The organism is Allomuricauda sp. R78024 (assembly GCF_044596045.1).
In the GTDB taxonomy this organism is placed as follows: Bacteria; Bacteroidota; Bacteroidia; order Flavobacteriales; family Flavobacteriaceae; genus Flagellimonas.
The window spans coordinates 3,237,501-3,468,186 of the sequence record NZ_CP138995.1; the positions used below are offsets into that span (position 1 = coordinate 3,237,501).

Annotated in this window: 208 protein-coding genes, 9 tRNA genes and 2 rRNA genes (2 of these 219 only partly in view); 100 read left to right on the forward strand and 119 right to left on the reverse strand. The window is 37.7% G+C overall.

The genetic code is table 11. The features are described 5' to 3' along the window. The 4 genes from SJY44_RS14580 to SJY44_RS14595 all read right to left on the reverse strand — a co-directional run. Nucleotides 1–780, reverse strand: a 23S ribosomal RNA gene (locus SJY44_RS14580); it reaches 2,044 nt to the left of the window's first position. 180 nt (nt 781–960) lie between these two features. Continuing rightward, nucleotides 961–1,034, reverse strand: a tRNA-Ala gene (locus tag SJY44_RS14585). Between the two features lie 159 nt (nt 1,035–1,193). Further along, nucleotides 1,194–1,267 (reverse strand) — tRNA-Ile (locus SJY44_RS14590). A gap of 98 nt (nt 1,268–1,365) precedes the next feature. Next, nucleotides 1,366–2,887 (reverse strand): 16S ribosomal RNA (locus SJY44_RS14595). The 16S and 23S rRNA genes sit together here with 2 tRNA genes alongside, the layout of an rRNA operon. A 444-nt stretch (nt 2,888–3,331) precedes the next feature. On the opposite strand from SJY44_RS14595, the gene thrS reads away from it, so the two are divergent. The 5 genes from thrS (at nt 3,332) to SJY44_RS14620 (ending at nt 6,885) form a co-directional block, all read left to right on the forward strand. Continuing rightward, nucleotides 3,332–5,272, forward strand: a complete 1,941-nt coding sequence (thrS, locus tag SJY44_RS14600) for a threonine--tRNA ligase (RefSeq protein ID WP_298931101.1) — start codon at nt 3,332–3,334, stop codon at nt 5,270–5,272. Between the two features lie 30 nt (nt 5,273–5,302). Further along, nucleotides 5,303–5,860, forward strand: a complete 558-nt coding sequence (gene infC, locus SJY44_RS14605; protein ID WP_396592096.1) for a translation initiation factor IF-3 — start codon at nt 5,303–5,305, stop codon at nt 5,858–5,860. A 45-nt stretch (nt 5,861–5,905) separates the two neighbouring features. After that, nucleotides 5,906–6,103 carry a 50S ribosomal protein L35 gene (gene rpmI / locus SJY44_RS14610; protein WP_298931098.1) on the forward strand — a complete coding sequence of 66 codons (198 nt, stop codon included), beginning with the start codon at nt 5,906–5,908 and terminating at the stop codon, nt 6,101–6,103. A 93-nt stretch (nt 6,104–6,196) separates the two neighbouring features. Beyond that, entirely contained in the window at nt 6,197–6,541 is a 345-nt protein-coding gene (rplT, locus tag SJY44_RS14615) for a 50S ribosomal protein L20 (RefSeq protein ID WP_298931095.1), read from the forward strand. Between the two features lie 86 nt (nt 6,542–6,627). Continuing rightward, a complete protein-coding gene (locus SJY44_RS14620; protein WP_396590290.1) occupies nt 6,628–6,885 on the forward strand; it encodes a hypothetical protein in 258 nt (85 codons plus the stop codon). A 427-nt stretch (nt 6,886–7,312) separates the two neighbouring features. On the opposite strand, the gene SJY44_RS14625 is transcribed toward SJY44_RS14620, so the two are convergent. Next, a complete protein-coding gene (locus SJY44_RS14625; protein WP_396590291.1) occupies nt 7,313–7,735 on the reverse strand; it encodes a secondary thiamine-phosphate synthase enzyme YjbQ in 423 nt (140 codons plus the stop codon). A gap of 72 nt (nt 7,736–7,807) precedes the next feature. On the opposite strand from SJY44_RS14625, the gene SJY44_RS14630 reads away from it, so the two are divergent. Together SJY44_RS14630 and SJY44_RS14635 are read left to right on the forward strand one after the other, a co-directional pair. Next, nucleotides 7,808–8,599: an HAD family hydrolase gene (locus SJY44_RS14630; RefSeq protein ID WP_396590292.1), complete on the forward strand. Its 792-nt coding sequence runs from the start codon at nt 7,808–7,810 to the stop codon at nt 8,597–8,599. Further along, complete coding sequence (locus SJY44_RS14635) at nt 8,596–9,099, forward strand: cupin domain-containing protein (RefSeq protein ID WP_396590293.1); 504 nt, start codon at nt 8,596–8,598, stop codon at nt 9,097–9,099. The genes SJY44_RS14630 and SJY44_RS14635 overlap by 4 nt, the downstream gene beginning before the upstream one ends. A gap of 118 nt (nt 9,100–9,217) precedes the next feature. Here the strand turns inward: SJY44_RS14635 and SJY44_RS14640 are convergent, their stop codons facing one another. The 5 genes from SJY44_RS14640 to tgt form a co-directional block, all read right to left on the reverse strand. Beyond that, the gene (locus tag SJY44_RS14640; protein WP_396590294.1) at nt 9,218–10,405 is read right to left on the reverse strand and encodes an asparagine synthetase B; all 1,188 of its coding nucleotides are present in this window, start codon (nt 10,403–10,405) and stop codon (nt 9,218–9,220) included. Nucleotides 10,406–10,532: 127 nt separating this feature from the next. Further along, a complete protein-coding gene (dnaB, locus tag SJY44_RS14645) occupies nt 10,533–12,080 on the reverse strand; it encodes a replicative DNA helicase (RefSeq protein ID WP_396590295.1) in 1,548 nt (515 codons plus the stop codon). Nucleotides 12,081–12,247: 167 nt separating this feature from the next. Further along, nucleotides 12,248–13,201 (reverse strand): acetyl-CoA carboxylase carboxyltransferase subunit alpha, encoded by a 954-nt coding sequence (locus SJY44_RS14650; protein ID WP_298931072.1) that lies wholly within the window; start codon nt 13,199–13,201, stop codon nt 12,248–12,250. A gap of 108 nt (nt 13,202–13,309) precedes the next feature. Continuing rightward, the gene (locus tag SJY44_RS14655; protein WP_396590296.1) at nt 13,310–14,392 is read right to left on the reverse strand and encodes an LptF/LptG family permease; all 1,083 of its coding nucleotides are present in this window, start codon (nt 14,390–14,392) and stop codon (nt 13,310–13,312) included. Next, nucleotides 14,392–15,522: a tRNA guanosine(34) transglycosylase Tgt gene (gene tgt / locus SJY44_RS14660; protein WP_298931066.1), complete on the reverse strand. Its 1,131-nt coding sequence runs from the start codon at nt 15,520–15,522 to the stop codon at nt 14,392–14,394. Before tgt ends, SJY44_RS14655 begins: the two co-directional genes overlap by 1 nt. A gap of 156 nt (nt 15,523–15,678) precedes the next feature. On the opposite strand from tgt, the gene SJY44_RS14665 reads away from it, so the two are divergent. Genes SJY44_RS14665 through SJY44_RS14675 form a run of 3 tightly spaced genes read left to right on the forward strand, consistent with a single transcriptional unit; the run spans nt 15,679 to nt 18,157 of the window. Then, on the forward strand, nt 15,679–16,524 hold the full coding sequence (locus tag SJY44_RS14665) for a transketolase (protein WP_396590297.1): 846 nt from the start codon (nt 15,679–15,681) through the stop codon (nt 16,522–16,524). A 17-nt stretch (nt 16,525–16,541) separates the two neighbouring features. Then, nucleotides 16,542–17,495, forward strand: a complete 954-nt coding sequence (locus SJY44_RS14670) for a transketolase family protein (RefSeq protein WP_396590298.1) — start codon at nt 16,542–16,544, stop codon at nt 17,493–17,495. A gap of 50 nt (nt 17,496–17,545) precedes the next feature. Then, nucleotides 17,546–18,157 carry an outer membrane beta-barrel protein gene (locus SJY44_RS14675; protein ID WP_396590299.1) on the forward strand — a complete coding sequence of 204 codons (612 nt, stop codon included), beginning with the start codon at nt 17,546–17,548 and terminating at the stop codon, nt 18,155–18,157. A gap of 53 nt (nt 18,158–18,210) precedes the next feature. Here the strand turns inward: SJY44_RS14675 and SJY44_RS14680 are convergent, their stop codons facing one another. Beyond that, nucleotides 18,211–19,179: an FKBP-type peptidyl-prolyl cis-trans isomerase gene (locus tag SJY44_RS14680; RefSeq protein ID WP_396590300.1), complete on the reverse strand. Its 969-nt coding sequence runs from the start codon at nt 19,177–19,179 to the stop codon at nt 18,211–18,213. 78 nt (nt 19,180–19,257) lie between these two features. On the opposite strand from SJY44_RS14680, the gene SJY44_RS14685 reads away from it, so the two are divergent. Together SJY44_RS14685 and SJY44_RS14690 are read left to right on the forward strand one after the other, a co-directional pair. Then, nucleotides 19,258–19,629, forward strand: a complete 372-nt coding sequence (locus SJY44_RS14685; RefSeq protein ID WP_396590301.1) for an RNA-binding S4 domain-containing protein — start codon at nt 19,258–19,260, stop codon at nt 19,627–19,629. 38 nt (nt 19,630–19,667) lie between these two features. Beyond that, the gene (locus tag SJY44_RS14690) at nt 19,668–20,165 is read left to right on the forward strand and encodes a phosphoribosyltransferase family protein (protein ID WP_298931043.1); all 498 of its coding nucleotides are present in this window, start codon (nt 19,668–19,670) and stop codon (nt 20,163–20,165) included. Here the strand turns inward: SJY44_RS14690 and SJY44_RS14695 are convergent. After that, nucleotides 20,157–20,672 carry a shikimate kinase gene (locus SJY44_RS14695; RefSeq protein ID WP_396590302.1) on the reverse strand — a complete coding sequence of 172 codons (516 nt, stop codon included), beginning with the start codon at nt 20,670–20,672 and terminating at the stop codon, nt 20,157–20,159. The genes SJY44_RS14690 and SJY44_RS14695 overlap by 9 nt on opposite strands. Before the next feature lie 122 nt (nt 20,673–20,794). Between SJY44_RS14695 and SJY44_RS14700 the strand changes: the two genes are divergently transcribed. After that, a tRNA-Lys gene (locus tag SJY44_RS14700) sits at nt 20,795–20,867 on the forward strand. Between the two features lie 244 nt (nt 20,868–21,111). Then, on the forward strand, nt 21,112–21,573 hold the full coding sequence (locus SJY44_RS14705) for an Arm DNA-binding domain-containing protein (RefSeq protein WP_396590303.1): 462 nt from the start codon (nt 21,112–21,114) through the stop codon (nt 21,571–21,573). 100 nt (nt 21,574–21,673) lie between these two features. Here SJY44_RS14705 and SJY44_RS14710 read toward each other — a convergent pair whose 3' ends face one another. The 19 genes from SJY44_RS14710 to SJY44_RS14800 all read right to left on the reverse strand — a co-directional run bounded on the left by SJY44_RS14710 (nt 21,674) and on the right by SJY44_RS14800 (nt 44,344). Further along, nucleotides 21,674–22,525, reverse strand: coding sequence for a hypothetical protein (locus tag SJY44_RS14710; protein ID WP_396590304.1), 852 nt, complete (start codon nt 22,523–22,525; stop codon nt 21,674–21,676). Between the two features lie 65 nt (nt 22,526–22,590). Then, nucleotides 22,591–22,875: a hypothetical protein gene (locus SJY44_RS14715; RefSeq protein WP_396590305.1), complete on the reverse strand. Its 285-nt coding sequence runs from the start codon at nt 22,873–22,875 to the stop codon at nt 22,591–22,593. A 34-nt stretch (nt 22,876–22,909) separates the two neighbouring features. After that, a complete protein-coding gene (locus SJY44_RS14720; protein ID WP_396590306.1) occupies nt 22,910–23,164 on the reverse strand; it encodes a hypothetical protein in 255 nt (84 codons plus the stop codon). Nucleotides 23,165–23,235: 71 nt separating this feature from the next. After that, on the reverse strand, nt 23,236–23,898 hold the full coding sequence (locus SJY44_RS14725; protein ID WP_396590307.1) for an FISUMP domain-containing protein: 663 nt from the start codon (nt 23,896–23,898) through the stop codon (nt 23,236–23,238). A 24-nt stretch (nt 23,899–23,922) separates the two neighbouring features. After that, entirely contained in the window at nt 23,923–24,846 is a 924-nt protein-coding gene (locus tag SJY44_RS14730; protein ID WP_396590308.1) for a polysaccharide deacetylase family protein, read from the reverse strand. A 21-nt stretch (nt 24,847–24,867) separates the two neighbouring features. Continuing rightward, nucleotides 24,868–25,128: a hypothetical protein gene (locus SJY44_RS14735; protein ID WP_396590309.1), complete on the reverse strand. Its 261-nt coding sequence runs from the start codon at nt 25,126–25,128 to the stop codon at nt 24,868–24,870. A 255-nt stretch (nt 25,129–25,383) separates the two neighbouring features. Next, entirely contained in the window at nt 25,384–26,382 is a 999-nt protein-coding gene (locus SJY44_RS14740; protein WP_396590310.1) for a restriction endonuclease, read from the reverse strand. A 100-nt stretch (nt 26,383–26,482) separates the two neighbouring features. After that, on the reverse strand, nt 26,483–27,343 hold the full coding sequence (locus tag SJY44_RS14745) for a hypothetical protein (RefSeq protein ID WP_396590311.1): 861 nt from the start codon (nt 27,341–27,343) through the stop codon (nt 26,483–26,485). A 370-nt stretch (nt 27,344–27,713) separates the two neighbouring features. After that, the gene (locus SJY44_RS14750) at nt 27,714–27,857 is read right to left on the reverse strand and encodes a hypothetical protein (protein ID WP_396590312.1); all 144 of its coding nucleotides are present in this window, start codon (nt 27,855–27,857) and stop codon (nt 27,714–27,716) included. Between the two features lie 225 nt (nt 27,858–28,082). Further along, entirely contained in the window at nt 28,083–28,514 is a 432-nt protein-coding gene (locus tag SJY44_RS14755; protein ID WP_396590313.1) for a hypothetical protein, read from the reverse strand. A 566-nt stretch (nt 28,515–29,080) separates the two neighbouring features. Further along, nucleotides 29,081–29,239, reverse strand: a complete 159-nt coding sequence (locus SJY44_RS14760) for a DUF1737 domain-containing protein (protein ID WP_396590314.1) — start codon at nt 29,237–29,239, stop codon at nt 29,081–29,083. A 180-nt stretch (nt 29,240–29,419) separates the two neighbouring features. Beyond that, the gene (locus tag SJY44_RS14765; RefSeq protein ID WP_396590315.1) at nt 29,420–30,466 is read right to left on the reverse strand and encodes a serine hydrolase domain-containing protein; all 1,047 of its coding nucleotides are present in this window, start codon (nt 30,464–30,466) and stop codon (nt 29,420–29,422) included. A 310-nt stretch (nt 30,467–30,776) separates the two neighbouring features. Continuing rightward, on the reverse strand, nt 30,777–33,980 hold the full coding sequence (locus tag SJY44_RS14770) for a VCBS repeat-containing protein (RefSeq protein WP_396590316.1): 3,204 nt from the start codon (nt 33,978–33,980) through the stop codon (nt 30,777–30,779). A gap of 185 nt (nt 33,981–34,165) precedes the next feature. Continuing rightward, nucleotides 34,166–35,899: a RagB/SusD family nutrient uptake outer membrane protein gene (locus SJY44_RS14775; protein WP_396590317.1), complete on the reverse strand. Its 1,734-nt coding sequence runs from the start codon at nt 35,897–35,899 to the stop codon at nt 34,166–34,168. 9 nt (nt 35,900–35,908) lie between these two features. Next, nucleotides 35,909–39,130, reverse strand: a complete 3,222-nt coding sequence (locus SJY44_RS14780) for a SusC/RagA family TonB-linked outer membrane protein (RefSeq protein ID WP_396590318.1) — start codon at nt 39,128–39,130, stop codon at nt 35,909–35,911. Nucleotides 39,131–39,426: 296 nt separating this feature from the next. Continuing rightward, on the reverse strand, nt 39,427–40,641 hold the full coding sequence (locus SJY44_RS14785; RefSeq protein WP_396590319.1) for an AGE family epimerase/isomerase: 1,215 nt from the start codon (nt 40,639–40,641) through the stop codon (nt 39,427–39,429). Next, complete coding sequence (locus SJY44_RS14790; protein WP_298930949.1) at nt 40,642–41,838, reverse strand: glycosidase; 1,197 nt, start codon at nt 41,836–41,838, stop codon at nt 40,642–40,644. A gap of 3 nt (nt 41,839–41,841) precedes the next feature. Next, nucleotides 41,842–43,248: an MFS transporter gene (locus SJY44_RS14795; protein WP_396590320.1), complete on the reverse strand. Its 1,407-nt coding sequence runs from the start codon at nt 43,246–43,248 to the stop codon at nt 41,842–41,844. A gap of 16 nt (nt 43,249–43,264) precedes the next feature. Beyond that, the gene (locus tag SJY44_RS14800; protein WP_396590321.1) at nt 43,265–44,344 is read right to left on the reverse strand and encodes a glycoside hydrolase family 26 protein; all 1,080 of its coding nucleotides are present in this window, start codon (nt 44,342–44,344) and stop codon (nt 43,265–43,267) included. Between the two features lie 234 nt (nt 44,345–44,578). Here SJY44_RS14800 and SJY44_RS14805 point away from each other — a divergent pair, with 234 nt between their 5' ends. Next, nucleotides 44,579–45,460, forward strand: a complete 882-nt coding sequence (locus SJY44_RS14805) for an AraC family transcriptional regulator (RefSeq protein ID WP_298930939.1) — start codon at nt 44,579–44,581, stop codon at nt 45,458–45,460. Between the two features lie 248 nt (nt 45,461–45,708). Further along, the gene (locus SJY44_RS14810) at nt 45,709–46,548 is read left to right on the forward strand and encodes a sugar phosphate isomerase/epimerase family protein (RefSeq protein ID WP_396590322.1); all 840 of its coding nucleotides are present in this window, start codon (nt 45,709–45,711) and stop codon (nt 46,546–46,548) included. Between the two features lie 135 nt (nt 46,549–46,683). On the opposite strand, the gene SJY44_RS14815 is transcribed toward SJY44_RS14810, so the two are convergent. Both SJY44_RS14815 and SJY44_RS14820 read right to left on the reverse strand, forming a co-directional pair. After that, a complete protein-coding gene (locus SJY44_RS14815) occupies nt 46,684–48,447 on the reverse strand; it encodes an arylsulfatase (RefSeq protein WP_396590323.1) in 1,764 nt (587 codons plus the stop codon). Nucleotides 48,448–48,578: 131 nt separating this feature from the next. After that, complete coding sequence (locus SJY44_RS14820; protein WP_396590324.1) at nt 48,579–50,096, reverse strand: FG-GAP repeat domain-containing protein; 1,518 nt, start codon at nt 50,094–50,096, stop codon at nt 48,579–48,581. 673 nt (nt 50,097–50,769) lie between these two features. Between SJY44_RS14820 and SJY44_RS14825 the strand changes: the two genes are divergently transcribed. The 3 genes from SJY44_RS14825 (at nt 50,770) to SJY44_RS14835 (ending at nt 54,206) form a co-directional block, all read left to right on the forward strand. Then, nucleotides 50,770–51,147, forward strand: a complete 378-nt coding sequence (locus SJY44_RS14825) for a hypothetical protein (protein WP_396590325.1) — start codon at nt 50,770–50,772, stop codon at nt 51,145–51,147. A gap of 96 nt (nt 51,148–51,243) precedes the next feature. Continuing rightward, the gene (locus SJY44_RS14830; RefSeq protein ID WP_396590326.1) at nt 51,244–53,313 is read left to right on the forward strand and encodes a TonB-dependent receptor plug domain-containing protein; all 2,070 of its coding nucleotides are present in this window, start codon (nt 51,244–51,246) and stop codon (nt 53,311–53,313) included. A 38-nt stretch (nt 53,314–53,351) separates the two neighbouring features. Beyond that, nucleotides 53,352–54,206, forward strand: a complete 855-nt coding sequence (locus tag SJY44_RS14835; RefSeq protein WP_396590327.1) for a hypothetical protein — start codon at nt 53,352–53,354, stop codon at nt 54,204–54,206. A gap of 71 nt (nt 54,207–54,277) precedes the next feature. Here SJY44_RS14835 and SJY44_RS14840 read toward each other — a convergent pair whose 3' ends face one another. Next, complete coding sequence (locus SJY44_RS14840) at nt 54,278–54,709, reverse strand: Rrf2 family transcriptional regulator (RefSeq protein ID WP_298930895.1); 432 nt, start codon at nt 54,707–54,709, stop codon at nt 54,278–54,280. 123 nt (nt 54,710–54,832) lie between these two features. Between SJY44_RS14840 and SJY44_RS14845 the strand changes: the two genes are divergently transcribed. The 17 genes from SJY44_RS14845 to SJY44_RS14925 all read left to right on the forward strand — a co-directional run bounded on the left by SJY44_RS14845 (nt 54,833) and on the right by SJY44_RS14925 (nt 69,448). After that, entirely contained in the window at nt 54,833–55,339 is a 507-nt protein-coding gene (locus SJY44_RS14845; RefSeq protein ID WP_396590328.1) for a c-type cytochrome, read from the forward strand. A gap of 10 nt (nt 55,340–55,349) precedes the next feature. After that, nucleotides 55,350–55,934: a fasciclin domain-containing protein gene (locus tag SJY44_RS14850; RefSeq protein WP_298930889.1), complete on the forward strand. Its 585-nt coding sequence runs from the start codon at nt 55,350–55,352 to the stop codon at nt 55,932–55,934. A gap of 39 nt (nt 55,935–55,973) precedes the next feature. Continuing rightward, on the forward strand, nt 55,974–57,935 hold the full coding sequence (gene nosZ / locus SJY44_RS14855) for a Sec-dependent nitrous-oxide reductase (RefSeq protein WP_299169465.1): 1,962 nt from the start codon (nt 55,974–55,976) through the stop codon (nt 57,933–57,935). Between the two features lie 127 nt (nt 57,936–58,062). Next, entirely contained in the window at nt 58,063–58,689 is a 627-nt protein-coding gene (locus SJY44_RS14860; protein WP_396590329.1) for a hypothetical protein, read from the forward strand. 14 nt (nt 58,690–58,703) lie between these two features. Further along, nucleotides 58,704–59,153, forward strand: a complete 450-nt coding sequence (locus SJY44_RS14865; protein WP_299169461.1) for a nitrous oxide reductase accessory protein NosL — start codon at nt 58,704–58,706, stop codon at nt 59,151–59,153. Between the two features lie 11 nt (nt 59,154–59,164). Continuing rightward, nucleotides 59,165–59,626 carry a pyridoxamine 5'-phosphate oxidase family protein gene (locus SJY44_RS14870; RefSeq protein WP_298930878.1) on the forward strand — a complete coding sequence of 154 codons (462 nt, stop codon included), beginning with the start codon at nt 59,165–59,167 and terminating at the stop codon, nt 59,624–59,626. A 55-nt stretch (nt 59,627–59,681) separates the two neighbouring features. Further along, nucleotides 59,682–59,975: a hypothetical protein gene (locus SJY44_RS14875; RefSeq protein ID WP_298930875.1), complete on the forward strand. Its 294-nt coding sequence runs from the start codon at nt 59,682–59,684 to the stop codon at nt 59,973–59,975. Next, nucleotides 59,975–61,213 carry a nitrous oxide reductase family maturation protein NosD gene (locus SJY44_RS14880; RefSeq protein WP_298930873.1) on the forward strand — a complete coding sequence of 413 codons (1,239 nt, stop codon included), beginning with the start codon at nt 59,975–59,977 and terminating at the stop codon, nt 61,211–61,213. Before SJY44_RS14875 ends, SJY44_RS14880 begins: the two co-directional genes overlap by 1 nt. Continuing rightward, the gene (locus tag SJY44_RS14885) at nt 61,210–61,920 is read left to right on the forward strand and encodes an ABC transporter ATP-binding protein (protein WP_396590330.1); all 711 of its coding nucleotides are present in this window, start codon (nt 61,210–61,212) and stop codon (nt 61,918–61,920) included. Before SJY44_RS14880 ends, SJY44_RS14885 begins: the two co-directional genes overlap by 4 nt. Next, nucleotides 61,913–62,695: an ABC-2 transporter permease gene (locus SJY44_RS14890; protein WP_298930868.1), complete on the forward strand. Its 783-nt coding sequence runs from the start codon at nt 61,913–61,915 to the stop codon at nt 62,693–62,695. The genes SJY44_RS14885 and SJY44_RS14890 overlap by 8 nt, the downstream gene beginning before the upstream one ends. 213 nt (nt 62,696–62,908) lie before the next feature. Further along, nucleotides 62,909–64,627: a GMC family oxidoreductase gene (locus SJY44_RS14895; protein WP_396590331.1), complete on the forward strand. Its 1,719-nt coding sequence runs from the start codon at nt 62,909–62,911 to the stop codon at nt 64,625–64,627. Between the two features lie 3 nt (nt 64,628–64,630). Beyond that, entirely contained in the window at nt 64,631–65,344 is a 714-nt protein-coding gene (locus tag SJY44_RS14900; protein ID WP_396590332.1) for a gluconate 2-dehydrogenase subunit 3 family protein, read from the forward strand. 179 nt (nt 65,345–65,523) lie between these two features. Beyond that, nucleotides 65,524–65,607 (forward strand) — tRNA-Leu (locus SJY44_RS14905). Between the two features lie 168 nt (nt 65,608–65,775). Further along, nucleotides 65,776–66,675 (forward strand): B12-binding domain-containing protein, encoded by a 900-nt coding sequence (locus tag SJY44_RS14910; protein ID WP_298930859.1) that lies wholly within the window; start codon nt 65,776–65,778, stop codon nt 66,673–66,675. A 20-nt stretch (nt 66,676–66,695) separates the two neighbouring features. Then, nucleotides 66,696–68,159, forward strand: coding sequence for a phytoene desaturase family protein (locus SJY44_RS14915; protein WP_396590333.1), 1,464 nt, complete (start codon nt 66,696–66,698; stop codon nt 68,157–68,159). Continuing rightward, complete coding sequence (locus tag SJY44_RS14920; protein WP_298930854.1) at nt 68,156–68,995, forward strand: phytoene/squalene synthase family protein; 840 nt, start codon at nt 68,156–68,158, stop codon at nt 68,993–68,995. Before SJY44_RS14915 ends, SJY44_RS14920 begins: the two co-directional genes overlap by 4 nt. Next, entirely contained in the window at nt 68,996–69,448 is a 453-nt protein-coding gene (locus tag SJY44_RS14925) for a beta-carotene hydroxylase (protein ID WP_396590334.1), read from the forward strand. Between the two features lie 8 nt (nt 69,449–69,456). On the opposite strand, the gene SJY44_RS14930 is transcribed toward SJY44_RS14925, so the two are convergent. From SJY44_RS14930 to SJY44_RS14955, 6 genes are all read right to left on the reverse strand, one after another. Continuing rightward, entirely contained in the window at nt 69,457–70,017 is a 561-nt protein-coding gene (locus tag SJY44_RS14930; protein WP_396590335.1) for a TlpA family protein disulfide reductase, read from the reverse strand. A gap of 2 nt (nt 70,018–70,019) precedes the next feature. After that, complete coding sequence (locus tag SJY44_RS14935; protein WP_396590336.1) at nt 70,020–70,580, reverse strand: TlpA family protein disulfide reductase; 561 nt, start codon at nt 70,578–70,580, stop codon at nt 70,020–70,022. Nucleotides 70,581–70,655: 75 nt separating this feature from the next. Continuing rightward, nucleotides 70,656–72,926, reverse strand: coding sequence for an aconitate hydratase (locus SJY44_RS14940; RefSeq protein ID WP_396590337.1), 2,271 nt, complete (start codon nt 72,924–72,926; stop codon nt 70,656–70,658). A 102-nt stretch (nt 72,927–73,028) separates the two neighbouring features. Continuing rightward, on the reverse strand, nt 73,029–73,982 hold the full coding sequence (locus tag SJY44_RS14945; protein ID WP_396590338.1) for an AAA family ATPase: 954 nt from the start codon (nt 73,980–73,982) through the stop codon (nt 73,029–73,031). 4 nt (nt 73,983–73,986) lie between these two features. Then, the gene (locus SJY44_RS14950; protein ID WP_396590339.1) at nt 73,987–75,393 is read right to left on the reverse strand and encodes a peptidylprolyl isomerase; all 1,407 of its coding nucleotides are present in this window, start codon (nt 75,391–75,393) and stop codon (nt 73,987–73,989) included. Beyond that, nucleotides 75,377–76,309, reverse strand: coding sequence for a peptidyl-prolyl cis-trans isomerase (locus tag SJY44_RS14955; RefSeq protein WP_396590340.1), 933 nt, complete (start codon nt 76,307–76,309; stop codon nt 75,377–75,379). The genes SJY44_RS14950 and SJY44_RS14955 overlap by 17 nt, the downstream gene beginning before the upstream one ends. Before the next feature lie 64 nt (nt 76,310–76,373). Between SJY44_RS14955 and SJY44_RS14960 the strand changes: the two genes are divergently transcribed. Genes SJY44_RS14960 through SJY44_RS14975 form a run of 4 tightly spaced genes read left to right on the forward strand, consistent with a single transcriptional unit; the run spans nt 76,374 to nt 78,768 of the window. Continuing rightward, entirely contained in the window at nt 76,374–76,826 is a 453-nt protein-coding gene (locus SJY44_RS14960; RefSeq protein WP_298930829.1) for an SRPBCC family protein, read from the forward strand. Nucleotides 76,827–76,831: 5 nt separating this feature from the next. After that, a complete protein-coding gene (locus SJY44_RS14965; RefSeq protein ID WP_298930826.1) occupies nt 76,832–77,086 on the forward strand; it encodes a hypothetical protein in 255 nt (84 codons plus the stop codon). 36 nt (nt 77,087–77,122) lie between these two features. Continuing rightward, nucleotides 77,123–78,259, forward strand: coding sequence for a serine hydrolase (locus SJY44_RS14970; protein ID WP_396590341.1), 1,137 nt, complete (start codon nt 77,123–77,125; stop codon nt 78,257–78,259). After that, entirely contained in the window at nt 78,256–78,768 is a 513-nt protein-coding gene (locus tag SJY44_RS14975; RefSeq protein ID WP_396590342.1) for an SRPBCC domain-containing protein, read from the forward strand. Before SJY44_RS14970 ends, SJY44_RS14975 begins: the two co-directional genes overlap by 4 nt. A 132-nt stretch (nt 78,769–78,900) precedes the next feature. Here SJY44_RS14975 and SJY44_RS14980 read toward each other — a convergent pair whose 3' ends face one another. Together SJY44_RS14980 and SJY44_RS14985 are read right to left on the reverse strand one after the other, a co-directional pair. Further along, nucleotides 78,901–80,523: a Gfo/Idh/MocA family protein gene (locus SJY44_RS14980; protein WP_396590343.1), complete on the reverse strand. Its 1,623-nt coding sequence runs from the start codon at nt 80,521–80,523 to the stop codon at nt 78,901–78,903. Then, a complete protein-coding gene (locus tag SJY44_RS14985) occupies nt 80,510–81,028 on the reverse strand; it encodes a DoxX family membrane protein (RefSeq protein ID WP_298930816.1) in 519 nt (172 codons plus the stop codon). The genes SJY44_RS14980 and SJY44_RS14985 overlap by 14 nt, the downstream gene beginning before the upstream one ends. A 234-nt stretch (nt 81,029–81,262) precedes the next feature. Here SJY44_RS14985 and SJY44_RS14990 point away from each other — a divergent pair, with 234 nt between their 5' ends. After that, entirely contained in the window at nt 81,263–81,697 is a 435-nt protein-coding gene (locus SJY44_RS14990; protein WP_396590344.1) for a BLUF domain-containing protein, read from the forward strand. 153 nt (nt 81,698–81,850) lie between these two features. Then, the gene (aqpZ, locus tag SJY44_RS14995; protein ID WP_298930812.1) at nt 81,851–82,543 is read left to right on the forward strand and encodes an aquaporin Z; all 693 of its coding nucleotides are present in this window, start codon (nt 81,851–81,853) and stop codon (nt 82,541–82,543) included. A gap of 35 nt (nt 82,544–82,578) precedes the next feature. Here aqpZ and rimO read toward each other — a convergent pair whose 3' ends face one another. Beyond that, a complete protein-coding gene (rimO, locus tag SJY44_RS15000) occupies nt 82,579–83,883 on the reverse strand; it encodes a 30S ribosomal protein S12 methylthiotransferase RimO (RefSeq protein ID WP_396590345.1) in 1,305 nt (434 codons plus the stop codon). 124 nt (nt 83,884–84,007) lie between these two features. On the opposite strand from rimO, the gene SJY44_RS15005 reads away from it, so the two are divergent. Next, on the forward strand, nt 84,008–85,099 hold the full coding sequence (locus tag SJY44_RS15005; RefSeq protein ID WP_396590346.1) for a serine hydrolase domain-containing protein: 1,092 nt from the start codon (nt 84,008–84,010) through the stop codon (nt 85,097–85,099). Here the strand turns inward: SJY44_RS15005 and SJY44_RS15010 are convergent. The 15 genes from SJY44_RS15010 to recR form a co-directional block, all read right to left on the reverse strand. Next, nucleotides 85,092–86,825: an amidase family protein gene (locus tag SJY44_RS15010; RefSeq protein ID WP_396590347.1), complete on the reverse strand. Its 1,734-nt coding sequence runs from the start codon at nt 86,823–86,825 to the stop codon at nt 85,092–85,094. The genes SJY44_RS15005 and SJY44_RS15010 overlap by 8 nt on opposite strands. Nucleotides 86,826–86,830: 5 nt before the next feature. Continuing rightward, nucleotides 86,831–87,688: a DUF2911 domain-containing protein gene (locus SJY44_RS15015; RefSeq protein ID WP_396590348.1), complete on the reverse strand. Its 858-nt coding sequence runs from the start codon at nt 87,686–87,688 to the stop codon at nt 86,831–86,833. Between the two features lies 1 nt (nt 87,689). Beyond that, nucleotides 87,690–88,463, reverse strand: coding sequence for a hypothetical protein (locus SJY44_RS15020; RefSeq protein ID WP_396590349.1), 774 nt, complete (start codon nt 88,461–88,463; stop codon nt 87,690–87,692). A gap of 149 nt (nt 88,464–88,612) precedes the next feature. Continuing rightward, a complete protein-coding gene (locus SJY44_RS15025) occupies nt 88,613–90,058 on the reverse strand; it encodes a DUF5018 domain-containing protein (protein WP_396590350.1) in 1,446 nt (481 codons plus the stop codon). A gap of 40 nt (nt 90,059–90,098) precedes the next feature. Continuing rightward, nucleotides 90,099–91,058: a signal recognition particle-docking protein FtsY gene (gene ftsY, locus SJY44_RS15030; protein ID WP_396590351.1), complete on the reverse strand. Its 960-nt coding sequence runs from the start codon at nt 91,056–91,058 to the stop codon at nt 90,099–90,101. A 186-nt stretch (nt 91,059–91,244) separates the two neighbouring features. Further along, nucleotides 91,245–91,397, reverse strand: coding sequence for a DUF4295 domain-containing protein (locus tag SJY44_RS15035; protein ID WP_299169436.1), 153 nt, complete (start codon nt 91,395–91,397; stop codon nt 91,245–91,247). An 8-nt stretch (nt 91,398–91,405) separates the two neighbouring features. Continuing rightward, nucleotides 91,406–91,588: a 50S ribosomal protein L33 gene (gene rpmG / locus SJY44_RS15040; RefSeq protein ID WP_031444791.1), complete on the reverse strand. Its 183-nt coding sequence runs from the start codon at nt 91,586–91,588 to the stop codon at nt 91,406–91,408. 27 nt (nt 91,589–91,615) lie between these two features. Next, nucleotides 91,616–91,843 carry a 50S ribosomal protein L28 gene (gene rpmB, locus SJY44_RS15045; protein WP_163423930.1) on the reverse strand — a complete coding sequence of 76 codons (228 nt, stop codon included), beginning with the start codon at nt 91,841–91,843 and terminating at the stop codon, nt 91,616–91,618. A 73-nt stretch (nt 91,844–91,916) separates the two neighbouring features. Further along, nucleotides 91,917–93,164, reverse strand: coding sequence for a competence/damage-inducible protein A (locus SJY44_RS15050; RefSeq protein WP_396590352.1), 1,248 nt, complete (start codon nt 93,162–93,164; stop codon nt 91,917–91,919). Next, nucleotides 93,165–93,503 (reverse strand): Hpt domain-containing protein, encoded by a 339-nt coding sequence (locus tag SJY44_RS15055; RefSeq protein ID WP_396590353.1) that lies wholly within the window; start codon nt 93,501–93,503, stop codon nt 93,165–93,167. Continuing rightward, complete coding sequence (locus SJY44_RS15060) at nt 93,503–94,114, reverse strand: fumarylacetoacetate hydrolase family protein (protein ID WP_396590354.1); 612 nt, start codon at nt 94,112–94,114, stop codon at nt 93,503–93,505. The genes SJY44_RS15055 and SJY44_RS15060 overlap by 1 nt, the downstream gene beginning before the upstream one ends. A gap of 23 nt (nt 94,115–94,137) precedes the next feature. Beyond that, the gene (locus SJY44_RS15065) at nt 94,138–94,914 is read right to left on the reverse strand and encodes an exonuclease domain-containing protein (RefSeq protein ID WP_396590355.1); all 777 of its coding nucleotides are present in this window, start codon (nt 94,912–94,914) and stop codon (nt 94,138–94,140) included. Nucleotides 94,915–94,924: 10 nt separating this feature from the next. Continuing rightward, the gene (locus SJY44_RS15070; RefSeq protein ID WP_396590356.1) at nt 94,925–95,707 is read right to left on the reverse strand and encodes an alpha/beta hydrolase-fold protein; all 783 of its coding nucleotides are present in this window, start codon (nt 95,705–95,707) and stop codon (nt 94,925–94,927) included. A 64-nt stretch (nt 95,708–95,771) separates the two neighbouring features. After that, nucleotides 95,772–97,133, reverse strand: coding sequence for a dihydrolipoamide acetyltransferase family protein (locus tag SJY44_RS15075; RefSeq protein WP_396590357.1), 1,362 nt, complete (start codon nt 97,131–97,133; stop codon nt 95,772–95,774). A gap of 94 nt (nt 97,134–97,227) precedes the next feature. Beyond that, nucleotides 97,228–97,848 carry a recombination mediator RecR gene (gene recR / locus SJY44_RS15080; RefSeq protein ID WP_396590358.1) on the reverse strand — a complete coding sequence of 207 codons (621 nt, stop codon included), beginning with the start codon at nt 97,846–97,848 and terminating at the stop codon, nt 97,228–97,230. 76 nt (nt 97,849–97,924) lie between these two features. Here recR and SJY44_RS15085 point away from each other — a divergent pair, with 76 nt between their 5' ends. Then, nucleotides 97,925–99,406, forward strand: a complete 1,482-nt coding sequence (locus SJY44_RS15085) for a sodium:solute symporter (RefSeq protein ID WP_396590359.1) — start codon at nt 97,925–97,927, stop codon at nt 99,404–99,406. On the opposite strand, the gene SJY44_RS15090 is transcribed toward SJY44_RS15085, so the two are convergent. After that, on the reverse strand, nt 99,390–99,749 hold the full coding sequence (locus SJY44_RS15090) for a CoA-binding protein (protein WP_396590360.1): 360 nt from the start codon (nt 99,747–99,749) through the stop codon (nt 99,390–99,392). The genes SJY44_RS15085 and SJY44_RS15090 overlap by 17 nt on opposite strands. A gap of 324 nt (nt 99,750–100,073) precedes the next feature. Here SJY44_RS15090 and SJY44_RS15095 point away from each other — a divergent pair, with 324 nt between their 5' ends. Beyond that, nucleotides 100,074–102,527 (forward strand): TonB-dependent receptor domain-containing protein, encoded by a 2,454-nt coding sequence (locus SJY44_RS15095; RefSeq protein ID WP_396590361.1) that lies wholly within the window; start codon nt 100,074–100,076, stop codon nt 102,525–102,527. A gap of 96 nt (nt 102,528–102,623) precedes the next feature. On the opposite strand, the gene SJY44_RS15100 is transcribed toward SJY44_RS15095, so the two are convergent. The 4 genes from SJY44_RS15100 to SJY44_RS15115 form a co-directional block, all read right to left on the reverse strand. Next, nucleotides 102,624–103,166 (reverse strand): pyridoxamine 5'-phosphate oxidase family protein, encoded by a 543-nt coding sequence (locus tag SJY44_RS15100; RefSeq protein WP_396590362.1) that lies wholly within the window; start codon nt 103,164–103,166, stop codon nt 102,624–102,626. 6 nt (nt 103,167–103,172) lie between these two features. Beyond that, nucleotides 103,173–104,180 (reverse strand): 3-oxoacyl-ACP synthase III family protein, encoded by a 1,008-nt coding sequence (locus tag SJY44_RS15105; RefSeq protein ID WP_396590363.1) that lies wholly within the window; start codon nt 104,178–104,180, stop codon nt 103,173–103,175. Nucleotides 104,181–104,275: 95 nt separating this feature from the next. Continuing rightward, on the reverse strand, nt 104,276–105,586 hold the full coding sequence (locus tag SJY44_RS15110; protein ID WP_396590364.1) for an ABC1 kinase family protein: 1,311 nt from the start codon (nt 105,584–105,586) through the stop codon (nt 104,276–104,278). 6 nt (nt 105,587–105,592) lie between these two features. Beyond that, nucleotides 105,593–106,249 carry a TetR family transcriptional regulator C-terminal domain-containing protein gene (locus SJY44_RS15115; protein ID WP_396590365.1) on the reverse strand — a complete coding sequence of 219 codons (657 nt, stop codon included), beginning with the start codon at nt 106,247–106,249 and terminating at the stop codon, nt 105,593–105,595. Between the two features lie 339 nt (nt 106,250–106,588). Here SJY44_RS15115 and htpG point away from each other — a divergent pair, with 339 nt between their 5' ends. Together htpG and SJY44_RS15125 are read left to right on the forward strand one after the other, a co-directional pair. Next, nucleotides 106,589–108,478: a molecular chaperone HtpG gene (gene htpG / locus SJY44_RS15120; RefSeq protein ID WP_396590366.1), complete on the forward strand. Its 1,890-nt coding sequence runs from the start codon at nt 106,589–106,591 to the stop codon at nt 108,476–108,478. 64 nt (nt 108,479–108,542) lie between these two features. Then, on the forward strand, nt 108,543–108,902 hold the full coding sequence (locus SJY44_RS15125; RefSeq protein ID WP_298930742.1) for a MauE/DoxX family redox-associated membrane protein: 360 nt from the start codon (nt 108,543–108,545) through the stop codon (nt 108,900–108,902). Here SJY44_RS15125 and SJY44_RS15130 read toward each other — a convergent pair. Continuing rightward, nucleotides 108,894–109,307, reverse strand: a complete 414-nt coding sequence (locus tag SJY44_RS15130) for a hypothetical protein (protein ID WP_396590367.1) — start codon at nt 109,305–109,307, stop codon at nt 108,894–108,896. The genes SJY44_RS15125 and SJY44_RS15130 overlap by 9 nt on opposite strands. Next, nucleotides 109,300–109,878, reverse strand: coding sequence for an RNA polymerase sigma factor (locus SJY44_RS15135; RefSeq protein ID WP_396590368.1), 579 nt, complete (start codon nt 109,876–109,878; stop codon nt 109,300–109,302). Before SJY44_RS15135 ends, SJY44_RS15130 begins: the two co-directional genes overlap by 8 nt. 134 nt (nt 109,879–110,012) lie before the next feature. Here SJY44_RS15135 and SJY44_RS15140 point away from each other — a divergent pair, with 134 nt between their 5' ends. Together SJY44_RS15140 and SJY44_RS15145 are read left to right on the forward strand one after the other, a co-directional pair. Then, complete coding sequence (locus SJY44_RS15140) at nt 110,013–110,366, forward strand: DUF6249 domain-containing protein (RefSeq protein WP_298930735.1); 354 nt, start codon at nt 110,013–110,015, stop codon at nt 110,364–110,366. A 63-nt stretch (nt 110,367–110,429) separates the two neighbouring features. Continuing rightward, entirely contained in the window at nt 110,430–111,062 is a 633-nt protein-coding gene (locus SJY44_RS15145) for an MOSC domain-containing protein (RefSeq protein ID WP_298930732.1), read from the forward strand. A gap of 49 nt (nt 111,063–111,111) precedes the next feature. Here the strand turns inward: SJY44_RS15145 and SJY44_RS15150 are convergent, their stop codons facing one another. Then, entirely contained in the window at nt 111,112–111,492 is a 381-nt protein-coding gene (locus tag SJY44_RS15150) for a hypothetical protein (RefSeq protein WP_298930729.1), read from the reverse strand. A gap of 206 nt (nt 111,493–111,698) precedes the next feature. Between SJY44_RS15150 and SJY44_RS15155 the strand changes: the two genes are divergently transcribed. After that, the gene (locus SJY44_RS15155) at nt 111,699–112,571 is read left to right on the forward strand and encodes an AraC family transcriptional regulator (protein ID WP_298930726.1); all 873 of its coding nucleotides are present in this window, start codon (nt 111,699–111,701) and stop codon (nt 112,569–112,571) included. Nucleotide 112,572: 1 nt separating this feature from the next. Beyond that, nucleotides 112,573–113,169, forward strand: a complete 597-nt coding sequence (locus tag SJY44_RS15160; RefSeq protein WP_396590369.1) for an alpha-ketoglutarate-dependent dioxygenase AlkB family protein — start codon at nt 112,573–112,575, stop codon at nt 113,167–113,169. Here SJY44_RS15160 and SJY44_RS15165 read toward each other — a convergent pair whose 3' ends face one another. Continuing rightward, nucleotides 113,170–113,937 carry a S1/P1 nuclease gene (locus tag SJY44_RS15165; RefSeq protein ID WP_396590370.1) on the reverse strand — a complete coding sequence of 256 codons (768 nt, stop codon included), beginning with the start codon at nt 113,935–113,937 and terminating at the stop codon, nt 113,170–113,172. Between the two features lie 149 nt (nt 113,938–114,086). On the opposite strand from SJY44_RS15165, the gene SJY44_RS15170 reads away from it, so the two are divergent. From SJY44_RS15170 to SJY44_RS15195, 6 genes are all read left to right on the forward strand, one after another. Beyond that, entirely contained in the window at nt 114,087–114,947 is an 861-nt protein-coding gene (locus tag SJY44_RS15170) for an SPFH domain-containing protein (protein WP_298930718.1), read from the forward strand. Nucleotides 114,948–115,011: 64 nt separating this feature from the next. Further along, a complete protein-coding gene (locus SJY44_RS15175; protein WP_163423905.1) occupies nt 115,012–115,185 on the forward strand; it encodes an Arc family DNA-binding protein in 174 nt (57 codons plus the stop codon). Nucleotides 115,186–115,246: 61 nt separating this feature from the next. Then, a complete protein-coding gene (locus SJY44_RS15180; RefSeq protein ID WP_396590371.1) occupies nt 115,247–117,445 on the forward strand; it encodes a DUF5916 domain-containing protein in 2,199 nt (732 codons plus the stop codon). Between the two features lies 1 nt (nt 117,446). Further along, nucleotides 117,447–118,244 carry a Cof-type HAD-IIB family hydrolase gene (locus SJY44_RS15185; protein ID WP_396590372.1) on the forward strand — a complete coding sequence of 266 codons (798 nt, stop codon included), beginning with the start codon at nt 117,447–117,449 and terminating at the stop codon, nt 118,242–118,244. Between the two features lie 36 nt (nt 118,245–118,280). Beyond that, on the forward strand, nt 118,281–119,543 hold the full coding sequence (locus tag SJY44_RS15190) for a DUF819 family protein (RefSeq protein WP_298930704.1): 1,263 nt from the start codon (nt 118,281–118,283) through the stop codon (nt 119,541–119,543). Between the two features lie 45 nt (nt 119,544–119,588). Further along, on the forward strand, nt 119,589–120,281 hold the full coding sequence (locus SJY44_RS15195) for a DUF4369 domain-containing protein (protein ID WP_396590373.1): 693 nt from the start codon (nt 119,589–119,591) through the stop codon (nt 120,279–120,281). A gap of 4 nt (nt 120,282–120,285) precedes the next feature. On the opposite strand, the gene SJY44_RS15200 is transcribed toward SJY44_RS15195, so the two are convergent. From SJY44_RS15200 to SJY44_RS15250, 11 genes are all read right to left on the reverse strand, one after another. Further along, nucleotides 120,286–120,558, reverse strand: coding sequence for a hypothetical protein (locus tag SJY44_RS15200; protein ID WP_396590374.1), 273 nt, complete (start codon nt 120,556–120,558; stop codon nt 120,286–120,288). Nucleotides 120,559–120,582: 24 nt separating this feature from the next. Beyond that, nucleotides 120,583–121,551 carry a type I phosphomannose isomerase catalytic subunit gene (locus tag SJY44_RS15205; RefSeq protein WP_396590375.1) on the reverse strand — a complete coding sequence of 323 codons (969 nt, stop codon included), beginning with the start codon at nt 121,549–121,551 and terminating at the stop codon, nt 120,583–120,585. Nucleotide 121,552: 1 nt separating this feature from the next. Next, nucleotides 121,553–121,960: a 6-carboxytetrahydropterin synthase gene (locus SJY44_RS15210; RefSeq protein WP_298931104.1), complete on the reverse strand. Its 408-nt coding sequence runs from the start codon at nt 121,958–121,960 to the stop codon at nt 121,553–121,555. Next, nucleotides 121,960–122,490 (reverse strand): isopentenyl-diphosphate Delta-isomerase, encoded by a 531-nt coding sequence (gene idi, locus SJY44_RS15215; RefSeq protein ID WP_396590376.1) that lies wholly within the window; start codon nt 122,488–122,490, stop codon nt 121,960–121,962. The genes SJY44_RS15210 and idi overlap by 1 nt, the downstream gene beginning before the upstream one ends. Before the next feature lie 71 nt (nt 122,491–122,561). Then, a complete protein-coding gene (locus SJY44_RS15220) occupies nt 122,562–123,509 on the reverse strand; it encodes a type IX secretion system membrane protein PorP/SprF (RefSeq protein WP_396590377.1) in 948 nt (315 codons plus the stop codon). Nucleotides 123,510–123,522: 13 nt separating this feature from the next. Beyond that, nucleotides 123,523–125,484 (reverse strand): Ig-like domain-containing protein, encoded by a 1,962-nt coding sequence (locus tag SJY44_RS15225; RefSeq protein ID WP_396592097.1) that lies wholly within the window; start codon nt 125,482–125,484, stop codon nt 123,523–123,525. A gap of 82 nt (nt 125,485–125,566) precedes the next feature. Then, nucleotides 125,567–134,818 (reverse strand): beta strand repeat-containing protein, encoded by a 9,252-nt coding sequence (locus tag SJY44_RS15230; protein WP_396590378.1) that lies wholly within the window; start codon nt 134,816–134,818, stop codon nt 125,567–125,569. A gap of 460 nt (nt 134,819–135,278) precedes the next feature. Then, entirely contained in the window at nt 135,279–139,469 is a 4,191-nt protein-coding gene (locus SJY44_RS15235) for a proprotein convertase P-domain-containing protein (RefSeq protein ID WP_396590379.1), read from the reverse strand. A gap of 282 nt (nt 139,470–139,751) precedes the next feature. Further along, nucleotides 139,752–141,707: an OmpA family protein gene (locus tag SJY44_RS15240; protein ID WP_396590380.1), complete on the reverse strand. Its 1,956-nt coding sequence runs from the start codon at nt 141,705–141,707 to the stop codon at nt 139,752–139,754. Between the two features lie 11 nt (nt 141,708–141,718). After that, a complete protein-coding gene (locus SJY44_RS15245) occupies nt 141,719–142,669 on the reverse strand; it encodes a type IX secretion system membrane protein PorP/SprF (RefSeq protein ID WP_396590381.1) in 951 nt (316 codons plus the stop codon). A 14-nt stretch (nt 142,670–142,683) separates the two neighbouring features. Then, on the reverse strand, nt 142,684–146,604 hold the full coding sequence (locus SJY44_RS15250) for a gliding motility-associated C-terminal domain-containing protein (protein WP_396590382.1): 3,921 nt from the start codon (nt 146,602–146,604) through the stop codon (nt 142,684–142,686). A gap of 400 nt (nt 146,605–147,004) precedes the next feature. On the opposite strand from SJY44_RS15250, the gene SJY44_RS15255 reads away from it, so the two are divergent. After that, nucleotides 147,005–148,594 (forward strand): peptide chain release factor 3, encoded by a 1,590-nt coding sequence (locus SJY44_RS15255; RefSeq protein WP_396590383.1) that lies wholly within the window; start codon nt 147,005–147,007, stop codon nt 148,592–148,594. 106 nt (nt 148,595–148,700) lie between these two features. Continuing rightward, nucleotides 148,701–149,138 carry a hypothetical protein gene (locus SJY44_RS15260; protein WP_396590384.1) on the forward strand — a complete coding sequence of 146 codons (438 nt, stop codon included), beginning with the start codon at nt 148,701–148,703 and terminating at the stop codon, nt 149,136–149,138. Between the two features lie 53 nt (nt 149,139–149,191). Here SJY44_RS15260 and SJY44_RS15265 read toward each other — a convergent pair whose 3' ends face one another. The 24 genes from SJY44_RS15265 to SJY44_RS15380 form a co-directional block, all read right to left on the reverse strand. Beyond that, nucleotides 149,192–149,503 (reverse strand): DUF3467 domain-containing protein, encoded by a 312-nt coding sequence (locus SJY44_RS15265; RefSeq protein WP_396590385.1) that lies wholly within the window; start codon nt 149,501–149,503, stop codon nt 149,192–149,194. A gap of 54 nt (nt 149,504–149,557) precedes the next feature. Further along, a complete protein-coding gene (gene rpoC / locus SJY44_RS15270) occupies nt 149,558–153,856 on the reverse strand; it encodes a DNA-directed RNA polymerase subunit beta' (protein ID WP_396590386.1) in 4,299 nt (1,432 codons plus the stop codon). Between the two features lie 45 nt (nt 153,857–153,901). Then, nucleotides 153,902–157,711: a DNA-directed RNA polymerase subunit beta gene (gene rpoB / locus SJY44_RS15275; protein WP_298931376.1), complete on the reverse strand. Its 3,810-nt coding sequence runs from the start codon at nt 157,709–157,711 to the stop codon at nt 153,902–153,904. A 129-nt stretch (nt 157,712–157,840) separates the two neighbouring features. Beyond that, nucleotides 157,841–158,221, reverse strand: a complete 381-nt coding sequence (gene rplL / locus SJY44_RS15280) for a 50S ribosomal protein L7/L12 (RefSeq protein WP_109665069.1) — start codon at nt 158,219–158,221, stop codon at nt 157,841–157,843. Nucleotides 158,222–158,275: 54 nt separating this feature from the next. Further along, nucleotides 158,276–158,791 (reverse strand): 50S ribosomal protein L10, encoded by a 516-nt coding sequence (gene rplJ, locus SJY44_RS15285; RefSeq protein WP_298931373.1) that lies wholly within the window; start codon nt 158,789–158,791, stop codon nt 158,276–158,278. Nucleotides 158,792–158,812: 21 nt separating this feature from the next. Next, nucleotides 158,813–159,505, reverse strand: a complete 693-nt coding sequence (rplA, locus tag SJY44_RS15290; protein WP_163421798.1) for a 50S ribosomal protein L1 — start codon at nt 159,503–159,505, stop codon at nt 158,813–158,815. Between the two features lie 19 nt (nt 159,506–159,524). Further along, entirely contained in the window at nt 159,525–159,962 is a 438-nt protein-coding gene (gene rplK / locus SJY44_RS15295) for a 50S ribosomal protein L11 (protein WP_097047425.1), read from the reverse strand. A 105-nt stretch (nt 159,963–160,067) separates the two neighbouring features. After that, a complete protein-coding gene (gene nusG, locus SJY44_RS15300; RefSeq protein WP_298931368.1) occupies nt 160,068–160,619 on the reverse strand; it encodes a transcription termination/antitermination protein NusG in 552 nt (183 codons plus the stop codon). A gap of 6 nt (nt 160,620–160,625) precedes the next feature. After that, on the reverse strand, nt 160,626–160,814 hold the full coding sequence (secE, locus tag SJY44_RS15305; RefSeq protein WP_298931365.1) for a preprotein translocase subunit SecE: 189 nt from the start codon (nt 160,812–160,814) through the stop codon (nt 160,626–160,628). Between the two features lie 21 nt (nt 160,815–160,835). Then, a tRNA-Trp gene (locus SJY44_RS15310) sits at nt 160,836–160,908 on the reverse strand. Nucleotides 160,909–161,029: 121 nt separating this feature from the next. Next, complete coding sequence (tuf, locus tag SJY44_RS15315; RefSeq protein WP_298931362.1) at nt 161,030–162,217, reverse strand: elongation factor Tu; 1,188 nt, start codon at nt 162,215–162,217, stop codon at nt 161,030–161,032. 47 nt (nt 162,218–162,264) lie between these two features. Beyond that, nucleotides 162,265–162,336, reverse strand: a tRNA-Thr gene (locus tag SJY44_RS15320). A gap of 80 nt (nt 162,337–162,416) precedes the next feature. Continuing rightward, nucleotides 162,417–162,489 (reverse strand) — tRNA-Gly (locus tag SJY44_RS15325). Between the two features lie 79 nt (nt 162,490–162,568). Continuing rightward, nucleotides 162,569–162,650, reverse strand: a tRNA-Tyr gene (locus SJY44_RS15330). Nucleotides 162,651–162,674: 24 nt separating this feature from the next. Continuing rightward, a tRNA-Thr gene (locus SJY44_RS15335) sits at nt 162,675–162,748 on the reverse strand. 101 nt (nt 162,749–162,849) lie between these two features. Continuing rightward, nucleotides 162,850–163,152: a ribosome hibernation-promoting factor, HPF/YfiA family gene (gene hpf, locus SJY44_RS15340; RefSeq protein ID WP_298931359.1), complete on the reverse strand. Its 303-nt coding sequence runs from the start codon at nt 163,150–163,152 to the stop codon at nt 162,850–162,852. Between the two features lie 60 nt (nt 163,153–163,212). Then, the gene (locus SJY44_RS15345) at nt 163,213–164,103 is read right to left on the reverse strand and encodes a tyrosine-type recombinase/integrase (RefSeq protein WP_396590387.1); all 891 of its coding nucleotides are present in this window, start codon (nt 164,101–164,103) and stop codon (nt 163,213–163,215) included. A 98-nt stretch (nt 164,104–164,201) separates the two neighbouring features. Then, on the reverse strand, nt 164,202–164,396 hold the full coding sequence (gene rpsU / locus SJY44_RS15350) for a 30S ribosomal protein S21 (protein ID WP_055393644.1): 195 nt from the start codon (nt 164,394–164,396) through the stop codon (nt 164,202–164,204). A gap of 105 nt (nt 164,397–164,501) precedes the next feature. Beyond that, nucleotides 164,502–165,671 carry an acyl-CoA dehydrogenase family protein gene (locus SJY44_RS15355; protein WP_298931353.1) on the reverse strand — a complete coding sequence of 390 codons (1,170 nt, stop codon included), beginning with the start codon at nt 165,669–165,671 and terminating at the stop codon, nt 164,502–164,504. An 11-nt stretch (nt 165,672–165,682) separates the two neighbouring features. Continuing rightward, complete coding sequence (locus SJY44_RS15360) at nt 165,683–166,549, reverse strand: ComEA family DNA-binding protein (RefSeq protein ID WP_396590388.1); 867 nt, start codon at nt 166,547–166,549, stop codon at nt 165,683–165,685. Nucleotides 166,550–166,566: 17 nt separating this feature from the next. Continuing rightward, a complete protein-coding gene (locus SJY44_RS15365; protein WP_396590389.1) occupies nt 166,567–168,174 on the reverse strand; it encodes an alanine/glycine:cation symporter family protein in 1,608 nt (535 codons plus the stop codon). An 86-nt stretch (nt 168,175–168,260) separates the two neighbouring features. Then, on the reverse strand, nt 168,261–169,268 hold the full coding sequence (locus tag SJY44_RS15370) for a potassium channel protein (RefSeq protein WP_298931344.1): 1,008 nt from the start codon (nt 169,266–169,268) through the stop codon (nt 168,261–168,263). A 2-nt stretch (nt 169,269–169,270) separates the two neighbouring features. After that, nucleotides 169,271–169,498, reverse strand: coding sequence for a PspC domain-containing protein (locus tag SJY44_RS15375; protein WP_163421788.1), 228 nt, complete (start codon nt 169,496–169,498; stop codon nt 169,271–169,273). 2 nt (nt 169,499–169,500) lie between these two features. Then, nucleotides 169,501–170,787, reverse strand: coding sequence for a DUF2851 family protein (locus SJY44_RS15380; RefSeq protein WP_396590390.1), 1,287 nt, complete (start codon nt 170,785–170,787; stop codon nt 169,501–169,503). Nucleotides 170,788–171,075: 288 nt separating this feature from the next. Between SJY44_RS15380 and SJY44_RS15385 the strand changes: the two genes are divergently transcribed. From SJY44_RS15385 to SJY44_RS15395, 3 genes are all read left to right on the forward strand, one after another. Continuing rightward, a complete protein-coding gene (locus tag SJY44_RS15385; RefSeq protein WP_396590391.1) occupies nt 171,076–172,350 on the forward strand; it encodes a M14 family metallopeptidase in 1,275 nt (424 codons plus the stop codon). Nucleotides 172,351–172,428: 78 nt separating this feature from the next. Further along, nucleotides 172,429–175,659 carry a SusC/RagA family TonB-linked outer membrane protein gene (locus SJY44_RS15390; protein WP_396590392.1) on the forward strand — a complete coding sequence of 1,077 codons (3,231 nt, stop codon included), beginning with the start codon at nt 172,429–172,431 and terminating at the stop codon, nt 175,657–175,659. 4 nt (nt 175,660–175,663) lie between these two features. Next, a complete protein-coding gene (locus tag SJY44_RS15395; protein WP_396590393.1) occupies nt 175,664–177,097 on the forward strand; it encodes a SusD/RagB family nutrient-binding outer membrane lipoprotein in 1,434 nt (477 codons plus the stop codon). A gap of 77 nt (nt 177,098–177,174) precedes the next feature. Here SJY44_RS15395 and SJY44_RS15400 read toward each other — a convergent pair whose 3' ends face one another. From SJY44_RS15400 to SJY44_RS15410, 3 genes are all read right to left on the reverse strand, one after another. Continuing rightward, nucleotides 177,175–177,486 (reverse strand): rhodanese-like domain-containing protein, encoded by a 312-nt coding sequence (locus SJY44_RS15400; RefSeq protein ID WP_396590394.1) that lies wholly within the window; start codon nt 177,484–177,486, stop codon nt 177,175–177,177. Between the two features lie 74 nt (nt 177,487–177,560). Beyond that, nucleotides 177,561–178,178, reverse strand: a complete 618-nt coding sequence (locus SJY44_RS15405; RefSeq protein WP_396590395.1) for a thioredoxin family protein — start codon at nt 178,176–178,178, stop codon at nt 177,561–177,563. A gap of 6 nt (nt 178,179–178,184) precedes the next feature. After that, nucleotides 178,185–178,739, reverse strand: coding sequence for a TlpA disulfide reductase family protein (locus tag SJY44_RS15410; protein WP_396590396.1), 555 nt, complete (start codon nt 178,737–178,739; stop codon nt 178,185–178,187). Between the two features lie 133 nt (nt 178,740–178,872). Here SJY44_RS15410 and SJY44_RS15415 point away from each other — a divergent pair, with 133 nt between their 5' ends. The 15 genes from SJY44_RS15415 (at nt 178,873) to SJY44_RS15485 (ending at nt 192,659) form a co-directional block, all read left to right on the forward strand. Continuing rightward, nucleotides 178,873–179,319: a MarR family transcriptional regulator gene (locus SJY44_RS15415; RefSeq protein ID WP_298931317.1), complete on the forward strand. Its 447-nt coding sequence runs from the start codon at nt 178,873–178,875 to the stop codon at nt 179,317–179,319. A 2-nt stretch (nt 179,320–179,321) separates the two neighbouring features. Beyond that, nucleotides 179,322–179,954, forward strand: a complete 633-nt coding sequence (locus SJY44_RS15420; RefSeq protein ID WP_298931315.1) for an NAD(P)H-dependent oxidoreductase — start codon at nt 179,322–179,324, stop codon at nt 179,952–179,954. 41 nt (nt 179,955–179,995) lie between these two features. Continuing rightward, nucleotides 179,996–180,571 carry a YceI family protein gene (locus SJY44_RS15425; RefSeq protein ID WP_396590397.1) on the forward strand — a complete coding sequence of 192 codons (576 nt, stop codon included), beginning with the start codon at nt 179,996–179,998 and terminating at the stop codon, nt 180,569–180,571. A gap of 271 nt (nt 180,572–180,842) precedes the next feature. Continuing rightward, nucleotides 180,843–182,603, forward strand: a complete 1,761-nt coding sequence (locus SJY44_RS15430; RefSeq protein WP_396590398.1) for an Ig-like domain-containing protein — start codon at nt 180,843–180,845, stop codon at nt 182,601–182,603. 236 nt (nt 182,604–182,839) lie between these two features. Then, nucleotides 182,840–184,237, forward strand: coding sequence for an anthranilate synthase component I family protein (locus SJY44_RS15435; protein WP_396590399.1), 1,398 nt, complete (start codon nt 182,840–182,842; stop codon nt 184,235–184,237). 2 nt (nt 184,238–184,239) lie between these two features. Further along, the gene (locus tag SJY44_RS15440; protein ID WP_298931303.1) at nt 184,240–184,821 is read left to right on the forward strand and encodes an aminodeoxychorismate/anthranilate synthase component II; all 582 of its coding nucleotides are present in this window, start codon (nt 184,240–184,242) and stop codon (nt 184,819–184,821) included. Continuing rightward, the gene (gene trpD, locus SJY44_RS15445) at nt 184,802–185,794 is read left to right on the forward strand and encodes an anthranilate phosphoribosyltransferase (protein WP_298931300.1); all 993 of its coding nucleotides are present in this window, start codon (nt 184,802–184,804) and stop codon (nt 185,792–185,794) included. The genes SJY44_RS15440 and trpD overlap by 20 nt, the downstream gene beginning before the upstream one ends. Beyond that, on the forward strand, nt 185,794–186,579 hold the full coding sequence (gene trpC / locus SJY44_RS15450; protein ID WP_298931297.1) for an indole-3-glycerol phosphate synthase TrpC: 786 nt from the start codon (nt 185,794–185,796) through the stop codon (nt 186,577–186,579). The genes trpD and trpC overlap by 1 nt, the downstream gene beginning before the upstream one ends. Further along, nucleotides 186,576–187,211 (forward strand): phosphoribosylanthranilate isomerase, encoded by a 636-nt coding sequence (locus tag SJY44_RS15455; RefSeq protein WP_396590400.1) that lies wholly within the window; start codon nt 186,576–186,578, stop codon nt 187,209–187,211. Before trpC ends, SJY44_RS15455 begins: the two co-directional genes overlap by 4 nt. Before the next feature lie 26 nt (nt 187,212–187,237). Further along, nucleotides 187,238–188,419, forward strand: coding sequence for a tryptophan synthase subunit beta (gene trpB, locus SJY44_RS15460; protein WP_396590401.1), 1,182 nt, complete (start codon nt 187,238–187,240; stop codon nt 188,417–188,419). After that, entirely contained in the window at nt 188,416–189,177 is a 762-nt protein-coding gene (gene trpA, locus SJY44_RS15465) for a tryptophan synthase subunit alpha (protein ID WP_396590402.1), read from the forward strand. Before trpB ends, trpA begins: the two co-directional genes overlap by 4 nt. 21 nt (nt 189,178–189,198) lie before the next feature. After that, nucleotides 189,199–190,704 carry a M20/M25/M40 family metallo-hydrolase gene (locus SJY44_RS15470; protein ID WP_396590403.1) on the forward strand — a complete coding sequence of 502 codons (1,506 nt, stop codon included), beginning with the start codon at nt 189,199–189,201 and terminating at the stop codon, nt 190,702–190,704. An 84-nt stretch (nt 190,705–190,788) separates the two neighbouring features. Then, nucleotides 190,789–191,133: a hypothetical protein gene (locus SJY44_RS15475; protein WP_298931283.1), complete on the forward strand. Its 345-nt coding sequence runs from the start codon at nt 190,789–190,791 to the stop codon at nt 191,131–191,133. A 10-nt stretch (nt 191,134–191,143) separates the two neighbouring features. Beyond that, nucleotides 191,144–192,022: a hypothetical protein gene (locus SJY44_RS15480; protein ID WP_396590404.1), complete on the forward strand. Its 879-nt coding sequence runs from the start codon at nt 191,144–191,146 to the stop codon at nt 192,020–192,022. Between the two features lie 211 nt (nt 192,023–192,233). Further along, nucleotides 192,234–192,659, forward strand: coding sequence for a LytR/AlgR family response regulator transcription factor (locus tag SJY44_RS15485; RefSeq protein WP_396590405.1), 426 nt, complete (start codon nt 192,234–192,236; stop codon nt 192,657–192,659). Between the two features lie 7 nt (nt 192,660–192,666). On the opposite strand, the gene SJY44_RS15490 is transcribed toward SJY44_RS15485, so the two are convergent. From SJY44_RS15490 to SJY44_RS15515, 6 genes are all read right to left on the reverse strand, one after another. Next, complete coding sequence (locus tag SJY44_RS15490) at nt 192,667–193,344, reverse strand: uracil-DNA glycosylase family protein (protein WP_396590406.1); 678 nt, start codon at nt 193,342–193,344, stop codon at nt 192,667–192,669. Then, the gene (locus SJY44_RS15495) at nt 193,344–193,940 is read right to left on the reverse strand and encodes a hypothetical protein (RefSeq protein ID WP_396590407.1); all 597 of its coding nucleotides are present in this window, start codon (nt 193,938–193,940) and stop codon (nt 193,344–193,346) included. The genes SJY44_RS15490 and SJY44_RS15495 overlap by 1 nt, the downstream gene beginning before the upstream one ends. Nucleotides 193,941–194,178: 238 nt before the next feature. Continuing rightward, nucleotides 194,179–196,734, reverse strand: coding sequence for a phosphoenolpyruvate carboxylase (locus tag SJY44_RS15500; RefSeq protein WP_396590408.1), 2,556 nt, complete (start codon nt 196,732–196,734; stop codon nt 194,179–194,181). Between the two features lie 151 nt (nt 196,735–196,885). Further along, complete coding sequence (gene yaaA, locus SJY44_RS15505; RefSeq protein WP_396590409.1) at nt 196,886–197,647, reverse strand: peroxide stress protein YaaA; 762 nt, start codon at nt 197,645–197,647, stop codon at nt 196,886–196,888. A gap of 92 nt (nt 197,648–197,739) precedes the next feature. Beyond that, nucleotides 197,740–198,765, reverse strand: coding sequence for an RluA family pseudouridine synthase (locus SJY44_RS15510; protein WP_298931262.1), 1,026 nt, complete (start codon nt 198,763–198,765; stop codon nt 197,740–197,742). A 2-nt stretch (nt 198,766–198,767) separates the two neighbouring features. Further along, nucleotides 198,768–199,355: a PASTA domain-containing protein gene (locus SJY44_RS15515; RefSeq protein WP_298931259.1), complete on the reverse strand. Its 588-nt coding sequence runs from the start codon at nt 199,353–199,355 to the stop codon at nt 198,768–198,770. 78 nt (nt 199,356–199,433) lie between these two features. Between SJY44_RS15515 and SJY44_RS15520 the strand changes: the two genes are divergently transcribed. The 5 genes from SJY44_RS15520 (at nt 199,434) to SJY44_RS15540 (ending at nt 205,202) form a co-directional block, all read left to right on the forward strand. After that, nucleotides 199,434–200,408 (forward strand): D-alanine--D-alanine ligase, encoded by a 975-nt coding sequence (locus tag SJY44_RS15520; protein WP_298931256.1) that lies wholly within the window; start codon nt 199,434–199,436, stop codon nt 200,406–200,408. Nucleotides 200,409–200,440: 32 nt separating this feature from the next. Beyond that, the gene (coaD, locus tag SJY44_RS15525; RefSeq protein WP_298931253.1) at nt 200,441–200,899 is read left to right on the forward strand and encodes a pantetheine-phosphate adenylyltransferase; all 459 of its coding nucleotides are present in this window, start codon (nt 200,441–200,443) and stop codon (nt 200,897–200,899) included. 204 nt (nt 200,900–201,103) lie between these two features. Continuing rightward, nucleotides 201,104–202,954 carry a PAS domain-containing protein gene (locus SJY44_RS15530; protein WP_396590410.1) on the forward strand — a complete coding sequence of 617 codons (1,851 nt, stop codon included), beginning with the start codon at nt 201,104–201,106 and terminating at the stop codon, nt 202,952–202,954. Continuing rightward, nucleotides 202,941–203,354: a two-component system response regulator gene (locus tag SJY44_RS15535; RefSeq protein ID WP_396590411.1), complete on the forward strand. Its 414-nt coding sequence runs from the start codon at nt 202,941–202,943 to the stop codon at nt 203,352–203,354. Before SJY44_RS15530 ends, SJY44_RS15535 begins: the two co-directional genes overlap by 14 nt. 72 nt (nt 203,355–203,426) lie before the next feature. Then, the gene (locus SJY44_RS15540; RefSeq protein WP_396590412.1) at nt 203,427–205,202 is read left to right on the forward strand and encodes a M14 family metallopeptidase; all 1,776 of its coding nucleotides are present in this window, start codon (nt 203,427–203,429) and stop codon (nt 205,200–205,202) included. On the opposite strand, the gene SJY44_RS15545 is transcribed toward SJY44_RS15540, so the two are convergent. Then, on the reverse strand, nt 205,183–205,791 hold the full coding sequence (locus tag SJY44_RS15545) for an NUDIX hydrolase (protein ID WP_396590413.1): 609 nt from the start codon (nt 205,789–205,791) through the stop codon (nt 205,183–205,185). The two genes, SJY44_RS15540 and SJY44_RS15545, sit on opposite strands and share 20 nt — an antisense overlap. A 7-nt stretch (nt 205,792–205,798) precedes the next feature. Here SJY44_RS15545 and pyrE point away from each other — a divergent pair, with 7 nt between their 5' ends. After that, nucleotides 205,799–206,437 carry an orotate phosphoribosyltransferase gene (pyrE, locus tag SJY44_RS15550; RefSeq protein WP_298931239.1) on the forward strand — a complete coding sequence of 213 codons (639 nt, stop codon included), beginning with the start codon at nt 205,799–205,801 and terminating at the stop codon, nt 206,435–206,437. A 9-nt stretch (nt 206,438–206,446) separates the two neighbouring features. Continuing rightward, entirely contained in the window at nt 206,447–206,842 is a 396-nt protein-coding gene (locus SJY44_RS15555; protein WP_396590414.1) for an SRPBCC family protein, read from the forward strand. On the opposite strand, the gene SJY44_RS15560 is transcribed toward SJY44_RS15555, so the two are convergent. After that, entirely contained in the window at nt 206,839–207,582 is a 744-nt protein-coding gene (locus SJY44_RS15560) for a biotin--[acetyl-CoA-carboxylase] ligase (RefSeq protein WP_396590415.1), read from the reverse strand. The two genes, SJY44_RS15555 and SJY44_RS15560, sit on opposite strands and share 4 nt — an antisense overlap. Nucleotides 207,583–207,663: 81 nt before the next feature. Between SJY44_RS15560 and rsfS the strand changes: the two genes are divergently transcribed. From rsfS to SJY44_RS15590, 6 genes are read left to right on the forward strand one after another with little or no spacing between them, the layout of a single operon-like run. Then, nucleotides 207,664–208,041 carry a ribosome silencing factor gene (gene rsfS / locus SJY44_RS15565; protein WP_109665181.1) on the forward strand — a complete coding sequence of 126 codons (378 nt, stop codon included), beginning with the start codon at nt 207,664–207,666 and terminating at the stop codon, nt 208,039–208,041. Nucleotides 208,042–208,046: 5 nt separating this feature from the next. Next, on the forward strand, nt 208,047–209,990 hold the full coding sequence (gene ftsH / locus SJY44_RS15570; protein ID WP_396590416.1) for an ATP-dependent zinc metalloprotease FtsH: 1,944 nt from the start codon (nt 208,047–208,049) through the stop codon (nt 209,988–209,990). A gap of 51 nt (nt 209,991–210,041) precedes the next feature. Then, nucleotides 210,042–210,650 carry an LUD domain-containing protein gene (locus SJY44_RS15575; RefSeq protein ID WP_298931225.1) on the forward strand — a complete coding sequence of 203 codons (609 nt, stop codon included), beginning with the start codon at nt 210,042–210,044 and terminating at the stop codon, nt 210,648–210,650. Between the two features lie 4 nt (nt 210,651–210,654). Next, nucleotides 210,655–211,458, forward strand: a complete 804-nt coding sequence (locus SJY44_RS15580; protein ID WP_396590417.1) for a phosphatidate cytidylyltransferase — start codon at nt 210,655–210,657, stop codon at nt 211,456–211,458. Continuing rightward, nucleotides 211,448–212,113, forward strand: coding sequence for a phosphatidylserine decarboxylase family protein (locus tag SJY44_RS15585; RefSeq protein WP_298931219.1), 666 nt, complete (start codon nt 211,448–211,450; stop codon nt 212,111–212,113). Before SJY44_RS15580 ends, SJY44_RS15585 begins: the two co-directional genes overlap by 11 nt. Beyond that, nucleotides 212,106–212,372: an acyl-CoA-binding protein gene (locus SJY44_RS15590; protein ID WP_396590418.1), complete on the forward strand. Its 267-nt coding sequence runs from the start codon at nt 212,106–212,108 to the stop codon at nt 212,370–212,372. Before SJY44_RS15585 ends, SJY44_RS15590 begins: the two co-directional genes overlap by 8 nt. On the opposite strand, the gene SJY44_RS15595 is transcribed toward SJY44_RS15590, so the two are convergent. The 5 genes from SJY44_RS15595 to SJY44_RS15615 all read right to left on the reverse strand — a co-directional run bounded on the left by SJY44_RS15595 (nt 212,369) and on the right by SJY44_RS15615 (nt 220,269). Then, on the reverse strand, nt 212,369–213,637 hold the full coding sequence (locus tag SJY44_RS15595) for a sterol desaturase family protein (RefSeq protein WP_396590419.1): 1,269 nt from the start codon (nt 213,635–213,637) through the stop codon (nt 212,369–212,371). The two genes, SJY44_RS15590 and SJY44_RS15595, sit on opposite strands and share 4 nt — an antisense overlap. An 80-nt stretch (nt 213,638–213,717) precedes the next feature. Then, nucleotides 213,718–216,003 (reverse strand): FdhF/YdeP family oxidoreductase, encoded by a 2,286-nt coding sequence (locus SJY44_RS15600; protein WP_396590420.1) that lies wholly within the window; start codon nt 216,001–216,003, stop codon nt 213,718–213,720. 115 nt (nt 216,004–216,118) lie between these two features. Then, nucleotides 216,119–216,985, reverse strand: a complete 867-nt coding sequence (locus tag SJY44_RS15605; protein ID WP_396590421.1) for an RNA polymerase sigma factor — start codon at nt 216,983–216,985, stop codon at nt 216,119–216,121. 3 nt (nt 216,986–216,988) lie between these two features. After that, nucleotides 216,989–217,483: a YybH family protein gene (locus SJY44_RS15610; protein WP_396590422.1), complete on the reverse strand. Its 495-nt coding sequence runs from the start codon at nt 217,481–217,483 to the stop codon at nt 216,989–216,991. A gap of 161 nt (nt 217,484–217,644) precedes the next feature. Further along, nucleotides 217,645–220,269 carry a valine--tRNA ligase gene (locus SJY44_RS15615; RefSeq protein ID WP_396590423.1) on the reverse strand — a complete coding sequence of 875 codons (2,625 nt, stop codon included), beginning with the start codon at nt 220,267–220,269 and terminating at the stop codon, nt 217,645–217,647. Nucleotides 220,270–220,466: 197 nt separating this feature from the next. On the opposite strand from SJY44_RS15615, the gene SJY44_RS15620 reads away from it, so the two are divergent. After that, the gene (locus SJY44_RS15620) at nt 220,467–220,856 is read left to right on the forward strand and encodes a DUF1573 domain-containing protein (protein ID WP_396590424.1); all 390 of its coding nucleotides are present in this window, start codon (nt 220,467–220,469) and stop codon (nt 220,854–220,856) included. A gap of 58 nt (nt 220,857–220,914) precedes the next feature. Here SJY44_RS15620 and SJY44_RS15625 read toward each other — a convergent pair whose 3' ends face one another. Continuing rightward, nucleotides 220,915–222,246, reverse strand: a complete 1,332-nt coding sequence (locus tag SJY44_RS15625) for an aspartyl protease family protein (RefSeq protein ID WP_396590425.1) — start codon at nt 222,244–222,246, stop codon at nt 220,915–220,917. A gap of 149 nt (nt 222,247–222,395) precedes the next feature. On the opposite strand from SJY44_RS15625, the gene SJY44_RS15630 reads away from it, so the two are divergent. The 9 genes from SJY44_RS15630 to SJY44_RS15670 form a co-directional block, all read left to right on the forward strand. Next, entirely contained in the window at nt 222,396–223,589 is a 1,194-nt protein-coding gene (locus tag SJY44_RS15630; protein WP_396590426.1) for a pyridoxal phosphate-dependent aminotransferase, read from the forward strand. Beyond that, entirely contained in the window at nt 223,586–224,602 is a 1,017-nt protein-coding gene (gene murB, locus SJY44_RS15635) for a UDP-N-acetylmuramate dehydrogenase (RefSeq protein WP_396590427.1), read from the forward strand. Before SJY44_RS15630 ends, murB begins: the two co-directional genes overlap by 4 nt. Nucleotides 224,603–224,800: 198 nt before the next feature. Next, a complete protein-coding gene (locus SJY44_RS15640) occupies nt 224,801–225,367 on the forward strand; it encodes an RNA polymerase sigma factor (protein ID WP_298931189.1) in 567 nt (188 codons plus the stop codon). Then, the gene (locus SJY44_RS15645) at nt 225,364–226,122 is read left to right on the forward strand and encodes an anti-sigma factor (RefSeq protein ID WP_298931186.1); all 759 of its coding nucleotides are present in this window, start codon (nt 225,364–225,366) and stop codon (nt 226,120–226,122) included. The genes SJY44_RS15640 and SJY44_RS15645 overlap by 4 nt, the downstream gene beginning before the upstream one ends. A 75-nt stretch (nt 226,123–226,197) precedes the next feature. Then, nucleotides 226,198–226,407, forward strand: a complete 210-nt coding sequence (locus SJY44_RS15650) for a membrane or secreted protein (protein ID WP_298931183.1) — start codon at nt 226,198–226,200, stop codon at nt 226,405–226,407. 35 nt (nt 226,408–226,442) lie between these two features. Continuing rightward, nucleotides 226,443–227,003, forward strand: a complete 561-nt coding sequence (locus SJY44_RS15655) for a sigma-70 family RNA polymerase sigma factor (RefSeq protein ID WP_298931180.1) — start codon at nt 226,443–226,445, stop codon at nt 227,001–227,003. A gap of 60 nt (nt 227,004–227,063) precedes the next feature. Then, nucleotides 227,064–227,939, forward strand: coding sequence for a lipoyl synthase (lipA, locus tag SJY44_RS15660; RefSeq protein ID WP_299169638.1), 876 nt, complete (start codon nt 227,064–227,066; stop codon nt 227,937–227,939). Nucleotides 227,940–227,965: 26 nt separating this feature from the next. After that, nucleotides 227,966–228,976, forward strand: a complete 1,011-nt coding sequence (gap, locus tag SJY44_RS15665) for a type I glyceraldehyde-3-phosphate dehydrogenase (RefSeq protein ID WP_298931174.1) — start codon at nt 227,966–227,968, stop codon at nt 228,974–228,976. A 44-nt stretch (nt 228,977–229,020) separates the two neighbouring features. Further along, nucleotides 229,021–230,686, forward strand: the 5' portion of a protein-coding gene (locus SJY44_RS15670) for a response regulator (protein ID WP_396590428.1). The gene runs 509 nt beyond the window's last position; only the first 1,666 of its 2,175 coding nucleotides appear in the window; it begins with the start codon at nt 229,021–229,023; the stop codon falls past the right edge of the window.

Below are 230,686 nucleotides of genomic sequence, written 5' to 3' on the forward strand. Positions count from 1 at the left end.
CTTTTCAACGTCAACGGGTTCGGTCCTCCACTGTGTGTTACCACAGCTTCAACCTGCCCATGGGTAGATCGCACGGTTTCGCGTCTACTACTACTGACTGTGGCGCCCTGTTCAGACTCGCTTTCGCTACGGCTGCGCACCTGAAGTGCTTAACCTTGCCAGTAAAAGTAACTCGTAGGCTCATTATGCAAAAGGCACGCCGTCACCCCAAAGGGCTCCGACCGCTTGTAGGCGTATGGTTTCAGGATCTCTTTCACTCCGTTATTCACGGTTCTTTTCACCTTTCCCTCACGGTACTGGTTCACTATCGGTCTCTCAGGAGTATTTAGTCTTGGCGGATGGTCCCGCCGGATTCATACAGGGTTTCACGTGCCCCGCACTACTCAGGATACCACTATTGGTAACGCGCTTTACTTGTACCGGGCTGTCACCGTCTACGGCCCCTCTTTCCAAAGGGTTCTAATTCATTGCGCACCAAATATCGTGGTCCTACAACCCCATTGTTGCCGAAACAACAATGGTTTGGACTAATCCGATTTCGCTCGCCACTACTATCGGAATCACTTTTGTTTTCTCTTCCTCCGCCTACTTAGATGTTTCAGTTCAGCGGGTTTGCCCACCTTGCGGTGTGACTGGCCTTCAACCAGCCGGGTTGCCCCATTCGGATATCCACGGATCAACACTCGTGTGCAGTTCCCCGTGGCTTTTCGCAGCTTATCACGTCCTTCTTCGCCTCTGAGAGCCCAGGCATCCCCCATACGCCCTTCTTTTGCTTGTCGCACTCGTACCTAAGTACAAATGCCCTCGTAATCCTTTATTATATTCTATTCTACTTCGTGTTTCTTTTTTGACTTCGCCATGATGGTGTAAACCATCACGCTCCGTCCCAATATGTCAATGAACTTGTGGCGGGCCGCCACTGGCAAAAAAAATATGCCGTGGACAGCTTTTACGCCGTTGTGGAGAATACCGGAGTCGAACCGGTGACCTCCTGCGTGCAAGGCAGGCGCTCTAGCCAGCTGAGCTAATTCCCCTGTTTTTCAGTAGCCGGCTATCAGTTAACAGTTATCAGTTAATTGATGACCTATACGTCAACTTGGGATACCCAACTTCTAAAATTTCCTTCAATATTTAATGAACGTTTGAAAGTCCCGTTCCCAAAACCCCCATGCACAAGCCATTGGCTTGATCTGTAGTCTCAGGCAGACTCGAACTGCCGACCTCTACATTATCAGTGTAGCGCTCTAACCAGCTGAGCTATGAGACTGTAGCCAGTATTTTAAAAACATATTATAAGACAGCATAAAAGAAAAAAGGACCACCTCGATGACGGACCCGGATAATGTCCGGTCGTCTTTTCTCTAGAAAGGAGGTGTTCCAGCCGCACCTTCCGGTACGGCTACCTTGTTACGACTTAGCCCTAGTTACCGATTTTGCCCTAGGCCGCTCCTTGCGGTGACGGACTTCAGGCACTCCCGGCTTCCATGGCTTGACGGGCGGTGTGTACAAGGCCCGGGAACGTATTCACCGGATCATGGCTGATATCCGATTACTAGCGATTCCAGCTTCACGGGGTCGAGTTGCAGACCCCGATCCGAACTGTGACCGGTTTTATAGATCCGCGCCCCCTTACGGGGTGGCTTCCCTCTGTACCGGCCATTGTAGCACGTGTGTGGCCCAGGACGTAAGGGCCGTGATGATTTGACGTCGTCCCCACCTTCCTCACGGTTTGCACCGGCAGTCCCGTTAGAGTCCCCATCTTTACATGCTGGCAACTAACGGTAGGGGTTGCGCTCGTTATAGGACTTAACCTGACACCTCACGGCACGAGCTGACGACAACCATGCAGCACCTTGTAATATGTCCGAAGAAAAAACTATCTCTAGTCCTGTCATACTACATTTAAGCCCTGGTAAGGTTCCTCGCGTATCATCGAATTAAACCACATGCTCCACCGCTTGTGCGGGCCCCCGTCAATTCCTTTGAGTTTCATTCTTGCGAACGTACTCCCCAGGTGGGATACTTATCACTTTCGCTTGGCCGCCGAGACCGAAGTCCCGACAGCTAGTATCCATCGTTTACGGCGTGGACTACCGGGGTATCTAATCCCGTTCGCTACCCACGCTTTCGTCCATCAGCGTCAGTACGTTGTTAGTGACCTGCCTTCGCAATCGGTGTTCTATGTGATATCTATGCATTTCACCGCTACACCACATGTTCCGGCCACTTCACAACGACTCAAGACCACCAGTATCAAAGGCAATTCTACAGTTGAGCTGCAGACTTTCACCCCTGACTTAATGGCCCGCCTACGGACCCTTTAAACCCAATGATTCCGGATAACGCTCGGACCCTCCGTATTACCGCGGCTGCTGGCACGGAGTTAGCCGGTCCTTATTCTTACGGTACCGTCAGACACCTACACGTAGATGCGTTTCTTCCCGTATAAAAGCAGTTTACAACCCATAGGGCAGTCATCCTGCACGCGGCATGGCTGGATCAGTCTCCCGACCATTGTCCAATATTCCTCACTGCTGCCTCCCGTAGGAGTCTGGTCCGTGTCTCAGTACCAGTGTGGGGGATCCCCCTCTCAGGGCCCCTAACCATCGCTGCCTTGGTAAGCCGTTACCTCACCAACTAACTAATGGTACGCATGGCCATCCCTGTCCGATAAATCTTTAATCGCAAAAACATGTGTCTTCGCGATACCATGGGGCATTAATCCAAATTTCTCTGGGCTATTCCCCTGACAGGGGCAGGTTCCATACGCGTTCCGCACCCGTGCGCCGGTCGTCGGCGGAAGCAAGCTTCCCCGTTACCCCTCGACTTGCATGTGTTAGGCCTGCCGCTAGCGTTCATCCTGAGCCAGGATCAAACTCTTCATTGTCTATCGTTAAATATCTATTCAACTCCCAAACAACAACCAAGTCCTTGACATCAAAATGGTTCTTTGTTATTCTCTTTTACGCTGTCTATACAATATGTTAATGAACTTCTCTAAATCAAAAAGAAAAAAATAAACCCTAAAAAAGGCCTTTCCCCCTCTCTCTTTCAACCTAGCCTTATCAGCTAAGCGGGTGCAAATATAGAGAGGTTTAAATGATACAACAAAACAATTTCAAAAAAAAATCAAAAAAAAATATAAGTATTTGAAAATCATTTACTTAAAACCAAAAAAAGTGTAGTATTCATTATCTTGCCCCATTGTAATCTAAGTACGAAATACACTAAAGTCTTGATTGGATGCCATCTATCGATTGAACGTCTTATGCTATTGTAAGCATCAACACAAGATAGTATCTTTGCGCACCATCTAAAAGAAGGAGAACAAATGATTGAGATTACATTGCCAGACGGCGCAATAAAGAAAGTTTCTGAAGGCACTACCCCAATGGAGATTGCGAAAGGCATTAGTGAAGGGTTGGCCAGAAATGTTATTTCGGCAAAATTCAATGATACTGTTGTGGAAACTATAACGCCACTTACCCATGATGGCACCTTAACCCTATATACATGGAACAATGATGAAGGCAAGAAAGCTTTTTGGCATTCTACTTCGCATGTTCTTGCACAAGCATTGGAAGAATTGTACCCAGGTATAAAACTAACCATAGGTCCTTCCATTGAAAATGGATTCTACTATGATGTTGATTTTGGGGAGCATTCTATTTCTGAAAAAGATTTTCCTGAGATTGAAAAGAAGGCATTGGAAATTGCAAGGGGTAAACATGATTATAAAATGCGGAGTGTCTCTAAAGCAGAAGCACTTACTTATTATAAAAATCAGGATAATGAATATAAGGTAGAGCTTATTGAAAATCTTGAAGATGGCACCATTACTTTTTGTGACCATAGTTCATTTACTGATTTATGCCGTGGTGGACATATTCCCAATACAGGAATCATCAAAGCCATAAAAGTATTGAGCGTTGCTGGTGCCTATTGGAGGGGAGATGAGAATAATAAGCAATTGACTAGAGTTTACGGGATTTCATTTCCCAAACAGAAAGAGCTTACTGAATATCTTGAACTTTTAGAAGAGGCAAAAAAACGAGACCATAGAAAATTGGGGAAAGAACTGGAACTGTTTACTTTTTCTAAAAAAGTTGGACAAGGGCTTCCCTTGTGGCTTCCTAAAGGTGCAGCTTTGCGCGAGCGTTTGGAACAATTTTTAAAAAAAGCCCAAAAAAAGGCTGGTTATGAAATGGTAGTAACGCCACATATTGGACAGAAAGAACTTTATGTAACATCTGGCCATTATGCAAAATATGGCGAAGACAGTTTTCAACCTATTCATACCCCAAAAGAAGATGAGGAGTTTTTGCTAAAACCAATGAACTGCCCTCACCATTGCGAAATCTATAATAGCAGCCCTTTTAGTTATAAGGACCTACCTGTACGCTATGCTGAGTTTGGTACTGTATATAGGTATGAGCAAAGTGGTGAATTACACGGACTTACTCGCGTTAGGGGTTTTACACAAGATGATGCACATATCTTCTGTACACCGGATCAGTTAAATGACGAGTTTAAAAAAGTCATTGATCTTTCTTTATATGTATTGGGTTCCTTAGGTTTCGAAAATTTTACCGCACAGGTTTCTGTTCGCGATTTAGAAAAACCTGAAAAGTATATTGGCGATGTGGAGAACTGGGAGAAAGCAGAGCAAGCCATTATTAATGCTGCAGAAGAAAAAGGATTGAATTATGTAATTGAAAGTGGAGAAGCCGCATTTTATGGCCCAAAGCTGGATTTTATGGTGAAAGATGCTCTTGGAAGAAAATGGCAACTGGGTACTATTCAGGTAGATTACAACTTGCCTGAACGCTTTGACCTTACTTATAAAGGCAGTGATAATGAGCTACATAGGCCAATAATGATTCACCGAGCTCCTTTTGGAAGCATGGAACGTTTTATAGCATTGTTACTAGAACACACTGGCGGAAACTTTCCATTATGGCTCATTCCTGTGCAGGCTATTATATTACCCGTCAGCGAGAAACACGAAAAATATGCAGAAAAAGTTTTAAGTTCTTTAGAAAATCACGAAATTCGCGCGCTCATTGATAATAGGAATGAGACGGTAGGGAAAAAAATCCGTGAGGCTGAGCTTAAAAAAATCCCGTTCATGCTCATCGTTGGTGAGCAGGAAGAAGCATCTGAAACCATATCTGTTAGAAGGCATGGAGGTGAAGATGTAGGTAGTTTAAGCATAGGTGAATTTTCCGACTTGGTATCTACTGAAATAAATAGTACCTTAAAGTCGTTTTAACAAAATTTAGTTTAATTAAAAACACACGTCATAGCAATACGAAGAAGATTTAGGCCCCAACCTAGGAGGGAAAATAAAAACCCTCACAATATCAATGAAAGTATTACAGCTCCAGAAGTTAGGCTTGTTGGAGATAATGTTGAAGTTGGAGTATATCCTACTCCACAAGCATTGGTAAAAGCTAACGAACTGGAATTGGATTTGGTGGAGATTTCTCCAAAAGCCATTCCACCAGTTTGTAAAATTATAGATTACAAAAAGTTTCTTTATGAGCAAAAGAAACGCGACAAGGCGATGAAAGCCAAGGCGACCAAAGTAATCGTTAAGGAAATACGATTTGGTCCACAAACGGATGACCATGATTACGAATTTAAGAAGCGACATGCTGAAAAATTCTTAAAGGATGGTGCCAAGCTCAAAGCTTACGTCTTTTTTAAAGGACGGTCCATTGTTTATAAGGATCAAGGTGAAATATTGTTATTAAAATTGGCACAAGAGCTTGAAGAATTAGGAAAAGTGGAACAGATGCCAAAACTGGAAGGAAAGCGAATGACTATGTTCTTAGCTCCCAAAGCCAGTAAAAAGTAAGCGGGATGCTGATTATTTTCAGCAGTAATATATAAAGAGGAGAAAATGCCTAAGATGAAAACAAAATCCAGTGCCAAAAAGCGTTTTAAGCTTACCGGCACAGGTAAAATCAAAAGAAAGCACGCTTTTAAGAGTCATATTTTGACTAAAAAGTCTAAAAAGCGTAAGCTTAAGTTAACACACTCTACATTAGTACATGAAGCTGATGTTAACAGTATTAAAGAACAATTACGTTTAAAATAATTGTTTGCAATTCGGTACATTAATTATTAACCATGGAGTTAGGCTTTTAAAAGTGTCAAAAATTGACCGCCTACTACAAAAAAATGAAACATTATGCCAAGATCAGTAAATTCAGTTGCTTCAAGAGCTAGAAGAAAAAAAATAATGAAGCAGGCCAAGGGTTACTTTGGAAGACGCAAAAACGTCTGGACAGTAGCCAAAAATGCGGTAGAAAAAGCAATGCTTTACGCCTACCGAGATAGAAGAAACAAAAAACGTAATTTCCGCGCACTTTGGATTACCCGTATTAATGCTGGAGCAAGAATGCACGGAATGTCTTACTCTCAATTTATGGGCAAGGTAAAATCCAATGGTATAGAACTTAACAGAAAAGTTCTGGCCGATTTGGCAATGAACCACCCAGATGCTTTTAAAGCAGTTGTTGAAAGAGTAAAATAAGAGTTATTATAAACACTTACCCCGCTTATTAAAATCCCGCTCAATTGAGCGGGATTTTTGTATTTTAAGGGCTCAATATCTTTTCAATGTTCAAACGTATTCCAGTATTACTCCTTTTACTATTGGGACCTATAACTTCAATTGGTCAAAATGAAAGTATTTCATTTTTGGCTTTAGGTGATAGTTACACTGCAGCTACCAGTGAATCAACCATTAATAGTTGGCCCGAGCAACTAGTTCAAATTTTAAAGAAAAAAGGAACTTCAGTAAATACTCCAGAAATTCTAGCAAAAGCTGGCTGGACCTCAACTGACCTTTTAAAACTATTGAATCTCAGCAATTAGCCCCTTCTTATGGACTGGTTTCTCTTTTAATAGGGGTTAACAACCAATATAAAGGCAAAGACATCAATATATTTAAAGAAGAATTTCCCAAACTTTTAGACACCAGTATTGCGTTGGCACAAAACAATCCTAAAAATGTTTTTGTCCTATCCTTACCAGACTGGAATGTAACTCCTTTTGCCAGATTAAGGGACAAAAAAAGATTGTAAAAGAGCTGAATAATTACAACACCATTATTGAAGAAGAAGCTAAAAAACGCAATGTCATGTTTATTGAAATAACACAGTCTTCCAGAAATGCGGCTGTAAATCCTTCGTTGATTGCTTCAGACAGTCTTCATCCTTCCAAGAAGATGTACAAAATATGGGCTAAAAAAATTAGCAAAAAGCTGTTTAAATAACGTTAAGATGGAAGTCCATTGAATATATCATGAACCAAATGCTGTCAATACCAATTTCCTTCCAGTCGCATGATTTCTGTGTTCACACAAATAAATTCCTTGCCAGATTCCTAGGTTCAATTTTCCATTGGTTATTGGGACTTGAACAGAGCTTCCCAACAAAGATGCTTTAATATGCGCGGGCATATCATCCGGCCCTTCATAAGTGTGAATAAAATATGGAGCGTCCTCAGGAACCATCTTATTAAAATGACTTTCAAAATCAACACGAACCGTTGGATCAGCATTCTCATTTATCGTCAACGCTGCAGAAGTGTGTTTAATAAAAACCTGCAACATACCTGACCGTATCTTCTCGATTTCTGGAAAAGAGTCAATAATTATATCATTAATCAAATGAAACCCTCTATTATAGGGCTTAAGTCTTATTTCAGATTGATAACATTTCATAATCTGTGAAATTAATACAAACTTTACATCATTCCTTATTCAACACATACCTTTGCATTTCTAAAATACGTAATGGACTTATCAAAGATAAAAATGGTGGTATCCGATATGGATGGCACATTGCTAAACTCCAAGCATGAAGTAAGTAATCGCTTCTTTGAAATTCACAAAGAACTCAAACAGAAAAACATTCAGTTTGTGGCTGCAAGTGGAAGACAATACCACAGTATGGTGGATAAGTTAGAAACTATTCAAGATGATGTTATTTTTGTTGCTGAAAATGGGGCTTTCGTAAAAAGAAAAGAAGAAGTATTGTTGACTACTCCAATTGATAAAAATAATGTTGACACTATACTTTCTTTAATTACAACAACTATTAATGCGCATCCAGTATTATGCAGTAAAGACAGTGCCTATGTAAACGGCAACTCGGGTGAGTTTTTGGAAATGCTTCGGGAGTATTATACTGAATTTGAGATTGTAGAAGATCAAACTAAAGTGAAAGATGAAGTTCTAAAAGTTGCTATCTATCATTTTGAAAATTCTGAACAACATATTTATCCAGTAGTAAAGCATCTTAAAGATTCTTTAAAAGTAAAAGTATCTGGTTCCAATTGGGTGGATGTTTCGCATAAAAACGCACACAAAGGATATGCGTTGGAAAAGCTGATGCAAGAGTATGGGGTTACCTCAGATGAAATCATGGTATTTGGCGATTACAACAATGATTTGGAAATGTTACAGCTATCCAATTATAGTTTTGCCATGGCCAATGCACATCCCAATGTTCAAGAAATAGCAAAGTATATTACCTTGAGCAACAATGATTTTGGTGTAGAACATATTTTGGAAAAAATGCTATGACAAAAATTGAAGAAATAATTGAAAAGTTTGATTTAAGTCCACACCCAGAAGGGGGGTACTTTAAAGAGACTTATAGAAGTAGCGGAGAGATAGACAAGAACTCTTTACCTCAGAGTTACCAAGGCAATCGTAACTATGCCACTTGCATTTATTTTTTATTGACGTCTGATACTTTCTCTGCTTTTCATAAAATAAAGCAAGACGAAATTTGGCATTTTTACGCTGGGGCGCCCATCAAACTATATATTATTTCAGAAGAGGGCGTGTATTCTGAGCAAATTATTGGAACCAATTTTTCTGAAGGCCAGATTCCACAATTTGTGGTTCCAGGGAATCACTGGTTCGCTGCTAAAACTATTACTACCAATGATTATTCATTTGCAGGGTGTTCCGTTTCTCCTGGTTTCGATTTCAAAGACTTTGAATTACCCGGCAGGAAAGAGCTAATTGCAAAATTTCCTGAACACAAAGAAATTATCACTGGGCTAACACATTCCTAAACCCAAATGGAGTTACTAAAAAACTGCATATCAAATCAAGTTACTATTGATAAAACTTCTTTGGATGCGGTCTTCATAAATATTAGTATAACCCAGCTGTAAAGTCTTCTTGAAATTTCTAGGTCTTTTGTTTCTTTTTGCGTGCTGCAGGAAACAAGACGTTGTTTAAAATGAGTCGATACCCTGGAGAGGTTGGATGCAGTTCCAATTCCGTCTTTGGGTCTCCTACACGATGTTGATAATCTTCCGGGTCATGGCCGCCATAAAAAGTAAAAAAGCCCTTCCCTTTTATTCCATGAAGATAACGTGCTTCTCCATTTATTTTGTTTTCTCCCAGAACCATTACTGCTGGTTTTACCTTATCTCTTGTAAATGATGTTGTCTGTCCCATAAAACCTTTTACCAAAGCCGTATGATTCTGTGTTAGCATTGTTGGAACCGGGTCCCACTTTGCAGAGAATTCCATCAGGGAAAAATAGTCTGACTCCTTAGGAACATTTCTTCTTTTATTTGTCATATCAATAGAAGAAAACTCGTACCGTAACGGATTGCGTTCAAGAATAAAATTAGTAAAGGCGAAAGTGTTTCCGTAATCCAGCTTGCCCTGGTAATTTGCATCTGATGGGTCACCATCAAACATGGGCTCGCATATATCAACGTTTTCTGCAGCTAAAGCGATGTCAAAACTGTCTGTGGCCGAACACATGGCGAACATAAAGCCCCCTCCAATAACGTAGTTCCTAATTTTTAAAGCCACAGCCCTCTTCTCTTCAGAAACTTTGGAAAAGCCCAACTTTTGTGCTAAAGCTTCAGCTTCTGCCTTGCCTTCAATATACCAAGGTGCTGCCCGGTAGGCACCATAAAACTTACCATACTGTCCCGTAAAATCTTCGTGGTGTAAATGCAACCAATCATATAAAACCAATTTATCACTGAGTACTTCCTCATCATAAATGGTAACATAAGGAATTTCAGCATAGGTAAGTACCATAGTAACAGCATCATCCCATGGTAAATTTCCCTTGGGTGAATAAACCGCAATCTTTGGAGCCTTCTCCAGAATAACAGCATCCTGATTTTGAGAAGGGCTGCTAATTTCATCTAAAATAGATTCTGCTTGAGCATCCGAAAGCACTTCAAAAGACACTCCTCTAATTTGGCATTCTTTCCTAATAACTTCTCCATCGGGCAGTAAGAAAGAACCTCCTCGGTAATTCAACAACCATTGGACTTTTTGTTGTTTGGTGAGTACCCAATATGTAATACCGTACGCTTTTAAATGATTTTCCTGACTCTCGGAATCCATAGGAATAAGAATTGCAGAGCCAAAAGATTGAAAATAGAATAAAATAAAAAATATAAATACAAAACCTCTCGACTGCCCCTTCGACAAGCTCAGAGTCACTGGACAGGGTAATAAAAGAGAGATAGTTTTAAAAAGGTACGTCGTTATCATCTGGATCATCATCACTGTTCATTGCACTACCAAAAGCCTCGTTCGCACTTGGCAGATTTGGTGTAGCAAAGGGATTTTCTTCATCCGCATTCATCTTCGATTGAAATTCGAATGGGGAATCAAAGTCATCCAAGTTATCAAATTTACCCAGTGCACCCACAAACTTTAACCTAATATTATCCAATCCCCCATTACGGTGCTTTGCCACAATAAATTCCGCTTGACCCTGTGTTGGGGTACGTTCCTCATCATCCCATTCATCAATTTTGTAGTATTCTGGGCGATAAATAAATGATACAATATCCGCATCTTGTTCAATAGCACCAGATTCCCTTAAATCTGAAAGAATAGGTCGTTTACTACCGCCTCTGGTCTCTACGGCCCTTGATAACTGGGAAAGTGCTATAACAGGAACACTTAGTTCCTTGGCCAATGCCTTTAGGTTTCTAGAAATAGTGGAAATCTCTTGTTCACGGTTACCTCCTTTTTGACTTCCACCAGCGGTCATCAACTGCAAATAATCAATTACAATAAGTTTTATACCATGCTGGGATGCCAATCTTCTTGCTTTTGCACGTAAATCAAAAATGGATAGTGAAGGTGTATCATCAATAAACAAAGGAGCTTTTTCCAATGCTTTTACCTTTACATTCAATTGCTCCCATTCATGCTTTTCTAATCTCCCCGTTCTTAATTTTTCTGATGAAAGGCCTGTTTCTGAAGAAATCAATCTTGTTATCAATTGTACGGATGACATTTCCAAAGAGAAGAAAGCCACCGGTATTTCTGAATTCACGGCTATATTTCTCGCCATAGAAAGCGTAAGTGCCGTTTTACCCATACCAGGCCTAGCGGCAACAATAATTAAATCACTAGGCTGCCAGCCAGATGTTAATTTGTCAACTTTATCAAAACCAGAAGGAATTCCACTTAAGCCTTCTTTGTTTGAAATCTCTTCAATCTTCTTTTTGGCCTGGATAACCAAATTTTGAGCGGTCTCTGCTGAACGCTTTAGATTACCTTGGGTGACTTCATATAATTTTGCCTCCGCATTGTCCAAAAGGTCAAAAACGTCTTTGGAATCACTATATGAATCCTCAATGATTTCGTTGGAGATTTTTATTAAGCTCCTTTGAATATATTTTTGAAGGATAATCCTTGCGTGAAACTCAATATGGGCAGAAGAAGCCACTTTCTGCGTTAGTTTTATCAGGTAAAAGTCACCTCCAACAAGTTCTAATCGTCCATCCTTCTTCAATTGAGAAGAAACGGTTAATAAATCCACTGGTTCGGAAGATTCGAACAATTTGAAGATCGATTCGTAGATATAACGATGAGCATCCTTATAAAAAGCATCAGGATGTAGGATATCTATTACTTCGTCCACGCCCTTTTTGTCAATCATCATCGCTCCAAGGACAACCTCCTCTAAATCAACTGCTTGAGGAGGTATTTTACCTCTCTCTAAGCTAATGAGAGTTGACTTATCAACTTTATGACCAATAATTGGGCTAGGCTTGTCCATAGGTGCGAAAGTAGGTAATTAACCTTTAGTTAACTTTAAATTGACCAACTGCGATGTTCACAGGTGTTCAACAAAATTAATGTTGATAACTAAGAAAATCTGTTAATAACATGAAAATGTTTGAAGAAAAAAATTAACAAAAAGAAGTAAGAGCTAGTAAACAGTGATTACCCGTCAAAAACACCCATCTCAGCGTATTTTTCCATTCGGGTTTTTACCAAATCTTTTGGTGATAACTTTTGAAGTTCCTCAAAATGTGCTGAAATTTTATTCTTTACCGTCTCGAAAGTTTTTTCTCTATTGGTATGCGCACCGCCCAATGGTTCACGTACAATCTCATCAACAAGCTTCTGCTTTTTCATATCTGTTGCAGTAAGTTTCAATGCATCAGCTGCTTGTTCTTTATATTCCCAGCTTCTCCAAAGTATAGAAGAACAAGATTCTGGTGAAATTACAGAGTACCATGTGTTTTCTAGCATCAACACCTTGTCACCTACTCCAATTCCCAATGCACCTCCTGAAGCTCCTTCACCAATAATTACAACTATGATAGGTACTTTAAGGCGTGTCATTTCCAAAATATTACGAGCAATAGCTTCCCCTTGCCCTCTTTCTTCAGCTTCAATTCCTGGATAGGCTCCCGGAGTATCAATAAGGCAAACTACTGGAATGCCAAACTTCTCCGCTGACTTCATCAAGCGTAAAGCTTTTCTATAGCCTTCTGGGTTGGCCATTCCAAAATTTCTGTATTGACGGGTTTTGGTATTGTATCCTTTTTGTTGACCAACGAACATATAACTCTGATCTCCGATCTTACCCAAACCACCAATCATGGCTTTATCATCCTTTACATTTCTATCACCATGAAGTTCCAGAAACGTATCGCCACAGATAGCATTAATATAGTCCATGGTATACGGCCTATTTGGATGCCTGGACAACTGTACTCGTTGCCATGCGGTCAAATTTTTATAGATGTCCTTTCGAGTCTCACCTAACTTCTTTTCAATTTGCTGACAGGTTTCAGTAACATCAACGTCACTTTCTTCTCCAATAATCATACATTTTTGAAGTTGGTCTTCAAGTTCTTTAATGGGAAGTTCAAAATCTAAATACTCCATGGAAAGTTGGTTTCAGAAAAAATATAATGGGGACAAATATAAAACTTTAAAGGACACTCTTTAGCACTCGATTTACTAATTATCAAGTGAAGAAAAGATGTTTTGTTATCATCGTTTGGCCTGTATAAGTATGTAAACTGCAAAAACACCAAAGATTAGGTTGGGAATTACAACTGCTAATAAGGGTGAAAAACCAGATTGCTCAGCTAGCGTTCCAAAAACTTTATCAAAAAAGATGTAGATAAAGGCCACTCCAATACCAAACGCTAAATTTAAGCCCATTCCACCTCTTCTTTTTACAGAAGAAACCGCAACAGCAATGATTGTAAGGACAAAAGCTGTAATAGGCAATGCCCATCTTTTGTACTTAACCAAAACATATGCATTGATATTCGAAGCTCCTTTTTGTTTTTGGTCTTCTATAAATTTGTTCAGTTCAAACAAATTCTTGGTCTCAGCAACATAGGATACCGGGGTTAGATCTTCTATTTTAAAGGTAAAGAGGGTGTCTAGCCTTCTTTTAGTTTCCATAATCTCAACATCATTACGAAGTTTTCTTTTCACATAATTGGTCAGTCTGTAGATACTATCTTTCTCTATCCATCTGATGTTCGTAGCAGAAATCTTATAATCCAATTTTTTGATTGAATCAAAATGTTCGTAAGTAAAATTGTATCCAATCTTTCTATTTGGATCAAAACTGCTTACATAGATATAATCATCCTCATTTAGCTGATTAAAAATATTACTGGTGACCCTATCCTGTCGTCCTTTTTTAAAGTATTTATACTCAAATTCATTGTATCCTATACTAGCATGCGGAACAATAAACATACCCATCATAAAAATTAGGATTGCCACCAAAGTAGCACCTATAAAATAAGGTCTTAAAAAACGACCATAAGAAACACCAGAACTCAGAATAGCAACTATTTCTGTGTTACTTGCCAATTTAGAGGTAAAAAATATAATGGATAAGAAGAGGAAAATAGGGAGTAGCAAATTACCAATAACCAAAGTGAAGTTCCCATAAAACACAATGACTTCACTTAAAGGCGCTTCGTTGTCTATAATTTTACCCACCTTTTCCGCCAAGTTGGCCATTATACCAATGGGAACAAAGAGCAAAAGCATTCCTAGGAAGGTAACCAAATAGCGTTTTAAAATATATCTATCAAGTATGGTAAGCATTAGAGTCTTTTATCCATTTGTTGTACCATTCTGGTTTTCCACTCAAGAAAATCCCCTGCTAAAATACGCTCTCTTGCCGTACGCACCAACCAAAGGTAAAAACCAAGGTTATGTATTGTTGCAATTTGCTTGCCTAAATATTCATTAGCGGCAAACAAATGTCTTAAATATGCTTTGGAATATTCTGTATCCACAAAAGTGATTCCCATATCATCAATAGGGGAAAAATCTGCTTCCCACTTCTTATTTTTAATGTTGATCGTTCCATGTGCCGTAAACAACATTCCATTACGTGCATTACGAGTAGGCATTACACAATCAAACATATCAACACCCAAAGCAATATTTTCTAGAATATTTATTGGTGTACCTACACCCATTAAATATCTTGGTTTATCCTCAGGAAGAATATCGCAGACAATTTCCGCCATCTCATACATTTCTTCTGCTGGCTCTCCTACGGAAAGTCCTCCTATGGCGTTTCCTTCTGCACCTACAGAAGCAATGTATTCTGCGGATTGCTTTCTTAAATCTTTATAGGTTGAACCTTGAACAATAGGGAAAAAGCTTTGGGAATACCCATATTTATATGGAAGCTTTTCCAAATGCGAAATACATCTATCCAACCATCTATGGGTCATATGCATAGAGCGTTTTGCATAATTGTAATCACAAGGATACGGTGTACACTCATCAAAAGCCATGATAATGTCCGCGCCAATGACTCGCTGTATTTCCATTACATTTTCTGGAGTGAAAAAATGGTTCGATCCGTCAATATGAGATTTAAAGTTTACTCCTTCTTCATTAATCTTTCTATTAGCAGAAAGGGAATACACCTGGTATCCGCCACTATCAGTCAAAATATTTCTATCCCAACCCATAAACTTATGCAGTCCACCGGCTTGTTCTAAAATTTCAGTTCCTGGACGCAAGTATAAATGGTAGGTGTTACCAAGTATAATGTCTGGGTTTATTTCATCCTTTAACTCGCGTTGATGTACGCCTTTTACAGAAGCTACCGTTCCCACGGGCATAAATATAGGTGTCTGTATAATGCCGTGGTCAGTGGACAATTCGCCAGCCCTTGCTTTACTAAGATTATCCTTTTTCTCTAGAGTAAACTTCAATTATTGCTTTTAAAAGGGCAAATATAGCCAACTCATTTCCACAAAGCCTTAACAAAAAAATAAAGTTTGTTTACGCAAAGCGTTTCGTAAAATAATCCACAGTCGCTTGTTTAACAAAGTGAATGCGGTTACTTTTGACACAATAAAATTAACACAATGCCAAGCACTCAAGAATTACAGAATTTAGTGACCCAGGTCCGAAGAGACATTTTAAGAATGGTCCACAAAGTAAACTCAGGGCATCCTGGAGGTTCTTTAGGTTGTACCGAATTTTTTGTTGCACTATATAACGAAATCATGGAGTTAAAAGATGGTTTTGATATGGATGGAAATGGAGAAGATCTTTTCTTCCTTTCAAACGGTCATATCTCACCCGTATTTTATAGTGTCTTGGCCAGAAAAGGATATTTCCCCATTGAAGAATTGAACACCTTTAGATTGATAAATTCTCGTTTGCAAGGTCATCCCACAACACATGAAGGGCTTCCAGGAATTCGCATTGCATCTGGTTCCTTGGGTCAAGGCATGTCAGTAGCTATTGGGGCTGCTTTAGCTAAAAAGTTGAATGGAGACAATCATTTGATTTATAGTTTACATGGCGATGGAGAATTGCAGGAAGGACAAAATTGGGAAGCCATTATGTATGCTGCCGGAAACAAGGTAGATAATTATATTGCTACCATTGATTTAAATGGACAACAAATAGATGGATCTACAGATGATGTATTGCCACTAGGTGATGTTGCTGAGAAATTTAGAGTTTTTGGATGGGATGTTTTGGAAATTGAAAATGGTAATGATCTAAAACAAGTCATAGCTGGTTTAAATGAAGCAAAAAGCAGAACTGGAAAAGGAAAACCTGTTTGTGTAGTAATGACTACAATGATGGGTAATGGCGTTGATTTTATGATGCATACCCATGCTTGGCACGGTAAGGCCCCAAGTGATGAACAATTAGAAACAGCATTGGCGCAAAACCCAGAAACTTTAGGTGATTATTAATTCTTAAGACAACAAACATGACAAAATATATAGATCAAGGAAAAAATGATACTCGAAGTGGATATGGTGCTGGAATGACAGAACTGGGAAGAGCAAACCCAAATGTTGTTGCGCTTTGTGCCGATTTGGTGGGTTCTCTTAAAATACAAACCTTCATTGATGAAAATCCAGAGCGTTTCTTTCAGATAGGAATTGCCGAGGCCAACATGATGGGGATTGCTGCTGGTTTGACCATAGGTGGAAAAATTCCATTTACTGGAACATTTGCCAATTTTTCAACAGGTAGGGTTTATGACCAAATTCGTCAATCAATAGCTTATTCGGGTAAAAATGTAAAAATATGTGCCTCTCATGCGGGTATTACACTTGGAGAAGATGGTGCAACGCATCAAATTTTAGAAGATATTGGTTTAATGAAAATGCTTCCGGGCATGACCGTTATTAATCCTTGCGATTTTAACCAGACCAAAGCCGCAACTTTAGCCATAGCAGAACATCAAGGACCAGTTTACCTGCGTTTTGGAAGACCCAAGGTGGCCAACTTTACCCCAGCTGATCAAAAGTTTGAGATTGGAAAAGCATTAATGCTTAATGAAGGTACAGATGTAACCATTATTGCAACGGGACATTTGGTATGGCAATCTTTAATTGCAGCAGAAAACTTGGAAAACCAAGGAGTATCTGCTGAAGTAATCAATATCCACACCATAAAACCTCTTGACAACGAAGCAATTTTGGCTTCAGTAAAAAAGACAGGTTGTGTTGTTACTGCTGAAGAGCATAATTATCTTGGTGGCCTTGGAGAAAGTGTTTCTAGAGTATTGGCTTCACATCATCCTACGCCTCAGGAGTTTGTGGCAACACAAGATACTTTTGGCGAAAGTGGAACCCCAGAACAGCTCATGGATAAGTATGGTTTGAACAATAAAGCCATTGAAGCTGCCGTTTTAAAAGTGTTGAAACGAAAATAATTTTTCGGTATCATCTTTGATATTCTTCAATTTATTAAAACGAAACACTTATGAAAAAAACACTTCTAATTGCAGTGTTGACCCTTATGGGGTCTGCTGTATTTGCACAAAGCGGCTCAGGATTTGGTATTAAAGCAGGGCTTAGTTACAACAAGAACGGAGATCTAATTGGGTCCGTTGGTGATGCCGGACAAAATATTTCAGAAGGCGCCGAAGGTAAAGCAGGTTACCATGTAGGCTTTTGGGGCAAATTGGATTTCCCAAAGATTTACCTTAGACCAGAACTGGTTTATTCTAAAACCAAAAGCTCCTATGATGTGAACGGCGATTCCAATGACTATGATATTTCAAAATTGGATTTTCCTGTTCTTTTAGGGTATAAACTAATAGGCCCCTTGCATATTTTTGCTGGTCCGGCTTTTCAATATACTCTAAAGAACGATCTAGGGGATATAGAGGTAGAAGATGTTGAAAATGATTTTACCGTAGGTCTTAATGCAGGTGTTGGTGTCAATCTTGGTAAAATTGGTGTGGATGTCCGCTACGAACGTGGATTCTCAGAAAATGAAGCAAGAATTATCTCCAATAATATTGCCGATATTGATGGTCGTGTGGATTCAAGACCATCACAGATAATCTTTGCCTTATCAGTTAAATTATAAGAAAATAGATTTATAAATAAAAAAGGCCCGCTTAAAAGTGGGCCTTTTTTATTTTAATTATTATCTGGTGTTCGTTGAACATCTGGATTTAGATAATCTTCTATACCTCCCGTACTTGGATAGGGAATAATAATGTTCCCATCTTCATCTGAAATTTCATTTCTAGTGGAAACCCCATCACCATCATCATCAGCATCTTGAAAGTTTGCAAATGATACATTGATTGGTTCATCATCTCCATCAGTATTGTCATCAAACATATAGCCATTACCATTGACATCTTCTAATATAGAAGGAACCCCATCATTATCACTATCAGTTTCAACAATGACTCTACCCACTTCAACGCTAAAAATGAGATTAGCATACCTAGGTATTCCACCTGTTGGCCCAGTTCCAGAAAAATATCCAAGTCCAGATGGCATTATTACCATTCCAACACCACTATTGGTATATGAAACCGTTCCATCACCATTAACAATTAAACCGTCACTGGTCCCAGATTTAAGTTTCGTAATCCCAGTGGAATAACCTCTTAGGAAAAAAGGTAGTTCTTGCCACAAAAAACTAGTTGATGCATCAAATTTCTCACCATCGAGTAACATACCTTCGTAACGAAGCAAGGTTGAATCCGCTACTGTTGGTTGAACACCTTCACCTTCTCTTGCTATTAAATAATATAGCGTATGCGATATATCGTTTTCTTCTTCTGTTAGTGCAAGTTGTGTTGAAGATACACTTATGGTTGTGTCCTTCACAAAATTCGTTAATGGAGTTTTATCCGCATTTGCACCGGCAATAGTATCAATCTTAATTTTATAGTCAAAATTTGCAGGGGGTGACGCAAATTCCTCATAATTGTAAAAATGCGTTTCTAAAAATTCTTCTATTTCCGCATCATTTTCAGGAGCCACTTCTGCCAACAATCTGGGCGGAACAGATTCAATATCTACGTCATCATCATTTTTGCAAGAAAAAAGTAATACCACAAAAAACAAAGAAAGAAAAAACCCGTACTTCATCAAGTATATAATTTAGCAGCGCAAGATACAATTTTCCGCTATTTTTGCTTCTTTCGTTAACAAAGATTTGCAGAGTTTATGCGCATTGATAAATACCTTTGGTGTATTAGATACTATAAAACCAGAAACGTTGCTGCAGTTGCTGTTAAAAAAGGCCACGTTAGAGTAAACGGTGCTGTGATCAAGCCTTCAAGAGAAGTTTATCCCATGGACAAGTTGCTTGTAAGAAAAAACCAAATTGATTACCAGCTAACCGTTTTAGATATTCCTAAAAGTAGGGTTGGAGCAAAATTGGTGGATATTTATAGAAAAGATACAACCCCAAAAGAAGCTTTTGAACATACGGACCTTTTAAAATCTGCAAAAGACCATTACAGAAAAAAAGGATTAGGCAGACCTACCAAAAAGGACAGAAGAGATATTGATGGTTATTTGGATGAATCTGAATGATTGGTTTATTTATCTTTGAATCTTAGTATATTTAATTTATGGTGAACCGCATATTGACCCACGAGCAAATACAACATACAGTAAAGCGTATTTCTTATCAGATTTATGAAGCCAATGTTAATGAGAAGGAAATCATCATTGCTGGTATAGAAGGTGGAGGGCTAAATTTTGCAAAAAAAATAGCTGCGGTTCTCAAAAAAATTACTGATGCTCAAATTGTATTGTGTAAAATAAATATGGACAAGAAAAATCCTTTGGCTAGTGGTGTCAATACTTCAATTGCCGAAGAAGCATATAAGGACAAATCAATTGTTCTTGTTGATGATGTTCTAAATTCGGGCACTACTCTGATATACGGAGTCCATCATTTTCTTAAAACACCTATAAAACAGCTCAAAACTGCAGTGTTGGTAAATAGGAATCATAAAAAATATCCCATCAAAGCTGATTATAAGGGTATTTCCCTCTCTACTTCGCTAAATGAACATATTAGGGTAGAATTTCAATCTAGAAATGACGCCGTATACTTAGAGTAAAAGGTCCTTTATTTCATCAACCAACACTTCGATTGATTTTTTATCCGCATTTACAGTGTATATGGCTTGCGAATAAAACTGTCTTCTTTCAAAAAGATGCTTTCCAACAAATTCCAGTAAATCATCATTTTTAATATTCTTTACCAAAGGTCTATCATCCTTTTCTTTTCTGATTCTATCTGCCAAAGTTGAAACTGGCAATTGCAGGTAAATTGAATGGTCAGCATTTTCGAGGATTGTTTTCATATTACCTCCATAACAAGGTGTACCGCCACCTGTTGAAAGAACTACCGATTCATTTTCATCTAGTACCTTGGACAACATCTCATGTTCTACTTTTCTAAAGTAAATCTCTCCTTTTTCTAAAAAAATAGTAGCTATCGATTTTTTCATTTGGTCTTCAATGTATTCATCCAAATCGATAAATTTTAGATTTAAGTCTCTGGCTAACAACCTACCAATAGATGACTTACCACTTGCCATATAACCTACTAAAACTACTTTCATTTATTAGAATTAAAAGTGATTTCAAAAAAACACAAATTTATCATTAAATCACCTTGTAAAATAAATTAATGATATTATATTTGCAGCCGCTTAGAACAACATATAAGTGTTGTGTTAAGTAAGACCTGATAGCTCAGTTGGTAGAGCATCTCCCTTTTAAGGAGAGGGTCCTGGGTTCGAGCCCCAGTCAGGTCACTAGTTAGAGGACCATCTAACACCAAAACCTTGTTAATCTTATGATTATCAAGGTTTTTTGTTTTTAAGGAAATCATATAATATGGTTTGATTTGGTTTTAAAAGTTCACAAATCGTCAACATTATTTGAAATCGTCAACATAATCGTCAACATTGCCATATCTTGACTTCTCAAAAGCACTAATACTTGCCTAGTTGATTTGACTTTCGTCTCAATTATTGGTTAACAATTAAGACGACAACTATGCGCTCTTCGACAACATTTTCTATACTCTTTTGGGTATACAGCCAACGCGCTGACAAAAACAACGAAACAAACATTTATGTTCGCATTACCATCGATGGACAAAAAGCAAATATCAGCTTAAACCAAAAGGTGAATATTAAGTCCTGGGATTCTTTATCTCCATTATTGCAACATACAGACGTAAAAGACATCACAAAACACTTCTCGTTTGAAGTAGCTACAGATGATGGTGATGATGCAACATACTTCCGTTTAGGAGCATACCGAATGGGTGTAAATATCAAACAGAAAGATTATTTATTATTCTCTCCACCACTGTTTGAACAAATGCAGGATAGTGGTCTAAATCGCAAAGCAATGTGGCCCAAGAAGAAACCACAATGGTCTACCTACAAAGAAGTCACGAATAGAAATAATGCTGCTAGTGAACATCCTTTGGTTTGGGGGTCTTTCTGGTAACATAAGGATTGGATATTTAGAATTTACTCTTTACAAAAGGTGCATTCTGTAAAGAGTATCCTTTATTTGAACTTTTGATACAAAATCTATGGGTTAAGGGTTAAATTTTCTTGTACCATTCTTTAAACCACTTATGTTCCATTTCAATCTGCTCCTGCATGCTTGTCTTAAATCGATTTCTTACTTCCTCATTAAGACCAAGTATATTTAATTTATACGCAAAATTCAATCCCTCTAAGTGTTTTTCATTGATATTGGGTCGACTTATTTCCTCAGAGGCCCATTTATCAGGAGAGTTTGATGGAGTAACCTTGTTCTGATTATTTCCTAGCTCTGACCAAAAGTTCCAGCCAACCGAAACATTCTTAACCTTAATTCCATCGAGGACTTGTTGGGATTTTGGTTGTTGTTGCCACCTCCAAGTGTTAGGACTGTTTTTAGTTCTTTCAGTTACCCCAACTATCCTAATTTTTGATTTTATACTTTGCCAATCATTCTTTTCAGTAATTGACCAATGCTTAATTATTTCAATCAAGTTTAGCATTGTTGCACCTGAATAAACTAAATCTACCAAAGCTGTCTTGTATTCGCTTTTCAGGATACCCATAGGGGACAATCCAATTGATGTCATATACTTTTTGAGTTCTTGAAGTTGCGTGTTGTTGTTATCTCTTATCTCCTTTTTTTCAAGGTGTCTTCCCGAGAATTGAAACAGCTTAAGTTTATCAAGCTTACATGTACTTTCTTGATATATGCCATTTAAAAAATCAAAGTAGTTCTCAGGTGATCGTCCAACAAAGAAAAGTCTGGAATTGTTCGAGAATGCAATTATTCTTGAGGTGGAATTAATTAGAACATCAAGAAATTCTTCATCAATTTCAAATGAGCTCTCATTTATTAGTGAGCCCAATTCATTCTTCTTTTCAATATTCCATCTAAACGGTTTGCTCATTTCTGGCTAAATTTCACAAAACAAGGTTTATTTCAATCAACTGGAATCCTTTTATTAAACTTTATTCAATTCAGTAACGCCAACATAACAAGAACTATTGAAATTGTAATCACCAAGCAAACACCAAAAATAATTTTTTCCTTTTTTCGACTAGCTTTAGCCTCTTGCCGTATCTTTTGCTTTATTTTTTTTAAATCTTTTTCAGGTACAATCCTAAAGGTTGGTTTTTTAACTTTCTTTTCAGTTGAGTAAATACCTTCCCTATTGTTTTCTTTGAATTTTGCTCGTTTTGAAGGACGTTGTTCACGGTTCTGCTTGATCCGATTGTTCATGTCCTGAATATTGCTCATCCTTTATTTGAACTTTGGTTTTACATGTTATAAATTAATTCAACTCCTCAGTTGCAGTTAAGCAACTCTCACCAGAAATATTAATAAACTTGCATCTTACAACCGACCCTGGTTTGAACTCCCATTTTTCATCCAGTGAATCGTAGTTTTCTGTTTTTTGAATTTTGTAAATCCCATTTTCAAGTCTAACACCAATTGTCGGTCTCCAAACAGGAGTTCCGTCGTCCAGTAGTTTGATATAAACTATTTCTTTTATTTGATTTTCTAACATCTCTCCCAACTTTTTCATATCGTTTAATTAGACTTTTACAACTTTTGTTGTTTTCTCCTGCGTGGTATTCATTAGATAAATCAATTAAGTCAATCTCGGACGCAACGAACCGATAATCCGCCAAGAGTATCGCCATCGAAATGCCACACCTTTGATTTTATGGACATGTCAGGACCGCCATAACTGATGTCCCATAACCAGGCTTTTCCCTCTTCACCGGTGGGTGTTGACGACCACCAGAAACCGAAATAACCCTGTACATCATAACCATTATTTCTACGAACACCTGCCGGAAGTGCGTTAAACCCGCTACTATTAGTACCATTTCCGCCTTCTTCCCAGCCATTGAGGCTTTTTAGGGCCTCACCGGCCTTGTCGATTCCGCCAAATTCACTCACAAGCATAGACCATTCACTATCCGTTGCCAAATGCCAACCGTTGGGGCAGGCTTTTTTCGCTGCCTCCCAGGTGTAGAGCAAGCCAAGCTCTTTGCGATTGCTCTCGTTGTCATCATAAGCATAACTGCTCTGTACTTTGTAGTTCAGATTTTGGGCCATCCAGATAACCGTGGTGCCCATTATAGCGTTTTCAAAACTGATAGTTTTATACGTTTGCCCATCGCGCGAGTCTGTAAAGTCACCGGTTGATTGGGCAATTCCCATGTATGTAAAAAGCAAGGTAGAAAGTAGGATAGCGATGTGCTGTTTCCTCATAGTCAATAAGGGTTTAATTTTACAATACATTCCATCCATAGTCTATGGTTTTTTAAACTTTGCCTATTCAAGGCCAAGTACTTTCATCCTTTCCTTTTCATACCTACTGTCTTCAGCGGGGTATCTCAATACATCTTTATACTTACCAGAATCTTTTGCAAGGGCATAAATCAGACTTTCTCCTGCATAGTCAGGGGTTTCAGCATAAATCGGGTCTGCGTAAGCTTCCTTAGCTGATACGATTACCCATCCTTTATCCTTGAACATTTGAATTAGATCATTAATAAAAAGGGCTGCTGCCAAGTTGTGATGCAATAGAAGGGTATGCTTGATATGCCTGTTGTTCAATTCATAGGAAAGCTTTTCATAAAATTGTGCCCTATCCCATATATGTTCCAAGTAGAAGTCCCTGAAATCCGTCAAATCTGCCTTTGGTTCTTTTTTCAACCTTGCCACAAGTCTTTGGTCTATGTACCAATCAGACGCATCAATGGTTACATGCCCATTTCGGTATCCCATATCCTTCATAAAGGTTCTAAAAGACTTTATCTTCTCGGGATTGTTCCCTTCTTTCAGATATGGGAACCTGAAGAGTTTAGTGTAATTGGAATATCTGCTGATCAGACTATCATTTGAAAGAAATTCACCCATAAATCTTTCCGATGTCCATTTCTCGCTATTATAATTTGGATGGTTCATGGTATGATTCGCTATTAGGTGTCCATTATCATTCCAACTTTGGATTACATACTTACCTCTTTCATCTAGTTTATTATATCCGGCAACAAAAAGAATGGACTGTACGTGGTTTTCTTTCAGTTTGTTCAACAATAATTCGTTCCACTCCGTTAACACATATCCTGGCCTATCAATTATCATCCCGTCATCAAAAGATAGACTGATTTTTGGTTGCCCAAATACCTTAATTGTATGCATTAAAAAACATAATATCACTGTAATTAAAAAATGGACTTTATGCTTTCTCATATTATCCTTTATTTGAACTTTTTATTCTGGTCTTTTATTTCCACAAGCTACGCACATTTTCGCTTTCGGTGTTCTATACGGTTTTCCACAATTTTCACAATCCGGACCGATTTGTTGAAGCGAATGGTGCATTATAGCATTTGGTTCAGTCTCTCCGAAACCTGTTAGGTTGTTATAATAATCCAATAAGTCCTTAAACCCTAATTGCCTGTCTTTATTTAATGTTCTAATTCCTTTTGAGTATAGATTGGAAGCAATCACAAACTCCTTTTCGTCCAACATAGGCACTTCCATTTTGCATCTCCAACAATACTTCATCTCCATTGTTTACAATCGTTTATTTGGACTTTTCTAACGGCCTTGTATATGAAACATAGCGTACAAAAGGACACTAGCCTTTCTCATAAACACAGAGCCGAATTTTAATATTATCATTTTTAAAAGCCAAATTAAAAATTTGGTGGTCTTTGTAAAAAGCATAGAGCTTTCGTTTAAGTATTTACTAGCTATGTTTTATACACGTTGTTGTATGCAGTTTTATCTTTTTTTCATTTTGTTTACCCAATCTTTTATTTTTTGATTTTCGGCAAATTCCAAAGGGTACTTTCTTATCGAAGCCACTTTTTTTCCTCCTGGTGCAATTCTAGATGTTGTTGCAATGAGTCCTTTTTTTGCTTCCTCAAATTCAACATCGGTATAAAATGATTTCACAGTTTCAATCTTTACTTGATTAGATTCTTTATGCCTTTTACATTGAACAATGATATATGGTTTTTCATCATTTTCTTTGTCATAAACCCTTATATCAATTCCTCCATCATTTGACCCAGGACCTAACTCAACAGCATAACCTTCTCTTTTAAAAAACTCAGCTGTCAGTCTTTCAAAGTTTCTCCAATGCATAAACTCAAGTTTTTCTGGATTTGCCTCGAAATAATTGATGAACTTCTGTTCAATAAATTCTGTAGGTTTTTTTGGTTTTAGCTCTTTCTCGAAAAAATGAATTAAATCAATTCCTCCATCCCAAAGTATTTGTTCCACAGGGGAAATAGAATTTGATACTTTCTGCATTGCGAGAATTGATTCGAACATTTCTCTTATAAGCTCTATTGGTGCGTTATTTTCTGCTATTACTTTATCTAAAACTGGTTTTGGGTCAATTAAGTGTGGGTTTTCTGGATGATAATTTTCCCCCATTACTTCAATAATTCTAGACATTACCTTAGTAGGATCATATCCTTTTTTGTACCATTCCATTGCTCTGTCTACGTCTCCTACCAAATATGGTCTAATATCATTTTCTAATTCTCCCAATTTTTGCCTTACTTTCCAGCAATATTTATCGAAGTTTTCAGAACGAAGTCTTAGACCAAATTCTTTTCTTTCTGGATAATTTTGAAATGTTTGATCTTCTGGGAATTCTTCGTTTAATATTTGAATTAATCGACCTTCACTAATAACCAATCCTGTTTTAATTACTACGACATCAAGTATCGTACTAATTAAACTTTCTAATTTTAAATGAACAGATCCCATTTCGTTTGGTAGGTTTAAATTGCTAACAACTAATTTATAGAGAAGTAAAATACATCTCTATACTCCTAACTGGAATAATATCGATGTAATGGATCATCGGTTATTTTAGTTCGCTTGATAGTTTATTTATCGATTCAATTACTTTTTTCAGTTTTAAAGGCGCTTTAGAGTAAGAACTCTTTTTTAATTCATATTGTTCAACCATATTGGTAATAACCAAAGATGTAATTCTGGAGCACAATAATGTTACTGTCGAAAAAGAACTTTCGTATTGAGAATTGTCATTTACTGCAGATTTTAATTGACGAATGCTGATATATTCCGAATGAATATGATTCGAATACAATGAATGAGTTCTTGATAGATTACCAATTTTTATTAATGGATATATTTCATCTAATTTAATTAATCTTGCATAAGATGGATGTGTAAATCTTTTTCTCTTTGAAAAAGGCACTTTTTTAAATTCATCTAACTTTCTGATTTTTCTTAATTCTTCCGCCAATTCACTCCTCATTTTTTGAATCGGTTCAAAATCCTTTGGATGCTTTTTAGTTAGTTCGATTTGTTTCCTTAATCCCTGTATTTTGTATACATATGCTCTTATTTCTTTCGAATATTCAGAGTCCACAAAAAATATGTAGGACAAATTAATGAATGTTTCGATTTGAAGTCTCGCAATAGAATAAACGGCTGTTAAGTCATTAATTTTTAGATGCTTATCCCGAACATCAATTAATTTTCCATTAGTAAGTGTCAAAAGTGTTTCATTGTGAAATATTATTTGAAATAATAGTTTTTCAAAAAGTCCTGCATCTTCAAATTTTATTCCATTATCATATAAATCTTGAGTACACTCTATCAGAAGAGAATTTAATTCAGAGAGAATTGCTTTTTGATTAGACAAAGACAAGTCATTAATTAATAATAAGGCTTCAATAACTGTTCTTTGTTCATTCATAAATGGTTGCCAACTATTATATAGAGATGTAAAATACATCTCTATACTCCTGAAACGGAATAATATCGATGCAATGAATCTTCCTTTTTTTGAACTTTTCCGGAAGCTTTTGTTCAATTCGATTACCTTACATTTTTAAATACTCTGGAAAAGATAAAGTACCTTTTCAAGTGAGTCTCATTGCGAATCAGCCCCAATTCGTCGCAAAATAGACGAATCGCCAGGCGTAATACAATCCAACTAATAGCAAAACACCAATAACCAGATAAACAACTGTCAAAAATTTGTTCCTATTACTTATTTTAATTCCAATAAAGATAACTGCTATAATGACGAAAGCTAATATGATAAATATTGTAGTAATCATCGTTTATTTAGACTTTAATTCTTCTAAAACATCTTTCTGCATTCTGACTGATTGTTCAATCAACAACTTTACACTAGTATCTAACGTACTATCTAATAAAGAATCCAAAATGCTAATACTTCCCTTTAGTTTTTCGTAATTGTCCATTGTTTTTAATCCTTTATTTGAACTTTATTATTTTACCTATAATCTTTTGGAATACCTTTTAATCGCAAATCCGATAAATATTAAAAAGGCTAGACAAAAGATTATGGCACCGGTAATCTTATTATAAATACTATAAGCAAGAAATCCTAACAAAACGAGAAAACCAACTTTCCAACCAATAAGTACTATTTTAAGAAAGGTATCCTTGTTAGATTCTGCCATCCTTTATTTGAACTCTTCGGTAAATGAATCATCCCATTTGAATGCATTAACTATCCAACCGTTATCATTCTTGTAATAGGTGAAAATTAGTCGAATTGCACTTTTTGGGTATCTAACTAGATAAGTTTCTCTTATTGCGATATCGGAGATAGTCTCATTCTTAACTTTGAGTGTCCCTATTGATTTTCCAAACCTTTGTTCAATAATGTTTAGATACTTAATAGTCTTTTCCTCTATCGCTTCCAGTTCATTCTGCGGCATTGGCCAATATGGGGTTAATCCATCAAATGACCTGGCAATTTCATTTTGGCTGAATAAAGAAGCTATTTCCTTTGAGAGTTCTTGTGTCTGAGAAACATCGTTCAAATACTTATTCTGGCCAAAGAGTCCAAGACTCATAAGAGAAAGTGTTGTTGAGACGAGTATTTTTTTCATAGTAGTTTTTAATCCTTTATTTGAACTTTAGTTTTTATGTTTCCGAATATACAGGCCATAGACCAAACTAAGAACCAGATAGAGTCCAATTCCTAAAATGAAAGCATTAAGGTGTATTTTCTCATCCGTGGATATAATTAGGATCTCGGTTATCAAAGCGCCAAGCACCAAACTTACTATTAATCTTACCCACCATTTTCTTATTAGATTCATCCTTTATTTAGACTTTATTGTTAATACTAAAATAGACCACTAAAAAAATGACTAGTAAAAAAAGGATCATTAGTACTCTTTCCCCGTTTAAAGGGCGCGCCCAAACGGCTTTTCCTGAATCATCCTCCGAAATTACCTCTTCATAGGAATGTCCTGTAGAAATTCCATTTTTAAAAATGTTTTTTAAAAAGTTGAAAAATATTAATGCTAAGCATATTACAATTATTGATACAAGAATAAATATTGCCCAGATTTCTCCTTTGACCGCATTTCTAATTAGCATTTTTAAAAGACTAAACAAATATTTAAGACCATCATCAAACATACAGTCGCACAATTATAATTTAATTATACTATGATTTTGTCACAGCTTGAAAATAATTCAGGCTACCATTTCCTGGATGTACTTGCGTTTCCAAACCCCCAACAAGGGACCAACCATTATTTATATAACTTGCCACTAGGGTCTCAAATTGCTGTTCATTACTATGATTCAATACTTTATATTCCATTACTCTTTGTTTTGTTAAACAATGTTCTGTTATAAGAATTCGGGGTGATTAAAAATAACAAAAATCACGAAAGTCAGGTTTAGCTAGTTTGCCGATAAAATACTTGGTGCTACAGTCCAATCCTTTATTTGAACTTTCAACGCTGAGTATAAAGGGCGTTTTAATGCCCTTTATACATTGTTATGAGCTTTTTTGCCTTTTCAGTATTTTTACAATACGATTATATACGATTTCCGATAAGTTCCAAGAGTATCCACCACCTGTATTTACAAACTGGATGACAACCGCATCAATATCTTTGTGATACTTGGCAATACTAGAGTATCCCGGCAATAATCCTGTATGTTCGTATACATAAATAGATGAATAGATTTCCTGTTCACCTTCATTAAACACTGAACCATCGTTCAATGCCCTCAAGAATATTCCTGCATCCTCTGCTGTAGCCACCATTGAGCCGGCAGGGTTTATAAAATCATTATACTTTATATCATCATCATAGCCTTCGTAATACCCACTCATAACATCGTCTAAATCTACTTCACTTAACAAACTGTAAGTATTGTTCAGCTCAAGTGGTATCAGAATTTCTTTCTTGATATATTGGTGATGGCTATATCCCAATGTTTTATCAAGTATTTCACCTATCAACAAATAATTCGTATTTGAATAGCTATATTTTTTATCCGGTTCAAAGTCAGCAGGCTTATCCAGTACCAACTCAAGTGTTTCTCTATTGCCTCTCGATATGTCTTCCCAATAGCCGGGGGTGTCGGTAAAATTAGGAATGCCACTCCGGTGTTGCACCATCAATCTCAAAGTGATTTTATCTGTATTAGCAATCCTTCCTTCCAATTCCGGTAAGTAATCAGCGAGTGTTTTATCCAACGACAAACGATTGTCTTTAACTAATTTGGCGGTAGCAACAGCAACATATAATTTGCTAACACTGCCAATTTTGAATAAGGCTTTAGGGTCGGCAGGTATTTCATTTTCTCGGTTATGCCAGCCTGCTGTGTATAACTCCGGTGGCTTCCCAGATTGGTCCACGTAAACAATCATTCCATCAAATCCATGACCAATTGCTTCATTTACTTGTTCTTGAACCGTATCAGGGAGTGGAAAAATATAAGCCTTTACTAAAACCCATGGTACAAAGAATAGGGAGGATATGGATGCAATAATAAACGCCATCCTCAGAGTTCGTTTAGTTTTTTTCTTGGTCATTACTTCAGGTCGGTGAATATATTAATTGCTCATAACAATTGTATATGATCATTGATCATATATCCATTATACGTAGAGCTGTATTAATGTTACTATTCGAATATTATTCATTTGTAAATGGCTGTGGATTAAATGTAATTGGATTGTCCCATAAAAGGTGAATTAACGAAACTACTAAAAGAGACCACGAATGGGACTTTTAAAGAAATGGCCTTTCTCCCTTTTGAAACTGTCTTATTAATCGGCCGATTTAAAGTGTCAAAGTTGTCATGTTTTATCGTTTAAAACAAAACTTTATTTTATTTCTAAGTTATCGGATTTCAATGAATTGGAGATAATCAGAGTTTTTGGATATAACAATATACTCCTTGTCCATAATTTTAATTTTTGACATGTCTTTTACATCGCCTGGAGCATAAAACCCACTATTTCTAGCAAGAACTGGCGAAAAATCACCTTTGCCATTTCCTTTTAATAAAAGACCAATACTAGCGTCATTCCTAGGCGTTTCCACTTCGGAATTGTAAAGGTTTCCGGCTATAAGGGCATCTAAATTCCCATCTCTATCATAATCCTCAATAAGAATCTGATTTATGGAAGAAATTTGCGCAAGATTAGGTAGTTTATTCACCACAAATCTTCCTTCTTTGTTTTCCAAGTAAACACTTGAAAACGATTTTACCTGGTAATGTAAGGAGTTTTTCAAAACTTTCTCAGTGTAAATATCTTCTAGGGTAGCTTGTGAATAAGATTCATAATCCTTGAATTTTTTCTTGATGGCAGGTATTTGCTGTGATGAACATTCTCTTCCACGAACTGGAAATTGTTCTCCTTCATTAAAATAGCTCAGTACTATATCATTAGTGTTGTTATTATCAAAATCATTAAAATAAATATCAAAGGTTTCTTCTTCATCGGCTTTATACTTAAAGTTGTTGCCTAAATTCCCTAAAATGTAATCCATATCTCCATCGTTGTCAAAATCACCATCTTTAATACTGAACCACCATCCGTTTGTATCATCTAAGCCCAATGCTTGGGAAACATTTGAGAAATATCCTTCATTGTTTTTAAGAATGGTTATTGGCATCCATTCGCCAACAACAATAAGATCGGTCCATCCATCATTGTCAAAATCTGTCCAAAGACCATCAGTAACCATCCCTAGATTATTAAGTTCAGGAGCCAGTTTTTCTGTGGCGTCCACAAATTGAACCTTATCACCTTTACTGATGTTTTCCAATAAGTAGCTATTTGCAGGAGATGGATAATTTCCGGGAATTAGACGGCCGCCAACAAAAAGGTCCAAATCACCATCTTTGTCAAAGTCAAAGCTATGAACTCTTGAACTGCTTGTAATCATTTCTGGAAGCGCAAAAGTCTCCTTCTTGAAATTACCTTTGCCGTCATTAATGTAAAGCCTGTCTTGAAGTTGTTTGGAGTTTGGTGAAAATTCATTTCCACCACTGGCAATATAAATATCTTTGTCACCATCATTTTCAACGTCAAAAATATGGATTCCAATATCTTCTGAACCGCTATCCAAAGCAAAAACTTTTGTATCCGATTTTGTGAAGCCGCCATCTTTGTTTTGGAAAAATAGAGCTGTTGTATTTTGCGCTGCTGAAGCAATAACAAGATCATCTGTACCGTCATTGTTTAAATCACCAACACCAACACCAGGTCCCAATTTTGAAGTTTGATGCGGTAAAAGAATTTCTTTTTTAAAATCATCATGGTAATTTTCTGCATGTTTATGAAGAAAGGAAATACTAGAATCCTGTACAGTCCTAAAAATTCGTCTAGAGTTTTCCGAATTTTTTGTTTTACTTGGAGCAGTATCCTTATAGTTTAGTTTTATGAAAGAATTGATTTCTGGTGTCACAATTGATTGCGTTTTACCATCTGGCCAAACTACTTTTACGGAATCTATTTTTTCTGTTTTGCCCAATCCAAAATGCAGCCTTGGGGCGATAGAAGATTGAAATCCTCTAGTAAGTGTCATTTCTTGAAATTGTTTAGATCCAAGCGCATATAGATAAACCTTTACCCCCATTCCGAACGGGTTTTTAGTTGGCCCCTCAAAATTTAAAGTTAGATAATTGCTGTTGCTGGCACTTTTATTTTCAAAAACCGAGGCATAATCATCAATATTGTTGGTCACTATTTCTAAATCGCCATCGTTATCCAAATCCACATAAATACTTCCATTGGAAAAACCTTCATATTCAATGCCCCAATCCTTGTTTTTTCTTTCAAATGTTAAATCACCATTATTTTTGAAAACAAAATTGTCAATTTTTTCTGATGGTATTGCCAAGTTCCATTTCAACAAACTATCATTGTCATTATTCTTTTTTTCAAGTTTTTTCAAGTAATCTTTATTGTTGATTTCTCTGCGAGTACCATTGGTTATAAAAACATCTTTGAAGCCATCATTATCCAAATCTGCCAATAATGGCCCCCAACTCCAATCTGTGGATGAAAGACCTGCTAGCCTTGAAACATTGCTAAAATCTGGAATGTCGTTATTAATAGTTCCATTGTTCAATTGCAAAGTATTGTGCATATACTGGTACTGAAATCCTGCATCTATATTGGCCCAAAATAAATTTGGATTCATACTTGCCATATTGGCTTTTGCCCTTCTGTTATCGGCTGCATCCATATCAACTTGTAAAATATCTAAAAGACCATCGTTGTTAAAATCTGCAATATCAACACCCATACCAAAATGTGAAGTGTGCTTTGTGGCTTTTTTTAGGATGCTAGAAAATGTTCCGTCCTTATTGTTTTGATACATAAAATCTGGAGAACTAAAATCATTTGAAACGTACAAGTCCGCCCAACCATCATTGTTTAAATCTGCAACAGTGGCGCTAAGGGAAAGTCCAAAGGATTTCAAACCTGCCTTAACGGTGACATCTGAAAATGTGTTATCACCATTATTCTGAAGTAATTTATCTGATTCAATACTTTTTGTATTATTCATTTTGAACAAATAATAGTTTGTGGGAGCATTAAATGATGTTGAGGGATAGTTGGCAATATATACATCCAAATCACCATCTCTATCATAATCAAAAAAGGTGCTTTGAATACTGTTTCCTAATTCAGCTAGACCATACTCCTCAGCACTTTCTATAAAAGTATTGTCACCATTGTTGATAAAAAGTTGATTTGCTTTGGGATTAAACTTACCAGCTACAGAACAGTAGATGTCTAAATAACCGTCATTGTTAACATCAGCCATTGTACTTCCAGTATACCACCTAGAGTCACCTGTAACATGGGCTGAAACAGAAATATCCTCAAATTGCAAGTTTCCTTTGTTAAGGTATAATCTGTTTTCTACCATATTACCTGTAAAGTACAGGTCTATTAAACCATCGTTGTTGATGTCGCCTGCAGAAACGCCTCCACCCAAATATAGGTATGGATAGGTAAAATAATTGAGCGAGTCACTTTCAGTAAGATTATTTGAAAAAAGGATTTTCGTCTGATTTTTACTCAAAAGATTGAATATTTTTTTTGAGCGATCTTGATTATTACAGGTCGAAAAACATACAACTATTGTAATACATAAAAGGGTATGTCTTAAGATTCTTTTCATCCTAGGCTTTTTACAAAAATAAAAAACAGGGATTTTAATCCCTGTTTTTTTTAACAAACTCAAACTTGAACTAAACTCAAAAAAAACTAATATGTATTTTGCTGAATAACTCCAGCTGCTAAATCCACTACCTCTTGGGGAATTGGATAAATACCTCTAGTAGGAGGGAAAGTTACCCCGTTTAAATATGATCTAAATTGATTACGGGATGTGTAACCGTCCAATACTTCTTTGGCAATACCTCTTCGCACGAGATCAAAGAATCGACGTCCTTCCATTGCTGTTTCAAGGCGGTATTCCATAACCACAGCGTTCATAGCGAAAGTTGCATCAGGAAAACCACCGTTGTCTGCATATAGACCTATGGCATAATTTGCAGCATTTGTGATGCCATCGTTTTCCTTGACCCAGTTTGTAGGATCTACATTTCTTTCTCTTACTCGGTCAACCAACCCAAGTGCTGTTCCTAAATCACTTTCTGAAACTGCAATTTCGGCTCTCCATAATAACACTTCTGAAAAACGAATCAAATTGGTTTGGATTACAGAGATATTTTGTCCCCATCCTCCGGCTACTCTGGCTAAACCGTCATCGGCCTCTGACCAAAGTAGTTTTTTACTGTAATAAGGTCCACCTGCAGCTGGGTCCCTTGCCCAAGTCAACATGAAATCTCCACGATCAAACAATGGAATACCAGTTCTTGCTACGGTCCAATCCAATCTAGGGTCTAAATTTCTGGTTTCCTCAGGGAAAGTAGAAGTACCGGCCTCACCGTCTTCAGCAGGTATATTTCTTGGGTTTTCCCCTACCGTATCTGACGGGTCTACATTAGCCACATAATCTGCAGGGTCAGAGGGTGGTGTAGTTAGTGGTAGTCCATTGGCGTCTGTCAAGTACGCGTTTACCAAGTCATGTGAAGGTTGATAAAACCCGCAGCATCCAAAAGGACTTGCACTATGAGGATAATTTAACTCATCTCCTTGATTTCCATTATCTTGACTTGCTCCAGCTCCATCGTTTACTGCATATTGAACAGCAAAAACTGTTTCGCTATTGTTGTTGAAGGCATAGTTGAAATTCTGGTGGAAACTTGGCATTAAGGCATAAGGCCCGTTGTCAATTATGTCCTGCAAAAGGGGTTTTGCAGCAGGATAATCCAACTGGTACATGTGCACCTTTGCTAAGTATGCTTTTGAATTCCATTGATTGGCACCTCCGTAACGTTCACTTTCTGTATCAAGGTTATCTATTGCAAACTGGAAATCAGCTTCAATATTTGGCCAAATATCTGTGTTGTTTGGAGGTGTTTCGGTTGCTGTTTCATCAATATAGGGTACATTGCTGAAAGTCATTTTTAATTGAAAATGATAAAACCCTCTTAGAAACCTAAGCTCCCCTATAAAAATATTGGCAGCTTCTTGACTAATAGCTTCAGATTCCAAACCACTATTTACGACACCTATTGCCGCATTTGCCCTAGCAACCCCCTCATAAAGGTTATTCCACCTTAACCGTACATAAGGATTGTCTGCAGCAACATTAAAAATTTCCATTTGAGTAATATCAGATTGATCACCTGGAGTGCTTCCCTTGTATGCTTCATCTGATGCAACACCTCCAAACGTCCAGTTAGAGGCTGCTGCCTCTCTTTGCATTTCAAGTCCAGCATATGTTCCTACAACCAATTTTTCAGCAAGTGCTACACTTGGTACAACATCATCAGTTGTTAGAGAAGAAAGCGGTATATCAAGCTCTTCTTCGCAAGAGCATATACTTATTGCTAAAGCAAAAATCAAAAAATGTTTTAATAAATGTTTCATAGTTTTTTTTTAAAATGTAACGTTAACTCCAAAAATAATTGACCTGTTAATAGGATAAACGCCTGTATCCACTCCATAAGTTAAGTTAGGATTAGGATCAGTTCTATCTGGCGCCGTAAGAGATGGTGCTCCTACTGAACTAGCAAAGGATCTTAAACTTATTTCTGGATCTAAACCTGTATAGTCAGTCAGAGTGATTAGGTTTTTACCTTGCAAATAAATCCTGAACTTGTTTATTCCTAGTTTTTCAACCAAAGATTCTGGCAATGTGTATCCGACCACTATGTTCTTCATTCTTAAATAAGAACCATCTTCAACGTAATAAGTAGAGGCTGCAGCTTCGCGATTTATTAGAGCTGCATCAGAGGTTACAGCTGGCAAACCTATTTCGTTTACGTAATTTAAACTTCTACCTCCGGAAAATTTATTAAAGTCGGTAAAGAACTTATTAAAGTTATAAATATCATTTCCTTGGGATCCTTGAAATAATAATGAAATGTCAAAATCTTTGTACTTACCACTAAAGGTGAGTCCATATGTAAAGTCTGGATGTGGATTTCCTATTACCCCTCTTACAGGAGCTCCAGTGTCATCCAATTCGTCAAAAACAACTCTCCCGTTTTCAATGCCAGCCCAAGTATTTCCATAAAAAGAAGATATTGGATAACCAGCCAAGGTACGCGTTGGGTTTTGATCTCTAAGATCATCACCATTAATAAAACTATCTGCATTGTCAGGATCTAAAAACGACACTTCATTTTTGTAAGCTGAAACATTAAGTCCAATTGTGTACTGAAATTGATTATTCGATTGATAATTATCGTAAGCAATAGAAGCATCAAACCCATTGTTGGTCATCTCACCTAAATTGGCAGGGATAATATTGATATTTCCTAAAAGAGTTGGATCGCCTGGAACGGGCAATAACATATCTTCAGTAGTTGAATTATAAATATCCAAATCAAAATTTATGCTGTTCCACCATCTTGAAGTAAAACCAAAGTTCAGAGTTTTTGTAGTTTCCCAGCCAATGTCTGGATTCCCTCTAAGGTCAATCCCCAAACCTGAATCAGATCCAGTAGTAGAAGTGGGATAATTGTAATTACCGACGTTAGGCCCTATTGTGGTTGATCTGGCATCAGTTCTAATATCCCCGTTATTTCCCACCTGACCATAGCCTGCTTTAAACATCAAATTGGTAACAACTTCGGAGTCTTTTAAAAAATCTTCATCACTTATTCTCCAGCCAACACTTCCAGATGGGAAAACACCATCTCTTTCATTTTCATTAAAAACAGATGTGGCATCCCTTCTTACCGTCGCACTTAGCAAATATTTATCCATTATTTTAACATCAGCTTTTCCAAATAATGAAAAGTAAGCTGACCTACCTCCAATACCATATCCGCCCCAATCTCCGCTGGCGTTGTTAAAAAATCGCACATCTGGGGTAAAAACATCAAAATTAGTTCTGTTTACAGTGGCGCTTCTAAAATTTTGTTTGTTGAACTCCGTACCTAACAAAACATCCAATTCTATATTATCGCTGATGGACTTGTTATAAGTAATCGTGTTAAACCAGGTATAAGTTGTTTGGGAATCATTGCGTTCCGATAGCCATGTACTTTCATTAAAGATTTCACCTTCTAATTGTGGAGGTTGAAAATAAATTTGATTAAAAGAGAATATATCAAAGCCTAGATTCGTCTTGAATGTGAGCCCTTTCATCAAATCTATTTCGGCATACACGTTACCAAGTGCTCTAAAACTTAGGTTTTGATTGTCTTTATTTCTATCAGCAATGGCAATAGGATTGTTTCCATTACCCAATCCGCCAACACCGCTTCCCGCAAAATTGCCACCTACATCCCTAACAGGAACTAATGGGTTCAATCTATATAAACTCGCTACAGTACCATTGTTGACATCAGAACCAGGCGGTGTAATTTGATCTGAATATGAAACCGTTATATTTTCTCCAATCCTAAAGCTTTTGCTTACATCAAAAGAAGTGTTGGCACGCAACGTATATCTAGTGAAACGTGATTCATATCCTACACCCTCTTGGTCCAAAACGCTCATTGAAGTGAAAAAACTTGAATTTTCGGTACCTGCAGATGCGCTTATGTCATAACTCTGCGTAACTGCCGCATCAAAGTACTCATCAAACCAGTCAGTGCCCTGTAGATTCGCCCTGGTAATTGAAGTTGCTCTTGAAGAAGGATCATAAAGACTCTCATCGGCCGTTGCAGCCCCTTGAGGTATTAGGTAATTTGGCAATAAGGGTGCAGCTCCAGTACCATACTGAGGATTACTAGGTGTCCCTCCTGTATTTGTAAATTCTCTCCAAACACTTTCTGCAACTTGTTGGGGATTGGCCAAGTCGGGAAATGCTGATTTTGGAATAAAATCTATTCCTACGTACGTATTTGCAGTAAATGATAACTTTTTGTTTTTCTTCCCTCCTTTGGTTGTGATAATAATGACGCCATTTGCAGCTCTATTTCCATAAATTGCAGCCGATGATGCATCTTTTAAAATCTGTATTGATTCAATATCATTTGGGTTAAGGTCGTTTAGACCAGCGCCAGTAGGCGTGCCATCTATAATATATAATGGATCGTTACCGTTGATAGTACCAAACCCTCTAATCCTTACAGCGGCAGAGCCTCCTGGTCCACCTTGACTGCCCACTACAACACCTGAAGCTTGACCTTGCAAAGCTTGCTCAATTCCTGTAGGGGCTGTAGCTGCTATGTTCTCCGATTTAATTGTTGAAACTGAACCAGTAATATCTCTAGTACTTTGAGCAGAATAACCGGTGATTACAACCTCATCCAACTGATTTGCATCTTCTTGGAGAACGATATTAATAGTTGAACTGTTTCCTACTGTGATTTCTTGAGAAACAAAACCCACATAACTGATAACCAGAATAGCATTGGCGCTCACCGCAATGCTGTAATTTCCGTCAAAATCTGACTGGGTACCATTTGTAGTTCCTTTTTCAACAATACTGGCACCTGGCAATGTCACACCTGAAGCATCCGTGACAGTTCCACTAATTGTGGATTGAAACAATGTTGCCGTAGCAACCGTTTTTACAATTTTATGATTACCCCATGATATTTGGGTAATCAAAACCATTGCAGTCATTAAAAAACCCATTCTTAAGGATATCTTAAGACCTTGGGGTATTTTTAAAGACTTAAATGTGAATTTTCGATTCATAATTTTGTTCATTAGTTAGTTAATTGTTTTCAATGCCATTCACTCTTTAGGTGAATGTTAATAAGTAGTGATCTTAAATTACCCAACAAATGTATTGGAATGCTGCCCTGATGGATTATCATATTTTATCATATCATGATAGTATTGATAATTTTATGTTAAAAAATAAATGATATCATAAAGGATTGACACAACAGTTATTGATTTCAAACTGTGGGCTAACCCAAGTGTTTGAATGAAATCTGAGTATTGGAGAGATAATTTGGGCAAGGAATTTAATACCCAAAGGGGGTGATTTAATTTTGTCTAAGTAGTTGTAGTATTTCTATAAGTGCCCTACAATTATGATAGGGACATTTCCAAGGGCCAATTTTATTTTCCTCAAGATAAGGTTCTCCATTATGGTCTACTCTAAAAAACCATTCACCATTTTCATGATCAATGATATGTTCAGTTATGAATGCCCAGATTTGTTTGCAGATACTGAAATAACTTGGGTCGTTCGTAATTTTCCAATTATACAACAATCCTACCATTGCTTCTGCTTGTGGCCACCAATGCCTATCTGTATCTAATTCAAGTGTTTCACTATCTTTTGAATTAATAACTCCAAACTCGGTATCTAGAGCTTCATTTATAAAAGTTTTAGTTACTTTTTTTGTCAATTCTTCAGTACGTTTTAAAAGCACTTGATTCTGAAGCATTCTTGATCCATATAGCATTAGCCAAACAGCTTCGATATCATGGCCAAAAGATATTTCGGTAGATAGTTTTTTCCATTCTGTTGTAAAAAATAGTTTCATGTGATTGTTTTGCTCAAAAATCCTTTCATGAAAAAGCTCCATTAAATTGGTAAGAGCATTTTCTACAACAGGATTCCCCGTCATTTCAAACAACACAGTGTAGGCTTCGAGGATGTGCAAATGTGTATTTGTTGTTTTAGGTGCATTCAGGTCCTTTTCACTCAATCTCATATCCTCAATAGAGTTCCATTTACGGTCGTAAGCTTCAACATATCCACCATTAATCTTGTCATACGCCCTATCTTCTATAAGTCTAAATAATTCAAGGGCCCAGAGTATGGCTTTCGGATTTTTAGAATATCTGTAATATTCTGAAAGTGAGTAAATACAGAATGCCTGGGCATAAACCTGCTTCCGCATCTTTGTAGGCTTTCCTAAATGGTCCAACTCCCAAAACACTCCCCCAAATTCATAATCCCTAAAATTATTAAGTAGATAATCAAAGGCTCTTTGACATTCGCTGTCATAACGCCAATCATTGTAAAAATTGCCAGCTCTTGAAAACGTCCAAAGGATCCTTGTGTTTAAAATGATACTTTTGGGAGCTTTATCAATCCTATTGTTGTAATTATCAACTTTCCCAACAAATCCACCATAACAATCATCTTTGGAGTATTCTTGCCAATAGTCCAAAATGCGTTGTAACTCGGTACTTATCTCATTTTGAAATGAGAGCAATTCTTTTTCTTGGGTTATATTTTTTTCCATTTATAATGGTTGATAATATCCCTGGTTTTTCTCAATTAAATTCAGGATATTTTGAACAGACCCTGAAGAAGTTTTGCCATCAGGTGGCGTGTTTTTACAATAATCCAGAAGAGTGTCCAACCTTGTTTTTGCAATATGGGTTCTTGTGTCTGAGGATGCATAGTATATGAAAATATCTTCATTTTCATCCATTATCCATCCATTTGCAAAAAGCACATTTCCTACATCTCCAATGATTTCATCATCACTAGGGGCCATGAGATAACCCCCAGGTTGATATATGATTTTTGAAATATCATTCAAGTCAGTAACGAACATATATAAAACGTATCGAAGTCCAGCCGCGGTATTTCTAACGCCATGGGCCAAATGTAGCCAGCCTTCAGAAGTTTTTAAAGGAGATGGGCCTTGACCATTCTTTAATTCATACACTGTATGATATTTTTTCGGATTTAAGATCAACTCATCCTTAACTAGGGGGTACGTAATATCATCAATATAGCCCAGACCTATCCCTCCTCCAGAGCCTGTATCAATAAAACCATCTTGCGGTCTTGTATATACTGCATATCTTCCGTTTACCAATTCCGGATGAATGGTCACATTGCGTTGTTGGCTGGAATTGGAAATCAAATCCGGAAGTCTTTCCCATGTCTTTAAATCTTTACTTCTAATGATTCCAGCATTGGCTACTGCAGCGGAAGTATCCCCATTTGGTGCATTTGGATCTTTCCTTTCAGTACAGAAAAACCCATACACATAGCCATCCTCATGAAGGGTAAGACGCATATCATATGCATTTATGTCTGGTTGCTTATTTTGAGGAAGAACCATGGGCTTGTCCCAAAATTTGAAATTATCAATTCCGTTATCACTTTCAGCAAATGCGAAGAAGGATTTTCTATCCTTACCTTCCACTCTGACGCACAACAAATATTTGTTATTCCATTTTATGGCGCCAGCATTGAAAGCAGCATTTATTCCAACGCGCTCCAATACTTTTGGATTAGTCTCAGGGCTTAAATCATATCGCCAATGTAGTGGCGTATGATCTGCAGTAATAATGGGGTATTTGTATTTTGTATATATCCCATTAGTATGCTTGTTAGGCTGATTTTTTCTTTTTATGAGATTGTCATGATTTTCAAATAGCTTTGAAAACAAGTCCGATTTTTTGGAAATGGTTTTGGTCTTCATTTTCTATTGAATGCTGTTACTGTTATTGTTGTTTTTTCTTGAAGCTAAATCGAGGTTGATGGTTAGCATTAATCTGTCATCTAGGTTATAAAAAATCAAGAAAATTGCCGAGAACAGAGCTCCTGCCGCGGGCAAGAAACTCATCATTAAGCGGATACCTGTCCTAGCGGCCTCAGTTTGAACTACGTTTGCTTCAAATCCATAAAATGCCAACATCCATCCTGTAAGGGCGCCTCCAAGGGTCCATCCCATTTTTTGGGACATGGATGAGGATGAGAATATCAATCCTGTTGCCCTTCTACCTGTTTTCCATTCGGAAAAATCAGCTATATCTGCATACATGGACCAAAGTAGCGGGAAAATAATGCCAGCACAGATGCTTATCAAAAACTGAAAAACAAAGATTAAAGTCATATCAGACTCACCCAAGAAGAAGAAAACGCAACTTAGGAGGGAAGCTAACAGCATTGCAGCAATAAAGGTCTTTTTCTTGCCAATTTTGTCCGAAATAGGTTTCGCCATAATTACGCCTAGAATATTGGCTGCTTGCCCCAGAACGAGGTATAAGGTGCTAAATGTAATGGCGATTTCTACTACTGGAAGCTGGAACGCATCTTGGTTTGTAAAATAATATTTAAAATAATAAATGGCCGACCCATCACGTATGGAGTTAAAAATCAATGAACAGACCCCAGCTGCTAACAAAACAAACCATGGTTTGTTCTTTGCCAGATTCTTTAAATCTGTTTTTATCGCAGTTTTTTGATCTTTTGGGGGCTGAACTCTTTCTTTAGTTAGATAAAAAGTACCTATAAAGAACCCTATCGCTATAAGGGCGTAAACAATCATGGTGTATTGCCAAGCTTGTTGTGTACCTTCAGAACCACTGATGGTACTGAAATAATCAACTAAAGGTTCTGCAGTAGCCAAAACCAATATACTTCCAGCAAAAGCAAAGACAAACCGAAACGAGGCCAATGAAGTCCTATCCTTCAAATTTGAGGTCATCACGCCCATTAAAGAAGCATATGGAACATTAATTGCGGTGTAAACAATCATCATCAAGCAATACATAGTGTATGCGTAGATGATTTTGCCAGATGTGCTGAAATCAGGAGTGGTGAATGTGAGTATTCCAAAAATCCCAAAAGGTATTGCCATCCATAGTAGGTATGGCCTGAATTTTCCCCATTTTGTGTTTGTTTTATCCGCAATAATCCCCATTACCGGGTCATTAATGCCATCAAAAATCCGTGTGACCAAAAACATGGTTCCTACCACTGCTGCGGATATGCCAAAAACATCGGTATAAAAGAAAAGGAGATATACGCCAAACATCTTCCAAAACATGGATGATGCAAAATCACCAAAACCATATCCAATTTTTTCCTTAAGTTTTAGCTTTTCCATTCATTTTGAGTGTTCATTATCGTATTTCACTTGTTTCCTGTAAAAAAAGGACATGGGGTAATTTTTTAAATCTTATAAAATCCTTACTGCTCAATTGTCCAACAAAAGGGGCAAAATAGTGATTTAATGAGGCATTTCTCCAAACCAAGGCCCATGATAGTCCTTTATTTGAAATATTTTTATCCAAAACTTCCGTCCACCAGTTTTCCACCTTTACGCCATCCAAACCACCTTCTGTAAGTGCGAAAGGCATGTTTTTTTCTTTTGCAATTTCAGCAAGCATCCCTAGATTATCATTTAAAAGTTCGATATAATCCTCGGTTGTTTTCTTATGGTATAAGTCAATGCCAAGCATATCAACATAGTCATCTCCCGGATAGAAATTTAAGTATTCTGATTTGTTATCCACAGCATCTGTGGCATAACAATAAATAAGGTTATGCACCCCATGGTTTTGAGTAAGAATATCAAAAGTCTCCCGCCACAATTGTTTAAATTCTGCGGAAGTACAACTAGTATTGCCCCACCAGAACCAAGAGCCATTCATTTCATGGTATGGTCTAAAAACGACTGGTATGGCCTTACCCGATTTTGTTCGCAAAGAGTTTAGGAAATCTGCCAACCTGTTTAACCAACCTCTATATTTTGGATTTAAAACCCCGCCTTCCAAAATGTGGGAAACAGAACTAGTGGGGTCCCATGCACTTTTTTTTGTTGTAGGGTTGTTGGGGTGCCAACTTATAGTCAGTATACCACCTTTTTCATACGCAGTCTTTATTAGTTTAGCCATTAATTGAAAATTGACCGTATCAAGATTTTGAGTGTGTCCAAGTTCAAGGTGCCCTAGTTCAAACCCATAAACACCAGGAAAATCTCCTGTAACCTCATTAACATCGCTTTTGTACAGCTCGCCATCATTCTTCCATCCAATCCCATAGGCAGTTGCGTCTTGATGGCCAAATGCATAGCCTGTTTTCGCAATTTCCTTTATTCGAACCATAAGATATTTTGCGTTTTCATCTGCATTCATGTCGCTTAATTCAATTTGTTCCGCAGATGATCTAAGAACACTTTTGCATGATAAAAAAGAAAACATTATCAATATTATATAAGCACATGAATTGAAGTAAATAGCTTTACCGCAAAAAGGCTTAAAATTAAATTTGCTTAAATAATTATAAAATTGATAAAACAATGGATTAAATATTATTTTTTGTTATTAAAATTGGTCATTGATTGGTATTAATTCAAAATAAGGTATGTTCAAAAATAGATTACATTTACACGTATCTTCAATACTATTTTATCATTTTGCTATATAATTACAACCATGGGACATATCTTTCAAAAACCACATCGAGAAATAATTCAAATGTCACCCCAAGACAGTTTTTTAGTTTTTGATCGCACCAAGGAGCTATTTGACTACCCCATACATTATCACCCAGAGTATGAGCTAAACTTTATTTCAAATGCATCTGGTGTTAGAAGAGCTGTGGGGGACAGTTTGGAAGAGATTACCGACAAGGATTTAGTACTGATTGGACCCAACCTTTATCATGTATGGGAACAGCACAAATGCGAGAGCAAAAAGATTCGTGAGATTACTGTGCAATTCCATGATAATCTATTTCAAGAAGAATTTTTGAGTAGGGGTATAATGAAACCAATAAGAGAAATGTTTGAAAGAGCCAATCATGGTATTGTATTTTCTAGGAACACCTGTCTAGCATTGGAACCAAGACTTAAGAAAGTATCAAAATTGGATAGTATAGATTATTTTTTAGAGATTTTTTCCATTTTATATGACCTTTCCATTTCTAGAAACCAGCGAATGCTGTCTACTACTTCCGTGGAACCAGAAAATTATGAGCATAGCGAAAAGCTAAAGAGGCTACACCAATTCATAGAGAAAAATTATGATTCCAAAATTTCACTTTCCAACGTGTCCAATTTATTGAATATGAGTTCGGTCTCATTTAATAGATTCATCAAAAAAAGAACGGGTAAAACATTTGTAGAATATCTTAATGATATACGAATTGGTTATGCTTCAAGACAACTCATAGAAAAAGATCAAAGTATATCAGAGGTAGCTTACAGCTGTGGGTTTAATAGTATTGCAAACTTCAATCGAATTTTTAAAAAAAATAAAGGATGCACTCCAACAAAGTACCGCGAGGACTTTTTAGGGATTAAAAGAGTCCTGTAAAAGTCAGTTGTTTATCATTTAATTTCAATTTCATATCGCTTTTTGTCAAAATCTTCATGTTTCCCAAAAGAGGTTTCTGAATTTCATATTTTTTGAAGATCTTTTAAAAAGGAATCATACAGATTATTGAAACTTCTAAGGTTTATGATGAAGAATGACTTGCAAAAACTATTGATTAAGCCATACGTAGAACCATAATAGAATGTAACAAAGCAGGAAGTTTGTTAACTTATACTAAACAATTGCAAATGAATACCAAATACAGATTCGTTGTTTTATTATTACTGATTACTATGATTGGTGCTAATCAGGGTATTGCACAAGAAGTAGGAATCCAGTTGTATAGTTTAAGAAACCAATTTTCAGAAAACGTTCCAGAAACGCTGAAATTGATTAAAAGTTGGGGTATTACCACTATTGAAGGTGGTGAAAACACGTACGGGCTTGAACAATCACATTTTATTGACTTGCTCAAAAAATATAATTTGAATACTGTAAGTGTGGGCACCAATCAGGACGAGCTTCGCGATAATCCTCAAATGGCAGTTGATAGAGCTAAAGCATTTGGTGCAAAATATGCCATGTGCCCCTGGATTCTTCACAAAGGAAATAATTTCACAATTAAAGATGTGCAAAAGGCCGTTGCTATTTTTAACACTTCAGGAAAGTTGTTAAGAGAGAATGGAATCAACTTAGTTTATCACATTCACGGTTATGAATTTAGGCCATACAAAAACGGAACCTTATTTGATTACATGGTAGAGAATTCCAAAAATTTTGACTTCGAAATGGATGTTTTTTGGACACGGCATGGAGGTGAAGATCCTTTAAAACTTTTAGAGAAGTACCCTTCCAAGTTCAAATTAATGCATCTAAAAGATATGGAAAAAGGCATTGTTGGGGATAACACAGGAGGTGCTGATGATGATACTAACGTTGTTCTAGGTACAGGTTCAATCGATATAAAATCTATAGTCTTGAAGGCTCGTGAATTGGGCATTAAGTATATGTTCATAGAAGATGAGTCAACAAACGTTGAAAACCAAGTTCCAGAAAGCCTGGAGTTCTTAAAAACTATTTTGAAGTAAACATTGAACTTTTAATCTATTCCATGACAATAGTATTTGTTGTCGTCTGTTTGCCAATCTTTATTTTATTGATGACAATTGCAACAGCTGTGTTGTTTCAAAAAAAAATGTCATTACCCTCAAAAAAGAGAGGTTTTACAATCGTTTAAAATTTAATAGCCTAAAATCAATGGATGAATTACCAGGTATGTTGATGGCCTTTAAACTCAACTGACCGGATCCTTTTTTTATGGAAATTTCCCCCATTTTAGTTGCTTTAAAATATTTTACAAACGATTCCATTCTGGGTGACCTATCCATTTTTGCACCAATTAAGGGAGGGTCATGAGCTTCATTGATTATTGTAGTTATGCTTTTATTATTCAATTGCAATTGAATTTCCGTGCCAACATCTTCTAGTTTGCAGCTGTAATATAAAAATACTTCAAAAGTCCCGGCTTTTAAGACATCAACATCCCATGTGATTGAGTCATTTAAACTTTTCCAATTTGTGTAAAAGGAGTCATTTGGCCAACGGTTGCTTCTTTCTATATTGCCATGTGCTACACCATCCCTTGCAGGTAAATGGGTAAAACCATAACCTGGAGCACCTATAGGGAAAAGCCTTTCTTTTTGATGGCTTTCTAAAGCACCAACCTCTTTTTCCCAATTGGTTTTAAGCACAATCAGAGAGTCTCGTATTGGTGCCGCATTTTCAGAAATATCCGTTGTTTGTCCTCTGTCATTGTCCATATCGTACAGTCGGTTCTCTTTGTCCAAACGATATTTTTGGGTACGTATGCTTGTATTGCCCTGCCAATGGTTATAGATAACCCTATCAATCACTTTGTCCTCACCAATTATCAGATTAGAACTGAAGTCCATTCCGTCTAAATTTAAAGAATCAGCTAGAGGGACCTCCGCCAAATTTGCCAATGTTGGCAGTAAATCTACAGACCCCACTATTTGTTTGAATTTACTTCCAGCGGCAATTTTCTCGGGCCATTTGATAAATAATGGAGATTTGACCCCACCCTCATCGGTAGAGCCTTTTTTGCCCCGCATACCTCCGTTCCATCTCCATCCATTTGGTCCATTGTCAGACATAAAGACAACAATTGTATTTTCATTCAATCCCGCTTTTTTAAGATGATTGTTTAAGCGACCTACATTCCAATCAATATTTTCTACCATTGCCAATGCCGCCTTGGTGAATTGTTGGTCTTCTTCTTCTTCACCATTATAGGTCATTTCTAATTTTTTGTTTTGAAATTTATCCCAATAATTGTCGGGGACTTGCATAGGACTATGTGGTGTATTCACCGGAAGCATCAGAAAGAAGGGATTGTTTTGATTCTTTTCAATAAACTCCAAACCATGGTTGAACAAATCATCAACTAAAAAACCCTTTCCTTGTACAATTTTGCCATTGTGATCTAGCATTGGGCTAAAATAGTTGCCCCAATGACCGGAGCAAAACCCGTAATAATCGTCAAAACCTCTGGAAAGTGGATGGTAAGGTGGTTGCGTTCCGTTATGCCATTTACCATAAGCAGCAGTTGAATATCCGGCGCTTTTGAAAACTTCAGCTATGGTGGCAATTCCAAGATTTATTCGTTCACCTCCTGCAGAAGTGGAATAAACACCAAGTCTTGGGTAATACAGCCCAGTTAATAATTCTGCACGGGTAGGTGAGCAAACGGGTTGGACAAAAAAGTTTTCCATTACGGCCCCTTGGTAAGCTATGGAGTCAATATATGGTGTAGCTATGTTGGTGTTGCCATGGTAGCTTAAATCCCCCCAACCTTGATCATCTGTAAGAATAAAAATTACATTTGGTGGTCGTTGAATATCTTCTTTTTTAGCACAAGAATTTTCAGTAAGAAGTAATAAAGACAATGCTAAATAAAATAATTTCATATTCTGTTTTATTCACATCATTTAATACTAGAAAGTTAACCTATACCATATATCCCTCCTAGTACTATTTTGTCATTTAAATAAACATGTAATGACTTAAACTCCTTTCTTAAGAATATTGGGTTTTCGACTTATTTCAACCTGTTTTTTAGAATCATAAGGTCTACATTTGTCTCTGACCATCGTTTTAACAATTTTTCAGGTGTTGGAGAAAAGGTATATGTAAGTGAACTTAAGATGATGTCCCTATCTCCATCTTGATCAATATCGCCAGTATCCATTAAAAACCACCTTCCTGCATCCGGATCTGTTAAGGTTTTGGTTTTGAATTCAAAGTTTTTGGAGTCCATATTTTCTAAATACACAAATGATGCTTCCGAAGCTCGTTCATAATCAGGAAAGGAGCTTACCAAACCAAAATCGATGTCACCATCTTGATCAAAATCATATGAAGCCACCCGAGTAGCACCATTTAGGGCATAAAAAAAAGCTTCTTCATAATTATTATTTCCATCATTAAGGTGAATTCGCATGCCATGATATGGTTTCTGCACATACGATTTATCTGCATTATCTCCGTTTACAGTAACAATATCAATAAAACCATCATTATTGTAATCAACAAGTTCAAACCAACTACTACCATATACAGGGCTAAATTTTAAAATATTTTCTGCTTCAAATTTTAAACCTTCTTTTTGATACAAAATCGTAATACCTTCTCTTGCTTGTGATGTAAGTACAACCAAATCAAGCAGGTCATCATTATTCATATCCTTGGCAACAGTTCTTATACAGCCGGACTGGTTCAGCAATACTTTTTTCTCAAACTCAGCTCTGTCATTTTCAACAAGCATGGACAATTTGCCTGTCTCATTTCCGAATTCGCTGATTACTATCTCATCTTTACCATCACTATTTAAATCTTTGACAAGAGTATGGACAGGGCGATGGAATTTGCCTAACATGTTTTGAGAGCCTTTTTCGCTTATTTTAACGATGGTTCCCTGTTCCAGTTCTGAGGGATCAAATAGACCTACTTCCGTGACATATTTAATGGTGTCTTTTTGGTTAAACCAAGTAACTGGCGTTTCCCCTTGAAACTTTTTGGTTATTTCTTCATTCTTGAAGTTATAAGTACTTAATTCCCCAGCTATTGTACCATAATATAATTCAGAGTCATCATTCCTGTAGGCTAAATATGTGATTAATGCACCATTTTGATTATCAAGTGCAATTGGAATCTGCTCAAACGCTTCCAGTTTTTCTAACTGGGGAATACGGTTTGCTACTAACTTATCAGGTGCAGAATCAAGAATGTATTGTTCCAGCATTACCATTTCATTCACACTAATTTTTGGTTTGAAGGTTGTTGCCTCGGATATAAATGGTCCTTGATATTTATCTTGATTTATATTTTCTATTTCCATTCTAGAAAACATATCTGGAAGAATCGCATTTTTCCAAATCGTTTTTGGCAATTCATCAATTTTTGGTGCACTATGGCATCCTGTGCAATGTTTGTTGTAGAGGGCCATTTCTTTTTCACGCTTTTTAGATACACAACAAGTCAAGGTCACTGCCAATACGGAAAAGAAAATTAGGCGGAGTATTGACGCGTAATCGTTTTTGTATTTTATAATAGCCATGTCTTAAGATTAGCTGTTTAATATCAAATATAGGTATTTGACTTATTGCGGATTGGCTTTACAAGTGCTTAGCAGTTAATCTGAAAATTTATAGGTAGATAATGACAAAATAAGAGAAGAATCAACTGGGGCTTAAACTTGTAGCTTCGAGGCCGTTGAGTGTCAAGAATCCGCTATTGTCAACTCTTTACATTTACGGATTTCCGCACTTTGCAAAAGCAAAAATTGATGTTTATCAGAGTTCTGCAACAGCCACGAACGTTTGTTGGGACCATATATACATGTAAATAATCCCACCTTTATCTAAACTTGATCAATTAGATATTTTCTTTCTTCGGATGGATTAATGTTGACAGTCATTTACACCAAAAAATTAGTTAAATTTATAATCAAATAAGTTCATTTGATATATCGTTTTTGATAGGTGTGCAAATCGGTACACACATTAAAAATATAAATTTTAACTTTTTGAAAATCAAATGATTGGAGTTCACATTCGAGCCCCAGTCAGGTCACTTTTAGTTTCTACTAAATTTAAAAAGTCCTAGAACCGCATGGTTTTAGGACTTTTTTCTTTTACTCATCCTCAGCTAAAAAAATAAAAAAAGATATTCTTATCTTAATTCTGATAATTATCATGTTTTCCCAATGACAGTCAAGCTATTTTTGGACTGTGAAAAATATCGCAATCATACTATTCTCACTGTCTATATTGGCCAAACCCCTATACCCTATTGCCGAGTATATTGTAAACTATGATTACATTGTAAATAATCTTTGTGAAAACAGAGATAAACCTGCATTGAATTGCGATGGAAAATGTTACCTCTCCAAATTGATTGCTCAAGAATCCAAGGAAAGTGAGGAAAACCCATTTGGAGAAAAACAATCCCAAACCGAAATTCAACATATTTTCTTCCATAAATTGTCTTCCCAAATTGATTTTGGGGGAGATTTCCATCAAAGTTCAAAAGACAATTTCAAAATTGTCCCATTATTGATTTCAACTGCATTCGTCTCAGAGATTTCTGAACCGCCAGAAGTATCCTAATTCAGCTTTTTGTACTTGTTTTTTTATTCGGATGGTTTTCTCATCCAAAGAAAGCACGTACCCTTTATCTTTTGAATTAGTTTAAAATACAATCTTATGAAAACCGAATATAGCATTGGGTTTCACCATTCTATTATAGGTGCCATAAAAGGCAAAAAAATAGTTTTTGCAGTTCTGTTGTCCATGATATTTCATTGGCAAATTGCTGCCCAAGAACCAAAAGTAGCTTTAGTGACAGATTCTATATTGCCTGTGCACCTAGAGGAGGTAATAGTAATTTCCTCTTACAACAAGGCATTGGAACATAAATCACATCACAAACCCTTATCCACTTTAGATGAGTATCTGGAATCCTCAAAAAAAGTGAACATGATTAAAAGAGGTGCATACGCGTGGGAACCGGTCCTCAATGATATGAGTTCAGAGCGCCTATCAGTAACCATTGATGGCATGCGCATTTTTGGTGCATGTACAGACAAAATGGACCCCATAACCTCTTATGTAGATGTTTCTAACCTCTCCGATGTTCATGTGGCATCTGGTCAACAGGGCGCGGAACAAGGAGCAACCATAGGGGGCGCTATTGATTTAAGACTAGAGAAAAGCAACTTTACTCCAAAAGGATGGGTAGGTTCTATTGAGACTGGTGGCGAAATCAATAACGAAGCTCAAATTATAGGCGGCGAACTGAATTACTCCGATGAAGCCTTTTATGTTGATACTGATATTATTTATAGAAAGGCTGAAAATTATACAGCAGGCGGTGGTGAAGAGGTTGCATTCTCTCAATTTGAAAAATACAATATATCCGCAAATGCAGGTTATAAAGTCTCGGATGACCAACAAATATTAGCCAGTTTTATTTATGATGAAGCTAGGGATGTAGGCTACCCTGCTCTACCAATGGACGTCTCATTGGCAAGAGCATTTATTGGTTCCATAAGCTGGAAACAATCCAGCTTCATAGGTGATTTAAAAAACTGGGAGACCAAATTATATGCAAATTCCATAACGCATATTATGGATGATAGCCAAAGACCAGATGTGCCCATACGAATGGATATGCCTGGATGGAGTGATACCTACGGCTACTACTCTCAGGCAGAACTTACACTGAACCATCATAAGTTTTTAATGAAATTGGATGGTTTCTACAATCGTTCCTTAGCAGAAATGACCATGTATCCCAACAACCCAAATGAGCGGGAAATGTTCATGTTAACCTGGCCAGATGTGCGTACGATAAATTCTGGGTTTTATGCCGAGGACGAAATCAGTCTCAAAGAAAGTTCCTTAAAACTTTCAACAAGATTGGCGATACAAGGTTTCAATGTGGCAGATGAATTTGGGCTTAACAGTCTTAGAATTTTTTACCCTGAAATGAATCAAAGACAGACCCGCTTTCTAAAAAGTGTTTCCGCGGCTTATCATAAAAAGTTCAAAACACTTCATGTTAATGGCGGACTTTCCTATGGTGATCGTGCACCTTCTGTTTCGGAAGGTTTTGGGTTTTATCTGTTCAACAGTTTTGACAACCATGATTATATAGGTGACCCCGATTTAAAAAATGAAAAGGCCATCGAAACCAATGTCAAAGTATCATTGCCCCTTAAAAAAATAAATATAGGCCTTGAGGCCAATTACTTTCATACTATGGATTTTATCATCGGAGAGGTAAATCCAGATTTGAGTGTTATGACCATTGGTGCTGAAGGGGTCAAAGTTTATAGGAACTTGGAGTATGCTGACCTATACAACATTTCTTTGGACACCAAATACGAAATTACTCCAGAATTCCTTTGGACAGGATTAATATCCTACCATAGAGGGACAGATCAGGATGGACAAAATCTGCCCTTTATAAGTCCAATTGCCTATAACTCAATGGTGCAATATACTACTGGAAGTTTTTCTGGTTCTCTCATAATGCGCGGAGCAGCAGATCAAGTAAACTTCAATCCAGTCTTTGGAGAAGATCGCAGTAATGCTTACACGGTTTTTTCAATGGCATTGGGCAAATCGTTCCCTGTAAATAATGATACTGTTTATGTAAAGGCAGGAGTTGAAAACATTTTTGACGAATTCTATTCCACATATACAGATTGGAACAATATACCACGTATGGGACGCAATTTTTTTATGACCGTTTCTTATGCAATCAATTAAAATCAAAAACAATAATCATACTTTAAATTATAATAGAAATGAAAGCAATTAAATTTTTCCTTGCCGCACTAATACTTTCAATGACTTTTAGTTCATGTTCGGATAATAATGATGATCCAATTATTATATCAGAAAATCCATTGGAAGATTTTAATATGTTGACCAGTTTTAAAGCCAACAATCATAGTGTAGAAATTTATTCTGAACAACAACAGTTTTCCGTAGGTTATAACGAACTATTCTTCCGAATTAAGGACGATGCTTCTGATAGCTATATTACAAATGCCGATGTTTCTTGGAAACCCGTAATGCACATGACCTCAATGATGCACTCTTGCCCAAATTCTACGGTCTCAAAAACCAATGATGCATCAGTTTACACAGGTTATACTGTATTTCAAATGCCTGGAAATGCTGATGAATATTGGGAGCTTACCTTAGAATATACCGTTGAAGGACAAACTTACAATGCAACAGAACGCATAGAAGTCAATGCCCCCGCCGATGGTAAAAAGACAGTAAACGTATTTATGGGAAGTGATGATACAAGATATGTTTTGGCCATGATGCCCATGACTCCAGAAGTTGCGGTCAATGATTTTTCAGCCATGCTCTTCAAAATGGAAAACATGATGTCATTCCCAGCTGTGGAAAATTATAAAGTACATATTGATCCAAGAATGCCTAGCATGGGCAACCATAGTTCACCAAATAATGAAGACCTCACTTTTGACGCATCTTCAAATACATACATGGGAAAATTGTCATTGACCATGACAGGGTACTGGAAAATAAATCTAAAAGTAGAAAATGAAACCGGAGAGGTTTTAAAAGGAGAAGACATTACAGAAGAAAATGAAAGCAGCAGTTTGTTTTTTGAATTAGAGTTCTAAAATATATTTCCGTTTTATTGTTTGTTTTAAAGAGGCCATCCAATAAAGGATGGTCTTTTTATATGAGAAAATCAAAGTGGTAGAAAAGACTTTCCCGTCTTGATATCCTTGACCAAATCCCTAACCGTATTTTGCTCTAGATTCTTCACAAAATTAACTTTAGTATTACCAACTAAGTCATGCATTGGACATGGATGTTCAGCATCACAGTCCTGTAAACTAAGCATGCAAGAGGTGAGTCTATTGTCACCATCTATCACTTGTATAATCTTCATTAAAGGAGTATTAATATTTTCTTTTGAAAGATAAAACCCCCCTCCCGGCCCTTTAACAGAAGAAACTATGTTATGCCGTGAAAGTTCCTGAAGCACCTTTGATAGGTAGGCTTTTGGAATATTGGTCGGTACACTGATATCCTTTGCCAAAATTTTCTGGTGTTCAGAAGAGTTTACTGCTAAATATAAGACAGCCTTAACGGCATATTTAGATGAATTAGATATCATAATCAAAGGGTTATTAAAATAAATATAAAGATTAAAAGACATTTTTATCCTTTATATGACAATTGTCATGTTATAAGCAATTTAGCCTGTCTATTTTTGAACATTTAATAAATATTCCCTTATATGAAAATCAATATCGTATTATCAACATTGATGTTTTCCTTACTGCTTGTTGCATGTGGCGGCAAAGAAGAAAAAAAGAAAGAGGGTTTTAGCGTAGATCGCACAAAAACCACAGAAAAACCAGTAGAAACATCTGCTGCAACAGATGAAGTTCCAGCGTCACAACGCATTACTTTGGATGAAAAAGGAGTGGGACAAATAAAATCAATCACTCTAGATCCAGAGATAGACATGGAAATGGCAAGCGCTGGAGAAACCATTTATAATACAAATTGTACTGCATGTCACAAACTGGACAAAAGATTCATTGGGCCATCCCCTAGAGGTATTATGAAAAGAAGAAGTCCGGAGTGGATCATGAATATGATTCTTGACCCTAAACTGATGACTGAACAGGATCGCTGTGCTAAAGATTTGTTGATTGAATTTAATGGTGCCGCTATGGCCAATCAAAATTTGACCGTAGAGGAAACCCGCTCCATACTGGAATACTTTAGAACCTTATAAACTGATTCATATGAAAGCAATTTTCCAACTTAAATTTTTAATTTATCCACTACTGTTACTATTCTTTGTAGTGGGATGTAAAAACGAACCTAAAACTGATAATTCTACTGTATCTGAAGTAACAAACGATACAGAAGCTAACAAAGAAAAAGGTCAAGCCTTTATTGAAGACGATGGGTCAACGCCCAATGTATTGCAAATAGCAATTGGTTCACCTGACCACACTACTCTTGTGGCCGCTGTGCAAGCCGCAAACCTGGAAAATGCACTTGTAAATGCTGGACCACTTATGGTTTTTGCCCCAACCAATGCTGCCTTTGATGCTTTGCCTGCGGGCACAGTTGAAAATTTATTAAAACCAGAAAACAAAGATGCTTTGGCCAATATCCTTAAACATCATGTTACTGCGGGTAACTACTCTAAGGATTTTCTTAAAAGGTTTAAAAAACTAGGGCAAGCGAATGATCAAAACACCACTATAGAGGTAAAAGGCGATGATGTATATGTAGGAGGTGCCAAAATTATAGCCAGTGTCCCCGCAGGAAACGGAATCGTGCATGTAGTGGACAAGGTGATTCTTCCTCCATCAGAATAAATTAAAACCAAAATAAGAACAAACAATAAATAGTAAAAAATGAAAAAGTACAAACATTATGTATTCGCACTTCTGGGAGTGAGTTTATTGCTAGCCGGATGCGGCAATCAGAATGGCAAAAGCTCATCAAATGGCGCTCTATCTTCCAGTGCGGCAGAAAAAGTATACGTAGCTCCAGGAGAGCAAGATGAATATTATGCATTCCTATCTGGAGGATATAGTGGAAACCTTACTGTATATGGGTTGCCCTCTGGTAGAATGTTCAAGGAAATTCCTGTTTTTTCTCAATTTCCAACCTCTGGGTATGGGTATTCTGAAGAAACCAAACCTATGTTGAACACATCCTTTGGATTTGTTCCATGGGATGATTCTCACCACCCCGATATCTCTCAGACAAATGGGGAGTTGGATGGCAGATGGATTTTTATCAATGGTAACAACACCCCTCGAATTGCACGTATCAGTTTGAGTACTTTTGAGACAGAAGAGATTATCGAAGTTCCGAATAGTGCGGGTAACCATAGTTCATCTTTCATTACTGAAAATACGGAATATGTAGTAGCTGGAACGCGTTTTTCTGTTCCCGTTCCACAACGAGATATGCCCATAAATGAATATAAGGGCAACTTTAAGGGCGCCTTATCCTTTATTAGTGTAGATCCTGAGCACGGTCATTTAGATTTAAAATTCCAATTGTTAATGCCGGGCTTCAATTATGATCTTTCACACCCTGGTAGAGGAAAATCGCATGGCTGGTTCTTCTTTACTACCTATAATACTGAGGAGGCCAATTCGCTCATGGAAGTAAACTCTTCTCAAAATGATAAGGATTTTATCGCGGCCATCAACTGGAAAAAAATAGAAGAGTACGTAAACAATGGAGGCGGCACAAAAATGCCTGCAAACTATGCGCATAACGTATATGATGAACATACCCATACGGCAACTTCGACTATGAGAAAAGAAGTATTGACCGTAGATCCAACCAAAGTGCCAGGTGCTGTTTTCTTTTTACCCACTCCAAAATCACCACACGGTTGTGACGTAGATCCTACAGGTGAGTACATTATCGGAAACGGAAAACTATCCGCAGATCTAACGGTACATTCTTTTGATAAAATGATTGCCGCAATTGAAGGCGAAAAATTTGATGGCGAAGCTTACGGTATTCCAATTCTTAAGTTTGAAGATGTATTGGCAGGAACGGTAAAAAGTGGTGGTTTAGGCCCCCTACACACAGAATTTGATGGTAAGGGCAATGCATATACTACTTTCTTTATTTCATCAGAAGTTGTAAAATGGAAATTGGGTACTTGGGAGGTTGTAGATCGCAAACCTACCTTCTATTCTGTAGGTCATATAATGATTCCAGGAGGAAATTCAAGAAAACCATTTGGAAAGTATGCCGTAGCGATGAATAAAATTACCAAGGATCGTTATTTACCTACCGGACCAGAAATGGAGCACTCCGCGCAGATTTATGACATTTCGGGGGAGAAAATGGAATTGATCTATGATTTTCCAACACATGGCGAACCCCATTATGCTGCTGGTTGTCCCGCTGAGCTTTTGGCACCAAAATCCAAAAAAATCTATAGGCTGACAGAGAATAAACACGAATTTGCAACACTTACTCCAAATGATGCACGTGTAGAACGTAATGGCAAGGAGGTACATATTTATATGTCTACAATTCGTAGTCACTTTACACCAGATAATATTGAAGGGGTAAAAGTGGGCGATAAGGTATATTTCCATATTACCAATCATGAACAAGATTTTGATGTACCCCACGGTTTCTCCATAATAGGCCAGAACACATCAGAACTGTTGGTTATGCCAGGTCAAACCAAGACATCTATTTGGGAGCCCAAAAAAGTGGGTGTATGGCCATTCTATTGTACAGATTTCTGTTCAGCGCTACACCAAGAAATGCAAGGTTATGTAAGGGTATCCCCTGCTAACTCCAATATTGAGCTCTCATGGTCTTTGGGTGAGTAAGCAATTATAGATTTATTTTTTTCAAGCTTGAAGCGGGCAGTGCTATAAAGTCTGCCCGCTTTTTTACAAATTAAGACAATCAATCAAAACTAAATTCAATTTGTAAATGATTTAAAAGTTTTAAAAGATGAAAAAAGCAAGTATCCTTATGATAATAGGCCCTTTGTTTCTTTTAGGGTTATACATTTTTCCTTTGTGGAACATTATGTTGGGTGCACCTCAATATCCAGAACCTTTAGGAATGAATATCCATATAGATGGTATTCGCGACGCCAACGAGTTTGACTTGCAAAATATAGATGGCCTTAACCACTATATAGGCATGCGAAAATTACCAAAACCAGAAGAAATGTGGGAGTTTAGTGCCTTTCCATTGGTTATTGGCGGAATGGTATTTTTAGGTTTGGTCATTGGTATACTGGGGTATTTTAAAAAAGTTGGCTATCAGTGGTTCATGGGTTGGTTTGTGCTAATGTCCGTTTTGGGAGTTCTGGGCATGTATGATTTTAATGCATGGATGGTAGATTACGGAACCAATCTGGACCCCAACGCCATTATGAAACTTGCCAATCCTGATGGTACACCAATGAGCTACAAACCCCCTTTATTTGGGCATGCAAAAATGCTGAATTTTGATGTTACCTCCTTACCTTCAACAGGTGCTTGGATGATGTTTACTGGGATGATGCTAATTTTGACTGCCTTCTTCTTGGGTTGGAAGACTCATAAATCAAAAAAGACAGAAAAATCTTAAACCACAGCAAACTAATGAAACAGTATTTTATCATTTTCGGTTTTATATTAATGCTTTCAATATCTTCCTGTAATATTGGGCCAAAACCCATTAATTACGGTAGTGATGGGTGCCATTTTTGTAGCATGACCATTGTGGACAAACAACATGCCGCCCAATTTGTAACAAAAAAAGGGAAGGTATTTAAGTTTGATGCTGCTGAATGCATGATGAACCATTTACACGAAATTGATGAAACAACTGTTTCTATGTTTCTGGTCAATGATTATAATGCTCCTGGTGAGCTCATTGATGCCACTAAAGCCACTTATCTAATAAGTAAAAATATACCTAGCCCAATGGGCGAGTATTTAACGGCATTTGAAATAAAAGAAACAGCAGAGAAATCACAAACCGATAATGAAGGTGAACTTTTTACTTGGGAGGAATTAAGCAATAGGTTTAAAATTAAAACGGGTAAATAAACAGTTTTAGAATGAAAGAGGTCATTAGGGATTTGAAAATGGACGAGTGCCTTGAACTACTTGGTGAAAACTATATAGGACGTTTAGGTTTTATAGCAAGATCAAGCCCTTATATTACCCCTATAACTTATTTTTATGATGCGGAAGAGAAAAGTATACTGAGCTATTCAACAGAGGGACTTAAAATAGATGCAATGCGAAAATTTCCGTCGGTCTCTTTACAAGTTGATGAAATTAGTACGATACAAAACTGGAAGTCTGTGTTAATACATGGAGAGTTTGAAGAGTTACAAGGAAGCACCGCAAAAAAATACCTTCGTAAGTTCTCTCTTGGGGTTCAAGAAACAATAGCCAAAAAAGTTCATGAAAGTCCTAAATTTATTAGTGATTTTTCAAGCAGGCTAAGTGAACGAAAGTTACCGATAGTGTACAGAATACATATAAATGATATATCCGGAAGGTATAGAGAGTAGCTGAGAAAATGATTTTTGCTATCAATTATTTTTTACTTAATTCAAAAACATTGAAATGTATACCGTTAAAGACACTATAAAAAATCAAGAATTCCATAAACTCAAAGTTGAGAAACTTGCAAAGACAAATACTATAGAAATATTAAGTATTAGTTTGGAAAAAGATGTAATCTTCCCAGAACACACCTCCCCTACTGATGCACAATTAATTGTACTGGAAGGGGACATAAATTTTCATATTCAAGGTAGAACTTTTCATATAACAGAACAGCAAGATTTTAGTTTTCCAAAAGAAATAGCACATTGGGTCAAAGCAAATGAAAATTCAAAATTTTTGATCATCAGATAATGAAATACCTAAACGGACTATTAGTTATCATATTTCTATTTTCGGGGCATTGCCTTTCTGCAAAAACTATTTCCGTGTGTTCCTCTTGTAAAATAAAATCTATTAAAGAGGGTATTAAAGTTGCTGATGAATTCGATACTCTTTTAATCAAAAAGGGAACATACAAAGAGTTCAATATTCTTATTGATAAACCTTTGACATTGTTAGGTGATAAATTTCCGGTAATTGATGGTGAAGATCAAGGTGAAATCATTAGAATTACTTCTGACAACGTCACAATTGATGGCCTTTTTATCATCAATGTTGGAACAAGCTACACCTCTGACTATGCTGCTATTCGTGTTGTGAAGAGTGAAAACTTCCTCATTCAAAATGTAGTGCTGGAAAAACTGTTTTTTGGTATCTACTTGGAAAAATCAAACAACGGAAAGGTGTACCATAACAAAATCATAGGTGATGCTGTTGACGAGTATAATTCAGGAAACGGAATTCAGCTTTGGTACTCAAAAAATGTAGAGGTAGACCGTAATATCGTTCAAGGAGTGCGTGATGGTATTTACTTGGAGTTTTCAGACAATATTACAATCAATAACAATATTAGCACCAACAACCTTAGATATGGACTGCATTTTATGTTCTCAGATGATGACACCTACACCAACAACACCTTTGAAAACAATGGCGCTGGAGTTGCGGTCATGTTTTCAAAAAGAATAAAAATGATAGGTAATACTTTCAAGAAAAATTGGGGTACCGCCGCTTTTGGCATGTTGTTGAAAGAAATAAACGATGCAGAAATATCTGGGAACACTTTTGAGGAAAACACCATAGGAATTAACATAGAAGGCTCAAATAGAATCAATTACAAAAACAATAATTTTATTAAAAACGGGTGGGCAATCAAAGTATTGGGAGCATGCTATACCAACACCTTCACAAAAAATAATTTTCTATACAACTCTTTTGATATCTCTTATAACAGTAAGCTTAACGACAATGTCTTTGACCAAAATTACTGGAGCAATTATACAGGTTATGATTTGGATAAAAATGGTATTGGAGATGTCCCCTACAGACCTGTAAAGTTATTCTCGTATATAGTTAACAGAACCCCAGAAACTATTGTACTCCTGCGGAGTCTGTTCATGGATATCATTGATTTCTCTGAAAAAGTTTCACCTGTTTTCACGCCAGATAATCTTCTGGATGCAAATCCACTAATGAAAAGAACAAAATGATTCAAGTAGAGAACTTACATAAAAAGTTTAGTAAGAATCAAGTCCTATCAGGATTGGATTTAAACATTCAAAAAGGAGGAATCTTCGCTATTTTAGGACCCAATGGCTCAGGAAAGACCACACTGATAAAGATTATTTTAGGCATGGTCATAGCAGACAAAGGAGTCGTTTCCGTCTTTGGGAAACCAGTTAAAAACAAATGGAAGTATCGCCAAGAAATAGAATACCTTCCTCAGATCGCAAATTTTCCCAGTAACCTGAGAGTAAGGGAACTCATTAGAATGATAAAGGACTTGCGTCAACAAACTAGTGAAGAAGAGCGACTAATTGACTTGTTTGGCATAGCACCTTTTCTTGATAAAAAATTGGCCACACTTTCAGGTGGCACAAAACAAAAGGTAAACATTGTCTTAGCATTTATGTTTGACAGTCCTTTAATAATCCTTGATGAACCAACTACGGGTTTGGACCCTGCTGCTTTAATTAGTTTGAAAGAACTCATTCAAAAAGAAAAACAAAAAGGCAAGACCATTCTTGTCACCAGCCACATTATGCAATTTGTGGAAGAGGTTGCAGATGAAATTGTTTACCTGCTGGAAGGTAAGATTTATTTTAAGGGAAGAATCTCAGAACTTATGGAAAAGACATCCCAAACTGATTTTGAACATGCCATAGCGGCCATAGCAACTAAGGTGACCAATGCTTAAAATTCTAAAATATAGCTTTTACGATTTAATGCGAAGCCGATGGAGCTATGTATATTTTCTGTTTTACCTGGCCTTGGGCTTTGTGCTTCTATTTTTGAACAATGATGTATCCAAAGCTGTGATAACGCTTATGAATGTAATCATTGTACTGGTACCCTTGATTGGGACCATTTTCGGTGTAATGTACTATTACGACTCCAAAGAATTTACAGAACTTTTATTGGCGCAACCTATTAAACGCTCCTCTATTTTTCTAGGGCAGTACCTTGGTGTTGCATGCTCTTTGACCTTAAGTCTTGTCTTGGGATTAGGCATTCCGTTTCTTCTTTATGGTCTCTTTAGGAGTGATGTTATTTTCGATTTTTCATTGTTACTTGTTACTGGAGCATTCTTAACGCTCATATTTACAGCGATAGCTTTTAATATTGCCTTATCGAACGAAAACAAAATAAAAGGTTTTGGGTATGCAGTATTGGCATGGCTGTTTTTAGCTGTTGTTTATGATGGCTTGTTTTTAATGTCACTAATTATTTTTGAAGAATACCCGCTTGATTCATTTTCATTGGCGGCTACTATGCTAAATCCCATTGACCTCTCAAGAACACTAATCCTCTTAAAACTGGACATCTCTGCACTACTAGGCTATACAGGTGCTGTCTTCAAACAATTTTTTGGAACAAATACCGGTTTGATCATTTCTATTCTCATGCTTTTATTATGGACAATACTGCCTATTAGTAGGTTAGCATACAAAGCAAAAAGAAAGGATTTCTAATATCATTTTAGTCTTACGGTCTCCCTTACTTATCACTATAGGGAATTAAAATCGTAACACGATAAAATCTTCAAAAGGAATAGTTGAAAAAAACATTAATTTGACGAATTCCACTCCTTTTTTGTCATTTGTTTATGTTTTATCACCAAATAGCTAAAAAACAATAAATGCTCCTACATTATTTCATATTTTGCTAGTATAATCATATAACCGATGCAAATAATTGAATCTTCCCAAGTCTACGATGTTATAATAGTAGGTTCAGGGGCCGGTGGAGGAATGGCCACTAAAATATTATCAGAAGCGGGCTTAAAGGTTGCTGTTGTTGAAGCCGGGCCATTTTTTGATCCAGCAGACCCAGAGCAAATGACCCAAATGAAATGGCCCTATGAGTCACCCAGACGAGGCGCAAACACGGTTAGACCATTTGGTGATTTTGATTCTGCCTATGGCGGTTGGGAGATTGAAGGAGAACCATACACCAATGCAGAGGGCAGTGATTTTAATTGGTTTCGCTCAAGAATGCTTGGTGGAAGAACCAATCATTGGGGAAGAATTTCCCTTCGTTTTGGTCCTAAAGATTTTAAACGAAAAGACCAAGATGGCCTGGGTGACAATTGGCCAATTGGTTATGAAGATGTAAAACCATATTATGATAAAGTAGATAAACTAATTGGTGTATTTGGCACCAATGAAGGTTTGCCCAATGATCCTGATGGTTTTTTTCTGCCTCCTCCAAAACCAAGGCTTCATGAACTTTTTTATATTAAGGGAGCTAGAAAATCCAATATTCCGGTCTTTCCGTCAAGAATGTCCATGCTCACTAAAAAAATTAATAACGATAGGGGCGTATGCTTTTATTGTGGTCAATGTTCAAGGGCTTGCCAGGTTTATGCCGATTTTTCTGCGGGGACTTGCTTAATATTTCCAGCTCAAAAAAATGGGGGCCAAATAGACCTTTTTGTCAATTGTATGGTAAGGGAAGTGACCACGGACGAAGAAGGAAAAGCTACTGGGGTTTCCTATATAAATAAAGAAGATAGAAAAGAATATAAGTTAAAAGGTAAGATAGTAGTTTTGGCGGCTTCTGCCTGTAGTTCTGCTAGGATATTGCTCAACTCAAAAAGTGCGCAACACCCTAATGGTCTGGGTAACAGCAGCGATATTGTAGGTAAATATCTTCATGATTCTACAGGAGCCGGTAGAGCAGCATTTGTTCCTGATTTAATGAATAGAGAAATTTACAACGAAGATGGCGTTGGCGGTATGCACGTTTATACTCCTTGGTGGTTAGATAACAAAAAACTGGATTTCCCAAGAGGATATCATATTGAAATTTGGGGTGGTATGGGAATGCCTAGTTATGGTTTTGGCTTCAACCCCAATTTGTTCAACCAATTCTTTAATCTAAAAGTGGGAGGATATGGAAATAGCCTACGTAAAGACATAAAAAAATATTATGGCTCTGTGCTTGGTTTTTCAGGTAGAGGGGAATCCATCCCGCAGGAAAACAATTATTGTGAAATTGACAACACTACCGTAGATGAGTTTGGGATTCCAGTGTTAAAGTTCAATTATCAATGGACGGATCACGAAGTGAAGCAGGTAAAACATATGCATGATACTTTTGAAGAAATTTTTCATAATATAGGTGCAGTACCATTGGGCGATAAACCTGGAAAGGAACAAAATCATGGCATACTAGCTCCAGGAAAGATTATTCATGAGGTAGGAACAACCCGTATGGGAGACAACAACAAGACTTCGGTTGTCAATAAATACCAACAACTACATGATGCAAAAAATGTTTTTATAGTGGATGCAGGTCCCTTTGTCTCGCAAGCAGACAAAAATCCAACTTGGACAATTTTGGCGCTCTCATGGAGAACTTCAGATTATATAGTGGAACAACTTAAACAGCAAAACATCTAGGCAATGGATAGAAGAAAAAGTTTAAAATCAATTTTACTTGGTGGAGTGGCCAGCGGATTGGCTATTCACGGTTGCAATCCAAAACCTGCAGAGACTGTTGATGAACTTATACCTGCTGAAAAAAATATTTATGGCAGAACTCCAAAGGAGAAAAAGTTAGATAAAGAATTACATGCCAAGGCTTTTTTCAACGAACATGAAATGAATACCATAAGTGTTCTTTGCAATTTAATTTTACCAGCTAATGAAAGGTTTGGCAGCACAACAGATGCAGAAGTTCCGGATTTAATTGAATTCATGGCCAAAGATATTCCAGAATTGCAAACTCCCCTACGTGGTGGTCTTATGTGGCTTGATCATAAATGTAATACAGATTTCAACCTAATGTTTAAATCCGCATCTGAAGAACAGCAAAAATCTATTTTAGATACAATTGCCTATCCAGATGCAGCCGTACCTGAAGAAGAACATCCATTGGAAATACAGTTTTTTTCTTTGATGAGAAATTTAACCCTAACAGGATATTACACTTCAAAAATAGGCATTGAAGAGCTGGGTTATAAAGGGAATATGCCCAATGTTTGGAATGGTGTTCCAGAAGAAGTACTAGCGCAACATAATGTAGCTTATGATGATGATTGGCTGGCAAAATGTGTAGACCAAAGCAAGAGAGGTACTATAGCGGAATGGGATGAAAATGGAAACTTATTGACCTAACTATGCCTTATTAAAATCGAGAAGATTGAATAACACTGATTTCTCAAGTTCGAAAAAACAATCTCACTTGGTTTGGAACATAAATTTTACCGATATTTGTCTTCAAATTTACCATCCTTTTTTAGGTACTAAAAGTTAAGTCTAAGACTTAACTTTATTTGTTTTCAATCCTAAAACTTGCCCACGTGGTGGAATTGGTAGACACGCTACCTTGAGGGGGTAGTGTTCGAAAGGACGTGCTGGTTCGACTCCAGTCGTGGGCACAAAACCGCATTTAATTGCGGTTTTTTTGTTTGGCCTTGTTTTTCCAAAAACTTCTAGATTAGCTAAGCAAAGTCATACTCATTGCTTAAACTCTTTCAAATTTTATAGGTATAAATTAGGCCAACTACTTTAAAATTGTAAATTTGTTTAACGTTTATATTCAAAAGATGAACAATGTGAAAAAGTCCTTCAGTATTCGAGATATGGAAAACCTTTCTGGAATTAAGGCACATACCATACGAATTTGGGAAAAAAGATATAATTTGTTTACACCTGAAAGGACTACCACAAACATAAGGACATATAGTTTGGGTAGTTTACAAAAGCTATTGAATATTACTTTGCTCTATAATAGTGGTTATAAAATCTCTAAAATAGCCAAATTAGAAGACACCAATATACCAGTAATGGTCAGGGAAATCGTTTCAAATAATAGCGAAAAAAGTCATGCCATCAATGCGTTTAAGCTGGCCATGATTAATTTTGACCAAACACTGTTTCTAAACACATACAATAGCCTATTATCTGAAAGATCATTCAGAGATATCTTCAATGAAGTATTTATTCCGTTGTTGAATGAACTTGGACTTTTATGGCAAACGGACACCATTAGCCCTGCCCATGAACATTTTATCACTCATTTAATCAAGCAAAAAATATATATCAATACGGAGAAGCTTCAAATGGTTGAGCCTACCCAAAAGGATAAGGTATTTACGCTCTTTTTACCAGAAAATGAAATACATGAAATTGGGTTACTGTATCTCAATTATGAAATTACCTTAAGGGGCTATAAATCTATCTACCTTGGTCAGACTATGCCTATTGAAAGTTTGGTGGATTTGCTTAAATACTACAGCAATGTGCACTTTGTATCTTACTTTACGGTTTCACCAACAAAAGATGACTTAACTTCTTATTTTCACAAATTTTCCAAGACCTTAAACATGTCTGGTAATTCTAAACTTTTTGTTCTAGGACATCAAATTCAATATGTTTCTCAGGACGAACTTCCAACCTATGTAAAGACCTTTAATTCCATTGAGCACCTTATGGATTCTCTTTGATGAACCCCTAACCTACTAAAATGAAAAATGCTATTGTAATCGGTTCTGGATTTTCTTCGCTTTCAGCTTCTTGCTACTTGGCTAAGGCCGGATTTAGTGTTACAATTTTTGAAAAAAACAGTACCGTTGGTGGTAGAGCAAGGCAATTGATCAAAGATGGGTTTACTTTTGATATTGGGCCCAGTTGGTACTGGATGCCCGATATTTTTGACAAGTTCTTTGCGGATTTTGATAAGAAAACTTCGGATTACTATCAATTGGACAAGTTGAGTCCTGCGTACAAAATCTTTTTTGATGATGATGTAATTACCATAGGAGATTGCATGGATAAAATATGTGAAGAATTTGAAAGGATTGAACCTGGTAGTGGACCGCACCTCAAGAACTTCATTGGTAAGGCGCAGAAAAATTATGACATTGCCATCAATAAAGTTGTTTTACGTCCCGGCCTATCACCTCTAGAATTGGTGACTAAAGAAACGGTTCTTAGAGTTGATCAATTCTTTAAAACAATAAGCCAAGAAGTCCGTAAACGCTTTAAAAATCCAAAGTTGATTTCAACGCTAGAGTTTCCAGTGCTTTTTTTAGGTGCTAAACCAAGTAAGACCCCTTCCTTTTATAGCTTTATGAATTTTGCCGACTTTGGATTGGGAACATGGCACCCAAAAGGAGGCATGTACGAAATTATAAAAGCCATGAAGAACCTAGCCGAAGAATTGGGAGTAAAGTTCTGCACAAATTGCGCAGTGGATAAAATTCTTGTTTCTGATGGAAAAGCATCAGGAATAAACACTAATGGTGAAAATTTTGAGGCTGATGTCGTAATCAGTGGTGCAGATTACCATCATTCCGAAACACTTTTAGATAAAAACTATAGACAATACTCTGAAACCTATTGGGACAAGAAAACCTATGCCCCTTCCTCTCTCCTCTTCTACATAGGTTTCTCTAAAAAGCTAAAAAATATTGAACACCACAATCTGTTTTTCGACACAGATTTTGAAAAACATGCACAGGAAATTTACGATGACCCGCAATGGCCGAGCAATCCATTGTTCTATGCAAATTTTCCTTCAGTAACAGATTCTTCAATGGCTCCAAAAGATTATGAGACTGGCTTTTTTCTGGTTCCAATAGCTCCAGGCCTTGAAGATACTCCACAATTAAGGTCCCAATATTTTGATATTATCATAGACAGATTCGAAAAGCGTACAGGACAGGATGTGAAAAATTTCATTATCTTCAAAGAGAGTTTCTGTGTGAATGACTTTATTGAGCAATACAATTCTTATAAAGGTAATGCCTATGGCATGGCAAATACACTACGGCAAACCGCTTTTTTAAGACCCAACCTCAAAAGTAGCAAAGTAAAAAATTTGTTTTTTACAGGTCAGTTGACTGTTCCAGGTCCCGGTGTTCCACCATCTTTAATTTCAGGAAAATTAGTATCTGACTTGATAACCAAAAAAAACTTAGCCAGATGAAAACTATTTTTGATAGCGTATCCTATAGTTGTAGCAAAATTGTAACAGAAACTTACAGTACTTCGTTCTCTTTGGCCACAAAAATGTTATCTACCTCTATACGAGCGGATATTTATAACATTTATGGGTTTGTTCGTTTTGCTGATGAGATTGTAGATACTTTTCATGACTATAACAAAAAAGAGCTTTTTGAGAATTTTGAAAAAGCAATGGAAGATGCTATAGCAAACAGAATCAGCTTGAACCCTATTCTCAATTCTTTTCAGAACACCTATCATAAATATGATATTCCGCATCATTTGATTGAAGCTTTCATGAAAAGTATGCGAATGGACCTCTCTAAGAAAAAGTATAACACTTTTGAAGAGTATCAAGAGTACATTTATGGTTCTGCCGATGTGGTTGGCTTAATGTGTCTTTGTGTTTTCGTCAATGGGGATAAAGAAAAGTATGAAGACCTAAAAGTACCGGCAATGGCACTGGGTTCAGCTTTTCAAAAGGTAAATTTTCTACGTGATTTAAAAGCGGATTATGAAGTTCTGGATCGCACTTATTTCCCAAACACAAATCTGATGGAGTTGGATGAAACTTCCAAAAAAAGAATTGTAGACGAGATAAAGGCTGACTTCTCCGTAGGTTACACCGGTATAGTGAAACTGCCAGATGAAGCAAAGTTTGGGGTCTATACTGCCTATAAATATTATAATAAACTTCTTAAAAAGTTGCAAAGCACGCCACCTCTTGAAATAAAAAATACGCGGATTCGCGTTTCAAATTATCAAAAATTCGGACTTTTGGCACAGTCCTATGTTAATTATAAACTACAACTCTTCTAAATGAAAGTGGCACTTTGGATTCTTATCTTTTTTGGAACTTTTTCCATAATGGAATTTATGGCTTGGTTTACACATAAATATGTAATGCATGGTTTTTTATGGAGTCTACATAAAGATCACCATAAAAAAGACCATGACTCATGGTTTGAAAGAAACGATGCATTCTTCATTTTTTATGCAATTGTAAGTATGGTTTGTTTTTATTTAGGAGCGGAAACCAGTTTTTGGTACGGCTGGCCTCTCGGTTTTGGTATTCTAGCCTATGGTATTGCCTATTTCTTTGTTCATGACATTTTTATACATCAACGTTTTAAAATGTTTAGAAATGCCAATAACTGGTATGCAAGGGGAGTTAGAAGAGCTCATAAAATACACCACAAACATTTGGGCAAAGAAAAAGGAGAATGCTTTGGGATGCTGTTTGTTCCCTTCAAATACTTTAAAAAGGCCTAGATAATACCTTATTCCAGCAAAAGCTCATCCAATACATTTCTTGTGCTTGCAGAATTCCAGTCTGCCACCCCTTTCTCGGCAATCACTAACTGCCCAGATTTACTTAAAATATAGGTTGCAGGTATACTTTTAGACACCAATAACTCAGGCGTTTTGGATGCTTCAAAATAGACCGGTAATTGATAGTTTTTCTTTTCAAGGAAAGTGGTCACTTTATTTTTTTTATCATTGGCAACAAAAGCAAAAACTACCTCGTCTTTATAATCTTTGTGCAATGCCACTAAGCTAGGAAGTTCAGCAACACATGGTGGGCACCAAGTAGCCCAAAGGTTTACAACAACTACTCTTCCTTTACTTGATTCAAAATCAAATCTATTTCCATCCAAATCAACAAGGTCCCAATCATAATTTTTGAGCGTTTTCCTTTCCTCAACTTTAATAACAGAAGCACTGGTTGAGAAGAGCTTACCTACAAAAACACGAAGATGAAAACCTACCGGAGTAAACAAAATGAGAATAATGGCCAATATCCAAATACCATTACCAATCCGTTCTTTGGAAAGTTTCATTCTTATTTAGCAATTAGTTTATCCAAGAGGTTATATACTTTTGAAGAGTCCCAATCCGCTATTTTTTGTTTATAGATTACTATGTTCCCAGATTTATCTATTAAATAAGAAGAAGGAACCTCATCAGGATTAATAGGTGTCTTTTCGCCAATTATCAAATAGGTTACAGGGAATGTGAACCCATGCTTTTCCATAAACTCTTCTACAGGCGGTCTATTTTCGTTAGTAATGATATAGAAGTCTATTTTACCCTGGTACTTATCATACATACTTTGAATACTTGACAATTCCGCCTCACACGGTAATCGCCATGAAGCCCAAAGGTTAATAAAAACTACGTTTCCTTTAGATTTTTTAAAGTTGAAAAAATTCCAGTCTGCATCTTTTAACTTCCAATCATAATCTGCTATTTTTTCCCTGTTTGCCTCTTCTATGACCGGTGGAGAGAATGAAAATAATCGATTCAATAAAATCTTACCATAATGTCCCATCGGCGTGACAAAGAATGAAAGTATAAAAAGCATCACAGCAATGTTCAATATGGTCTTTTTATTAATCTTCATGTATTATGGTTTTATTAAAACTAAAAACTCCTGATGCAATATCAGGAGTTTTTTTAACTATATCTCTATATAGATTTATGCATTTTCTTTTTTAATCACATTTAGAGCAGAACCTTCATTGAACCATTCAATTTGTGATTGGTTATAGGTATGATTTGCCATAATGTTATCGACGCTACCATCTGCATGCACAACTTCCAATGTTAGTTGTTTGCCAGGAGCAAAATCCTTAATATCTATAAAGTTGAATGTATCGTCCTCCTGAATTAAATCATAATCATTCTCATTAGCGAAAGTCAAACCTAACATTCCTTGCTTCTTAAGGTTAGTCTCATGGATTCTAGCAAAAGACTTAACCAATACTGCAGCAACACCTAAATGTCTAGGTTGCATAGCTGCATGTTCTCTTGAAGAGCCTTCACCATAGTTGTGGTCTCCAACAACAATAGTCTTAATGCCTTCTTTTTTATATGCCCGCTGCGCATCAGGAACAGCAACATATTCACCTGTCAACTGATTTTTAACAAAATTGGTCTGCTTGTTAAAAGCGTTAACCGCTCCTATCAAAGTGTTGTTGGCTATATTATCCAAATGTCCTCTGTAGCGCAACCAAGGTCCAGCCATGGAGATATGGTCCGTGGTACATTTTCCAAATGGCTTAATCAATAATTTTACACCTTGAAGACTTTCTGCTGTAATTGGAACAAAAGGTTCCAAAAGTTGCAAACGTTCAGATGTTGGTGAAACAACAACTTGTACTCCACTACCATCTTCCATGGGAGCAATGAAACCAGCATCTTCCACTGCAAAACCTTCGGGTGGCAATTCATACCCACGTGGTTCTGCCAACATCACTTCTTCCCCATCTTCATTGATTAGTTTGTCAGTAATTGGATTAAAATCCAACCTTCCCGCTATGGCAATAGCAGTGACTAATTCCGGAGAGCCTACAAAAGCAAGCGTGTTAGGGTTTCCATCTGCACGTTTGGCAAAGTTTCTATTAAATGAATGGACAATTGTATTTCTTGGTCCATCTGCTGCTTTGTCACCATAACGGTCCCACATTCCAATACAAGGCCCACATGCATTTGCAAAAACCGTTGCCCCTACGTTATTGAACGTATCAATAAAGCCATCACGTTCAATGGTATAGCGTACTTGCTCTGAACCTGGAGTTATTGTAAACTCAGACTTCATCTTCAGGTTTTTGTCAGAAACTTGTTTTGCTAAAGATGCAGCTCTAGAAATATCTTCGTAAGAAGAGTTGGTGCAGGAACCTATCAAACCAACCTCAACATTTAAAGGCCAATCATTTGCTTTTGCCGCTTCATTCATTTTAGAAATTGGCGTTGCCAGGTCTGGTGTAAAAGGTCCATTCAAATGTGGCTCCAAAGTATCCAAATTGATCTCTATCAACTGGTCAAAATATTTTTCTGGATCCGCATATACTTCTGCATCCGCAGTTAGGTGCTCTTTTACTTCCAAAGCAGCATCAGCAACATCAGCACGATCCGTTGCTCTTAAATATCTATCCATGGACTCGTCATAACCAAATGTAGACGTAGTGGCACCTACTTCGGCTCCCATATTGCAAATGGTACCTTTTCCTGTGCAGGACATTGATGTAGCGCCTTCGCCAAAATATTCAACAATGGCTCCTGTTCCACCCTTAGCGGTAAGGATATCTGCTACTTTTAAGATTACATCTTTAGGGGCAGTCCATCCAGATAGTTTTCCTGTTAGCTTTACGCCAATCAGTTTTGGAAATTTTAGTTCCCATGCCATACCAGCCATTACATCCACAGCATCAGCTCCACCAACGCCAATAGCAACCATTCCCAATCCACCAGCATTTACTGTATGAGAATCAGTTCCTATCATCATTCCACCTGGGAACGCATAATTTTCCAATACTACTTGGTGAATTATTCCAGCTCCTGGTTTCCAAAAGCCAATACCGTATTTATTTGAAACGGATTCTAGAAAGTCAAAAACCTCGTTACTAGTCTCGTTTGCTCGTTTTAAATCTGTTTTTGCGTCAACCTTAGCTTGTATCAAGTGATCACAATGTACCGTAGTCGGCACTGCTACCTTAGGTTTACCTGCATGCATAAATTGCAATAGGGCCATTTGCGCCGTAGCATCTTGGCAAGCTACTCTATCCGGGGCAAAATCAACATAATCCTTACCTCTTGAAAATTGTTTACTGGGTGTTCCTTCCCATAAATGAGAGTATAATATTTTCTCTGAAAGGGTTAAAGGTCTTCCTACTAGTTCACGGGCCTTCTCTATACGCTCCCCCATTGAAGCGTAAACACCCTTAATCATGTCAATGTCAAATGCCATTCTACAATTGGATTTTAAGATTTCAGTAATTCGGTAAATTTAGTGAAATACCTACGATTTAGGAATTAGAATTACCCTAAATAAGTCGGAATGATTTGATATTTATAACAATTCTGAAATAATATTTTCTTCAGAAATGCCTTCCGCTTCTGCTTTGTAGTTTTTTAGAATCCTATGTCTAAGAATTCCCTTTGATATTGCTTTCACATCCTCAATGTCCGGAGAGAACTTTCCGTTGATTGCAGCGTGGGCTTTTGCCCCTAAAACTAAATTTTGTGATGCTCTTGGACCAGCTCCCCAATCTACATAGTTATTTATAAAGTCTGACGAATTTTCCATACCTGGACGCGTCTTATTGACCAACCTAACTGCATAATCAATTACGTTATCTGGTACCGGCACTCGGCGTACTAAATGTTGTACAGCGATAATTTCATCCGCATTAAAAAGCGTGTTTATCTCCATTGTTTCATCAGAAGTAGTGGATTTTACCACCTGCACTTCTTCAGCAATTGAAGGGTACGTTAGTTCTATAGCGAACATGAAACGGTCTAATTGCGCTTCTGGTAATGGGTATGTCCCTTCTTGTTCAATAGGGTTTTGGGTGGCAAGCACAAAATAAGGCATGTCCAGTTTATACTGCTGTCCGGCAATGGTCACCGCCCTTTCTTGCATCGCTTCTAAAAGTGCCGCCTGGGTCTTGGGTGGAGTTCTATTGATCTCATCAGCTAAAATGATATTACCAAAAACTGGACCCTTGATAAATTTAAAATTTCTGTTTTGATCTAACACTTCACTCCCCAAGATATCACTGGGCATTAAATCCGGAGTAAACTGTATTCTTTTGAAATCGAGTCCTAAGGTTTGGGCAATGGTATTTACCATTAAGGTTTTTGCCAGCCCTGGCACTCCTATTAAAAGTGAATGCCCACCTGTGTAAATTGACAATAAGATTTGTTCGACCACCTTTTCTTGCCCAACAATAATCTTGGCAATCTCTTTCTTTAAGGCTTGATGTTTTTTTACAAGGTTTTCAACTGCAACAACGTCTGACATGCAATTATTCCTTTACCCATTTGTTTGCAAAATCGCAACCTCTGTTATCTGTGTTTACGTGGATGTAGGTATCATCTATGTGCTCATCCATCCAATCCTTAATGGCTTTGAATTGTTTTTCCCTAAGTGCCAACTCTTGGATTTTTAAATAATCCTTTGCAAAATCAGCCTTATGCTCATCGTAGCGATTGGAAATTTTCATTATCTTAAACTTAGGAGGTCCGCCTCTTTGATCGTCTTCCTTTAATGGTCTTGAAATCTCTTCGTCCTTTAAATTTCTAACTTGATTATATAGTGCAGGGTCCATTTTGGTAAGCTCAAAACGGGAATCAAAATTAATTGGATTACGCAGCAAACCACCATCAAACTTGGTCTCTTTTTCATCTGAAAAATTCAAAGCCGCATCTGCAAAAGTGTATTTACCATCTAAAATCTGTTGACGGATACTATCTAATTCTTTTACAGCTGTGTCCAAAGCAATTTGAGGTATTTCTGGAATCAACAAGATATGGCGCAAATCCAACTCTTGACCTCTTATCTTTTCAATGTATATAATATGATATCCAAAATCTGTTTCAAAAGGTTCAGAAATTTCTCCTTGTTGCAGACTAAAAGCAACATCTTTAAATTCTTTGACAAAAGGCGTTTCTCTGGTCATGCTGTAAAACCCACCTTTGGATTTTGAACCTGGATCTTGCGAATATAGAATGGCCTTAACGTTAAAACTGGCATCGTTTTCCAGAACGTCCTGTCTTATTTGATTTAACCTATCTACTACTTTTTGTTTTTCTTCATCCGGTGCGGTTGGCTGTTTTACAATCTGAGCTATCTCCAGCTCTGCGCCAAAGACCGGTCTTTCATCTTCTGGAATTTTATTGAAGAATTGACGCACTTCTTCAGGTGTAACTTCTATCTCCTCAACAATGCTACTCTGCATTTTTTCTGAAAGCATACGAAGTTTATTGATTTCGAAAAGTTCCGTTCTAAAACTTTCAACATCCGTCTTTTTATAAAATTTCAATACTTTTTCCATTGATCCCACTTGTGATACCAGCTGTTGCATTTGTCTATCACTTTGGGCATTTACTTGATCATCTGAAACCAACAAACTATCCTGTACTGCCTGATGCGCGTACAACCGATCTTCCATCAATTTACCTAAAAGACTACATCTTGTAATATCTTGCGTAGAGGCACCCTGGCTTTTTAAATCTATCAATGTTTTTTCAATATCAGAATCAAGAATCACATAATCCCCAATTACCGCCGATATACCGTCCAACTTCACTTTGTTCACAGAGCTTGTAGTGTCACTTTTCACCATAACAGCCTCGTCTGCATCCTGTGCTTGCAAAAATCCAAATGCAGCAAAAAATGCCAATACCAATAGTTTTTTATTCGTCTTTTTCATAAACCTCAAATTCATTCTTCTTTATAGCTTCATCAATAATCTCAGTTTCCAACTTCCTAACATAATCCAATCTCCTCCTATTTAAGATCAGTTGTCTTATGTCTGGAGAGACATATTCAAAAGGAGCTGTATCGTTGATTTCCAATACATCTGTCACCTTTCCCAAATATACCCCTAAGGAATCCTGTATTTCAAAAAATTGTGATTTTTTTAAGTACTTCTCCTCATTCATTGGTGTCATCGGGGGTATTACTTCCATAACCCTAGATGCTCCAACCCAAATGGAATCGTTAAAGTGTATTTTTTTAAATTGTACTGCCACAGAATCCAAATAGCGTTTATCTGCCTCTCCCCAATCTTTCATTCTAGTTATTACCTCATCCTTATCCAAAAACTGAGTTGGTAGGCCAACAAACCTAAGCTGTACCAATTTTTCATTTAGCTTAAAGTTTTCTTTCTCTTTCTCATAGTATTGTCTAAGTTGAGAAGTTGTAACAGCCGTGTCTTGTGCTTGTAGCACAAGTGCTTCTATATATGCCCTAGTGTACAAATCTGCACGGTAATCGGCAACCAAACGGTCAAATTCACTAAGTTTTTCTTCAGAAAGATTAATCCTAGATTTAGACAGTAACAACTGTTTGGAAGCCCAATTATTAATATAATTCGTTACAAATAGCGCACTGTCCTGGGCAGACATATCATCTCTAATAAAAGAAGTTAAGTCTTCTTTATACAAAAAAGAATCTCCCACTCTGGCCAAAGGTTCTTTTTCAACCTTCTTTTTAAAAAGGGAATCACATGAGGTGAAAACCAAAAGGCAAATTAAGATGAAGAGAAAAACTCTATTTTTTTGTAGAAAGGACATTCCGCAAAAATAACAATTACTTAAAGCCTTGCAAGAAGGTTTTGTTCTCATTAACAGATTTTTAGTAGGTTATTCAAATCATATAATTTATTACATTAGTACAAAACCGACCAAAATGAAGTATACCACGGAAATAACTGTTGATTTACCTCGTGAGGAGTTCATAAAAAAACTGGATAATCCAGAACATATGAAACATTGGCAACAGGGTCTTTTGGGATATGAACTCCTTTCTGATAAACCAAAAGCGGAAGGAGCTCGTATGAATCTAAAATACAAAATGGGCAAACGTGAGTTTGAAATGGTGGAAACCATTATTAAAAGCAATCTTCCTGATGAATTGCACACTACCTATGATACCAAGGGAGTACACAACATTCAGAAAAACTATTTTAAAGAAATTGAAGGAAAAACCCAATGGGTTTCTGAATGCGAATTCCAGTTTTCAGGTTTTGGTATGAAATTGATGGGGTTTCTAATGCCCGGTGCTTTTAAAAAGCAATCAATGAAATATTTGAAAGATTTTAAGGCATTTGCCGAAAATGGCACTTCTGTGCTTAACACTTAATTATTATGGAAAAAGTATTGGATAGAAAAATAAAACTGATTTGGGATTTTCGTGGACCAGGTGCCGCAAGAACTGCTGAACATTATGAAAAACACTTAGCAGAGTTCATACTAATTGAAGAATTAAAATTTGATATTACCGGCTTTCAACATATCACAGATATGCACAGCATTGCGTATTTGGTTGTTGCTGAATTTGAAATGAAGGAAGTTAGAGATGTTTTAAAGCCTCAAAGGGGGCAGGTATATCTAGATAAGTAATCCTTCAAAAAAACATTAATTAAACATCCAATTATCTTGAGGGGATATAACATTCTTTTCTTACTGTTGATTTTACTCAGTTCTTCTTGCGAAAAGAAGCAGACCAGCGATCCTTTAAAAATTGCTCTTTCCTCAAAAAATCCTTTGATAAAAGGAGTGATGGATAGTCTAAACCAATACGAAATACAAATACGCTATACTCAAATAAATCGTAGGAATGATAGTGTTGTATTTACTGATTTTGATTTTCAGGTTGATAAAAACAATTACTACTACCCGGCAAGTACGGTTAAGTTTCCTGCTGCAGTTGCGGCCCTGGAGAAAATAAATGAAACTGATTCGTTAACCGTAGACACAAAGTTTTACATAGAAGGAGATTCTGTGGAAACTACTTTTTCCAAGGCTATTTCTGAAATTTTTGCAGTTTCAGACAATGCAGCAAATAACCGGTTGATTGAGTTTTTAGGGCAAGATGATTTAAACAAACGTATACTGCGTAAAGGTGTTGGGCCAATCCGTATAGCACATAGATTATCTACAACAAATGCAGATGATGTTACCACCAAACCATTGGTCATTTATCTTAATGACTCCACAACAACATCAAGCCAGTCTATCATAAATACATATCCCAAGCCTCTAGTATTGGAAAAAATTAAAAAAGGGCAGGGTTTTTATGCTGATGATATTTTACAAGAGGAAGAATTTGATTTCTCTTTGAAGAATTATTACCCCATTGAAACACAACATACCCTTTTGAAACGTATTATTTTTCCAGAAGCTTTCCCAACTGAAGAACGCTTTAATCTAAATGAAGCCCAACATGAACTGCTGTTGAATTACATGCATACGCTTCCTAAAGACTTAGGCTATGATGAGAAGGTATACTATGATAGTTATGTAAAGTTTCTAATGTTTGGTGATTCTACCGATCCAATTCCAGAGCATATTAAAATCTATAATAAAGTAGGCTACGCCTATGGAACCTTAACAGACTGTGCTTATATAAAGGATGTAAAAAACAATATTGATTTTATGATCACTGCCACCGTACTAGTTAATAAGAATGGTATTTTTAATGATAACATCTATGAATACGATGAAGTAGGCATTCCGTTTTTAGCACAACTTGGCAGAGAGCTATATAATTACGAACTAAAACGTACACGATGAGCAAACTTACTTTTGATTGTTTTACAAAGAAAATCTTTATTAAGGCGCCAATTGAAAAATTGTATTGGAGTTGGGGCACTGCAGAAGGTATATCTTCTTGGTTTTTAAGCAATGCTACTTACACATCTGCTTCTGGAGAAGAACGAAAACCAAATGAAAACACTCAAGCGGGTGATTCCTACTTGTGGAAATGGCACAACTGGGATGGGCAAGAAGCTGGAAACGTACTTAAGGCAAATGGGAAAGATTTTCTAGAAATATCTTTTGCTGATAGTAAGGTGTCAGTAGAATTAGAAGACCATAAAAAAGCAATATTGGTAACCTTAAAACAACATGAAATACCAACAGATGATGAAAGCAAACTCAATATACATCATGGTTGTAGTAATGGCTGGACTTTTTGGTTAGCAAATTTAAAGGCCTATTTAGAGCACGGTATTCTATTGAACGAGATTGAATTTGATCTAAGGAACATTCCGTTATCTGGGTTTGAATTTGTGAATATGTAGATCATATAACATATTGATAAGACAGAGTCTTTGAACATTACCATAGAACCAGCTGGTGATAATGAACACCTCACAGTGGAACAGTTGATCTCTTATGTTTTGCTTTAGGCAAATGAAAAGAGTTATGGAAATCTAGATTTTCTCCATTACAATAGGCACCATCTCCATTTGACCATTTGAAAGTAACACCTCATCAAAATCAACTCCTGTAATTGGTTTAAGGACTTCTTGATCCGCATCCCATTCTATTTTTCTTCCCAGTTTCCATGAAAGTCCGGCCATATGAGCAGAAATTGCTTCTTCAAAACCTTCTTTTATCCCGCAGCTTACTTTGCCACCATTTTTAATGACACTCAACCATTCTCTCATGTGTAAAAATGTAGAATCTACCCTAACCCCATCAATATAAGTCCACATAAGGCCTTTATCAGCAAAATATTGTGAGGTCGCAGAAGAAATGGCATCGGGTACAGTAGCCCCTGGATTATACTGATAAATAGGGATATTGGGCTGCATCTTTCCATTTTCCAGCATATCCGCATAGCGTGTTGATGATCCATCCGGCCAAATAGTCAATTTATTTCCCAATTCCATGGTTGCATCATGTCCCATTAGTATCGTTGGTCTATTAAAGCCATTACCTAGCGTAGCACTATAACAAAACGTCATTCCTATTTCCTTTCCTTTACTTTGGCTACTTCCAACACTATACCGTGGAAATTCCATATTTACTTGTAGTACATCTGGAACATTTCGGCCATCATTATGTGTATAAATGCCGCCAGAAGTACTAACTGAATCTGGAATACCCATATTCAACACACAATTTAAGCGATCATAATCATGGGTCAATAAATCTCCCGAAAGTCCTGATCCATATGCCCACCATTTGCGCCATCTAAAAAAATGGTTCTTATTAAATGGGGTTTTTGGTGCTGACCCCAAAAACTGTTCCCAATCAATAGTTTGTGTATTGGCCATTTCATGAATATCATAATTCCATGCGCCATTGTCATCATTTCTATTGGTATTGGTCTGAATTAAGGATACGTGACCCAGTGTTCCTTTTTCCACAATATCCCGTGCCGTTTTAAAACTTAATGTCTGGCGATGTTGATGCCCTACTGCAAAAACCGCATCGGATTGTTCAACAGCGGTTCGTAGTGCATATGTTTCTTGAACCGTATGAGTCATTGGTTTTTCAACGTACACATGAATATTGCTATTCAGTGCTTCAATGGCCATTGGTGCATGCCAATGGTCTGGTGTGGCAATTACAACTGCATCTACCTCCCCACTATGGATCATATCTTTATAGGAGGCATATCTTTTAATCTTGTTTTCCGAAGTGGAAAATGAATTGAGTGCTTTTTTCGCTCTTACATCAAAAACATCACATACCCCTACCAAATTAATATTAAGCCTATCTTGTTTTAAAAAATCTTCCAAAACTTTATTGTTCGGGTCTTCCTCAGCTTCAATTCTCATTTCCTCCATCCACTCCTTTGTAGCGAAGCCCAATGATCTACATAACTGTTCTCCCCTAATCCCAAAGCCAATAATGCCAACGTTGATAGGGGCTCCACCAATATGAGGAACAGCAGACTGTAATGAAGGCCTTATATTCAATTGGTTCAATATTTCCAATCTTTCTTTTTTATTGTAAACCGCACTTGAGGCCCCAACCCACCAAACTGCACCTAAAATAGGAAGGCCGCCTAAACCTTTTAGTAAATCTCTTCTAGTCCATTTCATAATTCTCAATTTTGGTCAGCTTACCCTTCATAAAATAACCAAGTCCAAAAAACTGACTTGTAGGGAAGTTATAAATCAAAATACAAGCTACCAGTTCAATAAGGTTCTTGTTTACGAACCAGTAGTTACCCTCCACGTTTATCTGATGTAATCCCGGAAAGGAAGGATGGGCTAAATAATACAAGGAAAGAAGTCCTATACCGACCAAGGCTCCTTTTCGTTCAAAAATCCCTAAAATCAGCGTAAAGCCCACAACAATTAGTGCAGTAATGTTTAAAGCATCTACCCAATCCAAAAATGTTTCCTGAGTCAATAAGGCAAATAGTGGTTTTAATGGACCTTGCGCAGAAGCCAAATATCCAAAGGAAGTCCAATCTGGGTTGTATAATTTAACAACTCCTTCATATAGAAAATGCCATCCTATAAAAATTCGTAATAAAGTAATGCTGATTTTTACCCTTCTTTCCCTTTTACCATTGACCATAGTTAAAAGTTGTTGATTCATAATTCACAAATCAAAACTACAATCAGTCAAGTCTAAGAACAATGATATATATCAATCAATAAGACTGTCTATAACTTAGGTTATGATGTCACGGAATACGAAAAAGTAGGCATTCCTTTTTTATTACAATTAGGAAGGGAAATCTACAATTTGGAGTTAAAACGACATGGATAGAACAGTGATAAAATAATAATTTATTTAATTTGTAGTTATTATCTTACATAACCAAATCAAATGAAGTGTGTTCTATATATTAGCAAAGCCCTTAAACCGTTTAATACAAATGATTTAACCCAGCTTTCGACAACTTCCACTATCAACAATCAAACAAAAGGCATTACAGGCTATTTATATTTTGAGAACAATCGTTTTTTACAATACATGGAGGGTGATGAAACCACAATAAATGAAATGGTTGACAAAATATCCCATGACAAAAGGCACGAACTATTATCCCTTATTGAAAAGCAGAATTTAACTGATAGACGTTTCCCAGATTGGGGCATGAAAAATATTGCTGAATTGATGTTCAACAACAGTACCATAGAAACTACTATAATACAGACCATGTCAATTTTTGGAGAAAATCATTTAAACATTTCCCAAAGCACCCAAAATGACCTTTTTAGGCTGATGGACGATTTGTCGGAGACTTCCCAAAAGATATAGCTCTACTTTAGGTTTTGTTCTAGATAGCCTCTTACCACTATAGAATCTGTTACAGGAGATGATGACCATCCAACAATGGAATAGTTGATTACCTATGTGACTTTGCAACACTTGTTGTTTCTAAAAAAGTATACTAACTAATTTTAGAAGATTATGAGAAAATTAATTGCCGAATTTATCGGCACCCTTTGGCTTGTATTGGGAGGATGTGGAAGCGCAGTTCTTGCTGCCGCTTATCCTGAATTAGGAATTGGATTTACAGGAGTAGCCCTTGCTTTTGGACTAACCGTAGTTACAATGGCATATGCAATTGGTCATATTTCTGGTTGTCATTTAAATCCTGCTGTATCCATTGGCTTGGCATTAGGAGGCAGATTTGACAAAAAGGACCTTCTCCCCTACATCATTGCTCAAATATTAGGAGGCATTATGGGAGCAAGTATTCTTTATCTTATTGTAAGTGGCAAACCAGGTTTTGAAATTGGAGGATTTGCTGCTAACGGCTTTGGAGAACATTCTCCAGGTGGGTATAATATGATTTCTGCCTTTATCACCGAGGTTGTAATGACTTTCATGTTCTTGATAATCATTTTGGGAGCAACACATTCAAAAGCTCCAAAAGGGATGGCAGGTCTAGCAATTGGTTTGGGATTGACACTTATTCATTTAATAAGTATTCCGGTGACCAATACTTCTGTTAACCCTGCCAGAAGCACAAGTCAAGCTTTGTTTGCAGAAGGTAACTGGGCAATTCCACAATTATGGTTATTCTGGTTAGCCCCTATTTTAGGAGCAATTATCGCAGGTGTCGTTTATAAATACTTATCGCCAGAACAAAACGACTAGAACTAAAGCTTAAATCCCAATCAAAGCATTGGGATTTATTTTACTGGTTTTCCGTACAAATCAAAGTCTGAAGCTTCTGTAATTTCAACCATAACAAAATCTCCAGTTTTCACATAGTGTATTGTAGCATCTATCAGTACTTCATTATCCACATCTGGAGAATCAAATTCAGTACGACCCACAAAATGGTTTCCTTCTTTTCGGTCAATGATACATTTAAAAGTTTTCCCTATTCTTTCTTGGTTGAGCTCCCAAGAAATTTGTGACTGTACTTCCATAATTTCATTGGCGCGTTGCTGTTTTACCTCTTCAGGTACATCATCCACTAACGAATAGGCATGTGTGTTTTCTTCATGACTATAGGTAAAGCAACCCAAACGTTCAAAACGCATTTCTGCTACCCAGTCCTTTAATGTTTGAAAATCTTCTTCCGTTTCACCGGGATACCCAACAATCAAGGTAGTTCTTATGGTCATTTCTGGAACAGCTGCCCTAAAATCCCTGAGCAATTGTGTTGTTTTCGCCTTGGTAGTACCTCGGCGCATACTTTTTAAAATAGGGTCGGCAATGTGCTGCAATGGAATGTCAATATAGTTGCAGATTTTGGATTCTCTCTTCATCACATCCAAAACATCCATAGGAAAACCAGTAGGGAAAGCATAATGTAACCTAATCCATTCTATTCCTTCAACTTTTACCAATGCCTGAAGTAATTCCGCTAAATTTCTTTTTTTATATAGGTCAAGACCGTAATACGTTAAATCTTGAGCTATGAGGATAAGTTCCTTAACTCCTTTAGCTGCTAATTTTTCAGATTCCGAAACCAATTCTTCAATAGGTTTACTTCTGTGCTTTCCTCTCATTATTGGAATAGCGCAAAAAGAGCATGGCCTATCACAGCCTTCGGCTATTTTTAAATAGGCATAATTTTTTGGGGTTGTGGTCAAACGTTCCCCAATTAACTCATGTTTATAATCAGCTCCCAAGGCTTTTAGCAAATTGGGTAGGTCGCTGGTTCCAAAATATTCATCCACATTTGGAATTTCCTTTTCCAAATCGGGTTTGTAGCGTTCGCTTAAACATCCTGTCACAAAAACCTTATCAATATCCCCTGCTTCTTTCTTTTGAACGTATTCTAAAATCGTATTTACACTTTCCTCTTTGGCGTTGGCAATAAATCCGCAAGTGTTTATAACAACAACGTTCCCTTTCTCTTCATGAACCACCTCTTTGTTATTGGCACGCAACTGCCCCATCAATACCTCAGAATCGTAAACATTTTTGCTACACCCTAAGGTTACTACATTGATTTTGTTCTTTTTAAGCGATTTTGTCCGCATACTTTTTATAAATGGAGTGCAAAAATACAACAAGACAGCGCATTACATCGATTTGCCTTAATATTTTTCCAGAACAAACGTTAAACCTTTATGGACCTTGATTGTCCAAGCCAAAACCCAAATCATGAAAAACCCATTTTTCATAGTGCTTTTTATTCCATTATTGTTTTGGAATTGTTCCGATTCTTCTGATACAGATGATGGAATCATTGATGAACAGGAGACTGGCAACTTATATTTTCCACCTGCACAATCCGCAGAATGGGAAACTGTTTCTATCACGCAATTGGGCTGGAATGAATTTGCAGAACAAGATGTTTTTGATTTCTTGGAAGAGAAGGAGACCAAAGCTTTTATTATTTTGAAAGACGGCAAAATTGTAATCGAATGGTATTTTGGTGACCACACACAAAATACAAGCTGGTATTGGGCATCAGCAGGAAAAACATTGACAGCTTTTACCGTTGGACTTGCCCAGGAAGAGGGTTTTTTAAGCATTAATGACAAAACCTCTGATTATTTAGGCCAAGCATGGACGAGTCTGCCTTTGGAAAAAGAAAATCTTATTACTATTTGGCATCAATTGACTATGACCAGTGGTATGAACGATATACAATTTGATTGTGTTACTCCAGATTGTTTAACCTATTTGGCAGATGCAGGTACGCGATGGGCCTACCACAATGGGCCTTACACACTATTGCAAAGTGTTGTTGCAAATGCTTCCGAAATGGAATGGGAGGGTTACTTCAACTCTAGATTAAGGGATAACATTGGAATGGATGGGTTTTGGTTCTCCACCAATGATTTAAACAATGTATTCTTCAGTACAGCACGTAGTATGGCACGTTTTGGGCTCCTAAACTTAAACAATGGGTCTTGGGATGGCGAAACTATTCTCGGTGATTCAACATACAGAACTGCCATGAAAAATACCTCCCAGAACTTGAATAAATCCTATGGATATCTTTGGTGGCTGAATGGAAAACAAAGTTACAGAGCTCCTGCCTTTCAAACAGAGTTTCAAGGCGAGTTAATTCCTAATGCTCCGAGTGACACCTATGCCGGCCTTGGAAAAAATGACCAAAAACTATATATAATCCCTAGCCAAGGGCTCGTTATTGTAAGAATGGGTGAAGATTCTGGTGAGGATTTGTTGGGTCCTTCAAGTTTTGATAATGAGCTCTGGGAAAAGTTGAATGCTTATATTAATTAGCGTAATCAACTGGAATTTTTCTCACCTTGGTGAAATTCTCAAAAGCTGCTCCTAAACTGTACAATTTGCCTTCTTGAAATTGTTTGCCAATAAAGGTTAAACTAATGGGTTCCCCTGACTTCTTATACCCCATAGGAATTGTTAAAGCGGGATACTCGGCTGCAGCTGCAACACCTGCATCATAATTGTTGATGGATAGAACAGCATCCAATTGATATTGGTTCATTGGGTCATTAAAATACTCACGCCCATTGGCTCTTAATTTTTGTTTGATTTGTTCAAGTGACTCTGCTGAGGTAGAATCAGCTAAAATACCTTCAAAACGACCCTGCCCGTACGGAATCCTAATCAATGAATCTTGTAAATTAAATTGAACAACATCTTCAACATTTTTTACCTTAACCGCGTTTGTATCTTTTACCTGCGAAGCTATATAGTTAGGTAAATCATTTTTCATGTCAATGTTCAAAATAGACAGAAAACCATTAAACTCTACTTCTGGAGGCTCAAATTCTATGATGATTGCACCTGCAGCTTTCATTTTTTCTAAAGTTGTCTTATAGATAGAATCACTTTCGATGTAATTTTTGAATGCGCCAAAACGTTTTCCCTTAAGTGATGGACTTTCTACTGTATACCATTTTTCGTCCCAATCTGCCTGTACTGACTTCTCGTCTTCATTGTCAAAGCCACGCATGGCGTCTAATAGAATACCATTATCAATTACATTTTTGGTCATAGGGCCAGGAGTATCCAAAGTACTGGAAATAGGAACAATTCCTGTTCGGCTCAAAAGCCCAATAGTCGGTTTCATCCCTACAACAGAATTTTGGCCGGATGGTGATAAAATAGAACCTGAGGTCTCTGTTCCTACGGCGGCAATTGCATAATTGGCAGCGACCGAAGTTCCGCTCCCAGCACTGGATCCACCTGTGTCAAAAACCCGTCGACCATAAGGATTTAAGGTTTGTCCGCCAATGGCACTTTGCCCATTAGGACAGCCATCACAAATATAATTGGCCCATTCGCTTAAGTTTGCCTTTCCCAAAATTAATGCTCCCTTTTCTTTTAGACGTTCCACAATAAAAGCATCATCTGTTTGATTTTCCATTAACGCTATGGCTCCAGCAGTAGTCTTCATATTTTGTGCGCCAATATTATCTTTTAACAATATGGGCATACCATAAATGGGATGCTGTCCTCTGGAATCTGAATGCAATTTCCGTGCTTCTTCCAAGACATTGGGGTTTAACGCAATAACAGTATTTAGGGTTGTGCCGTTGTTCAATTCATACTTGTAAATGCGGTGTAAGTAAAAGAGAACCAATTGCTCATAGGTTAATTTACCATCTGCTATTTGTTTTTGAATAGAGGGAATGTCCTGCTCTAAAATAAAGGGTTTTAGAGATTCATAAATGGTAACATTAAACTTTAAAACCTCATCATGAAGTGGCAAAAAAACCTCATTTTTATCTAATACCTTGGATTGTATAAACTTGTATCGCAACCGCTCTACTGCATGGTCCATATTAGCGGCTACTTCTAAAGAATCATTATAGGGTTTCCAAAGCTGTTCTTCCTTTACTACTTCTCTAATCTTTTCCTTTTCAATGGTTACAGAAGAGCTCCGTTTTGGTTCATTTTCCCTTTCAAAAAATTGACAAGATTGAAATACTAAGAACAATACAGATAAACTCCAGTAAATTTGAATGGTTTTTTTTCTCATTATCACTACTTTTTCAGCAATTGATTCCACGCCTTAATGTTTTTCTCGTTCATACGGACAAACTCATCTTTTTCAAGTGACTTGGAAATTTCCAAAGACTTTTCAGCCGATTTAACTGCCGATACATAATCGCCAAGTGCAGCTTCTACCAAAGATTTTACCCGATGAAAATAATAGGTATCTCCGCCCAATTCTAATGCTTTGTTTAGGTATTTCAAGGCAAGTTCATAATCCTTTTCTTGTTCCTGTAAATAGCGGGCAGCTTCGTAATATGTTTGGGCCTTAGGGTTTTCTGCAATTTGTTTTGCAATCTCAATCTCCATTTGGGCATGGGTATCCACAGTAAAAGGAATGACAATCTGTGTGTTCGCCCAAGTCAAAGTCATATTGGTTGAGTTATGGGTAATGGAATCAAAAGCAATTAAAAAGTTCTCTTGATGATGCAAGTTTTTTTGTGGTTTGACGTTTACACGAAACAAATCTTCTTTTAGGTCATAATCCTTACGACCATCTCCCCAATGGGAAATATTCTTATGAAACACCATCTGCCATTCTGAAGCTTCTGGAAAAGCATATAATGCATAAGTACCCTTGGGCAAAGTATTCCCCATTACGGTCATATCTGTATCTACCGTAATTTTTGTGGATTCGTTAGCTCCCACACGCCATATACGGCCATAAGGCACCAATCCACCAAAAATCTCTCTGCCATTGGTTGCAGGACGTGAATACTTCACTGAAATCTTAGAAAGTCCTACCTCCTGCTCCACTACTGCAAATGGACTTGCTTTTGGGTGATTGATTTGCGCATACCCATTAATACCAAAAACCAAAAGAAAAACAATTAAAATTCGTGAAGTCATATCAATTCTTTTTTGTTCCCAAAAGGTATAAAATAACTCCTGGTCCGGATTTTACTCTATCAATTTCCCAATTATAAGTTTCATTATTTTCCAAACTATTTACCAAGGATATCATCTCTTTAACGGAATAGGTGCGTAATGAGGATACTACCCCATCCCATAGCACAAACAAAGGAACAATTGGAATTAAATAAGTGAAAATCAGTCTTCCAATTTTGAAAGGTCTAATAAATGGTGCCGTAACCAAAACACTTATAGGAGAGAACAGCATCGCCAAAATACTGGGAACACTTCGCTCTTGCGCTTCAAAAACACCAATAGCGCTATTGGAGTCCACAGCGTTTTGTAATATCTGCCTGGCATCATCCGGCTTAAAATGATGCAGCGATAAAAACTGCGTTCGCAATCCCTTTAAACTCTCAGGTACTTTTCTAGCATCAATGGATGTGGTAATGAACTCAATATTATCTGCTTGTTTTTTAGTGTATTCAAAAGCACTCAGATTCGGATAATAATCAGTCAATACAATTTTTAAATCAGAGTGATTTTTCAACAATTCAGAGTTCAACCAAAGTAAACCTCCTCCTCCTCCAGAGCCTAAATCTATTATGGTATTGGAACCATCTGCTTTTAGACCTTTTTCAAGGATAGAAACTGCTGGCTTATAAAGTTTGGTTTTGTTAGATAGAAATTGCAAAAAATCGGTACCATAATCTCTTAAAAACTTGGGGAACCATTTTTGGTCCTCAAATTCAAATAGGTGTATTCTTCCCATTTTTATATGTGCTTACATTCCAAATTTAGAGAATATTTGGTGATTTTCGGGATAGAATCATAATACTCAAAAAAGTTCTATTCAGAGCTAATTTTGAAACAGTACAAGGTTATTTCGCCCGACAGTGGTTTGCTTTAAAATACAATTTGTTATTCTTTACCGCTAATTCTATAATTAAAGTGCCATGGATGTTCCCACCATAAACCCCAATCATCTAAGTTTTGGTCAAAACTAACCCTTGACTGGCCACTATAACCCAGTCCATTGCATCCATCCGGCCCTTCGTTCATATCACCATATGAACCTGTTGTTATTCCAAGCTCACCCCCGTTGATTAGATACCAAGTGAATATGTACTTTTTTTCTGCTGCGAGAAAAATGTTCAAACTGGACAAATCAAAGTAAACCCAGCCCCCACGAAATGAACCAGGAACTACAGTAGTAGTAGTGTGAACAATATTTCCATCCGAATCTCTAATGTTGAGATTTAGCTCAACAGTCTCTGTGTATTGTATACCGCTTTCACGAAACACAAAGCCATTTGAAAAAAGAACCCCAAAAGAGTCTGGGTGACTATCTGAATTTAAAGTCAGTACTTGCCCGGTTCCAACATTTCTGTCAAATGGCCCCTGCGGCAAATTGATATCGTCACGTGCATCGCCACCAAACCATTTCGATACATTAAAACTATCACAACGTATTTCAAAATTTTCGTCCATTACCTTAAAATTCACGTTATAGTTTTTGGTGTCCCCATTTTCTGCAGTTACGGTAAAAACAACTTCTGAAGAGAAATCAGAAATTTGGTTGGGATCTGGCTCTATCGTGGCAAATTTAGATATGGCCACTTCATTTGTTAAATTTGCCAAATCGAGGAACGAAGGAAGTCTTTTAGATATGTTACCATTATCATCCACATTTGCTTCAATACCTTCAGAATCTAAAAAAATCTTAAAAGATACTATTTCATTTTCTGTACTTATTATTCGGGAGATATCTATCTGATATTCTCTTTCATCCCCATTTTCAGCAGTAACTATAAAAGAAAACGCTTCAGATATTTCGGAAATCGAACTTGGGTCAGGATCTATTGACGCAAAATCAGAAGTTTTAATTTCCAGTCTAATTCCTTCCAACTCCACATTGCTCGGAACCTCACCCACTATATTATCATCGCCAATTTCAGGTTCCAATGCAAAATCATCCTTAATCAATTTAAATGAGGTGATAAGATTCTCTATGCTTAATTCCCGCTTTATGTCAACGTTATATTCTCTTTTTGTTCCGTCTTCAGCAGTAATTGTTAAAATAAAAGCATCAGTAAGAGAATTAATTGTTCTAGGATCTGGGTTGATTTTAGCTCCTTCGGATACTTCTATATCCAAAGTTACTTCTGTTAATGCTATATTACTTGGAATTAGCCCAGTAATCGTATTTCCTTGAATATTGGCTTCAAAACTAGAACTAAATCGTTTTATTATGAAAGTGGTAATAAAATTGTCTGAACTCAATGGTACCTCAGGAGATTCAGAGCTGTCCGAACCACATGAATAAATCAATAATATTCCAAAAACAAGTGTAAGTATTCTTTTCATTATAGTTTCTTAATTTTACTACAACAAAAAAAAGGAATTATCAGCTAAGTTTAAAAAAAGAATCGACAAATTCATACTTATTAAAGACCTGCAGATCTTCAATACCTTCTCCAACGCCAATATACTTTACTGGTATTTGAAATTGGTCAGAGATACCAATGACCACTCCGCCCTTTGCGGTGCCATCTAATTTGGTAACTGCTAAACTACTTACTTCTGTGGCTTTGGTAAATTGTTTTGCTTGTTCAAAAGCGTTTTGCCCTGTAGAACCATCTAGTACCAACAACACTTCATGTGGAGCATCTGCAACTACTTTTTGCATTACCCTTTTCACTTTGGAAAGTTCATTCATCAGATTGACCTTGTTATGCAATCTACCTGCTGTATCAATCAAAACTATATCGGCATTATCAGCTACTGCGGAATTCAACGTATCAAAAGCTACAGATGCAGGGTCGCTTCCCATTTTTTGTTTAATAATTGGCACGTCCACGCGTTTTGCCCAAACCTCCAATTGATCTATTGCGGCTGCCCTAAAGGTATCTCCTGCTCCTAACACTACTTTTAAGCCTTGATTCTTAAATTGATGGGCCAGTTTGCCGATTGTAGTTGTTTTTCCCACGCCATTTACTCCCACTACCATAATCACGTAGGGTTTTTTATCTGAAGGTATTACAAACTCGGTATCCTCTCCAACATGGGTTTCTGAAAGAAGGCCTGCAATTTCTTCACGAAGAATGGTATTGAGTTCATCAGCACCCATATATTTGTCTCGAGAAACCCTTTCTTCAATACGGTCAATAATCTTTAAAGTCGTATCAACACCAACATCTGAAGAGACCAAAATCTCCTCTAGATTATCCAACACCTCATCATCAACCTTGGATTTACCGGCTACAGCCTTGCTCAACTTACCAAAAAAACTGCTTTTTGATTTTTCGAGGCCCTTATCCAGAGTCTCTTTTTTATCAGAAGAAAAAATCTTTTTAAATAGGCTCATATGCGTTCGTCATCAATCTTCAAAGATAGGAAAGTAAGGGGAGTTTTGTTAAAGTTAGATTATCATTTCGAGTAAATACAGAAATCTGACTACACATTTCCATGTAGCTTTGCTATTTTGAAATGACAAATAGGGATATAAAAAAAGCCGCTATTTAGCGGCTTTCAATTTTATACTAAGGATTGATTATTTCTTATTCAACCAATCATTTACCAATTCTGGTGACATTACTGACTCAACAAAAGTATAAGCACCAGTTTTTGGTGACCTTACCATTTTGATGGCCTTTGTCAATCTCTTTGAACTACCCTGTAGTGTTGCTACCGTCTTCTTTGCCATGACCTAACTTATTTAATTTCTTTATGAACAGTCATACGCTTAAGAATAGGATTGAATTTCTTAATCTCCATTCTATCTGGCGTGTTCTTTTTATTCTTAGTTGTAATGTACCTTGAAGTACCTGGCATACCAGACTCCTTGTGCTCTGTACACTCTAAAATAACTTGAATTCTATTTCCTTTCTTTGCCATTGTATCGTACTTAAAATCTTATGCTACTTATTTTTTGGAATTGATATCCTTTAAAACAGCAGAGATTCCTTTTTTGTTGATAATCTTTAACCCACGTGTAGACACGTTTAAGGTTACCCAACGATCTTCTTCTGGAATGAAAAATTTCTGTTTAGAAATATTCACATCGAATCTTCTCTTGGTTTTATTGATTGAAAAGGAAACATTGTTTCCAAACATCACCTTTTTTCCTGTTACTTCACAAATCTTAGACATCTCCCTAACTTTTGAGTGATTTTATTGAGGGTGCAAATTTATGGCATTTTAATGGGACGGACAAAATTCTTTTTTAGAAATTTAGAATTTCTTTTAGCAATAGTTCAAATGCCTTGTTCAAAGACTTCTGAACAATACGCTCTCGATGATTTCCCATAGTGAATTTCTGAGCAAAAGTATGTTGGGGAGTGCTTATAGCAATGAAGATCGTTCCAACCTCTGCATTTGAATCTCCTTTGGTAGGGCCGGCGTTACCTGTAGTTGCTATTGAGAAGTCAGTGTTTAAAATATTTTTGGCATTAATGGCCATGATAACTGCCACTTCTTCGCTAACTACGGAATGCTTTTTAATTAAATCTTCAGGTACATTCAACAGCTTGATCTTGGTCTCTGTAGCGTAACTCACCACACTACCCTTAAAATAAGATGAAGCTCCAGGCATTGAAGTTAGCTGTTGTGCAATCTTACCTCCCGTAAAACTTTCTGCAGTACCCAAAGTCATCTTTTTTTCAGTGAGTAGCTTTGCAATTTGATATTCTATGGACTCTTCTTCCTCTTCGCCATAAATAATATCTCCAATTAGTGGATACAATTTTTTTACTTCTGATTCAACTGCCGCAACTATTTGCTCTTTGTCAGTGCCTTTTGCGCTCAAACGAAGGCGCACACGTCCAAGGTTAGGTAAGTATGCAAGCTTTATAAATTGAGGAAGGTTATTTTCCCATTCTTCAATTTTACCGGCGATGGCACTTTCGCCCAAACCATAGGTCATAATGGTTTTATGGAAAATATGAGGGCGTTTGTATTCTTGTATCACTTTGGGAAGCACTTCATTCTTGACCAAATTCCTCATCTCAAAAGGGACTCCTGGCAACGAAATAAAAGCGGTATCTCCCTTTTTCATCCACAGGCCGGGAGCCGTGCCATGTGCATTGTGTAATACCGTCGCTTTTGAGGGCACCAGTGCTTGTTTTCTGTTTAAATCTGAAATTGGTGTGGATATGTATTTTTTGAAAAGTTCTTCTATGTATTCCAAAACCCCATCATCCTGAATAAGCTCATCATTAAAAAAATGACAAAGGGTGTGCTTGGTGATATCATCTTTAGTTGGCCCTAAACCTCCTGTTATGATAACTACTGACGATCTATCCCCAGCAATTTTCAAAGCCTCTAAGATATGGTCACGTTCATCTTGTACCGAAGTAATCTGGTACACCGAGACACCTATCTTATTTAGTTCTTTGGAAATAAATGCAGAATTGGAGTCCACAATCTGTCCAATGAGGATTTCGTCCCCAATGGTGATGATTTCTGCCTGCATTTATAGATTGAAATCTTTTTTGAGTTCTGAAACTACTTGGTGCACATCTTTTTTGAGCAAAGGGAATTTACTCTCTATTTCCTGCATGTTGGCATCACTTTTACCCAAGGTTTCAATTTCAAGTGCGGTTGCTCTTGTTTGTTCCATTCCCAGCAAGTCTACATTGGGTTTTATTTTATGGGCAAGTTTGTATACGTTTTCAAAATCCCTTTCGGCAATAGCTTTTTCCAAAGCTTCCAAATCAATAGGAACTTCTTCCAAAAAAACAGAAATTACAGAGGTTATAAAATCATGGTCCCCTTCTGCCATTTCATTAATTTTGTCAAGGTTGTAAATCATTATCTCACATTAATTTCAAACATCTCCTCACCTTCGAGTCTACCTGAAAGGTAATCATTTGGACTTACTTTACCAACACCCGCTGGCGTTCCCGTGAACAAAATATCGCCCTTTTTAAGCATAAAATAGGTAGAAACATGAGCTATTAACTCGTCTATCTTCCACAGCATCAAGGAAGTATTGCCGTTCTGTACTTTTTTACCATTTTTTAATAAGGAAAAATCCAGTTTGTCAACATTTTCGTACACGTTTTTAGGCATCCACTTACCAACCACTGCTGAGCCATCAAATCCTTTTGCTTTTTCCCAGGGCAAACCCTTCTCCTTAAGTTTGGCTTGAAGGTCCCTTGCCGTAAAATCTATTCCTAAACCAATCTCATCATAATACTTATGTGCAAATTGTTCAGAAATGTGCTTCCCCACTTTATTGATTTTGACCAAAACCTCTACTTCGTAATGGATATCATTTGAGAATTCGGGAATGTAGAAATCCTGTTCTTTAGGTAAAATAGAAGAATCTGGTTTTATAAAAACCACTGGCTCAACGGGTCGTTCATTTTTCAACTCTTCAATATGGGCAGCATAATTTCTGCCGATACAAATCAGTTTCATAGCGCGTTATTTATATTGTTTTTTTAAGACAGCTTGTTGTTCAGCTTACTCAGTTTAATCTGGGTCAGTACCTTTTTGGTATATAGTGGAAAATCGGCATTCAAAATCCAACCGAAATAACCGGGTTCGGTTTCCATAACCTCATCCACTGTTTTGCCCTTGTGTTTCCCAAAAGCAAATATTGGTTGTTCATCTTTGTTAATACCAATAAATCCTGCAAAGTCCAAGGATTGTTTTCTGGTAGTGAACTCGGACAATTTCTTTACATTGTTTTCCAATTCTGGATATCTATCCAATTGTGATAATAACACCTCGTAAGTAGCCATGGTATCAGCTTCTGCACTATGTGCATCTTCTAAACTTTTGTCACAATAAAATTTATAGGCAGCTCCCAAAGTGCGTTTTTCCATTTTATGGAAAATTGTTTGCACATCTACAGAAACCATATGTTTCATATCAAAATCAACATCTGCCCTGAGCATTTCTTCCGCAAGTAGCGGAATGTCAAACCTATCAGAATTAAAGCCAGCTAAATCACTGTCCTTTATCATTTTATAGATTTCTTTTGATAGTTGTTTGAATGTAGGCTCGTTAGCTACTTTTTGATTAGAAATACCATGTATCAACACCACTTCTTGTGGAATAGGCATCTCTGGGTTCACCAACCATGTTTTGCTCTCCTTATTACCATTGGGAAAAACCTTTAGTATTGAGATTTCAACAATTCTATCTTTGGCCACATTGGTACCTGTGGTTTCTAAATCAAAAAAACAAATGGGCTTGGTCAATTGTAACTCCATGAAAATAATTTTATCGTGATTTAGAAAATAACCAAGGTAATAGTTCTGGTTCCGCAAAAGCATTATCCCAGCTATTGTGCCCTACTCCTGGATATAACGAATACTTTATGTTAATACCGATATTCTCCATGGCTTTTACCATCTCTGCCGAACACTTTTCTGGTACAACCGTATCTGCATCTCCATGAAACACCCACCAATCCAGTTTGCTTAGTTTCTTGCTAATTTTTGGGTTAGCCCCTCCACATATGGGAAAAGCAGCGGCAAATACGTTTGGGTTTCTACGAACCAATTCAAAAGTACCCATGCCTCCCATGGAAAGTCCACCTACGTAGATTCTACTTTTATCAATTTTATAAGTTTTCTTTACATGTTTCAACAATCCTTCCAACAGCACCATGTCTTTTGTTGGTTCTGAATCTTCATAAAAGGTAAATTCTCTGTTTGGAATATCTCCTTCTACATTGATTCTTGCCCAAGAACTGTTGGCCGCGCATTGTGGAAAAACTACTATAGCCCGATAGTTGTCCCTGATTTCTTCTTTTAGAAATAAACCAGACCCGTGCACCAATTGTGCCTCGTTATCATTCCCTCTTTCTCCAGAACCATGCAGCATAAGTATTAAAGGGTATTTTTCTGATGGATTGTAATCTTTGGGAAGTAATATTCGATATGGCATACTACTCCCATCTTTTTCAAAAACCATTTTTTTATAAGGCGAAAGGTCTTGTGCCATCATACTAGCTGAGAACAAAAAAAGTGATGCTAAACTTAAAGAGATTAAAAACTTCATTGATTGATGAATTTGTTTAAACCTCTAAATTAATAATAGTGGAAAGAATAGAAGGGTTTTAAAGCTAGATTTCTCTATTTACATCCCAAGCTTCAAGATAATCTGCCACTGTTTTAACAAACATACCTCCTAGCGCACCATTGACAACTCTATGGTCATAGCTGTGAGAAAGGAACATTTTACTACGAATACCTATAAATTCTCCTTGGTCAGTCTCTATAACAGAAGGCATCTTTCTTATGGCGCCAAGTGCCAAAATACCGACTTGTGGCTGATTAATGATAGGCGTACCAAAAATACTGCCGAAGGAGCCTACATTGGTCACGGTGTAAGTACCGTCCTTGATATCATCTGGTTTAAGCTGATTGTTCCTAGATCTATTAGCAAGGTCATTCACAGTTTTTGCCATACCGACCAAATTAAGTTGATCAGCGTTTTTAATTACTGGAACTATTAAGTTACCATCTGGTAGTGCAGCCGCCATACCAATGTTTATGTTTTTCTTTTTAATGACTTTATCCCCATCAAGAGAGATGTTAACCATTGGATATTTTTTCAAGGCTACCGCAACGGCTTCCATAAAGATTGGAGTAAAGGTCAATTTTTCTCCTTCTCTTTCTTCAAAAGCCTTTTTAGATTTATTTCTCCAGTTGACAACATTGGTAACATCTACTTCCACAAAACTCTGAACATGAGCTGATGTGGATACACTATCTACCATATGTTGAGCAATTAACTTGCCCATGCGGGTCAATGGGATTATTTCATCACCATCCGCAACAGCCGCTGGTGCTGTTTTAGGCTTTTCTGATGCTACTTTTGAAGTTTCTACTTGAACTGCCGGTTTGCTAACTTCTTTGGAAATTGGATTCACAACAGCTGCAGTGTTTCCGTTAGTGGAACGGTTTTCTAAAAATGCTTTTATATCATTCTTGGTTACCCTACCTTCTTTTCCGGTACCGATTATTGCTTCCAGTTCTTCCATGGAAATTCCTTCTTCCTTAGCAATATTCTTTACCAATGGTGAATAAAATCGCTCTGAACTTGAAAAATCTTGCGCTGGTACAGCAACCGATTCTTTTATTTCAGTCATTTGATTTTCTAAAACCGCCACGGGAGCCTCTACTACATCTTCTGTCTCCTCAACGGAATCTGCACCATTCGAAGTCATCTCAACAATACCTCCATCAGTTTGTATGACCGCAACTACTTCTCCTACTTTTATGATGTCATCAACATCAAATCGCCTTTCCAATAACACGCCTTCAACTTCACTCGGCACTTCAGAGTCTACCTTGTCCGTAGCAATTTCAAATATTGCTTCATCCATCTCAATGGTTTCCCCTACTTCTTTTAACCAAGTAGTCAATGTTGCCTCTGCAACACTCTCTCCCATTTGCGGTAATTTCAATTCAAACTTTGACATATTCTTATTTAACGAAGTAATATCGACTTATATTTTGCAAAAATACTAAAGAAAACTCCTTATCCTTAATTTATGTGTATTTTTTAATCATAAATTAATTTGTCTTAATGGAACTTTCAAAAGGAACTCTGTTCAAGATACTCCTCCCCAATGTAACCTCATCTGTGTATTCCAATTCGTCCCCAACGGATATTCCACGTGCAATTGTTGAAGTAGTAACATCCAATTCTTCTAATTGCCTATAGATATAAAAATTGGTGGTATCTCCCTCCATTGTAGAGCTCAAAGCAAAAATAAGTTCTTTAACAACACCTTCTTTTACCCTATTAACTAGGGAAACAATGTTTAGGTCTTGAGGCCCAACACCCTCCATGGGTGATATTTTACCTCCCAGCACATGATATAGTCCTTGGTATTGAGATGTATTCTCAATGGCCATGACATCCCTAATATCCTCAACAACGCAAACCAAAGTTTCATCTCTATTAGGATTGGCACAAATCTCACATAGTTTTGTATCTGAGATGTTATGACAGCTGCTACAGAAATTGACCTCACCTCTAAGCTTGGTCAAAGCATCTGATAAGAAGTTTGTTCGTTCTTCTGGTTGTTTTAGAAGATGCAAGACCAATCTCAGTGCCGTTCGTTTTCCAATGCCTGGTAACTGAGACATTTCATATACTGCATTCTCCAAAAGCTTTGACGAAAATTCCATACCTACAATTATCAAACAAAATTACAATTTTACCGTTACCAATTTACTTTTGTACTTTGCAAATCAAATTCCAAATATGTCCTCAACACAAATTCTTTTGCTCATTGGTGCTTATTTTTTAGTATTAATGATCATCTCCTATTTCACTGGAAAAAACGATTCCAATTCAGATTTTTTTAAAGCAGGTAAACAATCACCATGGTATTTAGTTGCATTTGGTATGGTAGGTGCCTCACTTTCAGGGGTTACTTTTATTTCGGTACCAGGATGGATAGAGGATTCTCAATTTGGTTATATGCAGGTAGTTTTTGGCTACTTGTTCGGATATTTTGTAGTTGCTTATGTTTTGTTGCCATTATATTATAAATACAACCTTACCTCAATTTATGAGTATTTGTTAGATCGTTTTGGCTCTGTCAGTCATAAAACAGGTGCTTTCTTCTTTTTTATCTCCAGGGTTTTGGGTGCTGCTTTTAGATTGTATCTAGTAGCCATAGTGCTACAACAGTTTGTTTTTGATGATTTAGGCATTCGTTTTGAGTTTACCGTGATTATTTCCATTCTGTTAATTTGGATCTACACCAATAGAGGAGGCATAAAAACCATAGTTTGGACAGATACCTTGCAGACCCTATTTATGATTCTTGCTGTGGTATTATCTGTAATATTTATTCTTGACGAATTGAACTGGACTTTTGGAGAGTTTTTGAGTTCTGAAGAATTAAAACCTTACAGTCAATTTCTTTATACCGATAGTTTCTTGGATCGCAACCATTTTATTAAATCTTTTGTTGGCGGTATGTTCATAACCATTTGTATGACTGGACTTGATCAAGATATGATGCAAAAAAACCTTACTTGCAAGTCTTTAAAGGATGCGCAAAAAAATATGGTTTCATTCAGTTTAGTTCTAGTGGGGGTAACATTTTTGTTTATGTTGCTTGGAGCCTTGTTATTTATTTATTCAGGTAAAAATGGCATCTCTATGCCATTAATGGACGGTTCTCCAAAATCGGACTTGTTGTTTCCTGAAATTGCCTTGAATAGTGGTTTGGGGCTTACATTGGCCATTACTTTTATGTTGGGATTGATCGCTGCAGCCTATAGTAGTGCAGATAGTGCGCTGACATCCCTTACCACTTCCTTTTGTGTAGACTTTTTGAATGTTGAAAAAAGAAAGGAAGATCAACAAAGAACCATTAGAAAACGCACCCATATTGCAATGAGCATTATGCTCATATTGGTCATTATTTCCTTTAAGTATATTTTAAGCAGTAATGTAATTGACAGCTTGCTTACGGTATCAGGGTACACATATGGTCCATTATTGGGTCTATTTGCTTTCGGTATTTTAACCAAACATCAAATAAAGGATAAATACGTTTGGGTTATTTCAATACTATCGGTAGTTATTATAGCTCTAGTAGCTAATATTCCTTCTTCGTTTCTAGGTGGATATGTAGTTGGTTATGAATTGTTACCGTTGAATGGTTTATTAACCTTTTTTGGACTTTGGTTGATTAGGACAAGAAAACCTATCCCTAGTATTGACCAGTAGCCAATAACACCAAGGTGCAGGCTACCTCAACTTTTATTCCAGCTGCTTCAAGAATTTTGTAAAAATCTGGGTTTTCAGTACCTGGATTAAAAATTACTCTTTGCGGCTTTAGTTGAACAATGTCGTTGTAGTATTGCTCTTGTCTTTTAGGGTTCAGATACAAAGTAATGGTATCAATATTTTGAAAATCATTTAGGTTGGTTTTAATTTGTACTCCAGAAACAGCTCCTTCCCTTACCCCAAATGCTTCTGTTTCAATTTTGCTTTCAATCAAACGATGGATTGCCAAATTACTATATCTACTGGGGTTTAAAGATGCTCCCAAAACAAGTGTCTTAACCATTTGTTAATTTATGTGTTAAACTAAATCAAAGATTGTAACTAATCAAAAAAAAACTCGTCTATTGTACGTGTAAAAGAAATCATTGGTAAGACTGTATTTTTTTTATAGTTAATGGTTAGTGTTTAGTATAGCTTATCAATGTAAAGAACCCTGGCGTTTCGATTACTATCGGGAGTCAGGGTTTATCTTTTAAAAACAATCACTTTCATGGTTGTCTAATCACTGCTTTTGTTAAAAAATGTTAAACACATTTTTATTTGTAACATCTTTCCTTTAGCGTCGTCTTGTAGACAACATCAATCTAATCAAAAAACGATCAAACTCATGAAAAGAGTAATTTTACTTTTCGCGCTGCTTTTGTGTAGCATTTATTCAACACCGTTAACTGCCAATAATGATACTGATACTGCAATAGGTTCTATATCTGGAACGGTAATCGATAACACCTTAAAGCAACCAGTGGCTTATGCTGCCATTGTAATTAAATCTGAAGACGGCAGTAAAACCATTACAGGAGGAATTACAACTGAGGATGGTAATTTTGAAATTAAAAAATTGCCTGAAGGCTCTTTTATTATGGAAGTTCAATTCATTGGGTACAAAACGCATTCCCAAAAATTGGTTATTACCAAAAAGAACCGAAAAGTCGAAGTTGGAACCATAACCTTAATGGAAGACACGGAAGAACTATCTGAAGTTGAAGTTGTTGCGGAACGCACCACCATAGAACAACGCGTGGACAGAAAGGTTATAAACGTTGGAAAGGACTTAACCACTGCCGGAGCAACGGCATCAGATATTATGAACAATATTCCTTCTGTAAATGTAGACTCGCAAACCGGCGATATTTCCATGAGGGGCAACTCAAATGTACGCGTAATGGTGGATGGAAAATTGTCCAATGTACCAGTTGCTCAACTGTTGCGTCAAATACCATCAACTTCCATTAAATCAATAGAATTAATTACAAACCCATCAGCTAAGTACAATCCTGAAGGCATGAGCGGCATTATCAACATCATACTGCACAAAAATGCCAATATTGGGTTTAACGGAAACATTACCACTGGACTCACCAAAGGCATCGAGGCCAAGTTCAATAGTTCTATTGATATGAACTATAGACAAGGAAAATTCAATTTTTATGGAAATTATGGAAATAACATTGGCAAATATGTGAATGATGGTAGTATTACAAGAATTGACGAGAATTCAAAGCAAGTGTTTGATTTCTTCAATAACAACAAATCACACCTTTATAAAGTAGGGGTCGATTTTTACTTGAATGACAATAACACTATTTCCGTTTTCACCAATCAAAATATTTTTGATGGAACTGGAGAAGGAATTACAGCGGTGACATATAACGATGATTTATCCAGAAATGTAACTCAGTTTTTCAATGATATAAGTGATAATCTTAGTGAGCAATACAATTTTGATTATAAACATGATTTCAAAAAAGAAGGTCATAATATAGAATTGGAAATAGATCATAACCGATTCAATAGTGATCAGGATGCAGACTTTAGGACAACGGGAGCATCGCTATTCCCAGACTATATGGACTTTGTTGATACCGAACGCGAACAGACCTTCATCAACTTGGATTATGTGAATCCTTTGGACAGTATTTCCAAATTGGAAGTTGGTCTGGAATCTAGAACTTTTGAAACAGATGTAGATTATTCATCAACAGGTTTGTCCTTCAATCCAAACGGAGATCTGATTCCAACACCAAATACAGACTTCGTTTATAACATGGATATTTATTCTGCATATGCCACTTTTAGCCAAACCAGAGGGAAATTCTCTTATCAGGCTGGGGTTCGTGTTGAAGATGTTGAAGTTAAGGCAGATACCAATAGGCTTAGAGCATTTACGGATAAATACACCGAGGTATACCCTTCAGCTTTTGTGACCTATAATCCAAATGAAAAAAATCAATTTCAAGTAAGTTATAGCAGACGTGTGGATAGACCTGGTCTACAGCAAGTAAACCCAATTAGGGAATGGGCAACGCCACTTATATCGTCTTTTGGAAACCCAAGTTTGGTCCCTCAATTCACCAACTCTTATGAAACCAACTATACTAGACGCATAAAAGGAGGAAGTGTAACCGCTGGAATTTTCTATAGAGCGATATCTGACGAGATAAACAGAGCTGTATATGTGGACAGACTTGATTTTAACAAGCTCATTTTAACTTTTGACAATTTTGAGAATACATCTGCTTATGGTTTTGAACTTTCTACCAATTATAAGCTTACACAGTGGTGGAGTGTGAATGGGAGCTTTGATTTCTACTCTCAAACACAACGAGGTATTACTGAAAGTTTGAGTGGAAATAGTCCAGATCCAACGGAAAACGACATCGTTGTGGAAAATGTTGAAGTCGACAACACGGCCTGGAATATGAGATTGAACAATAGTTTTAAAGTAAATAAAGAATTGACCTTTCAGTTATTCGGATTTTATAGAGGTCAAAACCGGACTATACAGTTTACTGCAGAACCTATGTACTTTGTAAACTTAGGAGCACGATACAGCTTTGCACAAGGCAAAGGTACAATCAGTCTAAACTACAATGACATTTTTAATACCATGCGTTTTGCTTTTGATGGTGACCGTCCATATGATCAGGTTGGTGGATTTAATTGGGAAAGCAACAATGTATATGCAGGTCTATCTTACAGATTTGGTAGTGGAAAAAACAGAGCAAAACAGCGTAAAAGGAGAGATGACAATACCAAACAATCTGGTGGAGGCATTTTGTAAAAAGATTTGATATTCCTGAGAGAGTATTGGTTGGTTAGTCTTTCAAGGTATATCATTTAAAAACCCCGGTTCTTTTTTGGAATCGGGGTTTTGTTTTTATTCTGCAATATCAGTTGGATAGCCATCAAGGCTGATAGTATTTTTCTTTGACCAATATTTTTTTAAACCTTCCTCCCCTTGGTTTTCTGCCCAATCCACCAAAGATTGACGTTGATGTTTATACTCCATTATTGGTACTCCCATACCGCATGAAATTTGTACCAAATCAATTTTCACATCCACCAATTGTCTGCTTCCTGCCATTTTAGGAAACAAATCTATGTGTTCTTTCCAAAACACAGTGTTACTTCTATATGCTTGTGCACTTCCATATAACCTCAATATAATAGGATCTCCATCAAAAGCACAAAACATTATAGTGATACGGTTTTTGCCCATTAAATGAGTAGATGTCTCGTTACCGCTTCCAGTTAAATTTAACCAGATTACTCTATTTTCATCTAAAACCCGCAATGAATCCAATCCTTTGGGGGAAAGGTTTACAGAACCTTCTTCCATTGCAGTTGCTACAAAAAAGAGTTTTTGATTTTTTATAAAATCGATAAGGGCCGGGGTTAATTTGTCCAGCTGTCTACCCATGCGCTATTACCATTTCATGATTACGCTGCCCCAAGTAAATCCGCTACCAAAAGCAGCTAAAACCACTAAATCTCCAGACTTGATTTTACCAGCTTCCCACGCCTCGGTCAAAGCAATTGGGATTGAAGCCGCTGTGGTATTACCATATTTCATTATGTTATTGAATACTTGGTCATTAGAAAGGCCAAACTTCTTTTGAATAAACTGCGCAATACGCAGGTTTGCCTGGTGAGGAATCAGCATATCTATGTCCTCTGGGGTCAAATTGTTAGCTTGCAGACCTTCCATAATTACTTCACTAAAACGAACCACAGCATTCTTAAATACAAACTGTCCGTTCATATATGGAAAGTAGGAAGTATCCTCTGGGTCTTCATCCTCAATAATATCAGTAACCCATCTTTTCCCCATACCAGGAGCAATTAATGAAAGCTCTTCAGCATGTTGCCCTTCTGAATGCAAATGGGACGAAAGAATTCCTTTTGAAGTATCCTCTTCTCTGGTCAATACTGCAGCACCGGCTCCATCACCAAAAATAACCGATACCCCCCTACCTCTAGTTGTCATATCCAAACCATGGGAATGTAACTCCGAACCTATCACCAGCACATTTTTGTACATTCCACTTTTAATATATTGGTCAGCGACAGAAATTCCATAAACAAAACCAGAACATTGATTTCTTACATCTAACGCCCCTACGGTTTTAATTTCAAGATCACGTTGGACCAAAACGCCAGGTCCAGGAAAATAGTAGTCTGGACTGAGTGTGGCAAAAACAATAAAATCAATATCATCCTTATCAATACCAGCACGTTCAATAGCAACCTTCGCTGCTTTTACCCCCATAGACGTGGTAGTATCCGTACCTTTTACAACATGCCTTCGCTCCTTAATTCCAGTACGCTCCTGAATCCATTCGTCATTGGTCTCCATCAACTTAGATAGATCATCATTGGTCACTACATTTTCGGGCACGTAAAATCCGAGTCCAGAAATTTTTGAATTGTACATATAGTATGCTTAAGTAAAAATTATTAAAAAAGTCAGTGGCTATTTAATGGAAAAGTAAAAAATATATTCAAAGAACTTAGAATATATCAGAAAAATTAGTCCATGTACTTTTTAAAATCGTTCACTTTTACTTTCGCCTTTAGGTCATGAAGCAAGTTGTAAAGTCCGAAAAAAGTCCGGTTCATGTATAAAAAATGCTTGGAACCGCGATTGCCGTTCATTTTTTTAATCTGATCATCTTTGGAGTAACGTTCACTTAAATCTGCAATTTTGGTCCAGAATGTATCTGCTCCAAAATCAAACTCATTTTGATGAAAGGGGGATGTAAAAAGTGTAAGCATTTCCTTGAAAAGAGCCTTAAAAAATTCAAGCTCTTCCTTGGAATCGGTCGGAGTCAAAATTTCCAACTCGTACAACTTCTCCATAAAGATTTCGTCATTATTGATATTGTCTTCTTGGGCCAATTCAAAATAAGGAATGTAAAACTCATCTGGAATTTCTTTAATACAACCAAAATCTATGGCAATCAAGGTTTCATTTGCGCTAACCAAAAAGTTACCAGGGTGTGGATCTGCATGTACTTTGCGCAAACTGTGTATCTGAAACATGTAAAAATCCCATAACGCCTGCCCTAGTTTATTTCCAAGATTCTGGTCAAAATCAGTATTTGTAAACTCACTAAGGTGTTTTCCCTTCATCCAATCCATAGTAAGAATACGCTCACTGGATAAATCTTGATAATAGTTTGGGAATTCCATATTGGAAATAGCAGAACACGCCTGGGTGATCTCTTCACTTTGCTTAAGCTCCAAAATATAATTGGTCTCTTCAACAAGTTTATTTTCAACCTCTTTAAAGTATTTTTCAGAATCTTTGCCCTTTAGGTTGAACATTCTAATGGCGATGGGTTTTACTATAGCCAAATCACTGCTAATGCTTTGGGCCACACCTGGGTATTGAATTTTAACTGCCAATTCTTTACCATCCTTTTTGGCTTTGTGTACTTGGCCAATACTGGCAGCATTAACAGAATCTTTCTCAAAAGTGTCAAAAATGTCCTCAGGGTATTTGTTAAGGTACTTTTTGAACGTTTTTCTAACTAAAGGCGCTGAAAGTGGTGGTACAGAAAATTGGGAAAGCGAAAACTTTTCCACATAGGCTCTAGGCAGAAGGTTCTTCTCCATACTAAGCATTTGAGCAACTTTGAGCGCACTCCCTTTAAGACTTTTTAAGCCATCATAAATATCTTCCGCATTATCTTGGTCAAGCTCATCTTTTGCAGTTTCTGAATTGACGAGTTTCTTTCCATAATATTTTACGTAGTTCCCTCCAATTTTTACGCCTGTCTTTACTAGTTTTCCTGCTCTTTCAATCTTTCCCGTGGGAATACTGTCCAATGTCTTCATACACTATTAAGCAAAGTTTTCTTTATAGAGGAATTTTCCGAAATCAATAATTTTTTCCAATGGGGCACTTTCAAAAACTTGAAAAATTGTTGTCACTGATTTCTCAATGGCTATATCCGTCTTTTCAAAATCTGGCGAATTATCTTCCATCCAGAATTTTAAAAGGAACAGGAATTGCAACCATGCTCCTTCAGAAAACAGTTGTGGGCTATGTTTGAGAATTTTTAAGTTCTTTTCGCTATTGCGTTCCTCAATAAGTTCCGAAGCAAAATCTTTAATACGATTTCTAAGGCCTTTTAATTGCCCTAATTTTTCCATGGTATTTTTGTGCTCTTTTAGCATAAAAAGAACATAGCTCCTGTTCATTGTTAAAGATTCAAAGATGGTATAGAAGAATGTGAGCATTTTCTCTTCGTTGGTCATACTATCATAACCCTCGTTTTTTTGCATAACCGCTAGGGTGTTCTCAAAGAACTTCTCCCAAATAGCATGCTGCAGTCCTTCAAAAGACCCAAAGAATTTATAGAATTCCTCTTCTTTGATTTTATTTTCTTTACAAAACTTGTAAATGGATTTTGGTATTACTTCATGTTCCAATACAGTATCCATGAACCAACCAATAATTTTTTCTTCTGTAACCTTTGAATTTGAAGTATTTGCCATTGCACTTTGTGTTTAATCAAAAATACGATTTACCGAACAAAATAATAGTTAAGATTTCTTAAGAAATAAAAGGAAAACGCACTTTCATTCGAAAGTGCGTTTTCAACAACCTAACCAATAAATAAACAAACTTGTTATAGCATGATACTATTTCATAGCAATTTTTCCATAACACTACAAATATACATATTTTGTTTATCAATTTAATAAAAAGAATAAACAAAACTATGTTAAAGTTTGCCAGATACTGTAATATCTGCAGTACAGTGTCAGTTTGTCACATTTATAACTATGGTACTTTTTTTGCCATTGTTAAAACCTAAAGAAAATTAATAAACAATGGCTACAGGCAAAATCAATGTTTCAGTAGAAAACATATTTCCTCTAATAAAAAAATTCCTCTATAGTGATCATGAAATTTTCTTGAGAGAGCTTATTTCCAACGCTACGGATGCAACACTAAAACTTAAACACCTTTCTTCTATTGGCGAGGCCAAAGTTAAATATGACAATCCCTTGATTGAAATAAAGGTTGATAAGGATAAAAAACGTATCCGTATTATAGACCAAGGTATTGGCATGACGGAAGAAGAGGTTAAAAAGTACATTAATGAAGTAGCTTTTTCTGGCGCTGAAGAATTTTTGGACAAATACAAGGATGCTGGAAAAGATGCCGGTATCATCGGTCATTTTGGACTTGGATTCTATTCTGCGTTTATGGTAGCGGAAAAGGTGGAAATCATCACAAAGAGCTTTAAAGATGAACCAGCGGTACATTGGGTTTGTGACGGGTCTCCAGAATTCACTTTAAAAGAAGCAAAGAAAAAAGATAGAGGAACAGAGATTGTTCTTCATGTGGCTGAAGACTCAACAGAGTTTTTAGAAGATTCAAAAATTCGTGAACTGTTGACCAAATACAACAAGTTCATGCCTATTCCGATAAAATTTGGAACAAAAACAGAAACGCTTCCAAAGCCTGAAGATGCTAAAGAGGAAGATCCTGCACCAACGCAAGAGGTAGATGACATCATCAACAATCCTGAGCCAGCATGGACAAAGAAACCTGCAGATTTAAAGGATGAGGATTACAATAGCTTCTATAGAGAATTGTATCCCATGCAATTTGAAGAGCCTTTGTTCAATATTCATTTGAATGTGGATTACCCCTTCAACTTAACAGGTATTCTATATTTTCCAAAATTGACGAATGACCTTAACATTCAAAAAGACAGGATTCAATTATACCAAAACCAGGTTTTTGTAACGGATAATGTTGAAGGTATTGTTCCAGAGTTTTTAACCATGTTGCGTGGTGTTATAGATTCTCCAGACATTCCGCTTAACGTATCTCGTTCTTACCTGCAAGCTGATGGGGCCGTTAAAAAGATTTCTTCTTACATCTCAAAAAAGGTTGCCGATAAGTTGAGCTCGCTCTTTAAAAGCAATCGTGAAGATTTTGAACAAAAGTGGAACGATATTAAAGTTGTTATTGAATACGGGATGCTTTCTGAAGATAAATTCTTTGAGAAATCTGACAAATTTGCACTATACCCAACAGTAGATGGTAAATTCTTCACTTTTGAGGAGTTACAGAACACATTAAAGGACAACCAAACTGATAAAGATGGAAAATTGGTTGTACTATATGCATCTGACAAGGAAGCACAACATAGCTATATTGAGGCTACCAAGGCAAAAGGTTATGAAGTACTATTGATGGATTCTCCAATTATATCGCATTTAATGCAAAAACTGGAAACTTCTAAAGAGAACTTATCTTTTGCAAGAGTAGATGCTGACCATCTGGACAACCTCATCAAAAAAGAGGACACTACTATTTCTAAACTTTCTGATGAAGAAAAGGACAGCCTAAAGGCTGATTTGGAAAAAGTCATAACGGATAAAGGGTATACCATTCAAATGGAAGCAATGGACAGTTCTGCGTCACCATTTATTATTACAGAGCCTGAATTTATGCGCAGAATGAAGGAAATGCAGCAAACCGGTGGCGGTGGTGGAATGTTTGGAATGGGGAATATGCCAGAAATGTATAACCTCATTGTAAACACCAATCATGAGTTGGTTGGCGAAATTTTGAGTACTAAAACTGCCAAAAAACGCGAAAGATTGATCAATCAGTCTTTAGATTTGGCGCGCTTGTCCAAAGGACTATTAAAAGGAGAAGAACTTACCAATTTCATTTCGCGTAGTTACGAGATGATAAAGTAGTCTCAATTACATAAATTTCATTTAAAGGCAGGTCATATGACCTGCCTTTCTTATTTTTATCTCAATGGAAAACCCTTGGCACCTTTATGTAATGGCTGGCATGTATATGATTGCGGGTGTTGCCCATTTTGTTTATCCAAAGGCCTATCTGCGCATAATGCCCAGATATCTCCCAAATCATAAGCTATTGGTTCTGTTAAGTGGCCTTGTAGAGATTGTTTTAGGTATTGCACTTTGCTTTGAGCAAACTAGGAACCTTAGCATCTATGCAATTATAGCAATGCTTCTTGTTTTCTTACTGGTTCACTTTTATATGCTATCTGGTGAAAAAGAAAGTGCAGGAATACCAAAATGGATACTCTTGCTTAGAATACCATTACAATTTGGCTTAATGTATTGGGCATACTTCTACTTGTCATCTTAACATCCAACTATTGTCAAAGTATCTTTTCAACCAAGGAATTTGAATCAGAAACAATAACCCAAAAAGCAACACCGCATACACTGTTGTTTTTGAAGATGACAGCATTTGAGGCCAATCTAAAATTCTTTCAAAAAACGAATCAATTTGTCCATTTCCAAACCATGCTCGATTGTCCAGGGTATAGTCAGCAGCCAAATACCATGTCATTCCAACCAACCCAATGCACAAGAAAACAAAAAAACTCTTTGGTATCAATGGTTTATATTGAGTAACGTCATTTAGCACTGGTTCAGCAATTTGAGACATAATGTTATCTGTGAAATTGGATGAAGGAGATTCTAAAATCGTTTCATCCATAATTTTGTCAACAAACGCTGCTAGTTCCTTTTCTTCGTTCTTATCCATAATTCTGAAATATTTCTTTTTCTAAATTCTTCTCCAACACTTTGGCAAACTTTTTTCTTGCTCTAAACAATTGCACTTTTATGGTGCTAACAGGAATATCTAAAGTCTTTTCCATTTCTGCTAGACTTTGTTCTTCAAAATAAAAAAGTGTAAGAAGCCCAACATCATTGCTAGGCAATAAATTCAGACATTTTTTAATCAGCTCCTTTCTTTCCTCTTGTAACATTTTATCCAATGCATTGTTCATACTTACAAATGCAACACCTTTAACATGGTCTATATCTACAAATGTCTTATTCCTTTTATTTTGTTTGATTCTATCTAAACAAGTATTGTATGCAACCTTATAAATCCAAGTGGAAAGCTTAGAATCTCCTTTAAAATGTGACAGTGATTTAAAAATCTTGATAAAAGTATCTTGGGATACTTCTTCAGCCTCTTCTCTGCTTCCCAGCATTCTATAGGCTAAAGTATACACCAAATTCTTATATGCATCAACCAACTCAGAAAAAGCATGGGTATTACCATCTCGGATTTTCTGGATCAGATTAGTTTCTTTATTGGTTGTCATTGCACATTGGACGCCAAAACATACTCCGAGGTTACACAATTTTCTTTTTTTATCAAAAAAATGTAACCTCAACCAAAAAACCGTCGTCATAGACAATGAACTAATAAAATAATAATCATTTAAAACGAACAATCATGGGATCTGAATTAATCATTATACCAATACTATTTGGGGTTGTCTTTGGAATAGCATACCTCTATTTTTCAACCAGAAATAAAGAACGTCTGGCATTAATTGAAAAAGGGGCGGATGCTTCTATTTTTGTTAAAGGAAGGAGAGCCGGCGCTGCCCCTTTTTGGAAAATCATTATCCTAAACATCTCCCTTCTTTTAATAGGTATTGGAACTGCAATTTTTCTAGCCTCCATCTTAGTATACAGTTTTGGAGTGCATGATGACGTAGCATACCCAGGTACAATATTTACTTTGGCTGGGGTAGGTCTTTTGGTAGGTTTTAACATGACCAAACGTTTAGAAAAAGAAGAGTAAGTCCAAACAAAATCAATTTGAACAAACCACCGTTATTTGCGGTGGTTTTTTTATCTTAACCCTATGCAAATTATTTCAACAAACATAGGGAAATCAACAGCAATAAGCTGGAACGGACAACAAACCACTACAGGTATATACAAATACCCAGTACATGAACCTCTTCTTCTTGAAGATGAAAGTGTTGCCAGAGACACTATCAGTGATAGAAAAGTGCATGGTGGCATTTTTAAAGCTTGTTATTTATTTTCCGCAGACCATTATCCTTATTGGAAAGAAAAATATCCAGAACTAGAGTGGAATTGGGGAATGTTCGGTGAAAACCTAACCATTGAAGGTCTTGATGAATCTAAAATGCGAATAGGTAATATCTACAAAATGGGTAACGCTTTAGTACAAGTTACGCAACCCAGAGAACCTTGTTTTAAGCTAGGTATAAAGTTTGGAACGCAAGAAATTCTGAGGCAATTCATTGACCATGGTTTTCCTGGTACCTATGTTAAGGTTTTGGAGATTGGAGAAGTTAAAAAAGGAGATACTTTAGAATTGGTAAAAGAATCTGAAAGTACCTTGACTGTTCAACAATTTTATACATTACTTTTTTCTAGAACAAAAGATATTGATCTTTTAAAATTGGCAATTGCCAATGATGCCTTGCCACCTAACAAAAGAGAACGACTAAAAAGGTACTTATAAAAAAAGGCCCATAAATGGGCCTCCTTGCACTGAAATTAACTAAACAAACTTATTTTACCGTAATAGTTTCTGTGTAAGTACCCAACTTATCCACTACAACCAAGGTATATTCATCTTCAAAAGCTCTTTCAAAATTGAAAGCCTTTTCAATTACCATTTCGCCATCAATAGATTCACTATAAACAAGTCTATCTTGGCTGTCATATACTTTAAGAACTACTTTACCCTGAGTAAGGTTCAATAAATTCAATAATAACTTTTCTCCTTTCTTTACAAAAACCGGATCTAATTCAATTTCAATCAACTTCTTTTCTACTTCACTTTTAGCAATTCCTTTTTTACCAAAAGTGTTCTCTGGTCCATTTGCAAACCCTATTGTGGAACTTAATAGGAATGCTGCTACTGTAACATAATTTAAAACTGATTTCATAACGTTTCGTTTTTTAAGATTACAGGACAAATGTAGCATGGGATAATCCTTAAAAACACCAGCATCTTTTCCAGTTTATATGGAATATTAACACGCTTGATATGTTAAAATGGTATTAAAGGTAAAATAGAACATATTTTAGGTAATTTTGTATAGGAGGCATGCTTAAACCAGTAATAACTTTACATAAGGAAATTAAATTGGCTATGATGATTCAAAAACCTGCTTTTGAGGCAATTGCACCAAGTTTTGGTCACTCGTTTACCTATCAAAAGTTTAGTGAGAGCAAAGAAACCAAGAATAATGGCTGGCATTATCATCCTGAGATGGAACTGGTCTATATAAAAGGAGGTTCAGGCAAAAGACAAATAGGCAGTCATGTTTCTTATTTTAGAGACGGAGACTTGATTCTTATTGGCTCTAACTTACCACACTGCGGTTTTACAGATAGACTTACGGGAAACAAAAGTGAGACCTTGGTACACATGAAGGCTGATTTTTTGGGCAGCGACTTCTTCGATATTCCCGAAATGAAGAATATTCAAAAACTCTTTGAAGTTGCAAAAGGCGGAATAGCGTTCTTTGGCAAAACCAAAACCAAGGTTGGCGAAAAAATGGAGATACTGGAATATCAAACAGATTTTCAACGCTTGCTATCAATTCTTAACATATTAAACCAACTTGCCATATCAGAAGAAATAAAAGTATTGAATGGTGAAGGTTTTTCTATGGAAACGGAAGTCAAGGACAACGATAGAATCAATATTGTCTTTAATCATGTTAAAGCCAATTTTAAGGAAGATATTAGTCTGGATGAGATTGCCAATATAGTGAGTATGACGGTTCCTTCATTTTGCAGATACTTTAAAAAAATCACCAATAAGACCTTTACACAATTTGTAAATGAATATCGTCTTGTGCACGCCTCTAAATTATTGGCAGAACAACCTATCAGCATCACCCAGGTATGTTATGATAGTGGATTCAATAATTTTTCTCACTTTAATAAATCTTTCAAGGCATTTACGGGTCAAAATCCTTCAGAATACAGAAATCAATTGAAGGCAGTACTTAAATAACATGGCTTTATTTTCAGAAAAAATAAATTTAGAACTACCAGATAGTGATATTGCTTATTATCCAAATTTTTTAAAAGAGGAAGATGCCTGTTCATACTTCAATGTATTGCGGGACGTTATTCCATGGCAACAAGATGACATTACAATCTTTGGGAAAACCTACCCCCAACCAAGATTAACTGTATTATATGGGAATAATGGAAAGACCTATTCCTACTCAAATATTACCATGACACCTCTGGAGTTTACGCCAGAACTGCTAAAAATAAAATCCGAAATTGAAAAAGAAGCTGGTGTAGAATTTTCAACTTGTTTACTTAATTATTATAGAGATGGAAAGGATAGTAATGGTTGGCATTCCGACGATGAAAAAGAACTTGGTCAAAACCCAGTTATAGCATCACTATCATTGGGTGCAGAACGTTTTTTTCATTTGAGGCACAAACAAGATAAAGCCATTAAACATAAGGTTTTACTGGAACATGGAAGTTTGTTGCTGATGCAAGGGCAAACTCAACACCATTGGCATCATCAAATTGCAAAAACTGCAAGAAAGATTGGAGAGCGGATAAACCTGACTTTCAGAATAATCAAGTAATTATTTAAAAAGGTCATTCAACACTTTAGCAAGTCTTAGGCCTCCTTTTTGCAACTGCTGGAACAACACATCATTGTATTTGTAACCATATTGATAGCCAAGTTTCTCACCGACTTCGGCAGAGTTATAAATCTCTGCACACAGCTCATGTGACTCTTGTACCCAGTCATATATTGTCCCTTCTTGGATTTTTTTACGTTCTTTTTTTGAGACCTGCTTAAGTTCATCGGCAAGCTCTGTGTACGTCATGCCATAGGATAGAATCAGGTTTTTATCCCAAACCCTGTGAAGATTTGTTCCTTCACCAAACCATTGTAATTGAATATCATTGCCTCCTTTATCCTCAGCCCTACTGGCGTGCATGGGCTGGTGCAAATCGCCAACCAAATGGACTAACATTTTAAGATAAAAAACCCGATCAGCTCTAGAATTGTTTTCATCTTTTACAATTCTTGTGCATTCCTCTATGGCCTGCACTACATCACCAAACTTACTTTTAGACGAATCCTCGTAGCGCATACCTAATGGATAGTTAACATAATGCCATGCAGAAAACTTGGAATATGTTCGGTCAGCTTTTATTTCATCTGCAAAAGTGGAAACAAAGGCCAGACTATGTCCGTCTAACAAATCATTTAATGCACGTTTTGCTTTACCTGTTAAATGGTTTTCCGCGATATGCCCAGTAACTCTATGCCCTGTTTTACCCCAATAATTACTGTGACCCAATAAAGGCACCAATAAAAAAAGTAAAATTGTCTTGTTCATGATTGATGATTTTTTCAAATGTAGAAAACTGTCATTAATTATAATATTTCTAAAGGAAGCATTTTCATTAGATCGTTAATATCATTTGTGAAAATGAATTTAATATAATATATTTATGATATCAATTTGATATCATTAAATCAACAATTATGACAGATGAGAAAATAATCTCCCCTTTAAACGGATACTTTATGTTATTCGTTTCCTTAGTTCTTTTTTTTGGAGGAATCGCCGCCATTATTTCTGCCAAATCTGGATGGTTCGGTATTTGTATTTTTATTGGGTTGGTAATGGCCTTTGGGTTGGTTTTGGTAAATCCGAATAATTCACGGGTTTTAGTGCTTTTTGGAAAATATGTAGGAACCATAAAGAAGAATGGTCTTCACTGGGTAAACCCTTTATACTCCAAACGAAGAGTCTCTTTACGTGCCAGTAATTTTGATAGTGAACGGCTTAAGGTCAATGATAAATTAGGGAATCCAGTCATGATAAGCACCATTCTGGTTTGGAGAGTTACCGATACTTACAAGGCAGCTTTTGATGTTGATGATTATAAAAATTTTGTTCGGGTTCAAACAGATGCTGCAGTAAGAAAGTTAGCCAGTATGTATCCTTATGATAATTTTGCTGATGAAGGTATAGAAGAAGATATTACCTTGCGTTCTAGTTTGAACGAAGTAAGCGAAGCCCTTGAAAAAGAGGTCCAGGAGAGACTTGGAATGGCAGGAATTGAAGTATTGGAAGCTAGAATTGGATATTTGGCTTATGCACAGGAAATTGCCAACGCCATGTTGAAGCGCCAACAAGCTACAGCCATAGTTGCAGCTAGGCATAAAATTGTAGAGGGTGCTGTAAGTATGGTAGAAATGGCTTTGGAAGAACTAAGTAAAAAACAGATTGTTGATTTGGACGAAGAGCGTAAAGCAGCTATGGTCAGTAATCTTATGGTTGTGCTATGTTCAGATAAAGATGCTTCACCAATTGTGAATACAGGAACTCTTAACCATTGATAGATGTGAGTATTTAAGAAAATACAATTTCATCAAAAAAATAATTAAGGAATTATTAGAATAGATGAGTAAAAAAAAGGCATTTGCTCTAAGACTCAACGAAGACATGCTCAAAGCAATTGAAAAATGGGCTGCTGATGAATTTCGCAGTACTAATGGACAAATAGAATGGATGTTGATGAAAAGTCTTAAAGAAGCAAAAAGAGAGCCAAAAAAAAAGAGCAATGAGGATAATTAATTTTTGGGATTTTTTTAACTAACCTTACCCTTAAATTTGACGGACTAACTTAAATTATCCAATGTTGAAATTCCGTTTTGTACTAGCTGCAACGCTCTTCCCTATTGTATTTTTTGCTCAAATCAATTCCAAACAATTTACCGTAAAGTATATTTCCGAACCCATTAAGATAGATGGAGTATTGGATGAATCTATCTGGGAAACCGCTGAGAGCGCTCATGATTTCCAACAATATTTTCCTTCGGATTCTATTTTGGCAGTTCAACAATCCGACATAAAAATGCTTTACAGTGAAACCACATTGTACATTGGCATAAAGGTAAATACTGAAGGTGATGATTATGTAATTCCTTCATTACAAAGAGATTATAGAGCTGGAGGGAATGATAATATTAGCCTGCTTTTTGACACTTTTAATGATGGTACAAATGCTTTTCTATTTGGCATGAACCCCTATGGAGTGCGAAGAGAAGCCCTAATTTCCAATGGAGGTACCGACCTGAGGGGTTTTACCACTTCTTGGGATGTAAAATGGCGAGGAGAGTCCAAAATGTATGATGGTTATTATATCTGTGAAATGGCTATTCCCTTAACCTCATTTAAATTTAAACAAGGTGAGACTAAATGGCGTTTTAATAGCTATCGTTTTGATATGCAGACCAATGAAACCAGCACATGGATAGAGATTCCTCAGAATCAGTTTATTTTTGGTTTAGCATTTATGGGCGATATGGTTTTTGAAAAACCCTTGGGAAAATCAAGAACCCCGCTAGCAATTATTCCATATGTTAATGGAATTTCTTCAAAAGATTTTGAAACCAATGACACTAATAATGATTTGAATTTTGGTGGAGATGCCAAGGTGGCCATCGGTAACGGAATGAATTTGGATATTACCGTAAATCCTGATTTCTCCAATGTAGAGGTAGACAATGTTTTCACCAACCTTACCAGGTTCGAGATATCACTCCCAGAAAGAAGGCAGTTTTTTGTTGATAATAGTGATCTTTTTGGAACGTTTGGTAATTCACGCGATTCCAACCCATTTTTTTCAAGAAGAATAGGAATTGCCGAGGATTTGGATGAAGAAACCATTGAAAATGGTATTATTGGAGGAATCCGTCTCAGTGGAAAACTTAATGAAGATTGGCGTTTGGGTCTATTGAATATTCAAACCGAAGAAGATACTGAAAACGAAATCCCTAGTAACAACAACACTGTTTTTGCACTTCAAAAAAAGATGTTCTCTCGATCTAACCTCAGTTTTATTTTTGTAAACCGTGAAACCTTCAAGGATTATGATTTTTTAGAGGAAACAGAAAGGTATAACCGCGTAGTTGGATTAGATTATAATCTAGCATCCGCAGATAACACCTGGGTTGGTAAATTTTTCTTTCATAAATCTTTTGCACATGACATTGGAGATGATGACAGTTCTGGAGGAATTGACCTTCAATATAATTCAAGAACCATTAATTTTGGCTTGCGCGGAAACTATGTTGGTAATGACTTTAGATCAGATTTAGGGTTTGTAAGAAGACAAGATATAATTGCGGCAAGACCCTTTATTGAATTTAATTTTTGGCCTAAGAAAGGTAAAATCAATTCTCATGGTTTCCGTTTTAGCCCAAACGCTATATGGAGGCCAACTTTAGATTATCAAAATACTGATTATACCATTTTTACCAGTTGGCAAGCTCAATTCAAAACCCAGGAAGAAATATCAGCTAGAATGTTCAATAGATTCACTTTTTTAACCGATTCTTTTGATCCAACAGATACAGATGGTGCACTTGAACTCCCTGCGGACCAAGGGTACTACTATACTAGTTATGAAGTAGAATTTCAAAGTGATAGACGAAAAGTATTTTCTTACTCTTTAGAACCTGGTTATGGTGATTTCTTCAACGGTAACCGATTTTCTTTTGAAGGTGATGTAAGCCTACGGCTTCAACCGAAAGTATCTCTTTCCATGGAATTGAATTATGACAGTATAAACCTCCCAGATCCATTTCCAAGTGCTAATCTTTGGTTGGTGAGCCCCAGAGTCAACATTACTTTAAATAAGTCTGTATTCTGGTCAACCTTAGTTCAATATAGCAACCAGCGAGATAATTTGGGTTTTAATTCACGCTTACAGTGGCGATTTGCTCCGCTCTCAGATTTGTTCATTGTGTATAACGACAACTATTTTGTGAATTCATTCATGCCAAGGAACAGATCCATAAATCTGAAACTTACCTATTGGTTAAATATTTAGAATGAACTTCAAGGTACTTTGTTCAGATTTGGATGGCACATTGTTATCTACAAAAAACGATGTTTCTGAGTTTACTGTTTCAGAGATAAATCGAATAAAGAAATACCTAAGGATTATTCTGGTTTCGGCAAGAATGCCAAAATCCATGACTTATCTGCAAAAAAGAATGGGAATACAAGAAAGTCCCATTATCTGCTATAATGGTGCATTGATTCTTCAGAATGATAAAGAAATAAGTTCCACCATAGTTTCTTCTGAAAATACAGCCCAGCTAAATACCCTTTGCCAGCCCTATGGAATAAAACTTGGACTATATTACAAGCATGAATGGTGTGTTAGTGAAACCTCTGAACGTGTGGAAAAAGAAATTCTAAATACAAAAGCCGAACCTATTTTTGAATCCACTGTGCAAACTGTGGAGAGATGGAAAAAAAGGAACATAGGTCCGCATAAAATTATGCTTATGGGCACCAAGGCAAGTATGGACAAGGTCACTCAGAAATTAACAGATAGTTTTTCCAGTACCTTGAATTGTTATCGTTCCAACGATACGTTAATTGAAATAGCCCCTAAATCAGTTTCAAAACTTTCAGCAATAAAGATCTTGTTAAAACCCAATGAAGCTTTGAATGAGGTCATTGCTTTCGGTGATAATTACAATGACATGGAAATGTTGAAAAATGTAGGCCTTGGAGTTGCTGTGGAAAATGCACGGAAAGAGGTAAAAGAGATTGCCAAAAAAATGACTTTAAGTAACAAAGAAAATGGGGTGGCACAATTCATTAAAGACCATCTTTGATTTTCCTATATTTGAATATATCACTATAAAAATTATATGAACCAACTCCCTTTTACTGAAGATACTGTCATCTTTGGCCTTCTCTGTCTCTGTCTAGGTTTTGTTTTTTATACGTCATCCATTAAAACCGGATTTTGGAAAAAATTCTATGGCATAGTGCCAACCGTACTTATGTGTTATTTGTTGCCTGCAATCTTGGCGAGCACAGGAATTATAAATGAGGAAGCGTCGCAAACATATTATATAGCCAGTAGGTATCTTTTACCCGCAGCGCTTATCTTAATGACCCTAAGCATTGACTTAAAGGCGATAATAAATCTCGGATCCAAAGCTTTGATTATGTTTTTGACAGGAACAGCAGGAATCATTATCGGTGGACCTTTAGCTATTTTAATCGTCTCTATTTTTTCTCCAGAAACCGTTGGAGGCAATGATTTTGATGCCGTTTGGAGAGGCCTTGCCACAATTGCAGGTAGTTGGATTGGCGGTGGAGCCAATCAAGCAGCCATGCTTGAAGTGTTTCAATACAACCAAGACAATTATGGCGGTATGGTTTTAATAGATATTGTGGTAGCAAATATCTGGATGGCCATTCTTTTATTGGGAATTGGGAAAACTGAAAAAATTGACAAATGGTTAAAAGCTGATTCCTCGTCTATTGAAAAATTAAAAGAGAAAGTATCTGCCTACACCGCAAAGATTGCCCGTGTAACGAGCCTACATGATTTCATGATGATGTTATTGTATGCTTTTGCAGGGGTTGGAATCGCCCATCTTTTGGGTCATCATTTTGCAGAATTTTTAGAAAATAATTTTGAGGTCATCAGAAATAAAGAAAAAATACTATCCTCATTAGGCTCTAAATTCCTTTGGATGGTTGTCTTTGCTACTGCAATTGGTATTGGTCTTTCCTTTACAAAAGCTAAAAATTATGAAGGGGCCGGAGCCAGTAAAATTGGTAGTGTTTTTATCTATATTTTGGTGGCCACAATTGGTATGAAAATGGATTTGGGCAGAGTTCTAGAAAATCCTGGGTTAATAGCAATTGGTTTGGTTTGGATTTCCATTCATGCAGGACTTTTAATTCTAGTGGCTAAATTGATTAAGGCTCCATACTTTTTCTTAGCAGTAGGTAGCCAAGCCAATGTTGGTGGTGCTGCTTCTGCTCCCGTGGTGGCAGCAGAATTTCACCCTTCATTGACATCTGTGGGTATTCTTCTAGCTGTTTTTGGTTATGTAGTGGGCACAGCAGGAGCCTATTTATGTGCTTTATTGATGGAAGTAGCTTCTAAAGTTTAATTATTCCATAAGTTTATTGATATTTGCCCCGCTAAAATTTCAACAATGAAGAGGATTTTATTCGTACTGACACTTGGTTTGATTATCATTTCTTGTCAAAAGAGTACAGAAAATACCATGACAGTTTCAGGAAACATTAAAGGATTAAAAAAAGGAACCTTGTTCTTGCAACACTTTAATGATTCATCATTAGTGGTATTGGATTCACTTGAAATTCAAGGAGATGGAAGTTTTTCTTTTTCCCATGAAGTAGAAAGTCCAGAAATTTTTTATCTCTACCTAGATAAAGCCGATAACAATGATGTTAACGATCGTATTACTTTTTTTGGTGAACCTGGACAAATTACGATAAATACTTCTTGGAATACTTTTGAAACCAACGCTGAAGTCTTTGGTTCAAAAAGTCATGAAAAGCTTGCAGAATTCAAAGGAATGTTATCTAATTTCAATATTAAAGAGCTTGAGCTTTCACAACAAAGTTTTTTACCCGAGATTCAAGCAGATTCGTTGGCATTGGATTCAGTACAAAACCTGATATCTCGAAATATCTTGAAACGATACAGATATACGCTGAATTTTGGTTTGAACAATAGTGATTCTTATGTTACCCCTTATGCTATGCTAATTGGAGCAAATGAAGCTAATCCAAAATATTTGGATTCGATATACAATTCCTTAACACCGGAAGTAGCCGCTTCTAAATACGGAAAAGATTTCAAAGAATATTTGAAAAAATAAGGCATTAACCAGCTAATTTGTTTAACTCTTCAACTAGTTCAGTAGCCTTTTCTTCTAGCTGCGACCGGATGTCTTTAAAGTGCGCTTTACTGTTATCGACTTCTTTTTGATGAATCTTATCCATAAGTTCATCAAACACGGCAATAGCTCTATCAATGAGCACAGAACCTTCTTCTGAGTCTTTATTATTAGAACCTGCTTCCCATATGTAGACCGCTTCTATGATATCTCCTAAAACAAAATTGACATCTTTCTTTAAATCACGAATACTTGCCATACTACTGTTTTTTCAAATGTACTATTAAATGGTTACTTCTAAAAGTTTAACCCCTTGGGTATTTATTTCTACCCTACTGCTTGAGGCGGCAACCAAAATGGTTTCACCTTTTTTAATCCTTGCACTACCCCAATCATTACCGATTTCAGCTTCTCCTCCTACACACATATAAATGGTAAAAGAATCCCTTGACGAAATATCCTGATGCATGTCTGTACTTAACTCCAAAAAATTGGTTTTAAAGTAAGGGCAATCAACCATTGTGTTGATGGAATCCATCGTATCTGGATAATCAACCTTAAAATCATCTTTTCTGGAATAATCCATTGCATCAAGAGCCAACTCTGTATGCAATTCTCTAAGGTTTCCGTTTTTGTCTTTTCTGTTGAAATCAAATACCCTGTACGTTACATCTGAGGTCTGTTGAATCTCTGCCAATAACACCCCCGCACCAATGGCATGGATTTTACCCGTATTTATAAAGAAAGTATCACCTTCAGAAACTTCCTCATAGTTCATCAGATCTAAGAGGGTGTTTTCTTCTAGACTTTTAACGTATTCTTCTTTTTCAACGCTTTTATCGAACCCTACAATTAGCTTGGCCCCAGGGTCTGCATCCATAACGTACCACATCTCAGTTTTCCCAAAAGAGTTATGTCTTTTCTTGGCCAATTCATCATTGGGGTGAAGCTGGATGGATAAATCTTGTTTGGCATCGATAAACTTTATAAGAATTGGAAAATCATTTCCAAAACGGTCCACAACACTTTTACCCAATAAGCTTTGCCCCTCTTTCTGAATTAATTCCTGCAAAGAAGTTCCAGCTAAAATTCCATTTGAAATTTCAGAAATATCCCCATCTACACCTGAGAGCTCCCAACTTTCTCCTGTAATGTCACTTTCAATAGGTTTTCCAAGTACATCTTTAAGTTTCGTTCCTCCCCAAAGACGTTCTTTAAGAATTGGTTTAAATTTAAAAGGGTATAGGTTCATTCTATCCTGAATAGGTTACAAAATTACGAGGTGTTTCATAAAGTACTACCTCCAATTCTTTGGTTTTTTCAATATGAGGTCTAATCTTATTCCAGATTACTACCGCAATATTTTCAGCGGTAGGATTAAGGTCTTCAAACTCAGGAACATCTTTATTTAGGTTTTTATGGTCCAGTGCCTCCTCAACATGTTCCTTAATTAAGTCCTTAAGCACTTTAAGGTCCATAACAAAGCCTGTCCGTTGATCAATCTCTCCGGTAACACTTACAACAAGGTCATAATTGTGGCCATGATAATTTGGATTGTTGCATTTGCCAAAAACAGCATCGTTTTTCTCAAAACTCCAATCTGGTCTATATAACCTATGTGCCGCGTTAAAATTGGCTTTTCTGCTAACTTTTACCTTCATCATTTAGTACTGTTATCAGAGATATGATTATAAAACCGCTCAAAAATAATTTTGAACCAAGCTGTATACTCATCTGGATTCTTGGAAATATCTGTCCTAATATCTGAAGGGAGCATCCATTTCCAATCTTCTACTTCTGAACGATTAATTGCTGGACCTCCATCATAGTATCCAATCATTACATGGTCCAATTCATGTTCTGTAAGGCCATTATCAAACGGTGCTTTGTAAATAAAAGAGAATAATTCTTTCAGTTCTGTTTTAAAACCCATTTCCTCTTGAAGGCGTCTTTTTCCTGCTTTAATATTGGTTTCTCCTTCTCTTTGATGACTGCAGCAGGTGTTTGTCCATAATAGAGGTGAATGGTATTTATCCTTAGCTCGCTGTTGCAGCATGGTCTCACCCTTATCATTCATAATAAAAACCGAAAAAGCCCTATGAAGCACAGCTTTCTCATGAGCTTCCATTTTAGGCATTAGGCCAATAGGTTCATCATTCTCATTGACCAATATCACATTTTCCTCTTTCATAAGGTAAAAATATGACGTTTGTCAGGAAATACATGGATACAGGTTCTAAAATGTTTCTAAAACCTTTAACTCTAAAAGAAACGTGGAGATTTTAAATTGCTTAAATTCTTTATAAAATCATATCTAAGAATGACCTCAAAGGATCCATCATTAAAAGTAGCTGCACCCAAATCCGTGGTCTCACGGTCATAAGCAAGCCCAATAAACATTTCATCGGATATCCTAAAGCCAACAAGACCACTAAAAGCAGCATCCCAGCGATAGGCAACGCCTCCTATAAACTTTTCATTGAACATGAAATTCGCAGATAAATCTACTTGAAAAGGAGCTCCTTGAACTGCCTTAGTCAAAAGGGTCGGTTTAAATTTGAGGAAAGGATTCAAATCCCATACATACCCAGTTATAAAGTATAAGTTTATCTGCTCCGTTGCAGTTGAAATTGATGATTCATCAAAATGGGTTGTTTCTAACAACCTTGGTACTGAAAGTCCGGTATAAAAACGTTCAGTATGATAATAAATTCCGGCACCAATATTAGGAGAAAATTTATTTTGAATATCCTGCTGTGATTGCAATTGAGGGTCAATTTCAAATTCATCCAGCTCTGAATACCTAATATCCAACATGTGGGCGCTTGCTTTTAATCCAAAACTTAGCTTGGCATCAAATGATGTTTGAATAGTGTATGAAAAATCAACATCAAAATAAGTTTCAGAAGTAGGACCTATTTTATCATTTACAATGGAGATTCCCAAACCAACTCCTCTATATCCCATTGGAGTATGAAGATTAAGGGTTTGCGTCTCTGGAGCACCATCCAAACCTAGCCATTGATTACGGTATAAGGCCGCGATACTTAAATGACCTCTAGAACCTGCATAAGCTGGATTAACACTTACTGTATTGTACATGTATTGTGTGTATTGTGCATCTTGTTGAGCATGAACAACACTTGCAAAGCACAATAACAGTGTAATTATTTGTAAGAGTGTATTTTTCTTTATTGAATTCTTATCCACAGTAATCTTCACTTTATCTATTAATGTATAGGTAACCTGAGAGCTGTTTCATATTCCCATTGAGATCTTCATAATCTATAATATAGAAATACGTACCTACAGGAAGTTTGTTGTCCTGATCAACAGTCACCCGTCCTTCCGAAGTGCCATCAAAGACATTTCCGGTTGTGTTGTATGCTTTGGTTACGTAGACCAGCACACCCCATCTGTTGTAAATTTTTACTGTATTGTTTGGATAATCTTCTAAATTATTAATAGTTAATACATCATGTATTCCATCTCCATTTGGAGTAATAACGTTAATTACGTCAACTTCGTCTACTTGGCTTTGATCTAAATCCGAATCCAAATAGTTTGGAAACCCATCTCCATCTGAATCATCATTAGCATAGTTTCCATCCAAATCCAAATCTTCATCTATAGTTTCGATACCATCATCATCATCATCTGTATCTCGGTAATTCGGAACGTCATCAGAATCCGTATCAATTAAATCAATGGTTGGGTCATTTATTTCATCATTAACATCTAAGTCAATTACCGTACTTCCTTCAAAACCGTCGTCAAGACCATCATTATCTTTATCTGAACCAATAAATGTTACATCTGCAATACCATCTTGATCTTGATCATTACCTTCTATACTATCTGGTACGTTGTCATTATCACTATCATCATCTACATAATCTGGAATTGCATCTCCATCTGTATCTACCGGAATCAATCCTACATTCCCACCATTTTCATAAGCATCATCTAAACCATTATCATTGGCATCCAATAAACTAGGAGCTATATAGTCTATTGTTATCTGTGCTTCAATATTATCAGGAATTCCATCATCATCGCTATCAATATCTAGGTAATCTGGAATAGTATCTCCATCTGTATCAGTTGGGTTTGTTGATGGATCATTATCGTTATCAGAATTTAAATCTTCAAAACTGTCTACAATTCCATCATTATCGCTATCTAAGTTAATTCCGGGAGGATTCACCAATATGGTAACTGTTGCGGTGCTACAATTTCCAGATCCGTCGCATATTGTATAATCAAAAGTGTCAGGGCCCAGATAACCTGGATTTGGAGTATAGGTTATAAAATCATCTGATGGATTACCCAGAGTAGCATTTTCACTAATGAAAATGGTTCCGCTGGAAGGTGTTGTAGCTGTCAAGGTACCTGTAGTAGGCAAATCGTTATCATTTGCCAAAATATCAATATCAACAGCAATATCTTGCTCCGTTGTAACGGAATCATCAAAAGCATCCACAATAGGAAGAACATCTACAGTGACCGTTGCAGTACTGCAAGCTCCAGTAGTGTTACATACAGTATAATCAAATGTATCGGTCCCGTTGAAATTGGGGTCTGGTGTATAGGTTACAATATCATCAGTTGGGTCATTTGGTGTTCCATTGCTGTTTATGGTAGTAGTACCATTTGATGGATTTGTAGTTGTAAGGTTTCCGGTTGTGGTTACATCTGAATCATTGGCAAACACAGGAACAACAACAGAATCATCTTCATCTACAGTTACCAAATCATCAACCAAAGTTCCAGCTTGACTCATACAAACTACAGTAAAACGAGGTAGTTCGCTGGTATTGCCTGCTTTTGAAATTGTTGCTGTATAGCGCATCACTGTTGGTGTGCTAGTTACAGTAGGTTGGGTTTGATCTCCTGTAACTGGAGGACTCCAACTCACGGTTGCCCCAGTTGGAATACTTGCTGTAATATCTAAAGTCACTTCATTATCAGGAGCAACGCAATCAGTCAAGATAAAGTATCCCGTTGCATTGGAACCACAAAGGGTTCCATCATAAGTTGCAAAATATACTCCTGGTTGTGTAGCTTCATAAAAGGAAGCCGTACTTAAAACAGTTCCTAAATCTGAAGCCTCGTACCATTGGTAATTACTCTCATCGCCACTATTAGGTGCTTGAAGTAAGAATTGTGCATTTAGAAAGCTCATCCCAAAAATAAAGACGAATAATCCAATGAATAAAGACTTATTTAATTTTATTGATTTCAAATTTCCTATTTAGTCTTCATTATTATTTTACAACAAACACCACATTGATCAATGAATTGTAGTCTGCTGGCGCTCCAATAATATCATACTCCATTAAACCATCGGCATCAATTTCTACATTATCAAAAACTAAAGTGTCAAAAAATGTAACATAGTAATACAATTCATCAGATGCATAGGTTGGTATAGCTGCTGGTGCTTCATCTGGCCCTCCATCATCGCTTATCACCATAGGAGATCCATATTGGGCAGTATATTGAGCATACAAATCAACAGTCTGATTTAAAATAGGAGTTCCCGAATATGCAGAAACATCAATTGATATGGATGGCGGATAAAAAATCCTTGCCGCTTTAATTGCTGGTATTACTGGTGCTACGTCTTGCAATACTTGTTCTACAGTAGTATAATCATCTACTGTATCCCCGTCAATATCTATGGGTGTAACCAAATTAACTTCTCCAGCGGTCTGGTCATCATCATTGGCATCATCCACCCATGAATATACACCACTTCCATTTGTTGATAACAGTTGTCCACTTGTACCACCGGTTGGAAGTTCTATTTCATTATTAGGGTCGGCATCCGCATCGTCGGTGTCAAGGGCAGCAAGCTCCGCGTCGGTGGCGAAGGTACCGTCAAGGTCGACTCCGGTCGCTCCCGCAGCGGCGTTCGTAAGCTCTAGGGTCGTGCCCGATAAGGCCACGTCCGATAGTTCGTTCGTCGGGTCGGCATCCGCATCGTCGGTGTCAAGGGCGGCAAGCTCCGCGTCAGTGGCAAAGGTTCCGTCAAGGTCAACACCCGTGGCACCCGCAGCGGCGTTCGTAAGCTCTAGGGTCGTGCCACTAAGGGCCACGTCAGATAGTTCGTTCGTCGGGTCGGCATCCGCATCGTCGGTGTCAAGGGCAGCAAGCTCCGCGTCGGTGGCGAAGGTACCGTCAAGGTCGACTCCGGTCGCTCCCGCAGCGGCGTTCGTAAGCTCTAGGGTCGTGCCCGATAAGGCCACGTCCGATAGTTCGTTCGTCGGGTCGGCATCCGCATCGTCGGTGTCAAGGGCGGCAAGCTCCGCGTCAGTGGCAAAGGTTCCGTCAAGGTCAACACCCGTGGCACCCGCAGCGGCGTTCGTAAGCTCTAGGGTCGTGCCACTAAGGGCCACGTCAGATAGTTCGTTCGTCGGGTCGGCATCCGCATCGTCGGTGTCAAGGGCAGCAAGCTCCGCGTCGGTGGCGAAGGTACCGTCAAGGTCGACTCCGGTCGCTCCCGCAGCGGCGTTCGTAAGTTCAAGGGTCGTGCCCGATAAGGCCACGTCCGATAGTTCGTTCGTCGGGTCGGCATCCGCATCGTCAGTGTCAAGGGCAGCAAGCTCCGCATCGGTGGCGAAGGTACCGTCAAGGTCAACACCGGTCGCTCCCGCAGCGGCGTTCGTAAGCTCTAGGGTCGTGCCCGATAAGGCCACGTCCGATAGTTCGTTCGTCGGGTCGGCATCCGCATCGTCGGTGTCAAGGGCGGCAAGCTCCGCATCGGTGGCGAAGGTACCGTCAAGGTCAACACCGGTCGCTCCCGCAGCGGCGTTCGTAAGCTCCAAGGTCGTGCCCGATAAGGCCACGTCCGATAGTTCGTTCGTCGGGTCGGCATCCGCATCGTCAGTGTCAAGGGCGGCAAGCTCCGCGTCGGTGGCGAAGGTACCATCAAGGTCGACTCCGGTCGCTCCCGCAGCGGCGTTCGTAAGTTCAAGGGTCGTGCCCGATAAGGCCACGTCAGATAGTTCGTTCGTCGGGTCCGCATCCGCATCGTCGGTGTCAAGGGCAGCAAGCTCCGCGTCCGTGGCGAAGGTTCCGTCAAGGTCAACACCGGTCGCTCCCGCAGCGGCGTTCGTAAGTTCAAGGGTCGTGCCCGATAAGGCTACGTCAGATAGTTCGTTCGTCGGGTCGGCATCCGCATCGTCAGTGTCAAGGGCAGCAAGCTCCGCGTCAGTGGCGAAGGTTCCGTCCAGGTCAACACCCGTGGCTCCCGCAGCGGCGTTCGTAAGTTCCAAGGTCGTGCCACTAAGGGCTACATCAGATAGTTCGTTCGTCGGGTCCGCATCCGCATCGTCAGTGTCAAGGGCAGCTAGTTCCGCATCAGTGGCGAAGGTTCCGTCCAGGTCAACACCAGTGGCTCCCGCAGCGGCGTTCGTAAGTTCCAAGGTCGTGCCACTAAGGGCTACGTCAGATAGTTCGTTCGTGGGGTCCGCATCCGCATCGTCAGTGTCAAGGGCGGCAAGCTCCGCATCGGTGGCGAAGGTTCCGTCCAGGTCGACTCCGGTCGCTCCCGCAGCAGCGTTCGTAAGCTCCAAGGTCGTGCCACTAAGGGCCACGTCAGATAGTTCGTTCGTGGGGTCCGCATCCGCATCGTCGGTGTCAAGGGCGGCAAGCTCCGCATCGGTGGCGAAGGTTCCGTCAAGGTCAACACCAGTGGCGCCCGCAGCAGCATTCGTAAGCTCAAGGGTCGTGCCACTAAGGGCTACATCAGATAGTTCGTTCGTCGGGTCGGCATCCGCATCGTCCGTATCCAAGGCCGCAAGTTCCGCGTCGGTGGCGAAGGTTCCGTCAAGGTCAACACCAGTGGCGCCCGCAGCGGCGTTCGTAAGCTCAAGGGTCGTGCCCGATAAAGCAACATCGGATAGTTCGTTCGTCGGGTCGGCATCCGCATCGTCAGTGTCAAGGGCGGCAAGCTCCGCATCGGTGGCGAAGGTTCCGTCAAGGTCAACACCCGTGGCACCCGCAGCAGCATTCGTAAGCTCAAGGGTCGTGCCACTAAGGGCTACATCAGATAGTTCGTTCGTGGGGTCGGCATCCGCATCGTCAGTGTCAAGGGCGGCAAGCTCCGCATCGGTGGCGAAGGTTCCGTCCAGGTCGACTCCGGTCGCTCCCGCAGCGGCGTTCGTAAGCTCCAAGGTCGTGCCCGATAAGGCTACATCGGATAGTTCGTTCGTCGGGTCGGCATCGGCATCGTCAGTGTCAAGGGCGGCAAGCTCCGCATCGGTGGCGAAGGTTCCGTCAAGGTCAACACCCGTGGCTCCCGCAGCGGCGTTCGTAAGCTCTAGGGTCGTGCCACTAAGGGCCACGTCCGATAGTTCGTTCGTGGGGTCCGCATCCGCATCGTCAGTGTCAAGGGCGGCAAGCTCCGCATCGGTGGCGAAGGTACCGTCAAGGTCGACTCCGGTCGCTCCCGCAGCGGCGTTCGTAAGCTCCAAGGTCGTGCCCGATAAGGCTACGTCCGATAGTTCGTTCGTGGGGTCCGCATCCGCATCGTCCGTATCCAAGGCCGCAAGTTCGGCGTCAGTGGCGAAGGTAGCATCCAAGGCAGTGTCATTGATGTCAATATCAACTTCATCATTACCGGCATCATCTGTAATCGTTATCCTATTGGAACCAGCATTTATATTTTTGAATTCCAGATCGGCACCTGTCTTTCTTGCAAATGTTCCAACACCGCCCGTACCAACATTGGAGGCCGTATTGGTTTGGCCCGCTGTGGCAGCGAAACCGTCTATATCGGTCTGAAGTTCTTCTATCGCAGCCTGTACATCCGTACTTGTAGTGTTTCCCGCTGGGGTGAAATCAACTCCGGCAGCATCTTGTATCTCGTTATTAGGGTCGGCATCCGCATCGTCGGTGTCAAGGGCGGCAAGCTCCGCATCGGTGGCGAAGGTACCATCAAGGTCGACTCCGGTCGCTCCCGCAGCGGCGTTCGTAAGCTCCAAGGTCGTGCCCGATAAGGCTACATCGGATAGTTCGTTCGTAGGGTCGGCATCCGCATCGTCGGTGTCAAGGGCGGCAAGCTCCGCGTCCGTGGCGAAGGTTCCGTCAAGGTCAACACCGGTCGCTCCCGCAGCGGCGTTCGTAAGTTCAAGGGTCGTGCCCGATAAGGCCACGTCAGATAGTTCGTTCGTCGGGTCCGCATCCGCATCGTCAGTGTCAAGGGCAGCAAGCTCCGCGTCGGTGGCGAAGGTACCGTCAAGGTCAACACCGGTCGCTCCCGCAGCGGCGTTCGTAAGTTCAAGGGTCGTGCCCGATAAGGCTACGTCAGATAGTTCGTTCGTCGGGTCGGCATCCGCATCGTCAGTGTCCAAGGCCGCAAGCTCCGCGTCAGTGGCGAAGGTTCCGTCAAGGTCGACTCCGGTCGCTCCCGCAGCGGCGTTCGTAAGCTCCAAGGTCGTGCCCGATAAGGCCACGTCCGATAGTTCGTTCGTGGGGTCCGCATCCGCATCGTCAGTGTCAAGGGCGGCAAGCTCCGCGTCAGTGGCAAAGGTACCGTCAAGGTCGACTCCGGTCGCTCCCGCAGCGGCGTTCGTAAGCTCTAGGGTCGTGCCCGATAAGGCCACGTCCGATAGTTCGTTCGTCGGGTCGGCATCCGCATCGTCAGTGTCAAGGGCGGCAAGCTCCGCGTCGGTGGCGAAGGTACCGTCAAGGTCGACTCCGGTCGCTCCCGCAGCGGCGTTCGTAAGTTCAAGGGTCGTGCCCGATAAGGCCACGTCCGATAGTTCGTTCGTCGGGTCCGCATCCGCATCGTCGGTGTCAAGGGCGGCAAGCTCCGCGTCGGTGGCGAAGGTTCCGTCAAGGTCAACACCCGTGGCACCCGCAGCGGCGTTCGTAAGCTCCAAGGTCGTGCCCGATAAGGCTACGTCCGATAGTTCGTTCGTGGGGTCCGCATCCGCATCGTCAGTGTCAAGGGCAGCAAGCTCCGCGTCAGTGGCGAAGGTTCCGTCCAGGTCAACACCCGTGGCTCCCGCAGCGGCGTTCGTAAGTTCCAAGGTCGTGCCACTAAGGGCTACATCAGATAGTTCGTTCGTCGGGTCCGCATCCGCATCGTCAGTGTCAAGGGCAGCTAGTTCCGCATCAGTGGCGAAGGTTCCGTCCAGGTCAACACCAGTGGCTCCCGCAGCGGCGTTCGTAAGTTCCAAGGTCGTGCCACTAAGGGCTACGTCAGATAGTTCGTTCGTGGGGTCGGCATCCGCATCGTCAGTGTCAAGGGCGGCAAGCTCCGCATCGGTGGCGAAGGTTCCGTCCAGGTCGACTCCGGTCGCTCCCGCAGCGGCGTTCGTAAGCTCCAAGGTCGTGCCCGATAAGGCCACGTCAGATAGTTCGTTCGTCGGGTCGGCATCGGCATCGTCAGTGTCAAGGGCGGCAAGCTCCGCATCGGTGGCGAAGGTTCCGTCAAGGTCAACACCCGTGGCTCCCGCAGCGGCGTTCGTAAGTTCCAAGGTCGTGCCACTAAGGGCTACATCAGATAGTTCGTTCGTCGGGTCCGCATCCGCATCGTCCGTATCCAAGGCCGCAAGTTCCGCGTCGGTGGCGAAGGTTCCGTCAAGGTCAACACCCGTGGCACCCGCAGCGGCGTTCGTAAGCTCTAGGGTCGTGCCACTAAGGGCCACGTCAGATAGTTCGTTCGTGGGGTCCGCATCCGCATCGTCAGTGTCAAGGGCGGCAAGCTCCGCATCGGTGGCGAAGGTACCGTCAAGGTCGACTCCGGTCGCTCCCGCAGCGGCGTTCGTAAGCTCCAAGGTCGTGCCCGATAAGGCTACGTCCGATAGTTCGTTCGTGGGGTCCGCATCCGCATCGTCCGTATCCAAGGCCGCAAGTTCGGCGTCAGTGGCGAAGGTAGCATCCAAGGCAGTGTCATTGATGTCAATATCAACTTCATCATTACCGGCATCATCTGTAATCGTTATCCTATTGGAACCAGCATTTATATTTTTGAATTCCAGATCGGCACCTGTCTTTCTTGCAAATGTTCCAACACCGCCCGTACCAACATTGGAGGCCGTATTGGTTTGGCCCGCTGTGGCAGCGAAACCGTCTATATCGGTCTGAAGTTCTTCTATCGCAGCCTGTACATCCGTACTTGTAGTGTTTCCCGCTGGGGTGAAATCAACTCCGGCAGCATCTTGTATCTCGTTATTAGGGTCGGCATCCGCATCGTCGGTGTCAAGGGCGGCAAGCTCCGCATCGGTGGCGAAGGTACCATCAAGGTCGACTCCGGTCGCTCCCGCAGCGGCGTTCGTAAGCTCCAAGGTCGTGCCCGATAAGGCTACATCGGATAGTTCGTTCGTAGGGTCGGCATCCGCATCGTCGGTGTCAAGGGCGGCAAGCTCCGCGTCCGTGGCGAAGGTTCCGTCAAGGTCAACACCGGTCGCTCCCGCAGCGGCGTTCGTAAGTTCAAGGGTCGTGCCCGATAAGGCCACGTCAGATAGTTCGTTCGTCGGGTCCGCATCCGCATCGTCAGTGTCAAGGGCAGCAAGCTCCGCGTCGGTGGCGAAGGTACCGTCAAGGTCAACACCGGTCGCTCCCGCAGCGGCGTTCGTAAGTTCAAGGGTCGTGCCCGATAAGGCTACGTCAGATAGTTCGTTCGTCGGGTCGGCATCCGCATCGTCAGTGTCCAAGGCCGCAAGCTCCGCGTCAGTGGCGAAGGTTCCGTCAAGGTCGACTCCGGTCGCTCCCGCAGCGGCGTTCGTAAGCTCCAAGGTCGTGCCCGATAAGGCCACGTCCGATAGTTCGTTCGTGGGGTCCGCATCCGCATCGTCAGTGTCAAGGGCGGCAAGCTCCGCGTCAGTGGCAAAGGTACCGTCAAGGTCGACTCCGGTCGCTCCCGCAGCGGCGTTCGTAAGCTCTAGGGTCGTGCCCGATAAGGCCACGTCCGATAGTTCGTTCGTCGGGTCGGCATCCGCATCGTCAGTGTCAAGGGCGGCAAGCTCCGCGTCGGTGGCGAAGGTACCGTCAAGGTCGACTCCGGTCGCTCCCGCAGCGGCGTTCGTAAGTTCAAGGGTCGTGCCCGATAAGGCCACGTCCGATAGTTCGTTCGTGGGGTCCGCATCCGCATCGTCAGTGTCAAGGGCAGCAAGCTCCGCGTCGGTGGCGAAGGTAGCATCCAAGGCAGTGTCATTGATGTCAATATCAACTTCATCATTACCGGCATCATCTGTAATCGTTATCCTATTGGAACCAGCATTTATATTTTTGAATTCCAGATCGGCACCTGTCTTTCTTGCAAATGTTCCAACACCGCCCGTACCAACATTGGAGGCCGTATTGGTTTGGCCCGCTGTGGCAGCGAAACCGTCTATATCGGTCTGAAGTTCTTCTATCGCAGCCTGTACATCCGTACTTGTAGTGTTTCCCGCTGGGGTGAAATCAACTCCGGCAGCATCTTGTATCTCGTTATTAGGGTCCGCATCCGCATCGTCAGTGTCAAGGGCAGCAAGCTCCGCGTCGGTGGCGAAGGTACCGTCAAGGTCGACACCGGTCGCTCCCGCAGCGGCGTTCGTAAGTTCAAGGGTCGTGCCCGATAAGGCCACGTCCGATAGTTCGTTCGTCGGGTCGGCATCGGCATCGTCCGTATCCAAGGCCGCAAGTTCCGCGTCGGTGGCGAAGGTTCCGTCAAGGTCAACACCGGTCGCTCCCGCAGCGGCGTTCGTAAGCTCAAGGGTCGTGCCCGATAAGGCTACGTCCGATAATTCGTTCGTCGGGTCCGCATCGGCATCGTCAGTGTCAAGGGCGGCAAGCTCCGCGTCCGTGGCGAAGGTTCCGTCAAGGTCGACTCCGGTCGCTCCCGCAGCGGCGTTCGTAAGCTCTAGGGTCGTGCCCGATAAGGCCACGTCCGATAGTTCGTTCGTCGGGTCGGCATCGGCATCGTCCGTATCCAAGGCCGCAAGTTCCGCGTCGGTGGCGAAGGTTCCGTCAAGGTCAACACCAGTGGCGCCCGCAGCGGCGTTCGTAAGCTCAAGGGTCGTGCCCGATAAAGCAACATCGGATAGTTCGTTCGTCGGGTCGGCATCCGCATCGTCAGTGTCAAGGGCGGCAAGCTCCGCATCGGTGGCGAAGGTTCCGTCCAGGTCGACTCCGGTCGCTCCCGCAGCGGCGTTCGTAAGCTCCAAGGTCGTGCCCGATAAGGCTACATCGGATAGTTCGTTCGTCGGGTCGGCATCCGCATCGTCGGTGTCAAGGGCGGCAAGCTCCGCATCGGTGGCGAAGGTTCCGTCAAGGTCAACACCCGTGGCACCCGCAGCAGCATTCGTAAGCTCAAGGGTCGTGCCACTAAGGGCTACATCAGATAGTTCGTTCGTCGGGTCCGCATCCGCATCGTCCGTATCCAAGGCCGCAAGTTCCGCGTCGGTGGCGAAGGTTCCGTCAAGGTCAACACCAGTGGCGCCCGCAGCGGCGTTCGTAAGCTCAAGGGTCGTGCCCGATAAAGCAACATCGGATAGTTCGTTCGTCGGGTCGGCATCCGCATCGTCAGTGTCAAGGGCGGCAAGCTCCGCATCGGTGGCGAAGGTACCGTCAAGGTCAACACCGGTCGCTCCCGCAGCAGCGTTCGTAAGCTCCAAGGTCGTGCCACTAAGGGCTACATCAGATAGTTCGTTCGTCGGGTCGGCATCCGCATCGTCGGTGTCAAGGGCAGCAAGCTCCGCGTCCGTGGCGAAGGTTCCGTCAAGGTCAACACCGGTCGCTCCCGCAGCGGCGTTCGTAAGCTCCAAGGTCGTGCCCGATAAGGCTACGTCCGATAGTTCGTTCGTGGGGTCCGCATCCGCATCGTCAGTGTCAAGGGCAGCAAGCTCCGCGTCAGTGGCGAAGGTTCCGTCCAGGTCAACACCCGTGGCTCCCGCAGCGGCGTTCGTAAGCTCCAAGGTCGTGCCCGATAAGGCTACATCAGATAGTTCGTTCGTCGGGTCGGCATCGGCATCGTCAGTGTTCAATATGAGAGAATTACCACCAGTAATGCCAATATTACCCGGGGTACTATCAGTAGTTAACGTTTGTGCATCTGTATTAACCAAAGCCGCAATATCAGCTAAAGCAACTGAAAATGTATTTGTATCTGAATCTGTAATTACCAGATTCGTATTTGTTCCATCAATACCAAAAGAAGCTATCGTAGTATTTGTATCTGTAAGGGTATCACTCAAGCTACTTAAATCAACATTTACACTTCCCCCATTTTCCAAAGTCAATGTCAATTCATTTGTAATTCCATCAAAAGCAAAACCTGTTAGTTGCTGGTCATCTGATGAAGTTAGTTCCCAAGAATCACCATCCCAAAAATAGATGGTACCTGTATTGGTGTTTACATAAATATCTCCAGCGTCAGCTCCTGTCGGTGTTGCTACTCCAGGTGTTGTAACTGCGGTTCCACTTAGAACTTCACAATTGCATTGATCTTGCAAGGTTACCGTAGTCTGGGAAAAGGCAAATCCTGTGAAGAAAAGGAAAACTATGATTATGATGTTCTTTTTCATGGGGTTATTGTTAATTGACATCGTATGTACTATCTTTTTTGTAATCAATTTTGCGAGTTTTGCACTTCAATACTTTGAATACTACTACACTTTACAAAATTACCTTTACCTATAGGGGATGAAAATATTTGTTGTGTACTACTAAAAACCGATTGTATAGCTGTTAAATCTTGAAGTTATCACATTCAATAACTAAGATTTTTTTAAGGTTGTTTATCGATTAAACCAGTATTATCAATAGTTATAGTTATTGTATTAAAGCATAACTAAGCTTAACAAAACATAAACTAAGTGAAAGATTTTACGTACTAAATCAATGCTTTTCTTGCTATCGAAGTTCCTTTGTTTACCATTATTTTAAACAATCCTAGGCATGTAATTATCATCTCAATACAGCAAATATGTAAAGCGTATTGCAAGCAGAAATTTGAATAAAAACAGGTATTATTTGTGGGGTTCTCTAGTTTCTTTTAACCCTGTACGTAATTCTACGGTTTGTAATTACACCTGACACTCTTATTGTTAGGGTCACTGTGTTTGAAGTTTCAAAACTACAGATGTATGACGAATTGGAAACCAAAACTTGATATTGTTCCCCATCATTTGCAGTCGTTGGATTAGTAATCGTCAGTGTACTTGTAGTTGCTCCACTATAGATTCCAGTATCAGTTACGTTGTCCCATGTTAAACCATTAAAACGCTGCCATTGAAATGTATCAGCATTTGTTCCTGTAACATTAAATGTCGTGCCACAACCTGGGCATGTAGTTGAGTCCATGGGTTGAACTGTAATTGCAGGAGCTATACCTGCTTCTTGAAAGTCAAATGTAGTATTGGTGTCTCCATCTGCTGGGACCGTGTACGCAGCTGTTTGGACGGTTCCATCAAGGTTTATAGCAGGTATACCCGATCCGTAAGTTCCATTATCATCTGAATCCGCATTTATATCTGCATATGCCTCATCTGCATCTCCACAACCATCTGCATCGCTATCTGCCTCCAAATAGTCATTGTTTCCGGATGAATCCGAGTTAGCAATGGTGTAATTTACTGTTCCGCTATTTTCTTGTCCGCTGGCTTGTACGCTATTTGGCACACCATCTGTCCCAACTGCTCCAGTAAGACGTCCACTAGAATAGGCTTGATCATGACCCGCTTCAACAGCGTCATAAATTCCATCATTATCACTATCTAAATCCAAATCATCATAAACTCCATCGTTATCCGTGTCAATTGCTGTTGTCCACATGATAGCATTTACCAGTAAATCTTCTCCTGCAGAGTTAAATCCACCATTTCCATTTGCATGAGGTACTATTGCTCTTTTACCTGGTGCGATTCCTACCTCCATGGCATCACCTTGTTCCCATATTACAATGGATGCTTCACTGTTATTGGGATCTCGACCCAAAACTGTTCCGGTAGTCAACCCATTTCCATGATACAGAGCATCTCCAATATTGTAACTCCCTAGTGACAGTCCAGAAGTTATTGGATGTGTATTATTTATAATATTGACCGAGGTCAAACCACCACTTCCCCCTGTTGCCGCACCCAAGATATCATCATGTAATGCCGGTTCACTGGTTATAACGCCATTTGTTGTTGTTGTTAAATTAGCTACATTGGCAAGAGCTGTACCACTATTGGAATCTTCATAGACGAAGGTGACACCATAATTGTTAGCATCTCCACCTACGCCATCATCAACCACAGTAACCGTATATCCTAAAGCTGTTAATTTATCAATTGTATTCTGCTCTTCTGTCCCAGCTGTGCCATTGGTTACCCACAATACGGTTTTTGGGGATTCTACTGCATCCAAAATACCATCATTGTCATCGTCCAAGTCTGTAATATCAAAAATACCATCTCCATCAGTATCAATAGCAATTGTCAAAGTTGCTTCTAATGATGTGACTGATGCACATGAGCCTCCTGAATTGGAAACTATTATCCTGTAGGTATATCCATCTTTTGTTAAACTTGGGTTCAATACAGTCAAGACTTCAGTATTTGTGCCCGTGTACTCCGCTCCATTTGTTATATTGGAAAAACTTCCTCCTCCATTAGTACTTACTTGCCATTGATATGTGTCTGCGTTACTTGTACTTGATACAAAAGTACCATTGCTTCCTAAGTTTACCGTCTGGTCAGTTGGTTGTATATCTATTGAAATAGGGTCAACTGTTATAGTTTGGGTTATATCTATAAAGTTACCAGCATCATCTGTAACACGATATGTTCTTGTAATAGTTTCAGGATTTGTTCCTCCATCACTGACATCACTAATATGGGTTACTACTGGACTAGTGGTACAATTATCCGCCTCGTCTGTTACATCTGTAATTGCAACTGCCGGAACATCTGCGGAGCAATTAACAGTAACAGGTAATGGATTACTGGCTGTTGGGTTTACATTATCTACTGTTATCGTTGTTACACCTGTAATACTTAAGACAGGATCTCCTGTGGTTCCTCCGTATTCCACTACATATCCCTGTGCTTGATATGGTCCAGAAGTAGAGGTTGTATTTGGCAAATCATTCCATGATCCAGGTGATGAAGTCACTGAAAGGTCTGTAATGTGTGCATAATCTTCATTTCCTGATTGATTGGGTTCTCCTGCATTCCAAAAAGCGAAAAAATCCGGTGCAGTAGTTGTACCTCCTGCAGTTCCAGACCAAAAAGGAGTTCCTGCACCTGCATTGGCAAGACCCTCTGGACCTGTAACCCATCTCCAGTCTCCTTCAGTTGCAGCATCACTACCACCAATCCAACCCACACCTAAAGCTTGTGAACCCGAAAAGTCTGCTTCCGCTTGGGAAGTTAGGGTTGCTAAATACCCTTGCAGACCAAAATAAGTTCTTAAAGCAGCAGCATCTCTTGCCGCTGTCCATGTGATATTAGGGCTGGAAATAAATTCATAATAGTGACCTGTGGGGGGTAAAAAGTTTGCACTACCAGGAGTAATTGAAAATTGTCTAGTTCCCGTTGGACTTACAGCACTACTAGAATATTCAACAGCCAAAACAGCTGCTTCAAATTCTGCAAAAGTGGTTGGCCCTTGTAAGGTAAGTTCTCCTTCAACGGCATCCCATGTTGCTGTGATATTTGGATGTGTTCCAGTAAGGGTCAGTAAATCTTCTCCATTTATATACCCTGAAGATATTTGAATAAAAATGGCATCTGTTGTGGTGTTATCCGGATCTGTTAAACTAAATGTTTCGGCTATGGCCAATGATGTTCCCGGACAGTACACCTGATTTCCTGTTACTGTTAATACTGGAGGTTGATCAACTGTAGGTACAATCGATTCGCTTAAATCGTCAACGGTTGCATTGCTATCCGTTTGGTCTGCAGTTACTGAAGTAATTGTATTGGTGATGGTTGAACCACTTGTACCTCCATCAACACTGGCAGTAATATTTAAGGTAGCTGTATTTCCATTGTTCAACGTACCAATAGTCCATACTCCTGTTCCAGAATTATAAGAACCATCATCACTTACATACGATACACCAGCCGGTAAAATATCTGTTAAGCTTAGGTTTGTAGCATCTACCGGACCATTATTTACAACACTTAACGTATACACTATGTTAGATCCTTCTGGAGGGGTGCTATCGTCCACTGTTTTTGAAACTACTAAATCTGGTGACCCTGCTGCGGTACATACTTCAACTGAAAAGCTATTTAAAGTTCCTACATCTGAACCAGCATTATCAGATACTGTTAAAGTCCAATTACCAATAGGGTTCTCTCCGTTAAAATCTGAAAGATTACCTTCTGGACTAAAAGTTCCTGTAAATGGTGCCGAACCTGATGTAATAGGTGTTCCTCCAGCATCATCAAAAACTGTATTTGTATAATCGTCACCACTGCCTCCATTTCCTGAGGACAATAAAACTGTTGTACCTAAAGGACTGGTTATATTGATAGTTAAATCGGAATCCCATGGGTGTGTTATGTCCACCGTAACATTTACATCTGTTACCGCACTGGTTGTAGAAAAATTAATCGTTCTTGAAACGCCGGTAGCGTTGTTATCCGGTATTGTAACATTAGGTGAGGTAGATTGCGTAGTGCATGACGTTCCTACGGGTGTTCCTTGTATAGTTACATCATCTATAAAATAGTATTCGGTATCACTGTTTTGATTTGTGACAAATTGCACTCGTATCTCCAATGTACTACCAGAAAGACCTGTAACAGAATACGATGCCAAAACTCCAGTCGTTGTGGTGTTTTGAAAATTCATCCATGTTCCGCTATCAATCCTGTAAGAGCCTGTAAAACTATCGCCTGATTCTACTCCAGCAAGACCGGCATCCATACTAAAGGAAATATTAGTATAGCCCGATATATCTACAATTGCTGTTGCCCAGGTTTCAGTTTGATCTGTGTTCCTAGCTCGCATTACTTGACTTCCACCCACACTTGCAACATCAAGCCTTCTATTAGTATTATTGTGAGTATCTCCAGTTGCTGCCCATGAAGTAGCTTCGGGGCCTGTTGCAGTTCCTGTTAAATCATTAACTGCTGTTGGGCTTTCAAAATCTTCAAACCAAATGGTAGTTTGTCCAGAAACTGCAAACGTTCCTAAAAAAAGGATAAAGAATATTAAACTTTTGGTATTGAGGTTTTTCATCTACAGAAACTAACTTGGAAATCAACATTTAACTTCCATATTATCAAAATCTCAATAAAAATAGATTGTAAGCCCTTGCGTGCCCAAAAAATGTTGTCTAGACCTCCATTACGCTAGTGAAGACAGCAAATAATGGTGTATGTATTTTCATTAATCCCTAAAAATTGTTAAAATTTGGGCATTTTATCGATTAGGGCTTTAAAACAGAAATCTAACAGCGGGTAGAAACCTAATTTTTCTGGAATTTTACTAGGTCAATCCTTGAGGTAAGTAGTTCAAGAATTATTCAAAAATGATAAATTCAGATCGTCTATTTAATTGATGTTTTTCCTTGGAACAAGGAGTTCCATTTGCACAGTCATTTACCAATCTAGTTTCTCCATAACCTTCTCCTTGAAGTCGGTCTGCAGAAATTCCCTTAGAAATCATATAAGCCACTGTGGATGCTGCTCTTTTCTGAGATAACCATAGGTTATAAGCATCATTGCCCCTACTATCTGTATGAGAATTTACTTTTATTTTTAAACTTGGATATTTCTCCATTGCCACGATTACTTTTTGAATTTCAATCTCGGCATCTGAACGAATATTGAACTTATTTAAATCAAAATAAATGGTACTTAATTGAAGTAATTTGGCCAAATCATCACCAAAGCCTCCTGTTACCACATCTCGTTCTAAATAAAAGTCTACGATCCTAGGTTTACCATAGGACTTGTTCAGGTATTCTTCTGCAGGTACGTAGCCATCTCTAGAAGCCCTAACAAAGTTTCCTTTTGCACAATCAAGTCCTAATACGTAGTTGCCCTTAGAATCGGTAATAGTGGAAGATACTTCATTGTTTTCTTCATCAATAATTTTAACCGTGGCTCCAACTAAGATTTCATTGGATATTCTATCTCGCACCGTACCGGTGACATCCTGCAAACAATCAAGAACCAAAGGTTCTGTTTCTTCAAATTGATATATATCATCTTCTCCTAAACCGCCCGTTCTATTGGAAGAAAAATAGCCTTCTTTAGACTCGTTTTTTAGGATAAATGCAAAATCATCATAGTTACTATTAACCGGTTTCCCTACATTAACGACTGGTTCTTCAAAATTCCCGAAAGCAATTTTTGTAGCAAAAACATCTAATCCCCCAAGACCTTGATGTCCATCAGAAGAAAAATAAAGTACTCCATCTTGCGTAATAAATGGAAAGGTTTCCCGTGAACCAGTATTTATATTCTTTCCTAAATTAATGATGGGGCCATATGTGCCATCTCCAATTATTTCTGTCATAAAAATATCTGATTCCCCAATTGTTCCGGGCATATCGGAAACAAAGTACAACCTCTTCTCATCTGGACTCAATACAGGATGCGCCACTGAATAGGAATCGTTATTAAACGGAAGTTCCAATACGTTAGTCCATTCTCCATCTACCAACTCAGCTTGGTAAATCTTTAATCGGATTACTCCGTTTTGATCTTTGTACTTTTTACCATCCAAGAAATTGTTTCTTGTAAAGTACATGGTATATCCATCTTTGGTAACTGCAGAAGTAGACTCATGAAGCCTTGTGTTTACATCACCTTCCAATTTAACCACTAAATTGTTAGAAATACTGTCTGCGTTTACTTTGTATAAGTCAAGAAAATCTTTCGAATTCCAGGTATGTCTGTAGCGTGCTAAATTTCCTGTATCTCTATCAGATGAAAAAATAAGGCCCTGCTCATAAAAGGATGCTGCAAAGTCCGAGTACTTACTATTATAGCCAAAAGGCTTAATATCATACCTTCCTGAATTTTCTTCTATTTTGGCAAGATAATCCTCGTCATAAAAATCATTATCATCACTAACAGAAGTCATTTCTTTAAACTTAGCCATCACTTTGGCAGATCCTTCATAATCTCCCAAGGTTTTTAGACTTTGAGCGTATCTAAAAAAATAATCGGGCTCAGTTCCATCAGGAAATGCTTCTACTAATTTTTTGTAGACATTGGCTGCTTCTTCATACTTAGCATTAAAGTAATAGGAATTACCCAGACGCTTCAACAAATCTGAAGACACATAACCTTTATCCAGGACTTTTTTGTAAATATCTATTGCAGGGCTAAAAGAATATTCATCATATTGCTCATCTGCTTTTGCCTTTACTTTTGCCTGTTGTTTCTCATTCACCTTCTCTTGCGCCAAGGTATTGGTTACATATCCTGAAAAAACAATTATGAGTATAAGTATTCTTTTTAGCATTTTAAACTGTATTAAAAGAATCTAGGTGATACTGTTTTTTGAAATGCTTTTAGCAACTCTAGTCTTAAAAAGACTTCAAAAGAACCATCATTAAACTGGGCCCCTCCTAATTCCGTTGTTTCCCTATCATATGCCAGACCAAGCATAATTTGGTCTGTTATTTGAAATCCTGCCAGGGCACTTACCGCTGCATCTAACCTATATGCTGCACCAAAACTGAATTTATCTGCAAAAAGAAAATTTGCAGAAATGTCAACTTGCAATGGTGCCCCGCCAACAGCCTTAGTCAACAAGGCTGGCTTAAATTTAAGATCTGCATTCAAATCAAAAACATAACCGGTTATTAGATAGAAATTTATACGCTCTGTGGCAAGAAAATTTACTGACTCTGGGTCATTTGAACCACTATCAAAATACTCTGTTTCCAAAATACTTGGAGCAGAAACTCCTGCATAGAATTTATCGGTATGATAATATATTCCCAGTCCAAAATTTGGTGAAAATTGGTTGTCAATATTATCTTGATTTACTACTTCTTGGTCAAAGTTCCGAAGACCGTTAAAGTCAAGACTGAGCATATTCCCACCTGCTTTTAACCCAAATGAAAGCTTTGCATCTCTGGAAACATCTATGGTATAAGAAAGTACTGCGTCCAAATAGGTTTCTTGTACAACTCCATCTCCAATATTATCATTTACTATGGAAACACCATAACCTAATCTACTATTACGAATAGGTGAATGAAGGTTTAGTGTAAAAGTTTCAGGCGCTCCATCCAACCCAACCCATTGGGATCGATACAATCCTGCAAAACTCAATTGTCCTCTTGATCCTGCATAGGCAGGATTAACACTCAATGTATTAAACATATATTGTGTGTATTGAGCGTCTTGCTGGGCAACAAGACCCTGAAATATCATTCCAATAAATAAAAACGGAATTAAAAAATGCTTTTTAATCATTCTGTTTCAATATGTTACCTACTTATGTATATGTATTCGGAGTCTGTAAAACTTCCTTCATCCGTTTCGTAGTCAAATATATAAAAATATACTCCGGCCGGAAGATAATCGTTCGCACTCAAAGTTGATCTCCCTCTAGACCTCCCATCAAAGACATTGTTGACATTGTTGTAGTCTTTTCCTTCGTATACCGCGACACCCCATCTGTTAAAAATTCTAAGTGTACTTGTTTTAATATTTCTAACTCCTCTTATAAAAAGGAAATCATTTTTTAAATCTCCATTAGGAGTCAACATTTGGTTAACTAAAATACTTTCTAAAGACACTGTAACTGTAACTGTAGCAGTATCGCAGTTATCTAAATTAGCAGCCTCACAAATAGTATATTCAATAGTGTAAGTTCCTTCACGGGTTCCAGGAATTACACTTACAATTCCATCATCATTGATAATCAATTCACCTGTGGGGGTGGAAGTTAGAATCACATTTGATAGGGTGACCGATTCACCATTAAGGATGTCGTTGGAAAGTACATCACTATCCAAAATAACTCCTCCTGAACTATTAGAGCTGTACGCATCATCCACAGCGTCAATCACATTCATGCCAGGACCAACTTCAACGGTAACAGTGCCCGTATCACAGTTGTCCACATCTGCAATCTCACAAATCGTGTATTCAATGGTGTAAGTTCCTTCAGGGGTTCCAGGTTCTACGCTCACACTTCCATCATCATTGATGGTCAGTTCATCTGTGGGCGTGGAAGTCAGAATCACATCTGATAGGGTAACCGATTCTCCATCAAGGGTGTCGTTGGAAAGTACGTCACTATCCAAAATAACTCCTCCTGAACTATTAGAACTGTATGCATCATCCACAGCGTCAATCACATTCATGCCAGGACCAACTTCAACGGTAACAGTGCCTGTATCACAGTTGTCCACATCTGCAATCTCACAAATCGTGTATTCAATGGTGTAAGTTCCTTCAGGGGTTCCAGGTTCTACGCTCACACTTCCATCATCATTGATGGTCAGTTCATCTGTGGGCGTGGAAGTCAGAATCACATCTGATAGGGTAACCGATTCTCCATCAAGGGTGTCATTGGAAAGTACATCACTATCCAAAATAATCCCTCCAGAAGTATCAGAATTATATACATCATCCACTGCATCGATAATATTTAACATGTTGGGATCTAGGTAATCAGGGGTGCCGTCTTCATCGGTATCATCATTCGTTGGGTCCCCGTCCCCATCCACGTCCTCATCTGGGGTGTCGATCCCGTCACCGTCATCATCAAAGTCACGGTAATTCACATCCTCCGTGCCGTCCGTATCGGGAAGGTCGTTCGCAGGGTCGTCTATTTCATCGTTCACATCATAGCCGTCATTGACATCACTGCCCTCGTAGCCATCGTCCAATCCATCATTGTCCGTATCGTTGCCCGTGTATATCTGGTCGGGGATGCCGTCAAAGTTGAAGTCATTACCCTCATTGTTGTCCGCCACCAAATCGTTGTCACTGTCATTGTCAAGGTAATCCGGAACTTCATCATCGCCATCCGTGTTCTCGGGGGTAAGACCGCCAAGGTAAGCAGAGTTCACCCCGTCGTTCGCAGCATAGGTCGCCTCGTCGTCGTCGTTCGGTGCAACATATCCGTTGGTGGGCTGCGCCTCTACATTGTCAGGGATACCGTCATCGTCACTATCTATGTCCAAATGGTCAGGGCGACCATCACCATCACTGTCCAATGGATCTTCCCCATTGTTAAGCCCTGGATCTTCGGTTGTATCCAGAATACCATCGTTGTCATCATCTAGGTCGACACTGTCGGGCACACCATCATCATCAGTGTCCACATCATCATTGGGATCTAGGTAATCAGGGGTGCCGTCTTCATCGGTATCGTCGTTCGTTGGGTCGCCATCTCCATCCATGTCCTCATCTGGGGTATCGATCCCGTCACCGTCATCATCAAAGTCCCTATAGTTGACATCCTCAGTGCCATCCGTGTCCGGAAGGTCGTTAGCAGGATCGTCTATCTCATCGTTCACATCATAGCCATCATTGACATCACTGCCCTCGTAGCCATCGTCCAATCCATCGTTGTCCGTGTCCGTTCCAGTGTATGTCTGGTCAGGGATACCGTCAAAGTTGAAGTCGTTACCCTCATTGTTGTCAGCAACAAGATCGTTGTCACTGTCATCATCAAGGTAATCGGGCTCGTCCTCACCATCCGTGTTCTCAGGTGTAAGACCACCAAGGTAAGCAGAGTTCACCCCGTCGTTCGCGGCATAGGTCGCCTCGTCGTCATCGTTCGGTGCTACATAGCCATTGGTCGGCTGCGCCTCTACATTGTCAGGGATACCGTCATCGTCACTATCTATGTCCAAATGGTCAGGGCGACCATCACCATCACTGTCCAATGAGTTCGTCAATGGATCGTTGTCATTGTCAAGGTTCGGGTCTTCGGTTGTATCCAGAATTCCATCGTTGTCATCATCAAGGTCCACACTGTCGGGCACACCGTCATCATCGGTGTCCACATCATCATTGGGATCTAGGTAATCAGGGGTGCCATCTTCATCCGTATCATCGTTCGTTGGGTCACCATCCCCATCTACATCTTCATCCGGGGTGTCGATCCCGTCACCGTCATCATCAAAGTCCCTATAGTTGACATCCTCAGTGCCGTCCGTGTCCGGAAGGTCGTTTGCAGGATCGTCTATCTCATCGTTCACATCATAGCCATCATCGACATCACTGCCCTCGTAGCCATCATCCAATCCATCATTGTCCGTATCGTTGCCCGTGTATATCTGGTCAGGGATGCCGTCAAAGTTGAAGTCGTTACCCTCGTTGTTGTCCGCCACCAAATCGTTGTCACTGTCATCGTCAAGATAATCGGGCTCGTCCTCGCCATCCGTGTTCTCGGGATCAAGGCCTTCATCTCCACTACCTTCATAAGCATTGTCAAGACCATCTTTATCATCATCTTCTCCTGTAGGAGGAACATAACCTACTGTAGGCTGCGCCTCTACATTGTCAGGTAAACCATCATTGTCACTGTCAATATCTCTAAAATTTGGTTGATGGTCATCGTCACTATTAATAGGGTCTAGTCCTTCACTGGAGCCAGGGTGAGACTCGTAATGATCATCCAACCCATTGCCATCACTATCAACACCGCAAGGTGCCTGGAAATAATCTGTTGTCTGTGCTTCTACATTGTCGATAATACCGTCATCGTCACTGTCTATGTCTCTAAAATCGGGGTGATGGTCAGAATCTGTATCTATTGGAGTTAATCCACCACAACTTCCAGGAGTCTCTTCATAGGCATCATCAAGCCCATTATGGTCTTTGTCCTTGCCTGATGGTGGGATATAACCTGGGGTACTTTGCGCTTCAATATTGTCAATAATTCCATCGTCATCAGAATCAATGTCTAAATAATCCGGAATCTTATCACCATCTGTATCTATAGGTGTTAATCCACCACAACTTCCAGGTGTTTCTTCATAGGCATCATCCAATCCATTGCGATCTTTATCTTTTCCAGATGGTGGGATATATCCGTAACTAGTTTGCCCTTCAATGTTGTCAATAATTCCATCATCATCAGAATCTACATCTAAATAATCCGGAATGCCGTCACCATCTGTATCTGTTGGGTAAGTCCAATAACAATCATCTCCATCCAAATTTTGATCTTCAACGGTATTAATTATTCCGTCTCCATCAATATCTATATCCTTGTTATCCGGAACACCATCTCCATCGGTATCCGTAAAAACAGATAGTTCAGAATTAATTAAAGTACCAGGAGCCCCATTAAATGAGGTAACCGTTAGATAAACGGCTAATCCTAATATTAAAAAAAGAGTGTATGAAACCTTTTTCTTAAATTCTAAGAAAGTATTTTTTTCCATAAATGACAGTTTTGGTCAACTAATCACCATGGCTTGTAGTTCTCGTAAGTGTAAGAAAATGGGGCTTTTCTTATTTAATAAAAGTGGATATTTGTGTTCTCTACGCTCCAAATAATCTCAAACGCATAATTAATGCATTTAGAGCTTATCACCTATTTTTATCGATAAAAGGCTTATTCCTCATCATTATTTACCACTTATATTAATACGTAAGGTTTTCATAAAAAGATTACGGCTTAGTAAAAAACAAAAACCTTAGGCGTATGAAAAGTACTTTACTTTTTATTTTTAAAGGCAATACTTCTACTTTTTTTGTCCTATTTATATTAACAATTATTTATAAATCTTGTAATTAATTATAACAGGGATATTTACGTTATTTTTGCCGAAATTTTCGCTGATGGATTTTGATAAAGAGATAGCAAGACGAAGGACTTTTGGCATTATTTCTCACCCGGATGCCGGTAAAACAACTCTAACAGAAAAACTGTTGCTTTTTGGTGGTGCTATTCAAGAAGCCGGAGCAGTAAAGAACAATAAAATCAAAAAAACTGCTACTAGTGATTTTATGGAAATTGAACGTCAAAGGGGGATTTCCGTAGCCACATCAGTTTTGGCTTTTATTTATAATGATAAAAAAATCAATATTCTAGATACTCCTGGGCACAAAGATTTTGCCGAGGATACTTTTAGAACTTTAACTGCGGTGGATAGTGTTATTGTAGTTATCGATGTTGCAAAAGGTGTTGAGGAACAGACTGAGAAATTGGTCAAAGTCTGTAGAATGCGGAATATCCCCATGATCGTTTTTATTAATAAATTGGATAGAGAAGGTAAGGATGCCTTTGACCTTTTGGATGAAGTTGAACAAAAACTAGGCTTGTCCGTTACCCCCCTAAGTTTTCCTATTGGAATGGGGTATGACTTTAAGGGAATATATAATATCTACGAAAAAAACATCAATCTTTTTAGCGGGAACAATAAGAAGAATATTGAAGAAACTATTGCCTTTACCGATATTGAAAATCCTGAACTTGATGACATTATTGGAGATTCGGCAGCACAAGAACTTAGGGACAACTTAGAATTGGTCAGTGGGGTTTATCCTGAATTTGATAAAGACTCCTATTTAAAAGGACAGCAACAACCTGTCTTTTTTGGTTCGGCATTGAACAACTTTGGTGTACGAGAACTATTAGACTGTTTTGTTGAAATTGCACCTCCGCCAAGACCTAAAATGGCAGAAGAACGTTTGGTGGAGGCAAGCGAAAAGGATTTTTCAGGTTTTGTATTTAAAATACATGCCAATATGGATCCCAAACACCGAGATCGTTTGGCATTCATAAAGATTGTGTCTGGTACTTTTGAGCGCAATAAACCGTACCTGCATGTGAGACATAATAAAAATTTGAAGTTTTCCAGTCCAAATGCGTTTTTCGCAGAAAAGAAAGAAATCGTTGATATTTCTTATCCAGGTGACATTGTGGGATTGCATGACACTGGTAATTTTAAGATTGGTGATACGCTGACCAGCGGTGAAAAATTAAGCTATAAAGGCATTCCAAGCTTTTCTCCCGAGCATTTCAGGTATATTAACAACGCTGACCCTATGAAGTCCAAACAGCTGTACAAAGGCATTGATCAACTTATGGATGAAGGTGTTGCCCAGTTATTTACTTTGGAATTGAATGGTCGTAAAGTTATTGGTACGGTTGGTGCGCTTCAGTATGAAGTCATTCAGTATCGATTGGAGCATGAATATGGCGCCAAATGCACCTACGAAAACTTTCCAGTGCACAAGGCTTGTTGGGTAGAAGCAGACGATGCGTCCAACGATGAATTTAAAGAGTTTAAAAGAGTGAAGCAGAAGTTTTTAGCTATTGATAAACGTGGACAATTGGTTTTTTTAGCTGACTCGCAATTCTCATTACAGATGACGCAACAAAAATACCCTTCGGTTAAGCTTCATTTTACCTCAGAATTTGACTAATACTTAAAGATTCTGAAGATGTTTACTAGGTATCCAAGTTTATGTATTCTGGATAGATCAGTCTTTTTTTGTACTTTATAAGCACATAACCAATAAATACTTTTTTATGACAACTGATTCTATAAATAAACCACCAGTTTGGTTCTGGGTGGTCAGTGTTATTGCTTTACTGTGGAATCTTATGGGTGTAAGCGCATACTTGGCCGATGCCTATACCAGTATTGAACAATTGGAACAAATGAGCCAAGAAATAAGAGAACTTTATGAGGGTAGACCTGCTTGGGCAACTGCCGGTTTTGCGATAGCTGTTTTTGCTGGTGCCATTGGGTCAATCTCGTTATTGCTTCGTAAGAAATGGGCCAGACCTTTACTCATTTTATCTGTTTTGGGATCCATCGTCTTGAATATTCACACCTTTTTTCTGAGCAATGCCTTAGAGGTTATGGGTGCTAACATAGTGATTATGCCAATTGTTGTTATTGTTTTTGGCATTTACCTTATCTTCTTTGCCAAAAAGGGCATTCAAAAAGGGTGGCTTAGTTAGCCCGAAAAATACATAGCAATAAAAAACCGACAATAGTCGGTTTTTTATTGTTCTTATGCTTCCCCAGTGGGTCCGAAATTTAGTGGAATTGAAGGTTGTTCATAATCCTTAATAGCACCGTGTGCTTTTTCAAACCGCGTCACATTATCATTTAATGCCTTCAAGAATTTTTTGGCATGTTGCGGTGTTAACACAATCCTACTTTTCACCTTAGCCTTGGGGGCACCAGGCATCATACTAATAAAATCTACAACAAATTCAGATACTGAATGGTTGATGATTGCCAAATTGGAATAGATCCCTTCAGCGGTTTTTTCATCCAATTCAATATTGATCTGTTTTTGATTTTGATTTTTCTCAGCCATTGTATTTTATGTATTAAAAAAGAAAACCCTGACGATATCGCCAGGGTTTGTTTATTAGAATTTGAATTCCTCTTTTCGAGCCATGATTTCATCGTATTCCTCTTTTGAGCCTACAATGATACTATCATAATCCCTCATACCGGTACCGGCAGGAATTTTATGTCCAACAATAACATTTTCCTTCAAGCCTTCCAAGGTATCAACTTTACCGCTTACAGCAGCCTCGTTCAATACTTTAGTAGTCTCTTGGAATGATGCTGCAGAGATAAATGATTTTGTCTGCAACGAAGCACGTGTTATACCTTGCAAGATTGGAGTTGCTGTAGCTGCTACGGCATCTCTTGCACTAACAAGAGCTTTATCTGTTCTTCGCAATACTGAATTTTCATCTCTTAACGCGCGAGCAGATATAATCTGTCCTGCTTTAAGGTTCTCAGAATCTCCAGGTTCTTCAACAACCTTCATCCCAAAAATCTCATCATTCTCACGGATAAAGTCATCTTTATGAACCAATTGATTCTCCAAGAAAGTTGTATCCCCTGAATCTTCAATACGTACTTTACGCATCATTTGTCTAACGACAACTTCAAAATGCTTGTCATTAATTTTTACACCCTGTAAACGGTAAACCTCTTGTACTTCGTTTACCAAATACTGTTGTACTGCTGATGGTCCTTTGATTGCCAAAATATCTTCTGGAGTAATAGATCCATCGGATAAAGGCATACCTGCACGAACGTAATCGTTCTCTTGCACCAAAATCTGGTTTGAAAGTTTAACCAAGTATTTCTTGATTTCGCCCAATTTTGATTCAATAATAATCTCACGATTACCACGCTTGATCTTACCAAATGAAACTACACCATCAATCTCGGAAACAACCGCTGGGTTAGAAGGGTTACGTGCTTCAAAAAGCTCTGTTACCCTAGGTAGACCTCCTGTAATATCCCCTGCTTTTGCAGATTTACGTGGAATCTTAACCAAGATTTTCCCTTCTTTGATTTTATCACCATCATCCACCATTATATGTGAACCAACTGGTAGGTTGTAAGAACGTAAAGTCTCTCCCTTACCATCTTTAATCAATAAGGTTGGAATCAGTTTCTTGTTTCTTGATTCAGAAATTACTTTCTCTTGGAAACCAGTCTGCTCATCAATCTCAACTTGGTATGTAACTCCTTGCTCAATATTTTCATAGGCAATCTGACCAGGGAATTCAGAAACAATTACACCGTTATATGGATCCCATTGACAAATTACAGTTCCTTTCTTGATTTTATCTCCGTTCTTAACGAACAATTGAGAACCGTAAGGAATATTATTTGTACTTAAGGTAATTCCAGTGGTAGCATCAACAACTTTGATTTCAGAAGTCCTGGAGATAACAATATTGGCCTTTTCGCCATCACCGTTTTCTCCAACAACTGTTCTTAAATCTTCTATTTCTGCAACACCATCAAACTTCACTTCTAACTTGTTATCCTCAGAAATGTTACCTGCAATACCACCTACGTGGAATGTACGTAGGGTCAACTGTGTACCTGGTTCACCAATAGACTGTGCTGCAACAACACCAACAGCTTCACCTCTTTGAACCATTTTATTGGTTGCAAGGTTTCTACCGTAGCACTTACCGCAAATTCCTTTTGGAGCCTCGCAGGTTAACGCAGAACGTACTTCAACTCTTTCAATTGGAGCTGCTTCGACCTTTTTCATATCAGATTCAGAAATTACTTGGCCAGCGGTCAATAACAATTCCTCATTCAATGGATTGTATACATCGTGCAGTGATACTCTTCCAAGAATTCTTTCTCCTAGAGTTTCTACGACTTCTTCGTTCTTCTTCAAAGCTTTGACCTCAATTCCTCTTAACGTACCACAATCTTCAATATTGATGATTACATCTTGAGAAACATCTACCAAACGTCTCGTCAAATATCCTGCATCCGCAGTTTTTAAAGCGGTATCTGCAAGACCTTTACGCGCACCGTGAGTTGAGATAAAGTATTCCAAAATAGACAATCCTTCCTTAAAGTTGGAAAGAATAGGGTTTTCAATAATCTCTCCCCCTCCTGCAGTGGATTTTTTAGGCTTGGCCATCAAACCACGCATACCGGTCAATTGACGAATTTGCTCTTTAGAACCCCTTGCACCGGAATCCAACATCATGTATACAGAGTTGAATCCTTGTTGGTCCTCACGAATTCGCTTCATGGCCAATTCGGTCAACATAGCATTTGTAGAAGTCCAAACATCGATAACTTGGTTATATCTTTCATTATTAGTGATAAGACCCATGTTATAGTTCGCCATAATTCCATCAACTTGCCCATTGGCTTCGTTGATCATTTCATGCTTCTCTGGCGGAATGATAATATCACCTAAACTGAAGGATAGCCCTCCTTTAAAGGCAAAATCATATCCCATTGACTTTATCTTATCCAAAAATGCAGCAGTAGCAGGTACATCTGTAACTCCAAGAATATCACCAATGATATTTCTAAGCGATTTTTTGTTCAATACTTCATTGATATATCCTGCTTCTTCTGGAACAACTGTGTTGAACAACACCCTACCAACTGTTGTAGCTATGATTTGGCTTACAAGCTCACCTTCTTCATTAAAATCTTTAGCTCTAACCTTGATTCCTGCATTCAAATCAACTTTTCCTTCATTAAAGGCAATCTCAACTTCCTCTGCAGAGTAGAATGTTAATCCCTCTCCTTGGATTGGAACCTCTTTGGTTGATTTTCTTTCTTTGGTCATGTAATAAAGACCCAATACCATATCCTGTGAAGGAACGGTAATTGGAGAACCATTGGCAGGATTCAAGATATTTTGAGATGCCAACATCAATAGTTGAGCTTCTAAAATAGCTTCTGGGCCCAACGGCAAGTGAACTGCCATCTGGTCACCATCAAAATCCGCATTAAATGCTGTACATGCCAATGGGTGCAAACGAATAGCCTTCCCTTCTATAAGTTTTGGCTGGAACGCTTGTATACCCAATCTGTGTAATGTAGGGGCACGGTTCAATAGTACTGGATGTCCTTTAAGAACATTTTCAAGGATATCCCAAACTACAGGTTCCTTTTTATCTATAATTTTCTTTGCAGATTTTACAGTCTTTACAATTCCTCTTTCAATCAGTTTTCTGATTACAAAAGGTTTGTAAAGTTCAGCAGCCATATCTTTTGGAAGACCGCATTCGTATAGGTGCATTTCTGGACCAACAACAATTACGGAACGGGCAGAATAATCCACACGTTTACCCAAAAGGTTCTGACGGAAACGACCTTGCTTCCCTTTCAATGAATCTGAAAGTGATTTTAAAGGTCTGTTTGATTCTGTTTTTACCGCTGAAGCTTTTCTTGTATTATCAAAAAGAGAATCGACCGCTTCTTGAAGCATACGCTTCTCATTTCTCAAGATTACCTCAGGAGCTTTTATTTCCATCAATCGCTTTAAACGATTATTACGGATAATCACCCTACGGTATAGATCATTTAAATCTGAAGTAGCAAAACGACCACCATCTAATGGTACCAATGGACGTAATTCTGGTGGAATAACCGGAACTACTTTCATGATCATCCACTCAGGTCTGTTTTCTCTATTTTCTTGAGACTCGCGCAACGCTTCAACAACCTGAAGTCTCTTTAAAGCTTCTGTTTTACGTTGTTTTGAAGTCTCTGTATTTGCTTTATGTCTTAGACTGTATGAAAGTTCTTCCAAGTCAATTCTAGACAATAAATCAATTAGACACTCCGCACCCATTTTGGCCACAAACTTGTTAGGGTCTGTATCTTCCAAGTACTGGTTTTCAGCAGGAATGGATTCCAAAATATTAAGGTATTCCTCTTCGGTCAAGAAATCCATTTTGTTGATTTCTTCACCTTCAGGGCCTTTAGCAATACCTGGCTGGATTACAACATATCTTTCGTAATAGATAATCATATCCAACTTCTTGGAAGGTAATCCCAATAAGTATCCTATTTTATTTGGAAGTGAACGGAAATACCAGATATGTGCTACAGGAACCACAAGATTAATGTGCCCAACACGATCTCTACGTACTTTTTTCTCTGTTACTTCAACACCACAACGGTCACAAACAATTCCACGGTAACGGATACGCTTATATTTACCACAAGCACATTCATAATCCTTTACAGGACCAAATATACGCTCACAGAACAGCCCATCACGTTCAGGTTTGTGCGTTCTATAGTTAATAGTTTCAGGTTTTAAAACCTCTCCGCGGGACTCAGCCAAGATTGACTCTGGAGAAGCCAGTCCTATGGAAATTTTATCAAACCTTTTTGGTGCGTTATTATCTTTTATTCTAGCCATAACAATATGGAGATGATATAATTAAAAATGCTTTTCTATAGTATTCTACTCTTCCAGTCTGATATCCAAACCTAATCCCTTAAGTTCGTGCATCAATACGTTGAAAGATTCTGGCAACCCAGGTTCTGGCATGGTTTCACCTTTAACGATGGATTCATACGTTTTTGCTCTTCCGATAACATCATCCGATTTAACCGTCAATATTTCTCGTAGTGTAGCTGAAGCTCCATAAGCCTCAAGTGCCCAAACCTCCATTTCACCAAAACGCTGACCACCAAACTGGGCTTTACCACCCAATGGTTGTTGTGTAATCAACGAATATGGACCAATAGACCTGGCGTGCATCTTGTCGTCTACCATATGTCCTAATTTCAACATATAGATAACACCTACCGTAGCTGCTTGATCAAAACGTTTTCCTGTTCCACCGTCATAAAGGTATGTATGCCCAAATCTTGGTACACCAGCCTCATCGGTTAGTGCATTGATTTGATCTAGTGTAGCTCCATCAAAAATTGGGGTTCCGTACTTTCTTCCCAATTTAAGACCAGCCCAACCTAACACCGTCTCATATATCTGACCAATGTTCATCCTAGAAGGTACTCCTAATGGATTCAATACGATATCCACCGGCGTTCCATCTTCCAAGAAAGGCATATCTTCTTGACGAACAATACGTGCAACGATACCTTTGTTACCGTGACGCCCTGCCATCTTATCACCAACCTTTAGTTTACGCTTTTTAGCAATGTAAACCTTGGCCAATTTCATTATACCTGCTGGTAGTTCATCACCTACTGAAATAGTAAACTTGTCCCTTCTAAGGTTTCCTTGAATATCATTCAATTTGATCTTATAGTTGTGCAACAAATCTGCTACTTGCTCATTGGTTTTATCGTCTGTTGTCCAGCTCCCACCCACTAAGTGAGCAAAATCATCAACAGCGTTCAACATTTTGATGGTGTATTTCTTTCCTTTTGGAAGTACTTCTTCACCAAGATCGTTCATTACACCTTGCGAAGTTTTTCCATTGATCAACCCAAACAGTTTTTCAATAAGAACATCTTTCAATTGTTCAAACTTCACTTCGTAATCCATCTCTAACCTAGAGATTGCCTCTTTATCTTCTGAACGTTTTCTCTTATCCTTAATAGAACGTGAGAATAATTTCTTATCGATAACGACACCTCTTAAAGATGGTGATGCTTTTAATGAAGCATCTTTTACGTCTCCTGCTTTATCACCAAAAATAGCACGCAACAGTTTTTCTTCTGGAGTTGGATCAGATTCACCTTTTGGTGTAATCTTACCAATCAAAATATCGCCAGGTTTAACTTCTGCACCTATTCTGATCATCCCGTGCTCATCCAAATCTTTGGTAGCTTCTTCAGAAACGTTAGGAATATCATTGGTAAGCTCTTCAGCTCCTAATTTGGTATCTCTTACTTCTAAGGCATACTCATCAATATGGATAGAGGTAAAGATATCTTCACGCACTACTTTCTCCGATATTACGATTGCATCCTCAAAGTTGTATCCTTTCCAAGGCATAAATGCCACTTTCAGGTTTCTACCAAGTGCCAATTCACCTTTTTCAGTTGCATAACCTTCACAAAGCACTTCTCCCTTTTTAACCTTATCACCTTTTTTAACAATTGGTTTTAGGTTAATACTTGTTCCTTGGTTCGTTTTTCTAAACTTAACCAAGTTGTAAGTTCTGGAGTCTTCCTCAAAGCTTACTAATCGCTCGTCTTCAGACCTGCTATATTTAATTGTTACTTTCTGAGCATCTACATATTCTATAACCCCGTCTCCTTCTGCATTAATCAATACTCTAGAATCAGTGGCCACTTGTCTTTCTAAACCTGTACCTACAATTGGAGATTGTGGTTTTAACAATGGAACTGCCTGACGCATCATGTTTGACCCCATCAAAGCCCTGTTCGCATCATCATGTTCCAAGAATGGAATCAAAGATGCAGATATAGAAGCAATTTGATTTGGTGCAACATCTGTATAGTTAACTTCACCTGGATCAACTACAGGAAAATCACCTTCTTCACGTGCAATAACCTTATCATCCAGAATTTTTCCTTTTTCATCCATTGGGATGTTAGCTTGGGAAATTTTCATTCCTTCTTCCTCTTCAGCGCTCAAATAGGTAAATTCCTTGGTATCAACAACGCCATTTTCAACCTTGCGGTATGGAGTTTCCAAGAAGCCCATTGGGTTCACTTTTGCAAATACTGAAAGTGAAGAAATCAAACCAATGTTCGGTCCTTCAGGTGTTTCAATAGGACATAATCTTCCGTAGTGCGTATAATGAACGTCACGTACCTCAAATCCTGCTCTTTCTCTTGAAAGTCCACCAGGTCCTAGTGCTGATAATCTTCTTTTGTGCGTGATCTCCGCCAATGGATTAGTTTGATCCATGAACTGAGACAACTGGTTTGTTCCAAAGAATGAATTGATTACGGAAGACAAAGTCTTTGCATTAATCAAATCTATAGGAGTAAACACCTCGTTATCACGAACGTTCATACGCTCACGAATAGTACGAGCCATACGTGCCAAACCAACACCAAACTGAGATGATAGTTGTTCACCCACGGTTCTTACACGACGGTTGGACAAGTGATCAATATCATCAATCTCTGCTTTTGAGTTAATTAACTCAATCAAATATTTGATGATAGTAATGATATCTTCCTTGGTCAAGACTTGTTTGTCCATTCCAATATCCAACTGTAATTTTTTATTCATTCTATAACGACCAACCTCACCTAAGTTGTATCGTTGATCAGAGAAGAACAACTTATCTATAATACCGCGGGCTGTTTCCTCATCTGGCGGCTCAGCATTACGTAATTGTCTATAGATATGCTCCACCGCTTCTTTCTCAGAATTGGTAGGGTCTTTCTGCAATGTATTATGAATAATTGCATAGTCTGACTGTGCATTGTTCTCTTTATGAAGCAAAATCGTTTTTACGTCTGCCTCTATAATTTCATTAATATGGTCTTTTTCAAGAATGGTATCACGATCTAGAATAATCTCGTTTCTTTCAATAGAAACCACTTCACCTGTATCTTCATCCACAAAATCCTCATGCCAAGTATTCAATACTCTTGCAGCCAATTTGCGTCCCAATACTTTTTTAAGACCTGCATTAGAAACTTTCACCTCTTCAGAAAGGTCAAAGATTTCCAAAATATCTTTATCTCTTTCAAAACCGATTGCACGGAAAAGTGTAGTAACCGGTAATTTTTTCTTTCTATCAATGTAAGCGTACATAACCCCATTGATATCCGTAGCAAATTCAATCCAAGAACCTTTGAAAGGAATTACTCTTGCAGAATATAGCTTTGTACCATTTGCATGAAAAGATTGTCCAAAGAAAACCCCTGGAGATCTATGCAACTGTGAAACCACAACACGCTCAGCACCATTGATAACAAAGGTTCCACTAGGAGTCATGTATGGAATTGTACCCAAATACACATCTTGAACTATCGTTTCAAAATCTTCGTGCTCTGGATCGGTACAATATAATTTTAGGCGTGCCTTTAAGGGAACGCTATAGGTAAGTCCACGTTCTATACATTCTTGTATGGAATATCTTGGTGGATCTATAAAATAATCAAGAAACTCAAGTACAAACTGGTTTCTAGTGTCTGTAATTGGAAAATTTTCCATGAAGGTATTGTAGAGCCCTTCATTTCCTCTTTCATCAGATTTTGTTTCAAGTTGAAAAAAGTCTTGAAAAGATTTAATCTGAATGTCCAAGAAATCCGGGTATTCCGGTATGTTCTTAGCGGATGCAAAATTTACTCTTTCAGTATTGTTTGTGAACATCTATGGACAAATTTTGATAGTGAATTCTCTAAAGGGTAACGTGTATCATCACACGCTGCTATAAAAACAGGCTAAGGTCTAACCATTATTATGGAAAGACCTTAACCAATATTTGTATGGTAAAAGCTACTATTTAAGCTCAACTTCCGCTCCTGCTTCTTCCAATGATTTTTTGATACCTTCCGCCTCATCTTTGGCAACACCTTCTTTAACAGCTTTTGGTGCACTGTCAACGATGTCTTTAGCATCTTTCAATCCAAGACCAGTTAATTCCTTAACTAGTTTTACTACTGCCAATTTAGAACCACCAGCAGCTGTAAGGATTACATCAAATTCTGATTTTTCCTCAGCAGCCTCAGCTTCACCACCACCGGCACCGCCAGCAGCAACAGCTACTGCAGCAGCAGCAGGCTCAATACCATATTCTTCTTTTAAAATGTCGGCCAACTCATTTACCTCTTTTACCGTAAGGTTTACCAACTGTTCTGCAAAATCTTTTAAATCTGCCATTTTTCTATCGTTTAATCAAATTTTTAAAAATATACTTAGTTTATTGTGCGCGAATTATTTTTCAGATAATGTTTTAAGGATACCGGCCAATTTACCGCCACCAGATTTAAGACCAGAAATAACATTCTTGGCTGGTGATTGTAACAATCCGATAATTTCCCCAATAACCTCTTCTTTAGACTTGATGTTTACAAGCGAATCAAGGTTTTCATCACCTATGTAGATAGCTTCTGCTATAAAAGCTCCTTTAAGTAATGGTTTATCTGATTTTTTTCTGAAATTTTTGATAAGTTTTGCCGGAGCATTTCCTGTTTCGGATAACATCAAAGATGTATTTCCTTTTAAAACATCAGGAAGTTCTCCAAACTCCTTATCAGAAGCTTCCATTGCTTTTGCAAGCAAGGTGTTCTTAATAACTGCAAGTTTAATATTAGCCTTAAAACATGCCCTTCTTAAATTTGAAGTGGCAACGGCATCCAATCCTGAAATATCCGCTAAATAAATATTAGCGTTATCAGCTAACTGTGCAGTCAAATCTTCTATTACGGTTGCTTTTTCTTCTCTTGTCATAGTTAAAATATTGACTACCAGTTACGAAACTGCTTTTGGATCTAATTGAACACTAGGACTCATTGTACTGGACAAATAGATGCTCTTCATATAAACACCTTTTGCAGCAGCTGGTCTCATTTTTACCAAAGTATCCAACAATTCTTTGGCATTACCAGCAATCTTATCTGCAGAGAAAGATGTTTTTCCAATTGCAGCGTGTACTATTCCAGTCTTGTCCACTTTAAAATCAATCTTACCGGCCTTAACCTCAGATACTGCTTTTGCAACATCCATAGTTACTGTACCTGTCTTTGGATTGGGCATTAAACCTCTAGGTCCTAAAACCCTACCTAATGGTCCTAATTTCCCCATAACGCTTGGCATAGTGATGATAACATCAACATCTGTCCAACCGCCTTTTATTTTATCCAAATATTCATCTAACCCTACAAAATCAGCACCGGCTGCTGTAGCCTCTGCTTCCTTATCTGGGGTCACCAATGCTAAAACTTTTACGTCTTTACCTGTACCATGAGGTAAGGTAACAACACCACGAACCATTTGATTTGCTTTTCTTGGATCTACACCCAAACGAATCGCAAGGTCAATGGAAGCGTCAAATTTTACATTAGTTATTTCTTTTACTAAAGCAGATGCCTCATCCAAAGAATACAATTTATTCTTATCTATTTTGGAATGGGCCTCCTTTTGCTTTTTTGTCAATCTTGCCATTATAAATTGCTTTAAGATTTTAAAAAGGTCTTTTGCCTGCTACTTTTAAACCCATGGATCTAGCAGTACCTGCAACCATACTCATTGCAGACTCTACTGTAAAAGCATTCAAATCGACCATTTTGTCTTCAGCGATTTGCTTTACTTGATCCCAGGATACAGAACCATTTTTAACTCTGTTAGGTTCGCCAGATCCTTTTTTAATCTTAGCTGCTTCCATCAATTGAACTGCCGCTGGTGGTGTCTTTACAACAAACTCGAAAGATTTGTCTTTGTAAACGGTGATCACAACAGGTAATACTTTACCCGGTTTGTCCTGTGTACGAGCATTAAACTGCTTACAGAACTCCATGATGTTAACACCTGCAGCACCTAAGGCGGGTCCAACCGGTGGCGACGGATTCGCAGCACCTCCCCTAACTTGTAATTTAACTACCTTATCTACTTCTTTTGCCATTGTTTTTAATTAAATTGAAAGTGTGTCAATTGGAAGCAACACAACTTTATATGTAACAGCTCTATTTATTTTTCAGTTTTCAGCTATCTGATATCAGACTTCTGATTACACTTTTTCTACTTGCATATAGCTCAATTCCAATGGTGTTTTTCTTCCGAAAATTTTCACCATGACTTCAAGTTTACGCTTCTCTTCATTGATTTTCTCCACAGTTCCATTGAAACCGTTGAAAGGACCATCAATAACCTTTATTGTTTCACCAAGCACAAAAGGAATAGCAACGTTATCTGTATTAACAGCTAGCTCATCCACTTTTCCTAACATTCGGTTGACTTCTGATTTCCTTAAAGGAACTGGATCACCGCCCTTGGTTTCACCCAAGAAACCAATCACGTTTGTTATAGAGCGAATGATATGTATCATTTCTCCTCCCAAATTGGCTTTTATCATTATATATCCTGGAAAGTAAACTTTTTCTTTATTGATTTTCTTTCCGTTACGGATTTGCACTACTTTTTCAGTTGGAACAAGAACATCTTCTAGGTAATCACCGAAACCATTACGCTCCACTTCACTTTCGATATAGCCTTTGATCTTATTCTCTTGGCCACTCACCGCTCTCACTACATACCACTTTTTCTCCAGAACCTCAGACATACTCAACTATCCTATTACGTTATCAAAATACAATCTAATCAACTTACTGAACAGGGAATCTACCCCCCATGTGGCCAATGCAAACAAAATTGAAAAAACAGCAACTATAATCATCAAACTAGAGGCTTTCTCCCTATCTAACCAAGTAACGTTACTCTTTAACTCCTCGAATGATTCCTTAATGTAAGTGAACATATTCTAATTGTATTTTTCTAGCACGGGCGGAGAGGCTCGAACTCCCGACACCTGGTTTTGGAGACCAGTGCTCTACCAACTGAGCTACGCCCGTAAAATATGGCGTCTTACTGTCTCAAATCTCAGAGACGAACTACACCCGCTTCTATTTACATCGAAAGGTATCCGTCAAATGACGGACACCCTTTAACGTAAACTATGATTATATAATAATTTTAATCTAAAATCTTAGTAACCTGACCGGCACCTACTGTTCTACCACCTTCACGGATAGCGAAACGTAGACCTACACTTAGTGCAATTGGCTGAATAAGCTCTACTGTAATAGTTAAGTTATCTCCAGGCATAACCATTTCAACTCCACTTGGAAGTGCAATGTTACCTGTTACATCCGTAGTTCTAACATAGAACTGAGGACGGTAGTTGTTATGGAAAGGAGTGTGACGACCACCTTCTTCTTTCTTAAGGATATAAACCTCAGCTTCAAATTTAGCATGTGGCTTAACAGAACCTGGCTTACAGATTACCATTCCACGGCTAATTTGAGATTTTTCAATACCTCTTAACAAGATACCTACGTTATCTCCAGCTTCACCTCTATCCAATATTTTACGGAACATCTCAACACCAGTGATAGTAGAAGCCAATTTCTCAGCACCCATACCAATAATATCAACAGAATCTCCAGTATTAGCGATACCTGTTTCAATACGTCCTGTAGCAACAGTACCACGACCTGTAATTGTGAATACATCTTCAACTGGCATCAAGAAATCTTTTTCAACATCTCTTTTTGGCAACTCAATCCATTCATCAACAGCTTTCATCAATTCCATTACAGTATCAACCCATTTCTGCTCACCGTTAAGTGCTCCTAAGGCAGATCCTGCGATTACTGGTCCATTATCACCATCATATTCGTAGAAAGAAAGTAATTCTCTTACTTCCATTTCAACTAATTCAATAAGCTCCTCATCATCAACCATATCCACTTTATTCATGAATACAACGATTCTTGGAATACCAACTTGACGACCTAAAAGAATGTGCTCACGAGTTTGTGGCATAGGACCATCTGTAGCGGCAACCACCAATATAGCACCGTCCATTTGAGCGGCACCGGTAACCATGTTTTTCACGTAATCCGCGTGACCAGGACAGTCAACATGAGCATAATGACGATTTGCAGTTGAATATTCAACATGCGATGTGTTAATGGTAATACCTCTTTCTTTTTCTTCAGGAGCGTTATCGATAGAATCGAAACTTCTCATTTCAGAAAGACCCGCATTAGCCAATACTGTAGTAATAGCCGCAGTTAATGTTGTTTTACCGTGATCTACATGTCCAATAGTGCCAATATTTAAGTGCGGTTTGGAACGATCAAAAGTTTCCTTTGCCATTTTAAATAATTTTAATCTTAGTTTATATTAGTGTACAAATCGTTTTGAGCCAATGACGGGAATTGAACCCGTGACCTCTTCCTTACCAAGGAAACGCTCTACCCCTGAGCTACACCGGCGTAAAGTGTTGAAACAACTACTTTAAAATAGTCCTCCCATTAATTGGAAGAGATTCTTGTCTTCACAAGAATGACTTTAGAGCGGGAGACCGGGTTCGAACCGGCGACATTCAGCTTGGAAGGCTGACGCTCTACCAACTGAGCTACTCCCGCATTTTTTTTGGTTTAACCCAAAAGTTTTCAATATTTCAAAAAAACTACCCAATTCCAGTTGTTCCGCTAACAACTTTTGTGGGGAGAGCAGGATTCGAACCTGCGAAGACGTAGTCAGCAGATTTACAGTCTGCCCTCGTTGGCCGCTTGAGTATCTCCCCTTCCTTTATTTTCAATAACTTACGAGCCGATGGAGGGACTCGAACCCACGACCTGCTGATTACAAATCAGCTGCTCTAGCCAGCTGAGCTACATCGGCCTTTTATAGCCTTTTTTCCATAAAAAAAGCCCGCTATTTCTAACGGACTGCAAATGTATATATTTATTTATTTAATCAAAATAAAATCGCAAAAATTTTATTCAAGCTTTTGCTCTTAATTTTTCTTTCTTTTTCACCAATTTTCTTTCAAGGGAATTACAAGCAGAATCCACTGCTTCCTCAAATGATTTGCATTGTTTTTTTACAATGAGCTTATCTCTAGGCACCAATAACTTAATCTCTACTATCTTATTTTCTTTTGCACTTGTGTTTTCAACTTTTAAATAAACGTCTGAACCGATGACCTTATCATAAAAAACTTCTAGCTTATCCATTCTTTTTTGAATAAAATCTATAAGCTTGGCGTCCGCAATAAAATTTACCGATTGTGCATTTACTTTCATAAGATGTAGTTTTTAGGGCTACCAAATATGGTAGCTAGGTTAAACGATACAAGAAATATGCTATTCCTTGTTTCTAGGATGGGCCTTTAGGTGAACCTTTTTTAATTCAGCTATGCTGTTATGCGTATATACCTGTGTAGACGCTAAACTTGAATGACCCAATAATTCTTTAACAGAATTTAAATCCGCTCCCCTATTAAGTAAGTGTGTTGCAAAAGTATGTCTTAAAATATGTGGACTCTTTTTTACCTTTGGGGATACCAAACTAAAATACCTATTTATAGTGCGATAAACAAGTGTTTCATAAATTTTAAGACCGCTTTTTGTTAAAAACAGATATGAACTATCTGCTATTTTTTCTAGTTTAGACCGGAGCAATACATATTCTTGCAGCATAGAAATCGTGGATGGCAAGAGAGGCAGAATACGTTCTTTATTTCTTTTTCCCAATACTTTCAATGTACTATTTGAATCATTGATGTCCTTTAATTGAAGACCCACTAATTCCGCTCTACGAATACCAGTGGTATATAACAGCTCTATAATGAGTTTATCCCGTACGCCTTCAAAATCATTATCAAAAGGTATTTCTGATAATATTTTTTCCATTTCCTTTTCAGAAAACGGCACTTCTATTTTCTTATTGGTTTTTAGGGCTTTATGTTTAACTAAAGGTGAAACACTTATTTGATTGATCTTTTGCAAAAACCTGTAGTAAGCCCGCAATGATGATATCTTTCTATTTATAGTTCTATTGCTGACCTCTTTATTGGACATAAAAACAATCCAACTTCTTACAATTGTATAGCTTACCTCAGCAATAGATGTGAGGTTATATTCAATTGAACAGAATTCAGAAAATTCGGTTACATCCTTTTCATAAGCTTTTATAGTATGGCGGGAATAGTTTTTCTCCAGCTGTAAATATGATATAAAGGGTTCTATAAGCATTACCCAAAGTTACCCAAATCTATAATATGGGGTTACTACCAAAAAATCCCGTTCCAATTAAATTGGAACGGGATTTATAAATATCTTGGTTAAGAACCTTAAATTTCTTCTTGGTCTCTTAGTCCTTGTATATATTCAGCTTTTTGAATTTCAGCTCTTCGTTTTACTGAAGGTTTGGTAAACTGCTGCCTTTTTCTCAACTGGCGCATAGTGCCCGTCTTATCAAACTTACGCTTGAAACGCTTTAAAGCCCTATCGATGTTTTCTCCTTCTTTTACTGGTATTATTAACATTGGCTACAACCTCCTCTCTTTAAAATGATAACCCGTATTAAACGGGGGTGCAAATATACAAATGAAATTTATCTATAAAAGTATTATTGCAAAATATTTTTTTTCTTATTGACTTGGCGGTCGATATTCTTTCTTATCGATGACAATCTTGGCCACAATCTCTCTTAAGATTTCTGAAGTTCCGCCTCCAATTGGACCTAACCTGCTATCTCTTAGCAAACGAGCCATAGGGTAATCCTCTATGTATCCGTAGCCTCCTAAAAACTGTAAGCAATTGTAGATTACCTCATCTGCCATCTGGGTTGACTTGAGTTTAGATATAGTGGCTTCACGAACCACATATTCGCCTTTATCCATATTGGACACTACCGCATAGTTGTATTGCTTGCACAAATCCATATCTGCATGCAAATCAACAAAACGATGGCGTAAGGCTTGATATTGGTTTATGGGTTTACCAAATGTTTCACGTTCAGACATATATTGAATTGCATAATCCAATGCCCACTCAGCTCTTGCATGGGCGTTAATTCCCATAATCAGGCGTTCCAATGAAAAAGCTTCCATAATAAAGCCAAATCCTTTTCCTTCTTCACCCATTAAATTTGAGGCCGGTACTTCCACATTGTCAAAAGCAAGTTCTGCAGTATCAGAAGCTCTCCAACCTAACTTATTGAGCTTGTTTGCAGAAACGCCGGGACTATCCAAATCAACAATAAAGATGCTGATACCTTTATTGCCTGCTTTTGCATCCGTCTTTGCCGCCAAAACAATGTAATCACCATAAACCCCATTGGTAATAAAGGTCTTTGATCCATTTATTATGTAGGAATCACCTTTGCGTGTGGCAGTGGTTCGCATACCGGCTACATCGCTACCTCCAAAAGGCTCGGTTACCCCTAGACATCCTATTTTATCTCCAAGTACGCTAGGAATCAAATACGCCTTCTTTTGTGCCTCGTTCCCATTTTTATTTAAATGGGTCATTGCCAAATAAACATGTGCCCAAATAGCTGCGGCAAAACCTCCAGAATTTATCTTTTGCAGTTCTTCAAGTAAGATTACCGTATAGAAAAGGTCGAGACCCAGTCCTTCTTCAGTTTCAGGTGTTGCTAGGCCAAAGTAGCCCATATCCCCAAATTTTTTCCAAATAAAGCGGTCTATTGTACCCGTTGTTTCCCATTTTTCTATGTGTGGGACTACATCTTTTTGTAAAAAATCTTTAAGACTTTCTCTAAAAAGTTGATGTTCTTCTGTGAAGTACATGCTGTTCATGGCTATTTTTATTAAAGCGACAAATATAGCGTTATTCTATCTAGTTTTTTAGATGGAAAACCTTCAATAGTTGTCAATTCGTCAAAGGAATTAATTCTTCCGTTAAGCTCCCTGTACGTTACAATTTTGTTGGCCATAGTATACGATATGTAGACTAGTTCCGAGATTTCAGAGGCGCTTGAAGTATTGATGTTGATTTTTGATATTTTGGGCGGTTTAATCACAGTAAAATTATTAAATACTCGTTGCACCACATTAGGTTCTAATCCATAAACATCATACAATTGCTCATCAACCAAAAACCCTCCCAATCTATCTCTAAACTTTATAATACGTTCCGAAAGTTTATCTCCTATTCCTCTAATAGTTTTCAAATCTCCCGCAGTAGCCAGATTTAAATCTTTGACCTTGTCAACTTTCTTTTCTTTGGACATGATATTCGAATCACTCCGAGTATATCTTGGTTTATTCTTTTGAGTCCATTCAGGGAAAACAAAGTATGGCGAAATAGTATTTAAAAGTGAATCTGAAACTTTGGTGACCTTTTTAAAATCTTCCGCGGAGTTCACAAATTTTTTCTGCTTTCTAAATGCAAACAATCTATCCAACTCTTTAGGAGACATGCCCAAAGTATATCCTTTATAATCTGTAATATAATTTGGGTTGAAAGGGAAAATTCTTATTGAGTCTTTTTGCAATGCTAGCGTTTTAAGACTATCCATTTTGGATTCAGCCAACACATTTACTGCAACCTTTGGTGATTTGCTAGAGGGATTTGCCTTCACATAAAAATATACTCCTTGTAAGACTATAACAATAAGGAGCAAAAAGAAAATCCCACTTCGTTCTTGTTTATTGAACTTAAAGTGGGACTTCATATATTTAAAAGATATTTTTATTTGGATGCTTTTATCGCATCCATGTAGCGAGCAAGTTGTTTTTTCACAACTGGGAACAAGAAGTACAATCCAACCATATTTGGGAATACCATGGCGAATATCATAGCATCTGAAAAAGCCCAGATAGAGTCCATGCTAGCAGCAGCACCTATGATAACGAAAATGCAAAAAAGGAATTTATAGGTCAAATCCATTTTTTTACCTCTTCCAAAAAGAAATTTCCAAGATTGAAGACCATAATAAGACCATGAAATCATAGTTGACACTGCAAATAGAACCACAGCAATAGTCAAAAAGACATTGGAATATGGTATATATTCTGCAAATGCTTTGGAAGTGATACCTGCACCTTCATATGGCATACCATCGATCATTACGATACCAGATCCATCACCACCATAGTCAAAAACACCTCCAAAGTTGAAAATTATTATTACTAAAGCCGTCATGGTACAAATTACAACGGTATCAATAAAAGGTTCCAACAAGGCAACCAAGCCTTCGGATGCTGAATATTTGGTCTTCACTGCTGAGTGGGCGATAGAAGCAGAACCTGCACCGGCTTCGTTTGAAAAAGCAGCACGTCTAAATCCAACTAATAGCACTCCTATTACACTTCCTACACCTATTGCAGTAGGGTTAAATGCCTCAGTTATTATTAAAGAGATGGCATCATCAATTAAACTAAAGTTTCCAAAAATGATGTACAAACAGGCTAATATGTATAGTACTGCCATAAACGGAACAACTTTCTCCGTTACTGAAGCTATCCTTTTAATTCCGCCTATTATAATAACACCTACTAAGATTGCTAAAATCAACCCTATTACAGCTCCAGCACTGGTACTTTCCAATCCCATTAATTCCTTTACAACAATAGTAGCCTGATTGGATTGTGCAGCATTTCCACCACCAAAAGATCCTCCGATACAAAATATTGCAAACAAAACAGCGGCAAATTTACCAAGTGTTTTAAATCCACGCTCTTTAAGTCCTTTACTTATATAGTACATGGGGCCACCATATACGGTACCATCTGGTCCAACATCTCTATATTGAACTCCTAAAGTACATTCCACAAACTTTGTTGACATTCCCAACAAACCACAGATAATCATCCAAAAAGTAGCTCCAGGCCCCCCTAAGGCAATTGCTAAGGCAACACCTGCAATATTTCCATTTCCTACAGTACCGGAAACCGCAGTTGCCAGTGCTTGAAAATGACTTACTTCCCCTTCATGACTCTCATCTCTAATTGTATCCGGTAAATCTCCATCTACTATATTGACCTCTGCTTTTTCAACTCCATGACCTTCTTCACCTTCCAATTCATCATATTTACCTCGAACGACATTTATAGCTGTCCAAAAATGTCTAACATTTGGGAATCCAAAATAAAGTGTAAAAAACAAAGCACTACCTACCAATAGAATCAATACAAATGGCGTCCCCATAATTTCAAAGAAAATTACAGTATTGAAGAAGTCAGAAACGGGAGCAAATGCTTGATCTATTCTTTTATCTAAGCCAATTTCTGCTGTTTCTTGTGCAAAGGAAAATACTGGAATCAACATTGAGATAATCGCAAGAAGTCTATACTTCATAATATGTTATTTGGTTATGTTAATTTGATGTAAAAGGGGCAATATCCTAAAAAAATTCAACGGAATCAAATTTAAAGGTTGTTAAACTATCCTATCTGAAACATTTCATTAAGCTTTCTAATTTGCTCTGGTCTTCCCAAAACTATGACTTTACCTTTGGGTTGTAACACTAAATCCGCCTCTGGGTTAATAATATAATTCCCGTCCGGTTCAATATAACCTATTATCGTACAACCAGTTTTCCTGCGTAAATCTAAATCACGTAGCGAATTACAGTCTATTTGATCGGTAAAGTCCTCAATTTCCACTTCCTCTAAATTTGTGGTATGTTCACCCTCCATGGAGAGTTTGTCCATAAAAGTTATCAAATCTGGCATTACAACCAGTGAGGCCATATGGTCTCCTCCTATTTTATCTGGCATAATCACCTTGTTGGCACCTGCCAACCGCAATTTTGCCTGCGAGGTAATTTGTGATGCCCTGCTAATTATAAAAAGATTCTTGTTTAATTGACGGGCGGAAAGCACAATGAACAGGTTTGTAGCGTCATCTGGCAAAGCAGTAATAAGGTATTGTGCCCGTTCGATTCCCGCGGCATAAAGAATCTCATCTTCATTGGCGTCCCCTTCTACAAAAAGAGCATCATCCTCATGGTGTTCTACCACTTCCTTGTCCCTTTCAATTACGACAAAAGGCATCTTGTACTCTTTTAGTCTTTCCGCAGCTTGCATTCCATTTCTTCCATATCCGCAAACAACAACATGATTGGATAAATTATCTATTTTCTTTTTCACTTTTTTCTTTTTTAATATCTGAAGCGAATTTCTTCCTAATAAATATTCCGTAATTACCGATAAGGCAAAACCAAAAATGAAAACACTTGTTACGATTAAAAATACAGTAAAAATCTTTGCATCTGGATCTAGAGGCCTTACCTCAGAAAAACCAACTGTGGTCACCGTAATAATGGTCATGTAAATGGCCTCTACCCAGGTAAAGTCTGAAATGAACTTATATCCTACTACTCCAAACAGTAATACAAACAACATCAAAGAAAATGCCCATACTATTTTAGAACGTAATAATCTTATCATAGTTAGAGGTCAAATACTGAGGTTCTCTTAGTGTATACTAAATCTTTGATTCGTAACCAAAATGCCATAAAAAGGTAAAGGGCAAAACCAAAGCCCAAAGTTGCAAACGTTAAATATATGAAGGTAGTTCGCACTACTCTGGCTCTAATTCCCAAACGTTCGGCAATGCGCCTACAGACCTCAAAGCCCCTTTTTTGAAAATAATAGAGTGTATTGTAAAACAAACTCATATTTAAAAATATGTATTTCTGTTCAATAAATGTCCTCCCAAACTACACTGTAAGCATTTATTTTTTGAACAATAGTTGTTGTATAGCTGAATTTTAGCTTGGCTTTGCAAGGCATTTTTAGCTTTGGAGCCTAGGTTTTTAAAACCAGTGACTATTGAATTTTCTTCTTTTTTTATTTGTGAAATCAACGAAATTAAATCTTCGTTCCAATCCTTTCCCAAATGTTTAGCGTAACAAAACTTAATGGGAATAATAGTATTGATTATCAACAAATCTATAAAACTATTGGAAAGTTTCTTTTTACTTTTTTTGGAAACTTTTCCAAAAGTAAAATGATTGTCCCAATAAGAACTTGCCTCTGTTTCAAAAATTGCATAAATATCTTCAAGCTTGTCCATTTCCATTAATGCTGCAAACAAATTTTCGTGCTTTCCGTATAAATTGGCCAATTGCGATAAGCGAACCGTAGGAAAATTTGACGGTCGTAAACCAAAGAATTCAGGTTTTCCAATAGCAGGTGATAATTCAAACTTTTTGGAAAGATACTTGTATTCCTTTTTTAATTGTAGATAGTATACATCTCTGCAATCCTCATTTTCTAATAATCCAAAATAACCAAACAACAGACTTTCTAATTGATTTAAAGAATTTCTTGTTTTACGGACAATTGGAAAATTAAGTAGTTTTGCTCTTTCCAAAAAGAAAGCACCATTTACTTTAGAACCAAAATTCTTCATCAACATAGCAAAAAGAACACTCTCCCAATCATTCTTTGATGTCTTGAGAAGCTCAAAGATTAAACTAGACTTTTGTTCCAAACGCTCAATATAAAGTCGGTCCAGCCAATTTTCAAGTAAAAAATCATCAACCGTCTTAAAATCCTTTTCACAATTAATAAAGGATGATTTAGGGTTATTAAATAGATTTTGATAGCTATTTAGAAGCTCTAAAGGAACATAATCTTTTAATTCCAATGTTGGAATTTTGGAGCCATCTTTTCTAAAAATCTCCACGTCATCTTCCCAAACCACATGAAGTATTACATTGTTGTAGTTTGAATCGGTCTCGTGATGATGTGCATACCAATCAGATGATTTAAGGTGTATCTCTATGTTGCCAGCCCATCTTTGTCCATCAATCTCAACCACGGCATTGAAAAAATCAGGACCAGAAAACCGGTTCAGAGTTCCAGAATTCTCGATTTTTACGGATAGATGGGTAGAGGTAACAAGTTGTTTTCTTTGGAGCTTATGATGCTTCCAAATAAAATGAAGTAGGTCTTCTCGCATGATTTGGGCAAAGTTTATGATACCAAATTAACATTGTGTAAAAGTGGGGCCTTCTTCAACAAATCAATTCAAAATCATCATTCACAATTTGAAAAGTAGCCGTTGTGAATGAAATTTCCAAGAGAAATATTTTTTTTGTAGTTTGGTCCTTCCTCATACAAACATTGTTGCATTTCTTCACTACAATCTCTTTTCTAATGAGATGCAATTAATGTTCAGCTTTAAAAAGTGTGCTATACAGTAGCATATTGTTTCAACCCAAAATGAAATAGTAATTAAAGCGGAGCAATGAATTTCCCAGTCATTCATTACATTAAAAAAATATTCTTTTTACTCTTCCTCTATTCTCTAACTTCTTGTAATCCTTCAGAAATAATTGCACAATCAGCATTGAAGGAAGTGTATTTTCCAAAGGGTGTAAATACGGTCTCAAGAACTATTTCCTTTCAAAACAAACAAATATTTAAGCTAAGCGACATTGGCGTTTATGCCAGTAACGAATTTCATGGAGCACGCCTAAATGCTTTTGAAAAACTGAATGACAGCACCGTTTCTATATCAATCAATCCTGAAAATGAACCCATTAACAATAGTGCGTATTACTCCTTTTTGATATGGTCAAAGGACAAAAAAGAAATTTACCTCAAGTTTGAGTATCCATCCAAATATAAGCATAGGTACGTACCAAAGATAAAAAGGGTAGACCGTGGTTGGGAGCAACTAAAAAATGAAGATATCGTAAAAGAGGGAAATGGAGCAACAATAAGATTGGATATAGACAAAACACCAATTTTGATATCTGCCCAAGAATTATCGACATCAACAGATACAGAAAAATGGATTAACTCACTGATAGCTGGAAAGGAAGAATATGTAAGACTATTATCAGCAGGAAAATCTAAATTTTTTAGGGACATCCCTGTTCTGGACATCTACAAAGGCACAAAGCATAAAAAACCAATAGTAGTTTTAATGACACGCCAACATCCACCAGAAGTTACAGGTTTTTTTGCATACCAGTTCTTTTTGGAGATGGTACTGAACGGATCGGAACTATCTGATGTTTTTTTGGAGAACTATAGAGTATTGGCATTCCCCATAGTAAATCCGGATGGGGTCGATTTGGGGAACTGGAGACATAATGGCGGGGGCATTGACCTTAACAGAGACTGGTCTACATATAATCAACCAGAAATCAGAAATGTGGCAACTTTTATAACCAACGCCCATAACGAAAGTGGTGGTGAAATTACGCTGGGATTGGATTTTCACTCCACATATAAAGATGTGTTTTATACAAACAAAACGAGAACAAAAACGACAATGCCAAATTTTATCCCGAATTGGTTCAATGCTTTGGAGAACAACATACCGGGTTATATTGTTAATGAGAAAAGTAGTGACAGCAGGACACCAAACTCCAAAGGCTGGTTTCTTTACGGCCATAATGCCGTAGGTATTACTTATGAAATTGGAGACGCTACGCCAAGAGAGCAAATAGAACTCGTAGGAAAAGTTTCTGCTAAAGAAATGATGCGGATTTTAATGGAGCGAATAGAATAAACAATCTGTATTTACCTAATAACAATTCCCACTAAATCAAACAAACCCATGACCCCTAAATCTAACCAAACCTACTCTATGATTATGCTAATCAAAAAATTATCTCCATTTGTACTTATATTACTATCAGCCGGTATATATGCACAAAAAACAGTTTCTGGCACTATATCAGATGATTTTGACACCTTGCCCGGTGCAAGCATTGTTATAAAAGGTACCACTAAGGGTGCCATCTCAGATTTTGATGGTAAATATTCCATTGAAGTCCCAAATAATGAGGCGATACTGGTCTTCAGTTTTTTAGGCTACGTTGATAAAGAAGTGGTTATTGGGGATAAAATCTTGCTAAATATTAAGCTAGAGGAAGACGCCCAAGTTCTTGATGAAGTGGTAGTGAATGCTTTAGGTATAGAAGTGGACAAAAAAACGCTCGGAACTACGGTTTCTAGAGTTAAAGCTGAGGACCTGGCTACGTCTGGAGAGGTCAATATCATAAACGCTCTGCAGGCAAAAGCATCTGGTGTGCGGGTAGCACGATCCAATGGCGATCCCGGTGCCGGTGCAACCATTCAAATTCGCGGAGCCAATACCATTTCTGGAAGTACCCAACCATTAATTATTCTGGATGGAGTCCCCATAAGTAATGATAATCTAAATGGTAGCAGGAATCCAGATAGCGGAACTTCACAACAATCCAGATTAAATGATATCAACGAAGATGATATTGAATCAATAGATATTTTAAAAGGAGCATCGGCAGCCGCAATTTGGGGTTCACAAGCAGCCAATGGTGTTTTAGTAATCACTACCAAAAGAGGTAGGAATACTGGTAAACTAAACATCAGCTACAAAACAAGTGTCTACGTGGATAAGATAGCCAATTTACATCCATTACAGACCACCTATGGACAAGGCAATGATGGAGTTTATGGTAATGATCTTGAGAACAATGCCTCATGGGGAGATAGAATATCATCAAGACCAAACGCCCAAGATGAATTCTATACTAAAGAAGAAGAAGGTTTTTTTACCGATCAAAGGGGCCGGGAATGGCTGCTCATAAAGTCTAAAAATTCTAGGCAAACCTTTATAAAGAGTAACATGGATAAAGTCTTTCAAGAAGCCTTTTCTCAAAGACATAATTTGAGCATCAATAACGCCAATGAAAATGGGAGGTATCGTTTTAGCTTGGCTGTATTAGACCAGCAAGGTGTTATAAGGGAAAGTGATTACAAAAGAATCAATTTAGGGTTTAGCGGGAAATACGTTTTTAACGATAAACTAAGTGTTCGTTCTAAAGTAAGGTATACCAATACAAAATCTATCAGAATACAACAAAATTCCAATACTGCTGGATTGTTGCTAGGCCTATTGAGAGGGGCTCCTGATTTTGATATTTCCGGATATAGTGGCACTTACACAGATGAGGATGGAATCCAAAATTTGAATAGACATCGTTCCTATAGAAATTCAATTGGTGCTTCCACCAACCCTGGCTACAACAACCCACTTTGGACCCTTTACAGACAAAAAAGCCCAAATATTGTCGATAGATTAATCACCTCTGCCGACTTTGATTACAAATACAATAAATGGCTACGGTTTAAATTAAGAGGAAGTTATGATGCTTATTTTGATGAGCGGAGGTATTTCTTTCCAGTTCACACGGCTGGAAGGGGCACGGGTAGGTTTAATCTGGATAACATCAACAACAGAATCCTGAATTTTGATTTCATTGCAAGAACCAAAACATTAAAAATTAATAAAAGCATAAATGGGAACCTTTTGGTTGGCTATAACTTTAATGACAGAAACAGAAAATCCGTTTACAATGAAGGTGCAAATTTTCTGGTAGATACAGATGCGCAGGTTTTTTCAAATTCTACAGAAATTGAAACTCCGCGACATTTTATAACACAAAGGCGCAAGTTCAGGATTTACTATACTGCTGGAATAGCGATTAAAAAACAACTCTTTCTAAATACTTCAGGTGCAATGGAAAGAGCTTCTACCATCAACGGCGCATTTTTTTATCCCTCAATTGATGCTTCTTGGTTATTCACAAATCTTAAGGCACTTGAGAATAGTTTATTATTGACTTCTGGGAAATTAAGGTTGGGCGTAGGTCAAGTAGGTGTTGAGCCTAGAGCACACAGAGCCCAAACAACTTATGAAACACCAACTTATTCCGATTATTCAGACCCGTTACAGCTCGAAGATTTTGGAGGCGGGTACAGATTCAATAACAACCTGGGCAATTCAAATCTTAAACCTGAGATTAAGACAGAATATGAAGCAGGTTTAGACCTGAAATTCTTTGATAACAGGTTGTCCTTAAACGGAACATATTATTACAACACAGTAAAAGACATTCTTATATCTCTCCCAAAATCCCCTAGTACAGGAGCCGATAATCTTTATGCAAATGGAGCGAGTTTGGAGAACAGAGGTATTGAATTGGATTTCAATTATGATCTTATCAAAAATAATAAAGGGCTAAAAGCATCATTGTACGGAAATTTCAATAACAACAGAAATAAAGTACTATCCATACTAGGCTCCAATTCCATAGCGCTTACAAACAATTCCATTAGTTCCAGAGCCATTGTTGGGTATCCGATGGGAACGTTATGGGGTTCAAAGGCCATGAGAAATGCTGATGGATCTTTTGATTTGGACGAAAACGGATTTCCCCAATTAGCACCAGAACAAGGAGTATTGGGAGATCCTAATCCAGAATGGAGAGGTGGTCTTGGATTACGTATTAAATACAGAAGCTTTTCTTTCAATACCTTATTTGAACATTCACAAGGAGGAGTATTTGCTGAACGAACGCGTTTTATCCTTAGAAATTTTGGGACCCATAAAGATGTTGGTCATACCGTAGTACCCACTACGGAGTTATTGGACAGAGCAGGAAATTTATATCCTATTGGAATCCCTGTGCGCGGAAACATAAGAGATTTTGGAGGAGGCCCAGTACTCCTGAACGAATCTTACTATACCACAATAGGTGGTGGTTTCGGTTCTTCCGTTATAAATGAATTTGCAATTAACCCAGATGCAACGTGGACACGCTTAAGCGAACTTTCTTTTGGTTACGCCTTAAATTCCGAACGGTTCAGGCAAAAGACCAAACTAGCTTCCATTTCCTTTACCCTTACCGGTAGGAACCTATATCTATGGACAGATATTTTGGGGGTTGATCCCCAAACCAATCAAACGGGAGTTGACAATGGTTTTGGTATAGACTATTTCACCAATCCCGCATCCAAAACTTATTCACTCACATTAGAAATTAAATACTAAAAATATGAGAACAAAAATACTTATCGGAATGTACTGTACTTTCTTAATGTTTTCATGTAGTGAATCATTTGAAGAATTGAACCGTAACCCCAATGCTATAACAACAGAAGAACTACTACCTCCAAACTTGCTGGTAAAAGGAACTATGTTAGCAAATATATCCTTGAACATGAGTCATCTTCAACGTATTTCAGGAATGTGGTCAGGACAGTACCGAGGTGAAATAGCATTATATCTAGGGCTGTACAATTATGATTTCTCATCAGAAGAGTCAAACAGTGGATGGGGGTATCTTTACAATGGCATATTAAAACAGAATAGGGAAATAGCCAGATACTATAATTTAAAAGGAATTGACGGTAAAGGCATACTCATAACGGCAATTACCCGTATCATAGAAGCTCATGCAGTTGGGACCGCAACTGTAATTTGGGGAGACATCCCTTACTCCGAAGCCGTAGTGGAAACCATAGAGGATCCAAAATTTGATTCCCAAGTAGACGTATATCAGTCTTTACAAATTTTACTGGATGAAGCGATTGTTTTATTGGAAAGCGATGTCATAGATGACAATTTATCAGAAGATATCTTCTTTGAAGGCGATAAAGAGAAATGGAAAGAAACAGCTTATACACTCAAGGCCAGGTATTATTTACAGACCAAACAGTATGATCTAGCTCATGAAGCTGCAAAGAAGGGTATATCCACCCATGAAAACACAATGAGGTTTACACCTTTGGAAACAAGAATATTGGGAACCGAAAATCTATTATATCGTTTTATGATTGGTGGGCGAAGAGGTTATATGAGTGCAGATGACACCTATTGCAGAAATCTTTTAAGCACCAATGAAGGCAATAGAAATAATGCAAAAACCAATGAAAAAGCAAGAAGAAACTATTTAAATGCTGGCGCATCCACAGGCACTGGAAGAACAAACATTATAAACGGCGAACTTACACCTATGAATTTGGTAAGCTACCAAGAAAATTTATTGATATTGGCCGAAACTGCTGCAAGAACCGTTTCTTTTGGAGAAGGACTTTCTCAATTGAACTTGGTCAGGTTTTTTTTAGAGTCTGAGAATTCTTTTGATTTAAGATTTTCTTCCGATGAGGACGATAAAGTATATCAACCCTATGAAGAAATCGATTTTGAAATTGATGGAATGGAAAACCCAGATGGCATTGATAAGAACCGGGCCTTATTAAGAGAAATAATAGAAGAACGTTACGTGACTGGTTTTGGCACCTTTATCCCATGGAACGATTTAAGAAGACTACAGAACGAACCTGATATTATGGTACCTGTTCCATTCAATAAATCAGATATTTCTATCCACCCTCAGCGCTTTATTATTTCACAAAATGAATTTGAGTCTAATTCCAATAGCCCAAGTGGCCTATCCATTTTTGACCCCATACCCATAAACCAATAAGTGCTTAAGCTTGTCTATAAAAGAAATCCTGTAAAACCCATTTGATGACGGTTCAGAATATTCCGAAAAGATTAGGGTTAACCAACCGTTTCACCTTCCCAATTCATAAAACCACCTTCCAGGTTATACGTATTTTCTATTCCAACACTGTTCATGATAGCACAGGCTTGAGCACTTCTGTTACCCGATCTGCAGTACACATAGAAATTTTTTGACTTGTCCAGCTTTTCAATTTCATTCAAAAAATCTTGCCCCAAATAAATATCTATGTTGGTAGCATTCTGTATGTAACCCTCCTCTACTTCTTCTGGAGTACGCACATCCAGTACAAAAGCGTTTTCGTCATTTTTTAACTGATCCGCCCATTCTTCTTGTGATAAATCTGACATTTTTAATAATTTAAGTTCTGCAAAAATAAAAATCCGGAGCATTACTCCGGATTTAAATCGTTGTATTCTTCTAATTAAACTTTTATACTGCATCCAATAGCACGCGTAGTAGTGGTTTTTATCTCTTTTCCGGCCAACATGGAATCCACGGCATTTTCAACAAATTTCTCTTCAACTTCGGATGCATCTCTACTATTGTCGTCAATAGCACCTATATATTTAACTACATTACCATTTGAAGTTTTTTCCAATAAGTACACATGTGGTGTTCTTGTTGCTCCATATTGCGGATATATTTTTTGACCTTCATCCAACAAATATGGAAAGGTAAATCTTTTTTCAGCAGCTCGGGTTTTCATAGCTGCAAAACTATCTCCAGGTTTTTTCTCTGGATTATTGGGGTTTATGGCAATAATCGGAACACCCAATGGCTTGTATTTTGCATACAAAGCATTAATTCTATCCTCATAAGCAACAGAATACGGGCAAGTATTGCATGTGAAAATGACTAAAAACCCTTTTGCGTTTTCAAAATCTGAAAGAGAAACCATCTTACCATCAACATTTTTCAATGAGAAATCTGTAGCGGTATCCCCAATGCCATAACCTGCATCGGTACTAGTAAATTTTGAAGAAAAAGCACCTAATAAAACTACCAGAGCCAAAAGGCCCAAAACTTTAAGCGTTTTCATATGATATCAATTTATGAATTTGTTCAGCTCTTCATTTAGTTCTTCATACGTAAGCCCTTGTTCATAAAAACTACGCTTGTCTTTATTATATATTAAAGTGGCGGGTATACCCCCACCCCATTCTTCAGCAACTTTTGGAATCCAATCATTTTGCTTGGGGTCATCCAGAATTATCACCTTTGATTTAAGGTCTTTCTTTTCAACAAAGGGTTCCAACTTAGATTTCCACATAGAAGGCATATCAAGACTCACTAAAATAACCTCAACATTATTATTCTTTTGTTCAGCATTTACTTTTTCAAAATAAGGAAGTTCTACAATGCAAGGTTTACACCATGTTGCCCAAAAATTAATAATGTAAGTTTTGTCATTTTCTTTATACAACAAAGGTTCAAAACTTTCAAAATCATAAATAGGGAATTTCACCTGATTACCTAGTTCAGATTGTACTTCAGCATATTCAGGTTGTGCATCTTTCTCTTTATTATCAGTCTTGGTCTTACCATTGCAACCAGATGTTATAAATAACATTAGCATTCCAAAAAACATCAAGTATTTCATTCTCTGCATTTTATGTCATTAAAAGTAAATAAAGAGATTTTCCACAATCTACTTTTAACAAAATTTTATCTGTTAAAGATAAGGACAATATAGTTTATCATTATATATTTGTATATACAATTATTGTACTAACATGAATGTAGAAGAAATCATAAAAACGGATATAGAGCTCCCTTTAAAGACAAGGACTATAATCCACTTTGCTTTGGTGAGCAATAAAATAAATGAGCAATTTGCTCTTGCTCTCAAGCCCTATGAAATTTCACAACAGCAATTTAATGTGTTGCGAATTCTACGGGGACAAAAAGGCAAACCGGCAAACTTATCTACTATTAACGAGCGTATGGTTACTAAAATGAGCAACACAACGCGTTTGGTGGATAAGCTTATAATGAAAGATTATGTGAAGAGGTGGGTTTGCGAATCCAATAGACGCAAGGTGGAAATCTTGATTACGGCCAATGGTAGAAACATTCTGGAGAGAATTGACAAAACTATGGAAGGTGTGGAAAAAGAAGTACTTCAGAATTTTACCAAAAAAGAACTTGAAGAATTAAATGTATTACTAGATAAATTTTAACAATGAACAACGTTTTAGAAAATAGGACATGGCGTTATGCCACAAAAAAGTTTGACAGCACCAAAAAAGTATCGGATAGTGATTTGGAAGTACTGCTTGAAGCCACAAGATTAAGTGCTTCTTCCTATGGATTGCAACCGTACCATGTTTTTGTTATTACCGATAAAAAAATTAGAGAGCAGCTGAGACCTGTTTCATGGGGGCAATCCCAAATTACAGACGCTTCTCACTTAATCGTTTTTGCCAATATTACAGATTTTGGAGAAGAGCTAATGGATGATTATGTCAGCAATGTCAGCACAACCAGAAATATCCCCTCGGAAGGTTTAAAAGGTTATAGTGACTTTATGAAATCTAAATTACTGGATTTATCCACAGACACAAAAAATGTTTGGACAGCAAGACAAGCTTATATTGCCTTTAGTAATATGATGCAAGCTGCCTCAGAATTAAAAATTGATACATGCCCAATGGAAGGTTTTGAATCTGAAGCATACAATGAAATTCTAGGGCTTTCAGAGAAAAACCTTAATGCTTCTGTAGTATTGGCAGTTGGTTATCGTTCAGATGAAGATGAAACCCAGCATTATGCAAAAGTTAGAAAATCAAAAGAAGAATTATTTACCCATATATAAATATTAAACCTTAATTAAAACAAGAATTTAAACACAAAATCATGAAAAAGACAATTTTAAGTTTAGCGTTGACAACAGTATTCGGATTAACTGCAATTGCCAGTCCAATTGATGGCGAAAAGAAAGCCGTAAAAGTTGATGAAAGCACCGTAACCTGGAAAGCTTATAAAGTAACAGGGTCGCATACAGGAACCATTGCCTTAAAATCAGGTGCTTTAGAATTTGAAGGAGACAAGCTTACAGGTGGAGAATTTGTGGTAGACATGACCTCTATTGCAAATACAGACCTAGAAGGTGATTACAAAGGCAAACTTGAAGGGCACCTTAATTCTGATGATTTTTTTGGAACGGCAACAAATCCAACATCAAGTTTAGTCTTTACCAAAGTTGAAGCATCCGGGAAAAACTCTTATAAAGTTACTGGCGATTTAACTATAAAAGGTATCACCAAGCCTGTAACTTTTGATGTTTCCATTTATGGCAACAAAGCAACTGCTACATTAAAAGTAGATAGAGCGGCGTATGATGTAAAGTATGGTTCTGGAAGTTTCTTTGATAATTTAGGAGACAAAACAATTTATGATGAATTTGATTTGGTAGTTGATTTGCAACTATAATCAATGCTAGTTTAGTGTTTTGAAAATCCCGCTTTGGTTTATCCTAAGCGGGATTTTTACTTGTAGATTTTTAATTAACTTTAAAGAAGAAGCCATAAACTCATTGGTAAAATTTTATATCTAACATTTCTCAAAGATATGTTACAACAATCTATAGTATTGATTTGGTGAAATTTACTTGCATTTTTTAGAGTGAAATATGTATCTTCACAAAACCTATTAATGCTAGAATATTTTCCGCCCCAAGAATATCCTAATTAAAAATTTTACCATGAAACTAACAGCAAAAGGACTCTTGTCCTTCTTTGTCACGGCTATCATACTGCTGTGCACCAATTCCTGTAGCAAAGAAGAAAATAGTATTGCCGCTACACAAGTTAAATTGAACAAATCGGTCTTGGGTATCCAAGTCGGAGAAACCTACAAACTGGAAGCCTCTTCCGATTTAAAAAACACTACAATAGAATGGAAGAGCAATAAAACAACCGTTGCTACTGTCAGTAATGAAGGGCTTGTTACGGCCGTATCTCCAGGCACAGCAATCATAACAACAGAAGTAGGCAATGGAAAAGCCATTTGCACGGTAGTGATAAAAGAGAAGGAATTAATTCTTGAACTTAATAAGGAAAACCTAACCTTATTCTCTTTCCCAACATACAAAGAAACGCTCCAAGTCATAACAGATATAGGAGATAATAACGTTACTTGGGAAAGTAGTGATGAAAGTGTTGCCACCGTAAATGAAAATGGGGAAGTAGTTCCTCTAGCAGTTGGCGAAACGATGATTAGCGCAAGTGTGAACGATGTCACTACAGTTTGTATAGTTACTGTGATTGAAGGTCCTGTGACCTTACTCGAATTGGATAGGGTGGAATTGAAAATGGATAAATTCGATACCACCAAACTAAATATCTCATCAATAGAGACACAAGCTGAAGAAACAGGGCCCGAAGTATGGCAAACCAGTGACGAGAATTTAGTGAGCGTTGATGATGAAGGTAATCTAACTTCTTATGGATTGGAAGGTACCGCAATAATAACATTAACAATAGACAATCTCACTGTCGAGTGTTTAGTTACGATAGGCCCAACAATATATGTAACTGGGGATGATGGCGATATAGTTAGTTTGTGGCAAAACGAGATAAGTACAACCTTTACCGATGAGAATAGTGATTCTAATGGAAATTTTGTTTATGTGGACGGCGAAGACGTTTATGTAGTAGGTTATACCAGTAATGGTGCCGAACGAATTGCAACGGTATGGAAAAATGAAGAGATTTTGTACAGTTTAACTGATGGTACTAAAGATGCCAAAGCAAAAACTGTAATCATTGATGGCTTAGATGTCTATACAACGGGATATGAAGATGATGAACAAGGTGATAAAATTGCCAAGGTCTGGAGAAATGAAACGATTTTATATGAATTGACCGATGGAAGCAATGACGCTTTGGCCTATTCTACCTATATAGATTCTGGAGACATTTATACAGTAGGGTATGATAAAAATTTGAACGATACCCTTGTCAGTAAAGTATGGAGAAATGGGTTGTTGCTCTACACCTTGACCAATGGTGATTTTGACTCCATTGCAAATTCAGTACACATAATTGCGGGTGATATATATGTAGCAGGATATGAAAAAAATCCGAACAACACTCTTGTAGCAAAGGTTTGGAGAAACGATACTGAACTTTATGCGCTAACAGATGGTCAAAACAGTGCCAACGCATATTCGCTTTATCCAGATGGTAATGATATTTATATAGCAGGTTATGAAAATGATAATCAAGGAGGTAGGGTTGCTAAGGTGTGGCTAAATGGTAATGAGTTCTATGACCTTACTAGTTCTACAGATGAAGCGCGTGCGTATTCCGTATATATTTACGAAGACGATATATATGCGGCCGGATATGAAGAAAACGATGAAGGAATTGAGGTTGCCAAAGTCTGGAAAAATGGTGAAGAACTCTATGAATTAAGTAATGGTAGTGTAGATACAAGGGCCTACTCGGTTCATGTAGAATAACAGAAGGATAAAAAATGAAAGTCCCACTTTAGGCTATCTTCAGTGGGATTTTTAATTTTAAAGCTCAAAGTTTGCAAGTTTAAATTTCATTTCTATCTTTGAGGTAATGAATTTAAGAACAGTTAATACTTGGTGGTGGATGAATTTACGTCGAATGTCGTGAACTAGTCCCCCATTGTAATCATATAGAGGCTTGTCATCACGACAAGCCTTTTTTAATTTATCACTATTTTGAAATGACCTATAAATTACAAACACACTATAAAAAAATTCTAGCCGACACCATCACACCGGTTAGTGTTTACCTAAAGATTAGGGATAAGTTTCCCAACAGCATTTTGTTGGAAAGTAGCGACTATCACGCCAATGACAATAGCTTTTCCTATATCTGCTGCAACCCCATTGCTTCAATCAAGGTTCAAAATGAAGTTATCACCCAAACCTTTCCAGATGGTTCAAAAGAAGAGTTTCCAATTTCATCCACTACAGATGTCACAGAAATTGTTCATGATTTTGGTAAAAAGTTTTCAGTCTCTAGTAATGGTTTCAAATTTATAAACAACGGTCTTTTTGGATATATGTCATATGATGCCGTTCGTTATTTTGAAGATGTGGAAATTTCATCAAAAGAGGACTCCATTCAAATACCGGATATTTATTATGCCGTGTATCAAAATATCATCGCAATAAACCATTTTAAAAATGAAGCATACCTCTTTGCTCATTGTTTTGAAAGTGAAAGCAATGTAGATGAAATAGCACAGTTGTTCAATGTGAGGAATTTTGCTTCCTACAACTTTTCAAAAGAAGGAGACCCAAAATCCAACTTAAAAGATGAAGAATATAGGGAACATGTAAAGTTGGCAAAAAAACACTGCCAGCGAGGTGATGTATTTCAGTTGGTTTTATCTAGAAGATTCTCCCAAGCATTTAAAGGAGATGAGTTTAATGTGTATAGGGCATTGCGTTCCATAAATCCATCACCATATCTCTTCTATTTTGACTACGGGGATTTCAAAATTTTCGGAAGTTCTCCTGAGGCACAGCTAATCGTAAAAGATGAGAAAGCAGAAATCCACCCCATTGCAGGAACATACAAAAGAACAGGGAATGATGAGCAAGATGCCGAACTGGCAAAGCAACTAGCACAAGATGATAAAGAAAATAGCGAACATGTAATGCTCGTAGATTTAGCTCGAAACGACCTTAGCAGAAATGGAAATACTGTAAATGTTGAAACCTATAGAGAAGTACAATATTTCTCTCATGTGATTCACTTAGTATCTAAAGTAACGGGGCAAAAGAAAAAAGACATCTCCACAATGAAAGTTGTTGCAGATACCTTCCCGGCAGGTACCTTAAGTGGTGCGCCAAAACATATGGCCATGCAACTCATTGAAAAATATGAAAAAACTAGTCGCGCCTATTACGGCGGTGCTATTGGCTTCATGGATTTTAAAGGCAATTTTAACCATGCCATTATGATCAGGACATTTTTGAGCAAAAATCATGAATTACATTATCAAGCAGGAGCTGGTCTAGTGGCTGCATCTGACCCTGAAATGGAATTACAAGAAACCTATAATAAATTAGGTGCTTTAACAAAAGCATTGGAAATAGCGGAAACTATCTAAGCATGGGAAGAAAGATTTTAATGATTGATAATTACGATAGTTTCACTTATAATTTAGTGCACTATCTGGAAGATTTAGATTGCGATGTTACGGTAAAACGTAATGACCAATTGACCTTGGAAGATGTTGAAGCTTTTGATGAAATTGTACTGTCTCCTGGACCAGGAATTCCAGATGAAGCAGGTTTGCTCAAAGAAATCATTAAAACGTACGCACCTACCAAACGGATCCTTGGTGTGTGCTTGGGGCAACAGGCTATTGGGGAGGTTTTTGGAGGCACGTTGGTTAACTTGGAACAAGTCTATCACGGAATTGCAACCACTATTACAGTTACCAAAGAAGATGTCATTTTTGAAGGTATGCCAAATACAATTGAAGTAGGCCGCTATCATTCTTGGGTGGTCCATCCAGACTTGCCAGAAAGTTTAGAAGCTACATCAGTAGATGAAAATGGGCAGGTAATGTCCCTAAAACATAAAACATACGATGTTACTGCAGTCCAGTTTCATCCAGAATCCGTTTTGACACCAGAAGGAAAACAAATGCTAAAAAATTGGTTAGAAAATGAAAGAGACACTCAATAGACTCATCAACCACGAAATCTTGGCAAAGGAAGAAGCCAAGCAAATTTTGGCAAATATTGCTAAAGGTGATTACAATACATCGCAAATAGCAGCATTTCTTACAGTTTATATGATGCGTAGCATCACTATAGAAGAGTTAGAGGGTTTCCGGGATGCCCTTTTAGAACTTTGTCTGTCCGTAGACCTATCCCATTACAACCCCATTGACCTATGTGGCACGGGAGGTGATGGGAAAGACACTTTCAACATTTCTACATTGGCATCATTTGTTACTGCTGGGGCAGGAATAAAAGTGACCAAACACGGAAACTATGGAGTTTCTTCTAAATGCGGTAGCAGTAATGTCATGGAATTTTTGGGCATCAAATTCAGTAATGAAGCAGATTTTCTTAAAAAATCCATTGATGAAGCTGGCATTTGCGTTTTGCATGCGCCGCTTTTTCATCCTGCCATGAAAAATGTGGCACCTATCCGAAAAGAGCTTGCGGTAAAGACCTTTTTTAACATGTTAGGGCCTATGGTAAATCCTGCTTTTCCAAAAAACCAGATGGTGGGTGTATTCAACTTGGAACTGGCTAGAATGTATGGATATCTTTATCAAAACACAGATAAAAATTTTACCGTCCTGCATGCATTAGATGGATATGATGAAATTTCTTTGACCGGGGCAACAAAAACTATTTCCAATGATTCTGAAGGAATACTTACCCCTACTGACTTTGGTGTGAAAAGCATTTTACAAGAACAAATTACAGGAGGAGATGATGTAGCACAATCAGCGCAAATATTTCTGGACATTTTAAATGGTAGAGGTACTGAAGCTCAAAACAATGTGGTTTGCGCTAATGCGGGGATTGCCATTTCAACAGTTGAAGGTATAACTCCAAAACAAGGTTTTGAAAAAGCAAAGGAATCGCTCTTAAGCAAAAGAGGCCTGGGGGCATTAAAAAAATTACAAGAGTTAAGTGCATAATGAATATTCTAGACAAAATAGTAGCAGATAAACGCAAAGAGGTTGATTTAAAAAAGTCGCTGATTCCTGTTTCGCAATTGGAGCAATCCATTCTTAGCAATCGAAACACTGTTTCTTTGGCTGCTGCACTTAGAAATAGTAGTTCTGGAATTATTGCAGAGCATAAGCGGCGCTCGCCTTCAAAATCAGTTATCAATCAAAATTTAAATGTCCAGGATGTTGCTGTAGGTTATGAAGAAGCTGGAGTTTGTGGTATGTCCGTTTTAACCGATGGCAAATACTTTGGAGGTTCATTGGATGATTTGTTACTGGCTAGAGCTGTTGCAAAAATGCCATTGTTACGAAAGGAATTCATCATTGATGAATATCAAATTTTGGAAGCAAGAGCAAATGGAGCCGATGTAATTCTATTAATAGCTACCATTTTATCAAAAAAAGAAATTAAAACTTTATCAGAAACAGCTAAAAATTTAGGATTAGATGTGCTTTTAGAAGTGCATAACGAAGAAGAATTGTATAAATCTATTATGCCTAGTTTGGATATGTTGGGGGTAAACAACCGGAACCTAAAAACATTTGAGGTAAGCTTGGAAACCAGCAAGAGTTTATCAAAACTGATTCCAGATGAATTTGTAAAAGTTTCGGAAAGTGGAATAAGTTCTATTGATGCCATTAAAGATTTAAAGCAATATGGATATCAAGGTTTTCTGATTGGGGAGAATTTCATGAAAACCGATAATCCCGGTAAGAGTGCCACTGAATTTATAAAAGCCATGGAATCATGAAACTAAAAGTCTGCGGAATGAAATACAATCCAGAAGAAGTTGCTCAACTGCAACCAGACTATTTGGGTTTTATCTTTTGGGAACCTTCCACACGCTATTTTGATGTTGACATGTTAGACATACCAAAATCCATTAAAAAAGTTGGAGTTTTTGTAGATGCCTCTATTGAAGAAGTACTTCAAAAAGTTGAAAAGCATGAACTGAATGCGGTGCAATTACATGGAACAGAAACTCCTAAATTCTGTAAAGATGTCATGCAGAGCTTGTCGAAACATAGACAAGATAAACTGGAAATCATCAAAGTATTTTCCATAAAAGATGATTTTGACTTTTCATGCCTTAAGGCTTATGAAGAATCTTGTGATTATTTTATGTTCGATACCAAAGGAAAATTGCCTGGCGGTAACGGTTATGCATTTGATTGGAACATCCTTAAAAAATATCCATCAACCAAACCTTATTTTTTAAGTGGAGGCATTGGATTAAATGAAATAGACAGCTTACTAGCTTTTTTAGAAAGTCCAGCCTCAAAACAATGCTACGCTATTGACGTCAACAGTAGGTTTGAAATAAAACCAGGCCTAAAAAATATGGAACAACTAGAGAAATTTAAAAAATTGCTATTTGACTAGCATCAACTTTAAACTGTTAACCAAATATGAGTTACCACGCTAACGAAAAAGGATATTACGGAGAGTTTGGAGGAGCTTTCATCCCAGAGATGCTCTATCCCAATACGGAGGAACTTCGCCAAAATTACATTCGCATTATGGAAGAACCTTCTTTTAAAGAAGAGTTTGATCAATTACTCAAAGATTATGTTGGGCGCCCTACCCCACTGTATTTTGCAGAAAGACTATCGAAAAAATATCAGACCAAAATCTACTTGAAGCGGGAAGATTTATGTCATACTGGTGCACATAAAGTAAACAATACCATAGGTCAGATTTTAATGGCAAAAAAACTTGGCAAAAATAGAATCATTGCTGAAACAGGTGCAGGACAACATGGGGTAGCTACAGCTACGGTTTGCGCATTAATGGGTATTGAATGTGTGGTATACATGGGTGAAATTGATATTGCACGCCAAGCGCCAAATGTAGCCCGAATGAAAATGCTGGGTGCAGAAGTACGACCCGCTTTATCTGGCAGTAGAACTTTAAAAGATGCCACGAATGAAGCCATAAGAGATTGGATCAATAATCCGGTTGACACCCATTATATTATAGGTTCCGTGGTAGGCCCACATCCTTACCCAGATATGGTCGCGAGATTTCAATCCGTGATTTCCGAAGAAATCAAGGCACAGTTATTGGAAAAAGAAGGCGTTGAAAATCCTAATTATGTGATTGCCTGTGTTGGTGGAGGTAGTAATGCTGCAGGAGCGTACTATCATTATCTAGATACTCCTGAAGTTGGAATCATTGCGGTGGAAGCAGCAGGAAAAGGTATTGATTCTGGAGAAAGTGCGGCAACCTCAGCATTGGGTAAAGTAGGGATCATTCATGGCAGCAAAACCCTTTTGATGCAAACCAATGATGGTCAAATTACCGAACCCTATTCTATTTCAGCAGGATTGGATTATCCTGGTGTGGGGCCAATGCATGCACATTTGTTTAAATCAGGTAGAGGGGAATTTATTTCTATCACAGATGATGAAGCCATGACCGCAGGTTTGGAAGTTTCACAACTGGAAGGAATTATTCCAGCTATAGAGACTTCCCATGCCTTTGCCATTTTTGAATACAAAAAATTTAAAAAAGATGATATCGTAGTCATCAACCTTTCAGGGCGTGGTGATAAAGATTTACAGAATTATATTGATTATTTTAAATTATGAACAGAATCAATCAAAAATTAAAAGAAGACAAAAAACTTCTCTCCATATATTTCACGGCGGGTTACCCTAGTTTAAATGATACAGCTGAAATAATCCAACACCTTGAACAGAATGGTGTTGACATGATTGAAATAGGTTTGCCTTTTAGTGACCCATTGGCAGATGGTCCCACAATCCAGGAGAGTTCCACAGCTGCGCTGCGCAACGGTATGAATACTGAATTGCTGTTTGACCAGTTAAAGAAAATTAGAAAGACCGTTTCCATTCCGTTAATCATGATGGGATATTTTAATCCAGTGTTTCAATACGGGGTGGAGGCCTTTTGTGAAAAATGCCAAGAAATTGGTATTGATGGCATTATTCTGCCAGATTTGCCTTTGGATGTGTATCAGGAAGAGTACGAAACCATTTTCAAAAAATATGGCCTAATCAATGTCTTTTTAATAACCCCACAGACTAGTGAGGAACGTATTCGTGAAATTGATGAAGCTTCTGACGGTTTTATTTATATGGTAAGTTCTGCTAGTACGACTGGGGCAAAAACAGGTTTTGGGGAAAAAACCGAAACCTACTTTGAAAAAATCAATGGTATGAATCTTAAGAATCCTCAAATTGTTGGCTTTGGTATCAGTAATTCAGATACTTTCAATCAAGCTACCAAAAAAACAAAAGGGGCTATTATTGGTTCGGCATTTATAAAACATTTGACTCAAAATGGAGTTGAAAAAATTGATAAGTTTGTAAGGGGAATTCGCTAAATTGAACTCAAATTCAATTCCATGTTTTCAATCAAAAGATTTGTATTTCTATTTACCATAACCACTTGTTTTTCAGCTTTCTCTCAAGATTCAATCGCTGTAAAATCTGAAGTGAAGGATGCAATAAACGAACTTAAAGATTTTGTTGCCATTCCAAATGATGCACTTAACGCGGATGATATCGATGATAATATTTTTTGGTTAAAGAAAAAGTTTGGCGAACGGGGGTTTAATACTACGGTATTGGAAACTGAGAACCTACCTCTTTTTTTTGCTGCTTTGCCTATGGAAGATTCCAAACCAACAATGCTTATATACATGCATTTGGATGGTCAGTCTGTAGACCCCTCAAAATGGGATCAGCCGAATCCATATGAAGCTGTTTTGAAAAAGCCGGTTGAGGATGGTTTTGAAACCATTTCTTTTGATGCTTTGGAGAAGGACATCAACTACGATTGGAGACTATTTGGTCGTTCAACCTCAGATGATAAAGGACCTATAGTCATGTTTTTGAATGCGATTGACCTGCTTAAAAAAGATAACAAGGAGATTCCCTTCAATATTAAAGTGATTTTGGATGGTGAAGAAGAAAAAAGCAGCAAACCATTACCAAAGGCTGTAAAACAATATAGAGAATTGCTTGAGGCTGATTTTTTGGTCATCAACGATGGCCCTGTCCATCCTTCAGGAGATCCAACAGTAGTATATGGCTGTCGCGGCATTACTTCTTTGACTCTTACCTCATATGGTCCAATAACTCCGCAGCACAGCGGACATTATGGAAACTATGCTCCAAATCCTGGGTTTCAACTTGCCCAATTATTGGCGAGCATGAAAGACAAAGAGGGTCGTGTGACTATTCCTGGATATTATGATGGCATTTCCTTGGACGATACTGTTCAGGAAGTTTTAAAAAGTGTACCTGACAGTGATGCAGCAATTTCGGAAAAACTTCAATTTAAATCTGCCGAAAAGGTAGGTGGGTTCTACCAAGAAGCTTTGCAGTACCCTTCTTTAAACATTCGAGGATTGGGTTCTGGTTGGGTAGGAAAAAAAGCGCGAACCATAGTGCCAGAAAGTGCAACGGCTGAACTTGATTTGCGTTTGGTTCCTGAAAGTGATGGAACCCGATTAAAGAAACTGGTGAAGGACCATATTACCAAACAAGGATTTCATGTTTTGAACCATATTCCATCTAAAGAAGAACGTATGGCTCATGATAAAATCATTACGGTAACTGAAGGTAGTGTTACCGATGCTTTCCGCACCAACTTGGACAATTCCTACGGAAAATTTTTAGTTGAAACCCTAAGAACCTCTTTTGAAAAAGATGTGGTTCGAATTCGTATCATGGGAGGGACAGTTCCGATAGCGCCTTTTATCAACGAATTGAAGATTCCTGCATTTATTGTCCCAATGGTAAATGCGGACAATAATCAGCATAGCCCCAATGAGAATTTAAAAATTGGGCAGTTGGCGTATGGAATTAGAGCATTTTATGGAATTTTGAGTACTCCTGTGCAATAGAAAATTTAATGATCAAAATCATTTTTTGTTCTTGTTAGCAATGTCTATTTTAGTTGTTTAAGAACTCTTTTTTGAAACTTATTAATGAAAAAACTTCATCATATATACATCATTTCTGCATTTTTGCTCTCCTCTTGCAGCCCTAAAATTTCATCCTTAATCACTAAAGATTATCAATCGTTAAAATATGATGAAAAAGTTGTTGTACTTGGGTTAAATGAACAGCAACCAGCTAATGCAGAGGTGCTTGGAGTTGTTAAAGTCAGAGATACCGGATTCAGCACAAAATGTAATTATGAAATTGCTTTGGACAAAGCCAAACTTGAAGCGCGCAAAGTAGGTGGTAATACTATTAAAATTACCAGACATAAAAAACCAGATCTATGGAGCACATGCCATAGACTTGATGCGACCATTTTAAAAATTTAAAATAACATCAATGAATAGAACCTATCTCATACTTGTTCTGCTTCTTATTTTTGCTCAAACCGCCAAATCCCAAGATTTAATTGTTACTAAATCCAATGATTCCATCCATTGTAAAATTACTAAGCTCAAAAAAGATAATATATATTTTGTTTTTAAAAGCAAGGACCAATATCAAAGTACTTTAATTCCCCTTACAGAAATAACCTCCTATCAATATGACTTTAGCGAAGAGAATCTTATTCCTAAAAAGGAAATACCAGGACATGTTGAATATTCCAAAATTAGAATCTCGCTTCATGGGGGTTATAGTTATCAAGCAGGAAAAATAAATGACGGAGGATCTCAAGAATTAAGAGAATATTTAAAAGAGTTGAGACCAGGATATCATTTTGGTAGTGACTTTACTTATTATTTTGCCGAGTCTTTTGGTGTAGGAGTTAAATACCAACAATTCGGAACCTCTACAGATATTACAAATGTTGTATTTTTTGAGGCTATAAATAATGGGCCAGTTATAAGACAATTGAAAGATGATATAAGTATATCTTTCATTGGAGCTTTATTTTCTGGAAGATTTTACAATAAAACAAAGCTCAATGCTTTTCTATTTAATGCATCTATGGGTTACATGACATATTCAAATGACGCGATATATGAAAATGCTATAAAATTGAAAGGGAATACAATAGGTTTTGCTTCGGATATTGGATATGATATAGGCATAGCTGACAACTTATCGTTAGGTTTCCAATTATCAACAATTTTTGGTCAATTAAGTGAATTAGAAGCAGAAAACGGTACTGCACAAGAATCTTTTGATATTGCCAGAAACGAAGGAGGTGGATTAGGAAGATTTGATTTTTCAATAGGCCTAAGGTTTAATTTATAGAAGAGTTAGTTCTATCAACTCACTCAGTTCTAACGAGTATAAATTTGTTCTTATCCACAAACGGCAATTAACTTCGATGTACAAAATCCAAGTTTATGTAAAAATCATTAAAACCATGATTTCATCCTAATAGAAAAGCTATATACCTCTATTTCTCTTTACAATCTTGTAGGTAAAACTAACTTTGGTCTAACTTATTTACCTACTTATTATGAAATATAGTGCACTTGTCATAGATGACTCCTCAATTCAACGTTTAGCCACATCTGTTTTGGTCAAGAATCATCCAAATCTAGAATTAATAGCTTCTTATGAGAATCCGTATAATGGAATCAAAGCCATTTATGATCATAAAGTGGATATCGTCTTTCTTGATGTGCTAATGGAGAATGTTGATGCGTTTGAGTTATTAGATAGTATTGAAATAAACTCCGCAATTATCATGAATTCAACTTGGGCAAATTTTGCAGAAAAGGCTTTTGAATATGGAATCAACGATTTTTTGATGAAACCAATGCCTAAAAAAAGATTCGATATTGCTGTTGCCAAAATCATAAAGCAAATTGAACAGACGAAAGTCAAACAAATCAAAACCTTTCCTTTTTCAGAGTTACTTTCCAATTTTGACCTTAACTAAGGTATATTTAAAAAAACTCTTTGTATTGCATCACCCTGAAATCCAACGTATTGAATTTGGGATCTTTAGTTTTTAAATCTTTATAAACTTGTAGACTTCCAACTGCCCTATTGGCAGCACCAGATGGTGCAGTCAATGATACGGTTTTTACCATTCTAGACTTCTCGGTTCCGATCGATGTCATGGGTAGTTTAAATTGATGTATTCTAGGTACCTCGCCAGAAACCACATCTAATTGTATTCCATATTCTTTCAACTGTTTTCTAAAAAAATATTCAGGACCGTTCTTGCTGTTTCCTCCAGTGAATAACAGCGTATTTACATTTGTATATTTCTGCAAATACATTATCAAATCTCTAAGTTTAGCATTTTGCATTCCCAAATCAGATGCATCAATTTTATGCCTCTCTGCACTACCCACAATATCGCAAACACCTATTTTTCTTTTTAATAAGAACTTTTTACGTTGCTCTGCAGCTTCAGCGGTAGTTTCATACTTTAGATTTAAATCAAAAATTCGGTCCAAAATAGGCCAAAGCATTCCATTTCTGCTACCATAACAAAAGTCAACATCGTCCTTTTTTAACTCACCAGTAGTAAATCTTGGGGGTGGCAAAGTGCCTACAATCAATTTTGTGGCCTCTGGAAAAAGAAATGGTTTATAGGGATGAATATGTTGAAACATTAGGTAAGTTCAGCTACTTCTTCTTTCGCTTTTTTAATTAAATTTCTATTCATTTTATTACCCTGTTTAGACATATTTTCAGATTCTGAAATCATCTCATTGTAAATAATTTTCCCATCCTCAAGCTTTTTCTGTCTTATCAAAAACCGAGCAAGTTCTAAACGCTCCATAAAATTTGAGTAGGGAGCGTCAAATGTTCGCAACTGTTCCTCCGCCAATTCGGGAATATCCTTTTTATCCAATGCCATTCCATATAAAAATGATGCTTTAGATTTTTTGAACTTAGAATTACCTTCTATTCTTTTTGTATACTCAATTACTTCTTTAAAATTTGATGAGTAATAGTATGCTTCTATTACCTTAGAAATTACATAAAAATCATTTTTAAAAACATCTTTCAAAGAAGATTCATAGTGACTAATGGCATCACTGTACATTTCTTCTTCTAAATAGGCATCGGCAAGTGCAACCTGATTTTCAAAGGTCTCAGAAAATTTGAGTTTCTTTTCTAAATCTTTAATTTTCTTGGATGGATTAATTACTGTAACCAAATTCTCCTGAACTTTTTCAATATCCCCTTTTCTAAAAACATTCATAAAAAGATAAAGGAGAGAACCAATAAGGGGAAGAAAAATTATTGCAAAAATCCAATAATAACTATTTCTATTGGTGTAACAATGATAAATACAGAATCCTTGTAAGGCAATAATTAAATAATAATACATTGCCTAAAAATAAAAACAATCAATCAAAAAACAATTAGGAATTACATCAGAATAAAATTAAACTGAAACAAGGCCTACAATCAATAGAAATCATTCTATAAATTAGTGTTTATGCCGAATTTCTGCTAGCGTTAATATTTCCGTACAATGACCTTGTAACTATTTTTTCGTACAATTCTTTGTATTCAGAATTCTGGGTAATATGATACAATGCGTTTTGCTGAATGACCAATAACGGAAGAACGATCTTTTCACGAATCTTTACAGATTCTCTTGAGACCGCCTCATCTTCCATCAAAATTTTATGTCCAGAAATCTGTAAAAGCATCTTTTTTGAAAGTTGATACTCATCATGGAGTATGTTCCAAAATTCTCCAAACTCCTGGTCTTCTTTCATATAACTGGTCAGCTCAAAATTGGTCTTGGCCAACGACATCATACTGTTCATCATCAACGCTCTAAAGAACGGCACTTCTTTGAACAACCTTTTTACATCTTCCAATCTTCCTTGTTCTCTAAAGGCCTCAATGGCAGAACCTAGACCAAAATAACCAGGTACATTTTGCTTTAATTGGCTCCAGGAGCCTACAAAAGAAATTGCTCGTAGATCTGAAAGTTCCAACTGTTTTTTGCTGCCCCGTTTTCCTGGACGGCTACCAATATTAGCTTTGGTATAATACTTCAACGTACTCCTGTTCTCTAAATATGGGATGAATTTTTCGTGCTTTTTTAATGCATCGTACTTGGCAAAACTTAATTCTGACAACTCTTCTATCAACTTTCGTTCATTAGCTGAAATCACATGTTCCTTCCCATAAAGGTTATTGCTCAACCCAGCAGTAAGTAATTGTTCTGCATTGTGGATAAACTGCTCTTTGGTACCGTAGGTACTAGTAATTGTCTGGCCCTGAATGGTAAGCTGTATTTCGTGATTTGCCACATCTTTGGTCTGTGCAGCATAAAAACGGTGGGTTTTACCACCTCCTCTTGCTGGCGGTCCTCCCCTACCATCAAAAAACATGGCTCTTATACCGTTCTTTTTACAGACCTTACTCAACGTTTCTTTTGTTTTTAGAATGGACCAGTTTGCCTTTAGATAGCCGCCGTCTTTAGTTCCGTCTGAAAAACCGAGCATAATGGTATGATCGTTTCCTCTTCGCTCCAAGTGGTCGCGATAGCTAGGGATATCAAAAAGGGTCTGCATTACCTCTTCAGAAGCATCCATTCCTTTCATTGTTTCAAAAAGTGGAACAATATCAAAGGTGATCTCCTTTTCTTCCCAACCACACCATCTAAACAATCCAAATACAAAAAGGATAGAAAAAATATCCTCTGAATTACTAATGATGTATCGATTGCATCCGTCTTCACCATTGCTGTTCTGTATGCTTCTTAATTGTTGAATATTAATCAAGGTATCTTTTACAATATCTTCATCAAAATCGGCGGGGTCAAGTTTTAAATCTCTTTTAAGTAGCCATTCCAACAATTCATCTTTGCTCAATTCTTCAAGATTATCTTTAATGGCTCCATTCTTTTTTAGAACGGTCTCAACCGTTAAATAATGCTTGCTATGATCTTGACGAATGTCCAAAGTCGCAAAATGTGTTTTAAAAATATGAACTCTATCAATTAGGTTGTTTAGATCATCCAAATACAAGCCGTGATAACTCTTGTTTAATTTCTCCCGGATTTTGAGCAGCGATTCAATTATTTCTGGATAACCAATAACGAACTTGGCATCAAACATAGCCCTGTACAACTTATTATTCAACTCTGTTAAGTCCTGTTGCAAGTCTTTAAATGTCAATTTTTTGCGCAATGCTTTTAGCTCATTGTAGTAGCATTTCATCAGTGTAAGCCTAAGCTCATCTGCTACTTGCCTAGTGATTTCAGCTGTTACAAAAGGGTTGCCGTCGCGATCTCCCCCGGGCCAAAAACCCAATTTCATAATATTGTAGTTAGAAAAGTCTTCAGCTCTAATATTACTTTTTACATACTGAAACAATTCACCAATCGCATCATAATAGGTGTGCCGTAAAATGTAAATAATGTTTTTTGCCTCATCTAAAGGTGTAGGCTTTTTTGCATTTATCAGAGAGGTCAACCCCAATTGTTGCAGGGTAACATCTATCTCATTGACTTCATCCTCATTGATCAACGATTGCATTTTTGAGATAATGTCCAGAACCGCTGGGGTATAAAATTGAGTGGGATGTGCCGTGAGTACGATTCTTGCACTAAATGTTGACAATTTCTTGGCTATTTTATCCCAGTTCTTGCTTTGATCTACTAACTCAAAATAGTCTTTAATGGAAAGTGAATTGCTATATTTTTGCAGTTTGGAAAAGGCAGAATCTTCAACACTGTCATACAGTACAACCTGACGTTCAACATATTGAATAATCCTGAACATAAAATCCAATCTCTCCCGTTCGTCTTTGATATCCACAAAATTTGTGAAAAATATTTCTAGGATTTGCTGGGGAGTCTTTCCTTCTTTTAAACCTTTTTCACATTGGTCGAACAAAAGTGGAACCAGCATAATTACATTTTCTATGTTCCGATAGGGTAATGTTAAAAATAGGCTGTTATAAATATTGAATTTATTGGTTACCGATTTTTTAAACTCTTCTAAACGCTTTGTTTGTTGTACTGAATTCATCGGTGGAATGTGTTTCTAGATTATTTTTAAAGAATCAAAGATGATGATAAAAGTCAAAATTAACGACCTATTTTATCTACATCACAATTTAAAGCGTGACGAGGCATAAACCTAACATCTTTTCAAAAAACTTAGAGATGTCCGATAGAAATTACCTGATAAAAACAGGTTGATTTTCTTTTAAGGTATGTTCAGCACTAAACACGTAGCTATCATAATCAAAACCCTTAAGGTTCTCCAACGTTTGTGCATTAGTATCCAAAATATAGCGGACCATTGAGCCACGTGCTTTTTTGGCAAAAAAACTAATGACCATTAATTTGTCATTTTTCCAGTCTTTAAAAATTGGCGTAATTACAGGTACCTTAAGTTTCTTTTCATCTACCGCTCCAAAATATTCATTACTAGCTAAGTTGATAAAAAGCTCTCCATCTTCTAATTCTGAATTTAAATGTTCCGTTAATTGTTTTTGCCAAAACTCGTAAAGGTTCTTTTTACGGGCCACTTTTAATTGAGTACCCATTTCCAAACGGTAGGGCTGCATTAAATCCAAAGGCTTTAAAATTCCATAGAGTCCTGATAAAATGCGAAGCGTATCTTGAAGTTCATCCAACTTATTTTCAGGAATGGTATAAGCATCCAAGCCTTGATAAACATCCCCGTTAAACGAAAATACGGCAGGTCTTGAATTTTGTGGAGTGAACGGAGTTGAAAATTGTTGGTTTCTTTGCCAGTTAAGCTCTGCCAGATTATCCGATATGGACATAAGTTTTGACAATGCCTTCGGTTTCTTTTTAACCAATACACTGTTCAATTTTTTAGATTGCTCCAAAAACTCAGGTTGACTATATTTTGATGTAGGTAGCGTTGTTTCAAAATCTAGCGACTTGGCCGGCGAAATAACAATTTTCATAGAAAACTAATTTTTAGTAAAAATAAAGAGAAAATGGTTTTTTACACTATAAGTGTAAAAGGTGTTTTCAATCCTTCAATTGAAGAAAACTATTATTCACTATGCTTTGTATAATTCCGCCATTTGTCGATACAACTAACCATATCTTCAGGCAATTCGGAATTAAATCGCATAAACTCTCCTGTCTTTGGATGTTTAAAGCCTAATGTTTTTGCATGAAGGGCTTGTCTTGGCAAAATTTTAAAAGCATTTTCCACAAACTGTTTGTACTTGGTAAAAGTGGTGCCTTTTAAAATCTTATTGCCCCCATATCGCTCATCATTAAATAATGTGTGCCCTATATGTTTCATGTGAACACGAATCTGATGTGTTCTACCAGTTTCCAGCCTACATGAAACCAAAGTAATATAACCCAATCGTTCAACAACCTTATAATGCGTGACTGCCTCTTTTCCTTGATCTCCATCCGGAAAGACAATCATTTGCAGACGATTTTTAGGGTTTCTGGCAATATGCCCTTCTACAGTTCCTTCTTCTTCTTGCAAATTGCCCCAAACCAATGCCAAATATTCACGCTCACTGCTTTTCTCAAAAAACTGTTTTGCTAAATGGGTCATAGCAGCTTCCGTTTTGGCAATTACTAAAAGACCCGAAGTATCTTTATCTATACGGTGAACCAACCCAGGACGTTCAGAACTGTTCTTGGGTAAATTATCAAAATGATGAACCAAGGCATTAATCAAGGTTCCTGAATAGTTGCCATGACCAGGGTGAACCACCATTCCGGCAGGTTTATTGACCACAAGAAGCGTTTCGTCTTCATAAACAATATCCAACGGAATATCTTCAGGAGTAAGTAAAAACTCATAAGGAGGGTGTTCAAATAAGACTTTTACCTCATCCCCAGCTTTTACTTTATAATTTTGTTTTACTATGGTATCATTTACCCAAATGTGTCCTTGTTTGGCTGCCTGTTGAATCTTATTTCGAGTAGCATTTTCTATAAAATTCATTAGAAATTTGTCCACCCTTAAAGGCTCCTGCCCTTTTGAAGCTACAAACTTATGGTGTTCAAAAAGCTCATCTTGTGAAATCTCGGTATTTTCTGAAGTGTCCATAATTATTGGGAATCTGCCTGTACGCGGGCACTTCCCGTAATTGTTCCATTACCACAAATCAGCTCTATTTTAGATGTTTTGGGCAATTTATCCCCAGGTTTCAAGTATTTCCCCTTGTGCTTCATTCTATAAACCATGTCCCTTCCCAACTCATCTATGTAGGTAACACGTTGCACGTCCAGTCCTACTGCTCTTAACATAGATGCTGCGTTACGTTGAGTTACTTGAATAATATCTGGAACCGTTACTTTTTTATATCCCGAAGGATTCACAGTAAAGTAAATCTTTCGGTTGGACTTTACTTTATTACCGGCTGGTGGGTCTTGGTCCAAAATGGAAAATCTAGGATAATCTGGATTGTAATTGGAAGAATCCAAAACCTGATAGCGAAGTCCCGCATTTTCTACGGATTTGCGCATTTCCAAAACAGACATTTTTGAGAAATCTGGAACCTCAACAAACTCTCCGTGATTTGTAGAGCCTTTTAGCCACTGCAATACCAAAAAGCAAAAGAGCACAACCGCAACCAAGGCTAAACCTATTTGGATTAAGAAAATCTTACTTTTTAAAAAACTCAAAAAATGTTTCATGCATATGCCTTATCTGAACAAATATAGGAAAGCCAGTCGTTTTTTCTTTACTTTGACATAGTGATATTCGACAAGCTGATGAAAAAAAACATTGCCATCATTATGGGTGGTTACTCCAGTGAATATGAAATTTCAATTAAAAGCGGTAACGTGGTGTATCAATATTTGGATAAAACAGCCTACAATCCGTACCGTATCATCATCACAACTGAAAAATGGATTTATCTGGATGATGACAATACAGAATTTCCTGTAAATAAGTCTGATTTCAGTGTTAAACTGAAAGATAAAACCGTCTATTTTGATTGTGTTTTTAATGCTATCCATGGAACGCCGGGAGAAGATGGCATATTGCAAGCGTATTTTGAGTTATTGAACATACCGCAAACATCATGTGGCCATTATCAGGCTGCGCTTACCTTTAACAAAAGGGATTTGTTAAGTGCACTTAAACCATATGGTATTCATTGTGCCACATCTTTCTATTTAAATTTAGGGGATACAATTGATACAGATGCAATTGTGGACAAGGTAGGTCTTCCTTGTTTTGTAAAAGCCAACAGGGCTGGTAGTAGTTATGGTATTACCAAGGTATATGAAAAAGATAATCTAGGTGAAGCCATTACGAATGCTTTTAAGGAGGATAATGAGGTTATCATTGAATCTTTCTTAGATGGAACAGAGGTATCTGTAGGGGTTATTACCTATAAAAATGAGGTCAAGGTGCTCCCTATAACCGAGATAGTTTCGGAAAACGATTTTTTTGACTACGAAGCAAAGTATCAAGGAAAGTCACAAGAAATAACACCTGCAAGAATTTCTAAAATACAAGAAGAACGTGTTATAAGATGGGCGGAATACATTTATAAAACCCTTGGGTTAAAAGGTTATACGCGTAGTGAATTCATCTTTCTAGAAGACGAACCATATCTTTTAGAAGTCAATACTACACCCGGCCTTACTGAAGAAAGTATTTTACCGCAACAGGCAAATGCCGCAGGAATTTCATTAGAAGAGCTATTTGGCAGCGCCATAGAAGAAACATTACGATAGAAAATCTGTATTTTTAAACAAACTTTTCAAACATGAGACGTGCCATCTTTCCAGGTTCTTTTGACCCATTGACCTTAGGCCATTATGATATCATAAAAAGGGGCATAACGCTATTTGATGAGCTCGTAATTGCAATAGGTATAAATGCGGATAAAAAATACATGTTCTCTTTGGAAGAAAGGACAAAGTTCATTGAAGAGGCTTTTAAAGATGAGCCAAAAATAAAAGTGGTGACCTATGAAGGCCTAACGGTGGATTTTTGCAAAAAAATAGATGCCGATTTCATCTTGAGAGGGTTGAGAAATCCCGGAGATTTTGAATTTGAAAAGGCTATTGCCCATACCAATAGAAAACTTTCCGAAATTGAAACAGTATTTTTATTGACCTCTTCGGGCAAATCCTATATCAGTTCGTCCATTGTAAGAGATGTCATTAGAAATGGTGGGGACTATACTGGTTTGGTCCCGGATACAGTAGTCGTTAAATCCTAACCTTGGTCTGCAAGAGATGAAATCTTGTAAAATTTGTAGTACTTCTAAAATGCTCCATCCCTAACCCTTCAAACCTCTCATTTCGTTTAGCAAACCACATATTTGTTGTAGTTCGCAACAATAAATGAGTGAATAATAGCAATACTACTATTTTAGTCAGAAATTTCTTATAGTTTCAAAGAACCCCCAAATCTGAACCTTATTTTGAAAACAATTGAAACCGTTCCTTACCATTACTTATTAAAGCAATTACCTAAAGCCACCGCTCTTGTTGATACGAATTATTCTTTGATAGAAGCCTCTAATTCATGGTTGAACATTTTTGATTTAGAACATTTCGAACCAAAAAATACACATAACAGAAGCGTTTTTGATTTTTACGATAGCCATAAAGAGTTTTCAAGCAAAACGCTAAAGGAATGTTTGTCAAAAAAGCACAAACAGGTAATTCGTCATAAAAGAAATGAGAAAGAAAATGAAAGATGGTTTGAAAGTACTTTTGCGCCTTGGTTTGATGAAAAAGAAAATGTACTTGGAACAATAGTACAAATAGAAGACATAACTAAGGAAATTGAAAAAGAACTTGAACTTGAAAGAATCAAAACTTTGCTTCAGGCAAAATCCGAGGTTGCCAAAGTAGGTAGTTGGGAATATGACATATCCACGGAAAATCTTACTTGGTGTAAAGTAACTAAAGAAATTCACCAAGTCTCACCCAACTTTAAACCCAAGATAAATCAGGGTATAGAATTCTACAAACAGGGATATAGCAGAAACAAAATTTCCATGTTGTTCCATAAAGCATTGGAAGATGGAACCCCATATAACGAGCGCTTAATCATAATTACCAATAAAGGGGAAGAGAAATGGGTGACAGCCGGTGGAAAAGCCATCAAGAAAAATGGAAAGATTGTTAAGCTCTTTGGAACTTTTCAAGATATTAACGATCAAGTTCTAGCTGAAATTAAGACAAAGGAAAGCGAACAGTTATTGACTACCTTAATTGATAATCTTCCCATAAATGTCTTTATAAAGGACAAGGAATCTAGAAAAATACTGGTAAACAAAACGGAGTGTGAATACTTAGGCGCTAATTCAAAGGATTTAATAGGTAAAACGGATTTTGATCTTTATGATGATAGAGTAGCGCAGATTTCAAGAGATGAGGATCTAGAAGTAATGCGCACATTAAAACCTATGATCGGAAGAGAAACCATTAATGTAAGAAAAGATGGTAGCGCAACTAATTTTCTAACCTCAAAGATTCCGCTTCTAGACATTAAGGGTAAAGCATACGGCCTAATTGGCATGAGTATGGATATCACCCATATAAAACAAAAGGAAGATCAATTACAGGATTTAATCAATGTAACCGCAATACAAAACAAAAAATTAATAAACTTCGCGCACATTGTTTCTCACAATTTAAGATCACATACAGCCAATTTTTCTATGCTTCTAGAATTTCTTATTAAAGAAAAAGAAGAAAAGGAGAAAAAAAGAATCATGAAAATGTTGTCCCATGCTTCTGATAATCTATTAGATACATTGGAAAATTTAAATGAAGTTGTGGATATAAGTACCAATGTCAATCTAGATAAGAAATCTTTAAACCTCAACGAGAACATTCTTAAAGTTCAACAAAATCTAGCTGGTTTCTTGGTGAAAAACAAAGTGGAATTCATTAATTCCGTTCCAAATAATTTATCGGTAATGAGTGTTCCTGCATACCTGGAGAGCATTGTTCTAAACTTAGTTACCAATGCCGTAAAGTATTGCAAACCAAAAGAAAATCCCACCATTACCTTAAGTGCTCAAAAACAAGAAAAAAGTGTCGTTTTCAGCATAAGTGATAATGGTATGGGCATAGATTTAAATAGGTACGGAGGTAAAATCTTTGGAATGTACAAAACCTTTCATAACAACAAAGATGCTAGAGGTCTTGGTCTATATATTATAAAGAATCAAGTAGAGGCAATGGGTGGTAATATAACTGTAAGTAGTGAAGTGGATAAGGGGACTACATTCAATGTTTATTTTAATGAAGAAGATTAATAGCATATTTATTATAGATGATGACCCAATAACAATTTTCGGCATAAAAAAAATGCTGAAAACCACTGTCATTTGCAAAGAAATTAAAGCCTTTGAAAATGGAAAAACAGCGTTGGAAGGGTTAACAAAAAGGATTGAAAAAGGAGCTTCTGTGCCAGAGGTTATTTTTTTAGACATCAATATGCCCATTATGGATGGATGGGAGTTTTTGGAAGAGTTTGTTGGCATGGATATCAAGGAAAAAATAATCATTAATGTGATTACATCATCTATCGATCCTTTAGATTATCAAAGATGGAATGACTTTAGGTTAAAGTGCCTACACTATCTTAACTTCAAAAACAAACCCATATACAAAATTGAAGCTACTGACCTGAACAGGGTCAATATAGCATCATAATTATTTTATTGCCTATTTTTATCGTAGGAAAGAAATTTTCCCAAGCCTATTTTCAATTAGCATTCCACGACCTTGAAGTATTTATTTTTTTTGATAGTACTAATATTCTTTTTATCCTGTGAAACCCAAACACAAGATAAAATTGCCTCCTACCAAACATTTTTTGAAACCTCACAAGGAAAAGAGACTCCCACATATGAAGAAACCATTGCTTTTTATATAAAATTGGCAAAGGATTTTCCTGAAATCAATATTCAAACTTTAGGACAAACAGATAGTGGGTACCCCTTGCATATGGTCACCTTTAATCCTGATGGGGATTTTAATTTTGAAAACGTGCGTAAGGAAAAAGCCATTATCCTAATTAATAACGGCATACATCCTGGAGAAAGCGATGGTATTGATGCCACCATGCTTCTTTATCGTGATTTGGCAACAAAAAAACTATCTCACCCAAAAAACACAATTTTAGTAACCATTCCTATTTACAATATTGGAGGAGCTTTGTATAGAAATTCTACGACCAGAGCAAATCAAAACGGACCATCTGAATATGGTTTTCGCGGAAATGCATTGAATTATGATCTGAACAGGGATTTTATAAAAATGGATACTAAAAATGCAAAGACCTTTACACAGATTTTTCATTTAGTACAACCCGACATTTTTATTGACAACCATGTAAGCAACGGCGCAGATTATCAATACACATTAACACATCTTTTTACGCAACACAACAAGATGGGTGGAAAACTTGGCAATTATCTTCATAAAGAATTTATGCCCAAAGTAGAAAAATCATTGGCAGATAAAGATTTGGATATCACCCCTTATGTAAATGTGTTCAATAGGCCACCAGAATTTGGTTTTAGCCAATTTATAGATCACCCTAGGTATTCAACAGGTTATACCACCCTTTGGAGCACTTTAGGTTTAATGGTGGAAACCCATATGCTAAAACCATATAAAAAGAGGGTTGAAGGCACTTATGAACTTATGCATAGCATGATATCCGTTGCTGAAAAGGAATACGATACTATAAAAACGATGCGCAAAGAGACTTTGGAAGAAAATCCCAAGGCTTCAGCGTATTACTTCAACTGGCATGTGGATACCACCCAAACATCAACATTGAATTTTAAAGGGTATGAGGCCGAGCGAGTACAAAGTCAAGTTACTGGTTTGTGGAGGTTAAAATATGATCAAACTAAACCTTTTACCAAAGAGACTACTTATTATAACTATTACGCGCCACAAGATACAATTACGGTTCCTGCCGCATATCTAATCAAGCAAAGCTGGCAAAAAATAATGGATAGATTGGATGCGAATAGAATTCAATATTTTGAGATAGAGAAAGATACCGTTCTATCAGTGGAATCCTATAAAATTGTAGATTACAATACCAGAGAAAACCCATATGAAGGGCACTACCTTCATTATGATACTGAAGTTGGAAAAAGTATGATTAAGGTTGCTTTCAGAGCTGGTGATTATGTAGTCCCAACAAATCAGCATGGTATTAGATATATATTGGAAACCCTTGAACCCCAAGGAGCAGATTCCTTTTTTAATTGGAACTTCTTTGACACCGTTCTTCAACAAAAAGAGGGGTTTTCCCCATATGTTTTTGAAGATGTAGCCTTGGATATGCTGAAAAAAGATTCTGTACTTCGTGGTAATTTTTTACTCAAAAAAGAAATTGATATAGAATTTTCTAAAGACTGGTATGCACAACTAGACTGGATTTATCAGCGCTCAAAACATAAAGAAGACCCCTATTTAAGATACCCGGTCTATCGCATTGTAAAAGGCAGTAGGGCTGCAACTATTCTTGCTCAGGATTAAACCAACCTTCAAATAAAATTTTAATATTGAAGTATGAGTTTTTTAACGCTTTTTTTGCTTTTTTAGGACCTTTCCACTTTACTTTCATAATCCCCTCTTCTTTCTGTCCAATTAACTTACCATCATATGTTGTGTACATGGCAAACCAATGTACTTGCTTTAAGCGGTATTCTCCGCTTCTTCTAAAGACATGATATGTAGTTCGTAGAAACTTGTCAATAACCAAGTCTCGTACACCTGTTTCCTCTTCTACCTCTCTAATAGCTGCCTTTTCAATAGATTCGCCTTTGTCAACCTTACCTTTAGGTAAGTCCCATTTATCATTTCTATAAATGAATAAAATCTTGCCTTTTGGATTTGTTACAAACCCTCCTCCTGCTACCACTACCGGAAGCTTATGCATAAAAACATCAAGTATTTTTTCTTCATCCGGATGGTATATGTAAGCTTCTTTCAACCTACCCTTAGACAAAGAATCTATAGCCATTAGTATAGAATCACCATCCAAAGAAAAGAGGTTTCCATTAGAATTCTCTTGACGCTCATTTGTTAAAATCAGTGGGGACTCATTAACAAAAACTTTATACATTTGCGCAATGGTTTTAAACAAGGACACTGCAAAAAAAACAGCCGAACTTCTGCTACAAATTAATGCAATTAAGTTGGAACCAGAAAATCCATTTACTTGGGCTTCTGGTTGGAAATCTCCTATCTATTGTGATAATAGAGTTATGCTCTCCTATCCCAAAATAAGAAATTATGTAGGAGAAGAGATGGCAAAACAGGTGGAAACATTGTATGGAAAACCAGATGTTATTGCCGGAGTTGCTACAGGAGCTATAGGGATTGGCATTTTAGTTGCTGAGGCAATGGGACTGCCATTTATCTATGTTCGCCCAGAACCAAAATCGCACGGTAGACAGAATCAGATTGAAGGCTATTTGGAACCAGGGCAAAATGTGGTGGTCATTGAAGACCTAATAAGCACAGGTAAAAGCAGTCTAAATGCAGTAAAAGCATTAAAGGCCCAACAAGCCAACGTGCAGGGTATGATTGCCATTTTTACTTATGGATTTGCCACTGCGACAGAAAATTTTTCAAATGAAAATGTGAAGCTTCATACTTTATCAGATTATGACCATTTGATTGAGCAAGCTTCTGAAACCAATTATATAAAAGAATCTCATCTACAAACCTTGTTGCAGTGGAAATCAAATCCGCAGCAATGGAAATAATTTTACAATATGCATATTGAAGTCTCTAAAAAGAAAGTGGCCAAAAGTGATAAAGAAGTTTTTGATTTTTTAAGCGACATCAAAAATTTTAAGACTTTAATGCCTGATAATATTGACAAATTTGAGGTTTTAGATGAAAAAACTTTCAAGTTTGCTTTAAAGGGCATGCCAGAAATAATCCTAAGATTAAAAGAGCAGTTCTCAAACGAAAAGGTTGTACTTGGGGCAGCAAGTGATAAATTACCATTTACACTGACTGGAAATATAGAGGCTTTAAGCGAAAATGAAAGTGAAGTAGGTCTTAGTTTTGAAGGGGAATTTAATGCCATGATGGCCATGATGATAAAAACTCCGATTACCAATTTCATGGAGACGCTCTCGTCAAATTTGGATAAAATAAGTTAGTACAATAGCGATACTTCTTTTAATCCATATTCTTTAAATATATTATCTTCTAATTCCAAGACCAGTTTTCCTTCTGGTGAGATGCCACGGATAAACCCCGTAAACAATTGCCCTTCCTTATTCTTAAAAGTTGAAGGTTTATCCTTTCTAAAAAGCAACTTTAAGTAAGAAGGTAATAGTTGGGAAACTGATTTCCCTTCAATTTCGATAAGATAGAATTTCAATCTTTCTAAAATTTTGTTTAGCAGTTCATCAAGATCAAAAAACTTTCCCGTTAACGACTTTAACGATGCAACTTTTTCTAAGTTTTCATAATAAGTTTGATTCACATTTAGGCCTATTCCAATGATGGAATTATGAACCAACTGCCCTTTAAGAACATTTTCAATCAAAATGCCGCAAATTTTAGAAGAACCTGACATAATGTCGTTGGGCCATTTCACCTTTAAATTAGGTACGGATAATTCCCTCAAGGCATCACAAATTGCAAGGGAAATACAAATATTCATGTTAAACTGGTGAACTACTTTAAATGAATTGAATTTCTTCAAGATACTAAAAGTCAAGTTCTTACCTTCTTCGGACTGCCAAGTAGTTCCCATTTGTCCTCTGCCTTTCAACTGACTCTTGGCAACAACCACAGTAAAATCATTTAAGGTCTTGGATTGCATCAAATCTTTTAAATAGAGATTTGTAGAGTCCGTGGCATCAAGTTTGATTATTTGTGATAGTTCCCCCAAAGTGGTGCGTCCAATGTTATGTTAAAAACTAGGGCTAAGAAAACAAAAAAAATATAACTTTGTAGAAATTAAAATTTTTGAATGCAGAAAACGAAAGCTAGCGCAGATGAACTGATTGCCTTAATATTACATGGAATAGAAGAAGTTAAAGGAGTTGACATAAATCTACTTGATCTTAGGGAAATTGAAAATACAGTTTGTGACTATTTTATTATCTGCAATGGTACTTCTAACACGCACGTAAACGCAATTGTTTCATCAATCCAAAAAACTGTCAGCAAAGCTATACAAGATAAACCTTGGCATGTTGAAGGTTCTGAAAATGCAGAATGGATTTTGATGGACTATGTAAATGTTGTTGTTCATGTATTTCAAAAACACATTAGGGAATTCTACGACATAGAAGGGCTTTGGGGTGACGCTAAAGTAACCATGGTGGAGAGCAGCTACAATTCTTAAAAAAAATGGCAAAAGACAACAACAATTCTAATACTCCTAAGAAACCTCGTTTTAGTTCTTGGTGGATTTACGGTGTGGTAATCGCATTAATTATCGGTTTTCAATTTTTTGGAGGAAACAGTTTCTCCAGCACAGAAAAAACCACAACCTCGGAACTGCAAGAGTATTTAAGAAATGGAGACATTTCCGAAATCCTGATTATAACGAATGCAAGACAGGCAAAGGTCTTCTTAACCGAGGAAGCACTTCAAAAAGATGTGCACAAAAATGTTTCGGAGAAACCTTTTAATTTTTCTGCAGGAAAAATTCCACAGTACATTTTGGACTATGGAGATCTTCAGAATTTTGAGGACGAAATAAAAAGCATCAAAAAAGAAAACAATCTTGATACGATTGTTGATTTTGATACAGAGTCAAACGTTTTAGGAGAGTTATTGCTCTCGCTACTTCCATTTGCATTGATTATAGGTATTTGGATTTACCTGATGCGAAGAATGTCTGGCGGTGCCGGCGGCGGTGCTGGAGGTCAGATTTTCAATATAGGAAAATCAAAAGCGAAACTGTTTGATGAAAAAACAGATACCAGGACTTCGTTCAAAGATGTTGCAGGACTTGAAGGAGCAAAAGAAGAGGTTCAAGAAATTGTAGAATTCCTTAAGTATCCAGATAAATACACTTCTTTAGGAGGAAAAATACCGAAAGGAGCCCTATTAGTAGGACCTCCTGGTACAGGTAAAACCCTTTTGGCCAAAGCAGTAGCTGGCGAAGCAAAGGTTCCATTTTTCTCACTATCTGGTTCAGATTTTGTTGAGATGTTTGTGGGGGTGGGCGCATCGCGTGTACGAGACCTTTTTAAACAAGCCAAGGATAAATCACCAGCAATTATTTTTATTGATGAAATTGATGCCATCGGTCGTGCTAGAGGTAAAAACAACTTTACAGGTTCTAATGATGAGCGTGAAAACACACTGAATCAATTATTAACTGAAATGGATGGTTTTGGCACCAACACCAATGTTATTGTGCTAGCTGCTACCAACCGTGCAGATGTATTGGACAAGGCATTAATGCGTGCAGGTCGTTTTGACCGTCAAATCTATGTAGATCTTCCAGACATAAGAGAACGAAAGGAAATCTTTGAGGTTCACCTTCGTCCTATTAAAACTGCAGAAACGCTTGATTTGGATTTTCTTGCTAAACAAACACCAGGTTTCTCTGGAGCTGATATTGCAAATGTTTGCAATGAAGCTGCATTGATTGCTGCACGAAAAGAGAAAAAAGCAGTAAACAAACAAGATTTCTTAGATGCTGTTGATAGAATTGTAGGCGGTCTTGAAAAGAAAAATAAAATCATAACCGTTGAAGAGAAGAAGACCATTGCATACCATGAAGCTGGCCATGCTACGGTAAGCTGGATGTTGGAGCATGCTGCACCTTTGGTAAAAGTTACCATTGTTCCTAGAGGGCAATCCCTAGGAGCTGCTTGGTATCTACCAGAAGAACGCTTAATTGTTCGCCCAGAGCAAATGTTAGACGAGATGTGTGCAACCATGGGAGGAAGAGCTGCAGAACGTGTTATTTTCGACAAAATATCAACTGGTGCACTTAGCGATTTGGAAAAAGTTACCAAACAAGCAAGAGCTATGGTCACCATTTATGGGCTTAATGAGCAACTGGGAAATATTACGTATTATGATTCTTCAGGGAACAATGAATACGGTTTTACAAAGCCGTATAGTGAAGAAACCGCTCAGAAAATAGATGAGGAAATATCAAAAATGATAGAAGAGCAGTATCAGCGAGCGATAAAACTTTTAGCCGATAACAAGGATAAACTTACAGAGCTAGCAGATAGACTTTTAGAAAAAGAGGTTATCTTTAAAGATGATTTAGAGAAGATTTTTGGAAAAAGACCATTCGAAAAAGTAGAAATGGAACCTACTGATTAAATTCAATTTCCAAAAACAATTTCGAATGATTAAATGTTGTTGATAGCATAAATGGGAGTTTTTGACAAGCTTTTTGGAGGTGGCAAAAAGGTTTCCAAGGAAACAGTGGAGACTCGTGGAGATCATATGCCCGACTTAAAAATTCCCGTTGACGAAAAGTTTACCATATACTTTAAAAAAAACGGGGGTAAGTTTATTTATTGCGAAGATGACTCTGAAATTTCTGAAGCTTTAAAGAGCATTATTTCTGAGAACGATTGGCAAAGTCATCTATTTTATACTCTTGACCAACGACTACAAAGTCGTTTTTCTTCTGAAAAAATCGAATTTACGGACAACCGAAAAGAAAGTGATATTTTCTTTACCACCTGCGAGCATTTGATTGCACATAATGGTTCTATTTTGGTTTGTTCAAATCAAATCAAAGAAAAAAAACTGGATGAACTCCCTTCTAACTTGATCGTCTTTGCCACCACTAGCCAATTAGTGGATTCTATAAGTGAGGCATTAAAGGTTATCAAAGAGAAATATCAAAAAAATATTCCTAATAATATTACAACACTAAAACACTTCCAACCTACCCCAGAAAACAAAAATGATTTCCTATCCTACGGAAGTGCTTCAAAAAATGTATATCTTTTACTCCTAGAAGACTACTAACCTCATGAAAGAAATTCTAAGGCGCTCTATTACAGGGGTCATCTATGTGGTGCTCCTAATGGGAGCTGTTTTTTTAAGCTCAGATGCTTTTGATTTTCTCTTTATGACCTTTGGTTTGGCTTGTCTATATGAGTTCAAAAAAAATGTTCGCCTAAAAGGGTATTATATTTTTGTAGCCTATTTGGCTCTTTGGTGGGCTTTCATTTATCTAGTTCATGATACCACCATTATCACCATACTCATGTTACTCACCATTACGGTAGATTTAGCACTCTTGGCGTTTTTATTCTCCAAAAAAGCAAAACAGTTTAGTGAGTTTCAAAAATTTATTATTGCTGTTTTTTACATTGGTGGCGGGTGCATATTTTTAACCATGATTCCCTACAAGCAAAATGATTTTGCCAAGTTTCTTATTATGGGCATTTTTATTTTGATTTGGGTTAATGACACTTTTGCCTATTTAGTTGGGCGGTCTATTGGGCGAACAAAATTATATTCCGCAGTTTCTCCAAAAAAAACCATTGAAGGTTCTTTGGGAGGTCTTATTTTTGCATTGGTAGCAGCATACATTTTATCAGAATATGAAACTAACCTTAAGACATTTGAATGGCTAATTCTTGCCGTCGTAATAGTAGTAGCTGGCAGCCTAGGGGATTTATTGGAATCCAAGTTTAAAAGAATTGCCGGTGTAAAGGATAGTGGTGCAATATTGCCAGGACATGGCGGTATTTGGGATAGATTAGACAGTTTGGTATTTGCAGCTCCATTTGCATATTTAGTACTTAATATATTTTCGTATGTTTCATAAAGAGGGTCAAAAAATTATAATTACAGCCTTTTTCATAGTGGTTGCCATTATCCTTTCTGCACATTTCTATATAGCTATTGAATGGGTTAAGTTGGCGGTTCAAGTTGCCTCACTTACTCTATTGATTTTAATATTGCAATTCTTCAGAAATCCCAAAAGACCGGTAACCCCAACTTTTGATGAAATACTTGCTCCTGTTGATGGTAAAGTTGTTGTAATAGAAGAGGTTGAAGAACCTGAATATTTTAAGGACAAGCGTAAACAAGTTTCCATATTCATGTCTCCTCTAAATGTACATGTTACGCGCTATGCCGCGAGTGGAACGGTAACCTATTCAAAATATCATCCTGGTAAATACTTAGTGGCCTGGCATCCAAAATCCAGCACCGAAAATGAACGTACTACAGTAATATTGCACACTCCAAAATTTGGAGAGATCGGCTATAGACAAATTGCCGGTGCCGTGGCGCGCCGCATTGTAAACTATGCGGAGGAAGGCGAACAAGTTTCACAGGGACAAGATGCAGGTTTTATTAAATTTGGTTCTAGAGTAGATTTGTTTTTACCACTGGATTGTGACGTTGCGGTAAAATTGGACCAAAAAGTAGTCGGCGCAAAAACTTGTATAGCATCTATTCGGAAAAAAGATGACTGATAGAGCCAAATTACATAAACAGTTTGAAGAAGCAGTAGCTTACGTAAATAGCTACACAGAGCCTATGCCTGCGGATCTTTTGCTAAAACTATATGCATACTTCAAGGTGGCAAATAAGAATTTTGGTAATCCCGGAAGTAAAACTCCACTTATTAATGCATTTAAAGCCAATGCCATGATTCAAGCCCAAAACATAGGCATTGAAGAAGCTATGCAAGGTTATATTGATTTGGTAAATAAAGAAGTCAAGAAATCTTAAGGTGCCAAATTTGAAAGTATATCTTTCTTTTCAAAATAAGCAAAATACACCCCGCCAAAGATTGTAATTACAAAATAGAGGCCCACCAAGTAGCTGCCTATCGAAAAATAACTGTTCAAACCAAACCAATCATCCGTTATAAAAATCAAAGCTAGTCCGGCGATACTTCTAAAAACTTCAATCCAAACTGCATAGGTTTCCTTATCCATCAAAGTTGAGTATCCATAAATTCCAATAAATATATACGCCCCAAATAAAAGGAGACCACTAAAACCTATTTCAGAATAATTATAGAACATAAACAACATTAATATGGTGTTTACCAATAGTTGAAAAATTGAATAGCCCTTCAGGTCTTTGGAAGCTTCAGGTTTATATTTTTTGAAGTTATAAACATCTTGAATAATTCGAATTGGATACTTTTCCTTCACATCTTCTGGCCTCCATCCTGTTGGCATAAACCAAATTCTTAGTTTATCCCAATAGCTATTGGTACGCCATGCATCTTTTATTAACCTCCAAATATGTTGAAAATTGATAAGTATGGGATTCCATGTACCGGCTGGTTTTAAGACACCATATTGAGGCGGAACTTCTGGTAGTTCTTCTTGAAAAGTCCCAAACATTCTATCCCAAAAGCTAAAAATCTGACCCAGATTCTTATCTATATATTCCGGATTGATTGCATGATGCACTCTATGTTGTGACGGTGTTATAATAATGTATTCTAACCATCCCATTTTACCAATGTGTCTTGTATGATACCAGAATTGGGCAAATAAATGAATAGGAGCCAAAATGGTGATTACCTTATGTGGAACACCTAACAACGCCGCGGGAATCAATAATAATGGAAAATACCCCAACAAATTGGAGATAGATTGCCTTAGCGCGCAGGCCAAATTGAACTCTTCACTACTGTGATGTATTACATGTTGGTTCCAAAAAAAATTGATGCTATGACTTAAACGATGGTTCCAATAGCCTGCAAAATCAAGAGCAAAAAAGGCCACAATCCAGACCAACCAAGTCTCTTTTATTTCAGTTAATGCAAAAAAATCCAATAGAAAAGGATACGTAACAATAATAATCCCAAGGCCTAATGAATCTTTAACTACGTTGGTAAGTCCGGAGCTTAAACTGCTTATGGTGTCCATTACATTGTGCATCTGTTTTTTTACAAAATGCCCATATAGAACTTCAAAAAGTACAAACCCTATAAAAAATGGAGTAGCATATAATAAAGCTGTGGCATAGGTTTCCATGTTTCTAAAGATAAAAAAATCATCTAAAGTCATCGATTACCAATCGATAAAGACGTTCTCTCAATAAATAGGGTAGATGACTAAACGGACTGTATCTTTACGATAATCGACTTACTAACCGGAGTGTTACTCTTATCTGCATACAAATCTATAGGGACCAGTACATTGGTTTCTGGAAAATATGCACATAAATTCCCAGAAGGAATATCATAAGGAATTAGCTTGAATTTTTCCGCTCGCCGCTCTTTTCCATCATAATTGCTCACCAAATCCACCACTTGTTGAGCGTGTAATTGTTGGTTTTTCATATCACTTGGATTCATAAAAACAATCCTTCGTTCTCCATAAATGCCACGATACCTATCATGCATACCATAAATAGTCGTGTTAAATTGGTCATGACTGCGAACGGTCATCAATACAAATTCATCAGTTTCTAAATTATGTTGCGGAAGTTTACATACTGAAAACTGGGCTTTGCCATCTGGTAATTTTGAAAAATCCGCCTCCCTAGTATTATTAGGCAAGTAAAATCCAGATCCTTTTGATCTATTGGAATATTCTTCATAACCATTCAAAACCATGGAAATTTTCTCCCTAATCAAATTGTAGTCAGTTCCTAAAGTCATCCAATCAATCTGAGCATCTGCACCAAAATATGCCCGAGCTATGTTGGCGATAATTTCTGGCTCGCTCATTAGATGGTCACTAGCGGGTTCTAACCTACCTTCGCTTTGATGTACCTTCCCCATACTGTTCTCTACGGTTACAAAGCGCTTCTTGTCCTTCTCTGTCCTACCCAAAGTGGGTAAGATCAAAGCTATTTTACCAGCAGTAAGGTGCGTGCGATTTAGTTTTGTACTAACTGAAACCGTTAAATCACAGGCCTGGAGTGCATCCGAAGTATATATGGTATCTGACGCTGCAGAAACAAAATTTCCACCTAACGCGATAAAAACCTTGGCCTTTCCTTTGTGCATTGCTTGTATAGCATTCACTGTATCCAAGCCTTCTTTATTTGGTGGTTGAAAACCAAATACGTTCTGAATGGATTTGTTCAAAGATTCTGAAACATGGTGCATAATTCCCACGCTTCTATCTCCTTGCACATTACTGTGTCCGCGAACAGGACAGGTCCCCGCCCCTTTTTTGCCTATACTTCCTTTAAGCAATAACAGATTTACACACTCTTTTATATTTTCAACTCCATTTTTATGTTGCGTAAGTCCCATGGCCCAGCAAATAATGATTTTTGTATTTTTAGCAAGTAGCTCAACTGCCAAATCAATTTGTGCGGAATCTACCCCACATAATTGGAGCAATTGATCTTCATCATGGCTCTCCAAATCATCCAATAGCTCTTGATACCCACTTGTTTTCTCTGAGATAAATGCATCATCAAATATCCTTTCCCCTTCTTTATGGCGCTTTGCCAAACGCTTCATAATAAGTTTTAACAAAGAAACATCTTGATTGATTTTTACTTGAAGAAAAATATCAGTGAGTTGGGTTCCTCCACCTAATATTCCACTGAGTTGTTGTGGGTTTTTAAATCTGTTCAATCCACTTTCTGAAAGAGGATTAATGGTAATGATCTTACCTCCATTTTCTTTGCATTTTTGCAATGCAGTCAGCATTCTAGGATGATTGGTTCCCGGGTTTTGCCCAATGACAATGACAACTTCAGCCTCCGGAAAATCTTCTAAAACAACAGAACCTTTGCCTATTCCCAATGTTTCAGAAAGCGCCACTCCACTAGATTCGTGACACATATTGGAACAATCTGGCATATTGTTAGTGCCAAAAGCACGCACAAAAAGACCGTATAAAAAGGCAGCTTCATTGCTAGAACGCCCAGATGTATAGAAAATGGCCTCATCTGGAGAATGAAGAGTATGTAGATTTTTCGCAATAATTTTGAAAGACTCCGCCCAGGAAATAGGCTCATAATGAATCGAATCTGGCCTTAAAATGAAAGGTTCAGTAATTCTGCCACTTTTTCCGATGCGATAATCTGTCCATGTAGAAATTTCCTCAACAGAATGTTTCTCAAAAAAATTCCTATCTACCCGTTCCAATGTAGCTTCCTCTGCAATCGCTTTAGCCCCGTTTTCACAGTATTCACCCAATTTGGAAGGCTTTTCAGGATCTGGCCATGCACAACCTGGACAATCAAAACCTTCCTTTTGATTCATATGGGAAAGGGTTTTCAAAGACCTAAACAAACCAGCTTCTTTGCTTACGTGCTCCAAAGCGGCCTTTATTCCAGGAATCCCGGCAGCATAATCTGAAGGCTCTGTAACCTTTAAATTTGAAAATTCTATAGTTCCGGTGGCCGAAATATTACGTTTTGGAGCTTTAGGCATATGCTGAAATTATAATTATTATAAAGATACAGATTGCAAAAAACATTGACCGCATATACCTCCTTCTCCAAAAAAGGAGAGAGAGGCATAAATCTGCTATAAACCTAAAGTGCTCCTATAAATTAAAGGTCTCCTTAATGCTTTTAGTAGAAAGTAATTTCCTAATAGACTCCAACTTGTCCGGACATTTTAAAAATGGATGTTCCTGATAGAGTTTTAAATAATCTGGCAAAACCTCGTTGGAATAGGCTTCTACTTTCTTATCTATCACCTCATTTATCTCACTGATAACATCTTTTTGAAAACTAAGCTCCACTGGATCTACATAACCAATTTTTATAAAACCAGCTGTCTTACGATGGCATCTACAGGGGTTGGATTTATTAAGGAGGCCACATTTATGATTCATAAAATTATATAGCTGCTTTTTAGCTCTATGTAATTTTACCCTGAAGTTTTCCTTGGAAATTTCCATAATCTCGCTCCCAACAGAATCTGGGAACTCAAATAACTCCCCAATAATATATATGAGCCTTTGCTCTCGATCAAGGCACAAGAGCATTCCTTTCATACAGCTAATTTTAGCCTCTTTTACCAATAGTTTTTCCTCTACTTCAAAGGAATAATCAGAAAGGGATTCATTTGGTAACTGATCTAATCCATGACCAAATTGTTCAAAAGTTGGGGGATTTATCTCGTGTTTTCCTCTTTTCATATTCAAAAAGTGGTTTTTTATGATACGATACATCCATGTTCTAAAACTACTGTTCTGTTTAAAAGTTTCTAGTTTTGTAATGACCTTGATCAATACTTCCTGAGTCAGGTCTGCCGCCTCATTTGTATCACCAACAAAGGTCAACGCCACATTGAAAATCCAATCTTGATTCTTTATAATCAGAAACTCCAAAGCAGATTTATCACCAGAAAGGGCTTTTTCAATAAGAACTTCATCAGATGTATTTTCATTTAGTTGTGAGTTCATCTTTTACTTTTTCATTAAAAAACTTCCATGCGGATTATCAAACGTAAGCAACCATTTACCATTCTTCTGCTTTTTAAGATTTGCCATGGAAAGTCCACTTTGTTGGATTATGGTACCATCTGGTGCGGTTCCGGTCATAGTCCATGGGGCAATATGGGTTGCAACATCACCATGAACAAAAATCTCATGGCCTTTAGGGTACTCAAATTTTGGATTGATCGAAAAAGCACCCAAAAACATTTCCTTTAGTACTTTAAAATCGGTTACCATGGTCTCTGGTTCAAAAATAACCAAAGCACCGGTTTGATAACTAGCCATGATACCCTCAATGTCTTTGCTATTAAAGGATCGAGTCATAGACTCGATTGCGTTAAGAACATCTTGTCGATCTTTTGAAATTGTTTTGGTCTGCATAACTTTTTGTGTTTGAGAATTCATATTAGTGGTCATACCTAAGCAGATGACCAATGCTACATACATGCATCTTTTATAAATCATAATTGTTGTTTTATGATTTAGACACATCTCAAAACACGACTGTTACAGTAATTCTTTAAATTAATTCTCATACAGCTTAAAACCAAGTAGCAAAATACCCTTAAGATAAATCAAGAGTTATTATTGCCACTTGTTTTATTCCATTTGAATTCTGAAAAATGTTACCCCAAACTAGCCAAACTCTTTTCCAAAGTCTCAATTTTGGCTTCTGCATCTGATGCTTTCTTTTTTTCAATGGCCACAACTTTTTCTGGGGCATTGCTTACAAAGCGTTCATTGCTGAGTTTCTTTTGAACGGATTGCAAAAAGCCTTTGGTATAAGTAAGTTCGTCGGTAATCTTTTTGATTTCTGCCTCAATATCAATGGCTCCACCAATAGGAATAAAGTATTCATTGTTTTTTACTCTAAAACTCAAAGCGCCATCTAATCCTTTATCCACAGTTTCTATATGAGTAATATTGCCCAATTTGGTGATAATGGCATCCATCTGGGCACTTATTTTTCCGCTATTTAAAATTGAAAGTTCCAGCCCTTCTTTTTGAGCAATGTTTTTCTCCTTTCTAATTGTGCGTATACCCGAAATTACCTCAGCAGCAAAATCAAAATCAGAAATCAAATCAGTATTTACTTCGGCTACTTTTGGCCAATTGGAAATAATCAGTGCTTGTTCCGGTGTTCTCTGCGCAATATGCTGCCAAACTTCTTCTGTTAAAAAGGGCATAAACGGGTGCAACAGTTTTAGATTTTCTTCAAATAGGTGAATCACTGCACTTAAAGTGGTCTCATCAATAGGCTGTTGATAGGCTGGCTTAACAATCTCCAATAGCCAGGAACAGAAATCATCCCAAACCAGTTTATAAATGGCCATTAAAGCATCTGAAATCCTGTATTTTGAGAAATGGTCTTCAATCTCAGCAAGAGTTTGATTAAACTTGGCAGTATACCAATCAATTCCAATTTTTGCAGCCTCAGGCTGAGGTAAATCTGCAACCTCCCAACCTTTTACCAATCTAAAGGCATTCCAAATCTTGTTTGCGAAGTTTTTTCCTTGCTGACATAAAGCTTCATCAAACATTAGGTCATTTCCTGCTGCTGAGCTTAACAAAAGTCCTACACGAACTCCATCAGCCCCAAAATCTTTCATGAGTTTGAGGGCATCAGGTGAGTTCCCCAATTGTTTGGACATTTTTCTACGTTGCTTATCGCGTACCAATCCTGTTAAGTATACATTTTCAAAAGGTCGTTTTCCTTGATATTCATAGCCAGCAACGATCATCCTTGCCACCCAGAAGAACAAAATATCCGGTCCTGTGACCAAATCACTTGTTGGGTAATAGTAATTTATCTCTTCATTATCAGGATTTAAAATTCCATCAAAAACACTTATCGGCCACAACCATGAAGAGAACCAGGTATCTAAGGCATCTGGATCTTGGCGTAAATCGGACTCTTGAATTTTTGGATTCTTGGCTTGCGCCTTTTTAAGTGCTTCTTCTTTGCTTTCTGCTACAACAAAGTCGTTTTTATCATCTCCATAGTAGTAAGCAGGAATCTGCTGTCCCCACCATAATTGGCGGGAAATGTTCCAATCCCTTATGTTTTCCATCCAATGACGGTATGTATTTTCAAACTTTTTAGGATATAGTTTAACCTCACCATTTTTTAGTACCGCGTCTAGAGCGGGCTTGGCCAAGCCTTCCATTTTAAGGAACCATTGGTCTGACAGTCGAGGCTCAATAACCGCTTTGGTACGCTCAGAAGTACCCACTTTATTAATATGTTGTTCGGTTTTCACCAAAAAACCATTTTCTTCAAGCTCTTTGGAGATTTCCTTTCGGACTATAAAACGGTCTTTCCCTTGATATTGAAGTCCATAAGAATTAAGCGTAGCATCTTCATTAAAGATATCTATAACCTCCAGGCCATGCTTATCTCCTAAATTCTTATCATTTTCATCATGTGCTGGAGTTACTTTTAAGCAACCTGTACCAAATTCAATATCTACATATTCATCCTCAATAATGGGAATAACCCTATTGCAAATGGGAACTATGGCCTTTTTTCCTTTTAGATGTCTATATCTTTCATCGTTAGGATTAATACAAATAGCGGTATCCCCTAAAATAGTCTCAGGACGTGTTGTTGCTATAGTAACTTTTTCATCTGAGCCTTCAATTTGGTAAGCCAAGTAATATAGGGTGCCTTGACGTTCTTCGTGCACTACTTCCTCATCAGACAAGGTAGTTTTAGCTTCTGGATCCCAATTTACCATTCGATACCCCCTGTAAATCAGGCCTTTTTCGTATAAATCCACAAAAACTTTAATAACAGATGCTGACATATCGTCATCCATTGTGAATTTTTTACGCTTCCAATCCAAGGAACACCCAAGTTTTTCCAACTGTTTAAAAATAACTCCCCCATACTCATCGGTCCAGTCCCAAACATGTTTTAAAAACTCTTCCCGAGTCAAATCAGATTTTTCAATACCATCCTCCTTTAGTTTAGCCACCACTTTTGCCTCAGTGGCAATGGCCGCATGATCGGCCCCTGGAACCCAACAAGCATTCTTCCCCATAAGCCTTGCTCTTCTAATGAGCACATCTTGAATGGTATTATTGAGCATATGCCCCATATGCAACACTCCTGTTACGTTAGGCGGTGGTATTACTATGGTATAAGGCTCCCTATCATCTGGTTTTGAACTAAAAAAATCATGTTTCATCCAGTAGGTGTACCAGTGCTCTTCTACCCTATTTGGGTCGTATTTTGATGGAATTTCCATTTTTCGGTATAGTTTTTGTCCTTTTGGTACTCAGATTGGGTTTTTTAAGGAGAAGAGTAATGTTAATTTAACACTATTCTTCAACCAAGAACCAATCCCGAAATACGAAACAAAAATAAGTAACGTTATTACATAACAAAAGAATTTTGGATGCAGGTGTGAAAACATTTAAATTTGAAGTTCACCCAAAACTAGAAATGATGAAAAAAACTGTACTCATGTTGTTCGTTGGACTTTTGTCTTTAGGCGTTTTTGCCCAAGAGTCTACAGCAAAAATTGAATTTAAAAGTGAGACCGTCGATTACGGTGAAATTGCAAAAGGCAGTGATGGAGTTCGAGTTTTCGAGTTTACCAATACCGGAAGTGTTCCGTTGGTAATCAGTAATGTTAAATCCAGTTGTGGATGCACTATTCCAAAAAAGCCAGAAGAACCTATCTTACCTGGTAAAACTGGGCAGATTCAGGTGAAATATGACACCAAAAGAGTTGGTCCGATCAGAAAAGCAATTACTGTAACCTCTAATGCGGATACTCCTACTAAAGTTCTTAAAATTAAAGGAAACGTTAAGGCTGAAGGAGCCAAGTAGAAGAAAATAATATTGAAACTAAAAAGTCCTGTGAATTTTTATTCATGGGACTTTTTGTTTAGAATACCTTTTTAAGCACAAATGAGAACAATAAATCTTTGTTATAGCGCTCTATTAAAACACGTATACGCTTTCCTTCTTTGTCATTCAACATTTTTAGGACTTCCTGTAATTTATAACGATGTATTTTTTTCCCGTTAACCGCCAATATAACATCACCAGTTTGCAGTCCGGCCTCTGCTGCGGGACTTCCGGCCCTAATACCAGAAACAATGATTTCTGGAACTAGACTAAGTCTGGTCTTATTTTCCAAAAGAATCTGAACATTTCCGAAGGAGCCTTCTTCACTTTGTATCACTCCATTAAAACCTGCTATACTCTCCGCAATATATCTAAGTCCATTGTGCTGTAATTCTATACCGGCCATGTTGTATTGAAACGGGGCTCTAAAATTTCCATTCTTTTTAAAGGTGACTTGTCCCCTGGCGTAGTCAAAAATGATATTAAACCGTTTTAAAATCTCACCACCCACGCTTCCGTTACGATCGCCTAAGTTTTTAATAAATCCGAAAGACTCTCTATAGGGAAAGGCCGCTTTGGCATCTTTTAACTCAAAACTCCCAATTTTAATACCACTCACCTTTGTTCGTTTACCAAAAATATCTCCGCTTAAACCTCGTCCCAAATAGTCTTCATAGTTCTTTTCAGGTATTTCTAGTCCTTTTTCCGGTTCTCTAAAAAGCCAAAGTGCATCACTACTACCTGTATCCACCAATAGTTTAACAGGAATATCTTCATCATCTTCCATTAAAACAGTCCCTTCAACATAGGCCTTTCTACGTTCTATGGACAAGCGCAACGTTTGAGATTTGTTATGGGGGTTATGCTCGTAAAGATCAGGATTATGTAGTTTAATGTTTCGTGAATGATAGTTGATCTCTACTTTAAAGTCCCTAAACAAGTCGTACCCCAAAATACCATGAACGGGAATTCCCAAAGACGTGGAGAAATTAATTTCTTTATCCAAAACCACATATAAATCTTGGTTGTAGTTCTTTACTTTTCCTAGTTTAAACACATTTCCTTTGGAGCTCAAGGCTTTCATGGGTTCACCATCCCCTAGTCCTCTAATTGTAACCTCCGAAACATTGTTAATTTGAAGTGAATCTCTATCAGAAAGGTTAAAAAGAATAGGCTTACTCACTCCTGAATCCAATACAAAAGTGAGTTCCTCACCATTAATTTCAATAGGGATTATGATAAGGTTATTTATAAGCTCAAAATTGATTTTTTGAAACTTTTGATCCTTGGGCAACTTGAAGCCCTGTGCCGAAATCAAAAAAGGAAGTGACACAAAAAGAAGTGTAAAAAGATGTAGGGTTTTTTTCAATTTGCTTACTTCTAAAAGGTTATGTAATTCAATATACAAAATAATAACTGACTCTAACTTTAATTTAACATTCCTATAACCGCTCAAATAATGTAATAATGTGTTGTTTCCAAGAGTTGGTTTTACCATTTTTGCTTAAAATTTAAAGCATGCCAGGTATATCTAAAAAAGGGCTACAAATGCCAGCCTCTCCTATTCGAAAATTGGTTCCCTATGCCGAAGAAGCGAAAAAAAGAGGTACTCATGTAATTCATTTAAATATTGGGCAACCAGATATTAAGACTCCCAAAATAGCGTTGGATGCTGTAAGAAACCACACCATTGAAGTTCTTGCATACAGCATGACAGAAGGTTCCGAGCAATACAGAGAAAAAATTGCTGCTTATTATTCCAAAAAACACATAAATGTCACGGCCCAAGATATAATTGTAACCACGGGAGGGTCAGAGGCCCTTTCTTTTGTAATGGGAACCATTATGGACGGTGATGATGAAATAATTATTCCTGAACCTTTTTATGCCAACTATAATGGTTTTGCAACAGCCTCTGGAGTAAATGTGGTACCAATCGCATCTTCTATTGAGAGTAATTTTGCGCTGCCACCAATTGCAGATTTTGAAAAACTAATAAGTCCTAAGACAAAAGCCATTCTTATCTGTAACCCCGGAAACCCTACCGGATATCTGTACAGTAAAGAAGAGATTAAACAACTAGCAAATCTGGTTAAAAAACATAATTTGTTTTTAGTTGCAGATGAAGTGTATAGAGAGTTTACTTATGAAGGGCGGGAACATTATTCCATTTTACAAGAATCAGGGCTTGAAGAGCATGCCATTATTGTAGACTCCGTCTCTAAAAGATATAGTATGTGTGGGGCACGTATTGGCTGTTTGGTTTCTAAAAACAAGGAAGTTATACAAACTGCAATGAAATTTGCCCAAGCACGATTATCCCCACCAACATTTGCTCAAATTGCCAGTGAAGCTGCTTTGGAAACGCCGCAAAGCTATTTTGATGAGGTTATTAAAGAATATGTGGAAAGAAGAAATATTCTTGTTTCCGAGCTACAAAAAATAGAAGGTGTTAGGATTGCAATACCTCAAGGAGCGTTCTACTGTGTTGTTGAACTGCCTGTTTCTAATTCTGATGATTTTGCCCAATGGCTTTTAGAAAAATTTGAAGTGGACGGAAGTACTGTGATGGTCGCTCCAGCTGCGGGATTTTATGCCACCGAGGGATTAGGTGAAAATCAAATAAGAATTGCATATGTTCTTGAAAAAGAACAACTTATTAAGGCTGTTCAAATATTGGGAGAAGCCTTGAAAACATATAACACCAAGTGAACATTCAAGAAAACATATCGTTAAAAAGCTACAATACCTTTGGTATTGACGCAAAAGCTCGTTTTTTTATTGAAATAAATGGCCTTGCACAACTCCAAAAGGTACTTGAACTTGAAGCGTATCCAAAAAAGTTTATCATAAGCGGCGGAAGCAATATGTTGCTTACCAACGATATTGATGCCTTAGTGATGCATATCAATTTAAAAGGTATAACGGTTGTTGAAGAAAATGAGGAGGAAGTTGTGGTTAAGGCCATGGCAGGAGAAAATTGGCATGAACTGGTACTTTGGAGTTTAGACAATGGTTATGGTGGATTAGAAAACCTTTCGCTTATCCCAGGAAATACTGGAACTGCACCCATTCAGAACATTGGCGCATATGGTGTGGAACTCAAAGATGTGTTTGTAAGTTGTTCCGCTATGGAAATAGAAAGCGGCAATTTAATCGCCTTTGATGCAAAAGATTGTGAATTTGGTTATAGAGATTCTATTTTCAAGAATGATGCTAAAAATAAGTACATCATAACATCAGTAAGTTTAAAACTAACCAAGAAAAATCATGATTTAAACACAGGTTATGGTGCCATTGAAGGTGAACTTAAGAAAAATGGTGTTGTTTACCCTACTATACAAGATGTATCCAACGCTGTAATAGCAATAAGACAAAGCAAATTACCCGACCCTAAAGAGCTTGGAAATAGTGGTAGTTTCTTTAAGAATCCGGTGATTTCCAGAAAAAACTTAGAAAAGCTTAAAAAAATACATCCTGACATTCCCTCTTATAGCATGGACAAGGATCAATTTAAGATTCCCGCGGGTTGGTTAATAGAACAATGTGGATTTAAAGGAAAGCGATTTGGAGATGCCGGTGTACATGAAAAACAGGCCTTAGTGCTTGTAAATTATGGGAATGCCACTGGTGGGGAAATACTGGAACTGGCGCAATTAATTCATCAAGAAGTGGATAGTAAATTCAAAATTCGCATTCACCCAGAAGTTAATATAATAAAATAACCCCCGCATTGAATCAATCACAGGGGTTATACCAAACCAAACTAACCAAAATTGTATGTACTTATCTAAGTATTCTTTCTTTATCTTGCATTTAAACGCTAACAAATAATCCTTTTCCTAATTTAGCGTTGTTGTATATACGATATAAACGTTATTTTAGATTTTAGCCCCCTAAAATTTTACCCTAACGACCCATAAATGAGTACACTAATCGAGAAACATATTGTTTCATTACTTGCTGAAAAAGATGATAAAGCAATATCACTTTTATATGATAACTATGGAGATACTCTTTTTGGTGTGGCCTATAAAGTTGTTAGAGATGAGGATTTGGCACAAGATGTTCTTCAAGAAAGTTTCATAAAAATCTGGAAAAAAGCAGATTCTTACGATCCATCCAAAGCAAAACTTTTCACATGGCTGTTTCGCATTACAAGAAACACAGCGATAGATAAGTTAAGAAGTGTTAACAATAAATCAGACAAAGAAGTCCAAATAGACGTTTCAGACGTATATAATCTAGGAGTAAACGGCATAAGGCCAGAATTTATGGATGTCCAAGATAACTTGGAGAAAATAGAGTCCAAATATCAAATCGTTTTGGAAGCTCTTTTTTTTCAAGGAATGACGCAGCAAGAAGCAAGTGAAGAGTTGGATATTCCACTGGGAACAGTTAAATCAAGATTAAAAATTGGTTTAAGGGAACTTGGTAAGATTTACGGTACAACAATGACTATACTTCTATTGATAATTTTATTACCATGAAAGAAAAAGTAAAAATATTCTTGGATTCCGATATACTGGAAAAATATCTTTTAGGGGATACTTCTAAAGAAGAAAACCTTAAAGCAGAAAGGTACATCACTATGTATCCTGAAGTAAGGGAAACTTACAATGAGCTTCAAGATAACTTGGAAGCTTTTGCTAAGACATATGCTAGAAAAACACCTGAAGGTCTTAAGGAGATTATTCTTCACAGTGCTAGAAAAGAGCAAGTTGCAAGTAAAAAATTCTTCCGTTATGCAATTGCGGCCAGTGTGGCCATAATGATATTTGCTGGCTCTTCATACTTTTTCTGGAATCAAAGCAAAAGTCTTCAAGAAGAAAATACTTTGGTTACCAACCAAATGAAGTCTTTGGAGGAAAACATGAAAAATCAACTGGAAGATGTTAGAAACCAGTTTATCGTTCTTAACAACCCAGGTACTAAAAGATATAATGTAAAAGGTAAAATGGAAGCTAAAGAGCTTAAGGCCGTAGCTTACATAAATCCAGTAAAAAAACTTTCCTATATCAATGTTAGTAATGTGCCCAACCTTCCTGAAAACAAATGTTTTCAAATGTGGGCAGAAGTAAATGGAGAGTTGGTCAATTTGGGTGTCATCAAACAATTTGATGATAAAAATAAACTCTTGGCGCTTCCATATGCAGAAAATGCAATAGGATACATTACCATTGAACCAGAAGGAGGCAATACCTCACCTACAGTTCAAAATATAGTGGCCAATATCACTTATTAAACACTACCTCTAAAGTATCCTTAAACTTCGGTTCCTTTAAACAGGTATTTTGTAACTTTGTCCAAAAGTTGGAATATGAAGCTCGCATTATTGACCATAGGTCTATTAGGACTTGCATTTGCCGGAATTGCCATTAAAATATGGTCTAAAAAAGATGGTAAATTTGCTGGCACCTGTGCAAGTCAGAATCCTTATTTAAATAACGACGGAGAAGCTTGCGGGTTCTGTGGAAAACTTCCATCTGAACAAGACTGTAAAAAGGACTCTGTTCCAGAATTACAATAGCTCATTTTTAATACCCACTCTGCAAAATAAAGTTTTTGAACAAAGTTGAGCAGTCCATTCAGGAGAACATAAAAAAGGCAATAGATGGTAATCAAATTGCCTTTAGCATACTTTTGGATACTTTTTGGAACGATGTTTATGGATTTCAGCTCACTAGGACTAAAAACGAAAATGATGCCGAGGATATTACAATCAGAACCTTTTCCAAGGCTTTTGATAAGATAAATACCTACGATGATGCCTATGAATTTAAGACGTGGCTCATTACTATTTCCAAAAATCTTCATGTAGACCTTATCCGAAAAAGAAAAAGAAGCCTTTTAGATGAAATGGATACCCATGGTGACGTTGTAAAAAAGGTTTTGGATGAAACACCTTCTGTAGAAGATCAATTAATTATAGAACAAAATCTTGCCAATCTTTTACAAGACATTAAAAAATTAAAACCTCACTATCAAAAAGTCATCAACCTTAGATATTTTAATGAATTGAGTTACGCAGAAATAGCAAAAGAACTCAATGAACCCATAAACAATATCAAAGTAAAACTTTTACGGGCCAAAAAACTTTTAGCAGAGATTATCAAAAAAAAGTGAGGCCATCACAAGAAGTTCTTTCCTTCCTAGTTTCGTATCTTTGTAAATCAAATTTCTTTTATGAGCACAGCTGTTATAGACAATGTTCTACCACCAAAAGGAAAACCAAAATGGCTTAGGGTAAAGCTCCCAACTGGTAAAAAATATACGCAGTTAAGAGGCCTTGTGGACAAGTATGACCTGCATACTATTTGCACCTCAGGAAGTTGCCCTAACATGGGAGAATGTTGGGGTGAAGGAACAGCTACTTTTATGATTTTAGGAAACATTTGTACTCGTTCCTGCGGATTTTGTGGAGTTAAAACGGGAAGACCAGAGAGTGTTGACTGGGCAGAACCTGAAAAGGTGGCTCGTTCCATAAAAATTATGGAGATAAAACATGCGGTGGTCACCTCGGTAGATAGAGATGATCTAAAAGACATGGGATCTATTATATGGGCAGAAACCGTAAAGGCCATTAGAAGAATGAACCCAGAAACCACTTTGGAAACTCTTATTCCTGATTTCCAAGGAATTGAAACCCATTTAGATAGAATTCTAGAGGTTTCTCCTGAGGTCATTTCCCATAATATGGAAACCGTAAAGCGGCTTACAAGAGAAGTACGCATTCAAGCTAAGTATGAAAGAAGTTTGGGTGTTTTGGATTATCTCAAGAAAAATGGTGCCAGCAGAACTAAATCTGGTATCATGCTGGGTCTTGGCGAAATGGAAGAAGAGGTAATACAGACCATGAAGGACCTAAGAAAGGCTGATGTTGATGTAGTTACAATAGGTCAATATTTACAGCCATCGAAAAAACATTTACCGGTAAAGGAATTTATACTACCCGAGCAGTTTAAAAAATATGAGGAAATAGGTTTAGAAATGGGCTTTAGACATGTAGAAAGCGGTGCCTTGGTTCGCTCTTCCTACAAGGCTCATAAGCATATTCACTAGCCACATACCCTACCTATTATTATCAAATGAAACATGTTAACATTGGCATAAACGGCTTTGGACGTATTGGAAGAACACTGTTTAGGTTACTTCAAAACCACTCCAATATAAATGTTGTGGTCATTAATGATTTGAGTGATGCCCGAACATTGGCACATCTTTTAAAATATGACAGTATTCATGGCACTCTCAATGTCAATATAGGTTCTAGTGAGAGTGACATCATTGTTGATGGCAAAAAGGTCAAGGTATTAAACCACAATAATCCGCAAGAGATTAATTGGAAAGCATACGATGTAGATATCGTAGTTGAAGCATCAGGGAAATTTAAAAAGAGAGCGCATTTAACACAACATCTAGAAAATGGTGCTAAAAAGGTCATCCTGTCCGTTCCGCCTGAAGATGACGACATTAAAATGGTGGTAATTGGAGTAAATGAAACACAGATTGGACCAGATGACCATATCATCTCCAATGCTTCATGCACAACCAACAACGCAGCTCCCATGATAAAGGTAATTGACGAGTTATGTGGTATAGAACAAGCCTATATTACCACGATCCATTCCTATACTTCCGATCAAAGCCTTCATGACAGACCACATAGAGATTTAAGAAGGTCTAGAGCGGCCGGACAGTCCATTATACCCACAACAACAGGTGCTGCAAAAGCGCTAACAAGGATTTTTCCGCAACTATCAGATGTCATTGGAGGATGTGGCATTCGGGTTCCCGTGCCAAACGGCTCATTGACAGACATAACGTTCAATGTTAAAAAAGAGACCTCAATTGAGGAAATAAACCATACTTTTGAGTATTATGCTAATAATCAACTGAATAATATACTTCAGTATACCGAAGACCCCATTGTTTCTATAGACATAAACAATAGTTGTTATTCTTGTACGTTTGATTCATTAATGACCTCCGTTATTGGAAAAATGGTGAAAATCATTGGATGGTATGATAATGAAACTGGATATTGCTCCAGAATTGTTGATTTAATAGCTTTACTTATAAAGAAAAACTACGTTTGACGTCAAATACAATATATAAATGTGTTTGCAGCATAAAGTTAATTGTGCTGTACATTTTCCTTTGCACCCAAGTCTCTTATGGGCAAAAAGATATTAGTTCTACCACAAAAGTACAGTCCATTTTTGATGAGTTTATGGTCTACAGGCATCAAAACAAAGTAGATAAAGCCCTGGAAACTTTAGATCAAGCCGCAAAAATTGCGGAAAACAATGAAGATGCAAAGCTTCTGTTGGATACCTATCATCAATACGCAAGGTTGTTTTTGGAAGAAGGCGATAGAGAAACCACAATTTTCTATTGGGATCGAGCAAGTATTCTGTTAAAAGACCTCTCCTATTCATTTGGGCAAGCTTTCCACAATTATTTGGAAGCCGCGGTACGTTTTGATGAAGGAAACAATTTTCAGTCCCTAAAGCTTTTAGAAGAATCAAGAAAGTTGAGCAACAACAGGAATTTAAGCAACAATATTCTATTGCTTGAAGCGTACATATATACCAATATTGAAAAATATGAGGATGCCATTAAGAACTTACATGCGCTTATAGTTAATTCAGATGATAAAGAAAGAGCATATCTAGCGACCAAGGCAAACCTGCAGCTTGCAAAAATAAGCCTCGACTTGGATGACTTGGAAGAAGGAATTATTCATTCTAAAGCTGCACTTGAGCTTGCTGAAAAACATAGTTATTCCAAAGAGATAAAAATAGCCAACGAGAGACTTTCCATTATCTATGAGAGAATTGGCAGCTATGATGAATCACTTCGTTATAAAAAGAGCCTGGAACAGATTAAGGATTCTATTTTCAATATTGAGAAAGTAAAATTAGAGGCCACAACTGCGGATAGAATTAGGTTTGAGCATCAAATGACCGAAATAAATAAGCTTACTGCTAAAAATGAGGAGTTAAGTGAATCTAAAAATCGTTCAGAGATCACTGCCATACTTACTTCCGCTTTCTTAACCATTATCTCATTATTGGCAGTATCCCTTTTTAGAAATAATCAAATTAAGCTTAAAACAAACGATTTATTATACACAAAAAATAAAGAGTTGGAGTTGGCAAGAGACTCGGCGGTTTCTGCTATGGAGGCTAAAACCAATTTTTTATCTACGGTTACGCATGAGTTGCGCACACCACTATATGCAGTAACTGGGCTTACGCACTTGTTGTTGGATGAAGACCCGGCAGAACATCAAAAAGAACATTTAAAATCTTTAAAGTTTTCAGGTGACTACCTTTTAAACTTCATTAACGATATTCTACAAATCAACAAAATAGATGCAGAAAAACTTGAACCCTTGAACATTGAGTTCAAACTGCAAAAAGTTCTTACAGATGTTGTGGATTCATTAAGACAGAATGCAAATGAAACTAATACCAGCTTAATTTTAGATTACGACACAAAAATTCCGAAGCACCTTCTAGGTGACCCCATAAAATTATCTCAAATATTCATGAACCTTATGGGAAATGCGCTAAAGTTCACCAAAGACGGAAAGGTAGAAGTTATAGCCAAATTATTGAACAAGGACGAGGAAAACGTAAAGCTATACTTTGAGGTAAAAGATAATGGTATTGGGATTTCCGAAGATCAACAGAAAAATATTTTTGACAGTTTTGAACAAGGTTCTGTTCAAATAAATAGAGAATACGGTGGAACAGGTTTAGGGCTAACCATTGTAAAGAGTTTGCTAGGTCTTTTTAATA

Excerpts from the sequence above, each read along its gene's own strand:
- SJY44_RS15545 (WP_396590413.1), bottom strand. The coding sequence starts at position 205,791 with ATGTATAAAGTTTTTGTTAATGAGTCCCCACTGATTTTAACAAATGAG.
- SJY44_RS15150 (WP_298930729.1), bottom strand. The coding sequence starts at position 111,492 with ATGAAATCAGTTTTAAATTATGTTACAGTAGCAGCATTCCTATTAAGT.
- SJY44_RS15260 (WP_396590384.1), top strand. The coding sequence starts at position 148,701 with ATGACAACTGATTCTATAAATAAACCACCAGTTTGGTTCTGGGTGGTC.
- rimO (WP_396590345.1), bottom strand. The coding sequence starts at position 83,883 with ATGCGGACAAAATCGCTTAAAAAGAACAAAATCAATGTAGTAACCTTA.
- SJY44_RS14655 (WP_396590296.1), bottom strand. The coding sequence starts at position 14,392 with ATGCTTACCATACTTGATAGATATATTTTAAAACGCTATTTGGTTACC.
- lipA (WP_299169638.1), top strand. The coding sequence starts at position 227,064 with ATGAGCACAGCTGTTATAGACAATGTTCTACCACCAAAAGGAAAACCA.
- SJY44_RS15015 (WP_396590348.1), bottom strand. The coding sequence starts at position 87,688 with ATGACTTCACGAATTTTAATTGTTTTTCTTTTGGTTTTTGGTATTAAT.
- SJY44_RS15420 (WP_298931315.1), top strand. The coding sequence starts at position 179,322 with ATGAACAACGTTTTAGAAAATAGGACATGGCGTTATGCCACAAAAAAG.
- SJY44_RS15615 (WP_396590423.1), bottom strand. The coding sequence starts at position 220,269 with ATGGAAATTCCATCAAAATACGACCCAAATAGGGTAGAAGAGCACTGG.
- SJY44_RS14960 (WP_298930829.1), top strand. The coding sequence starts at position 76,374 with ATGAAGTATACCACGGAAATAACTGTTGATTTACCTCGTGAGGAGTTC.
- ftsH (WP_396590416.1), top strand. The coding sequence starts at position 208,047 with ATGGCAAAAGACAACAACAATTCTAATACTCCTAAGAAACCTCGTTTT.
- SJY44_RS14695 (WP_396590302.1), bottom strand. The coding sequence starts at position 20,672 with ATGAAAGTAGTTTTAGTAGGTTATATGGCAAGTGGTAAGTCATCTATT.
- SJY44_RS15415 (WP_298931317.1), top strand. The coding sequence starts at position 178,873 with ATGAATGTAGAAGAAATCATAAAAACGGATATAGAGCTCCCTTTAAAG.
- SJY44_RS14925 (WP_396590334.1), top strand. The coding sequence starts at position 68,996 with ATGAAAGTGGCACTTTGGATTCTTATCTTTTTTGGAACTTTTTCCATA.
- rpmI (WP_298931098.1), top strand. The coding sequence starts at position 5,906 with ATGCCTAAGATGAAAACAAAATCCAGTGCCAAAAAGCGTTTTAAGCTT.
- SJY44_RS15020 (WP_396590349.1), bottom strand. The coding sequence starts at position 88,463 with ATGGGAAGAATACACCTATTTGAATTTGAGGACCAAAAATGGTTCCCC.
- SJY44_RS14780 (WP_396590318.1), bottom strand. The coding sequence starts at position 39,130 with ATGAATCGAAAATTCACATTTAAGTCTTTAAAAATACCCCAAGGTCTT.
- SJY44_RS15595 (WP_396590419.1), bottom strand. The coding sequence starts at position 213,637 with ATGGAAACCTATGCCACAGCTTTATTATATGCTACTCCATTTTTTATA.
- SJY44_RS14750 (WP_396590312.1), bottom strand. The coding sequence starts at position 27,857 with ATGGACAATTACGAAAAACTAAAGGGAAGTATTAGCATTTTGGATTCT.
- SJY44_RS15510 (WP_298931262.1), bottom strand. The coding sequence starts at position 198,765 with ATGGACACTTCAGAAAATACCGAGATTTCACAAGATGAGCTTTTTGAA.
- SJY44_RS15060 (WP_396590354.1), bottom strand. The coding sequence starts at position 94,114 with ATGAAACTGATTTGTATCGGCAGAAATTATGCTGCCCATATTGAAGAG.
- SJY44_RS14730 (WP_396590308.1), bottom strand. The coding sequence starts at position 24,846 with ATGAGAAAGCATAAAGTCCATTTTTTAATTACAGTGATATTATGTTTT.
- SJY44_RS15130 (WP_396590367.1), bottom strand. The coding sequence starts at position 109,307 with ATGGATAAGAACGAAGAAAAGGAACTAGCAGCGTTTGTTGACAAAATT.
- SJY44_RS15070 (WP_396590356.1), bottom strand. The coding sequence starts at position 95,707 with ATGAAGTTTTTAATCTCTTTAAGTTTAGCATCACTTTTTTTGTTCTCA.
- SJY44_RS15265 (WP_396590385.1), bottom strand. The coding sequence starts at position 149,503 with ATGGCTGAGAAAAATCAAAATCAAAAACAGATCAATATTGAATTGGAT.
- SJY44_RS15195 (WP_396590373.1), top strand. The coding sequence starts at position 119,589 with ATGAAGAGGATTTTATTCGTACTGACACTTGGTTTGATTATCATTTCT.
- thrS (WP_298931101.1), top strand. The coding sequence starts at position 3,332 with ATGATTGAGATTACATTGCCAGACGGCGCAATAAAGAAAGTTTCTGAA.
- coaD (WP_298931253.1), top strand. The coding sequence starts at position 200,441 with ATGAGACGTGCCATCTTTCCAGGTTCTTTTGACCCATTGACCTTAGGC.
- SJY44_RS14920 (WP_298930854.1), top strand. The coding sequence starts at position 68,156 with ATGAAAACTATTTTTGATAGCGTATCCTATAGTTGTAGCAAAATTGTA.
- SJY44_RS15470 (WP_396590403.1), top strand. The coding sequence starts at position 189,199 with ATGTTTTCAATCAAAAGATTTGTATTTCTATTTACCATAACCACTTGT.
- SJY44_RS14685 (WP_396590301.1), top strand. The coding sequence starts at position 19,258 with ATGCGCATTGATAAATACCTTTGGTGTATTAGATACTATAAAACCAGA.
- SJY44_RS14800 (WP_396590321.1), bottom strand. The coding sequence starts at position 44,344 with ATGTTTTCTTTTTTATCATGCAAAAGTGTTCTTAGATCATCTGCGGAA.
- SJY44_RS14635 (WP_396590293.1), top strand. The coding sequence starts at position 8,596 with ATGACAAAAATTGAAGAAATAATTGAAAAGTTTGATTTAAGTCCACAC.
- SJY44_RS15065 (WP_396590355.1), bottom strand. The coding sequence starts at position 94,914 with ATGGAGTTACAATTGACCAAGCCCATTTGTTTTTTTGATTTAGAAACC.
- SJY44_RS14895 (WP_396590331.1), top strand. The coding sequence starts at position 62,909 with ATGCAAATAATTGAATCTTCCCAAGTCTACGATGTTATAATAGTAGGT.
- rpoB (WP_298931376.1), bottom strand. The coding sequence starts at position 157,711 with ATGTTCACAAACAATACTGAAAGAGTAAATTTTGCATCCGCTAAGAAC.
- SJY44_RS14765 (WP_396590315.1), bottom strand. The coding sequence starts at position 30,466 with ATGACCAAGAAAAAAACTAAACGAACTCTGAGGATGGCGTTTATTATT.
- SJY44_RS14830 (WP_396590326.1), top strand. The coding sequence starts at position 51,244 with ATGAAAACCGAATATAGCATTGGGTTTCACCATTCTATTATAGGTGCC.
- SJY44_RS15435 (WP_396590399.1), top strand. The coding sequence starts at position 182,840 with ATGACCTATAAATTACAAACACACTATAAAAAAATTCTAGCCGACACC.
- htpG (WP_396590366.1), top strand. The coding sequence starts at position 106,589 with ATGGCTACAGGCAAAATCAATGTTTCAGTAGAAAACATATTTCCTCTA.
- rplJ (WP_298931373.1), bottom strand. The coding sequence starts at position 158,791 with ATGACAAGAGAAGAAAAAGCAACCGTAATAGAAGATTTGACTGCACAG.
- SJY44_RS15360 (WP_396590388.1), bottom strand. The coding sequence starts at position 166,549 with ATGAAGTCCCACTTTAAGTTCAATAAACAAGAACGAAGTGGGATTTTC.
- SJY44_RS15580 (WP_396590417.1), top strand. The coding sequence starts at position 210,655 with ATGAAAGAAATTCTAAGGCGCTCTATTACAGGGGTCATCTATGTGGTG.
- rpoC (WP_396590386.1), bottom strand. The coding sequence starts at position 153,856 with ATGGCTAGAATAAAAGATAATAACGCACCAAAAAGGTTTGATAAAATT.
- SJY44_RS14840 (WP_298930895.1), bottom strand. The coding sequence starts at position 54,709 with ATGATATCTAATTCATCTAAATATGCCGTTAAGGCTGTCTTATATTTA.
- SJY44_RS15410 (WP_396590396.1), bottom strand. The coding sequence starts at position 178,739 with ATGAAATACTTGATGTTTTTTGGAATGCTAATGTTATTTATAACATCT.
- SJY44_RS14725 (WP_396590307.1), bottom strand. The coding sequence starts at position 23,898 with ATGGATGGAATGTATTGTAAAATTAAACCCTTATTGACTATGAGGAAA.
- SJY44_RS15640 (WP_298931189.1), top strand. The coding sequence starts at position 224,801 with ATGAGTACACTAATCGAGAAACATATTGTTTCATTACTTGCTGAAAAA.
- SJY44_RS15235 (WP_396590379.1), bottom strand. The coding sequence starts at position 139,469 with ATGAAAAACCTCAATACCAAAAGTTTAATATTCTTTATCCTTTTTTTA.
- SJY44_RS15110 (WP_396590364.1), bottom strand. The coding sequence starts at position 105,586 with ATGAAGACATTGGACAGTATTCCCACGGGAAAGATTGAAAGAGCAGGA.
- SJY44_RS14670 (WP_396590298.1), top strand. The coding sequence starts at position 16,542 with ATGACAAAATATATAGATCAAGGAAAAAATGATACTCGAAGTGGATAT.
- SJY44_RS14620 (WP_396590290.1), top strand. The coding sequence starts at position 6,628 with ATGTTCAAACGTATTCCAGTATTACTCCTTTTACTATTGGGACCTATA.
- SJY44_RS15515 (WP_298931259.1), bottom strand. The coding sequence starts at position 199,355 with ATGAAACATTTTTTGAGTTTTTTAAAAAGTAAGATTTTCTTAATCCAA.
- SJY44_RS14630 (WP_396590292.1), top strand. The coding sequence starts at position 7,808 with ATGGACTTATCAAAGATAAAAATGGTGGTATCCGATATGGATGGCACA.
- SJY44_RS15190 (WP_298930704.1), top strand. The coding sequence starts at position 118,281 with ATGAACCAACTCCCTTTTACTGAAGATACTGTCATCTTTGGCCTTCTC.
- SJY44_RS15395 (WP_396590393.1), top strand. The coding sequence starts at position 175,664 with ATGAGAACAAAAATACTTATCGGAATGTACTGTACTTTCTTAATGTTT.
- nosZ (WP_299169465.1), top strand. The coding sequence starts at position 55,974 with ATGAAAAAGTACAAACATTATGTATTCGCACTTCTGGGAGTGAGTTTA.
- SJY44_RS15375 (WP_163421788.1), bottom strand. The coding sequence starts at position 169,498 with ATGAGTTTGTTTTACAATACACTCTATTATTTTCAAAAAAGGGGCTTT.
- hpf (WP_298931359.1), bottom strand. The coding sequence starts at position 163,152 with ATGAAAGTAAATGCACAATCGGTAAATTTTATTGCGGACGCCAAGCTT.
- SJY44_RS15180 (WP_396590371.1), top strand. The coding sequence starts at position 115,247 with ATGTTGAAATTCCGTTTTGTACTAGCTGCAACGCTCTTCCCTATTGTA.
- SJY44_RS14785 (WP_396590319.1), bottom strand. The coding sequence starts at position 40,641 with ATGGAAAAAAATATAACCCAAGAAAAAGAATTGCTCTCATTTCAAAAT.
- SJY44_RS15575 (WP_298931225.1), top strand. The coding sequence starts at position 210,042 with ATGGGAGTTTTTGACAAGCTTTTTGGAGGTGGCAAAAAGGTTTCCAAG.
- SJY44_RS15165 (WP_396590370.1), bottom strand. The coding sequence starts at position 113,937 with ATGAACAAGACAATTTTACTTTTTTTATTGGTGCCTTTATTGGGTCAC.
- tuf (WP_298931362.1), bottom strand. The coding sequence starts at position 162,217 with ATGGCAAAGGAAACTTTTGATCGTTCCAAACCGCACTTAAATATTGGC.
- SJY44_RS14820 (WP_396590324.1), bottom strand. The coding sequence starts at position 50,096 with ATGGCTATTATAAAATACAAAAACGATTACGCGTCAATACTCCGCCTA.
- SJY44_RS14850 (WP_298930889.1), top strand. The coding sequence starts at position 55,350 with ATGAAAGCAATTTTCCAACTTAAATTTTTAATTTATCCACTACTGTTA.
- SJY44_RS15585 (WP_298931219.1), top strand. The coding sequence starts at position 211,448 with ATGTTTCATAAAGAGGGTCAAAAAATTATAATTACAGCCTTTTTCATA.
- SJY44_RS15600 (WP_396590420.1), bottom strand. The coding sequence starts at position 216,003 with ATGCCTAAAGCTCCAAAACGTAATATTTCGGCCACCGGAACTATAGAA.
- rsfS (WP_109665181.1), top strand. The coding sequence starts at position 207,664 with ATGCAGAAAACGAAAGCTAGCGCAGATGAACTGATTGCCTTAATATTA.
- SJY44_RS15085 (WP_396590359.1), top strand. The coding sequence starts at position 97,925 with ATGTCCTCAACACAAATTCTTTTGCTCATTGGTGCTTATTTTTTAGTA.
- SJY44_RS15240 (WP_396590380.1), bottom strand. The coding sequence starts at position 141,707 with ATGCTAAAAAGAATACTTATACTCATAATTGTTTTTTCAGGATATGTA.
- SJY44_RS15210 (WP_298931104.1), bottom strand. The coding sequence starts at position 121,960 with ATGAAGGTAAAAGTTAGCAGAAAAGCCAATTTTAACGCGGCACATAGG.
- SJY44_RS15155 (WP_298930726.1), top strand. The coding sequence starts at position 111,699 with ATGATGATTCAAAAACCTGCTTTTGAGGCAATTGCACCAAGTTTTGGT.
- SJY44_RS15250 (WP_396590382.1), bottom strand. The coding sequence starts at position 146,604 with ATGGAAAAAAATACTTTCTTAGAATTTAAGAAAAAGGTTTCATACACT.
- SJY44_RS15555 (WP_396590414.1), top strand. The coding sequence starts at position 206,447 with ATGCATATTGAAGTCTCTAAAAAGAAAGTGGCCAAAAGTGATAAAGAA.
- idi (WP_396590376.1), bottom strand. The coding sequence starts at position 122,490 with ATGAAAGAGGAAAATGTGATATTGGTCAATGAGAATGATGAACCTATT.
- trpC (WP_298931297.1), top strand. The coding sequence starts at position 185,794 with ATGAATATTCTAGACAAAATAGTAGCAGATAAACGCAAAGAGGTTGAT.
- SJY44_RS15245 (WP_396590381.1), bottom strand. The coding sequence starts at position 142,669 with ATGATTAAAAAGCATTTTTTAATTCCGTTTTTATTTATTGGAATGATA.
- SJY44_RS15495 (WP_396590407.1), bottom strand. The coding sequence starts at position 193,940 with ATGAATGTTTTTAGAAAAGGGGATATTGAAAAAGTTCAGGAGAATTTG.
- SJY44_RS15520 (WP_298931256.1), top strand. The coding sequence starts at position 199,434 with ATGAAAAAAAACATTGCCATCATTATGGGTGGTTACTCCAGTGAATAT.
- SJY44_RS14715 (WP_396590305.1), bottom strand. The coding sequence starts at position 22,875 with ATGAGCAATATTCAGGACATGAACAATCGGATCAAGCAGAACCGTGAA.
- SJY44_RS15610 (WP_396590422.1), bottom strand. The coding sequence starts at position 217,483 with ATGATTTATAAAAGATGCATGTATGTAGCATTGGTCATCTGCTTAGGT.
- gap (WP_298931174.1), top strand. The coding sequence starts at position 227,966 with ATGAAACATGTTAACATTGGCATAAACGGCTTTGGACGTATTGGAAGA.
- trpD (WP_298931300.1), top strand. The coding sequence starts at position 184,802 with ATGAAAGAGACACTCAATAGACTCATCAACCACGAAATCTTGGCAAAG.
- SJY44_RS14965 (WP_298930826.1), top strand. The coding sequence starts at position 76,832 with ATGGAAAAAGTATTGGATAGAAAAATAAAACTGATTTGGGATTTTCGT.
- SJY44_RS15255 (WP_396590383.1), top strand. The coding sequence starts at position 147,005 with ATGGATTTTGATAAAGAGATAGCAAGACGAAGGACTTTTGGCATTATT.
- SJY44_RS14985 (WP_298930816.1), bottom strand. The coding sequence starts at position 81,028 with ATGAATCAACAACTTTTAACTATGGTCAATGGTAAAAGGGAAAGAAGG.
- dnaB (WP_396590295.1), bottom strand. The coding sequence starts at position 12,080 with ATGGACAAGCCTAGCCCAATTATTGGTCATAAAGTTGATAAGTCAACT.
- SJY44_RS14945 (WP_396590338.1), bottom strand. The coding sequence starts at position 73,982 with ATGTCAGACGTTGTTGCAGTTGAAAACCTTGTAAAAAAACATCAAGCC.
- SJY44_RS15100 (WP_396590362.1), bottom strand. The coding sequence starts at position 103,166 with ATGGGTAGACAGCTGGACAAATTAACCCCGGCCCTTATCGATTTTATA.
- SJY44_RS15425 (WP_396590397.1), top strand. The coding sequence starts at position 179,996 with ATGAAAAAGACAATTTTAAGTTTAGCGTTGACAACAGTATTCGGATTA.
- SJY44_RS14665 (WP_396590297.1), top strand. The coding sequence starts at position 15,679 with ATGCCAAGCACTCAAGAATTACAGAATTTAGTGACCCAGGTCCGAAGA.
- SJY44_RS14675 (WP_396590299.1), top strand. The coding sequence starts at position 17,546 with ATGAAAAAAACACTTCTAATTGCAGTGTTGACCCTTATGGGGTCTGCT.
- SJY44_RS15185 (WP_396590372.1), top strand. The coding sequence starts at position 117,447 with ATGAACTTCAAGGTACTTTGTTCAGATTTGGATGGCACATTGTTATCT.
- SJY44_RS15025 (WP_396590350.1), bottom strand. The coding sequence starts at position 90,058 with ATGAAAAGAATACTTACACTTGTTTTTGGAATATTATTGATTTATTCA.
- SJY44_RS15090 (WP_396590360.1), bottom strand. The coding sequence starts at position 99,749 with ATGGTTAAGACACTTGTTTTGGGAGCATCTTTAAACCCCAGTAGATAT.
- SJY44_RS15160 (WP_396590369.1), top strand. The coding sequence starts at position 112,573 with ATGGCTTTATTTTCAGAAAAAATAAATTTAGAACTACCAGATAGTGAT.
- rpmG (WP_031444791.1), bottom strand. The coding sequence starts at position 91,588 with ATGGCAAAGAAAGGAAATAGAATTCAAGTTATTTTAGAGTGTACAGAG.
- SJY44_RS14890 (WP_298930868.1), top strand. The coding sequence starts at position 61,913 with ATGCTTAAAATTCTAAAATATAGCTTTTACGATTTAATGCGAAGCCGA.
- SJY44_RS14745 (WP_396590311.1), bottom strand. The coding sequence starts at position 27,343 with ATGAATGAACAAAGAACAGTTATTGAAGCCTTATTATTAATTAATGAC.
- SJY44_RS14755 (WP_396590313.1), bottom strand. The coding sequence starts at position 28,514 with ATGAAAAAAATACTCGTCTCAACAACACTTTCTCTTATGAGTCTTGGA.
- SJY44_RS15125 (WP_298930742.1), top strand. The coding sequence starts at position 108,543 with ATGGAAAACCCTTGGCACCTTTATGTAATGGCTGGCATGTATATGATT.
- rpmB (WP_163423930.1), bottom strand. The coding sequence starts at position 91,843 with ATGTCTAAGATTTGTGAAGTAACAGGAAAAAAGGTGATGTTTGGAAAC.
- rplT (WP_298931095.1), top strand. The coding sequence starts at position 6,197 with ATGCCAAGATCAGTAAATTCAGTTGCTTCAAGAGCTAGAAGAAAAAAA.
- SJY44_RS15105 (WP_396590363.1), bottom strand. The coding sequence starts at position 104,180 with ATGTACAATTCAAAAATTTCTGGACTCGGATTTTACGTGCCCGAAAAT.
- SJY44_RS15480 (WP_396590404.1), top strand. The coding sequence starts at position 191,144 with ATGAATAGAACCTATCTCATACTTGTTCTGCTTCTTATTTTTGCTCAA.
- SJY44_RS15485 (WP_396590405.1), top strand. The coding sequence starts at position 192,234 with ATGAAATATAGTGCACTTGTCATAGATGACTCCTCAATTCAACGTTTA.
- SJY44_RS15145 (WP_298930732.1), top strand. The coding sequence starts at position 110,430 with ATGCAAATTATTTCAACAAACATAGGGAAATCAACAGCAATAAGCTGG.
- trpB (WP_396590401.1), top strand. The coding sequence starts at position 187,238 with ATGAGTTACCACGCTAACGAAAAAGGATATTACGGAGAGTTTGGAGGA.
- SJY44_RS14790 (WP_298930949.1), bottom strand. The coding sequence starts at position 41,838 with ATGAAGACCAAAACCATTTCCAAAAAATCGGACTTGTTTTCAAAGCTA.
- SJY44_RS15005 (WP_396590346.1), top strand. The coding sequence starts at position 84,008 with ATGAAAAACCCATTTTTCATAGTGCTTTTTATTCCATTATTGTTTTGG.
- SJY44_RS15225 (WP_396592097.1), bottom strand. The coding sequence starts at position 125,484 with ATGAGCTTTCTAAATGCACAATTCTTACTTCAAGCACCTAATAGTGGC.
- SJY44_RS15175 (WP_163423905.1), top strand. The coding sequence starts at position 115,012 with ATGAGTAAAAAAAAGGCATTTGCTCTAAGACTCAACGAAGACATGCTC.
- SJY44_RS14950 (WP_396590339.1), bottom strand. The coding sequence starts at position 75,393 with ATGAAAAAGACGAATAAAAAACTATTGGTATTGGCATTTTTTGCTGCA.
- SJY44_RS15390 (WP_396590392.1), top strand. The coding sequence starts at position 172,429 with ATGATTATGCTAATCAAAAAATTATCTCCATTTGTACTTATATTACTA.
- SJY44_RS14860 (WP_396590329.1), top strand. The coding sequence starts at position 58,063 with ATGAAAAAAGCAAGTATCCTTATGATAATAGGCCCTTTGTTTCTTTTA.
- SJY44_RS14885 (WP_396590330.1), top strand. The coding sequence starts at position 61,210 with ATGATTCAAGTAGAGAACTTACATAAAAAGTTTAGTAAGAATCAAGTC.
- SJY44_RS15620 (WP_396590424.1), top strand. The coding sequence starts at position 220,467 with ATGATGAAAAAAACTGTACTCATGTTGTTCGTTGGACTTTTGTCTTTA.
- SJY44_RS15590 (WP_396590418.1), top strand. The coding sequence starts at position 212,106 with ATGACTGATAGAGCCAAATTACATAAACAGTTTGAAGAAGCAGTAGCT.
- SJY44_RS15645 (WP_298931186.1), top strand. The coding sequence starts at position 225,364 with ATGAAAGAAAAAGTAAAAATATTCTTGGATTCCGATATACTGGAAAAA.
- SJY44_RS15605 (WP_396590421.1), bottom strand. The coding sequence starts at position 216,985 with ATGAACTCACAACTAAATGAAAATACATCTGATGAAGTTCTTATTGAA.
- SJY44_RS15380 (WP_396590390.1), bottom strand. The coding sequence starts at position 170,787 with ATGCGAGAAGACCTACTTCATTTTATTTGGAAGCATCATAAGCTCCAA.
- SJY44_RS15140 (WP_298930735.1), top strand. The coding sequence starts at position 110,013 with ATGGGATCTGAATTAATCATTATACCAATACTATTTGGGGTTGTCTTT.
- SJY44_RS14940 (WP_396590337.1), bottom strand. The coding sequence starts at position 72,926 with ATGGCATTTGACATTGACATGATTAAGGGTGTTTACGCTTCAATGGGG.
- SJY44_RS14990 (WP_396590344.1), top strand. The coding sequence starts at position 81,263 with ATGAAGTGTGTTCTATATATTAGCAAAGCCCTTAAACCGTTTAATACA.
- SJY44_RS14900 (WP_396590332.1), top strand. The coding sequence starts at position 64,631 with ATGGATAGAAGAAAAAGTTTAAAATCAATTTTACTTGGTGGAGTGGCC.
- SJY44_RS15650 (WP_298931183.1), top strand. The coding sequence starts at position 226,198 with ATGAAGCTCGCATTATTGACCATAGGTCTATTAGGACTTGCATTTGCC.
- SJY44_RS14915 (WP_396590333.1), top strand. The coding sequence starts at position 66,696 with ATGAAAAATGCTATTGTAATCGGTTCTGGATTTTCTTCGCTTTCAGCT.
- SJY44_RS15205 (WP_396590375.1), bottom strand. The coding sequence starts at position 121,551 with ATGAACCTATACCCTTTTAAATTTAAACCAATTCTTAAAGAACGTCTT.
- SJY44_RS14910 (WP_298930859.1), top strand. The coding sequence starts at position 65,776 with ATGAACAATGTGAAAAAGTCCTTCAGTATTCGAGATATGGAAAACCTT.
- rpsU (WP_055393644.1), bottom strand. The coding sequence starts at position 164,396 with ATGTTAATAATACCAGTAAAAGAAGGAGAAAACATCGATAGGGCTTTA.
- ftsY (WP_396590351.1), bottom strand. The coding sequence starts at position 91,058 with ATGAGCCTATTTAAAAAGATTTTTTCTTCTGATAAAAAAGAGACTCTG.
- trpA (WP_396590402.1), top strand. The coding sequence starts at position 188,416 with ATGAACAGAATCAATCAAAAATTAAAAGAAGACAAAAAACTTCTCTCC.
- SJY44_RS15455 (WP_396590400.1), top strand. The coding sequence starts at position 186,576 with ATGAAACTAAAAGTCTGCGGAATGAAATACAATCCAGAAGAAGTTGCT.
- SJY44_RS14865 (WP_299169461.1), top strand. The coding sequence starts at position 58,704 with ATGAAACAGTATTTTATCATTTTCGGTTTTATATTAATGCTTTCAATA.
- SJY44_RS15135 (WP_396590368.1), bottom strand. The coding sequence starts at position 109,878 with ATGACAACCAATAAAGAAACTAATCTGATCCAGAAAATCCGAGATGGT.
- SJY44_RS14795 (WP_396590320.1), bottom strand. The coding sequence starts at position 43,248 with ATGGAAAAGCTAAAACTTAAGGAAAAAATTGGATATGGTTTTGGTGAT.
- SJY44_RS15035 (WP_299169436.1), bottom strand. The coding sequence starts at position 91,397 with ATGGCAAAGAAGACGGTAGCAACACTACAGGGTAGTTCAAAGAGATTG.
- SJY44_RS14870 (WP_298930878.1), top strand. The coding sequence starts at position 59,165 with ATGAAAGAGGTCATTAGGGATTTGAAAATGGACGAGTGCCTTGAACTA.
- SJY44_RS14705 (WP_396590303.1), top strand. The coding sequence starts at position 21,112 with ATGCGCTCTTCGACAACATTTTCTATACTCTTTTGGGTATACAGCCAA.
- SJY44_RS14680 (WP_396590300.1), bottom strand. The coding sequence starts at position 19,179 with ATGAAGTACGGGTTTTTTCTTTCTTTGTTTTTTGTGGTATTACTTTTT.
- SJY44_RS15370 (WP_298931344.1), bottom strand. The coding sequence starts at position 169,268 with ATGATAAGATTATTACGTTCTAAAATAGTATGGGCATTTTCTTTGATG.
- SJY44_RS14650 (WP_298931072.1), bottom strand. The coding sequence starts at position 13,201 with ATGGAGTATTTAGATTTTGAACTTCCCATTAAAGAACTTGAAGACCAA.
- SJY44_RS15475 (WP_298931283.1), top strand. The coding sequence starts at position 190,789 with ATGAAAAAACTTCATCATATATACATCATTTCTGCATTTTTGCTCTCC.
- SJY44_RS14810 (WP_396590322.1), top strand. The coding sequence starts at position 45,709 with ATGAATACCAAATACAGATTCGTTGTTTTATTATTACTGATTACTATG.
- SJY44_RS14935 (WP_396590336.1), bottom strand. The coding sequence starts at position 70,580 with ATGAAGATTAATAAAAAGACCATATTGAACATTGCTGTGATGCTTTTT.
- SJY44_RS15075 (WP_396590357.1), bottom strand. The coding sequence starts at position 97,133 with ATGTCAAAGTTTGAATTGAAATTACCGCAAATGGGAGAGAGTGTTGCA.
- SJY44_RS14775 (WP_396590317.1), bottom strand. The coding sequence starts at position 35,899 with ATGAAACATTTATTAAAACATTTTTTGATTTTTGCTTTAGCAATAAGT.
- SJY44_RS14875 (WP_298930875.1), top strand. The coding sequence starts at position 59,682 with ATGTATACCGTTAAAGACACTATAAAAAATCAAGAATTCCATAAACTC.
- nusG (WP_298931368.1), bottom strand. The coding sequence starts at position 160,619 with ATGTCTGAGGTTCTGGAGAAAAAGTGGTATGTAGTGAGAGCGGTGAGT.
- SJY44_RS15345 (WP_396590387.1), bottom strand. The coding sequence starts at position 164,103 with ATGCTTATAGAACCCTTTATATCATATTTACAGCTGGAGAAAAACTAT.
- rplK (WP_097047425.1), bottom strand. The coding sequence starts at position 159,962 with ATGGCAAAAGAAGTAGATAAGGTAGTTAAATTACAAGTTAGGGGAGGT.
- SJY44_RS15385 (WP_396590391.1), top strand. The coding sequence starts at position 171,076 with ATGAATTTCCCAGTCATTCATTACATTAAAAAAATATTCTTTTTACTC.
- SJY44_RS15490 (WP_396590406.1), bottom strand. The coding sequence starts at position 193,344 with ATGTTTCAACATATTCATCCCTATAAACCATTTCTTTTTCCAGAGGCC.
- SJY44_RS15365 (WP_396590389.1), bottom strand. The coding sequence starts at position 168,174 with ATGAAGTATAGACTTCTTGCGATTATCTCAATGTTGATTCCAGTATTT.
- SJY44_RS15230 (WP_396590378.1), bottom strand. The coding sequence starts at position 134,818 with ATGAAAAAGAACATCATAATCATAGTTTTCCTTTTCTTCACAGGATTT.
- SJY44_RS15050 (WP_396590352.1), bottom strand. The coding sequence starts at position 93,164 with ATGCAGGCAGAAATCATCACCATTGGGGACGAAATCCTCATTGGACAG.
- SJY44_RS14815 (WP_396590323.1), bottom strand. The coding sequence starts at position 48,447 with ATGAAATTATTTTATTTAGCATTGTCTTTATTACTTCTTACTGAAAAT.
- SJY44_RS14805 (WP_298930939.1), top strand. The coding sequence starts at position 44,579 with ATGGGACATATCTTTCAAAAACCACATCGAGAAATAATTCAAATGTCA.
- SJY44_RS15400 (WP_396590394.1), bottom strand. The coding sequence starts at position 177,486 with ATGTCAGATTTATCACAAGAAGAATGGGCGGATCAGTTAAAAAATGAC.
- SJY44_RS14640 (WP_396590294.1), bottom strand. The coding sequence starts at position 10,405 with ATGGATTCCGAGAGTCAGGAAAATCATTTAAAAGCGTACGGTATTACA.
- SJY44_RS15500 (WP_396590408.1), bottom strand. The coding sequence starts at position 196,734 with ATGAATTCAGTACAACAAACAAAGCGTTTAGAAGAGTTTAAAAAATCG.
- pyrE (WP_298931239.1), top strand. The coding sequence starts at position 205,799 with ATGGTTTTAAACAAGGACACTGCAAAAAAAACAGCCGAACTTCTGCTA.
- rplA (WP_163421798.1), bottom strand. The coding sequence starts at position 159,505 with ATGGCAAGATTGACAAAAAAGCAAAAGGAGGCCCATTCCAAAATAGAT.
- SJY44_RS15355 (WP_298931353.1), bottom strand. The coding sequence starts at position 165,671 with ATGAACAGCATGTACTTCACAGAAGAACATCAACTTTTTAGAGAAAGT.
- SJY44_RS15630 (WP_396590426.1), top strand. The coding sequence starts at position 222,396 with ATGCCAGGTATATCTAAAAAAGGGCTACAAATGCCAGCCTCTCCTATT.
- secE (WP_298931365.1), bottom strand. The coding sequence starts at position 160,814 with ATGTTCACTTACATTAAGGAATCATTCGAGGAGTTAAAGAGTAACGTT.
- SJY44_RS15170 (WP_298930718.1), top strand. The coding sequence starts at position 114,087 with ATGACAGATGAGAAAATAATCTCCCCTTTAAACGGATACTTTATGTTA.
- SJY44_RS15095 (WP_396590361.1), top strand. The coding sequence starts at position 100,074 with ATGAAAAGAGTAATTTTACTTTTCGCGCTGCTTTTGTGTAGCATTTAT.
- SJY44_RS14735 (WP_396590309.1), bottom strand. The coding sequence starts at position 25,128 with ATGTTGGACGAAAAGGAGTTTGTGATTGCTTCCAATCTATACTCAAAA.
- SJY44_RS15440 (WP_298931303.1), top strand. The coding sequence starts at position 184,240 with ATGGGAAGAAAGATTTTAATGATTGATAATTACGATAGTTTCACTTAT.
- SJY44_RS14835 (WP_396590327.1), top strand. The coding sequence starts at position 53,352 with ATGAAAGCAATTAAATTTTTCCTTGCCGCACTAATACTTTCAATGACT.
- SJY44_RS14740 (WP_396590310.1), bottom strand. The coding sequence starts at position 26,382 with ATGGGATCTGTTCATTTAAAATTAGAAAGTTTAATTAGTACGATACTT.
- SJY44_RS14710 (WP_396590304.1), bottom strand. The coding sequence starts at position 22,525 with ATGAGCAAACCGTTTAGATGGAATATTGAAAAGAAGAATGAATTGGGC.
- SJY44_RS14845 (WP_396590328.1), top strand. The coding sequence starts at position 54,833 with ATGAAAATCAATATCGTATTATCAACATTGATGTTTTCCTTACTGCTT.
- SJY44_RS14880 (WP_298930873.1), top strand. The coding sequence starts at position 59,975 with ATGAAATACCTAAACGGACTATTAGTTATCATATTTCTATTTTCGGGG.
- SJY44_RS15405 (WP_396590395.1), bottom strand. The coding sequence starts at position 178,178 with ATGAAAACGCTTAAAGTTTTGGGCCTTTTGGCTCTGGTAGTTTTATTA.
- SJY44_RS14955 (WP_396590340.1), bottom strand. The coding sequence starts at position 76,309 with ATGAGAACAAAACCTTCTTGCAAGGCTTTAAGTAATTGTTATTTTTGC.
- aqpZ (WP_298930812.1), top strand. The coding sequence starts at position 81,851 with ATGAGAAAATTAATTGCCGAATTTATCGGCACCCTTTGGCTTGTATTG.
- SJY44_RS15430 (WP_396590398.1), top strand. The coding sequence starts at position 180,843 with ATGAAACTAACAGCAAAAGGACTCTTGTCCTTCTTTGTCACGGCTATC.
- SJY44_RS14690 (WP_298931043.1), top strand. The coding sequence starts at position 19,668 with ATGGTGAACCGCATATTGACCCACGAGCAAATACAACATACAGTAAAG.
- SJY44_RS14975 (WP_396590342.1), top strand. The coding sequence starts at position 78,256 with ATGAGCAAACTTACTTTTGATTGTTTTACAAAGAAAATCTTTATTAAG.
- SJY44_RS15010 (WP_396590347.1), bottom strand. The coding sequence starts at position 86,825 with ATGAGAAAAAAAACCATTCAAATTTACTGGAGTTTATCTGTATTGTTC.
- SJY44_RS15115 (WP_396590365.1), bottom strand. The coding sequence starts at position 106,249 with ATGGCAAATACTTCAAATTCAAAGGTTACAGAAGAAAAAATTATTGGT.
- SJY44_RS14720 (WP_396590306.1), bottom strand. The coding sequence starts at position 23,164 with ATGAAAAAGTTGGGAGAGATGTTAGAAAATCAAATAAAAGAAATAGTT.
- SJY44_RS14625 (WP_396590291.1), bottom strand. The coding sequence starts at position 7,735 with ATGAAATGTTATCAATCTGAAATAAGACTTAAGCCCTATAATAGAGGG.
- recR (WP_396590358.1), bottom strand. The coding sequence starts at position 97,848 with ATGGAATTTTCGTCAAAGCTTTTGGAGAATGCAGTATATGAAATGTCT.
- SJY44_RS15535 (WP_396590411.1), top strand. The coding sequence starts at position 202,941 with ATGAAGAAGATTAATAGCATATTTATTATAGATGATGACCCAATAACA.
- yaaA (WP_396590409.1), bottom strand. The coding sequence starts at position 197,647 with ATGAAAATTGTTATTTCGCCGGCCAAGTCGCTAGATTTTGAAACAACG.
- rplL (WP_109665069.1), bottom strand. The coding sequence starts at position 158,221 with ATGGCAGATTTAAAAGATTTTGCAGAACAGTTGGTAAACCTTACGGTA.
- SJY44_RS14760 (WP_396590314.1), bottom strand. The coding sequence starts at position 29,239 with ATGGAATATAAAGTATTGAATCATAGTAATGAACAGCAATTTGAGACC.
- SJY44_RS15055 (WP_396590353.1), bottom strand. The coding sequence starts at position 93,503 with ATGATTTACAACCTTGACAAAATTAATGAAATGGCAGAAGGGGACCAT.
- SJY44_RS14930 (WP_396590335.1), bottom strand. The coding sequence starts at position 70,017 with ATGAAACTTTCCAAAGAACGGATTGGTAATGGTATTTGGATATTGGCC.
- SJY44_RS14980 (WP_396590343.1), bottom strand. The coding sequence starts at position 80,523 with ATGAAATGGACTAGAAGAGATTTACTAAAAGGTTTAGGCGGCCTTCCT.
- SJY44_RS15200 (WP_396590374.1), bottom strand. The coding sequence starts at position 120,558 with ATGGCAAGTATTCGTGATTTAAAGAAAGATGTCAATTTTGTTTTAGGA.